Below are 185,593 nucleotides of genomic sequence, written 5' to 3'. Positions count from 1 at the left end.
ACACCAGCAGAGGCGTCAAGCACTTAATTCGATAAAATGAATTTTTCTCCTACACGCCAAGCCTTCTATATAGAGAAGAGAAACAGCTTTCAGCAAACATGCTTCAACACGGCAAAGCATACAGCTGACTCATACCCCTGAAGGCAGCCGGAAACACTACAGTGCGAGCAAGACGAGAAAAGGAAAGCGAGGCTGTGCGTAACTCAGTGAAATATCTGAGACTGATACTTCAGCGTATAGGATGGTGTCCCAGGGCCGGTTCGAACGGCCAACCTTCCCCTTAGGAGGGGGATGCTCTATCCAATTGAGCTACTGGGACAAACGATCATCGTCAGGCTGAGCGCCTACCGACAGACGGCGTGCATGGTAACGGCCAGGACAAATTTTGTCATGTCGTCCTTAGGCTTTTTGAATGTAGGCCTTCCCTTGTACAACACAACATGACCTAACCCCGCGAATCAGGGCTGCAAATGAGATCATGCAAATTGCATTATCCAAAAAGCGCCTTCATTGCAGATTGCAACGAAATAGCCCTCATAAATAACTTAACTTATTGATTTTATTGAGGTAAATGACTGGCACGGCATCTGCAATATTTATCCTCAAAGGCCAGTCCTGCAAAACTACCAGCGGAGGAAATGACAATGAACAGCGCAGCCCTGTTAGTCCTGAACAGTATGGCATTGGCCGCACTGGTTTTTTTTCATGTCCAATCTACCAATGCCCAAGACACGGCGCAGATCAACCAATCGACCCCGCACCATCTTCAACAGCGCCCACAACTGGCCGTAATGACCGCCACCCCACCCGCTCTCACTCACACGGCTGAAGGCACTCAGGATACCGCCGCATCCCAACACTGGGTTTTCTAAGGTAGCAACACGCCCAAGCCAGCGTTATTTCTTTGCTTGATGCTTACTGCAGCCCTTCTCCGCCTACGACTCAGTCATAGGATGTACTGCCAGCGCCGCGTTTACCCGTCAGCCCACACCCGCCATTGAGCGTGAGCCATCGGATCAAATTCGACCCGAGACTGCACTGGCACACCCGCCTTACCTTACGTCGCCTGAAGCTAGCGAATAGACAAACTGCCACTAGTCTTAAGATTGAGGGCAAAATGCCATATTGCTATAGGATGTGCGCCCTCAACCCACGTGCGCACTGGGCTTGCGCGTTGATCAGAGACTCAGATCCCACGCGAAATTTTTTCCAACCAGTCCGCAGAAATGCAAATGAGTGCTGGCATAAAGCCTGTAGGCGGTTCAATATTTGTCACAGAATTGACGCCAAGTAAACGTCAAATCTGAGGCATGATGCGGCCTCTTTGCAATTCGGGTTGAACTTTGGTCGTGAGTCTTGTCTTAACACTCATCTTGCGGCCAATTCCAGAAACCGCTCCTCTGAACTAACCGGTTAAATATATGCGCCCATTGAAACAGGCAATTTATTCCAGCCGTACGGCTGACAAGTTCGTCGTACGTCTGCCAGACGGAATGCGGGAACGCATTGCCGAGGTGGCTCGCAATCATCACCGCAGCATGAACTCTGAAATCATCGCACGCCTGGAGCAGAGCCTTATTCAGGAAGGTGCACTGGGTGAAGAGTTGAGCATGCGCCTGGACAGCCCCGAGCTGTCACTGCACGAACGCGAACTGCTGCAGCGTTTTCGTCAGCTCTCCCACCGTCAGCAAAATGCTCTCGTCTCGCTCATCGCACATGACGTTGAGGCAGCCGCAGAAGCTAATTGATTCACCACTGAAAGCCGAAGCCAGCCAAGTGCTGGCTTTTTTTTGTGCGAAATTTGGGAAGGCAATACAGAACGATGGGAGCAGAATTGCTCCCACCTGGAAAAGAAGTCAGAGCAGGAAGATCGTTGCCAGGCCCAAGAAGATGAAGAAACCACCACTGTCGGTCATGGCAGTAATCATCACACTGGCTCCCATCGCCGGGTCGCGCCCCAAGCGCGCCAACGTCATAGGGATCAGCACGCCCATCAGCGCTGCCAGCAGCAAGTTGAGGGTCATGGCAGCCGTCATCACCACGCCGAGCGACCAACTGCCATAAAGCAGGTAGGCCACAATACCGATCACCCCGCCCCATACCACTCCGTTAATCAGCGCCACCGCCAGCTCCTTGCGCATAAGGCGCGAGGTATTACCGGTGTTCACCTGGTCAAGCGCCATAGCGCGCACAATCATGGTAATAGTCTGGTTGCCGGAGTTACCACCGATGCCCGCAACAATCGGCATCAACGCAGCCAGAGCCACCAGCTTCTCAATCGAACCCTCGAATAACCCAATCACTCGGGAAGCAATGAAAGCGGTAATCAGGTTGATGGCGAGCCATGCCCAACGGTTACGCAAGGAGCGCCAGACCGAAGCGAAAATATCTTCCTCCTCACGCAGACCCGCCATGTTGAGAACTTCGGTTTCACTTTCCTCACGAATCAGGTCAACCATTTCGTCGATAGTCAGACGGCCGATCAGCTTGCCGTTCTTGTCGACTACCGGAGCAGAGATCAAGTCGTAACGCTCAAATGCTTGAGCGGCATCATAGGCGTCTTCGTCGGGGTGAAAACTCACCGGATCGCTGGCCATTACATCGGCAACTTTCTTATCCGGGTCGTTGACCAGCAGGCGCTTGATCGGCAGCACGCCCTTGAGGATACCTTCGTAATCCACGACAAACAGCTTATCAGTATGGCCTGGCAGCTCTTTCAAACGACGCAGATAACGCAGTACCACTTCCAAGCTGACGTCTTCGCGGATGGTAACCATCTCGAAGTCCATCAAAGCGCCGACCTGGTCGTCGTCGTAAGACAACGCAGAACGAACGCGCTCACGCTGCTGACCGTCGAGCGCCTCCATCAGCTCATGGACAACATCACGTGGAAGCTCCGGGGCCAGGTCAGCCAGCTCGTCAGCATCCATCTCCCTGGCCGCAGCCAGGAGCTCGTGATCGTCCATATCGGCGATCAGGGTTTCACGGACCGAGTCGGACACTTCGAGGAGGATATCACCGTCGCGGTCGGCCTTGACCAACTGCCAGAGCGTCAGTCGATCATCCAGCGGCAAAGCTTCGAGGATATAAGCAACGTCGGCAGAGTGCAGGTCATCGAGCTTGCGTTGCAACTCGACGAGATTTTGCCTGTGGACCAGGTTTTCGACGCGGTCGTGATGCGGACCTTCCTGGCGATGCGTGAGGTCTTCGACCACGCGCTGGCGCTGCAGCAGCTCGATGACTTGAGCCAGGCGATCCTGCAGGCTTTCTTGTGTTTTCTTTACTTCTACTTCGGTCATAGGCGAACTCCACTCCCAGCAGCGGGGCACGCCGGAAGGATCAATCAGTCAATTCATGATTGGTAAAGCGGGGTACTGAGTAACTACTGGGTAAGTCCATGGAGGTATTCCACAAGCCCCGGCGGGGCTGACGGGCGCAATGATACACGCTGCGCGCGCTTTTAACGTTAAAAAACTGGAAAGAACAAGCGCTTGCAAGCCAAAGCTCAGATTGGCAGCACCTATGAACTGCGACGACGCAGCCCGAAAGGAAAACACATGAAGCAGGAGAAAAAGATAAAGAGCCCTGCACAAACGCCAGACGGCAAAAAGCCCGCACTAGGCGGGCTTTTTGTTTGTATGGTGCACTCGACAGGATTCGAACCTGTGACCGCTCGGTTCGTAGCCGAGTACTCTATCCAGCTGAGCTACGAGTGCAAATTGTGTTTTTATACCAGGTCACAACTGGTTGAAGCCGAGCCACCTGCATTGCTGCAACTGACTCTTAAATGGTGCACTCGACAGGATTCGAACCTGTGACCGCTCGGTTCGTAGCCGAGTACTCTATCCAGCTGAGCTACGAGTGCATTTGTTGCCGCGCATTATAGGCCGTTCAATCTCTATGTAAAGCTATTTTTTCGAGTATTTTCAACAACTTACCGAAAAAACCAGATTGCAACGTACTAAGCAAATAATGGCGGAGAACGGGGGATTCGAACCCCCGACACCCTTTTGAGGTGTACTCCCTTAGCAGGGGAGCGCCTTCGGCCACTCGGCCAGCTCTCCGCAACACGGGGCGTATATTAACCACGTTCATCCCCGTTTGCAAACATAAAAAACGATAAAAATTAAAGGCTTGGTTCTTCGTCCTTCTCTTTCTTGATCCGCAGGTAGATTTCCTCGCGGTGGACCGCCACCTCTTTCGGAGCATTAACCCCGATACGCACTTGATTGCCTTTGACGCCGAGCACGGTAACGGTGATTTCGCCATCACCGATAATCAGGCTTTCTGCGCAACGACGAGTCAGAATCAACATACCTTTCACCTCACGCATTTCAGTTCAGGAACAACAGTCTGCAAAAAAAAGGCCTTCGACCTACAACCCGATGGCCATAGCCCTACCGCCTAAGTATTGTCGAGCCCACGCAAAAGAACATGCGCCCTACAAAAAAATGAAAGGCGCGGTAAACCGCGCCTTCCTGGCATCACCTGTCACTCGCCCTGTCGGGCCGGAGCGTCCAGCTCAAAGGCGGTATGCAGCGCGCGTACAGCCAGTTCCAGGTACTTCTCTTCGATCACCACCGAGACCTTGATTTCCGAGGTGGAGATCATCTGGATGTTGATGCTTTCCTTGGCCAGGGCTTCGAACATCCGGCTGGCGACGCCGGCATGGGAACGCATGCCCACACCCACGATCGACACTTTGGCAATCTTGGTATCGCCGACCACTTCACGGGCGCCAATCTCGCTCGCGGTGTTCTGCAGGATACGCTCCGCCGCATCGTACTCGTTACGGTGCACGGTGAAGGTGAAGTCGGTGGTGTTATCGTGCGAAACGTTCTGCACGATCATGTCGACTTCAATGTTGGCGCTACTGATAGGGCCGAGGATCTTGAAGGCCACGCCCGGGGTATCCGGCACGCCACGGATCGTCAGCTTGGCTTCATCGCGATTAAAAGCGATGCCGGAAATGATCGGCTGTTCCATGGATTCCTCTTCATCAATAGTAATGAGGGTGCCCGGACCCTCTTTGAAGCTGTGCAATACGCGCAGCGGAACGTTGTACTTGCCGGCGAACTCTACCGCACGGATCTGCAACACCTTGGAACCGAGACTGGCCATTTCCAGCATCTCTTCAAAGGTGATCTTCTCCAGGCGCTGCGCCACCGACACCACACGCGGGTCAGTGGTATAGACACCATCCACATCGGTGTAGATCTGGCATTCATCAGCCTTGAGGGCCGCCGCCAGTGCCACGCCAGTGGTGTCCGAACCGCCACGCCCCAGGGTGGTGATATTGCCCTGCTCGTCCACACCCTGAAAGCCCGCTACAACTACCACGCGCCCAGCCTTCAGATCAGTACGGATTTTCTGATCATCAATTTGCAGAATGCGCGCCTTGGTATGTGCACTGTCCGTAAGGATGCGCACTTGGCTGCCAGTGTAGGACACCGCCGGCACGCCACGCTTGTTCAGCGCCATGGCCAGCAATGCAATAGTCACCTGCTCGCCGGTAGACACGATCACATCCAGCTCACGCGGCAGCGGCTGTTGATCACCGCTGATTGCCTTGGCCAGATCGATCAGGCGATTGGTCTCGCCGCTCATGGCCGACAGCACCACTACCAGGTCATCCCCGGCATCGCGGAATTTCTTAACCTTGTCGGCGACCTGCTCGATTCTTTCGACAGAGCCGACCGAGGTGCCTCCGAATTTCTGTACGATCAAAGCCATTTCTAAGCCGCCTCAGCCCGTAAAGGGGCGCCCAATAAACAAATTTTCCAGCACCTCAGCGAGCCCATGACCAGGCCACGGGCTCATTGACGGCGCCTTAAATACCGGCCTCGACAAACGGTACGGTCAGGGCCAGGGCCGCGTCCAGGCTGGCGGCATCGACACCACCGCCTTGCGCCATGTCCGGACGACCACCGCCCTTCCCGCCCACTGCCGCGGCGGCTTGTTTCATCAAATCACCGGCCTTGAGTTGGCCAGTCAGGTCTTTGGTTACACCAGCAACCAGAACGACCTTATCCTCATGGACACCGCCGAGCAGGATCACTGCGTGGCCGAGCTTGTTCTTCAACTGATCGACCAAGGCCAACAGCGCCTTGCCGTCCTGGCCGTCCAGACGCGCAGCCAGCACTTTCACACCCTTGACGTCCAACGCAGAAGCGGACAAATCGTCACCCGCCGCGCTGGCTGCCTTGGCTTGCAACTGCTCCAGCTGTTTCTCCAGCGCGCGGTTGCGCTCCAGGACGGCGGACAGTTTGTCGATCAGGTTGTCGCGGCTGCCCTTGACCAGGCTCGCCGCTTCCTTGAGTTGTTCTTCGGCCGCATTGAGGTAGGCCAGGGCCGCAGCACCGGTCACCGCCTCGATACGACGCACACCGGACGCCACACCGCCTTCACTGATGATTTTCAGCAGGCCGATATCGCCGGTACGGTTGGCGTGGATACCGCCGCACAGCTCCACCGAGAAGTCGCCGCCCATGCTCAGTACACGCACGCTGTCGCCGTACTTCTCGCCGAACAGAGCCATGGCGCCTTTGGCCTTGGCCGTGTCGATATCGGTTTCTTCAGTCTCGACCGGAGTGTTCTTGCGCACTTGCGCATTGACGATATCTTCCAGTGCCTTGATCTGCTCAGGCTTGATCGCTTCGAAGTGGCTGAAGTCGAAGCGCAGGCGCTGACTGTCGACCAACGAACCTTTCTGCTGAACGTGCTCGCCCAGCACCTGACGCAATGCCGCATGCAGCAAGTGAGTGGCCGAGTGGTTCAGTGCGGTAGCATGGCGCACGTCAGCATCGACCTGGGTATCGACCGGCGCACCGACCGTCAAGTTACCCAGCACCAGCACACCGTGATGCAGGAAGGCCCCGCCGGTCTTGGTGGTGTCGCGCACTTCAAAGCGACCCGATGTCGAACTCAGGAAACCACAGTCACCCACCTGCCCACCGGACTCGGCGTAGAACGGCGTCTGGTCCAGAACCACGACCGCTTCTTCGCCTTCATTCAACACGTCGACCGATTTGCCGTCTTTATAGATGGCGACGATCTTGGCCGAACCCACGGTAGCGCCGTAGCCGACGAACTCGGTCGGTACGTCCACCTTGACCAAGGTGTTGTAGTCCAGGCCAAAGGAGCTGGCGGAACGCGCGCGCACGCGCTGGGCTTCCATCTCGCGCTCGAAGCCGGCTTCATCGATGGTCAGCTCGCGCTCACGGGCGATGTCGGCGGTCAAGTCCATCGGGAAGCCATAGGTATCGTACAGTTTGAATACGACATCGCCCGGCACCACAGTACCTTTGAGCTCAGCCAGGTCCTGCTCCAGAATCTTCAGGCCATGCTCCAGGGTCTTGGAGAATTGTTCTTCCTCTGCCTTGAGCACGCGCTCGATGTTTTCCTGCTGCTGCTTCAGTTCCGGGAAGGCGTCGCCCATCTCGGCGACCAGCGCTGCCACAATCTTGTAGAAGAAGCTGCCGGTGGCGCCCAGCTTGTTACCGTGGCGGCAGGCACGCCGGATGATACGGCGCAGCACATAGCCACGGCCTTCGTTCGACGGCAGCACACCGTCGGCGATCAGGAAGCCGCAAGAGCGGATGTGGTCCGATACGACCTTGAGCGAAGATTGGTTTTCATTGGCGCAGCCAATCGCCGCAGCCGACGCGCTCAACAGATTGGTGAACAGGTCGATTTCATAGTTGGAGTGAACGTGCTGCATCACCGCACTGATCCGCTCCAGGCCCATGCCGGTATCCACCGACGGTGCCGGCAGCGGATGCAACACGCCATCGGCGGTGCGGTTGAACTGCATGAACACGTTGTTCCAGATCTCGATGTAACGGTCGCCATCCTCTTCCGGCGAGCCCGGCGGGCCGCCCCAGATGTCGGCGCCGTGATCATAGAAAATCTCGGTGCAAGGGCCGCACGGGCCAGTGTCGCCCATGGTCCAGAAGTTATCGGACGCATAAGGCGCGCCCTTGTTGTCGCCGATGCGGATCATGCGCTCGACGGGCACACCGACTTCTTTGGTCCAGATATCGTAGGCTTCGTCGTCTGTTGCGTAGACGGTAACCCAGAGCTTTTCCTTGGGCAGCTTCAACACACCGGTGAGGAAGGTCCAGGCGAAAGTGATCGCATCTTTCTTGAAATAGTCACCGAAGCTGAAGTTGCCCAACATTTCGAAGAATGTGTGGTGGCGAGCGGTGTAACCCACGTTTTCCAGGTCACTGTTCTTACCGCCGGCACGTACGCATTTCTGGCTGCTGGTGGCGCGGGTATAGGCGCGCTTCTCCTGGCCCAGGAAGCAGTCCTTGAACTGGTTCATCCCCGCGTTGGTGAACAGCAGGGTGGGGTCGTTGCCAGGGATCAAGGAGCTGGAGGCTACACGGGTGTGACCTTGCTCTTCGAAGAAGCGAAGGAAGGCTTCACGGATTTCTGCGCTTTTCATTAGGTTCTTCCACGGAGTCTGCGGCCAAAGGCCAGTGCGCAACATCATCAGACGGAGCGACGGCAAAGGGCCGCATTATATCGGCCCTTTGCCGGTGGTACAGCGTGTTTATGCGATAGAAACGCTCAATTAGACAGTCTGCACTGTCATTTTCGGGAAAACTCGACGAATGCCTGCACGACTTGCTCCAACTGCGCCCGGCTGACATCCAGATGAGTGACCATGCGCAGGCGCGGCGCGGCGACCAGCTTGATCCCACGTCCGGCGGCGAAGTCCTTCAGGGCCTGGGCCCGCCCGCTGATCTGCACGTAAACCATATTGGTCTGTACCGGCTCCACCTCATAGCCGGCTTTGCGCAGCTCATCGCCCAACCACAGGGCATTGGCGTGGTCGTCGGCCAGGCGCCGCACCTGATGATCCAGCGCATACAGCCCCGCCGCAGCCAGGGAACCCGCCTGACGCATACCGCCACCAACCATCTTGCGCAAACGCCGCGCCTTGGCGATCAACGCTGTTGAGCCGCACAACACCGAACCGATTGGCGCCCCCAGCCCCTTGGACAGGCATACCGAGACCGAATCGAAATGCTGGGCAATGTCCCGTGCATCCACACCCAGCTTGACCGCCGCGTTGTAGATCCGCGCCCCATCCAGATGCAAGGACAAACCATGCTCACGGGTGAACGCGCGCGCCTTCGCCAAGTATTCCAGCGGCAGAACCTTGCCCTGCATCGTGTTTTCCAGCGCCAGCAAGCGTGTGCGGGCGAAGTGGAAGTCGTCGGGTTTGATCGCCGCCAGTACGTGATCCAGATCCAGGGAGCCGTCCGCCTGCACCTCCAGCGGCTGCGGTTGGATCGAACCCAACACGGCCGCACCACCGCCTTCGTATTTGTAGGTGTGGGCCTGCTGACCAACGATGTATTCCTCACCGCGCTCACAATGAGCCATCAGTGCCAGCAAGTTGCTCATGGTGCCAGTAGGCACGAACAGTGCGTTGGCAAAGCCCAGGCGCCTGGCCAGCTCGGCTTCCAGGTGGTTGACGCTCGGGTCTTCGCCGTAGACGTCGTCACCACTGACCGCATTGGCCATCGCATCCAGCATGCCGGGGGTGGGTTGGGTCACGGTGTCGCTGCGCAGGTCGATCACGGACATGAAACTGGCCTCTGAGAGATTGGGTAAGTTCCCTTTGAAGACGATTACTGCGGGCAAAGCCGCGAGATATCAAGCCCTATGTGTATTCAAATGAATACCAACCAAACAAACCGATATAGCTTATCGATACAGCGGTCGTGCAGTTTTTGAAAAACCGTGTTAAAAACTCTCCGCCGCCAGGGTTCTGGCGGCAACGTTCTCAGGGCGGGGTGCAATTCCCCACCGGCGGTAATTGCGCGCAATGTGCATAGCCCGCGAGCGCTTGACGCCTCGAACTGCTAACGCAGGACGGCGACAAGGTCAGCAGACCCGGTGTGATCCCGGGGCCGACGGTCATAGTCCGGATGAAGAGAGAACGGGATTGGCACCTAAGGGCCGTCCGCTGATTTCATGCCTGCATGGACACAGCGTTGCGCACCCTTAAATCCCATTCGATTCATAAAGCCCTGTTTTTTTCTTAAACAGGAGTCAGAACATGCAACCCACCGCAATCGACAGCAAAAGCAAAAACCATCACGGCGAGCGTATCGCATTTATCCAAGCCTGCTGGCACAAGGATATTGTCGACCAGAGCCGTAAAGGTTTCCTTGCCGAAATCATCGCCCAGGGCTACCAGGAATCGGACATCGACTTCTTTGAAGTCGGCGGCGCCTTTGAAATGCCCCTGCACGCCAAGTTGCTGGCCAAGACCGGCCGTTATGCCGGTATCGTTGCCGCCGCGCTGGTGGTGGACGGCGGCATCTACCGTCACGAATTCGTCGCCCAATCCGTGGTCAGCGGCCTGATGCAAGTACAGCTGGAAACCGAAGTACCGGTGTTCTCGGTATCCCTGACCCCGCATCACTTCCATGCGGGCAGCGAACATCATGCATTCTTCCATGATCACTTTGTGCATAAAGGCCAGGAAGCTGCGCGCACGTGCGCCGACACCCTGCACAAGGTGCGTGCGATCCGTCGCAGCGAGCCGCGTGCGGTAGCAGTCTAAGCATCTGCGCAAAACCAACGTGGGAGGGGCGCTGCTCCTCCCGCATTGGGATCCTCGCAAGCCTTAAGCGCTATACCAGGCCCGCATCCGTGGTCGGCACAATCAATATCCCCGCTCGCAAGCCATTCTTCACCTTTGGATTGGGGAAGATGATGCGTGCACCCTCCTCCTCGATCACCCAACGGGTCTTGGCCACGTCTTCGGCCAACAGGTAGCCCTTTTCCAATTCCGAAAAGTTTTCCACGTCCGCCGGCAGGTGCAGCAGGAAGGCATCGCTGTGCTTGATCACTTCGCGCGCAACGGCGAACAGTTTGAGGCCGTCCAGGCTATCAGTCGTAGGCTCGGTGCCTTCAATGATGTGCTTGAGGCGTGTTTCCAGACGCGACACATCCACACCATCGTTCTGCCCGAACGGCCGCGCTTTGCCCAGCTCCAGGGTGAAGGCCTCGGCGTCCAATTGCTCATAGGTAAAAGCAGAGAAGGTAATCGAGGTCTTGTTCTGCATCAGCACCGCTTCCATGCCGGCCGCGCGCAGGCGCTCCAGCTCACGGCGCGAATGCTGGCGTCCTTCCTTCCAGGGGTACAAGGCAAATTGCTCGATCTTCGAACCCCGAATGGCCGTATGCAAATCGTAATGCAGGCGCGAACGGCCGGGCTGGCTGAAGAAGCTGCGGGCCAGTTGCTCAAGCTCGGCGGCACGCATGGCTTCAGGGCCGATATTTTTTTCATGACGGCCGTTGAACAGCCGGTTGATGTCCAGTTCGAGGTAACGCTCGCCGCGGCGCATGGCCTCGGGGTTGCCGAACAGGAACAGAATGCGGGTGCGGGGCTTGATCTCCCCACGGGCGATGCCATGCAACAGGCGGTCGAGCAGTTCGATCGGCGCGGTTTCGTTGCCATGGATGCCGGACGACAGCAGCAGGTCGCTGCCGTTGTCCTTCGCTTCAGGCGGGCGGACTTCAAGTGCGCCCTCGCTGAGCCAGCGCATCTGCACGCCGTCGACAGTCAGTTGAATTTTTTGCGCCGGTTCGCGACCGGCGAGGGTCAGTTCAAGCAATTTGCCGAGGGCGAGCATACGCAGCTTCCTTAGTGGTTGCAGCCTGGGCCGTGGACGTGATCGTCATCATCACCCTCAACGTCGGCCGGCTCCATTTCCAGTTGCAGGCTCATCAGGTTGGTGGCCAGTGGGCGCATCAGCAGGTTGGCGTACTCGGCGTCGCCTTCTTCCACATCTACACCGATCAGCAGTTGGCCACGGCCGTCGTGCTGGATCCAGATCTCCTTGCCCTGCCACACCACGGCAACGCGGGTGCAGGAGGTCTCCAGCTGAGTGCCGTCGGTGTCTTCAAGGATCAGTTTCAGGGTGTCGGTGGTCATAAATAACTCTCGGTCGTGCGGCGTTAATTGATCTGGAAAGGATAAACCGAGCCCAGTTTAAGGATTTGCGTCAGTTCATCCAGTGCCGTCCGGCACTCAAGCAGCAATTGCGGGTCAGCCAGGTCGGTTTCACGCAGGCTGTCGCGGTAGTGCCTGTCAACCCATTGGGTCAGCGTGTCGTACAGCGGCGCGGTCATGATAACGCCTGGATTCACCGCCGCCAGCTCCGTTTCATTCAAGGCGACGCGCAAGCGCAGGCACGCCGGGCCACCGCCGTTCTGCATGCTTTGCTTGAGGTCGAAGACTTTGACTTCGCGGATCAACCCACCGGACGTGATCAAGCCTTGCAGGTACTGCCAGACGCGTTCGTTGGCGCGGCATTCTTCCGGCACGATCAGCAGCATCGAGCCGTCGGCGCGGGTCAGCAATTGGCTGTTGAACAGGTAGGAGCGCACAGCATCCTCAACGCTGACCTGGGCACGCGGTACGCACACCGACTGGAAGTTGCCCCCCAGCTTGCCCAACTTGCCTTGCAACTCCGCCAGCATCTGTTCGGTATTGAGGAACGCGTCTTCGTGATAGAACAGCACCTCACCGTTGCCCACCGCGATCACATCGTTGTGGAACACACCGGCATCGATCACCGCCGGGTTCTGCTGGGCGTAGACCACACCCTCATCGCTCAGGCCGTGCAGGCGTGCAACGGCTTGGGACGCTTCGAGGGTCTGGCGCGCCGGGTACTTCTGCGGCGCCGGGTAACGGGTGTCGAACGCACTGCGGCCAAACACAAAAAACTCTACGCCAGCCTCGCCGTACGCACGGCAGAAACGCGTGTGGTTAGCCGCGCCCTCATCGCCGAACTGCGCCACCGCCGGCAATGCCGCGTGGTGGGCGAAGTGTTTCCCGTCTGCAAACATGGCCCCCAGCACGCGGCTGGTGGTCGGGTGCTCGATACTGCGGTGGTATTTGCAGTTGAGGTTGGCGGCGGTGAAATGCACGCGGCCATCCGCCGTGTCGGCGCTCGGGCTGACGGTAGCCGCGTTGGCCACCCACATGCTCGACGCAGAGCAGCTCGCCACCAACAGCGGCATGGCGTGCTTGGCCGCTTGCTGGATCACTTGCGCGTCGGTGCCGCTGAAGCCAAGGCTGCGCAGGGCCGCCACGTCGGGGCGTTCCTGTGGCGCGAGCACGCCTTGCACAAACCCCATGTCCATCAGGGCCTTCATTTTCTGCAGGCCCTGCAACGCCGCTTCCTTCGGGTTCGAAGACTGCTGGCTGTTACTCTGGGACGCGACGTTGCCGTAGGACAAACCGCCGTAGTTATGGGTCGGCCCCACTAGACCGTCAAAATTGACTTCATAGGATTTCATCGGCGAGGCTCCACGAACATCTGTTTTTATAGGCATCAGATTACTTGAATACACCACAAATCAACTGCGGGGCAGGCTTGTATGGCACGGGCTTGCTCGCGAAGACGGCGCGTTCGCCAATACATCCAGCGACTGAACCACCGCTTTCGTGAGCAAGCCCGCCTCCACAGGGGCCCGCTCCTGCATTTAGATCAGCGTAATGCCGGGGGTCAGCGTTGCGGGGACCACCAGGCTCGGGGTTTCCAGCGACGCCACCGGGTACGCGCAGTAATCCGCCGCGTAATACGCACTGGCGCGATGGTTGCCCGACGCCCCGACGCCACCAAACGGCGCGGTACTCGCAGCGCCGGTCAGCTGTTTGTTCCAGTTGACGATACCCGCGCGGCTTTCCAGCCAGAACTGCTGGTAACGCGCTTCGGAGTCCGACAGCAAGCCAGCGGCCAGGCCGTACTGGGTGTTGTTGGCCTCGGCAATCGCCTCGGCAAAATCGGCGTAGCGAATCACCTGCAACAGCGGGCCGAACAGTTCTTCATCCTCGCGTTCGGTCACGGCGGTCACGTCGATGATGCCCGGCGTCAGCAAGGCAGCCTGCTCCTGCGGCTGGGTCATTTCCAACAACGCCACGGCGCCATTGGCCAACATCAGTTCTTGGGCGTCCATCAACGCTTTGGCCGCGCCAAGGGAAATCACCGAGCCCATGAACGGTGCCGGTTGCTGGTCGAACGGGCCGACTTCAATGGTCGACGTGACCTCCACCAGGCGCGCCAGCAGCGCATCGCCCCAGGCACCTTCGGGCACCAGCAAGCGGCGGGCACACGTGCAGCGCTGACCGGCGGAGATAAACGCCGATTGGATAATGGTGTAGACCGCCGCATCCACATCGGCCACCTCGTCCACCACCAGCGGGTTATTGCCGCCCATCTCCAGCGCCAGGATCTTGTCCGGGTGCCCGGAAAATTGCTGGTGCAAGTGGTTGCCGGTACGGCTGGAACCGGTGAAGAACAAACCATCGATCCCCGGGTTGGCAGCCAAGGCGATACCCGTTTCCCGAGCGCCCTGCAGCAGGTTGAGCACGCCCGCCGGCAAACCGGCTTCAATCCAGCACTGCACGGTCAGCTCGGCGACTTTCGGGGTCAGCTCGCTGGGCTTGAACAGCACGGTATTACCCGCCAGCAAGGCCGGGACGATATGCCCGTTCGGCAAGTGGCCGGGGAAGTTGTAAGGGCCGAACACCGCCACCACGCCGTGTGGTTTGTGGCGCAACACAGCAGTGGCATCGCCCAGGGGGCCGCTCTTCTCGCCGGTACGTTCGCGGTAGCTTTGCACCGAAATCGCAATCTTGTTGGCCATGCTGGTGACTTCGGTAGCCGACTCCCACAGCGGTTTGCCGGTTTCTTCACCGATGCAGCGGGCAATTTCATCGGCACGCTTTTTCAGGGTCGCCGCGAAAGCTTCCAGCACGCTGATGCGCTCTTCCAGCGGGCGCTTGGCCCAGGCTGGAAATGCCTGGCGCGCAGCCTGCACCGCGGACTCTACCTGTTCGACGGTGGCGCCATTGCCGGCCCACAGTACGTGCTGGGTTACCGGGTTGCGCGACTCAAACAGTTCACCTCGGCCAGCGAGCCAGCTACCTGCGATATACAGCGAATTCATTATTTCGACTCCCGAGCAGCGGACAACGGTACGGCACGCACTTGATCACCCACCACCAATTGCAGGCGTTTGGCGGTCTGTGGATCGACCACCAGGGTGCCTGCCGCCAGCCTTGCCGGTGCGGCCGTAATGCGGCAATCCTCGCGTTTGCGGTTATGAATCAGGAAAGGCGTGGCGTCGTCCCCCGGCGTGCCGATGGCCAACACCAGTGACTGACTGTCACGCACAGCACGGATCTTGCTGGTTTCACACTCCACCGCCGGGCCGGCGTCGAAGATGTCGACGTAACCCTGGTAGCTGAAACCTTCGCTCTTGAGCATGCTCAGTGCCGGCTCGGTATCCGGGTGGACCTTGCCGATCACATTGCGCGCGTCTTCGGACAGGAAGCAGCTGTACAGCGGAAACTTCGGCATCAGCTCAGCAATAAACGCCTTGTTGCCCACGCCGGTAAGGTAGTCGGCCTGGCTGAACTCCATCTTGAAGAAATGACGGCCCAGACTCTCCCAGAACGGCGAACGCCCGGCTTCGTTGGACACGCCACGCATCTCGGCGATGATCTTGTTGCCAAACAGTTGCGGAAATTCCGCGATAAACAGCAGGCGGGCCTTGGCCAGCATGCGGCCGTTGAGGCCAGTGCGGTAATCGGCGTGCAGGAACAGCGAGCACAGCTCGGAATTACCGGTGAGGTCGTTGGCCAGGAACAGCGTTGGAATCTCGCGATAGATATTCAACTCCTGGGAGGCGCTGACGGTCAGGCCCACCCGAAAGTTGTACCAAGGCTCGCGCAGGCCGACGGCACCGGCGATGGCGGAAATGCCCACCACACGGCCTTCGTCGTTTTCCAGCACGAACAGGTAGTCGGCATCCCCGCGTCCGGCGTCGCCGCGAAAGGTTTTTTCCGCCCAGCCAACCCGATGGGTCAGGCGTTCTTCGTTGGCCGGCAAGGTGGTGAGCCCGGTGCCGGTGCTGCGTGCCAGATCAATCAGGGCCGGTAAATCGCTGCTGCGTACGGGACGAACGATCATGCTATCTCCTCGAACGGGCCGCCGTTGTCAGCCACCCGCGAAACTCTATTTAAACCGGCTCTCAAACCGCAACGAGGCGCACGCTCGCGCCTTCGCCAACGCCCAGGGCTTCGGCGGCCGCCAGGTCCAGGGTCACTGGCTTGCCGGGCGCATAGTCCAATTCCAGCATCACGGCGCGGTAATCCTGCAATTGCGCGTTGCTCACCAGGTACTGCCGGCCGGCGCCCTTGACCATCTCGCCGATCTTCACCGGCACCACACGGCTCTGGGCGATGGAGCGAATGCCCGAAACCCGTGCGTGCAGCGTCGGGCCACCGTCGAAGATGTCGATGTAATGATCGGTCTCGAAGCCTTCGCGCATCAGGATGTCGAAGGTGATCTGCGCGCGCGGGTGCACCTGCCCCATGGCTTCCTGGGCTGCGTCCGGCAGCAACGGCACGTAGATCGGATAATGCGGCATCAGCTCGGCAAGGAAGGTGCGGCTTTTCAGCCCGCACAGGCGCTCGGCGGCGGCGTAGTTGAGGTCGAAGAAATTGCGACCGATGGCGTCCCAGAACGGCGAGTCGCCGTGCTCGTCGCTGTAGCCGACAATCTCGGTCACCACCGAGTCGGCAAAGCGCTCGGGATGGCTGGCAACGAACAGCAGGCGACCACGGGAATTGAGTTCCGACCATGGCGAACCGACCAGCTCCGGCACCACGTAGAAACTGGTGAGCAGGCTGTTACCGGTGAGGTCGTGGCACTGCGAAAGCACGTGGATCTTGTTGTGGATCTTCAACTCGCGGGAGGCGTGCACGAAGGTTTCATTGCGAAAGCTGTAGAACGGCTCGGAATAGCCCGCCGAGGCGACGATGGCCGAGCAACCGGCGAGCTTGCCGGTCTCGGTGTCTTCCAGCACGAAGAAATAGCTTTCTTCGCCATTGAAACTCACCTCGGCCGCGAAGGACGCTTCGCTGGCGGCGATCTTGTCGCTCAGGCGTTCCACATCGTCCGGCAAGGAGGTGACACCAATCGGGCTGTCCGCAGCCAGACGCTGTACCTCGCCCAGATCAGCCATTTGCGCGGGGCGCATCACCAGCATGGTGTCACTCCTTAACTCGAAAAACTCACAGGGAAAAATGCCGGACAGGTCCTGATTCAACACAGGTCCAAATGTGGGAGCCGGCTTTTGTGGCGAGGGAGCTTGCTCCCGCTGGGCTGCGTAGCGGCCCCAAAGATATTGGGAGCGCTTCGCACTCCAGCGGGAGCAAGCTCCCTCGCCACAAAAAGCAGCTTCCACATTTGACTCGGTCCGGCCTATAGAATTTTGCTCGACGCCTGCTCGCCAGGCGCCGAATGGTCCATCAGGCTTGCGTCAACGTCTTCACTGCACGCTCGAAACGGTCCAGGCCTTCCTGAATATCCGCGTCTTCCACCACCAGGCTCGGTGCGAAACGCACCACGTCAGGGCCAGCTTGCAGGATCATCAGGTTTTCTTTCTCGGCCGCGTTGAACACGTCCTTGGCCTTGCCCTTGAAAGCATCACTCAGTACGCAACCAATCAGCAGGCCCATGCCACGCACTTCGGTGAAGATGCCGTACTGTTTGCCGATCTGCTCCAGACGCGTCTTGAACAGAGCGTGCTTGGCGCTGACGCCGGCGAGGACTTGCGGGGTGTTGATCACATCGATCACCGCTTCCGCCACCGCGCATGCCAGCGGGTTGCCGCCGTAGGTAGTGCCGTGAGTGCCAACCACCAGGTGCTTGGCCAGCGCTTCAGTGGTGAGCATCGCCGCAATCGGGAAACCACCGCCCAGGCTCTTGGCGCTGGTGAGGATGTCTGGCGTCACGCCGTAATGCTGGTAGGCGAACAGATGGCCGCTGCGGCCCATGCCGGTTTGCACTTCGTCGAACACCAGCAATGCGTTGTGTGCGTCGCACAATTCACGCGCGCCTTGCAGGTAGGCCAGCTCGGCCGGCAGCACGCCGCCTTCGCCCTGGATCGGCTCCAGCACCACGGCACACGTCTTGTCCGAGACCGCGGCTTTCAGCGCGGCCAGGTCGTTATAAGGGACGTGGGTAATGCCAGTGATCTTGGGACCGAAACCATCGGAGTACTTGGACTGGCCACCGACGTTGACGGTGAACAAGGTACGGCCGTGGAAGCTGTTCAGTGCGGCGATGATCTCGTACTTCTCGCTGCCGAAACGGTCGAACGCTACGCGACGAGCCAGCTTGAACGCCGCTTCATTGGCCTCGGCGCCGGAGTTGCAGAAGAACACACGCTCGGCAAAGGTGGCGTCGATCAGCTTATGCGCCAGGCGCAGGGCCGGCTCATTGGTGAATACGTTGGAGACATGCCACAGCTTGTTAGCCTGTTCGGTCAGCGCACCGACCAGCGCAGGGTGGGCGTGGCCCAATACGTTGACCGCGATGCCACCGGCAAAGTCGATCAGCTCGCGACCCGCCTGGTCCCACACGCGTGAACCTTCGCCACGCACAGGAATGAATGCGGCGGGTGCGTAGTTAGGCACCATGACCTGGTCGAAATCGGCACGTTGCACCGGGGCTTGCTCAACGGACATCGGAGTCTCCTGAAGAGGAACGCCTGCCTGGAACTGGCGGGCGATGCAGGGATTGTAAGGACAGTTTTCAGCGCGGCCTTGCCGCCAAGCGACAACTTCTTATAGCGCCAACCCCCGTTTTACGCGGGTTTACGCCAATGCGACAAATAGCGTCGCAATGGCGCAGTTTAAACTGCCGGGCACGTTTGCGTCAGGCTCAAACACTCTAACTATCTAGGCGCAAGCATCAAAAACCGGCTGATTTACTGATGCGCTTCCATGGCCCCTCAGAGATCAGCCCCATGACTACCCCTCCCGACAGCCATTACGCGTTGTTCAACAACGCCCTGCCCCACTGGCTGGGCCAGGCGTCCGCTGCCAGGCGCCAGGCGTTCAGCGCGGCCAAACCCGCGCTGGGCAAGGCCCTGCACTCGGCCAGCGCTGAACACAAGGCACTGTTCAAGCGCTGGAACGCCAACCACTGGATCGCGCAAAACGGCGTCGATGACGTACTCAAGAACCTGCAAGACCCCAAGGCCTACGCCAAGCCCCTGCTCAAAGGCCTGTTGAACCAACGCTTCGGCGTCGACCTGGATGTCGACGCAGTGTTCGTCCGCCTCTATATCCCGCAAACCGTGCCGTGGCTGCCGATACGCTCCGGCGGCGCACGGGCCTGGACAGTCTCGCTGCTCGACGCCGCGCTGCACAACTTCGACTACAAAGAGGCCGCGCCGGACTTCTACGAGCCCCATTCGACCTTTATCACCCGCCCGTCCCCGAGCGGCCAGTTCGAGACCTTGCCCGCCGTGCGTGCGGCGATGCCGATCAACGCCTTTATCCACCTGTGTCGCGAGTTGGATATCGGCGCGCGCTACGCCCTGCATTTGCGCAAAGTCCTGGGCCTAAACCACACGCCCACCGGCAACGCCCTGGCCCTCAAGGTCGACGCCAGCCAGCGCGCGGCATTGCGCACGGCCTTGCATCTGGCGCGCATCAAGGGCGACGTGCAGGAAGACTTCGCCCAGGTGATCGACGCGATGGTCAACGGCCACCTGCGCCTGTGCATCGGGCGCGAGCCCGTGCTGTGCCATGACTTCAGCATGATGGAGACCGCGCTCACCGGCATCCTGCTGTTCGCCCCCGACCTTGAGCGCACAACCTCCGCCCAGCGCATCGTTGCCTACATACCGGACGACCCCGAACACCCCCTCAAGGAATACCCATCGTCCTGGGACTTCAAACAGGCGCTCACCCGCCAACTGCGCAGCGACGAGTACCAGGTGTTTTTCAGCCGTTTCGTTCCCCATGAAAAGCTCGGGGTGTTTTTCTCCGGCCTGGGCCAGCGCCTGGCGACACTCACCTGGCACCCGCCCGAAGCCGGCGACAAACACGGCGCCTGGCGCAATGACCCCACCGACGACCCCAAGCTGCGCTTTGTTTCGACCCCCATCCAGGGCGACCCCTGGCGCCACCTTTATCAACGCAAGCTCGACAAGATCCTCAATGATGCGCGCACGCTCGCGGTGTCCAGCGTCAGTGCCGACAGCAAAGCGCGCTGGGCATTGTGGGATTCGTTCGTCAAAGTGGCCCAATCGATTCTCAACACGGCGCTGCTGGTGATCACACCATTCATTCCGGGGCTGGGCGAATTGATGATGGGCTACATGGCCTATCAACTGCTCAATGAAGTGTTCGAGGGGGTTGTCGACTGGGCCGAGGGCCTCACCGATCAAGCGTTCGCACACCTGATCGGGACATTGCAGTCGCTGGTGCAACTGGGCGCATTCGCCCTCGGCCCCCAGATCGCCTTGGCTGAGATGCGCAAACTGCTATCGGCCGAAACCCTGGCATTCATGGACCGCTTCAAGCCGGTGACCCTGGCCGATCGCAGCCGCCGCTACTGGCAACCGGACCTGGCACCCTACCAGCAAAACATCCAGGTTGCGCCCATGCAGGGCGTGAATGAGCAGGGCCTGCACAGCCTGCACGGCGAGTTGATCCTGCCCCTTGAAGGCAAGTACTACGCCGTGCAGGCCGCCGGCAACGGGCACTATGTGATCAAGCATCCGACACGTCCCGAGGCCTATCGCCCGCACCTGCGTCACAACCAGGCCGGTGCCTGGCACAGCGAGCTTGAACAACCTTTGCAATGGGACCGCGACACGTTGTTGCGCCGTGTGGGCCACCGCGCGCAGGACCTGAGCCCAGCCGACCGCGAACGGGCACTGAGCATCAGCGGGGTCGAGGAAGGCGCGCTGCGCAAAATGCACCTGCGCAGCGAACCGGTGCCGCCACTGCTGGATGACAGCCTGATCCGTCTGCGCATTGACCGTGAGATCCAACAGTTGATCCAGCGCCTGCGCAGCGACGACCCCGCGCAGTACAACGCCATCGACCCGCAGGAACAACTGCAATTGCTGACCAGTTTCGGCTACTGGCCCAAAACCAAGGCCTTGCGCTTTCTCAACGCCCAGGGCCACGTAGTGTGGGAATTCGGCGATCCCCACCAGCCGGTGGTGCAGATCCATGAAGCCCAATTGAACAATGGCGACCTGCTCAAGACCGTGCTGCAAACCCTGAGCCCGGAAGAAATCCGCACGCCGTTCGGCGAACGCAGCGGCGACCCGCAACTGAGCCTGGAGGCGCGCACCAGGAGCCTGCGCACAGCCCTCGCCGATATCGCCGAACGGGAGCGCGCGTCGCTGTTCGAGTCGCGCTATGGGCCGTCGCAGATCACCACCGATCCCCACGCCCGGCAGGTCATGGACCTTGCCCATGACCTGCCCGCCAGCGTCGCCGAACACATGGTTCGCCAGGCCAGCGGCGCCGAGCTGGAACAACTGGATGCCCGCCGCACGCCCAAGCGCCTGGCCGACCTGGGCCGTGCTGCGGTGGCCGAGGTGCGCATCAACCGCGCCTATGAAGGCCAGCACCTGGACGCCACGCCAAACATCGACAGCGAGCACTTGGCCCTCAACTCACTGAAGCTGCTGCCGGGCTGGTCGGATCAGATCCAACTGGTGGCCCGCCATGATTCGCCCGAGGGTTCGGTCTGGAACCGGGTCGGCCCCGACGACGCTCCGCTGCGCCGCACCCTGGTGCGCACCGAAGAGGGCCGCTATGTACCTTACGACGACACCGGCGCGCTGTCCGGCGAGACCGACCTGTACAACGCCGTGCTGAGCGCCCTGCCCGATGCACAGCGCGATGCCGTGGGGCTGCAGATCCACCAGGGCGCCGAACTCAGGCAGCGCCTGCGCGACAACCCGCTGACACGCAATGAATTGCGCACAGTGCTGACCACTGAACCGCCTGCCACGCCACCGGTCGAGACCCTGAAATTCCTGTGCAACACCGATGGCTATCGCCCCGCCGGCGAGCCCCCCGTGCACCCACGCGCCCGGGCGTTGTACCCCACGCTGGACGATCAACAGCTCAATGCCCTGGTCGCTCACCTGGAAACCCTGCCCGGCGGAGCATCTGCCCAACTGACGGCCCTGGAGGCTGAACGCCTGCAACTGGAGACCGACCTGCACACCTGGCAGCACGACATCCCCACCCGTCATCCCGACACCGGCGAGCGGCTCGCTCCAGGCCGGCGACGTTACGAACGGCAGAACCGTCGGCGTATCGCCGAACAGCTCATGCGCTGCTGGCATCGCGAGACGGCGGTCGATGACTATTACGAAGACCCCAGCCGCGACGGCCATGTGCTGCGCCTGGAGTTTCCGATCATCGGCGAGCTGCCGCAGTTGAGCGCAAACTTCGAGCACGTGTCGCTGCTGTCCATCAGCGGTGGCGCCCATACTCAGGGGGCCACAGGCTTTATCAGCCACTTCCCTCGGTTACGTCACCTGGAAGTCAAAGACCTGCCCTTGGGCAACCTGCCCCCACAGTTGGCCAGCCTGCCAGCGCTCAACACTCTGGGCCTGAGCAACTGCGGCATTCGCCTGACGCCTGCCAGCCATGCCAGCCTGTCGGGCATGAGCCGCCTGCAGACCCTGGTGTTGAACAACAATCCCCTGGGCCTGGTGCCGAGCGTCGAAGCCATGCCCGACCTGATGGCCCTGGATCTGTCCGAAACCGGCATCGACCGCCTGCCCGCGGGTTTGTTGTCGCGCACGGAACTGGAAGCGGCGTTACTGGCCGGAAACGAGATCAGCGACCTGCCTGCGGCGCTGTTTGAAACCCCACCCCAGACCAGCACCAAATATGATTTGTCCGATAACCCGCTGTCCCGGGAGAGCCTGGAACGCATCAAAGCCTACTACCAGCGCTACGGCACCTACTGGGAAGCCGATGCTCAGCCCGTGGACATACAGGACGCTCAGCGGCTTTTCCCCATCATGGACAAGGAAGAAATCAATCGTTTTATCTACGGTTTGCCAGGTGATATCGAGGCCGGTAAACGTGAATTGGCACGACTGGCCGGCGACCTGCAGACCCTGCAACAGGAACTGAGCGCGTGGTCAGGCACCCCCGATCTGTCCGTGCTCGAACACGCACGCCGCCTGCTGGTGCACGTGCTGCTGGAAAAAACCTGGCGCCGCGACCCCGCGCAGGAGACCCGGCATATCCGCGCCCTCGACATCAACCATACCCTGGCCGGTGAGCTGCCGCGCTTGAGCACGCGGTTCGAGCATGTCGGCTCGCTGGTCATCCAGGGCAATGGCGGCGCCATGGAGGTCGCTGGGTTTCTGGAAAGCTTTCCGGCGCTGGATATCCTCGATCTGGAAAACATTCAGCTGGGGGATATTCCACCGCGCGTGTTCGAACACTCCAAACTGACCTTCCTCGGCCTGCCCCGCTGCTCCCTGACCCTGTCGCCGAGCAGCCGCGCCGCCTTGCAGAACATGCCACACCTGGAATACCTGGACCTCAGCCACAACCCCCAACTGGGCGAACTGCCGGACTTCGAACAACTGCCCGCGCTGTCCAGCATCCTGCTGCACGACACTGGCCTGACGCAGGTACCGCCGGGCTTGCTGACGAACGTGCCACGCAACGCAGTGAACCTGAGCGGCAACGCCATCGAGCACTTGCCCGACGCAGCCTTTACAGTGCCGCCCGAGGTCGCACGGGCTTTCGATCTGTCCGGCAACCCGCTGTCGCGCGCGGCCCTGGAGCGCATCAAGACATACTGCCAGAGCACCCAGGAAAGCTTCCACGCCGAGGCGCCGCCGGACGCTCGCCTGCACGTGCAACGCCTGTACCCGACGCTGGTCGAGGGTGAAGCCGACCGCTTTGTGTTCCGCCTGCCCGGCGACATGGACGCCGTCGCCCCGACGCTGACGCGCCTGGAAAACGAGTACCGCCAGTTGGCGACCGACCTTGATCAGTGGGTGCTGGAAGTGCCCGAGCGACACCCGATCGACGACACCCCACTCGACGACGCGACCCGCCTGCGCGAGCAGACGCTGCGCGCAAACTTCAAGGTGCTGGTGGAGCAGGCCTGGCGCCGCGAAAGCCCGGAAGACGAAGAAAGCCTGCACGACGACTTCAGCCACGCCCTGTCGCTGGACACCCCGGTGATGGGCGAACTGCCGCGCCTGAGCGCGGACCTGGAGCACGTGTCGCGGTTCGAACTGACGGGCAATGGCACTACCACCACGGTCGACGGTACGTTGCGCTGTTTCCCCAGGCTGCAGGCTCTATCCTTGAACAGATGTGCCCTGGGTGGCCTGCCTCAGTCGATCTTCAGCATGCCCGAACTGACCAGCCTGGAACTGACCCGGTGCGGCATCAGCCTGACGCCCGCGACTGCACGCACTTTGAGCGACCTGCCCAAACTGGACCTCCTCGACCTGAGCAACAACCCGCTGGACCAGGCGCCCGACGTCAGCGGCCTGGCCGACCTGACGTCGCTGCACCTGCGCAGTACCGGCTTGCGAGCGTTGCCTGAGGGGGTTTTCCGCTTGAAGGAGTTGCACACCCTGGACTTGAGCGATAACCAGATCGAGGAAATCAGCCCGGAACTGCTCGACACCACGAATTTGCTGGAGGAAGACAGTGACCTGAGTGGCAACCCATGGTCGGCGCAGAGCCTGGAGTACCTGAGGGAGTATTACCGACGCACCGGCATCGACTTCCAGGTGCAGGCAGCGACCGTGGATGAACAGGGCATGCCCCTGTCACCGGATCAACCACGACCCAGGAGGAGTGAACTGGGGTCACCCGCGCTCGGAGGGCACCGAGGACAGTTCGAACGGGCTGCTGCTACGGCGCTGGTTGCGGTCTTCGCGCGGGGTGGCGCCGAAGAAATTGCGGTAGGCGCTGGAGAAGTGCGGCCCCGAGGAGAAGCCGCACGACAGGCCGATCTGGATGATCGACTTGCTGGTTTGCATGAGCATCTGGCGGGCCTTGTTCAGGCGCAGTTCCAGGTAGTACTGGCTGGGGACGCGATTGAGGTACTGCTTGAAGATGCGTTCGAGTTGTCGTCGCGACACGCACACGTGCTGGGCAATTTCGTCGGTGGTCAGCGGTTCTTCAATATTGGCTTCCATCAACAGAACAGCCTGGGTCAGCTTGGGGTGGCTGGAGCCCAGGCGGTTTTGCAGCGGAATGCGCTGGCGCTCGCCACCTTCGCGGATACGCTCCACCACCAGTTCTTCGGATACCGCACCGGCCAGTTCGGCACCGTGGTCACGGGCCAGCACTGCCAGCAACAGGTCGAGCACCGACATGCCGCCACAGGCGGTCAGGCGGTCACGGTCCCAGTCGAACAGATGGCTGGTGGCAATGACCTTGGGGAAGCGTTCGGCGAAGTCATCCTGCCAGCGCCAGTGCACGGCGGCGCGGTAGCCATCGAGCAGGCCAAGCTGAGCCAGCGGGTAAACGCCGGCCGACAAGCCGCCGATCACGCAGCCGGCCCGCACAAGTTGCTTGAGCGCGGTGCTCAGTTGCGAGGCGACCACGGTGGGCGGTTCATCCGCCAGCAGGAAGAGTTTCTGGAAACCTTCGAGCTTGCCGGCCCACGGCTCGCCCGGCAGTTGCCAGGCGCCGTCGGTTTGCGGCTCGGCGAGCAGAAACGATAGCTCGTAGACCACCTCCGGGTGCACCCGCTGGGCAACGCGCAAGGCCTCCTCAGCCAGCGCAAGCGTCAGGGCTTTTGTGCTGGGCCAAATCAGGAAACCAATTTTGTGGGCGGTCATGGAGGGCTATCCGAAGCGAAGAACGGTAATGAAGACAAGGGCCAATGCTAGCCCGGAAACCAACACAAATCTCTAAAGCCAATGAAGATCTCACTGTGGGAGCGGGCTTGCTCGCTCCCACGGTTAGATTGGGACCTGTCTCGAGACTGTGAAGCATGCACTACTGCGGTGCACAAAAGCAGTCCTGATTATTTCAAGCTACCCGAAAGGAACTGCTGCAAACGTTCCGACTGTGGGTTCACCAACACTTCACGCGGGTTGCCGCGCTCTTCGACGATGCCTTTGTGCAGGAAAACCAACTGGTTCGACACTTCACGGGCAAAGCCCATTTCGTGAGTCACCACCACCATGGTGCGGCCTTCCTGCGCCAGGTCCTGCATCACCTTGAGCACTTCGCCGACCAGCTCCGGGTCAAGCGCCGAAGTCGGCTCGTCAAACAACATCACCTCCGGCTCCATGGCCAGGGCACGGGCAATCGCCACGCGCTGCTGCTCGCCGCCGGACATGTGGCCAGGGAACGCATCCTTACGATGGCCCACACCGACCTTGGCCAAATAGTGCTCGGCCTTTTCACGGGCTTCTTTCTTCGACACACCCAGCACGTGCACGGGCGCTTCCATCACGTTTTCGATTGCGGTCATGTGCGACCACAGGTTGAAATGCTGGAACACCATCGACAGGCGCGAACGCATGCGTTGCAGTTGCTTGGGGTCGGCGGCCCTCATGGCGCCGTCCTTGCCCGTGACCAGCTTCAGCTCTTCATTGTTGAGCAGAATCTTGCCGGCGTGGGGTTGCTCCAGCAGGTTGATGCAGCGCAAAAAAGTACTTTTGCCCGAACCACTGGAACCGATGATGCTGATCACATCACCGGCCGCGGCGGCCAGGGACACACCTTTGAGCACTTCATGACTGCCATAGCGTTTATGCAGGTCTTGGACTTCAAGTTTGTACATGCGGTCGGTTCTCACAAAAACAGGTGGTCAGTCGTTGAGCAAGCGCCCGTGACGCAGCGCTTCGCGCCCCGCCACCTTGGCCAGCCAGAAACCCGCTTGGGCATAACGTAGCCGTTCAACGGCAAACAACACCCCGGACGTGCCCGCGCAAACAACGCTCACGCGGTCGGTCAGGGGATCAATCACTTCAAAAATCGGTTCGCCGGTTTCAACCCAGTCGCCGGCTTTACGCAGGTAACTGATCACGCCGGCATGGGGGGCGAACAGCAGCTCGGTGCCTTCGAAAGGCACGCCTTCGCAGGGCTCGTACTGTGGCGCAGGCCATTCACCGTTGATCAGGCCCTGTTCGGCGAGAAACGCGAGGATGCCCTCAGCGTGGAAAATCGCTTCGTCACGGCCGGTATCGGCCTGGCCGCCCAGCTCCAGCGTCGTCGCCAGGCACGCCAGCGGGATCTGCGCCTCAGGGAACGCCCGGGACAGGCGCAACCACGGCAGCGAGCAGGCTTCATCAAACGAACTGCCGCCGGAATCCTCGGCCAGCAGGCCGACTTTCACATTCAAGTGCGCCGACAACGAACGCCACTGCGGCCAGTGCTGCGGCAGTGCGTACATGTGCAGCGCCGCCTCCGCATCGCAATGCAGGTCCAGGACCACATCAGCCGTGCAGGCGTGGCTGAGCAATACGCGTTGCATGCCTTGCAGTTGGCTGCTCGGTGCGGGCAGAGCGCTCAGTGCATCGGTCATCGCCTGACGGATCATGCGCACGTTGGCGTGGGGATCATCCCCCAGTTTGCCGGCGAGCAACGCGGCGACCGGTTCGCTCAATTCGACGAAATCGCGGTTGAAATTCTTGCCGCTGCCCACTTCGAAACGGCCCTGGTGGCTGCCTTGCAACAGTTGGCCCAGGCCCATCGGATTGGCCACCGGCACCAGCTCGATCACACCGTTGAGGGCGCCCTGCTGCTCCAGCTCGACCAGGCGTTTTTTCAGCTCCCATGCGGCGCGCATTCCCGGCAACTCGTCGGCGTGCAGGCTGGCCTGGATATACGCCTTGCGTTCGCCGTGGCCGAAACGGAATACGCTCAGCTGACGCTCGCAACCCAGGTGGCCCCAGGGCAACAGGTGATCGATACGTTCCATATCAATGCTTCCGTGGAGCCAGGTAGCTCAGCCAGCGGCGCTCGGCCAACTTGAACAGGCGCACCAGGATAAAAGTCAGGCACAGGTAAAACGCGCCGGCCGTGATATAGGCTTCGAACGGCAGGTAGAACTGGGCGTTCACCGTGCGTGCGGCACCGGTGATGTCGATCAAGGTGACGATGGAGGCCAGGCTGGTGGTCTGCAGCATCATGATCACTTCGTTGCTGTACTGCGGCAGTGCGCGTCGCAGGGCCGACGGCAGCAGGATGCGGCGGTACAGTTTAGAGCGCGACATGCCCATGGCCTTGGCCGCTTCGATCTCGCCATTGGGCGTGGCCTTCAGGCTGCCGGCGATGATTTCGGCGGTGTAGGCGCTGGTGTTGATCGCAAATGCCAGGCACGCGCAGAACGTGGCGCTGGACAACAGTGGCCACAGGAAGCTTTCGCGCACGGCGTCGAATTGCGCCAGGCCGTAGTAGATCAAGAACAGCTGCACCAGCATTGGCGTGCCGCGAATGACGTAGGTATAGAGCCACGCCGCACCGTTGACGATCGGCTGCTTGGACACCCGCATCAAGCCCAGGGGCAAGGCGGCAAGCAGGCCGAAAAACAGCGAGATGGCGAGCAGTTTCAGGGTGGTGACCAAACCGCCGAGGTACAGCGGCATGGCGTCCCAGATGACGTTGTAGTCGAAGATCATAGATCAGCCGCCCTTACGCCTACCGAGTAGCGCTTCTCAAGATGACGCAAGGCCAGCAACGATACGCTGGTGATCACCAGGTACATCGCCGCCACTGCGAGGAAGAAGGTAAAAGGTTCGCGGGTGGCGTCTGCCGCCTGCTTGGCCTTGAACATCATGTCTTGCAGGCCCACCACCGAAATCAGCGCGGTGGCCTTGGTGAGTACCAGCCAGTTGTTGGTGAACCCGGGGATCGCCAGCCGGATCATCTGCGGCACCATCACCCGGAAAAACACCTGGAAGCTGCTCATGCCATACGCCAGACCGGCCTCGGCCTGGCCTTTGGGAATGGCCATGAAGGCGCCACGGAAAGTTTCCGAGAGGTAGGCGCCAAAGATGAAACCCAGGGTGCCGATACCGGCGGCCAAGGGGTTCAAGTCGATATAGTCGTCGTAGCCGAGCATCGGCGCGACGCGGTTGAGCAGGTCCTGACCGCCGTAGAAAATCAGCAGGATCAGCACCAGGTCGGGGATCCCGCGGATCACCGTGGAGTACAAGTCACCCAGCCAGGCCAACCAGCGCACCGGCGACAGGCGCAACGCGACCCCGATCAGACCCAGAACAATGGCCAAGGCCATGGACGACAAGGCGAGCTGAAGCGTCAACCATGCGCCATCGAGGATGACGGCCCCGTAGCCTTTCAACATGATTCAGGTCCTCGAAAAGGGGGATGAAAAAATGGCGCAAACCGCAGGAATTCTGTTGCTTGCGCCATTCTGGACAGACAGCTGCGACGAGTTACTTAGGGTCAGCACCGTAAATATCGAAGTCGAAGTATTTGTCCTGGATTTTCTTGTATTCGCCGTTGGCACGGATCGCTGCGATGGCCGCGTTGATCTTGTCCAGCTCGGCCTTGTCGCCTTTGCGTACAGCGATGCCGATGCCGTCGCCGAAGTACTTGGCGTCGGTGAACTGTGGGCCCACGAACGCGTAGCCTTTACCGGCCGGAGTTTTCAGGAAACCGTCCTGCAGCAGGGTGGCGTCAGCCACGGTGCCGTCGAGGCGACCTGCTTCCACGTCCAGGTAGATTTCGTTCTGCGAGCTGTAAGGCACAACCGTGGCGCCTTTAGGGGCCAGGACTTCCTTGGCGAAGCGATCGTGGATCGAACCGCGTTGCACGCCGATTTTCTTGCCTTTCAATTCATCCAGGCTGTCGCTGACCGTGGTGCCTTCCTTCATCACCAGCTGCGCTGGGCTCAGGTAGTAGCGATTGGTGAAATCCACGGACTTCTTGCGGTCGTCGGTGATGGACATGGACGACAGGATCGCGTCGATCTTGCGCACTTTCAGCGCAGGGATCAGGCCGTCGAATTCTTGCTCGACCCAGACGCACTTGACCTTCATCTCTGCGCACAGCGCGTTACCGATGTCGTAGTCAAAACCCACGATGCTGCCATCCGGCGCCTTCGAGGCAAACGGAGGGTAAGCCGCTTCGATACCAATCTTCAGGGGCTTCTCATCAGCGAAAGCCTGCATGGACAGCACGGACAGCGCCAGGGCGCCCAACAGCACAAGTTTCTTCATCTTGGGACTCCATCGGTATAGGGCAAAAAGCAGTATGAGCCGTGGCCCACGATGCGACTTAAATGAAACCGAATAGCGGCGCTGCGTCCTACAACGGTATAAACCTGCGACGACGAGCGAGTGATCGGCATTCTAACGACAGGCCGGAAGCCGATATTTCCTCAATGCGACAACAATTTACAGAAGCACCGAGAAAGCGGTTCCAGCACATTGACAGCCCCTGTTTTTTATGCAGAGACAAAAGATATTAAACCTGTTGATGCTGCAAATTGCGGGCCTATTATTCGCAAACCCTTCTAGCACGGCAAGTCTGGCGTTTAATCTTATTTCCTGGGGTGTCTAAAACGCGGTTTTTCGGGGCGTTGGCGTAGCACATTGCCTCATGTTTGGGCGCAAGGTTACACATTCAGGGCGCTCGGTAACATTCAGAAACGTTCTACGATAGAAACCGATATTTATTGGCTTGGTGGGTGTACGAGCCCTCAGCCTCCATACGATTCCCGCCCTGCAATGCTATTCAATGTGTGAAGGGGCTGGTTTCCGATAGCGATGGGTCAGTCATAGAGGTGCCCACTGGTCCGCCGCTATCGGGAGCAAGCCCCCTTCCACCCCGGCTCTCGGCGTTTTCCAAATATCATTAAAAAGCCCCGCCCGGCTTGCACCGGACGGGGCTTTGGACACTCTGTACGCCTTACGCGGCGTTCATGGCCTTGTGCGTTTCAATCAAATGCGCCACTACCCCAGGGTCTGCCAGTGTGGAGATGTCCCCCAACCCGTCATATTCCGCGGTAGCAATCTTGCGCAGAATCCGCCGCATGATTTTCCCCGAGCGCGTCTTCGGCAAGCCCGGTGCCCACTGGATCACGTCCGGCGACGCAATTGGCCCGATCTCCCTGCGCACCCAGTTTTTCAGCTCCAGGCGCAGCGCTTCATTGGGCTCTTCACCATTTTTGAGGGTGACATACACGTAGATGCCCTGCCCCTTGATGTCATGGGGTACACCCACTACCGCCGCTTCCGCGACTTTAGGGTGCGCGACCATGGCGCTTTCGATCTCGGCGGTCCCCATGCGGTGGCCGGACACGTTCAACACGTCATCCACACGCCCGGTGATCCACCAGTAGCCATCTTCATCGCGACGGGCGCCGTCGCCGGTGAAGTACATGCCCCGGAAGGTCTTGAAGTAGGTGTCGACGAAACGGTCGTGGTCGCCGTACAGGGTACGCGCCTGGCCTGGCCACGAATCGAGGATCACCAGGTTGCCTTCGGCAGCGCCCTCGATGATGTTGCCCAGGTTGTCCACCAGCGCCGGCACCACGCCAAAGAACGGACGCGCAGCCGAACCCGGCTTGAGTGCGTGGGCGCCCGGCAGCGGGCTCATCAGGGTGGCGCCGGTCTCGGTTTGCCACCAGGTATCGACGATCGGGCAACGGGATTGGCCGACGTTCTTGTAGTACCAGTCCCACGCTTCAGGGTTAATCGGCTCACCGACCGAACCGAGCAGACGCAAGCTGCTACCGTCAGCGCCTTCGCACGCGGCGGTACCGGAAGCCATCATTGCGCGGATCGCGGTCGGCGCGGTGTAGAGGATATTGACCTTGTGCTTGTCGACAATCTTCGCCACCCGGGTGATATCCGGGTAGTTCGGCACACCTTCGAACAGCAGCGTGGTCGCGCCGTTGGCCAACGGGCCATAGACAATATAAGTGTGGCCGGTGACCCAGCCGACGTCGGCGGTGCACCAGTAGATTTCGCCCGGACGGTAGTCGAACACACGCTCATGGGTCAGGGCGGCGTAGAGCAGGTAGCCACCGGTGGTGTGCTGCACACCCTTGGGCTTACCGGTGGAACCCGAGGTGTAGAGGATGAACAGCGCTTCTTCGGCGCCCATCTCTTTCGGCGCACACACGGTCCCCGCCACTTTCATCAGGTCTTCGTACCAGATGTCGCGATGCTGGTTCCACTTGATCGCGCCATTGGTGCGCTTGCACACGATGACCTTCTGGATGCTGCTGGTTTCCGGGTTGGTCAGGGCGTCGTCGACGTTAGCCTTCAGCGGAATCTTCTTACCCGCGCGGATGCCTTCGTCGGCAGTGATCACTACCTTCGACCGACAGTCGATAATGCGACCGGCCAGGGCTTCAGGGGAAAAACCGCCGAATACCACGGAATGAATCGCACCGATGCGGGTACACGCCAGCATGGCGACCACGGCTTCGGGGATCATTGGCATATAGATAGTCACCACGTCGCCGCGATGCACATCCTGGCCGCGAAGGGCGTTGGCGAACTTGCAGACTTCTTCATGCAGCTCGCGGTAGGTGATGGTGCGGCTTTCGGAAGGGTCATCGCCTTCCCAGATGATCGCGGCCTGGTCGCCACGCTCGGCGAGATGACGGTCCAGGCAGTTGTAGGAAACGTTCAGGGTGCCATCGGCAAACCATTTGATGTCGACATGGTGATCGTCGAAAGAGGTCTGCTTCACCGCGGTGAAAGGCTTGACCCAGTCAAGGCGCTTGGCTTGTTCGCGCCAGAAGCCATCGGGGTTGACCACCGACTGCTGGTACATGGCCTTGTAGGTCGCCTCGTCGGTCAGCGTGTTGGCTGCTACTTCGGGGCGAACGGGGTACAGGGAAGCCGCACTCATCTTTCTTACCTCGGTGACAATCGTTGTTTTTGTATGACCCTGTTTTAGCCGGGGCTGGTCTATAGAACCATTCGACGATGGTAGTAACAAGCCCCTACAAATTGCCCTGCTATGCCCGTGTGCTGCTCTGGCCCGCAGCCTGCGGCGCTTTGCCTGTTTGTGAAAAAACCTTTACCACGGGATTGTTACAAAAACCGCCAATAGTGTTTATCAAAAGCACGGGTATATGAATATAACCCGCACGCCTAAAATCAACTCCGCCAACCAAGGCGCTGTGTTCAACACAGCAGTGATTAACAACGCAACAGCCCCCACGAAGGCAACGTTAATCCGAACTTACCGACCTTAAGTTACACACGTGGCCTCACAAGGGCCCCGTGACCCACTTCGACCTCAATAAGGTAAATAGACAAATGAAAGCTTTAATAGTCATGGCCCTCAGCAGCTTGTGCGCCACCGCCGCCCTGGCCGATGAGGCCCCGACCGAACTGGCCGGCCAGAACGCCCCGGTTGTCGAGGATTACACTTACAGCACGCACTTGGACGTCGCCAAAGTACTCTCCATGAGTGAAATCCCGGAAGTTTGCCAAGTAGTACCGGTACAAATGGAATATGAAGACTCGCAAGGTCAGCGGCATATTCTGCAATACCAAGTCATGGGCAACGGCTGCTCTAACGGATAATAAGTTCTTTAAGATTTAATCCTGGATCTTGGTCGCCGCAAGAAATCATTCTTGCGGCCAAGAACCTGCATCTGGCACACCGCTATCAACCTGCGGGCGGGGGCTTGCTCCCGATGGCATCAGCCGCCACACCCTCCTTATAAAGCCCTACCCCGCACCCTTGCCCTCTGCTTACAAAAAACCTCTCACCGCCCGTCAAAAAAATCCAATCCCGGCAAAGCCTTGCAAACACACGCTTTGGCCGCAAACCACGTCATTTTGGCGCACCCAAGTGACCATCCGCCGCAACACAAAGCCGAATTTTTCCCTATAATGCGCGGGTAAATCGGGCCTGCAATATCCCTTTACATTGGGATGAAGAGCCAGACCTGAGGCATCCCGCAGGAGCAAGCAAACACGGCTCCGCACCTCAAGCCTCACGCAGGGCACCCGTAACCCTATTCCGTTTAATGCGTGCGCTAGCTGCAACAAACGATTCCTTAAGATCCACCGCGGCCTCTGGGCCGTGTGAATACCCAACCATCCGGTTTCACACGGGCACTTTGAGCCCTCACGCAGGAGACGACACGTCATGCTGAGCTGGGACGAATTCGACAAAGAAGAAGAAGGCGAAGTAGCCACCAAAGGCGCCAACGCCGGCCACGCCACCGAAGCCAACATGGACCGCCTCGACGGTGCCGGTGCTGCTGCCGCGGTTGAAGCCCGTGCCGTCACCGCCAGCGACTCCGCCGCCATCGTGCGCGCCAAGGCCGCCCTGGACAAACTCGACATCGCCGAAGGCCTCGCCGAGCTCGAAGGCGCCTCCGCCCGCGTCGCCGTTGATGAAAAGCGCATGATCAACTGCCGCGCCGACCTCAACCAACTCGTGCCGTTCAAGTACGACTGGGCCTGGCAGAAGTACCTCGACGGCTGCGCCAACCACTGGATGCCGCAAGAGGTCAACATGACCGCCGACATCGCCCTGTGGAAAAATCCCGAGGGCCTGACCGACGACGAACGCCGTATCGTCATGCGCAACCTGGGCTTCTTCTCCACCGCCGACTCCCTGGTTGCCAACAACCTGGTGCTGGCCGTGTACCGCCTGATCACCAACCCGGAGTGCCGCCAGTACATCCTGCGCCAGGCCTTCGAAGAAGCGATCCACACCCACGCCTACCAGTACTGCATCGAATCGCTGGCCATGGATGAAGGCGAGATCTTCAACATGTACCACGAGATCCCATCGGTCGCTAAAAAAGCCGCCTGGGGCCTGAAGTACACCCGTTCGATCTCCGATCCGAAGTTCGAAACCGGCACCGTCGACACCGACAAAGAACTGCTGCGCAACCTGGTCGCCTACTACTGCGTCCTGGAAGGCATCTTCTTCTACTGCGGCTTCACCCAGATCCTGTCCATGGGCCGCCGCAACAAAATGACCGGCGTGGCCGAACAGTTCCAGTACATCCTGCGCGACGAGTCGATGCACCTGAACTTCGGTATCGACGTGATCAACCAGATCAAAATCGAAAACCCACACCTGTGGGATGCCGAGATGAAGGAAGAAGCGACCCAGATGATCCTGCAAGGGACTCAACTGGAGATCGAATACGCACGCGATACCATGCCTCGCGGCGTGTTGGGCATGAATGCGGCGATGATGGAGGATTACCTCAAGTTCATCGCCAACCGTCGTCTGTCGCAGATTGGCTTGAAGGAAGAGTATCCAGGCACGACTAACCCGTTCCCTTGGATGAGCGAGATCATGGACTTGAAGAAAGAGAAGAACTTCTTTGAGACCCGTGTGATCGAGTACCAGACGGGTGGGGCGTTGAGCTGGGATTGATCAATTAGAGCTTGTCTTAAAAGCCCGGATAATTCGGGTTAATGAGAGGGTCACCCCCACACCCTGCGAGGGCTACGCTTTCGCAGGGTGTTTTTTTGCCTGAAAACTCTCACTACTTGTCTTAACACGCCAAGTCGAATGGCTGGACGGTGGGAAATACTCTGCCATCTACGGCGTTCATTCCTATGTCCGACCGGGTAAACTCCCTTGATCATTGCCAGTAAAAGCCCAACATCACGACTTCTGGCTGATCTGAATTGCATAACCGTTATCGGCCTGAACCCATGCAGTGGGCGCCAGTCACACAGTTATGAGAACCCGCTCCAAACGATCAAGGACCACCCGTGAACCCAGACATGCTCGAAGCCGGCCCCGCTGACGCCAAAGTACTTTCCGTCTTTGACTTCGACGGCACCCTGACCCACCACGACAGTTTCGTGCCCTTCCTCAAGTTCGCCTTTGGCACCGGTGAGTTCTATGGCCGGATGGTCAAGCTGGCGGTGCCGGGGATGCGCTATTTGGTGCGGCAGATCAGCCGGGATGAGTTGAAGGCGCAGTTGATCCGCACCTTTATGACGGGGGTGGAGAAGGCGTGGGTGCAGCAGAAAGCCGAGGAGTATTGCCAGCGCAATTGGGCGCGGTTGATGCGACCGGCAGGCGTACTGTCGGTGGAACAGGAGTTGGGCTCGGGGGCAGTAGTGACGCTGTGTTCGGCATCGCCGGCGTTGGTGTTGCAGCCGTTTGCCGATCGGCTTGGAATCAAGTTGATTGGCACTGAGCTCGAGGTGGTTGACGGGGTATTGACCGGTCAACTCACCGGGAACAACTGCCGCTGTGAGAACAAGGTGCTGCGGCTTGAGGCGGTGTATGGGGACCTTGGGGAATATCGGCTGCGGGCCTGGGGTGATACGCGTGGGGATCGGGAGTTGTTGGCGGCGGCGCAGGATGCGCATTTCCGGCATTTTCATGCGAAGAAGAAGTTGGGCAAGTTGCAGCGGTGATGTGGGTGGATGGATCGGCAGGTGGACCGAGGCGATCCCATCGCTGCCTCGCGGGGGCTCGAGCGCTCCCACACTTTGATCGGTTTCAAGCTAGGAAGCGCACTAGCATGGGGTGCTAGGGGTCGATGCCGATGGATGGGATCGGCCGCTGAACCGAGGTGATACCGTCGCAGCCTCGCTGGGGCCCGACAGCTCCCACATTTGAGCTTCGTCAACTTGTTGATCGGTGTTCGGCAGGGATTATGTCGCGGCTTTGAGGTCTACCCCCAGCGCTGCGGCGAAGGCTTTTACCATCGGGCTGCGCGGCGCGTTGTGGCGCAGGATCAGGTTGAGCGCTGTGCTCAAGTGGACCTGATCCGGGCACAGTGCGCGTAGGCGCCCTTCCCTTACCCATGGCGTCGCGTAGTGCTCCGGCAGGAAGCCGAGGAAGCGGCCGGTCAGGATCAGGATGGCGACGGCTTCCACCTGTGAGGCCGAGGCGGACTGGCTGTCGTAGGTGACGAAGTTGACCTTGTCACGATGGATCGCATACCGGTGGTTGACCACTTCGTATTGGCGTAACACTTCTGGCGTTATGTCGCCCGTATTGAACAGTGGATGTCCTACAGCGCAGTAGGCGTAGGCCTTTTCTTCGTACAGCGCGAAGTAGTCGAATTCTTCACGGCGTTGGTACACCGGGACGATGCCGGCGACCAGGCGCCCTTCCACCACACCGCGTTCAACTTCATCCAGTTGCGAGGCGTGCAGGCGCAATCTTATTTTTGGCGATTCGCTATGTAATCTGCCCAGGGCTGCAATAAGCGGCGAATTAATGTCCGATACGGTGTTATCAATAATCCCCACACTAAGATCGCCGATAAGTTCGTTTTGCGCGGAACTAAGCTTGTCGCGAAAACTGTCCACCGAGGCAAATAACTCGATGGAGGCTTGATACACCAACTTGCCTTCTTCGGTCAGCCCAAACCCTTCCCTGCCCCGGGTGCACAGGCGCATGCCGATGCGAATCTCAAGGTCGGAGATCTGTTTGCTGATCGCCGCCAGCCCCACATTCAGCTCGTTCTGCGCGGCACTGAAGCCGCCGGCTTCGACCACAGCCATGAACACGCGCAGCAATTTGAAGTCCAGCCCGCTCAGTTGCAGCGGCGGTCTTGTGCCGGGTTTTGGCGGCAGGTTTCCAGAAGTGGAAAGTGGAGTTTCCATAATACGCGTTGACCTCAAGTGCCATATTCAACAGGCTTGAACCCAATCCTTGAATATAGCCAGGCGGCGATAATGAACATAAACATCCGCCCTTGGCAACCTTGAATACGGCGCGTCAGACGCCGGTTCTACGCCGTTAAAACTTTATTTTTACTGCCTCCGACTCTTCTAAAAACAAGCGTGAGGAACCTCCATGTCCCAGCCCACCGACCGCCTTTGGGGTGCTCGTTTCAAGACCGGCCCGTCTGCAGCTCTGGCTGCGTTGTCGCGTTGCCCTGAGCGCTATTTTCGCCTCACGCCCTATGACCTCGCCGGCTCCCGTGCACATGCCCGTGAGTTGCAGCGCGCCGGTTTGCTGGATGAATCGGAAACCTTGCGCACGCTGCAAGCCCTGGACGGTATTGGCGCAGATTTCGCCGCTGGCAACCTGCATCCGAGCCTGGATGACGAGGACGTGCACACCTTCATCGAACGCGTACTGACCGAGCGTCTCGGCGCCCTGGGCGGCAAGCTGCGCGCCGGGCGCTCGCGTAACGACCAGACGGCCAATGATCTGCGCCTTTTCCTACGCGACCATGTACGCACCATCACTACTGAAGTACTGGGTTTGCAGCAGGCCCTGGTGGAGCAGGCCGAGCAGCATGTGGAGAGCATCTGCCCGGGCTTCACGCACTTGCAGCAGGCGCAACCGATTGTGTTCGCCCATCACTTGTTGGCCCACGCCCAGTCAATGTTGCGCGATGTACAACGGCTGATGGATTGGGATGCGCGTACGGCGTTGTCGCCCCTCGGCGCGGCGGCTATGGCCGGTTCGGCGATTGCGCGCCAGCCGGAGCATTCGGCCAAGGAAATGGGCTACACCGGGCCGTGCGAAAACTCTATCGACGCCGTAGCAAGCCGCGACCATGTGGCGGAATTCCTGTTTGTGGCGGGCATGCTCGGGGTGAACATTTCGCGACTGTCGGAGGAGTTTTGCCTGTGGTCGTCGCGCCAGTTCCGCTGGGTGGTTTTGGATGATGCCTACGCCACTGGCAGCTCGATCATGCCGCAGAAAAAGAACCCGGACATTGCCGAATTGGCGCGGGGCAAGGCCGGGCGGCTGATTGGCAACCTGACGGGGTTGATGTCGACCCTCAAATCCTTGCCCCTGTCGTACAACCGCGATTTGAGCGAAGACAAGCACAGCGTGTTGGACAGTGTGGATACCTTGCTGCTGGTGCTGCCGGCGATGGCCGGGATGGTCGCGACCATGAAGGTGCAGGTGGAAGAACTGCGGCGCCAGGCACCGATGGGCTTCACCCTGGCGACGGAGGTGGCGGACTGGTTGGCGACCCGTGGTGTGCCGTTCAAGGAGGCGCATGAGATTACCGGCGCCCTGGTGCAGGCCTGTGAGAAACATGAGATTGAGTTGTGGGAAGCCTCGCCGGCGATGTTGGCGGAGGTGGATCCGCGGCTGCTGCCGGAGGTGCGCGACTGTTTGACCCTGGAGGCGGCGATTGCAGCGCGCAGTGGTTGGGGTGGGACGGCGCCGGAGCGGGTGCGAGAGCAGATCGGGCGGTTGAAGGTGGCGTTGGCGGCTCAGCGGAAATGGGCCGACGACTACACCGGTTTCAGAATTTGAACGGCTTCCCCCTGTAGGAGCGAGCGTGCTCGCGAAGACGGTGAACGATGACGCGGGAAGCCTGATACCCCGCGTTGCTCTCAGGTTCTTCGCGAGCAAGCTCGCTCCTACAGGGGGGTACGCACAGCAGTTAGAGCTTTAGTAGTTTTGGAGTAGCACCATGAATCAAAACCCGGCAGAGCGCTTGGAAGCCGAGCGCAAGTTGTCCGAGAACCAGTTCGATATCACGCAATACGAACACGTGCCGCGTCGCTATTACGGGCGGATGTTTTTTGCCACGTTGATCGTGATCGTGCTGGCCGCGTTGTTGCGCGCATTCGCCAACGGCCAGATCGAATGGTCCTACATCGGACAGTTCCTCACGTCTGAGGCCATCCTCTGGGGCCTGGTGAACACCATCGTCATGTCGGTCCTGGCGATGGCGCTGGGTGTGGTGATCGGGGTGATCACGGCGATCATGCGCATGTCGGCCAACCCGATCCTGCGGTATGTGGCCATCACTTACACCTGGCTGTTCCGGGGCACGCCGCTGATTCTGCAACTGCTGTTGTGGTTCAACCTGGCGCTGATCTTCCCGGTGATCGCGATTCCCGGTCTGTTCAGCATCGATACCGTCAACTTGATGACGCCGTTCGTGGCCGCCCTGCTCGGCCTCAGCATCAACCAGGGCGCCTACACCGCGGAGGTGGTACGTGCTGGTTTGCTCTCGGTAGACACCGGCCAGTACGAAGCGGCCAAGTCCATCGGTATGCCGAACCTGCAAGCGCTGCGTAGGGTAATTCTGCCGCAGGCCATGCGAGTGATCATTCCGCCTGTGGGCAACGAGTTCATCAGCATGGTGAAAATGACCAGCCTGGCCAGCGTCATCCAGTACTCGGAGCTGCTGCACAACGCGCAAAACATTTACTACGCCAACGCGCGGGTCATGGAGCTGCTGATGGTTGCCGGTATCTGGTACCTGGCGGTGGTGACTGTTCTTTCATTTGGCCAAAGCCGCCTCGAGCGTCGTTTTGCCCGCGGCGCCGGCAAGCGCTCGTAAGTCTGGGTTGAGGAGATTTGCCCCATGAGAAGCATCGTCAAGGCCGTCAACCTGAACAAGTATTACGACCAGTATCACGCGCTGCGAGACATCAATATCGAGGTCGAGCAAGGCGAGGTCATGTGCATCATCGGCCCTTCGGGCTCGGGTAAAAGTACCCTGCTGCGCTGCGTCAACCAGCTGGAAAAAATCGACAAGGGCGGCCTTTGGGTCGACGGCGAACTGGTGGGTTACCGGGTGGTCGGCAACAAGCTTCACGAGATGAATGAATCGCAGATCGCCCGTCAGCGCCTGGCTACGGGCATGGTGTTCCAGCGCTTCAATTTGTTCCCGCATATGACCGTGTTGCAGAACATCATCGAAGGCCCCTGCCAGGTACTCAAGCGCTCGCCCAAGGAAGCGACCGAAGACGCGTTGGAGTTACTGGCACGCGTGGGCTTGGCGGACAAGCGTAATGCCTACCCGGTGGAGTTGTCCGGCGGCCAGCAACAGCGTGTGGCCATTGCCCGCGCGCTGGCGATGCGGCCCAAACTGATGTTGTTTGACGAACCCACGTCAGCGCTCGACCCGGAGCTGGTAGGCGAAGTGCTGTCGGTGATGCGCGATCTTGCAACCACCGGCATGACCATGATCGTGGTCACCCATGAGTTGGGCTTCGCCCGCGAAGTGTCCAACCGCATGGTGTTTATGGACGCCGGCCAGATTGTGGAAGCCGGCAGCCCCGAAGACATTCTAATAAGCCCACAAAACCCGCGTACCCAAAGCTTTATTTCTGCCGTTCGCACTTAACTAGAAAACTAACGAGAACGCCCCCATGAAAAAATTGTTTATCCCCACCTTGCTCGCGGGCCTGATGGCCTCCACTGCAGTTTTCGCGGCATTGCCGGCGGCAATCAAGGACAAGGGCGAGATCAGCGCGGCCATCGTGCCGAACTATCCGCCGATGGATTTCAAGGACCCGGCCACCAACAAGATCACCGGTCTGGACTTTGACCTGGGCAATGCCCTGGCCGAGCGCCTGGGCGTGAAGATCAAATGGCAGGAAACCGGCTTCGAGCAAATGCTCAGCGGCCTGACCACCAAGCGCGTGGACATTGTGCTGTCAGGCATGACCGATACCGCCGAACGCCAGAAGTCAGTGACCTTCATCGACTACTTCACCAGCGGCCCGCAGTTGTACACCCTGGCCAAGCGTGAAGACCTCAAGGAATTGACTGACCTGTGCGGTAAAAAAGTCGGCACCAGCCGCCGTACCACCTGGCCGTCGGAAATTGCCGCGTGGAGCAAGCAAAACTGCGAAGCGGCGGGTAAGCCGGCGATCGTGGTGATCGGCACCGAAGGCTCGGCGGATGCGCGGGCGCAGCTGCAGCAGAACCGGTTGGATGCAGCGATGCAGGGGAGCGAGACGATTCCTTATCTGATGTCATTGGATAAAGGTAAGTACAAGCCGGTGGGGCTGGCGATTTCCAAGCAATTCACTGGGCTTGGCATCGAGAAGAGCAATACCGAGCTGGTGAGCGCGATCAGTGAAGCGTTGCAGGGCATGATTGACGATGGGACATACGGCAAAATCCTGAAGAAGTGGGATCTGGAGCAGGGTGCAGTCGAGAAAATCACCATCAATGCCGGCCAGTAAGTCGGTCTGAGCGTGGGAGCGGTCCTGCTCGCTCCCACATTGGTCTGCTTTCGCATTCGGCCTGTGCTGTCTCAAAGCAATAACAAGGACGCTCGCCCCACGTGCCCACCTACTCTTTGGTAATCCGCCGCCTGATGATTTGCTCGGTGACCATCGTGGTCAGCCGCGCCATGACCAGCCCGTTGCTGGCGCTACTGTTGAGCACCCGCCTGGGTCTCAACCAGCAGGACATCGGCCTGCTGATGGGCGTCGCCGTGTTTACCGCTACATTGCTGGGCCTCTATGGCGGCTACATCATCGACCGCCTGGAAAAGCGCAAACTGCTGATCCTGGCCATGCTGTCCAGCTCCATCGGTTTTCTGTTGCTGACCTTTGCCAGCAACCTCTACCTCACGACCTTGACCCTGGTGATTACCGAGGCGGCGTCGGCGCTGTTTCTGATCGGCTCCAAAGCCATCATCAGCGAAAACCTGCCGGTGGCTGACCGTGCCAAGGTATTTTCCCTACGCTATACCTTGACCAACGTGGGCTACGCCACTGGCCCCATGCTCGGCGTAGTGATTGCCGGTCACATGCAATTGGCGCCCTTTCTGATCGCCAGTGCCATTGCGTTTGGCAGCCTGTTCTTGATGATCGGTATCCCGCCGACCCAGCATGATGACAGCAACAGGCCCCTGAGTTTTCTGACGACCTTGCGCACTTTGCGCAGCGACCGCACGCTGATCCTGTTCACCAGCGGTAGCTTATTGAGCACCATTGTCCACGGGCGCTATACGTTGTATCTGTCGCAATTCCTGCTGGTAGCCTACAAGCCTGCCGACGCGCTGAAAATTCTGTCTGCGGTGCTGGCCTGCAACGCCGTCACCGTGATTCTGATGCAGTACCAGATCGGCCGTTTTCTCAAGCGCGAACAACTGCGCTACTGGATCTTGCTGGGCACCTTGCTGTTCATCGCCGGCCTGGTCGGTTTCAGCCAGGCAGACAGCCTGTTTACCTGGTGCCTGGCGATGTTCGTGTTCACCTTGGGCGAGATGATTATCTACCCGTCGGAATTTCTATTCATCGATACCATCGCCCCTGATGCGCTGCGCGGCAGTTACTACGGCGCGCAAAACCTGGCAGCGTTCGGCGGGGCGATGAGCCCGGTAATCTGTGGGTATTTGCTGATCAACGCAGCGCCAACCAGCATGTTCTACGCCCTCGGCGCACTGACGGCCGTCGGGGGAACCTTGTGCTTCTTGAGTGGGCGGAGGGTTGCAGGTTCTTGCTGATATTTGCACAAGATCCCGCTATTAATAGCGAAATATCTCACGGACCCGAGCCCCATGAAATTCGACACGGCCTACAGCCTGAGTCTCGATGACAAACTGTCGATCTACGATGTACGAGAGCTGAACTTCGACGAAACCGCCGACTTCGATTCGGACAAGGACAGCTTTCTGTGCCCCAACGATGAATGCCGTGGGGCATTCGACGCGGCGAATGCGCTGAGTACCTTCAACGCAAAAAACGTCAACTATCTGCGCACACCGCACTTCAAGAACAAGACCAGTACCCGGCATATCGATGGCTGCCGCTATGCCAGCACCCACAAGGCGGCGGCAGGTGAAAATGACGACGAGAGAGAGGAAAACTTCCCGTCGGAATTTGTACTGACACCGCGTCAGTACGAACGGAAAAAACCGCTGGTGGTTACTCAGGAAAACGTCCTACAAGACTCAACGAAGGCTCCTTCGACTCGGACCAGCACGCCCACCGGCACAAGCGACACCACCCCGGACAAAACCAGCGTATTTGCCCACCCGGTGGAATGTTATGTGTCGAATATCGACGACAAGGACAAGCTCAAGCGCATGCCGCTGAAGATCGGCGATCACACGGCGACCTACTGGACGTTTTTCAAGAAAATCGAATACCTGCAAGACAACAAGGGCTTGATCTATTGGGGCAAGATCAAGGTCATCAAGGACTACACCAGCAGCTTCCGCATCGATTTCGAAAAGAAAGTGTGGCTCGACAAGAAGCCCTACTCGGTGAACGTCTACCTGAGCAAGAAACTCATCGAGAACTACCGCAAGCGCACAGCCTTCCTGGAGCAGATCAAGGCGGCAGTGGACAGTGAGCGGGCGTTGTATTGCTTCTTCTATGGGGTGACGCCGCAGCTGAAACAGGTGCCCAGCAAGAAGAACCCCGAACAGACGTTCGGGGTCTTCAGCGCGAATATCGAGAACCTGGATCACCTGATCATTCGGGAGGCACCAGGGGTGGAATAATGGGTCGTCCAGCATCCAGTTGATGAGCGGTCAAAACAACTGTACAAAAACACAGTATAGTTTGCCTTCCCCGTCGAACCTGGAGAAAACCCATGTCCTCTCTGGCAATGAGCTCTTTCGTAGAACAGCAGATCGTCCTGCACCAATTCACCGCCAAGCACAGCGTGCAGGCCCGCGCCATGCTGGGCTGGAGCCAGGAAGCACTGGCCCGCCTGGCAGGGGTGACGGTGCAGGCGCTTCAACAGTTTGAAAGCGAGGGCGACGTGGCTGACGACACCCGCCTGGCACTGGCGTTTCGGCTGGAGGCAGAGGGGTTGGTGTTCTTCCCGGGGTTTGCGCCGGGTTGGGGGATGAGTGTGCGTCGGTTCGATTGCACCCCCTCAGAACCTGCAACTCCCCGCCTTCTCTCGCGATTAATGGGTTCAACAACGGCAGCCATTGACCCCTCAACCCCTCAACCGAATGGCGCCTAGCATTCAGTCGGACTGCCTGACAGTTGAGCACTTTCAACCTGCTCACCGTGGCCCCGTAAAACGCTACGGATTGGCAAGTGCATGAGGGGTTGAAAGCGTCGGCCGGATGGCGGCCTGGGCACCCTGTTCAAAGCCATACGCCACGCCCAGCAGTTGAGCTTCGGAGCCAGCAGTACCAAAGAAGTAGGCACTGGCGGGCAGGCCGTCCTCGGTCGCTCCCGAGGGAACCGTAATCCCTGGGTAACCGGCGGCTGCAACGCCAAAGTAACTGTTGCTGTCGAAATCCGACACGATGGCATCCAGATTGTGCTCCTTGATAGGGGCGTCAACCGTGTTGCGAAAATCCCGCAGAAGCTCATCCCATGGCGCCTGACTTTGCTCCGGCGTGAGGGTGGATGCGTCGATCTCTTTGAGGACGGGCTGGTGATCGGTCTGCGTCCCATCAAGCGCTTCATTGAATGTGATCAGTTCCTTCACTGATTTGACCGGCAATCCCTCACGCTTGGCCAAATAGCCGTTCAGCGCCTGCTTCACATCGCAGAGCAGCAGTTCGTCGTAGCGTGAAGCATCTGCCAGGCGCATGTTGATCGGAACCAGAATGGCACCTTGTTTGCGCAGTACCTCCAATGTCTCGTTGAACTGCTTGCTGTTAACGACCGGCAGGGTTACACCGTCATCGGAAAACGTCGTGGGATAACCGATACGCTTGCCTGCCAAGGCGCCTGGCACGAGCTGTCTGGTGTAATCGACAGCCTCCGCTCCGGTAGGGCTGCCCGCCATGGCGTTGAGCATCAGCGCGGCATCCCATACCGAACGGGCCATCGGGCCGGGAGTGTCCTGGCGCCGGCTGGCGGGAATGATCCCATCGCGATCCAATAAACCAACACTGGGCTTGAGGCCGACCACACCATTGAGCGCCGCCGGCACGATGATCGACCCATTGGTCTCGGTACCGACTGCCAAAGGCGCCAGCCCTGCCGCAACCGCCGCAGCCGAGCCGGAGCTGGAACCACCGACATCCGCGTTCGGATCATGAGGGTTGCGGGTTTGCCCACCTCGGCGGCTATAACCATCGGGACCGCCCCGAAAACCAGCCATCTCCGTCAAGTTGGTGGTCCCCAGAACTATCGCCCCCTGGTCGATCAGGCGCTGGATGACAGGCGCATTCTTGCTGACGGGAGCCCCGACAAGGCCCAATGCTCCTGCACTGGTTTGCATACCTTCGACTTCCACGATGTCCTTGACCAAGATGGGAATGCCATGCAGCGGGCCCCGCACTTTGCCGCTGGCGCGCTCGCGATCCAGCTCGCGCGCCGCTTCCAGGGCCTTGGGGTTCAGCTCAATCACCGAATTCAACGCGGGGTCCAACGTGCGGATACGCGCTTGCAGGTAATTGACCAGGTCTACGGACGTGAATGCTCCAGGCCGGTTCATTTGCTCACCCAGTTGGTGAACTGTGGCGTACTCCGTTCCGGGCGGAACGGGGTTAGAATCTGTATTCGACTTTTGCGCGGCTATAAACGGTGCGGCGTGATTAACAAACACATTCAGACCATGACCAATTCCAAACATGAATCACCTCCAGGGAAGGGTAAGAAATAACAACGAATCAACGTTGATCCGTACGCCAGTCTAAAAACATCTCTCCCTTCCAACTGCGAGACCCCGCCCGTTCAAACTGTGGGATTACTCGACGCCAGAGCCAGTTTCCCCCCTGCGCGCCGTAAGGCAAGCGACGTTATTTTTGTAGCCCCGTACCAATGCCTTCAACGAATCCCGCGACCAGCGCGAGCCGTAGAAGTACAGACGGCCGCCATCTTCGAGCGGCGCTGCCAGGCGCGGATAGCCACTCCAGCACGCGCCATGAAAGGCTGCGCTGCGGCCATCAGACACCAGGGCATCAAGGCGATACTCCAATACGTGGTCGTCGATTTCATTGCGGGTGTGCAAGGAACGTCGCGGCGTGTCATCCATGTGTTGTGCAGGCACCGGCACCAAATACACACCGGCCTTGCGCAGGACGTGCAGCGCACACAAGAAGGCGGCACTGTGTTCAACCGGTTCGTGATCGCCACCACGGACATAGTGCTGGGCGAAGCCGACACGCTGCCCTGCCAGTGGCTGGGCGGTGCTGAGTGAGCTGTTGTTCTGCACCAAGGGCACCGCCACCATCACTGGCCTCTCGGGCTCGACGCCACCCAGGGCGATCAGTGATAACGAAGGATCGCGCGCGGGCTTGATGGAAAAGCCCGGCACGTTGTACCCGGGGATAAGCAGACCGACTTGAGGGAGTGCATCAGGGTGGGGGCTGACATCGAAAGCAATATGGCGTGGGCTCATACTGTCGGCAAGAGGGCTGAACGATGCCGGGGGCGCTGCACAGGGCTCTGCGAGAGCTGGCGACAGCTGACCCGGCCGACAAGGCAGAGCCTGCTGCCAAATTTTCCTACACTTGTCTTCCATCAGAATTACCCCGAACCATTATGTTTCGGGGATCATCGCACCCTCTTCCTGCCGCTGTCGCAGCGCTGAAACACGCTGAAAACTCCTTTTTCCATTACCTCGGTATTCAGCTCGCAAGCGGCGCTTGCGCGCCTTGGGTTTCCACTTCCAACCACCACGCATGCCCCCGCTCTGGCTGGTTCAGGTTGAACACCTGCCCCATCGCCGGCGTGGTGATCGACACATTACGCTCCCAGGCAAGAGCCATGATGCGGTCGAACGGCTCGTGCCAGGCATGGAATGCCAGGTCAAAGGTGCCATTGTGGATGGGAAGCAACCAGCGGCCCTTGAGGTCGATATGCGCTTGCAGGGTTTGCTCCGGCTGCATGTGCACGTGGGGCCAATCGACGTTGTAGGCACCTGTTTCCATCAGCGTCAGGTCGAAAGGGCCGTACTGCTCGCCGATACGTTTGAAGCCATCGAAATAGCCGGTGTCGCCGCTGAAAAAGATCCGCCGCGCGCCATCGATCATCACCCACGAACACCACAGCGTCTGGTTGGCATCGAACAGGCCGCGCCCGGAAAAATGTTGCGCAGGCGTGGCGACAAAACGGATGCCGTCCACCTCAGTGCCCTGCCACCAGTCCAGCTGACGTACTTTGCTGGCGTCGACGCCCCACTTGATCAGGGTGTCACCCACGCCCAATGGCGCGAGGAAGTATCGCGTTTTGTCGGCCAGTTGAACGACTGCCTTGCGGTCAAGGTGGTCGTAATGATTGTGGGAAAGAATCACCGCCTCCAACGGTGGCAGCTCTTCGAGACGGATAGGAGGCTGGTGGAAACGCTTGGGGCCGGCCCAACTGAACGGTGAGGCGCGCTCGGCAAACACCGGGTCGGTCATCCAGAACTTACCGCGCATTTTCAGTAGCACGGTGGAGTGTCCCAGGCGGAACACACTGTGGTCTGGGGCTGCCAGCAATTGCTCGCGGGTCAACGGCTGCACCGGGATCGCGCCCACCGGGCGCGTGCTGCGCGGTTTGTTGAACAGCATGTTCCAGAAGATACGCAACGTTTTGCCAAAGCCACCGTGCTGAACCGGAGCATCGTTGCTGAAGTGTCCCTGGTCCTGCTCGGCAGGCTTGAGCGCGGTGGGCGCGGGGTCGAGGCGGGTTGAAATCGTGGCCATTGCAGAGTGACTCCTGGGGTCGGCTCAAAATTACACTGCGCTAACAAATGACAACGCACTCACAAGCTACACTGCACAGTGTAGTTTCTAGATTGCAACAAAACCGAGAGCAAGTAAACTACCGGGTGTAATTTTCCCTCAGAGCCGAATGCTATCCATGACTGCCCCCCAACGCCTTACCGACCGCAAACGCGAAGCCATCATTGCGGCTGCCATCGCCGAGTTCCGGGCAAATGGGTTCGAGGTCACCAGCATGGACAAGATCGCCGCCACCGCCGGCGTTTCCAAGCGCACGGTGTACAACCATTTCCCCAGTAAGGAAGAGTTGTTCGCAGAGATCCTCCACCAACTCTGGGCCAGCACCGCGGCCCAACTGGATGTGGTCTACACCGGCGATCGTCCCCTGCGCGACCAATTGCGCGGGCTGCTGGAAGCGAAGATGAAAATGATGTCGGACGCCAACTTCCTCGACCTGGCCCGTGTCGCCATTGCCGCCACCATCCATTCGCCGGAACGTGCGCAGGATATGGTCAACCGTCTGAGCCAGCGTGAAGAAGGCTTTACCCAGTGGGTGCGCGCAGCCCGGGACGATGGCCGCCTGTCCTGCAGCGACCCGGCTTTTGCGGCCCATCAGATCCAGAGTCTGCTCAAGGCCTTTGCGTTCTGGCCACAGATCACCCTCGGCCAACCGACCCTCGACGCCGCGGCCCAGGCCGATGTTATCGACTCTGCAATCGACTTGTTCCTGGCGGGTTACGAAATCCCTTCCCCCTGACCTGCACTGAACCTGTTGCGAGAACGACACTCTTGGTCGCTTTTGGCGTATTCACCCGCACACCGGCACAAATGGCTTGGAAGGACACTGATTATTCCCCCGCGAATAACTGACAATATTTACACTTCTTAACCGATTAACGGTTTTACCCGCTGACACTGGCTGCCGCCTCTGCAATAAAGAGCTGACCCAAAACATTATGGAAAACAGACGAGGCAAAGGGCTTTCATTTGCCAGGCGTATCTACAAGCCAAGGATCATCGGCCTGGGTATCGGCTGCATCAGCGTAATCGGTGCGTTGTACCCTTTATCGATGCCCGGCTGGGTCTGGGCTTTGCTGCTGTTCAACGGCTATGCCTGGCCGCATGTGGCGTACCTGCTTTCAACCCGCTCTCCCTTCCCCTATCAAGCCGAACAACGCAACCTGCTCTATGATTCGCTGCTCGGCGGCTTCTGGGCCGCTGCCAGCCAATTCACGCCGCTGTCAGCGGTGACCATCCTGTCGATGATGACCATGAACAACGTCGCAGCAGGCGGTAAGCGCCTGTTCCTGCGCGGTCTGGTGGCGCAGGCAGGTGGCGTTGGCGTGGCGTGGTGGTTGTTCGGGATCAAGTTCAACCCACACGTCGGCCCCCTCCAGGTCTATACCTGCCTGCCTATGCTGACCCTCTACCCGATGGCCATCGGTATGGTCTGTTACCAGTTGGCGATCAAACTGTCGGAGCATAAACGCACCCTCAGCGCCCTGAGCCGAATCGACAGCCTGACCGGCCTGCTCAATCATGGCTCGTGGAAAGACTTGCTGAACCTCAAGTTCCATAAGTGCCAGCAGCAAAAAGGCCAAGCCACCATCGCATTGATCGATATCGATCACTTCAAGCAAATCAACGACACCCACGGGCACATCGTCGGTGACACAGTGTTGCGCCAACTGAGTCAGCTGTTACGCCAACACCTGCGGGAAAACGACTTGGCGGGACGTTACGGCGGCGATGAATTCTGCGTGATCCTTCCCCAAATGCCCTTGCAGGAAGCAGCGCTCGTGATGGAGCGCATGCGCGAAATCTTCAGTAACTATCGCAACCCGCAGATTCCCGAATTACGCGTGAGCCTGAGCATCGGCTTGGCGGACTTCCAGCCCGTCTTCAGCGATGCCGCCATGTGGCTCAATGCCGCTGACCGCGCGCTGTACGCGGCCAAGGACACCGGGCGCAACCGGGTCAGGCTCAGCCATTACGCGGTCGCTCATTCCGCCTAAGTCGTCCTACAACATTTCGTCTGAATCTTCTGGCGCAGCCCCGACGCAATAGCATAATGCCTCCATTGGTCGGCTACCCCAATAATGGTCCCGCTTCCTGGCGAACTTCTCGGCAGGCCGACGACTCTGAATCCGTTGTTCCACCCCCTCTGTCAGCACAAGGAAGCTGGCAATGAGCACGTCAACCGTGAGGCTCCGCGCCCTACGGGGTCAGGCGCATATACATGGATACCTCATACGCATGCTTGCCCGAGCCCCCCAACATGCTATTCAACGCCCATAAAAAAACCATCACTGCCCTGCAACACACCAATGCCCAGCAAGCCAGCCTGCTTGACGCCATCGAGCGCTCCATGGCAGTGATCGAATTCGACCTGCAAGGCCGGGTGCTGCGGGCCAACGACAACTTCCTCAAAACCATGAACTACCGCGCGGAGCAGATCCTGGGCCAGCCCCACCGGATGTTTTGCACCGCGACGTTCGCCCGCAGTGCCGAGTACAACCAGCTATGGACGCAACTGCGCAACGGCCAGTTCCAATCCGGCACTTTTGAGCGGGTGGCGGGCGATGGGCAATCGGTGTGGCTGGAGGCCAGCTATAACCCGGTACGCGATGAAGCCGGCACCGTGATCAAAGTGGTGAAGTACGCCATGGACGTCACGCCGCGCCTGCAGGCCGAGAGCGAAGCCAATGCCAAGCTGGAAGCCATCGACCGCGCCATGGCGATGATCGAGTTCAACCTCGACGGCACCATCATCACCGCCAATGCAAACTTCCTGCAGCGCATGGGCTACACCCTGGCGCAGATCCAGGGCAAGCATCACCGGCTGTTCTGCAAACCGGAGTTGGTCAACAGCTCGGCGTACGCCGAATTCTGGAAACGTCTGAACCAGGGCGAACTCTTCAACGGCCAGTTCGAGCGCATCGATAAACACGGCCAGACCTTATGGCTTGAAGCCAACTACAACCCGGTGTACGACGCAAGCGGACGCCTGTGCAAAGTGGTCAAGTTCGCCTCGGACGTAACCGCCCGAGTGCTACAACATGCCGCCGATGCGCAAAGCGCTGCACAGGCCTATCACCTGTCCCTGAACACACAGGACATGGCGGAAAAAGGCGCTGAAGTGATTCAGAAAACCGCCACGGGCATGCGTGAAATTGCCGTGAACATTGACGCCTCTTCGCAACTGATCGCCAAGCTCGGTGAGCGTTCGCAGCAGATCACCGCCATCGTCAACACCATTCGCGGTATTGCCGACCAAACCAACCTGCTGGCCCTCAACGCCGCCATCGAAGCTGCACGCGCCGGTGAGCAAGGCCGTGGTTTTGCCGTGGTGGCCGATGAAGTGCGGCAACTGGCGGCACGCACCAGCGGCTCAACGACGGAGATCTCCAGCATGATTGCCATGATCCAGGAAGAAACCCGTCAAGCCATCGAGAGCATGGACACGACCCGTGACCGTGCCGCTCAGGGCGTGGAGCTGGCCAACCAGGCCGGCACGGTAATCCTGCAGATTCGCGAAGGCACCGGCGAGGCGGTGCAGGCGGTCAGCGCGTTTGCCAATGAACGGGGCCAGAACTGACTGGTTCTTCATGTGTCCGGCCGGGTGGGCGGTCTATAGTGCTGACTGTCCTCACGCTAAGGATTCGCCCCGCCATGACCCCAGACAAACCTGAAGCCGACCCCGTCGATCACCTGCGCTTTCACCGAGGCCACGCCCACCTCGCACCGACCTTCGGCAACGACACCTTTGCCCTCAAGGCCGAAGCCTTCGCGCGCTTCTTTGGCACACCGACCTTCCTCGGCGCACAAACCGCAATCGTCGTGTTGTGGGTGGTGCTGAACATAAGCGGTGTCACCCACTTCGACGTGTACCCATTCATCCTGCTCAACCTGGCTTTCAGCCTGCAATCGGCCTATGCCGCACCGCTGATCCTGCTGGCCCAGACACGCCAGGCTGCGCGGGACAAAGCCCAGTCCGACGCCGATGCGCAACACCGCGAAGCCCTGGCCATCGCCAATACCGAACGGCAGGCCCAGGCCGCGCAGACCACCCGACAACTGCTGGAACTACTGGAGCAAAACACCCGACTGACGGAAATGACCAAGCAGTTGACCGAGCGTATCGAAACCCTGACGTGCGAAATGCATGAGCAGTTTGTGCGAAAAACCTAACGACGCGGCCAACGCACATGTCGCCCCAACTCATCAAACAACGTCACCACCGAGCGCAGTGCCCGGCAATCCGGGCGCGTCAGCAGCCATAGCGCGGTGTCACGCCCGGCCAATGCAGGGCTCAGGGGTTGCAGGCCATCCTCCAATAGAAAATCCGGCAGCGCCGCAACGCCCAATCCGGTGCGCACCAGTTCGGTGACCGACAACATGCTGTTGCAGCGGTAACTGGGGCGCACGCCCGGCAAGTGCTCGCGGCGCCAGGTCACGGTGGGGTGATCTGGCAGAAAGTCATCTGGGGCGATCCAGGCCAGGTCGGCCAATTCACGACCTTCGTGCTGGCGTGCGTAATCGGCGCTGGCAAACACCTGATAGCTGACACTGCCCAGGCAGCGGCCGACAAGATGCTCCGGCGGCGTCCTGGTAAGGCGCAGGGCGATATCCGCGTCACGCCGACTGAGGTTGGCGAAGTCATTGGAGGTACTCAACTCCAGGGTCAGCGCCGGGTATTCAGGCATGAACTGCGCCAGGGCCGGCAGCAACAAGCCTTGCAATACCGAGTCGGTACAGGTCAGGCGCACCGTACCGCTGATCACTTCACCGCCCTGCTCCACGCTGATGCGCGCAGCCTCAAGGGCTTGCTCGGCGCGTTCGGCCTGTTGCGCCAGGTGGCTCGCCAGGCTGGTCGGCAGATAACCGCTGCGGCTTTTTTCAAACAGTGTCTGGCCCAGGGCCGCTTCCAACCGGCGGACTGCGCGGAACACCGTGGACACATCCACCCGCAGCAATGTCGCCGCCCGCGCCAGAGTGCCACCGCGTACCAGAGCGAGAATCAGTGACAGGTCGGGATAGTCGACTGAATAGTGCGTTGCTGCATTGAGCATGTGGGTAAACGCCAATATTGATTGCGCGAACGCCAATCTATAGTGGGTCTCAGGACACCACAAGCCATGGGCCGTACACGATGAAAACCACCGCGCTGCACCTCGCCCTGATCGGCGACTACAACCCCGAGGTGATCGCTCACCAGGCCATTCCCGTCGCCCTGCAACAAGCGGCCGACACCTTGAACCTGAACGTTCACGTGCAGTGGCTCGATACGGACTCACTCACACCGGACACGGACCTGCACAGCTTCGACGGCTTCTGGTGCGTGCCTGCCAGCCCCTACCGCGACACCGACGGCGCCTTGCGGGCAATTCGATTTGCCCGCGAGCAAAAACGCCCTTTCCTCGGCACCTGCGGCGGTTTTCAACACGCAGTACTCGAATATGCCCGCCATGTACTGGGCTGGGCGGATGCCGAACACGGCGAACTGGCGCCCTACGCCAAACGCGCCGTCATCGCCCCCCTGAGCTGTGCATTGGTAGAGGCGAGCGACACCGTGCGCCTGGCGCCGTACACCCGAATTGCCGAGGCCTACGGCACCCTGGATATCCATGAAGGCTATCGCTGCCGTTATGGCATCAACCCCGAGTTCGCCAACGCGCTGCTGGAAGGCGACCTGATTCCCAGTGGCCATGACTCGGCGGGCGATCTGCGCGCCGTGGAGCTGTTGGAGCATCCGTTTTTCGTCGCCACCCTGTTCCAGCCGGAACGGGCAGCACTCGCAGGCACTACGCCGCCACTGGCGATCGCGCTGCTGCAGGCTTGCCAAGGACTATCACGATGATCGCCAACACCCCTTCCCCGCCCTACTACGCGGTGATTTTCAGCTCGCTGCGCACCGAGGGCGATCAAGGCTACGGCCAGGCCGCCGCGCGCATGCTGGAACTGGCACGTGAACACCCCGGGTTTCTCGGAGTGGAGTCGGCGCGCGAAGACGGCCTGGGGATCACCGTGTCCTACTGGAGCAGCGAGTCAGCCATCCTGGCCTGGAAGCAGCAAGCGGAACATTGCCAGGTGCGCGAACAAGGCCGCGCCACCTGGTACTCGGCGTTTCATACGCGGGTGTGCAAGGTGGAGCGGGCCTACGGTTTTGATCGCAATTAGCTGACCAGACTGCGCAACGCACTGATCTGCGGGATCTCCACCCGGCGCATATACACACGCAGCGGTTCGGTGATGTTGAGGCGATCATCGATATGTTGATCCAGCAGCAACTGAATCCGCTCGCGGGACAACGTCATGGTGTGGTCGGCTGCAGGCAGCCAGACAAATTCGGCCGTGGGGATGATGCCGTCGTCGGCCACGTCCATGCCGAAGGCATCTTCGCTGAAACGCACGATGTACTGGCCGGTTTTGCGGTTCAGGCCGACAAAACCCTGGAGTTGGTCGGCGGCCTGGCAGATAAGCTCGGAGGTGATGCGCATGGTAAACCTCACTGAAAAGTCCCACAGGGACTGGAAAGATGGTTTACACGCGTGGCACAAATGACCGCCCTCTAACGGAGCATTGGGGCAAGAGTACTGCAAGACTGCACAAAAAAACCCAAAAATTGGCCCGTGCGCACGTTAATGTCGGTTTGGTGATAGCGCCATTCGCAATCAATTGTTAAAAAGGACGCCTTCTCAAAGTTACCTCCACGAAAGGACTTCGCATATGCCTGTCACGTTTTCCAACGGCTCGGTGCCCACCACTGTCGGGAGTGCCCTGCTGCTCACGCTGATGCTCGGCCTCGGCTCTGCACAGGCTGCCGAACCGATCAGCCCGGCTGAATTGGCGACAAACGAAGGCATTCCGTACCCCGCGGTCATCGCCCACCGTGGCGCTTCCTACGACGCCCCGGAGTCCACCGCCGCCGCTTACAAGGTCGCACGCGACCTGGGCGCCGACTACCTGGAAATGGATCTGCAGCGCAGCAAGGACGGCGTCCTGTTCGCCCTGCACGACAACAACCTGCAACGCACCACCGACGTGGCCACCAAATTCCCCGAGCGCAAGGACGCCCCGGCCAATGAATTCACTTGGGCCGAACTGCGTACCCTGGACGCCGGCAGCTGGTTCAACGCCGCCTACCCGGACCGCGCCCGCCCAGGTTTCGTGGGCCTGAAAATCCAGAGCCTGGACGACATCATCAAGATCGCCGAAGGCAACCCGCAGCACAAACCCGGCCTGTACATCGAGACCAAAGAGCCCAAGCAATTCCCGGGAATCGAAGCCGACCTGAAAAACAAGCTGCTGGATAAAGGCTGGCTGAGTTCCGCCGGCTCCAAGCTGGGCAAGAGCAACACCGGCGTCGGCCAGGGTAAAGGCCGCGTGGTACTGCAGACGTTTGAAAAAGACAGCTTGAAAGAGCTGCAGAAGGAAATGCCCAACACCCCGAAAATCCTGCTGTTGTGGGTCGGCGCCGGTAGCATTGAGCCCAAATCCACGCAGACCTTCGCTGAGTCCGGCGAACCGACCAAAGCCGCCTACTACGCCAAGCAAGAACCGAAAGACGCCGCCGAGTTCGAAAAATGGGTCGACGAAGCCAAGAGCCTCGGCGCTATCGGCACCGGTCCATCGGCCGAGCTGACCAACCATGGCGACCAGAGCTACACAGACCTGGTCAAGCCTGAAATGAACAAGCTGACACACGACAAGGGCCTGCTGGTGCATGTCTACACCGTGGATGAGCCGGTGGATTTCAAGAAAGTCATGGACGCCGGTGTCGATGGCATCTTCACCAACCGCGCCGCTGAACTGTTGAAGTTCTACAATCGCTTCCCGTCGTCGAACGTCAAGCAGTTGCTGGCAGACCACGGTTACTGAGTCAAAGCGCCATTAAGGATGAATTAAGTTGCGCCGGTTAATCTGGCGCCACTTAAGCAGCTAACCCTAGAAGGACATTGACCATGAAAACCCTGACCACCCTGTTCGCCGCCACCGCCCTGACCCTGGCTGCCGGCCTGGCCCAAGCCGATGTGCGCCCGGACCAGATTCCCAGCCTGCTCAAGTCTGGCGAAGTAATGGCATTCGAAAAACTCAACGCTGCCGCCCTGGCCAAACACCCTGGCGCGACCATCACCGATACCGAGCTGGATCACAAAAACGGTGTGCTGGTGTATGAGGTAGACGTTACCGATACCACCGGCAAGAAGTTTGACGTCAAGCTCGATGCCAAGACCGGCGCCGTGCTGGAAGACAAGCAAGACACGTGAGTCGGGCTTATGAAAAACCGCGTCACCTTCGGGTGACGCGGTTTTTTTATGGGCGTTTGAACGTCTGGAGCAGCGTCTATTTCCGACCCTCGGATGCACCTTAATCGTGCAAGGTCGGTAGACTCTCACTGTCTGGCCAGGGCACAACGCCCGGCGCCCAACGGTTCGAGAGTGCAGCATGGAGCAAAGGATCGCCGACATCGCCATGATTGGCCGAATCAGCGTCGTACCCGCGATGCTCAAAGTCATCTGCGACGCGACCGGCCTGCGTTTTGCTGCCGTCGCGCGGGTGACCGACGACAATTGGACCGCCTGCGCCGTGCTCGACCAACTCGATTACGGCGTCGGCGTGGGCTCGGAGTTGGACCTCACCACCACGATTTGCCACGAAATCCACCGTTCACATGAGGCCGTCGTGATCGACAAGGCCAGTGAAGACCCGATCTACCGCAACCACCACACGCCACGCATCTACGTGTTCGAAAGCTATATTTGCGTGCCGGTGTTCCGTACGGATGGGCGTTTCTTCGGCACGATCTGCGCGCTCGACCCTAACCCCAAAGCCCTGCGTGGCAGCCCTATCCAGTCGACCATGGAGTCGTTTGCCCGGGTGCTCTCGCTGCAAATCGAAGCCCAGGAAAGCCAGCAACGGACCGACGCCGATTGGCAGGAAGAACGGGGTACCGCCGAGCTGCGCGAGCAATTCATCGCCGCGCTGGGACATGACCTGCGCAACCCGCTGTTTGCCATCAACTTCAGTGCCGAGCGGTTACTGCGCAAACATCCCAGCCCTGCGAGCGACCCGCTGGTGCGCCATATCCTCGCTTGCGGGCGCCGCGCGTCACAACGGGTCGAGGACGTAATGGACCTCGCCCGTGGCCGGATGGGCAGTGGCATGGCCCTGCGCCTCACCCATTGCGCGGATTTGCAGGATGCTTTGCGCCAGGTGGTGGCCGAAGTGCAAGGCCTGCACCCGCTACGGCTGATCCACGCCGATATCGGCGACCTGCACAACGTGTACGGCGACCGCGAGCGCCTCGCGCAATTGCTCTCCATTCTGCTCGTCAACGCCCTCCATCACGGTAACCGGAACAGCCCGGTATACGTCACGGCTAAGATCGAGCACGCTCACTTGACGGTGGCAGTGAAAAACGCCGGGCAGATCGCTGAACAGACCTTGCCACGCCTGTTCCAGCCTTTCTCACGCCCGCTTCCCGGCACGCTCGAGACCGGCCTGGGCCTGGGTTTGTATATCGCCAGGCAGATTGCCGATGCCCATGGCGGTGAGTTGAGCGTGACCAGCCATGAACAATACGGCACCCAATTCAGCTTCCGCCTGCCCCTGCTCTGATCCGGGGCTACTGCCCGATCGCAGCGCGAATGGCCGCGTCAGTGTCTTGAAATGCCATCCGCGCCTTAAACGGTCACAAAATTGTCAAATATCCTTGCAATGATTCGCCCACGCGAACCTGTGAAACGTCCTACAGGCGCTTTCTCTGCGAGCCTCCATGAACCACAGCATCGACCACAGCCATCAGGATTCCGATCTGTTTGGCCTGCTTTACGGTTTTCGGTTTAGACCTGGCGAAAAAGGCGAGCAGATTGATTCGGCCACCGCGCTCAAGGCCCTGCAGGAACCATCCGATTCACAGGAGTTCCTGTGGCTGCACCTGAACCTTGCCCATGCGGCCTGCCAACGGTGGATGCAGGCGCATCTGTCATTACCCGAAGAGTTTTTCGAGGCCCTGCACGAAGGTTCACGCTCCACGCGTATCGAGCACGTCGACTCGGCTCTGCTGGCGGTGGTCAACGACGTGGTGTTCAACTTCAGCAGCATGGTCTCATCGGATATCTCCACATTGTGGGTGTGCGCCCGTAGCCGCTTGCTGGTGAGCGCACGCCTGCAACCGTTGCACTCGGTGGACAAACTGCGCTCGTCGGTAAAGGCCGGCGAACAGTTCCGCTCCCCTCTGGAGTTGCTGGTGCATCTGCTGCGCGATCAAGGCGAAGTGCTGACGCAGATCGTGCGCAAGACCAGCCTCAGCGTCGACCAGGTCGAGGATCAGTTGCTGTCCTCGCGCTTGTCCACCAACCGCGCCGAACTGGGCGCCGCGCGCCGCGTACTGGTGCGCCTGCAACGCCTGCTGGCGCTGGAGCCGGGCTCGCTGCTGCGCCTGCTCAATCGCCCGCCGCAATGGCTGCAAAAGGAAGACGTGAAGGAGCTGCGCAAGTCCACCGAGGAGTTTGCGCTGATCATCAACGACCTGACGGCCCTGGGTGAACGCATCAAGCTGTTGCAGGAAGAGATCGCGGCCAACCTCAACGAACAAAGCAACCGCACGCTGTTCACCCTCACCGTGGTGACGGTGCTGGCCCTGCCGATCAACATTATTGCCGGCTTTTTCGGCATGAACGTGGGCGGCGTGCCGCTTTCCACGGACCCGCAGGGGTTCTGGATCCTGGTGGCCTTGGTGGTGACGTTTACCTTGATTGCCGGGCGCTGGGCGTTCAGAAAGCGCAACGATTACTGACCAGCGGCTCACTCAATCTGCCAAACACTGACGTATGGCAGCATCTCTGTAACATTCTGCAATGATCATGAACGGCATCCTCCTCACACTGGATGCTCCGGCATGGCCACCCCTTCCCTGACTGCCTCCACCACCGCGTCACACACAGACCCCAAACCCAGGCTGGATAAGAAACCCGGCCTGGTGACCGTGATCATTTTCTTCGCCGTGCTCGCCATGGGCCTGCTGTTCACCGCCTACAGCCTGATGCACGACATGCACGAACTGGGCACGGTGGTCACCACCTGGACACCCTTCCTGTTGTTGGGTGTGGCGTTGTTGATCGCCCTGGGTTTTGAATTCGTCAACGGCTTCCACGACACCGCCAATGCCGTCGCCACGGTGATCTACACCAACTCCATGCCGCCGCATTTTGCGGTGGTCTGGTCGGGCTTTTTCAACTTCCTCGGCGTGCTGCTCTCCAGCGGTGCGGTAGCGTTCGGCATCATCGCGTTGTTGCCGGTTGAGTTGATTTTGCAGGTGGGTTCGTCGGCCGGTTTCGCGATGATCTTCGCCCTGCTGATCGCGGCGATCCTGTGGAACCTCGGCACCTGGTGGCTGGGGTTGCCGGCGTCGTCATCCCACACCTTGATCGGCTCGATCATCGGCGTCGGCGTGGCCAATGCGCTGATGCACGGGCGTGACGGCACCAGCGGCGTGGATTGGAGCCAGGCGATCAAGATCGGTTACGCATTGCTGCTGTCGCCGCTGATCGGCTTCGCTTTTGCCGCAATGCTGCTCCTGGCCCTGCGCGCCTTTGTGAAAAACCGCGCGCTGTACAAGGCCCCGAAGGGCAACACCCCGCCACCTTGGTGGATTCGTAGCATGCTGATCGCCACCTGCACCGGTGTGTCCTTCGCCCACGGTTCCAACGACGGCCAGAAGGGCATGGGCTTGATCATGCTGATCCTGGTGGGCACCTTGCCCATGGCTTATGCGCTGAACCGCACCATGCCCGCCGAGCAATCGTTGCAGTTCGCGGCGGTGGCCGAGGTGACCCAGGTGGCACTGGTGAAAGCTGCACCACAGGCATTGCCGGGTGACCCACGGCCGATCCTCTCGACCTATGTACGCACCAAGGAAGCCACCCCGGAACTGGTGCCCGCCCTCGCCGCCCTCGCCGGCCAGATCGGCGACGAAGTCAAAGGCTACGGCTCCCTGGCCAAAGTCCCTGCCGAAGCCGTAGGCAACGTGCGTAACGACATGTACCTGACCAGCGAGACCATTCGCTTGATGGACAAAGGCAAGGTCGGCAATTTCGATGCCGATACCCAGAACAAACTGAAGCTGTTCAAAGACCAGATCGACAACTCCACGCGCTTTATTCCGCTGTGGGTGAAGATCGCCGTGGCCATCGCCCTGGGGCTGGGCACCATGGTCGGCTGGAAGCGCATTGTGGTAACGGTGGGCGAGAAGATCGGCAAGACCCACCTCACCTATGCCCAAGGCGCCTCAGCCGAAATGGTTGCGATGCTGACCATCGGCGCGGCGGATATGTATGGGCTGCCGGTGTCGACCACCCATGTGTTGTCCTCGGGTGTGGCCGGGACCATGGTGGCCAATGGCGGTGGGTTGCAGATGCGCACTATCCGTAACCTGGCAATGGCATGGGTGCTGACATTGCCCGCGGCAATCCTGCTTTCAGGCAGCCTCTACTGGTTGTTCACCCAACTGTTCTGACCCACCACAAAACCCGATATGAACAGAGGACTGAATGTGTAAGGGGCTTGCCCCTCTCCCATTCAGTCCTCTGCATTTTTCAGGCAGTGAACAGCCCACGCATTATTTGCAGGCGTTTTTTATAGAGCCGCCGCGCTTCCAACGCCTCCTCCAACGTTACCGCCATAAATCCCGCGCGCTGGTTCGGTTGCATCTGCCCGATCAAATCCAGGTCGGCGCTGATCACCGTGCCGATCATCGCGTAGCCGCCCCCCGACACCGCATCCCGATGCAGCACAATCGGCTCCAACCCGGCCGGCACCTGAATCGAGCCAATCGGGTAGCAACTGTCGACGATATTGGACGGATCGGACCCGGCACCAAAGGGCTGCTCCCGCGGCTGAAAGCTCAACGCACTGCCGCCCTTGAAGCGATAGCCGATACGGTCCGCCTCGGACCCTACGGTCCAGGGCTCGGCAAAAAAGCTGCTTTTCGCCGCGTCGGCCAGCCGCTCGTAATACAACCCCGGTACCACCCGCAATGTCACATCACCGCCGACCGACCGCCGCAGGGCCATCGGCAAACTATTGCCCGCCCGCCCCCGTCCACTGGCCTGGCCAATCGGCAGTTCATCGCCTTCCTGCAAACGTCGCCCCTCAAACCCACCGAGCCCGCCAAGGGTGTAGGTCGAACGGCTGCCGAGCACCAGCGGCACATCAATGCCCCCGGCCACCGCCAGATAAGTCCGCGCGCCCGCCTTGGGAAACTCAAAGCGCAACACCTGCCCGGCACGCACCTGGAACGCGGTGTCCTGGTGCACCACTTCGCCATCCAGGCGTGGCGACATCAGCGCACCGCTGAGCGCCACCAGCGCGTCCTGTCGAAACTCAAGCTGCGGGCCGATCAATGTGCACTCCAGCCCCGCCGCACCGATCGGGTTGCCCACCAGATGGTTGGCCGCGCTCAACGCATATTGGTCCAACGCACCCGACGGCGGGATGCCCAAGTGGTAATAACCTTCGCGGCCAAGGTCCTGCACGGAGGTGGCCAGGCCGGGTTTGAGCACCTTGATCATGCCAATGCCTCCTGCAGGGTTTTCGGGTAACCGACGGGGTCGGCGAGAAACGCGTCGAGGGAAAATTCCACGGGGCGGATGCGCAGGTCGAAACGGCCGGCTTCCACCTCGGCGACGGCCAGGTCGTAGGCTTCGCGGTCCATGGGTTTGAACTGCACGATGTCACCGGGACGGAAGAACACCATGTGTTCCTTGAGGTAGGCCAACTGCTGCGCCGGGTCATAGATGGGCGCCGGAGTCACGCCAAACATCTGGTAACCGCCCGCGCCGCGCACCGAGTAGATGCAGCCAAAGCAACCGCCATGGCCCAGGGTAAGTTTCGGCGTGTCGGTGCGCGGGCGCAGGTATTTGGGCACCTGCAGCTGGCGCTCACGCTCGACCATCTGGAACATGAACGGCAAGCCCGCGACAAATCCCACCATCGACACAAACCATGGCGCGCCACTGTGGGCAGCAATAAACGCATCCACGTCAGCCAGGCCGTTGATACGTGCGGCGTACTCCAGATCGGTGCTACCCGGGTCTTGATGACGGTCGCGAAAACGCATCAGGGTTTCATGGGTCCAGGGATCGTTGTAAAGCACCGGGATTTCGATGATGCGCGTGTGCAAGGTGCGTTCGGCCACGGCCTGGGCTTCGGCGCTTTGCACGGCATCGAGCAGCACATGGGGCGCGATGCGGTCGGGGTCGAAGCGGATCTGGAAAGACGCATTGGCCAGGCATACATCCAGCACGCCCTTCAGGGCCAGGCGCTCCACGGCGCGGGTCACGGCCATGCCTTTGAAAAACGCCTGCAGGGACATGCTGTCGCTGACCTCGGCAAACAGGTGTTCATCACCGCCGAAGCTGTAGCGGATGGGGGACGTTTCAGCCATGTCTGTTCCTCTTGGAATCATTGTAGAAAGGCAGGCAAAAATGGAGGTTCGATCTTATTGGGGTGTTCTGACTTCGATGCCGGCCCGGTCCAAGGCTTCGCGAGTGGCTTCCACCAATTCCAGGGCGCCAGGCGTGTCGCTGTGCAGGCAGATGGAGTCGAACTCGATAAACAGATCCTCACCTTCTACGGTCCGCACCAGGTTGGTCTGACAGGCGCGCAGTACCCGTGCCGCAACCGTTGCAGGGTCGAGCGCACGCACATGGCGGGTAAACACGATGGAGCCGCTGAGATCGTATTCACGATCGGCGTAAAACTCCCGCACCACGGGTTGCCCCAGCTCCTTGGCCACTCGCCAGATCACCGAGTTGGGCATGCAGTACAACAGCAGGGTCGGCGCGATGATCTGCAGGTTCTGCACCAGCAGCCGCGCCGCTTCTTCATCACGGGCCAGGTGCATATAGAGCGCGCCGTGGGGCTTGATGTGTTGCAGCGTCATCCCCTGGACGCGGGCGATTTCGCGCAAGGCGCCGAGTTGATAGAGCATGTCGTCCACCAGCTCCTGGGCCGGTGCGTTGATATGCCGGCGACCGAACCCCACCAAGTCGCGGAACCCCGGATGGGCACCGATGGCAACGCCCAATTGCTTGGCGCGCTCAACGGTACGGCGCATGGTGCCGGGGTCGCCGGCGTGAAAGCCGGTGGCGATATTCGCCGAGCTGATGTAGGCCATCAGTTGCGCATCGACACCGTCGCCAATGGTCCAGGGGCCGAAGCCTTCGCCCATGTCCGAGTTGAAATCCACTGCCTGCATCAAGGTCGCTCCCTTCAAGGTGATGCTTGAAAGTAGGCCCGGGCTTGACCCCTTGGGAAGATCTATTATCAGATGGCCCATCTTCTGAAAAACAGATACCGCCATGTCCCTGACGTTGCGCCAAGTCCGCTACTTCGTCGCCACCGCCGAGATCGGCCAGATTTCCCAGGCGGCGATTCACTTGAACATCTCCCAGTCGGCGGTCACTACGGCGATCAAGGAACTGGAGGCCATGCTTGGCGTGCAGTTATTCGTGCGCTCGGCCCAGGGCATGAACCTGACCGACGCCGGCCGGCACTTTCTCAACCGTGCCTACGTGATCCTGCGCAGCGTCGACGACGCACTGAACAGCCCATTGCCCGACTACCGCGCCAGCGGGGTGTTGCGGGTAGCCGCCAGCTACACGGTACTGGGTTATTTCCTGCCGCATCACCTGCAACGCATGGAACACTGGCACCCGGACGTGACCATCGAGGTCTTCGAGCAGGAACGCCAGGCCATCGAACAGGGCCTGCTCGACGGCCAGTTCGACATGGCCGTGGTGCTCACTGCCAACCTCACCCATCCGGCCATCGTTTCCGAGATCCTGTTCAACTCCGAACGCCGACTGTGGCTACCCAGCCATCACCCGCTATGCGAACGCAGTGCCGTGAGCCTCGCGGATGTAGCGCAGGAACCCTACATTCTGCTCACCGTCGACGAGGCCGAACACAGCGCGATGCGCTACTGGGAGCAGGCCGGGCAAACACCCAGGGTGCGGCTGCGCACCAGTTCGGTGGAGGCGGTGCGCAGCATGGTCGCCAACGGCAGCGGTGTGGCGATTCTGTCGGACCTGGTGCACCGGCCCTGGTCCCTGGAAGGCAAGCGTATCGAAACCCTGACCGTCACCGACCCGGTCACACCCATGAGCGTCGGCCTGGCGTGGCACCGCGAACGTGCGTTTACCCCGGCAATGCAGGCGTTCCGCGATTACTTCCACGACGCCTTCCTGGCGCCGCAGCAATTATCGACACGCCGTTAATGACGGGCTTGCAGAATGGCCGCCATCCAGTCCATGAACACCCGCACGCGCAGAGGCAAATGGCGCTGGCCGGCGTACAACAAGGACACGTCCAGCGGCGGCGCCGGGTAGTCCGGCAGCACCGCCACCAGTTTTCCACTGGCCAATAAGTCGCCAATACCCAGCTGCGGCACCTGGATGATGCCAAACCCGCCCAGGCACGCGGCCTGGTACGCATCGGTGCTGTTGACGGTGACGCGCCCGGCCATTGCCACACGCTCCACTTTGCTGCCCTGCTGATATTCAAAACCTGCCGAGCGCGCGCCCAAGGGCCTCACGTAATGCACCAATTGATGATGAGCCAGGTCGGCCAGGGTCTCGGGCATGCCATGACGTTGCAGGTACGCAGGGCTGACGCAATTGACCATCGGCATGCTGCACACGCGGCGCGCCACCACGGTCTGGTCGGGCTGGGCGCCCACCCGCAGCACACAATCAAAACCTTCAGCGATCAGGTCTACCTGGCGGTCCGTACTGCTGATTTCCATCTCGATCAGCGGGTGACGCCCCATGAAAGACGGCAGGTGCGGCAGGAGCATGTCCCGCGCCATCACGTTGGGCAGGTCCACTCGGATACGCCCGGCCAGTTGGGCTTCGTCCTGGCGGAACAAGCCTTCCAGTTCCTCCATATGGGCCAGCAGATCCTTGCTGCGTTCATATAAAACGCGGCCGTCCTGAGTCGCCTGCACCTTGCGTGTGGTGCGCTGCAGCAAACGGGCGCCGAGCAACTCCTCCAACGCCTGCACATGCTCGGAGACGGTGGAGCGCGGCAGGCCCAGGCTCTCGCCCGCCTGGGTGAAACTCGACAGTTCGGTAACGCGCACGAAGGTGCGCAGCAACTCGAGCTTGTTCATGGGATTGTTCGCCTTATCCGGCCAGTGATTCCGATAAAGCCCTGTTTATCACGTTATGAGCGGACAAATACACTCAGTTCCACATCCAACCAATCACAAGGAACTCCCATCATGACGCGTAAAATCGCACTGATTACCGGCGCCAGCCGCGGCCTGGGCAAAAGCGCCGCGCTGCACCTGGCCGCACAAGGCATCGACATCATCGGCACCTACCATAGCGCTGCCGGTGAAGCCCAAGCCGTGGTCGAGCAGGTTCAAGCCTTGGGTGGCCGCGCCGCCATGCTGCAACTGGATGTCAGCCGCAGCGACACGTTTGATGGCTTCGTCAGCGAAATCACCACAGTGCTCAAAGATGTTTTCGCACAGGATCACTTCGATTTTCTGATCAACAACGCCGGCATTGGTGCCCACGCCAGCTTTGCCGACACCACCGAAGCACAGTTCGATCAATTGGTGGCGATCCAATTCAAGGGGCCGTTTTTCCTGACCCAGAAGCTGTTGCCGCTGATCCGCGACGGCGGCCGCATCATCAATATCTCCAGCGGCCTGGCGCGGTTCAGCCTGCCGGGATATGCGGCGTATGCCGCCATGAAAGGCGCGATGGAAGTCCTCACCCGCTATCAGGCCAAGGAATTGGGTGGGCGCGGCATCACCGTGAACATCCTGGCGCCCGGCGCCATCGAAACCGATTTCGGCGGTGGTGCCGTGCGCGACAATCGGGATCTGAACGCGATGGTCGCCAATAACACCGCTCTGGGCCGCGCCGGTTTGCCGGACGATATCGGCGGGGCCATTTCCATCTTGCTGGCCGATGGCAGTAACTGGATCACCGGCCAGCGTATCGAGGCCTCGGGCGGCATGTTTTTGTAAGGCTCAAGCGCCGCTGCGTTGCACCAACTCGCGAAGCACAGTGCCCAGTTCGACCGTGCCTTTGCGAGGGGTGCCTTCGAATTCGATCCACCCTTCGTTAAAGCCGTTGATCATCTGAATCCGCGGCAGCGGGTTACGCATGCCTTGGCCGCTGAACAGCCCATGCCAGGTCTCCTGGGGGATCTCGTCGACGGCGACCGGTTTGCCGAGCACGCGGGCAAATTCGGCGGCCAATTGGTTAGGGGTGATGCGTTGTGCCCCTTCCAGTTCCACGATACGCGGGCTGGGCTCCAGCAGCAGTTCGGCGGCCACACGTCCGACATCCGCCGTAGCAACCATCGGCACCGGTTTGTCCAAGGGTTGCAGGAAACTTGAGATTCGCCCTGCAACCGCCGACGTTACATCCCACAGGGCGTTTTCCATGAACCAGCCGGGCCGCAAAAACGTCACCGGCAATTCCAGGCTGCCCACAGCTTCCTCCAGCAGGTGCAGTTGGTTGAGCAGGTTCGGTTGCACGGCCTGAGCGCCGATGGTGGAGAGGCACACCACCTTGCCAGGGCGCGCGCATGCCAGGGCCTGACGGATGTTTTCCACCACCCGTCGGGCTTCGGGAAAGCCCGGCGACGGATCGAAGTTCGACGGCATCATGATGAACACGCCCTTCACACCCGCGAAGGCTTCAGCCATGGCTTGGGGGTGATCCACCTCCGCCACTACCACCTCACACCCCCGCGCGGCCCAACTCATGCCCTTGTCGACGCTGCGCACCACGGCGCGTACCGGCTGCCCAGCCGCGAGCAGAGCGCGGGCAACGGCGCCACCGACTTTTCCAGTGATACCTGTGACTGCATACATCAACGTTCTCCCTTGCAAAGGCGACTTGCGTCGCGATGGGGAAATTATCCTGCGCAGCCCAAGGATTCTTCGATAGCATCAGTGTCATTGCATACCTGACGGAAAATCATCAATGAGCTTTGACCCAAGCTTGGCCGGCGGCATGGGCGTATTGGCGGCGGTGGTCGACAGCGGCGGCTTTGCCCGTGCTGCCGACAGCTTGGACATGACGGCGTCCGGTGTCAGCCGGGCGATTTCGCGCCTGGAGAAACGCCTGGGTATCCGCCTGTTCGACCGCACCACCAGGTCGGTGCAATTAACTGACGAGGGGCGCCGGTTCTATCAACACATCGCGCCCCTGCTGGCGGGCCTTGAAGAGGCTGCCAGTTCGGCGGCCGACAGCGCCCTGACCGTGCGCGGGCGCCTGCGGGTGAATATCGACCCGTATTTTTCGCGGCTGGTGCTGGGTCCGGTGCTGGGTGACTTCATGCGCCGCTATCCGCAATTGCAGTTGGACCTGCACACCCGCGACCAACTCGGTGACCTGGTGGCCGATGGTTTCGACCTGGCGATTCGCTTCGGCATCCCGCAATCCTCCTCGCTGATCGCCCGTCAGTTGATGGACGTGCGGGTGCTCACCGTGGCCGCCCCCGCTTACCTTGAACAACACGGCCAACCCGCAGTGCCTCAGGATCTGGAACACGGGCATATGTGCCTGGATTTTCGCGATTCCCAAACCGGCCGTCCATTTGCCTGGGAATTCCATCGTCCCGGTGAACGACTGATCGTACGTACCGATGGCCGCCTGGTGGTCAACGACGCCAGTACGTTATACAGCGTGTGCGAGCACGGCCATGCGGTGGCCCAGATGCTCGACCTGGGCCTGGCCCCAGCGCTCAAGGCCGGCAGTTTGGTGGAGTTGTTTCCCGACTGGCCCGACGAGCGCTTTCCGCTGTACGCCTACTATCCGTCGCGGCATTTACCTGCCGCCAAGGTGCGGGCGTTCCTGGATTTTGTAGGCTCGCTCACCTGTCTGTAGGCGCTCGCTTGTTGTGGCGAGCAAGCTTGCTTGCGCTGGGGTGCGAAGCGCCCCTGAAGGCGTGCGCCAGCTGCGCTGTCGCACGGGAGCAAGCCCCCTCGCCACAGCATGCTAGCTCCTGCACTGGATAGCGTTTTTGCTGACGACTTTTTCCCGAATGACGTCATACCCCCAGTGATACACATAGGTGTACGGCAGGAAAAACAGCAGTACGCCGATGTCGAGCATGAAAGCCTGCATCAGGCTGATCTTCAGCCACGCCGCGATCAACGGCACGGCGACGAGAATCAGCCCGCCCTCAAACAGCAACGCGTGCACTACCCGCGTCCACACACCGCCGGTCAATTGCAGGCGGACCTTCAGGCGGTCGAACAGGCTGTTGAAAATGATGTTCCAGGTCAGCGCCAACAGGCTGAGGGCCAAGGTCACCGCGCCCATTTCCAGGACCGGTCGGCCAGTGATCCACACCAGCAGCGGTGTACAGATCAACAAAGCCAACCCCTCAAAACCCAGGGCTTGACCAACACGTTCAGTAATCGACTTGGTAGGGTGCATCACCTGCGCTCCATGAATGACGATGGTTGCCATAATTACCCTTTGAATCGATACTTCATAACCAATAACCATCGATAAAGGCGATAGTCATGGCGTCCAACGAAGTGCTGCAAGCGTTTGTGCAGGCAGCCACCCAAGGCTCGTTCTCGGCTGCGGCGCGTAAGCTAGGCAAGAGCCAATCCACCGTCAGCGCGGCCGTCGCGAGCCTGGAAATTGATCTGGATGTGGTGCTGTTCGATCGCAGCAGCCGCAAGCCGACGCTCACGCCCGCCGGCCATGTGCTGTTGCAACGGGCCGAGCAGGTGCTGGAGGCCAGCAGTCGCCTGGAGATGGCCGCCAACCAGCTGGCCCGGGGGTTGGAGCCGAAGCTGAGTATCGCCATGTCCGATACGTACCAGTCCGAGCGTTTCGAAATCGTCCTGAAAGCCTTCGAGCAACGCTACCCGGAGCTGGAACTGGAATGGCTGATCGCCGAATGCGAAGACCTGATCGACCTTGTGCAAAGTGGCCGGGCACAGATCGCGTTCATTGAAGCCCAGGAGGTTTATCCGCCTGACCTGAGCCGTGCTCCCGTCGCGGAGCGCGCAGAGATCGCCCTGTTCGTGGCGCCCACCCATCCACTGGCCAAGCTGGAGAACATTGACCAGCGGTCGTTGCAGCAACATCGGGAATTACGCCTGGCGAGCATTATCAACCCCAATGAAACCCGCGCCACGGGCCGCGTGTGGTCAGCGCCGAGCTTTCTGATGCTGATGGAGATGGCCCAACTCGGTTTCGGATGGGCGGCGCTGCCCCGCTGGATGGTGGAACGCTTTGGCAATGCCGGGCTGGTTGAACTTACCGTGCGCAGTTGGCCACGCTCGGTGACGGTGGATGCACTGTGGTCGCGCCAACACCCACCGGGCCCGGCAGGCAGTTGGATGCTGCAGAAAATTCTCGAATAGCCCTCAAGCCGCTTCCCGCCTCATTGCCTGGGTTGGTTGAGTTCGGTGAGGCGTCGTTCGATGAAGCGTTTTTCTGGCGTTTGCCGGGTCAGTGACAGGGCTTTTGCGTAAGCCGCACAAGCTTCTTCGGTGCGCCCCAACTGGCGGCAAAACTCCCCTCGCGCCGCATGCGCCAAGTGATAATCCAGCAACTCACCACGCAACAAAATGCCCTCGACCAGCGCCAACCCCGCCAGCGGTCCTTGCCACATCGCCACCGCCACGGCGCGGTTCAACTCGATCACCGGCGACGGCACTTCCCGAAGCAACACGTCGTAAAGCCCGACAATCTGCAACCAGTCGGTGTCCTCGGCGCTGGCTGCCTCGGCGTGCACCGCCGCAATCGCCGCTTGCAGGCAATACGGGCCGAAACGCCCCGTGCTCAATACCTGTTCCACGAGCGCGCAGCCTTCAGCGATCAAGGATGCGTCCCACAAACCACGGTCCTGCTCCTGCAACAGCACCAACTCACCCGCGGCCGAAGTACGCGCGGCGCGACGGGATTCGTGCAACAGCATCAACGCCAGCAAGCCCATAACCTCAGGCTCCGGCAACAGCTGCGCCAGCAAGCGAGCCAGGCGGATGGCTTCGCGGGTCAGGTCTTCCCGGGTGAGGTCGGCGCCCATGGACGCCGAATAGCCCTCGTTGAACACCAGATAAACCACGCGCAATACGCTGTCGAGACGTTCAGGCAACTCCGCCAGGGACGGCACCTGATAGGGGATTTTCGCTTCACGGATCTTGCCCTTGGCGCGCACGATGCGCTGGGCGATGGTGGTGGGCGAAGCCAGAAAAGCACGGGCGATTTCCTCGGTGGTGAGGTCGCAGATCTCACGCAACGTCAACGCCGCCTGGGCGTCGGCGGCCAGCGCCGGGTGGCAGCAGGTGAAGATCAGGCGCAGGCGGTCGTCTTCCACGTCTTCCTCATTCCAGTCGACCGCCTCCAGCGCATCGGCCTGCTCCTGCAGTAATGGGCTGAATCGGGCTTGGCGGCGCAGACGGTCGATGGCTTTGAAGCGGCCGGTGGAGACCAGCCAGGCCCGGGGATTGTCCGGCACGCCGTCCTGTGGCCAGCGCTGCACGGCAACGAAAAACGCTTCGTGCAGGGCTTCTTCGGCCAGGTCGAAATCACCGAGCAAGCGAATCAGCGTCGCGAGTATGCGCCGTGATTCGCTGCGGTAGATCGCCTCAATCGGCAGCGTCAATCGGCCATGCCTTGGGTCACCAGCGTCACCAGGCGGTCCAGGCTCTGCCCCCAGCCATCGTGAAACCCCATGGCCTCGTGGGCTTGTTTGTCCTCAGCATTCCAGTGCATGGCGCGCGCGGTGTAGCGGGTTTTACCGTCGACCTCTTCGAAAGTCACCTCAGCGGTCATGAAGGGCTTGCCTGAAGGGATCCAGCCAGGCGCAAAAGCATCGGTAAACACCAGCCGGTTGGGCGCATCGATTTCCAGGAACACGCCCTGGGTTGGATATTCGCTGCCGTCGGGGGCGCGCATGAGGGTGCGAAACAGGCCACCGACCCACAGGTTCATTTCGCACTCAGGGGTGGTCATGCCATGGGGCCCCCACCATTGTTGCAATAGCTCGGGCGTGGTCCAGGCGCGAAAGACACGGCTGCGCGGGGCGTCGATCAAGCGGCTGATGGACAGTTCGAAGGGAGCTTGGGTATTCATCGCCAATCCTCTTGAGTTCTTATGATTGTGATGCTCAGAGATTCAATTCACGCACGGGACGCACTTCCACACTGCCGACCCGCGCCGCTGGAATGCCGCCGGCCACCTGGATTGCGTCGTTCAGGTCCTTGGCCTCGATCAGGTAAAAACCGGCCAACTGTTCCTTGGTTTCAGCAAACGGCCCATCGGTGATCGACAACTTGCCATTGCGCATGCGCACAGTGGTGGCGGTGGTCACCGACTCCAGCGGCTCGGCGGCCAGCATGCGGCCGCTGGCCTGGATGGACTGCGCGTAGGCAAAACACTCCGGGTCTTGGGGGCTGTCCGGCGAGGTGTGCAGCACCTGCTCGTTGCTGTAGATCAGGCAGAGGTATTTCATGTGCGTCTCCGTTTTCGGACTAATGACTATAGTCGCCGCGCTCAAGGTTTCAGCTCGAACAAGGCGACCCCGGTTTGCATATCGAAGGGCGCCGACCAATGCTCGTGTACCACCTTCCATTGGCCATTGACGCGCGCATAACCGGCCGTCACCCGCATCCAGCACGACTTCACCACGCCATCCGGGCCGGCACCGCCGCAATGGGCCAGCCAATGGGCAAATGCGCTTTCCGGGGCCTCTACAACGCGCAATTCATGGAACTCGAAAATACCCGGGCCCGGACAGTGTTCCATGCACGCTTCCCAGTGGGCGCGGTAGGCCGCCTTGCCCTTGAATTGCAGCGCGGCAACGGCGTCGAACGAGACGATATCGTCGGCGTAAAAGCTGACAATCCTGTCAATATCCCGGGCAAGCACAGCGTGCTTCCATTGGTCGATCAGAGAGTTGATGGCAGTGCTCATAGCGATACTCCTTTGGGGTAAAAATCACGAAGGACACCCCTGGTCGAATAGCCGCCGGCTCAATCGACACAACGCTGAAAAATAATTCAGCCGCCTGCAAACCCGCTAGAATCCGCGTCCCCGTGCAGGATTGAGATTCACCGCCAATGGAAACCCGCCTCGTCCCCTATGAGACGCTGAGCCTTGTGCAAAAACAGCAGCTCGAGACCCTGCAAGTGCACCCCGAGCAACGGGCATTTTCCGGCGATATCGACTGCGCGCTGAACAGCCTGCTGGTCAATCCCAACCCCGCCGCCGTCAAAGGCTTCGCCCTGCTCGCCGAAGACCGGCCCGTGGCCTTCCTGCTGCTCAAGCGCCCGCCATGCCTGCCCCATTGGGCCGATGAACACAGCGCCTCGCTGCACGCTTTGCAAGTAGACCGCACGCAGCAAGGACGCGGGTTCGGCAAGGCATGCCTGCAGGCGCTGCCGGCAGCGGCGATGCAGGCCTGGCCGCAGATCAAGGGTTTGGAGCTGTCGGTGGACAGGGACAATGTAGCGGCGATGGGGTTGTATCTGGCGACCGGGTGGGTGGACAGCGGGGAGGCCTACCAGGGCAGGACTGACTATGAACGGAGGTTGCGGTGGAGGTTCAGCCCGTCGATGTAACGTAAACATGACTGTTTGACGGTTATGTCATGTTTACGTGACATCGGCCCGCAGCCGTTTCAGGCCTTGGCTTCGATTGGCAACCAGATTTCCACCGTGCCGGTGCCCTTGCGCCCATCAAAATCGGCGCTGTAGCGTTCGAAATCCGCTCCGGCCACTTTGTAGCCCGAGTGCGGCAACCACTCGAACATGATGCGCTCGTAAGTCTGTTCAAGCGCCTGCACCGGGCCATGGTGCGGGAACACGGCGTAGCGATGTGCATGAATTTCGATGGTTTCGAAGTTGCTCGGCGCGTCGCCCTTGGACGCGACTTCCACCCCGGCCATGTAATCGAACTCGCCGTGGCTGGGGTTATGACACACCCCATAGGTCACACCGCCAACGCGCTTCTTGATGTCCTTGACGCAGGTATCAAATAGCTCCCACAACTTGGGAATATCGCCCACCGTGGCCTTCGAATAGCGCCCTTGCACACCCGCAATCACCAGCGCCTTGCCGTCTTCCAGGCGTGGTTCCAACGGTTGTTTCGTCTGCTGATCCATACGAACAGTCTCCTTCTTATGAGGGAACAAGCCCGCATCGAGTATAGGGGTATATCTGCGCCGCACACCATGCAGAAAAATTTCCTACACATATGGACATCTGGCCATCATCGACCGTATTGTCTGCCCGCAGGCCACCGCAGTGGCCAACGTCGCTCGGACGGTTCCGGGCGCTTACGTACCTCGAGGCAACAATGGCAGACCAAGGTTCGCCGCGCCGCTTTGCGCGCATAGATCGACTCCCCCCTTACGTATTCAATATCACTGCCGAGCTGAAGATGGCTGCGCGTCGGCGCGGCGAAGACATCATCGACTTGAGCATGGGTAACCCAGACGGTCCCACTCCACCGCACATCGTGGAAAAACTGGTCACCGTCGCCCAGCGTGAAGACACCCACGGCTACTCCACCTCCAAAGGCATTCCGCGCCTGCGCCGCGCCATTTCGCGCTGGTACAAGGACCGCTATGAAGTGGACATCGACCCCGAGTCGGAAGCCATCGTCACCATCGGTTCCAAAGAGGGCCTGGCGCACTTGATGCTGGCCACCCTGGACCAGGGCGATACCGTGCTGGTGCCCAACCCCAGTTACCCGATCCATATCTACGGCGCCGTGATTGCCGGCGCCCAGGTGCGATCGGTGCCGCTGGTGCCCGGCGTGGATTTCTTCGCCGAACTGGAACGGGCGATTCGCGGCTCGATCCCCAAGCCGAAAATGATGATCCTGGGCTTTCCGTCCAACCCCACCGCACAGTGCGTGGAGCTGGACTTCTTCGAACGCGTGATCGCCCTGGCCAAGCAGTACGACGTGCTGGTGGTCCACGACCTGGCCTATGCCGACATCGTCTACGACGGCTGGAAGGCCCCGTCGATCATGCAGGTACCGGGCGCCAAGGACATTGCGGTGGAGTTTTTCACCCTGTCCAAGAGCTACAACATGGCCGGCTGGCGCATTGGTTTCATGGTGGGCAACCCGGAACTGGTCAGCGCCCTGGCGCGTATCAAGAGCTACCACGACTACGGCACGTTCACCCCGCTGCAAGTGGCGGCCATTGCCGCGCTCGAAGGTGACCAGCAGTGCGTCAAGGACATTGCCGAGCAGTATCGCCAACGCCGCAACGTGCTGGTCAAGGGCCTGCATGAATTGGGCTGGATGGTGGAAAACCCGAAGGCGTCGATGTATGTCTGGGCAAAGATTCCCGAAGCGTATGCCGCCATGGGCTCGCTGGAGTTTGCCAAGAAGCTGCTGCTGGAAGCGAAGGTATGCGTGTCGCCGGGCATCGGGTTTGGCGAGTATGGGGATGATCACGTGCGCTTTGCGCTGATCGAGAACCAGGACCGGATTCGTCAGGCGGTGCGGGGGATTCGCGGGATGTTCCGCGCGGATGGGCTTGTCACCAAAGCCTGATCCAACTCCTGGGAATGTGGTCAAGTGTGGGAGGGGGGCAAGCCTCCTCCCACCTTTTTGACCGGGTGTTGCTGGGTTGTGCCGTGTGCGGGTCAGACCACCAGCGACAACAGCATGATGAAGATCAACGCCACCACCGACAGGATGGTCTCCATGGCCGTCCAGGTCTTGAAGGTCTCGGCCACGGTCATATTGAAGTACTGCTTCACCAGCCAGAACCCGGCATCGTTGACGTGAGACAAAATCAACGACCCCGCCCCCGTCGCCAACACCAGCAGTTCACGGTTGACCCCGGGGATCATCCCCACCACCGGCACCACGATGCCCGCGCCGGTGATAGTCGCCACGGTCGCCGAACCGGTCGCCACACGAATCACCGCCGCCACCAGCCACGCCAGCAAAATCGGGTTGATCTGCGCGGTCACCGCCATATGGCCGATCACGTCACCCACGCCGCTGGTCACCAGCATCTGCTTGAAACCACCACCGGCACCGATGATCAGGATGATCGCGGCAGTCGGCGCAAGGCTCGCGTCGAGCAGCTTGAGGATCTGCTTGGACCCGATGCCCTGACGATGGCCGAAGGTGTACAGCGACAGCAGCAACGCCAGCAGCAGTGCAGTGATCGGGTGGCCGATCATGTCCATCCAGTTGCGAATGCCATGGCCGTCCGGCAGGGCAATGTCAGCGAAGGTTTTGAGCAGCATCAGGAACACCGGCAACAGCACGGTGATCAGCGTTACGCTGAAGCTGGGCAGCGACTTGTTTTCAGTCTCGCGGGCCAGTTGGTCCACCAACTCCTGGGACGGATTGCCGGGGATGTACTTGGCGATAAACGTACCGAAGATCGGGCCGGCAATGATGGCGGTCGGCAGTGCGACGATCAGGCCGTACAGGATAGTCTTGCCGATGTCCGCGCCAAACACGCCGATAGCCAGCAGCGGGCCCGGGTGCGGTGGCACCAGGCCGTGCACCGCCGACAGGCCGGCGAGCAGTGGGATGCCGATCTTGATCAGCGACACACCAGTGCGCCGCGCGACGATAAACACCAGCGGGATCAGCAACACAAAGCCGATCTCGAAGAACAGCGGGATGCCCACCAGGAATGCGGCGAACATCATCGCCCACTGCACCTTCTCCTTGCCGAAGGCTCGGATCAGGGTCTGGGCGATCTGATCGGCACCACCGGATTCGGCCATCATCTTGCCGAGCATCGTGCCCAGGGCGAGGATGATGCCGACAAAGCCGAGCACCCCGCCGAAGCCGTCCTGGAACGCCTTGATGATTTTGTCGACGGGCATGCCCGAGGTCAGGCCGAGAAAACCTGCGGCGATGATCAGCGCGATAAAGGGGTGAACTTTGAACCGGGTGATCAAGACGATCAGTCCGATAATGGTGACCACTGCATCTAGCAGCAGGTAGGACTCGTGGGACATGCCAAACATGGGGGGTCTCTCCTGTTTGTTGTTGTTATTAAAGCGGGTGTTGAATTTCCTGCCGGGGATAGCGCTATCTTTTCCGGCAAAAAATTAATGAGTAGGTTCAAAGCCGTGTTGCAGCCACCAGGCATGGGTCTGCCTGGCCAGGGCCTCGACGCTGTCTTCGCTGGCGTTGAGCGCCAGGGTCAGCGGCTCGCCCTTCGGCGATTCAAGGGTAGCGAACTGGCTGTCGATCAGGCTTGCCGGCATGAAATGGCCGGGGCGATGGGACACGCGGTCGGCGGCCACGGCCCGGGTCAGTTCCAGGAACACGAAACCCAGGCCCGGTGCGGCTTCACGCAGGTGGTCGCGGTATTTCTTCTTGAGCGCCGAACAGGTGAGCACGGGATGCTCGCCGGCCTTGAGTGCGCGACGCAGTTCATCGCAGAGGATGTCGAGCCAACCGGCGCGGTCGTCGTCGTTGAGAGGGTGGCCGGCACTCATCTTCTCGATGTTGGCGGCGGGGTGAAAGCTGTCGCCTTCAATGGCGGTGGCGCCGTTCAGGCGGCACAGGGCCTCGCTGACACTGGACTTGCCACAGCCGGAAACACCCATGATGACCAGGGCGGTAACAGGTTGACTCATGAAACACCTCAGGACGCAGATAGCGCTACCTTTGCACGCTGTAAGGCTAGTGCAAAAACAGGCTTTTCCCGCGCCGTCTTGTCTTTTTTTATGGAGTGACGCGTGCATCCTCTCCAGCGATTTGAACGGGATCAGGCAACCCTACGTTCAAGCATTTGCAGCCTTTTGGAGACAGCGCTACCTTAGTGCCTCGATTTTTGTTTGGCAAGCCGCCTGATGACCTCCAAGAACGATAAAAAATTGCGCACCACGGGTCGCCCGACCCTCAACGAAGTTGCCCGCCTGGCTGGCGTCAGCCCGATTACCGCCTCTCGCGCCCTGCGCGGCATCAGCACCGTGGCCACCGAGCTGGTGGAAAAAGTGCAACACGCCGCCAGTGAACTGAATTACGTCGTCAATCCCGCCGCCCGCGCCCTGGCCTCGGCGCAAAGCCACTCGGTGGTGGTGCTGGTGCCATCGCTGTCCAACCTGCTGTTTATCGAAACCCTCGAAGCCATCCACCAAGTGCTGCGCCCAAAGGGCTTTGAAGTGCTGATCGGCAATTCCCATTATTCGCGCGATGAAGAAGAAAACCTGCTGCGCAACTATATGGCGTATCAGCCACGTGGCTTGCTGCTGACCGGCTTTGATCGGACTGAAAGTGCGCGACGAATGGTCGAGGCCAGCAATGTGCCCTGCGTCTACATGATGGACCTGGACCCCAACGCCGGCGTGAACTGCGTGGGTTTTTCACAGTTGGCGGCAGGTGAAACGGCCGCCGCACATTTGCTGTCACGTGGGCGCAAGCGCCTGGCTTACATCGGCGCGCAATTGGACCAACGCACGTTACTGCGCGGTGAAGGCTTCCGCCGCGCACTGCAACAGGCAGGCATGTACGACCCGGCGCTGGAGTTGCTGACACCACGCCCCTCCTCCGTGGGCCTGGGCGGCGAGCTGTTCCTGCAGATACTGGCAAGCCATCCCGATGTGGACGCGATCTTCTTCGGCAACGACGACCTGGCCCAGGGCGCACTGCTGGAAGCCCTGCGCCACAACGTCAATGTGCCGGAACGCGTAGCGGTGCTGGGCTTCAACGACTTGCCGGCGTCGTCCTTCATGGTGCCGCGCCTGAGCAGCATCAGTACCCCGCGTGAGGCCATTGGGCGACGTGCGGCGGAACATTTGTTGAGCATCATGGCGGGCAACAAGATCGCCAAACCCGTGGTGGATATGGGGTTTGAATTGCAGGTGCGGGAAAGCACGTAGGACGGCTGTAGGACGTGGCTGACATTGCGATCAGCGCCTTGCCCGGCTGCCTACGCTTACGTCAGAATCCGCCGGCTTGTGCGCCTGGAAGGGGGTCTCTAAGGTTTGTCGGTCGCTGAATTTCTCGGTGACCGGGTTTAGTAGCCCATGTTCGGACTTCTCAGTGCACAAGCCCAAGCGAAATGTTTGATGGCGGCTGTGCGTAGGGCACCCTTGGGTGCGCCGGCTTTGGAGTCCACCGGTCTACTAACCTGCGTACAGCTGCCACCCTCGTTTAGTAGCGAAGAGGCGGTGGCCAATTCCTGGACTATCCAATGATCAAAGAAATCGATACGCCGCCAACCACCCTCTTCACCCTCATCCCCGATGTCCCGACCGAAACCCTGCTGATCAACAGCTACGAAACCCTGTGCTCCGTCAGCACCTTGCTGCTTGACCTGTCCGATGACCTTGAAGGCAAACACCGCGATGTCGCCCTGGCCATCCACCAGCTCAGCGAGCTGAGTGTGTTGCTGGTGGGCAAAGCCATGGATCAGCACACGCCCCGCTACTGACACGCCCTCCGCAGGAGTGAGCTTGCGTGGCGAGGGAGCTTGCTCCCGCTGGAGTGCGAAGCACTCCCAGACCGGTTGACGAAGTGTATCTGACCCATATCGATCGCACGGTTTGGGGCCGCTTCGCAGCCCAGCGGGAGCAAGCTCCCTCGCCACGACAAGCTCGCCCCTACAGGGCATTGCTTACAAATTGTTTCGTCGTGCTAGATTGGCCACTCTCCACTGCAAGGGAAGCACCATGGGACACTCACTGAAAATCCTCGGCCGCACGTCCTCCATCAACGTGCGCAAAGTACTGTGGACCTGCCAGGAACTGGGCATCGACTACGTACGTGAAGACTGGGGCATTGGCTTCAAGCCCACTCAAGCCGCCGAATTCCTTGCCCTGAACCCCAACGCCCAGGTGCCGGTGCTGATCGATGACCACGGCGTGCTGTGGGAATCCAACACCATCTGCCGCTACCTCGTCGGCCTGTACCAACGTCACGACTTGCTTCCCGCCGAACCCGCGCCCCGATCCAAGGTGGAGCAATGGATGGACTGGCAAGCCACCGAACTCAATCCATCCTGGGGTTATGCGTTCCATGCGCTGGTGCGCAAAAACCCGGATTACCAGGACCCGCAGCGCCTGCGCGCCGGCGTGCAGGCGTGGAATGACAAAATGGGCTTACTGGAACAACAGCTGGCCAAAACCGGCGCCTACGTGGCCGGTGATGAATTCACCCTGGCCGATATCCTCGTCGGCCTGTCGGTGCACCGCTGGCGGAACGCGCCGCTGGACCACCCGCCTTACCCGGCGGTCGAGGCCTATTACCAGCGGCTCAGCCAACGCCCAGGCTTCCAGGCCTTTGCGCTCGACGGTCACAACTAAATCAATAACGCCATTACGCCCGGAACTGCGCCCATGCCCTCACCCTCCACCCTTGACGGCATCGACCCGATCCGAGCCGCCCACATCAGCGCACGCATTGACCGCCTGCCTGCCGTAGCCAGCGTCTGGCGCCTGGTGGCGTTGCTGTCGATCGGTGGCTTTTTCGAGCTGTATGACCTATTTCAGACCGCCTATATCAGTCCCGGCCTGATCAAGGACGGTTTGTTTGCTACCGGTAGCGGCGGTGTGTTCGGTTTTTCCGACCAGGCCGCGTTCGCCTCGGCGACCTTCCTGGGCCTGTTTCTCGGCGCCAGCCTGCTCAGCCCTATCGCTGACCGCTTCGGGCGGCGGGCAATCTTCACCTTTGCGTTGATCTGGTACACCGTCGCCACCGTGTTGATGGGCATTCAGACGTCTGCGCTGGGCATCATCTGCATGCGCTTTCTGGTGGGCATCGGTCTTGGCATCGAGCTGGTGACCATCGACGCCTACCTGTCGGAACTGGTGCCCAAACGCATGCGCAGTTCGGCGTTTGCCTTTGCGTTTTTTATCCAGTTCCTGTCAGTGCCGGCGGTGGCCTTGATGTCGTGGTGGCTGGTGCCCCAGGCGCCATTCGGCGTATCCGGTTGGCGCTGGGTGGTGTTGTCGAGCGCGGTGTTTGCGCTGTTTATCTGGTGGCTGCGCAAGCGCTTACCGGAATCGCCGCGCTGGCTCGCACAAAAAGGCCGCTTCGATGAAGCCGATACCATCATGCAGAGCCTGGAGGCACGCTGCCAGAAAGACCATGGCAAACCGCTGGACCAGCCCGAGCCGGAGGCCGTCAGCGTGCAGGGCAGCGGGCGCTTTACCGATATATGGCAACCGCCTTATCGCCGCCGTGCGTTGATGCTGATTGTGTTTCATGTGTTCCAGGCCATCGGCTTTTTTGGTTTCGGCAACTGGCTGCCGGCGCTGCTCTCGGGCCAGGGTGTCAGCGTGACCCACAGCCTGATGTACGCCTTCATCATCACCCTCGCCTACCCGCTGGGGCCCTTGCTGTTCGTGAAGGTGGCCAATCGCTTTGAAAACAAATGGCAGATCGTCGGCTCGGCCCTGGGCGCGATGATCTTCGGCAGCCTGTTCGCCCTGCAGACCACGGCGACAGGGCTGGTGCTCTGCGGGGTGATGATCACCTTCTGCAATGCATGGCTGAGCTTCAGCTATCACTCCTACCAGAGCGAACTGTTCCCGACCAACATCCGCGCACGGGCAGTGGGCTTCTGTTATTCGTTCAGCCGCTTGTCGACGGTGTTCAGCAGCCTGTTGATCGGTTTTATCCTCGAACACCTGGGCACACCGGGGGTGCTCGCGTTTATCGCCAGCAGCATGCTGATCGTGATGATCACCATCGGTTGGTTCGGCCCACGTACACGTAACCTGGCGCTGGAGAATATTGCTCACTGACGGCAACGATTGGCCGCCGGCGGGACAATGTTTGCCGCGACGACCGCTCCCTCCTCAATAAAATCGGGGGATCAGCCCCCGGCACACTATTTGCTCCAGCTGTGGCACCGAACATTTCCACAGGTGAGCGATCATGCTGGTTAACAACAACACCCAAGCCGTGTCGACGATCCAACACATCAAGCGTCCCGACATGGACCCCGCCAACGCTGCCGCCAGCACGCTGTACAGCGGCGCCCTGCAAACGGCGCAGCAAAGCGTCACGGTGCCGGCCGCGCAGAAGGACCTGGACAAGGCCAACGATCGTATCGACGAAGCCTTCGCCAAGACCCGCGTGCAGTTGCAGGCCTCTACGACAGCGACGAGCGCGACGTCTGACGTGCCGGCTACCGGGTCGACCGGCAAGACCGCCCGTGAAGACTTCACCGACTACATGAGCAAATCGCCAGCCGAACGCATTCGCGACCAACTGCTCAAGGAGCAGGGTTTGACTGAAGAGGATGTGCAGAAGCTGCCGCAGGAAAAGCAGGACGCGATTTCCAAGGAAGTGGCTGAGCGCCTCAAGCAGCAACAGGACCAGCAGGTAGCGGCAAAAACCGTCGATCCGCAGGTGCAGGCGGTAAAAGAAACCCTGGCCGCGATCTAAGCCACAGCGTAGGGAAATGTGAGAGCAGCGAGGCAGGAGCTGGCACTGTGCAAGGCCATTAATCAGCCAGTATTTTTAACAATGCCTGGGCAGCGACGCCGGGCCCATGGTTCGGCGAACCCACCAGGCAGAACTCGCGGTGTACAGGGGTACTGAGCGGCATCACGCGCAGCCCTTGGCGTTGAACCGGCAGGGTCATTTCCGGCACCAGCGTGACACCAATGCCTTCGCGCACCAGGCTGAAGGCACTGTTCCATTCGCGCACTTCCACGCGGACATCCCGCAGCACCAACCCGGCGTCAGCGCTCAGGCTCCTGGCGTTGGCGGTGCAACCGCCGGTGGCGAGTACGAAGGGTTGTTCCAACAACTCCGCCAATGTCACTGCAGACCCGGCCGGGCGCTGGGCCAGTGCATGCTGCGCGGGCACCACCGCTACCCAATTGTCGCGTCCCAACACTGTGGCATTGCGCCCGGGCTTGGGGTTGAGCACCACGCCCAGGTCGATCAGATCGGCATCCAGCAGGGTCTCCACTTCGTTATCGGTGACTTGCAGCGTGGTGACCTCAATGCCGGGATACAGTTGCTTGAAACGCTGCAACAACGGGCGGAGAAAGGTATCCAGCACGAAGGGAAAGCTGGCGATGCGCAACGTCCCGCGCAACATGGGCCTGGCCTCATCAACAGTGCTGCGAATGGCCTGCAGCGCGCCCATCATGACTCGCGCCTGTTCGATCACATTCAGCCCCAGGGCAGTGGGCAGGGTCTTGCGCGGCTCACGGGTAAACAGTTGCGCACCCAATGTCGCTTCCATTCCAGCCATGGCCTGGCTGGCGGCGGACTGGGTCATGCCCACGCACTCGGCAGCGGCGGTGATGCTGCCATGGTCGGCGACGGCTACCAGCAAGCGCCAGTGCATCAGGTTCATCATGACAGTAGCTGTCCTTATGGCAGGGGTCTGAAGGTTTAATTTTACGCACGGTGCCATGCCCGAGAAACTGGCGCAAATTCCATGGAGCTGTCCCTGATGAAATTGTATTACGCGCCCAACGCCTGCTCACTTGCCCCCCATATCGTATTGCGTGAATTGGCGCTGCCGTTCGAGTTGGTTCGGGTCGACAACAAGGCCAAGACCACCGCCAAGGGCGAGGACTTCCTGCAGATCAATCCCAAGGGCTACGTCGCCGCGCTGCAACTGGACAACGGCCAGGTACTGACTGAAGCCAGTGCGATCCTGCAATACCTGGCCGACCTGAAACCCGCAGCCGGCCTGGCCCCGGCCAATGGCAGCTGGGAGCGCGTGCGTTTGCAGGAATGGTTGAACTTTGTCGCCAGCGAAATCCATGGCGGGCTGGGGGTGTTCTTCAACAGCGCGATCCCGGATGACGTGAAGGCGCTGTTCAAGGCCACGCTGTTCAAGCGCTTTGCGATCCTGGTGCAGACCCTGGAGCGTCAGGATTACCTGCTGGGTTCGCAATTCTCGGTCGCCGATGCCTACCTGTTCGTGGTGCTGCGTTGGGCCGCCTTCCACGCTATCGACCTGGCTGAGTGGCCGGCACTGGATGCGTTTATGCAGCGGGTGGGGCAGCGCCCAGAGGTCGCCGCCGCAATGGCGGTCGAGAATCCATAAGTTGAAGTGAAGGTACTCACGCCAGCACCTCCACCGAGCCTGTGCGATCCAGATCCAGATCGGCTACCTGGCTGCGCATCGCCTCGTGGAGTTGCCGAGTGCCCTGCCCGATGTAGATCGTTGCAGGGTCATGGCGCCTTGAAGACAGCTTGCTGTACGTCGACCTTTTTCGGGATCAGGCCATTGGCAAAGAACAGGTCGGCGGTGCGTTGCTGGTTGCCGATGTCCACGGCTTGCAGCGGACGAATCGGCGCAGGCGAGCGGTGTTCGAAATAGCTTTTGACCACCGCCGGTTGCAGGCCCAGGGTCTTGGCCATTAACGCGATGCTCTCCTCAGGTTGGTCGAGGGACAGGCGCTGCGCCTTGGCCAGTGTCTTGATGATCGCATCGACGGACTGCGGGTATTGCTTGGCAAACGGGCTGCTGACCACGAAGAAACTGCCCGCCGGGTTGAGACCCTGGCCGTCGCCCAGCACACGGGCGGCCCCGTCGATCACGGCGGCGGAGTAGTACGGATCCCAAACCACCCACGCGTCGACCTTGCCTTGTTCAAACGCAGCGCGCCCGTCGGATGGCGAAAGGTACACCACGTTCACATCCTTCCATTGCAAGCCCGCGCGCAGCAGGCTTTTGAGGAACAGGTTGTGGGCACTGGAGCCCTTGAGCAGCGCTACGCGCTTGCCCTTGAGCTCCGCCACGCTCTGCACACTGCTGGCCTTGGGTACCAGCACCGCTTCGGTCTTGCCCTCGTTGGGCTCCACCGCAAAGTACTGCAAGTCGATGCCGGCCGCCTGGGCGAAGATCGGCGGGATGTCGCCGATGTTGCCTATGTCCAGGCTGCCGCCGTTGAGCGCTTCGATCAGCGGTGGGCCGCCGAGGAATTCGGTCCACTGCACCTGCGTGCCGGGCAGCGCTTCTTCGAAGAGTTTGTGCTCACGGGCCAGCACCATGCTCACGGAGCTTTTCTGGTAACCGATGCGCAAGGTGGAAGGGTCGGCCGCCAGCACTTGGCCGGCCACCAGCGAAAGAACCACGGCAGCGAAGACTTTAAGCATCAGAGCGCCCCCTTGACCTTGGCCGCCACATCCGCCGGCACCCATTGCTGCCATACCTGTGGATGGTCCTTGAGGAACGCTTGAGCCACCTGACGTGGCGGTGTGCGCTTCTCGCTCATTTCACCGAGGATGCCGTTGAGCAAATCAATGGGTAGGTCGACCTTTTCAAACACGCTCACCAGTTGCGGATACTGCGCTTTGAAGGGTGCCGACACGCCAATCGCCAAGCGGGCCGGCATCGAGCGGGTACCGATGGGGTTCGGGTTTTTCGCGTCGGACAGGGTTTTCCAGGCTTCGGCGTTGAACGGCGGTTCCTCCAGCTTGACCAGCTTGAAACGGCCCAGCAGCGGTGTCGGCGACCAGTAGTAGAACAACACCGGCTTGCCACGACGGATCGACGACGCGACTTCCGCATCCAGCGCCGCGCCGGAGCCGCTGCGGAAGTTGACGAAACTGTCGGTCAGTTTGTAAGCCTTGAGTTTCTGGCTGTTGACGATCTCCGAGGTCCAGCCGGTAGGGCTGTTGAGGAAGCGCCCACGGGTCGGGTCTTCAGGGTCGCGGAACACGTCCTTGTAGCGCGGCAGGTCGGCCACCGACTTCAGGTCCGGCGCCAGGGGTTTGATACCGCGCTCGGCATCGCCCTTGATCACGAACTCCGGCACCCACCAGCCTTCGGTGGCACCTTTTACGGTGTCGCCAAGGCCGAACACTTTGCCTTCGTTTTCCGCCTTGACCCACGCCGGGCTGCGCCCGGCCCACTCTTCACCGATCACTTGGATATCATCCTTGGCCAGGGCGGCTTCCAGGCTGACGGTACTGCCGGGCAAGGTGTCGGTGGGCAGGCCATAGCCTTTCTCGACGATCAGGCGCAGCACCTCGGTGATCAGGCTGCCGCTTTCCCAGGTGATGTCACCGAAATGGATGGGTTTGACGGTTTCGGCGGCCGTTGTTGGCTGCGATAAAGCGGCCAGTGCCAGCAGCGAGCCACCCAGCAGGGTTTTAAGTCTTTTCATGCAGAACCTCGTGGCTAATCATTTCCTGGAACACAGAAGACCCAGTGTAGGAACGGGCTTGCCCGCTCCCACACTTGATCTCTGCTGTATTCAAGAGGGGTTAAAAGTCATAACTGAGCCGCGTGTGGTGGAACCGCAGGCAGCGATTGAAGGCACGGGTCATGTAGTCGCTGACCGAGCGCCGGGAAATCCCCAGCTCGGTGGCGATTTCCGGGTAGGTCAGGCCATTGAGCTGCGACAGTAGAAAGGTCGCCTTGACCTTGGCCGGCAAGCCGTCGAGCAATTGGTCGATGGCTTGCAGCGCCTCGAGCATCTGCGCCAGCTCTTGCGCAGACGGCGCGCTGCAGGTTTCTTCGCTGTCGAGCGCTTCAAGGTAGGCGCGCTCCAGGTCACGGCGGCGCCACAGCTGGTACATCAGGCGCTGGGCGATAGTGGTAAGCAACGCGCGAGGCTGGCGGATGGGGCCTGCACCCGGCGCACTCAGCAACTGGACAAAGGTATCGGCGGCAATGTCTTCGGCGTGGGCGCGCGAATCGAGGTGACGGTGCAGACGGTTGCACAGCCAGTCGTAATGACTGCGGAACAATCCGCCCACGTAATCGCGGTGAGTAGTGTCGGCGCCGGACATAGTGGCTCCATCTGGGTAGGTTGCACGTTATGTCCGGTGTTCCGGTGAAGCGATCCTAGCAAGGCTGCTTATTCTTTAATAATATTTAAAAGGTATTTTTATATAACCTTATCGAAGCTCAGCGTAGCCGACGCTGACGGCCTGTTGCTGGTAGTCCAAAAGTGTTTTGTAGTCGTCTTCGCTGGCGGCAAGCACCTCCTGCAGGCCCAGTGTTTCGGCCACCTGGGGTAAATCATGCAGCGCCTGGTTCATTGCCTGACGGATCTGAATAACCTGTTCATCGCTCAAGCCCAATGGACCGATATAGGGCAAAGTCGGGCTCGGCGCGCTGCGGGTCACGATGCGCAGCCCCGCCACTTCCTGCGGCGCAAAGCGGGCAAGGTAGTCGTAGGTGACGCTGTCGACGGCGGCGAGGTCGGCGCGATCTTCCCGCAGCCGGCGCAGGCTCTCGCGGTGGGCGCCGCTGATGTCCACGCTGGCGAAGAAACGCCCATTGCGCTGCAGCGGTGCCAGGCGTTGGCGCAGCAGGTTCATGCCGCTGTTGGAGTCGTGGCCGTTGATCACGCCACGGCTGTCGTAAAAGTCCGCCAACGTGTGGCGCGGGTTGTCGTCCCGGGTCAGCAGAAGGCTGCAGTGTTCGCCCTGACTGCTGTGGGGCAACTCATAGCGGGGGCGGCCGATCACACGGACATGGCCGCGCAATTGCGTCATCAGTGGATAGCCGCAGGTTTGAGTCACCAGCAACTCGGGCGCGAGCCACAGGCCGGGCAAGTCCAGGTGATCGGCATTGAGACGGCGCAGCCCCAGGCGTTCGAGGATGCGCGTCAGCCATTCGTGGCTGGCCTGCCGGATCGGCTCGGGCGCGACATACATCAACAGCTCGGCATAGTGGTCACTCATGGTCAGCTCTCACGCAAAAGGGTGCCGGGGACTGTCGATGGCCTTGAGACCGTGGCGGCTGATCAACTGGCCGTAGCCTTGCACCAGGAAACCACCGCTGCGCGCCACCCACTGCTTGCGCCGGGCGCGGTAGACCGTGGGCAGCAAGTACCAGGGCAATTTGGGCAGGTCGTGGTGCACCAGGTGCAGGTTGTTGTTGAGAAACAGCCAGGTCCACGGCCAGGATGCTTCGTTGAGCACAGTGCGTTGCTCCGGTTGCGGGTGCGGGCGATGTTCATAGTAGGAACGAATCGACGCCAGGGACAAGGCCGGTACGCTGACCAGCAGCAGGTAGTGCCACACCGACAGCGCGCTGCAGTGGGCGACGAAACTCAGCATCAGCACGGTAACCACGCCGTGGGCCAGCCACATCGACCAGACCTGGGGCAGGCGCCGACACTCGTGGCGGGCCAGACGGCCAATCGCCAAGGGCGCTGCCAGCAGGAAGCGGCCGAGCACGGTCTTGGTCAGCCAATGCACACCACGTTCGAACAGTGAGCTGTTGTCCCATTGCTGCTGGTTAAGGTAGCGGCTTTCCGGGTCGATACCTGGCAACGTCAGGTCTTCATCGTTGTGGTGCAGCAAGTGGCTGTCGCGATACAGCGTGTAGGGGTACCACACGGCGAATGGCGCATAGCCGAGGATTTTATTGAACAGCGCCGAACGGGTGGGATGGCCATGCAGCAGTTCATGTTGCACCGACAGCCACAACGTCACGATCGGGATCAGCAACAGCGTGCTCAACCACACGCCCAACCAGCGGCTGCCAAGTATCACGGCGAACCAGCCGGCGTACACGCCGATCAACAGCAGCCAGGTCGGCCATTCGGTTCTTGCAGTAAAGGTCGTGGCCAGGGCTTCGATTTCCCGGCGTTGGATCGGATCAAGGTAATTGGCCATCGGCAGCTCACAGCAGGTGTTTCCTGCTCTGTGCAACGAGGCGCGAAAATCTTGCAGATCGTTTGGTGCTTAGCTTAGAAGCACATGCATCAACCGCTACAATGGCCGCCCTCGCCCTCTCACTGGTTTGAACATGCTTATCCAATTGCTGGCAGAACCCCTGTGGCCCCTGCTGAACAAGTTTTATCGCAGCCACAATTCATCGATGAAGGCGCTCAAGGGCGGGCGCCTATGGGTGGCGCGGGAGAGCGAAATCATCGCCGGCTTGTGCCTGACACCAGTGGTCGGTGGGCAATGGCTGACCGGTGTGTTCGTGGACCCGGCGTATCGTGGCCAGGGGTTGGCGGCGAAGCTGATTCTTCAAGCGGTGGCGGCTTGCGAAGGCACTGTGTGGTTGCTGTGTCATCCGGACCTCGAAGGGTTTTATCAACGCATGGGGTTCACCCAGGACACGCTGCTGCCGCAGTCCCTCAGCGAACGGCTGGTGCGCTACAAGCGCAACAAACCGATGATCGCGATGGGCTTAGATCGTTTGGTGAGGTCGACCTCGAATAATGTGTGATCAGTGCATGCAGGGCCCGTGCTAGCCTCGGCGGCACAGTGGCCCTTCACAGGATGATCATGAAAACGACGCTTGCAATTCTTACCCTCACCGCCCTCCTCTTGCCGGTGGTGAGCCAGGCAGCCGATGCTCAGATCAGTGCCCGGCAATATTCCAGCGTACTCGCCGGCAGTTGGCGCGACCCGGCCAACAGCGCGCGCGACGGCTATCGCCATCCTCAGCAGACCCTGGAGTTCTTCGGCTTACGCGCCAACCAGAGGGTGATCGAAATCACCCCGGGGGGCGGCTGGTACAGCGAAGTGCTGGCGCCGCTGCTCAAGGATCACGGGCAGTACATCGCAGCCGTACAGGCGGCGAGCAGCAGTGCCTATGCGCGCATATCCGAAGAAAACCTGAAGAAGAAATTCACAGCCGACCCAGCACGCTACGGCAAGGCCGCGGTGGTCGAGTTCGACCCCAAGGCACCGGTCTTCGGCAAACCAGCCTCGGCCGATGCGGTGCTGACCTTTCGCAATGTGCATAACTGGGTAGCGGCCGACACGGCGGCAGCGACCTTCAGTGCGTTCTATAACGTGCTGAAACCGGGCGGTGTGCTGGGTGTGGAGGATCACCGGGCCAAGGATGGAGCGGACCTGGAGGCGATCAAGAACAGTGGTTACCTGACGACCGCACAGGTGGTGAAGCTGGCGACAGATGCCGGGTTCCAACTGGCGGGGCAAAGTGAAGTGAATGCCAACCCGAAGGACACCAAGGACTACCCCGATGGCGTGTGGACCTTGCCGCCGACGTTGAAATTGGGCGAGCAGGACAAAGCCAGGTATCTGGCGATCGGGGAGTCGGATCGGATGACGTTGCGGTTCGTCAAACCCACCAAATAATCCGACTTGAGAGGCCATGCATGTGGGAGGCGGCCCCTCCCACAAGTTGATCTCAACGAGGCTGCCGTCAGTCGTCGGCTGCGGGGTCCATCTCAGGAAACATCACCTCGATAAAACCGAATTTGCTGAAGTCGGTAATCCGAGACGGGTAAAGCCGACCGATCAGGTGATCGCATTCATGCTGCACCACCCGCGCGTGGAATCCGTCGGCAAACCGCACAATCGGCTCGCCCTTGGGGTCGAAACCTTCGTAGCGAATCTGTTGGTAACGGTTCACCGCACCACGCAGGCCAGGTACGGACAGGCAGCCTTCATAACCTTCTTCCAGAACCGGGCTGAGCGGTGTAATCAACGGATTGATCAGGATGGTCTGCGGCACCGGCGGCGCGTCCGGGTAGCGTTCACTGGCCTCGAAACCAAAGATCACCAGTTGCAGATCAACGCCAATCTGCGGCGCGGCCAGGCCGACACCGCCAACGTGTTCCATGGTCTGGAACATGTCATCGATCAGTTGCCACAGCTCGGGGCTGTCGAACATTTCCGGCGGAACCGGTTGCGCGATACGCAGCAGGCGCTCGTCGCCCATTTTCAGGATTTCACGGATCATCGATCAGACTTCGTCAGTAGTGGGTTTGGAGTGGTCCCGGCCCAGGCCTGAGACATGCTGTTTTTCATCCGTGTGAGTCTGTCCATCGAACTGCTTTTCTCCAGGATCCTTGCCTTCGGCCGACATGTGCTCGATCACCGCGTTCATCTCCGCGCCCAGCAATAGCACGGCGGCAGAAATGTAGAAGTACAGGAGCAGGACGATGATCGCACCGATACTGCCATACATGGCGTTGTAGTCGGCGAAGGTTTTCACGTAATAGCCGAAGCCCAGCGAAGCGACAATCCACACCACGACGGCCAGTACCGAGCCTGGGGTGATGAAACGAAATTTCTGCTGCACATCGGGCATCACGTAATACATGAGGGCCACGGCGAACATCAGCAGGATCACGATCACCGGCCAGCGCAGGATGGTCCACAGGGTGACCACGAACTCCTCCATGCCGATCTGCCCGGCGACCCACTCCATCACTTGCGGGCCCAGCACCATCAACGCGGCGGCAGCGAGGAGCATGCCGGCGATACCAACGGTGTAGAGAATCGACAGAGGGAAACGCTTCCAGATCGGCCGGCCTTCGACAACGTCGTAGGCGGCGTTCATCGCGCTCATCATCAGGCGCACGCCGGCCGAGGCGGTCCACAAGGCGATTACGATACCCACCGAGAGCAAGCCACCCTTGGACTGCTGCAACTGGTCGATCACCGGGTTGACCTGCTCCAGCGCCTGGGGCGGCAAGACCAGCTCCGACTGCAGGCGCAGCCAGCTGAAGAAGTCCGGCAGGTGCAGGAAACCGATCAGGGCTATCAGGAACAGCAGGAAGGGGAACAGTGAAAACAGCATCTGATAGGCCAGTGCCGAGGCGTACGTGGGCATTTCGTCATCGACGAATTCCGTCACGGTGCGCACCAGCACTTTGTGGAGCTTGAGACCATTTAGTACCGGAAAAATCATAGCGTCTCCTTTCGCCGCAAAAAGTTGAGTTCGTGGGCGACTCAGGGGCCGTTTTCTACATCAAGGTAGCCCATTTGGCGACCCTGAAACAATTTCGAAACTTTAAACGCATCACGTGACACAAAAACGGCCATCCGTGGATGGCCGTCGAGCTGCGATAACCCGCCAGCGATTCAAGACTACTTGGTCGCTTTCTTGACCGCGTCCTTGGTATCACCGACGGCTTTTTCGACCTGGCCTTTCTTTTCCTGCACGACGCCTTCAGCGCGCAGTTTGTCGTTGCCGGTGACCTTGCCGACGCCTTGCTTGACGTTGCCGACGACCTCGTCTTTCAAACCTTTTGCCTTATCCGATGTGCTGCTCATGGTATTTCTCCGAAGAACAATCAGGTGTTTTGGGCATTGCCTGAAGATTGACCCGAAGCGGTACGGCAGAGTTTCAATTATTTTTCGATGCGCATTTCATCGAAAGCGGCAGGTTTGACTTTATGTTTTGCGACCAACCCACGAGAATGCCCGGCACATTCAGGCTATAACGCTGAATAACAGATCCCGTAGGAAGGTTATGAAACTCAATAAAGCACAGGCCATCGCCCGCCGAAACACCGAACTGGGCGGTGCCGTACTCGGCGTCAACAACTGTCACTTCACCGACCTGGACCGCAAGCGCAACATCTGGTGGTTCGACCTGCCGGTAGGCCGCATTGCCGTGGGCCAGTACGAGTGGATTCACCTGCTGATGCACAACGCCGAGACCGACCAGTTGCTGCACCTGAAGGTACCGACGGCGTTCCTGCGCGAGAAGCTCGAAGGGCTGGTGGTGCGCAACGCGGGCAAGCGCAAGCCGGAGATCACCCTGGAACTGAGCGCGGACAAGGATTCGTTCCTGAAGGATGTACGCCCGGCGGGTGCGGGTGTGAGCTTCGCGCAGTTCGCCTGCTAATGGCTCGCCATTTAAGTAAGGGCGCGTAAAAAAGCCATATTGTGCATATTTCCTCCACGGTAGTGGCTATATGCAATCAACGTAAACACGCATTACATTAAATAGCAGCCAATAAAAAACCCGTACTTCATCGAAGTACGGGCTTGGTTGAAACCGCTGGCGTGCTTACTTTTTGAGGCCGAGTTTCTTCAGTTCTTCATCGCGCAACTCACGACGCAGGATCTTGCCCACGTTGGTGGTCGGCAACGCATCGCGGAACTCCACGGCCTTGGGCACCTTGTAGCCGGTGACGTTGGCACGCATGTGTTCCATCACCTGGTCCTTGGTCAGGGTGGCCCCCGGCTTGACCACGATGAAGATCTTGATGTGTTCCCCGGACTTCTCGTCAGGCACACCGATGGCCGCGCATTGCAGCACGCCCGGCAGGGCTGCCAGCACGTCTTCCAGCTCATTGGGGTAGACGTTGAAACCGGAGACCAGAATCATGTCCTTCTTGCGGTCCACGATGCGCATGTAGCCGTCTTGCTGGATGATCGCGATATCACCGGTCTTCAGCCAGCCTTCGCTGTCGAGGATCTCGGCAGTGGCGTCTTCGCGTTGCCAGTAGCCCTTCATGACCTGCGGGCCCTTGATGCACAGCTCGCCGGTTTCGCCCAACGGCAGCTCGGTGCCGTCGTCGGCGATGACCTTGCATACCGTCGACGGTACCGGAATACCGATAGTGCCGATCTGAATGCTCTGGCTCGGGTTGACCGTGGCCACCGGGCTGGTTTCGGTCATGCCGTAACCTTCGCAGATGTTGCAGCCGGTGACGGCTTTCCAGCGTTCGGCAGCGGCAAGTTGCAAGGCCATGCCGCCCGACAAGGTGACTTTCAGCGCAGAGAAGTCCAGCTTGCGGAAGCCTTCGTTGTTGCACAGCGCCACGAACAGGGTGTTCAGCCCGACAAAACCGCTGAACTTCCACTTCGACAGTTCCTTGACCATTGCCGGCAAGTCGCGCGGGTTGCTGATCAGGATGTTGTGGTTGCCGATCAACATCATCGCCATGCAATGAAAGGTGAACGCGTAGATGTGATACAGCGGCAGCGGCGTGATCAGGATCTCGCAGCCTTCGTTGAGGTTGGAGCCCATCAGCGCCTTGCACTGCAGCATGTTGGCGACCAGGTTACGGTGGGTCAGCATCGCGCCCTTGGCCACGCCGGTGGTGCCGCCGGTGTATTGCAATACCGCCACGTCGCCGCTGGCCGGGCTGACGTCATTGACCGGTTGCCCCTGCCCCTTGGCCAGCACGTCATTGAACTTGATCGCCTTGGGCAAGTGATAGGCAGGGACCATCTTCTTCACGTACTTGATGACGCTGTTGATCAGCAGGCGCTTGAATGGCGACAGCAGGTCAGCGACTTCAGTGACGATCACGTGCTTGACGGAGGTCTTGGGTACGACCTTTTCCGCCAGGTGGGCCATGTTGGCCAGGCAGACCAGGGCCTTGGCCCCGGAATCATTGAATTGGTGTTCCATTTCCCGCGCGGTGTACAGCGGGTTGGTGTTGACCACGATCAGGCCGGCACGGATGGCGCCGAATACCGCGACCGGGTATTGCAGGACGTTGGGCAGTTGCACGGCGATTCGATCGCCGGGCTTCAAGTCGGTGTGCTGTTGCAGGTAGGCGGCGAAGGCACCGGACAATTCGTACAATTCACCGTAGGTGATGGTCTTGCCCAGGTTGCTGAAAGCCGGTTTGTCGGCGAAGCGCTGGCAGGACTGTTTCAGTACCGCCTGAATATTCTGATACTCGTCTGGATTGATTTCTGCAGCAATCCCGGCGGGGTACTTATCCTTCCAAAAGTCTTCGTTCATGGAAGCCCACTCCTCAGCGACGCGAATTCATCATCGCATTTGATGCGATTATTATTGGTGTATGTTTTTTTAAGGTGAGTCTGGCGCTTTCAAGCAGGCCGAGAAGTCACAAAGCGCGCCGAGAGTAGCAGCTTTGCCAAGGGCCGCCTAGAGCCAAAAGAGAGTCCTACAGTCATAAACACGACTGTCCTACAATATTTAGTCACATTTGAAATAGTGACCGCATACTTCAGAGAAAGGCTCTGGAATAGGCCTCTCAGGGCAAATAAAACAATATGGAAGGGGGCTTGCTGTGGCGAGGGAGAGTGCTGTGGCGAGGGAGCTTGCTCCCGTTGACTGCGCAGCAGTCTCCGGCTGCATGGGGCGCTTCACACCCCAGCGCAATCAAGCTTGCTCGCCACAGCAAGCCCACGCCCACATAAAGCCATTTCAAGTCAGGCGATGTCGCGAAGCTCGCGCCGTAAAATCTTGCCCACCGGCGTCATCGGCAACGACTCCCGCAGCACAATATGCTTGGGCACCTTGTACCCCGTGAAGTTGGTCTTGCAGTACGCCTTCAACTCTTCAAGGCTCACGCCCTGGGCCCGTGCGACTACAAACAGTTTCACGGCCTCCCCCGTACGTTCATCCGGCACGCCGATCACTGCACAGTTGGCCACCGCGGGATGCGCCATCACCACGTCTTCGATCTCGTTGGGATAGACGTTGAAACCCGAGACGATAATCAGGTCTTTCTTGCGGTCGACGATGCTGACAAAGCCATCGATGTCGATTACCGCAATGTCGCCGGTCTTGAGCCAACCCTCGGCGTCCAGGGTCTCGGCAGTGGCCACCGGCTGTTGCCAGTAGCCTTTCATCACCTGCGGCCCCTTGATGCACAACTCGCCCCGTTCGCCCAATGGCAATTCACGGCCTTCATCGTCGATGACCTTCATTGCGGTACCCGGTACCGGGATTCCCACGGTGCCCAGTCGCGAATGGCTGCCATAGGGATTGGTGCTCGCTACGGGTGAGGTTTCAGTCAGGCCATAGCCTTCGCCGATGGAGCACCCGGTAAGCGCCTTCCAGCGTTCGGCCGTGGCCTTGACCAGAGCGGTACCGCCGGAATTGGTGATCTTGAGGTGCGAGAAGTCCAGGGTCTTGAAGTCCGGGTGGTCCATCAATGCCACAAACAGCGTGTTGAGCCCCAGCAGGCAGGAGAATCGCCACTTCTTCAGCTCCTTGATGAAGCCGCCGATGTCCCGCGGGTTGGTGATCAGCACATTGTGGTTACCGGTCACCATCATGCACATGCAGTTCGCCGTGAAGGCATAGATATGGTAGAGCGGCAGCGGCGCGATCATCACCTCCTGCCCTTCCTTCACCAGTGGCTGGCCGTCATCGGTGACCTGGGACATGCATGCCCGCACCTGTTGCATGTTCGCCACCAGGTTGCCATGGGTGAGCATCGCGCCCTTGGCCAGGCCGGTGGTGCCACCGGTATATTGCAGCACGGCGATGTCGTCCAGACTCACCGGATGGCGCGTCACGCCCAGGCCTGCGCCCATGCGCAGAGCCCGCTTGAAGGACACGGCCCGTGGCAGGCTGTAGGCCGGGACCATCTTCTTGACCTTGTCGACCACGGTATTGACCAGCCAGCCTTTGGCGGCGGGCATGAAGTCGCCCATCCTGGCTTCAATCAGGTAGTCGATCTCGGTGTCGCCGCACACTTCCTGCACCCGCGAGCCGAACAGGTTGAGGTAGACCAGCGCACGCACGCCGGCGTCCTTGAACTGGTGGCGCATCTCGCGCGGGGTGTAGAGGGGGTTGGTGTTGACCACGATCAGCCCGGCGCGCAGCGCGCCGAACACGGCGATGGGGTAATGCAACACGTTGGGCATCTGTACCGCAATGCGCTCGCCAGGCTTGAGGTCGGTATGCTGTTGCAGGTAACCGGCGAACGCCGCACTCTGGCGCTCCAACTCGGCGTAGGTCAGGGTAATGCCCATGTTGCTGAACGCAGGACGGTCGGCAAAGGCTTTGCAGGAACGTTCGAAGACTTCGATCACCGATTTGTAGGTGGTGAGGTCGATGTCATTGGGAACGCCCGCCGCACGTTTGTCATTCCAGAAATCAGGTTGCATTATTCTTGTCCTCTTACCTGAGTGTGTCTGGCCGCTGTAGCGATAACTGCAGTTATAAAAAGCAGGCTGCTATAAAAAGCGGAGCTTCGGGGACGTTAGCAGCTATGGCCAATCCGGCAAATATGCCAAACCGTTTCATTGATTGTATGAATCTTGTCTCTGAGGCGTAGGCAGATGTCCCACCCTCGGGGAATGAGCTATACATTGCATCGATCCCGAGCAAAGGAAGCGCCATGAACCACAGCACCTTCTGGCTGACCGCGAATGACCACAGCCGCCTGTACGTCAATCAATGGCTGCCGGACGGCCCCGCCAAGGCCATAATCATGCTGTCCCATGGCATGGCCGAGCACAGTGGTCGCTACGCACGCCTGGCCCAAGCCTTGTGCGCAGCCGGTTACGGTTTGTATGCGCCTGACCAGCGTGGCCATGGCCGTACGGCCGATGAAGGCACCTTGGGGTTGTACGCCGAGCACGACGGCTGGAACAAAGTCGTCGGTGATCTCGCCAGTCTCAATCAGCATATCGCCCATCAACAGCCGGGGCTGCCGATCATTTTGCTGGGCCACAGCATGGGCAGCTACATCGCCCAGGCGTACCTGCTGCACCACAGTGCCAGCCTGGATGGGGCCATCCTCAGCGGATCGAATTTCCAGCCGGTGGCCTTGTACCGTGCCGCAGCGGTGATTGCGCGCATCGAGCGGGCGCGCCAGGGTTTGCGCGGGCGCAGTGCACTGATCGAGTTCTTATCGTTCGGTTCATTCAACAAGGCATTCAAGCCCAACCGCACCGCATTTGACTGGCTCAGCCGGGACCCGGATGAAGTCGATAAGTACATCAACGACCCGCTGTGTGGTTTCCGTTGCACCAACCAACTGTGGGTCGACCTGCTGGGCGGCTTGCAGCAAATCAGCAAAGCGTCCAATCTCGCCCAGATCGACCCGGGCCTGCCGATTCTGGTAATGGGCGGCGAATGTGATCCGGTGAGTGAGGGCAAGCGTCTCAAAAGCCTGGCCCATGCTCTGCGCGAGGCCGGCTGCCAGCACCTGCAATTGAATATCTACCCGCAGGCGCGTCATGAAGTGTTCAATGAAACCAACCGTGATGAAGTCACCGCGGATGTGCTCACGTGGCTCGACCAGGCCCTGACGTTACGCCGACCGACTCGCTGCGAGTAACCTTTTGATAATAAGTTGTTTAAAATCAACTTGTTAAATTACCGATTAGCCACAGGATGCACCTTTAGATGACCCAGGTTACCAACACCCCGTACGAAGCCCTCGAAGTCGGCCAGACCGCCAGCTACAGCAAGACCGTCGAAGAGCGCGATATCCAGTTGTTTGCCGCGATGTCCGGCGACCACAACCCGGTACACCTGGATGCCGAGTACGCCAAAGCCACTATGTTCAAGGAGCGCATCGCCCACGGCATGTTCAGCGGCGCCCTGATCAGCGCGGCGGTAGCCTGCGAGCTGCCTGGACCGGGCACCATCTATATCGGCCAGCAGATGAGTTTCCAGAAACCGGTGAAAATCGGCGACACCCTGACCGTTCGCCTGGAAATCCTTGAGAAACTGCCGAAATTCCGTGTACGCATCGCTACGCGTGTCTTCAACCAGAACGATGAGTTGGTAGTGGATGGCGAGGCGGAAATCCTTGCCCCCCGCAAGCAGCAGGTGGTGACGCTGACCGAACTGCCGCCGATCAGCATCGGCTGACACACGTAAGTCGCCGTCTGTAGGAGCGAGCTTGCTCGCGAAAAACGTCAACGATAACGCGTGTTGCCTGAATGAACACGGCGCCTGTAAGTTTTTCGCGAGCAAGCTCACGCCTACAAGGTTTTGCCCCAATAGCAAAGGGTCAGTCACCCGCGAAAGTGACTGACCCTCTGTTATTGGGAGCAAGCCCCCTTCTACCGCTATTGCACGACAGAACTTACGACTGGGCGCGAGCCTGGTTACGCAGGGCTTTTACCTGGTCGTGGTTGCGTTGTGCGCCGTGGAACTGACGCTCAACCAGATCACGGATACCCAGCAGGTTGTGCTTGTTGATCTTCTCGATCGCTTCCCGGTAAGCCTTCAGTGCGTGATCTTCACCGCGCTCGGCTTCGTTCAGTACCGCCTCTTCATCCTTACCGGTGAGCATCGATTTGACGTCGACCCAACCGCGGTGCAGTGCACCGGCAACGCTGCCGGAATCTTCCGGATCACCGCCCAGAGCACGCACGGCAGTTTTCAGTTCGGCAGCGGCCGTGGCGCAATCAGCGGAGCGCTTGGCGAACAGCGCCTTGAGTTCTGGATGCTTGATATCTTCAGCGCACTCTTTAAAGCCTTTCTGACCGTCGATGCTGGTTTCGATCAGGTCATTGAGTACAGAGATCGATTCTTTATTGATGTCAGTCATTTTTCAATTCCTTGGGCAGGTTTAAAGAAGCTTGTTTAAGCTTGCTTAAGTAATTGCATCGCCCGTGCCAGGTTTTTGAAAAATGTTTTTCTTTTAAAATTCAATAAGTTACGAATTATTGAACCATCTGTATCTAGGTTGTTTGCATGATCTGTCATTTTGCCTTCGTGCAAAATACCTGTATTTTCAAGCTCTCGACTTGATTACCTGAAGCCCATGAATCCGGAAAAACTCGAACTGCTGATCACCCGTGAAATGCCCTTCGGCAAATACAAGGGACGGATCATCGCCGACCTGCCGGGCCCCTACTTGAACTGGTTCGCACGTGAGGGTTTTCCCCACGGCGAGCTGGGCGGCTTACTGGCATTGATGCAGGAAATCGACCACAACGGTCTGTCCGAATTGCTCGAGCCGCTGCGCGTGAAACACGGTAAACCCGCCCCTCGTCATTAAGAGCCTCCGCCATGCCACGTACTGCGCACGACGAACACCATTGGCAGACCATCGCCCAGCGCTATGAGCTGGAACCCGGCCCGATCAATCTGGAAAACGGCTACTTCGGGCGTATGAGCCGTGAGGTATGTGCGCACTATCTGGAGCACGTCGCCTTTATCAACCGCAGTAACTCGTTGCATGTGCGCCAGCAGTTCGAACAAGGCGAAAATGTCGAGATACGCCGCCAACTGGCCGGGCTGATCGATGCAGAGCCCGACTCGATCGCCTTCACTCGCAACGCCACCGAAGCCTTGCAGTCGCTGATCCGCAACTACAATCGCCTGCAACCGGGCGATCAGGTGCTGATCAGCGACCTGGAGTACGACACGGTCAAGGGGGCCATGCGCTGGTTGGCAGGTTATCGTGGCGTGGAAGTGATCGAAGTGTCCCATGCACACCCGGCCAGTTTCGACAGCCTGGTGCAGACGTATCAACAAGCATTTACTCAGTACCCTCGCCTCAAGCTGATGGCCCTGACCCATGTCACCCACCGTACCGGCCTGGTGATGCCTGTCCAGGCCATTGCCATGGCCGCACGCGAACAGGGCATCGATGTGATCCTCGATGGCGCTCACGCCCTGGGCCAGATCGAGTTCAACCTCGCGCAACTGGGCATCCAGTTTGCCGGCTTCAACCTGCACAAATGGATCGGCGCCCCGCTGACCCTGGGCTTTCTGTACATCGCCCCGGAACGCCTGGCCGATATCGACCCGGACATGGGCGAATTCCACTACCCCGCCACCGACGTGCGTGCGCGTACGTCCTACAGCACGCCGAACTTTCCGGCCTTGATGACCTTGCCGCTGGTGCTGCAAGAGCATCGTGCAGCAGGAGGTTCGGCGGCCAAAGGTGCACGGGTCAATTACCTGCGTAACCGTTGGGTAAGCCAGGTACGACCTTTGCCGGGAATAGAAGTGCTGACGCCGGACGATCCGCGCCTGTATTGCGGGATCACGGCATTCAAGTTCATCGGGCGGGATCAGCAGTTGATGGCGGACCGCTTGCTCAAGGACTACGGCCTGTTCACGACGACCCGTGCAGGGGCGGCATTTGGCAGCTGTATTCGCGTGACGCCGGGGTTGGCGACCTCAGCGGCGGACATCGATGTGCTGGTCAACGCCATTACCGAGCTGAGTGTCGACTAGACATTTTTCTACAGGCAAAAAAAAGCGGTACACCGACCAAGTGCACCGCAAAAATGCCGTTAAGCACAGCAACAACGATTCAGTAAAAGCAGATCAATCCAGCAGCGCCAGCGCTTGCGCGGTAACTTCCTGGATGCGGGCCCAGTCGCCGTTCTTGACCCACTCCGGGTCCAGCATCCAGCTACCGCCCACGCACATCACGTTTTTCAACGCCATGTAGTTTTTGATGTTGGCCGGGCCGACACCGCCGGTCGGGCAGAATTTCACTTCGCCGAACGGGCCGCCGAGGGCCTTGATGGCGGCAACGCCACCGCTGACTTCGGCTGGGAACAGCTTGAAGCGGCGATACCCCAGGCCATAACCTTCCATGATGCCGGAGGCGTTGCTGATGCCTGGCAGCAGCGGGATCGGGCTGTGCACCGAGGCTTCCAGCAGGTCGCGGGTAATGCCGGGGGTGACGATAAATTGCGAGCCGGCCACTTCAGCCGCTTCGAGCATATGGCGGTCGAGCACGGTGCCGGCGCCGGTGCACAGTTCAGGGCGTTGCTCGCGCAATACCTGAATGGCCTTGAGGCCGAACTCGGAACGCAGGGTCACTTCCAATGCGGTCAGACCACCGGCGGCCAGGGCATCGGCCAGCGGCAGGATGTCCTGTTCGCGGGCGATGGTGATCACCGGCAGAATCCGCGCCTTGGCGCAGAGGCTGTCGATCAGGGCAACTTTATCCGCCATGGATACGGTCGGTTGAGGGCTGTTCATAGCGGCTGATCCTTGGCTCATGGGCACCAGTAAATCTCTAGAGTAGGTTGCAAAAACGCGCGAATCGGCATGGCAGCAACGTCATCACTGGCCAGCGCGGCGCTCAAGGTGGTCAATTTCGAACTGCCGGCAATCGACAGTACGGTGTAGTTCGCCGTGCTCAGCAACGCGCGACTCATGGTCAGGCGTTGATGCGGCACAGTCGGCGCCAACATCGGCCAGCAACGGCGGGTACCGTTGGGTTGCAGGGCATCGCTGAGGTTCGGGCTGTTGGGAAACAGCGAGGCGGTGTGGCCGTCATCCCCCATGCCCAGCACCAGCACATCAATGGCTGGCAATTCGCCCAGCAGGCGATCGGCCTGCAAGGCTGCGTCTTCAAGATTGGCCGCGGCACTGTACAAACTCAGGAACCTGGCTTTGGCCGCCGGACCTTGCAGCAAGTGCTGCTTCAACAGGCCGGCGTTGCTGTCGGCATGCTCCACCGGCACCCAGCGCTCATCGGCCAGGGTGATAGTGACCTTTGACCAGTCCAGGTCCTGCTTGGCCAGGCTCTGGAAGAATGCCACCGGGCTGCGGCCGCCGGACACGACCAGGGTCGCGTCACCACGGGCGCTGATGGCCGCGCGCAGCTGTTCGGCCACGTCATTGGCCAGACCGTCCGCCAGCAAGGCGGCGGTACGGTACTCATGGGCTGTCACGCCCTGAGGCAGTTTCAGTTCAGATATCGCCATACCACGACCTCCCATCCCGCGTGATCAGTGCAATCGAGCTCATCGGCCCCCAGGACCCCGCCGCATACGGCTTGGGCGCGTCACCGGATTTCTTCCACCCGGCGATCAACTGGTCACACCACTTCCACGCGGCTTCGATTTCATCTTTACGGACAAACAGGTTCTGATTGCCGTGCATCACTTCCAGCAACAACCGCTCGTAGGCATCGGGAATCCGTGCACTGCGGTAGGTGTCGGAAAAATTCAATTGCAGCGGACCGCTGCGCAGCTGCATGCCCTTGTCCAGGCCCTGTTCCTTGGTCATCACGCGCAAGGAAATACCCTCGTCCGGCTGCAGGCGGATGATCAGTTTGTTGCTGATCTGCAAGCGCTGCTCGGGGGCGAAGATGTAGTGCGACGGTTCCTTGAAGTGGATGACGATCTGCGACAGCTTTTGCGGCATGCGCTTGCCGGTACGCAGGTAGAACGGCACCCCGGCCCAACGCCAGTTACGGATATCGGCACGCAGGGCGACGAACGTCTCAGTATCGCTCTGGGTGTTGGAATTCTCTTCTTCCAGGTAACCCGGCACAGGCTTGCCGGCGCTGTAGCCGGCGATGTACTGGCCACGTACCACCTGAGTAGTCAGGCCGTCCGGGCTGATCGGTGCCAGGGCCTTGAGCACCTTGACCTTCTCGTCTCGAATGCTGTCGGCGGACAGGTCGGCCGGTGGGTCCATGGCGATCAGGCAAAGCAGTTGCAGCAGGTGATTCTGGATCATGTCCCGCAGTTGGCCGGCCTTGTCGAAGTAACCCCAGCGGCCTTCGATACCGACCTGCTCGGCCACAGTGATTTCCACATGGGAAATGTAGTTCTGGTTCCACTGCGTTTCGAACAGGCTGTTGGCGAACCGCAGTGCGATCAGGTTCTGGACGGTTTCCTTGCCCAGGTAGTGGTCGATGCGATACGTGCGGTTTTCCGGGAAAAACTGCGCCACGGCGTCGTTGACCTTGCGCGACGACTCCAGGTCGGAGCCGATCGGCTTTTCCAATACCACGCGGGTGTTTTCAGCCAGGCCGACTTTGGCCAGGTTTTCGCAGATCGCGCCATACACCGCAGCCGGGGTGGCGAAGTAGGCGATCAGACGTTGCTCGCCACCGGCTTTTTCAGCCAGCGCGACGTAGTCGTCAGCCTTCATGAAATCGACATGCACATAGACCAGACGGGCCAGGAAGCGCTGGGCCACGGCCTCATCCATTTCCTTGCCGACGTAGTTGCGCAGTTCTTTTTCGATGTGGGCCAGGTGCTGTTGCTCGGTGCCGGCTTCACGGGCCAGTGCCATGATGCGGGTGTCGTCGTGCAAGAGCCCGGCGCCATCGAGATGATAGAGGGCAGGAAATAACTTGCGCAGCGCCAGATCACCCAAGGCGCCAAACAGGGCAAAGGTGCAGGGTTCCACGGTTATCGAAGGCATGATGTTTGTTCTTTTATCAAGTTAAGCTACAAATACCTTTTTTCAAGACATCACTCAAGGAAAAATGTAGTAATAACCACAACATTTTCCCAAAATACGCATTGCGAGTGGTGGTGTTCAGCTACCCTCAGTAGGATAGGCCACCTCGAAGGGCCGCTCGTCGATTGGTTGCCGCCCTTAATTTGCATCGTCGCCCGAAGGAAAGACTGAATGGACCGCGTGCGAAATCTTCTGGAACAGATCCAGAACCGCCTCGAAGAATTGAACAAGGCCGAGCGCAAAGTCGCTGAAGTCATCCTGCTCAACCCGCAGCAGGCCACACGCTTCTCGATCGCCGCCCTCGCCCAGGCCGCCTCGGTCAGTGAGCCGACGGTCAACCGTTTCTGCCGTTCGTTCGGTGTCAGCGGTTACCCTGAACTGAAATTGCAGTTGGCGCAAAGCCTGGCCAGCGGCGCGGCCTATGTCAGCCGCGCAGTGGAAGCCGATGATAACCCCGAAGCGTATACCCAGAAGATCTTCGGCAGCGCCATTGCCTCCCTGGACAGCGCCTGCCAGGCGCTGGACCCGGCCCTGATCAGCAAGGCCGTAGACTTGCTGATCCAGGCACGGCAGATCCACTTCTTCGGCCTGGGTGCCTCGGCCCCGGTGGCCATGGATGCGCTGCACAAGTTTTTCCGCTTCAACCTGGCGGTGACCGCCCACGCCGACGTACTGATGCAGCGCATGATCGCCTCGGTGGCCCATACCGGCGAGCTGTTCGTGATCATTTCCTACACTGGGCGTACCCGCGAGTTGGTGGAAGTGGCGCGTATCGCACGCAGCAATGGTGCCTCGGTGCTGGGCGTGACTGCCGAGAACTCACCGCTGGCCAAAGCCAGCACGGTGAGCCTGAACATTCCGCTGCCGGAAGACACCGACATCTACATGCCGATGACTTCGCGGATCATCCAGCTGACGGTACTGGACGTGCTGGCGACCGGCATGACCTTGCGCCGAGGCGTGGATTTCCAGCCACATTTGCGCAAGATCAAAGAGAGCTTGAATGACAGCCGGTATCCGGTCGGGGATGAGTTCAACTAGGCCAGAAGTTGTAATGGCCTGATCGAGAGCAAGCCCCCCTCCTGCACTTGACCGAGCTCCAATATGGGAAAGCAGTCGAATGCAGGAAGGGGCTTGCTCCCTATGGCACCACCAGCCACACCGTCAAACCCCGGCTCGCGCCTGCAGACTCAGATGCGCCCTCTCCCCCGGTGCCAGACTGGCCCCGGCCATCGCCGACTCCACGCATACAAACCCCGACGCCTCGTTGAAGCTCACGCCCAACAACGGCCGGCTGCCCGGGTGCCACACCACGGTATCCGCGCTGTCACCGGTGTCGATGCACAATTCGCGCTGCCAGGCATGATCCTTGAGGTGCAATTCGCCCTCATGCTGGAACACCCGCTGGCAGCCACCGTCCACTCGTAACTCGCCTTCCTGCTGGCAGGCCTGGCGATTGAGCTGGTCATAACCTTGCGCCCCGTCGAGCCCGGACAGCGCTATCTCATCAACATGACCAATACGCCAGTAAGCGTGCAAAGCATGGCTCAACTGGCAAGGAAGTTCGTCCTGATGCTCGGTGCTCAGGCGCAACTCCAGGGTTTCACCCAAGTGCGCATGCAGGTCGACCTGCCAGTCGCACAGCCGTAATTGCCAGTGCAGACGCACGCCATCGTCGTCGGTGTTGCTGTCGAGCAGCTTCCAGTCGATCAGCCGCGCCCAGCCATGGGACGGCCACGCGTTCTCACTCGGGTGACGACCATACCAAGGCCAGCACACCGGCACGCCACCACGGATGGCTCCGACCTGCGGCCACTTGGCCGCACACCACAACCAGGGCTTCTGGCCACGCGGCTGGAAATGCAGCAATTGCGCGCCCTGGCGACTGAACACCGCCTGGCACAGCGGATGGTCAATCACCAGCACGTCGCGCATCTGAAAGCGCTCCCAGGCGAACACCGGACGCTCGCGCAGGGATTTGAAAAAGCGTTGCAGCGGATGCTCATGCATGTGCCACGGTCCTGAATATCATCACAGTGCAGCCCAAAAAAAAGCGGATAGCCATGGCTACCCGCAAAATGCGCACAGAGAGAAGGAGCTTATCGCAACAGCGTTAGAACGTAGACTGAATTTTCAGGCCCGCTACCAACGCGTTGTCGACTTTGTCCACGCCGCCAGGTTGCACGACGTATTGCAGGTTAGGACGCACGGTCAGCCAGTTGGTGACGTGGAAGCCGTAGTTGATTTCGAAGTTGTACTCGGTTTCGCGGATCGGCGTGTACAGCGCATTGTCGTAATCGCTGACGCCGTTGGCGGCATTGAGCAGCTCCGCGTTCTTTTTCACGTCATTGTTGACGTGCAGGCGCGCAGCACCGATACCGACGTCATCTTTTGGACGCGCGTCGAATGGGCCCTTGTACACCAGCATGAGCGACTGATAGTTGTCGACCACGTTGGTTTCCTTGTCGTGGAACGTGGCGTTCGCCGCAATGTTCAAGCCACGGGAAGCGTCGCCGTTGTGAGTGGTGAGTTGCTGTTGGGCAACGAACCAGTAGCCTTTCTTGCTGCTGCGGGTACGGAAGTCTGCGCCAGTGAGGACCTTATCGTTGCCGTTGACGTCTTCACGCACGTCCGGAGCATCGGCTGCGCTCTTGTAGTAACCCACACGGTATTCGCCCGGCAGGTTATTGACCTTCGGCGACCAGACCAATTCCACCGGAATCACGGTGCCCTTGGTGCCGCTGCCGCTGAGTTTGAAGCCGTTGCCGTGCTCCAGCTGCGACGGGTTCTGGTTGTATGCACCGATTTGCGCATACAGCTCAGGCGTGATGTTGTACTTCACGCGGATGGCGGCCTGCGCCACCGGCCAGTTGTACCAGGTGTTGACGTAGTTACCCACTTGCGAGCCGCAAAACGACAGGTTCTGGAAGTCGCACGGGAAGGTGTTGAAGTCTTCGCCTTCGCCGAAGTAACCGAGCTTGACGTCCAGCTTGTTGTCGAACATCTGGTGCTGGATCCAGAACTGGGTCAGGCGCACCATGTGGCCACGGCCGTAGACTTCCATGGACGAACTCAGCGTTTCGGCACGCGGGTCGCCAATACGGTCGTTGGAGATGTTCTGGCCATTACGGTTGGTCAACTGGATCTTGGCCTGGGTATTGTCCCAACCCCACAGTTTTTGCAGGTCCAGTGCCACGCCAAGACCGAACTGGTCAGAGTAGCGACCGGTCTTGTCATCGTTATAACCGCCGTGGGCGTTGTAGCCCATCTCCCCGACGTAGTCAGCCTTGATATCGATACCTTGCTCGATCAGCTTGGTCCGCTCGCCGCCCCAATCGCCGGTCATCCACTTGGAATCGGCGCTGAACGCATCGGCCGCCATCGCATTGGCGGACAATACCAGAGCGGCTGCTGCTGACAGTTGGCAGATCAGCCGAGTATTGTTGTGTTGCTTTTTCATCCCTACATCCTCGTCTTTATTGTTATTAAACTGTTTTTATCTAACGCGGGTTACATTTTTTATCTAAAACAACAAGTTATAGACTCAACGACCTTTGAATTGGGCCACGTTGCCGGTATGCCCGTGTGCAGGCGATGCGGCGGCAGTGCCCAGACGCTCACCGGAGTTGGCGTCGAACAGCAGGACCTTGGCCGGATCGAATTGCAGGGTCAGGGTCTCACCAACCTGGGGCGCCACATCAGGCGCCAGGCGGCAGCAGACCTTGGTGTCGTTGAGTTGCACAAACACCAAGGTGTCCGGGCCGGTCGGTTCGGTGACCTGGACTTCGGCACGAATGCTCGACGCACTGTCGCCCTCGCCATTCGCCAACATGATCTGCTCCGGGCGCAAGCCCAGGATCACGTCGCGGTCTTCAAGGCCGGCGTCCGACACATTGAGCGCCAACTCGCAACGGGCCTGGCCGCTGTCGAGCAGCGCCACCAGGCGTCCGTCCTTGCGCTGCAACCGCAGCGGCACGAAGTTCATCGGCGGCGAACCGATGAAGCTCGCCACGAATTGGTTGGCCGGGTCGTTGTAGATCTCTTTCGGCGTACCGAACTGCTGAATGATGCCGTCCTTCATCACCGCCACTTTGTCGCCCAGGGTCATCGCTTCGATCTGGTCATGGGTCACGTAGACCGTGGTGGTTTTCAGACGCTGGTGCATCAGTTTCATTTCAGTGCGCATCTCGACCCGCAGCTTGGCGTCGAGGTTGGACAGCGGTTCGTCGAACAGGTAGATCTTTGGTCGACGCGCCAGTGCACGGCCCATGGCCACGCGCTGTTGCTGACCGCCGGAGAGTTGGCCCGGCTTGCGGTTGAGCAGATGTTCGATCTGCAGCAGCTTGGCCACGCGCGCCACTTCGGCGTCGATATCGGCCTGGGGCATCTTGCGGATCTTGAGGCCGAACTCGATGTTCTCGCGCACGCTCATGGTCGGGTACAGCGCGTAGGACTGGAACACCATGGCGATGTCACGGTCCTTGGGGCTCATGCCGCTGACGTCCTGATCGCCGATCATGATCGCGCCGCCGGTGATGGTCTCAAGCCCGGCGATGCAATTCATCAGCGTGGATTTACCGCAACCCGAGGGGCCGACCAGGATCAGGAATTCGCCTTCCTTGATCGACAGCTCGATGTTCTTCAAGGTGTCGGGCAAGCCGGCGCCATAGGTCTTGTTTACATTGCGAAGTTCAAGCGTAGCCATGATTACCCCTTGACCGCGCCAGCCGTGAGGCCGCGCACGAAATACTTGCCTGCGATCACATAGACCAGCAGGGTCGGCAGCCCGGCGATCATCGCCGCCGCCATATCCACGTTATATTCCTTGGCCCCGGTGCTGGTGTTGACCAGGTTGTTCAGCGCCACCGTGATGGGCTGGGAGTCGCCGCTGGAGAACACCACGCCGAACAGGAAGTCGTTCCAGATCTGCGTGAACTGCCAGATCAGGCAGACCATGATGATCGGCGTCGACATCGGCAGAATGATCTGACGGAAGATGGTGAAGAAACCTGCACCGTCCAGCCGTGCGGCCTTGATCAGCGCGTCAGGAATGCTCACGTAGTAGTTACGGAAAAACAGTGTAGTAAACGCCAGACCGTAGACCACGTGCACAAACACCAGGCCGGTGGTGGTGCTGGCCAGGCCCATCTTGCCGAGGGTAAACGACGCGGGCAGCAGCACGGTCTGGAACGGCAGGAAGCAGCCAAACAGCAGCAGGCCGAAGAACAACTGCGAGCCACGGAAGCGCCAGAACGACAGTACATAACCGTTCAATGCCCCAATGGCGGTGGAAATCAGCACGGCCGGAACGGTGATCTTGATCGAGTTCCAGAAGTAGCCCTCCACGGTGGCCCAGGCTTTCACCCAACCGATGCCGGAAACCACGGTCGGCCAGCTCAGCAAGTTGCCGGTGCTGATGTCTTCCGGGGTCTTGAAGCTGGTCAGCAGCATGACCACCAGCGGCACCAGGTAAAGCAGCACAGCGAGGATCAGCACCGCATAGATCGCGATGCGGCTAAGGCTGATGGCAGGTTTGGCAGCAAGACTAGTCATGACGCTTGGTCCTCAGCTCGGAATACAGGTAAGGCACGATGATCGCGAGAATCGCGCCGAGCATCAGGATCGCACTGGCCGAGCCCATGCCCATCTGGCCACGGCTGAAGGTGAACGAGTACATGAACATGGCGGGCAGGTCGGACGAGTAGCCCGGGCCACCGGCGGTCATGGCTGCGACCAGGTCGAAGCTCTTGATCGCAATGTGCGCCAGGATCATCACCGCACTGAAGAACACCGGGCGCAGGCTGGGCAGCACCACGCTCCAGTAGATGCGCGGCAGGCTGGCACCGTCGATCTGCGCGGCACGGATGATCGATTGATCAACCCCACGCAGGCCTGCCAGGAACATCGCCATGATGAAGCCGGAGGCTTGCCACACCGCGGCAATCACCAGGCAGTAAACCACGCGATCAGGGTCGATCAGCCAGTCGAGACGGAAGCCTTCCCAGCCCCAGTCACGCAGGAGTTTGTCCAGGCCCATGCCCGGGTTGAGCAGCCATTTCCAGGCCGTACCGGTGACGATCATCGACAGCGCCATCGGGTACAGGTAAATGGTGCGGATAAAGCCTTCACGACGGATCTTCTGGTCGAGGAAAATCGCCAGTGTCACGCCGATCACCAAGGTGATGCCGATAAACATCCCGCCGAAAACCGCCAGGTTCTTGCTCGCCACCCACCAGCGGTCGTTGTCGAACAACCGCGCGTATTGCGCAAGCCCCGCCCAGTTGTAGCTCGGCAGGAACGTGGACGTAGTGAACGACAGAACGAACGTCCACAGGATGTAGCCGTAGAAGCCCACCAGAACGATGAACATGCTGGGCGCCAGCACCAGTTTGGGAAGCCAGCGCTGCAATGCATCGAACGGCGAGGCCTTGCTGAACACAGCAACAGAACTCATGGGAAAATCCACTGAAAGAGTAAAGGCAGTTGCAAGCGCCAAGCGTCAAGACATACAACACACGACTTGCAGCTTGTAGCTTGCAACTTGCAGCTTATTTTTATTTAGCCGACTTGATCGCAGCGCCGAGTTTCTTGGCGGTGTCGGCCGGGTCGGCTTTCGGGTCGTTGATGTAGTTGGTCACGACATCAAAGAACGCACCTTGCACGGCCAGGGTAGTAGCCATGTTGTGCGCCATGCTTGGCTGCAGGCCGCCAGTCTGGGCGTCGGCAAGGAAGTCCTTGGCCGCGGTCTGGGCGCAGGAATCGAAGCCGAGCTTGTCCATTTCATGGAGCATGTCGTTACGAACCGGGATCGAACCTTTGTTGATGCTGAAGACTTTCTGGAAGTTTTCACCCAGCACGACTTTGGCGATGTCTTGCTGACCGGCCTGGGTACCCTTGTCTTTCACCTTGAACACTGCCAGGGAGTCAATGTTGTAGGTGAAGGCTTTATCGGTGCCCGGGAAGGCTACGCATTCGTAGTCTTTGCCGGCGACTTTCTTGGCGGCGGTCCACTCGGACTTGGCCCAGTCACCCATGATCTGCATGCCGGCCTTGCCGTTGATGACCTTGCCCGCTTCGAGGTTCCAGTCCTGGCCTTTGCCATCGACGTCCATGTAGGTCGCGACTTTCTTCAGTTCGGTCAGCGCCTTGACCATTTCCGGGCCGGTGAGCGCGGCATTGTCCAGGTCAACCAGGGCTTTCTTGTAGCCGTCAGCCCCCATTACCGACAGCACCACCGCTTCGAATACGGTGCTGTCCTGCCAAGGCTGGCCACCATGGGCCAGCGGAATGAAGCCCGCGGCCTTGAGCTTGTCGCCGGCTGCGTAGAATTCCTGGAGGGTGGTCGGATTCTTGGTGATACCGGCTTTCTTGAAGACTTCCGGGTTGATCCACAGCCAGTTCACGCGGTGGATGTTGACCGGAACGGCGACGTAGTTGCCATCGTACTTCACGGTATCGGAGACTTTCTTGTCGAGCAGGGAGTCCCACTTTTCGTCTTTGGCGACGTCTTTAAGCACGTCGGTGTCGAGCAGGCCGGTGGATGCCCATTCCTGGATGTCCGGACCCTTGATCTGAGCAACGCCTGGTGGGTTGCCGGCGACCGCACGGCTTTTCAGCACGGTCATGGCGGTGGCGCCACCGCCACCTGCGACGGCGCCGTCTTTCCAGGTGAAGCCGTCTTTCTCGACTTGGGCCTTCAGGACATCTACGGCCGCTTTTTCACCGCCGGAGGTCCACCAGTGCACAACTTCAACCGTCCCTTTCGAGTCGGCGGCAAATGCACTGAGGGGAAACAACGAGGCAATGGAAATAGCGACGGCGAGGCGATTAATCGCGTTCATCTGAGTACCTTTTCTTGTTGTTATGCATGCAAGTCTAGAGCTTGCGCTGCACGGAGTTTAAACATGGATGTTCAGGGCGCAGGTAACAAAGGGACGCACAAATGTCACCACCTTGTGACATATAAGCCCCGGCCTAAAGCACTGGTCATACTGGGTGACAAGGGCAGTACGGGTAGCACAACCGCCTGCCAGGCATGGTACAGGTCCGGTTTGCCGCCCCAGATGGTGCTGCTGGGCACGTTGTGGGCATCAAGTTCGTGGTGCCAGCTGCCGTTGGTCCTGTCGATAAAGTGGGTCTCGCAGAATTCCCAGAAGCGTCGATACCACACCTCGTAATGCGGATCCGCGGTGCGTTTGAGCAGTGCCTGGGCAGCGGCACTGGCTTCGGCGTGGGTCCAATGCAGACGTTCGCGCACCACCGGACGGTGGTTCCAATCCAGGGTATAGACGATGCCGGGAGCGCCATCCACGGCCCAGGCGCCCTCGCACGCGCTGGCGAACAGGCCTTGAGCATCGGTCACCAGCCAGTCCGGCGTGACCAACCCCGCCTGCAGACGTGCGGCCTCCAGGTGCAGCAGCAGCCGCGCCCACTCAAAACCGTGACCTGGGGTAATGCCGTAAGGGCGAAAACCGTCGGCCGGGTTGTCTTCGTTGTAACCGAGCAGCGGTTGCCAATGAACGTCGAAGTGCTCGATGACCATGAATCGGTTAGCCGCGGCATGGGTGTGTATAACCCGCTCGACGATACGCAGCGCACGGTCCAGCCAGCGTGGATCACCCGTCACATCGGCCAACGCCAGGAATGCCTCGGTGGCGTGCATGTTGCTGTTGGCGCCGCGATAGGCCTCGACACCCGTCCAGTCCCGGGCAAAGGATTCGAGCAGCACGCCTTCTTCTTCGCTCCAGAAGAACTGATCGATGATATGGATGGCGTCGTTCAGCAGGTTCTGTGCGCCAGGTGCGCCGGCCACCACCGCCGAGCTGGCGGCCAGGGCGACAAATGCATGCAGGTAAGCCGCTTTGCCATGGTTGCCATCGCGGGCATTGGGGGTGGCGAACCAGCCTGCGTGTTCACTGTCGCGCAGTGGTCCACTGAGCGACGCGACGCCGTGGGCGACCAGGTCGGCGTAACCCGGCAACCCCATGACATGGGCCATGGCAAAGCTGTGGGTCATTCGCGCGGTGTTCATGGTTTCGGCGTAGGCATTGGCCGGCAGTTGGCCCTTGTCATCAAGGTTGCCGAAGCCGTCAGGCAGCTGAGAGGCTTTGGCAAATGCCAGCAGTCGCTGGCCTTCGCTCGCAAGCCAGGCGTGATGGGCAGGTGCATTCAGCCAACTGCTGGCAGGCAGTGGTTGCGTGGTCATGGGTGGCCTTTGTTTTTTTTATGGGATGACCGAAGTCTAACCAAGGCCGCCAAAGGGGCATGTAACGAAGCCGATGGCAAATGTCACCAAGCGGTGACATTTACCCGCAACATTTACTGGCCGAGCGGCGTGGCGGCCGCCGGTGCATTGAGGCGTTGATTCAAGTTCTGCACCTGGCTCTGCAAGGTGGTGATGTTGCGCGTGGTCTGGATGCGGAACACGTCGAACTCTTTATTGGTCGGCGCGTCGCTGTTGGCGGGCTGATTTTCCTGCGCGCTCTTGAGTACCAGCAGGTCCTGTTCCAGACGGGCGATAGCGGCGCTCGGGTTGCCCTGCTTCTTCAAGGCGGCCACGTCGGTCGACAGTTCCTTGATCTCTCCCTGCGTCGCCTTGAGGCTGGCGACTGCGTCGGTCAAGGCCTGGACCTGGCCCTGCAACTTGGCATTGGCGCTGGCCAGCTCGGTGGTGTTGGTGGTCATCTGCGCAAGACGCTGGTCCAGTTCACTCGCCTGGCCGGCCACGCCGACTTGTTGCTTGCCCTGCTCCAGCAACTGGGTCTCCAGTTGCTTGATCTGCAACTTCAGCGCTTCGCTGCCGTTGTTCACATTGGCCTCGCTGGCCACGACCTTGCCGGAAATGTCCTGCAGGCGCCCCGCCGCTTCCTCGCTGATGCGCGCGAAACTCTCTTGGGTGGCGACCAACTGCTGACCCATCAGGGAAATCTGCTGGAAGCTCCACCAAGCAAGACCGGCAAAGGCGATCAGCAGTGCACCGACCAATGCCCACAATGGGCCGGTGCTGGCTCTTTTGACCGTCACCACCTTGGTATTGCGCGAGCGTACGGAGGTGGCGGGAGTCGGCGCGAAATCATCGTCATCCCCTTGATCAGCCCGCAGGCTGGGAACGTTGTCGAAATCATCGTCTTTAGCATCGTTACGCATGAATCTACCTTGAATCAATGAGATGGCTAGCTGGAAGGCCGAGCGCCGGGATTATAAACCGCGTTCCCCGCGCACTGGTCGACCCGGAACCACGAATTCGGTTCCCGATGTGTCACGGATCGTGGGGCTACTTCAGGCCGGGATCCTGGGCCTTCCACCAACCGCAGAACTCGTCGAGCGCGGTCCACAGGCTGACCTTGGGCTCGTAGTCGAGATAATGCCGCGCCTGACTGATGTCCAGGGTGAAATCTTTGTTCATTACCTGCATCCCCAGGCGTGACAACGCCGGCTCCGGGCGACCCGGCCACATGGCGCAAAAAGCCTCGTTCAATGCTGCCACGCTGTAGGACAAGCCGTAGGACCGATAACGGGTAACCTGAGGCAGGCCCATCTGGCGCATCACGTAGTTCACCACATCCCACACCGGTACCGGCGTGCCGTTGCTGATGTTGTAGGCCCGACCCAAGGCCGACCCCGGCGCCAGCAAACTGCTGAGGAGGGCTTCGTTAAGGTTGTGCACGCTGGTGAAGTCGACCTTGTTCAGGCCGTCGCCGACAATGGCCAAGCGATTCTTGCGCTGCATCTTCAGCAAGCGCGGAAAGATGCTCATATCACCGGCACCGGTCACGAATCTTGGGCGCAGGGCCAGCACTTCCAAGCCGAATTCCTGGGCACCGAAGACTTTTTGCTCCGCCAGGTATTTGGTGGCGGCGTAGGGGTGCTTGAAACGCTTGGGCACCTGCTCTTCGGTCAACCCCAGGTGATCGCGCCCGTCAAAGTAGATCGACGGTGACGACAAGTGGACCAGCCGCCCGACCCGTTGCTTCAGGCAGGCTTCAACGACATTTTCGGTCACCAGCACATTGCCCTGATGAAAGTCCTGGTATTTGCCCCACAGCCCGACAGCGCCGGCGCAATGCACCACGGCTTCAACGTCACGGCACAGCTCGCGTACCAGGTCGGCATCATTCAAATCACCCTGGATAAACTCGGCACCGCGCCGTACGAGGTGCTCCACACCCTCGGCGCGTCGCCCGTTGACCCGCACGTCCAGGCCTTGCTCCAGGGCGAAACGCGCAAAACGCCCGCCGATGAAGCCGCTTGCGCCGGTGACCAGAATCTTCATGAAGCCTCCTACGGATGCAGCTGTCAGCGTCAAGCCTCAAGCTACAAGTTAAAAACGATCCGCAAGCTTTTCTTGCAGCTTGCAGCTTGACGCTTGTTACTGCTGATAGGGCACCAACCATTGGCCACACGCCTGGGCGAGATGGTTGGTCAACAGCCCCAACAGCTGACCGCCACTGCGCCAATGATGCCAGTACAACGGCACGTCGATGGGCTTATCTGGCAATAACTCGAGCAATACGCCCTTCTCCAACTGGTCGCGCACCTGCAATTCGGGCACCAGGCCCCAGCCCAGGCCAGCCTCTGTCAGCCGGATAAAGCCTTCGGAGGAGGGGCATAGATGGTGCTCAAAACCCCCGTCCACCCCGAGGGACGCCAGGTAACGGTGCTGCAGGAAATCATCCGGACCGAATACCAAAGCCGGCGTGCGCGCCAGTTGCTCGGCGCGCACGCCCTCGGGAAAGTGCCTGGCAATAAAGGCCGGACTGGCCAGCGCCCGATAACGCATGGCGCCGAGCAACAGGCTGCGCGCGCCCGCCACAGGGCGCTCGCTGGCGCAGATACAAGCCGCCACTTCACCGGCGCGCATGCGCTTGAGGCCCACGGTCTGGTCCTCCACCACCAAGTCCAGCAACACATGCTGTTCGGCGCAGAAATCGCTGACCGCCTGCGCCCACCAAGTGGCAAGGCTGTCGGCATTCAGGGCGATACGCAGCCGCTCGGGCATACCCTCCTCGTCCAGCGCGGGCACCTGGCTTTGCAAGTCGCGCTCCAGCAACCGCACCTGTTGCACATGGTTGAGCAACCGCCGCCCGATGTCCGTGGGCGTCGGCGGTGTAACCCGCACCAGCACCGGTTGGCCGATGCGCGCTTCCAGCAGTTTGATGCGCTGGGACATCGCCGACTGCGACAATCCCAATACCTGTGCACCGCGTTCGAAGCCAGCCTGTTCCACCACCGCCGCCAGCGCGGAAAGCAATTTATAGTCGAACATCAGTTTTCCTAATGAGCGATCAGCAATATTGGTTTTTCTTATACAGCCTGCGCCGTGAAAATAACCAGCATTGCTTCCCAACTTTTCAAAGGAATCCCTCATATGGCTGGCGAAACCGCCCTGGCAACCCTGCTACGCAGCATGAGCCCACAGTTGAATGAGGGCGACTACGTGTTCTGCACCGTGCCCGACCAACGTATTCCCGAAGGCTGCGAAGTCATCGGCAGCTTTCGCGAGCAGGAAGGCCTGACGCTGATCGTCGAGCGCCAACAAGCGCAACAAGCCGGCCTGGCCTTCGAATACGTCGCGGCCTGGATCACCTTGAACGTGCATTCGGCCTTGGAAGCCGTGGGCCTGACTGCCGCTTTCGCCAGTGCACTGGGCAAGGCCGGCATCAGCTGCAACGTGATTGCCGGTTATTACCACGACCACTTGTTTGTCGGCCGCGCCGACGCCGAGCGTGCCATGCACGTGTTGCGGCAATTGGCAGCGGACGCGGAGTAGACCTTATGTGGCAGAGCTATGTGAACGGGCTGCTGGTGGCCCTTGGGCTGATCATGGCGATCGGCACGCAGAACGCCTTCGTATTGGCGCAAAGCTTGCGCCGCGAGCATCACTTGCCGGTGGCGGCACTGTGCATTGTGTGCGACGCCATTCTGGTCGCCGCCGGGGTGTTCGGCCTGGCCACGGTGCTGGCGCAGAACCCGCTGCTGCTGGCGATTGCCCGCTGGGGTGGCGCAGCCTTCCTGTTGTGGTATGGCACCTTGGCGCTACGTCGGGCGTGCTCAAAGCAGAGCCTGGAACAAGGCGACGCCTTCAAGGTGCGCTCGCTGCGCGCCGTTTTGCTCAGTGCCCTGGCGGTGACGTTGCTCAATCCCCACGTGTACCTGGACACAGTGCTGTTGATTGGCTCCCTGGGTGCTCAGCAGACCGAACCGGGTGCGTATGTGGCCGGTGCGGCCAGTGCGTCGTTCCTGTGGTTCGCCACTCTGGCACTGGGCGCGGCGTGGCTGGCCCCTTGGCTGGCGCGCCCGGCAACCTGGCGCCTGCTGGACCTTTTGGTCGCCGTGATGATGTTCAGCGTCGCCTATCAATTGATCAGCGCCTGAGGAATATTCCAAAACGCTCTGGAACCTCTATCCCACACAGTTGTTGCGTGGTTTTGCCACACCCCCGGTGCTATGATCCGGACCCTGCGCCGCAAAGAGTTCAAACTCCCCGGCGCTTGTTTGGCCGCCCGTGATCGGCCTTGCGCTCACCGCAACTGACCTGATTAGGAGAATTATCATGGCTTTCGAATTGCCGCCGCTGCCGTACGCACACGATGCCCTGCAGCCGCACATTTCCAAGGAAACCTTGGAGTACCACCACGACAAGCACCACAACACCTATGTCGTGAACCTGAACAACCTGGTGCCAGGCACCGAGTTCGAAGGCAAGACCCTGGAAGAGATCGTTAAATCCTCTTCGGGCGGCATCTTCAACAACGCCGCTCAGGTCTGGAACCACACCTTCTACTGGAACTGCCTGGCGCCAAACGCCGGCGGCCAACCTACCGGCGCGCTGGCTGAAGCCATCAACGCTGCGTTCGGTTCGTTCGACAAGTTCAAGGAAGAGTTCACCAAGACTTCCGTCGGTACCTTCGGTTCCGGTTGGGGCTGGTTGGTGAAAAAGGCTGACGGTTCCCTGGCCCTGGCCAGCACCATCGGCGCCGGCAACCCGCTGACCAGCGGCGACACCCCGCTGCTGACCTGCGACGTCTGGGAACACGCTTACTACATCGACTACCGCAACGTGCGTCCAAAGTATGTGGAAGCGTTCTGGAACCTGGTCAACTGGAAGTTCGTGGCTGAGCAGTTCGAAGGCAAGACCTTCACTGCCTAAGCAACACTTGCAGTAGAAAGAGCCCGGCGCATGCCGGGCTTTTTTGTGGGCAACGGAACTGAGCGATCAGGCAACGCCACCCAGGCATGGAGAGGAATTCGCCTTTCATACCTGTCGGAGAATTAACTATGTCTATTGGAGCACTCGCAGCGCTGCCCATCATCGGCGATGCCGCCAAAGCCGTTGGAGAGGTCACCAAAGCCGTCGCCCCGCTCGCCCAGCCGTTCGCCGATGTGCTGGCCAAAGCACTGGGCAACGCCTTGGACTCTCAAAACAAAAGCCTGGATTTTTCGAGCACCCAGGAAACAGCAAAGCGTACGCTGACCTTCTGATATTGACTGCGCGCCCAGCAGGCGGATGCAAATCCGCCCTGCACCACTTCGATGCACACTCCAAACCTGCTTTTGCCCCAATGTTCCTTTGACTGCCAACCCGAGATTGCCAATACTCATGGCATATTGAGGCCACCCGCACGGAACAAGGAATGACCCTTTGAAGCTGGAACTCAAAAACAGCTTGTCGGTGAAGTTGCTACGGGTTGTGCTGCTGTCGGCATTGATCGTGGGCGTGGCTTTAAGCGTGGCGCAGATTGTGTTCGACGCCTACAAGACACACCAGGCCGTGGCGGGCGATGCCCAACGCATTCTCGACATGTTTCGCGACCCCTCGACTCAGGCCGTCTATAGCCTGGACCGCGAGATGGGGATGCAGGTCATCGAGGGTCTGTTCCAGGACGACGCCGTGCGCATGGCCTCCATTGGCCATCCCAACGAAACCATGCTCGCGGAAAAAAGCCGCGCCTTGCAGCAATCGCCTACCCGTTGGCTGACCGACCTGATTCTTGGACGGGAACGCACCTTCACCACCTCATTGGTCGGCAAAGGCCCCTACAGCGAATATTACGGCGACCTGAGCATCACCCTGGACACGGCCACCTACGGCAAAGGCTTTATTGTCAGTTCGGTGATCATCTTTATTTCCGGCGTGCTGCGCGCCCTGGCCATGGGCCTGGTGTTGTACCTGGTTTATCACTGGCTGCTGACCAAACCGCTGTCGCGAATCATCGAGCATTTGACCTCAATCAACCCGGACCGGCCCAGCGAACACAAAATCCCCCAGCTCAAAGGCCATGAACGCAATGAGCTGGGGTTGTGGATCAACACGGCCAACCAGTTGCTCGAGTCCATCGAGCGCAATACTCACCTGCGTCACGAAGCCGAATCCAGCCTGCTGCGCATGGCCCAGTACGACTTCCTCACCGGCCTGCCGAATCGTCAGAAGTTGCAGGAGCAGTTGGACAAGATCCTGATCGACGCCGGCCGCCGCCAACGCCGTGTGGCGGTGCTGTGTGTCGGGCTGGACGACTTCAAGAGCGTCAACGAACAGTTTACCTACCAGGCCGGCGATAAATTGCTGCTGGCGCTGGCCGACCGTCTGCGTGCCCACAGCGGCCGCCTCGGCGCACTGGCCCGCCTGGGTGGCGATCAGTTCGCGCTGGTTCAAGCCGATATCGACCAGCCTTACGAGGCGGCCGAGCTGGCACAAAGCATCCTGGACGACCTGGAGGCGGAATTCGCCCTCGACCAGGATCAGATCCGCCTGCGCGCGACCATCGGCATCACGCTGTTCCCGGAAGACGGCGACAGCACCGAGAAGCTGCTGCAAAAAGCCGAACAGACGATGACCCTGGCCAAGAGCCGCTCGCGCAACCGCTATCAGTTCTATATCGCCAGCGTCGACAGCGAAATGCGCCGCCGCCGCGAACTGGAAAAAGACCTGCGCGAGGCCCTGAGCCGGGACCAATTCCACCTGGTGTATCAGCCACAGATCAGTTACCTCGACCATCGCGTGGTCGGCGTAGAGGCGCTGATACGTTGGCAGCACCCGGAACACGGCCTGGTGCCACCGGATCTGTTTATCCCCTTGGCGGAACAGAACGGTACGATTATTCCGATTGGTGAATGGGTACTCGACCAGGCATGCCGGCAGTTGCGCGAATGGCACGACCTGGGCTTCACCACGCTGCGCATGGCGGTCAACCTGTCCACCGTGCAGTTGCACCACACCGAGCTGCCGCGGGTGGTCAACAACCTGATGCAGATCTACCGCCTGCCACCCCGCAGCCTGGAGCTGGAAGTCACCGAGACCGGCCTGATGGAAGACATCAGCACCGCCGCCCAGCACTTACTGAGCCTGCGGCGCTCAGGCGCGCTGATCGCCATCGATGACTTCGGTACCGGCTATTCGTCGCTGAGCTACCTGAAAAGCTTGCCTTTGGACAAGATCAAGATCGACAAGAGCTTCGTCCAGGACCTGCTCGACGACGACGACGATGCCACCATCGTGCGCGCCATCATCCAGTTGGGTAAAAGCCTGGGCATGCAGGTGATTGCCGAGGGCGTTGAAACCATCGAGCAAGAGGCCTACATCATCTCCGAGGGTTGCCATGAGGGCCAGGGTTACCACTACAGCAAACCACTGCCGGCGCGTGAGTTGGTGGCCTATTTGAAACAGTCCGAACGCAACAATGCAGCGATTCACTGACCGGGCAAAGCGATACCAAATATTTCCCGCGTATAACCCTTTACACAAAATGCAAATCTTTCGCATTATGTCGCAGTTTTGCGCGCCTCGCGTGCCCCATCAATAACCGAAGCAGGATGTTCGCCATGATTCGTATGCCCCTGGCCACCGCCAGTCTGCTGGCCCTTGCCATTTCTCTCGCCGGTTGCGGCGAAGGTAAAGACAAGGCGGCCGCACCTCAAGCACCCGCAGCCGCCAGCACCACCGCACCTGCGGCGGCTCCGGCAGGCCAGGTCGACGAGGCTGCCGCCAAGGCTGTGGTCGCGCATTACGCCGACATGGTATTCGCGGTGTACAGCGACGCCGAATCCACCGCAAAAACCCTGCAAACCGCAATCGACACCTTCCTCGCCAACCCGAACGACGAAACCCTGAAAGCGGCCCGCACCGCGTGGATCGCCGCCCGTGTCCCATACCTGCAGAGCGAAGTGTTCCGTTTCGGCAACACCATCATCGACGACTGGGAAGGCCAAGTGAACGCCTGGCCTCTGGATGAAGGCCTGATCGACTACGTCGATAAATCCTACGAGCACGCCCTGGGCAACCCTGGCGCCAACGCCAATATCATCGCCAACACCCAGATCCAGGTCGGCGAAGACAAGGTTGACGTCAAGGACATCACTCCGGAAAAACTCGCCAGCCTCAATGAACTGGGCGGTTCCGAAGCCAACGTCGCCACCGGCTACCACGCCATCGAATTCCTGCTCTGGGGCCAGGACCTCAACGGTACCGGCCCAGGTGCAGGCAACCGCCCGGCGTCGGACTACATGACCGGCGACGGTGCCACCGGCGGCCACAACGAGCGCCGTCGCACCTACCTGCGCGCCGTTACCCAATTGCTGGTCAGCGACCTCGAAGAAATGGTCGGCAACTGGAAACCCAACGTCGAAGACAACTACCGCTCCACCCTGGAGTCGGAACCTGCGACCGACGGCCTGCGTAAAATGCTGTTCGGCATGGGCAGCCTGTCCCTGGGCGAGCTGGCCGGTGAGCGCATGAAGGTTTCCCTGGAAGCCAATTCGCCGGAAGACGAGCAGGATTGCTTCAGCGACAACACCCACAACTCGCACTTCTACGACGCCAAGGGCATCCGTAACGTCTACCTGGGTGAGTACACCCGCACCGACGGCACCAAGATGACCGGCGCCAGCCTGTCGTCCCTGGTGGCCAAGGTTGACCCGGCGGCCGACGCAGCGCTGAAGGCTGACCTTGCCGCCACTGAAGCGAAGATCCAGGTCATGGTCGATCACGCCAACAACGGCGAGCACTACGACCAGCTGATCGCCGCGGGCAATGACAAAGGCAACCAGATCGTGCGTGACGCGATTGCGGCGCTGGTCAAGCAGACCGGCTCGATCGAAGCCGCCGCGGGCAAGCTGGGCATCAGCGACCTGAACCCGGATAACGCCGATCACGAGTTCTGATCTGTGCCGAGTTGATCAAGGCGACCTTCGGGTCGCCTTTTTCATGTGCGGTTTACATGCCCTGCACCCTAGGTAGAATGGCGCCTCTGCCCTGTCACCCGAGCGAACTTCATGGCGTTGCCGACCCTACGCATCATCGGTTTCATCATCGGCATCTTCCTGATCACCCTTGCAATCGCCATGGTCGTCCCGATGGCGACACTGGTGATCTTCGAACGCACCGGCGACCTGCCCTCGTTCCTGTGGGCCAGCCTGATCACTTTTCTCGCGGGCCTGGCCCTGGTTATCCCCGGCCGCCCCGAACATGTCCATCTGCGCCCCCGGGACATGTATCTGCTGACGGTCAGCAGTTGGCTGGTGGTGTGTATCTTCGCCGCGTTACCGTTTTTGCTGACCCAGCACATCAGCTACACCGACTCGTTTTTTGAAAGCATGTCCGGCATCACCGCTACCGGTTCCACCGTATTGAGCGGCCTGGACAGCATGTCCCCGGGCATCTTGATGTGGCGCTCGCTGCTGCACTGGCTGGGCGGCATCGGCTTCATCGGTATGGCGGTGGCGATTCTGCCGCTGTTGCGCATTGGTGGCATGCGCCTGTTCCAGACCGAATCCTCGGACCGCTCGGAGAAGGTCATGCCGCGCTCGCACATGGTGGCGCGGCTCATCGTGGCGACTTATGTCGGTATCACCATCCTTGGCAGCCTGGCGTTCTGGTGGGCCGGAATGGGCTTGTTCGACGCGATCAACCACGCCATGTCGGCGATTTCGACCGGGGGGTTCTCCACCTCCGACGAATCCCTGGCCCACTGGAAACAACCCGCGGTGCATTGGGTGGCGGTGGTGGTGATGATCCTCGGCAGCTTGCCGTTCACCCTGTATGTGGCCACGTTGCGCGGCAACCGACGGGCACTGATCAAGGACCAGCAGGTGCAAGGCTTGCTCGCGTTACTGATCGTGACCTGGCTGGTGCTGGGTACCTGGTACTGGTGGACCACGGACTTGCATTGGCTGGATGCGCTGCGCCATGTGGCTGTAAACGTTACCTCGGTGGTCACCACCACCGGCTTTGCACTGGGGGACTACAGCATCTGGGGCAACTTCTCACTGATGCTGTTCTTCTACCTGGGCTTTATCGGCGGCTGTTCGGGCTCCACGGCCGGCGGGATCAAGATCTTCCGCTTCCAGGTCGCCTATATCCTGCTCAAGGCCAACTTGAACCAGCTGATTCACCCCCGGGCGGTGATCAAGCAAAAGTACAACGGCCATCGCCTCGACGAAGAAATCGTGCGTTCGATCCTGACGTTCTCGTTTTTCTTCGCCATCACCATCTGTGCCATCGCCCTGGCCCTGTCGCTGCTGGGCCTGGACTGGATGACCGCGTTGACCGGCGCGGCCAGCACGGTATCGGGCGTCGGCCCGGGCCTGGGCGAAACCATCGGCCCGGCCGGCAACTTCGCCAGCCTGCCGGATGCGGCCAAGTGGATCCTGTCGCTCGGCATGCTGCTGGGGCGGCTGGAGATTATTACAGTGTTTGTACTGTGTATCCCGGCGTTCTGGCGTCACTGACCTTCGACGCCTGCAGCAGCCGCGTACGGTATTCACCGGGCGTGGCGTCGAACCAGCGACGAAACGCGCGAAAGAAATTGCTGGGGTCGGCAAACCCCAGCAGGTAGGCAATTTCCAAAAGGGTCATGCTCGGCTGCGCCAGGTATTGCTCGGCGAGTTCGCGACGCGTGTCGTCGAGCAAGGTCTGGAAACTGGTGCCCTCCTCCTGCAGACGCCGCTGCAAGGTGCGCTGGGACAGATGCAGGGTCTGGGCCACCGCGTCACGCTTGGGCTCGCCTTGGGGCAACAGACGACACAGCACCTGACGGGCCTTGTGGGTCACGCGGCTCTCGGAAAACCGCGCCAGGTATTCACCGGCAAACCGATCGTGCAGCAGCGCCATGGCCTCGTTGGCCGTGGGCAACGGCGCATCCATGTCGGCCCGCTCGAAAATCAGCGCGTCGTAGGGCGCATTGAACTCCAAGGGTGCGTGAAACGCTTGCTTGTAGGGCGCCAGATCAATCGGCTGGTCGCCTTGCAATAACACTTTACGCGGTTGCAGGGTGCGACCGGTGAGCCAGCCGCACAGCGCCAAAGCACAGGCCAGCGAGGCTTCGGCGCTCTGCCGGGTGGGCGGTAGATGGTCACCGTGCACAGTCAGAATCAGCGCATAACCTTCGGGCAACAGTCGGAAGCTCAGGTCGGCGCTTTCGGCGATGATGCGCTGGTAACGCACCAGGCGCATAAAGCCTTCGGCCAGCGTGTTGCTGGACATCAGCGCATAACCGGCCACATGAAACGACGCGGGGCGCACCACCTTGCCCATATTCAGGCCGATCGCCGGGTTGCCCGAGACCTCCACGGCCCGCTGCCACAGTCGGGTCATGGAGTCTTGCGGAAAGCGCGCATCTGGGTCACTGAGGGCGCTGTAGTCCAGGCCCAACTGCTTGAACAGCGCACGGCAATCCAGGCCGTCCATTTCCAACGACTTGACTATACCCATCGCCCAGCTTGCAGAAGTTGTTCGTTCGCTCATGGCGTCGTCTTATAGAAAGCGGGCTCATCCGGAAACCAGCGAGCCAAGGATACTAAAGTGGCATCTATTGTCACTGGCTGTTACCACTGATCACTCTAGACTCAAATACGCTACCCGCCGAACATCTGCCGAGCGGCATTACTGTCAGAGACTCAACCACTATGGAAAACGTCAAACAATTCAATAGCTTCGCCGAGTTCTATCCGTATTACCTGAGCGAGCACGGCAACAGCACCTGCCGGCGCCTGCACTTTATCGGCACGACCCTGGTGATCGGCATCCTGGCCTACGCCATCGGCCGTGGTTCGCTGGGCCTGCTGTTGGCCTTACCCGTCGCCGGCTACAGCTTTGCCTGGATCGGCCACTTCTTCTTCGAAAAGAACCGCCCGGCCACCTTTCAACACCCGTTTTACAGCCTGTTGGGCGACTTTGTGATGTACCGCGACATGATTCTGGGCAAGGTGCCGTTCTAATCACGCGACAGTTCATACGATGAAAGTTCATGCATACGACGACATAAAAATCTTTTTGTCATTTTCAGTGCTGTATCCTGCCAAGGCTTTTTGAGAGCGCGGAATCACCTGCGATTGAAAAAACAGACCTTGCGAGGAGCGACCCACATGCACGAGATACCTAATCTCCCCTTCCCAAGCCTGCACCCAACCGAGCAGCCAACACCGCAGCAGGCCAGCAACAAACAGCCTGAGGCCAAAGAAGCAAAACCAGTCGACAGCAAACGCCAGGGCTGAAGCCGTACCAGACCGTATGGAAAGCGCAATTCCAAGCGCTTTCCACACGGCCTGAATCACCCGAGATCCCCTCTATGACCGATACCCTCCCCGCTTCGCCCGACGCCGCTGTACTCGACGCTGCCTTGCAGATGGTCGAAGTCTGGAACCGCCTCAGCGCCGAAAAACAAGCGATGCTGCTCAAGCGCTTTGGTACCCAGGAAAACGCCCTGGCTGCCCTGGTAACCACGCAATTGCTGGCGCCGACCAAATCCTGACGTGTTCTTGATTCAGCCTTTTTGATATTAGCCGCCCCACTCGGCCCAAGCGCCGGTATCATTAGCAGCCTATCTTTACCTGCTGCGACAGTGGACCCCTCTCATGCCAGATAACCAGCGCCCCATGGCGGTCACGCTGCAAGTCGTTTCCATCGTGCTGTTCACTTTTATCGGCTACCTGAATATCGGCATTCCCCTGGCCGTATTGCCAGGCTATGTCCATAGTCAGTTGGGCTATGGCGCGGTCATCGCAGGTTTGGTGATCAGCGTGCAGTACCTGGCCACCCTGTTGAGCCGCCCGTACGCCAGCAAGATCATCGATAACCTGGGCAGCAAGCGCGCAGTATTGATCGGCCTGGTCGGCTGCGGACTGAGCGGCGTGTTCATGTTGCTTGCCGCCTGGTTCTCCAGCCTGCCGGCTGTCAGCCTGGGCAGCCTGCTGATCGGCCGATTGGTGCTGGGCAGCGCGGAAAGCCTGGTGGGGTCGGGTGCGATCGGCTGGGGCATCGGCCGGGTGGGTGCGCAGAACACCGCCAAGGTGATTTCCTGGAACGGCATTGCCAGCTACGGAGCCCTGGCCGTCGGCGCGCCGCTGGGCGTGTTGCTGGTCAGAAATTTCGGGCTGTGGAGCATGGGCGTCAGCATCATTCTGCTGGCAATCGTGGGCTTGCTGCTGGCTTGGAACAAAGTCGCCGCACCGATTGTGGCCGGTGTGCGCCTGCCGTTCATGAATGTGCTGGGCCGCGTACTGCCACACGGTTGCGCACTCGCACTGGGCTCGATCGGCTTTGGCACCATCGCCACCTTTATCACCCTGTATTACACCACCCAGCACTGGGATAACGCGGTGTGGGCCTTGAGCCTGTTCGGCGCCAGCTTTATCGGCGCGCGCCTGCTGTTCGGCAATCTGATCAACCGTATCGGTGGTTTTCGCGTGGCGATTGCCTGCCTCTCGGTGGAAGTCCTCGGCCTGCTGTTGCTGTGGCTGGCACCGAATGCCCATCTGGCCTTGGCTGGTGCGGCGTTGAGCGGGTTCGGCTTTTCACTGGTGTTTCCGGCGCTGGGCGTGGAGGCCGTCAACCTGGTGCCCGCGTCCAGCCGCGGGGCGGCGGTGGGGGCTTACTCGCTGTTTATCGACTTGTCGCTGGGCATCACCGGTCCCTTGGCCGGGGCGGTGGCGTCAGGCTTCGGCTTTGCCTCGATCTTCCTGTTCGCCGCCCTGGCCGCCACAGGTGGTTTGCTGCTGAGTGTGTACCTGTACCGCCAAGCGCCCAAGGCTCGTGAGACGCGGGACGCCTAGAAGTCGACCTTGCCACGCCCGGCCTTGATGCTACCGCGCTTGGTCTTGGATTCCAGCCTGCGCTTCTTGGAACCCAGCGTAGGCTTGGTCGGACGGCGTTTCTTCTCGACCTTGGTGGCGCTGAGAATCAGCTCCACCAGACGCTCCAGCGCATCCGCGCGATTCTGTTCCTGAGTCCGATATTGCTGGGCCTTGAGCACCAGCACGCCTTCGCTGGTGATGCGGCTGTCACGCAGCGCCAGCAACCGCTCCTTGTAGAAGTCCGGCAGGGACGACGCCGGAATATCAAAACGCAGGTGCACCGCGCTCGACACCTTATTGACGTTCTGCCCCCCGGCGCCTTGGGCGCGAATGGCGGTCAGCTCGATCTCGGCGTCGGGCAGGTGGACGGTGTTGGAAATCACCAGCATGAGCAGCAGGCACCTCTGAAGGGGAAGCCCAAGGATACGCGAATGCACCCTCACATAGGCCCTTAAGCAACAAACCCGGCACTTGGCCGGGTTTGCTTGATCACGCTTTACGCTTACTTCACCGCTGACACTGTCGCGTCCAACGCCGGCTGCGTACTGCGTTTGTGCTTGATGGCATAACACACCGCCATAAACGCCACCCACAACGGAATCGCATACACCGACACCCGGATACCCGGGGTCATCAGCATGATCACCAGGATGAACGCCACGAACGCCAGGCAGACGTAGTTACCGTACGGGTACCACAGCGCCTTGAACAACGGCACCTGGCCGGTGCGGTCCATGTGCTGGCGGAACTTGAAGTGGGAGTAACTGATCATCGCCCAGTTGATTACCAAGGTGGCCACTACCAGCGACATCAGCAGTTCCAGCGCATGTTGCGGGATCAGATAGTTCATCAGTACCGCCACCAGGGTGACCGCCGCCGAGGCGAGGATCGAACGCACCGGCACGCCGCGCTTGTCGATCTGCGCCAGGGCCCGTGGCGCATCGCCCTGCTCGGCCATGCCCAACAACATGCGGCTGTTGCAGTAGGTGCCGCTGTTGTACACCGACAGCGCCGCGGTCAACACCACGAAGTTGAGGATGTGCGCGGCAGTGTTGCTACCCAGCATCGAGAACACTTGCACGAAGGGGCTGCCGCTGTAGGGGTCGCCGGAGGCGTTGAGGGTCGCCAGCAGGCTGTCCCACGGCGTCAGCGACAACAGCACCACCAAAGCACCGATGTAGAAAATCAGGATGCGGTAGATCACCTGATTGATCGCCTTGGGGATCACCGTGCGTGGCTTGTCGGCTTCGGCCGCGGTAAAGCCGAGCATTTCCAGGCCACCGAAAGAGAACATGATGATCGCCATGGCCATCACCAGGCCGCTGACACCATTGGGGAAGAACCCGCCGTGATCCCACAGGTTGCTGACCGAAGCTTGCGGGCCGCCGCTGCCGCTGACCAACAGGTAGCAGCCCAAAGCGATCATGCCGACAATGGCCACGACCTTGATGATGGCGAACCAGAATTCAGCCTCGCCGAAGACTTTGACGTTAGCCAGGTTGATCAGGTTGATCAGCACGAAAAACGCCGCCGCCGAGACCCAGGTCGGGATCTCCGGCCACCAGTAATGCACGTATTTGCCGACAGCGGTCAGTTCCGACATGCCCACCAGAATGTACAGGATCCAGCAGTTCCAGCCCGACAGGAAGCCGGCGAAACCGCCCCAGTACTTGTGGGCAAAGTGGCTGAAGGAGCCGGCTACGGGCTCTTCAACAATCATTTCGCCGAGCTGGCGCATGATCATGAAGGCGATGAAGCCGCAGATGGCATAACCCAGGATCATTGACGGGCCGGCGGACTTGAGCACCCCGGCCGAGCCCAGGAACAGGCCGGTGCCGATGGCGCCCCCGAGGGCGATCAACTGGATATGCCGATTTTTCAGGCCGCGTTTCAGCTCGCCTGAAGAGGAATGGGGTCCACTCATGAAAAGGGTCTCACGCAAGGTTTGATGATGTTGAATGCACGTTGCTGTCTTGAATCTCGACTCAAGCAGCGCCGCTCAAACCCCAGCGCAGGCACCAGGAGTACAGCGTCGTTCTAACGGTCATGCGTCACCTGTTTGTTTTTATCTGTGACGAAATCGAACCCGTCCGGCTCGTGGCCGGGCGGAGTTATCAGGGGTGGTAAACCCTGAGGTCTTGGCCTTTTGCGTGGGTACGCAAGGGGGTCACAGTAAAACGCGGCGCATTGTACACCGCTCGACAGCTTGAGGCCGCCCCCGGCAAGCGGCCGCGACAATCTGTCAGAGATTCCTTACGGTCCAGCCGCGGGCCGAATTACCCGGAGCAACGCGTAAATATGTCGTTACACCCCGTAAAATCGGCGTTACAGCCAGCTCAATCTGTCATCTAACGGAAAATTGTCGGTAGGAAAAATCTGATCAATCGGTTCAGCCAGCCTGCTGTTTTTTCAAATAAAAGTTCAAGACCAAAAAAACAGAACAAAAAATTCAAATGAGACCGTGTCAATAAATTTTTTGCATTCTGAAACGCTCTCGCCTAGGTTCTTGGACTTGCCCAGCGAAGCCCGCTGGCAAGCCCGTTCTCAAACAACGTCCTCTAGGAGATACACCATGCAAGCACTGGAAAACGACCTGGAAACCGAACTGCAACTCGACGATTGGTTTGAAGCGCCGACCCATGAGGCCGCCGTTGAAATGATGCAAGCCGATGCCGTCGTGCCGTTCGGCACCGCGATGTGGCCTTTCTAAGAAACGGCAGGCATCCGGCAGGTGCCGTGCACGGCACCTGCCCCCCTTACCCAAGGCATCAAAGGACGTACGTCATGGACAAGGCCCGCGCCGTCGAACACTTTCTCTACTACCTCGCTCATCACCCGGCCCTGAACGGGCTGAACCGTCCTACCGTGCTGCTGGGCCATACCGAACGTTACGACGCCATCGCCCAGGCAATCACCCAAGGCAGCGCCGCCCGGTTCAATTTTCAGGTGCAGCGCCTGGACCTGGCCCCCAGCGAAGCCTTGGCCCAAGCCATTGAGGCCTGTGACCTCTACCTGTTTCTCTACGATTCTTCGACCCTGCCCAGCCCACGCGCCGAAGGCCCGGACTTTATCCGTGCCCTGCAAGGCGTAATGGCCGAACACTGGAAGAAATCCCTGTTGTTCAAGGATTATGGCGACTACTTCTACGACACCTTCAGTGTCGAGCCCCAACGCATCGCCGACCTCAACGCCACGCTGATCCGGCGCATGTCCGAGGCGCGCGTGCTGAGCTTTACCGACAAACACGGCTCACGCCTGGAAGCGCCGCTGAGCAGCATCAAGAAGTGGACCAATATCAACGGCGTGGGCAACCACGACTTGGCCCCCGGCGAAATCGCCACTCACAGCGAGGCCATTAATGGCCAAGTGCGTTTTGTCGGCACCTTTCTGAGCACCATCCCGTTCGCGCGCAAATATGGCGTGCTGGAATCACCTCTGGAACTGTGGATCGAGAACTCGACGATCTGCAGCGTGGCCAGCGACGTACCGGGGCTGGCGGATGATTTCAACAAGTACCTGAACGCCAACCCGTCGAACCGGCGTGTCGAGGAGTTGGGGATTGGGACCAACGAAGGCGTGAAGGACCTGTATGCGCGCAATGCCGGGTTTGAAGAACGCCATTGCGGGTTGCACCTGGGCCTGGGTGGCGGACAAAAAGGCAGCCATCACCTGGATCTGATATTCGCCAGTGGGGTGCTGGCGCTGGATGACAAGCCGGTGTTCGATGGCGCTTTCGCCTTCTGATGCTTGATTCCCCCCCACATTATTGAGCCTGTTTTAAAGTAAAAAAAACGCCAACCCTAGGGTTGGCGTTTTTGTGCAGCGCTTACGCTATCACTGCGGCTTCTTGCGACCGAAACCCGGGCGCTGACCCGAACCGGCCGGGGCGCCACGGCGCTTGCCCGACGGCTCGTCCGCGACCAGTTTAGGGCCGGGGCGCTTGTTCGCCGCCGGCTTGGCCGGGCGCTTGGTGCTGGCGTTGTCGGCTGGGCGATCGGCCTCACCACGGTTGCTGCGACCACCGGCCGGAGCAGGACGCGGAGCACGTGGTGCACGCTCACCTTCCTGACGCGACGCTGCGGTTGGGCGACGTTCGCCTTCGATGTGCGGCTCACGGGAGATACGACCACCGGTTGCCGGAGCATTCAGTGCCGGGCGCAGGGTGCGGGCTACACGCTCGGTACGGGCCACAGGGCGCGACGATTTGCGCTGCATACGCTCAAGCTTGTCTTTGCTCTTGGCGTTCATCTGTGGCATCGCCACCGGTGTCAGGCCGACTTCGGCGCTGAGGATATCGACTTCGTACTGGCTCATTTCGCGCCAGCGTCCCATCGGCAGGTCGGAGTTCAAGAACACCGGGCCGAAACGCACACGCTTCAGGCGGCTGACCACCAGGCCCTGGGATTCCCACAGACGACGTACTTCACGGTTGCGACCTTCCATCACCACGCAGTGGTACCAGTGGTTGAAACCTTCACCACCTGGCGCCTGCTTGATGTCGGTGAACTTGGCCGGGCCGTCTTCCAGCACCACGCCCGCCTTGAGACGTTCGATCATCTCGTCATCGACTTCACCGCGTACGCGCACGGCGTATTCACGGTCCATCTCGTAGGACGGGTGCATCAGGCGGTTGGCCAGCTCACCGTCGGTGGTGAACATCAGCAAGCCGGTGGTGTTGATGTCCAGACGACCGATGTTGATCCAGCGGCCCTCTTTGGGCTTGGGCATCTTGTCGAACACGGTCGGACGGCCTTCCGGGTCGTCACGGGTGCAGATCTCGCCATCAGGCTTGTTGTACATGATCACGCGGCGCACCGATTCGGCGGCCTCTTCACGCTTGATGACCTTGCCATCAATGGTGATTGCATCGTGCAAGTCGACACGCTGGCCGAGGGTGGCCTCGACGCCGTTGACCTTGATGCGCTTCTGGGTGATCCAGGCTTCGACGTCGCGGCGCGAGCCCACGCCGATACGCGCCAGCACCTTTTGCAGTTTTTCGCCTGCTGGGCCGATTTCCTGGCTGTCGTTCTGGTCTTTGTCGTTCATCTTAAGCACCTCCCGGTGGGTCGATTCAGGCGTGGCCTGAAGAGTATTTAAAGCGGGGCTTTGGCCGAATAGGTCGGCAAAGGGTCGCGAATCATACGCGCATGGCGCGCGTTGCGCATCACAGAGTAGCCGATTAGCACCAAGTCATTGGCTTTTCCGCCGACCGGTGAGGCTAGCGCAGATCAATGTGGTGATCATCAGGCCGGATCAGTCTTCGAATTGGCGTCGCTCGGCTTCGATGGCTTCGGCCAGGGCCCGGGCTTCGTCTTCTTCGTCGCTCAGCGGCGGTTGTTCGAGGGCAGCGACGGCGGCCAGGAGTTTTTCACGGGCTTCGGCGACGCCCAGGATGTCTTCCTCGGGTTCGGGTTCAGACTCGGGCTCGGGCTCAGACTCGGGCTCAGTGCGCTCCTGAGGCTCAGCCTGCGCCTCACCGTCGCGCAGCAAGTCGTCGAAGTCAGTCTTGATGCCCTGCTCCATATCGTCCAGTTCCAGCAGCAAGGTGTGGAAACTGGTTTCATCCTTCGGTTCTTCCGGCTCCGCCGTGGCATCCGCCAATTCCTGCAGGCCGGCGGGAACCGGGGCATCGTCGAAGTCGAGCACCGGCTCGGCCTCCATCTCCCGCAACTCGGCCAAGGGCGGCAAGTCGTCGAGGTTTTTCAGGTTGAAGTGGTCGAGAAACGCCTTGGTGGTCGCGAACATCGCCGGTTTGCCGGGCACGTCGCGGTAACCGACGATGCGAATCCACTCGCGTTCAAGCAACGTCTTGACGATATGGCTGTTGACCGCCACGCCGCGCACATCCTCGATCTCGCCCCGGGTGATCGGCTGGCGATAGGCGATCAGCGCCATCGTCTCCAGCATCGCCCGCGAATAACGCTGCGGGCGCTCTTCCCACAAGCGGCCGACCCACGGGGAAAATTTCTCACGGATCTGCAGGCGATAACCCGACGCCACTTCAACCAGTTCAAACGCCCGGCCTTCGCAGGACTTGCGCAGAATGTCCAGTGCCTTCTTGAACACTGGCGGCTCAGGGCGCTCGGCTTCTTCAAACAGTTCGAACAGGCGCTCCAGGGATTGCGGCTTACCCGAGGCCAGGAGGAAGGCTTCCAGCAACGGCGCCAGTTCGCGGGGTTCAGTCAGATTCATCGATTCAGCTCTTTATTCGGCTCGCGCCCGCACGTGGATAGCCGCAAAAGGCTCATTCTGGACCAGCTCGACCAAAGACTCCTTGACCAGCTCGAGGATCGCCATGAAGGTCACCACCACCCCCAGGCGCCCTTCTTCAGCGGTGAACAGTTCGACAAAGGGCACGAAGCCGCCGCCTTTGAGACGCTCAAGCACATCGCTCATACGCTCGCGCGTCGACAGCGCTTCGCGACTGACCTGGTGGCTTTCGAACATGTCACCACGGCGCAGCACTTCGGCCATGGACATCAATAGTTCTTCCAGACTCACGTCCGGCAACAGTTTGCGCGCACGGGCCTGCGGGGCATCCAGCTTGGGCACCACCACATCGCGACCGACCCGGCTCAAGCCGTCGATGCCTTCGGCGGCAGCCTTGAAGCGCTCGTACTCCTGCAGGCGGCGGATCAGTTCGGCGCGTGGATCGTCCTCCTCGGCTTCGACCGTCTCCGAGCGTGGCAACAGCATGCGCGACTTGATCTCGGCGAGCATGGCCGCCATCACCAGGTACTCGGCGGCCAGTTCCAGGCGCACCGACTGCATCAGCTCGACATACCCCATGTATTGACGGGTGATTTCCGCCACGGGGATATCGAGGATGTTGATGTTCTGTTTGCGGATCAGGTACAGCAACAGGTCCAGCGGGCCTTCGAACGCTTCAAGGAAGACTTCCAGGGCATCCGGCGGGATGTACAGATCCAGGGGCATTTCCATGACCGCCTGGCCATAGACCATGGCAAACGGCAGTTCCTGCTGGGCGCCGGCCTGGGGATCGACGGTTTCCACGACCGACATTCAGGCCTCGACCATAAACGGCGTCGGGTCACCGCAGCCCACGCGCACCACTTCGGGTTCGCCATCGGCCAGGTTGATCACGGTGGAGGCCTTGTTGCCGCCATAGCCACCATCGATGATCAGGTCGACATGTTTTTCCAGCAGGCGGCGCATTTCGTAAGGGTCGTACAAAGGCTCTTCTTCACCCGGCAGGATCAGCGACACGCTCATCAACGGTTCGCCCAGCTCAGCCAACAGCGCGAGCGCAATCGGATGCTCCGGCACCCGCAGGCCGATAGTGCGCTTTTTCGGGTGCAGCAACAGGCGCGGCACTTCGCGGGTGGCATTGAGGATAAAGGTGTAAGGCCCGGGGGTGTGCGCCTTGAGCAGCCGGAAGGTGCCCGTGTCGACCTTGGCAAACAGCCCCAATTGGGACAGGTCGCTGCAGATCAGCGCAAAGTTGTGGTTCTTGTCCAGATCACGCAGGCGCCTGACCCGCTCGACCGCGCTCTTGTCGCCGATCTGACAACCTATGGCGTAGGAAGAATCCGTTGGGTAGATCACCACACCGCCGGCGCGAATGATCTCCACGGCCTGTTTGATCAGGCGCGCTTGCGGGTTTTCCGGATGAATCTGGAAGAATTGACTCACGTGTTCTACCTGTTCAGACGGTGGCAATAATGGGGTCATGCTTGAATCGCCCCCACAAGAGCGGCAGGTCTTCCGGGACTTGGCGATACTCGCCGATCTCGGACCAGCCGCCTGGGCCATGAAAATCACTGCCGGCACTGACCAGCAGACCAAATTCGCGGGCAAGGATCGCCAGGCTGCCGACTTGTTCGGCGGGTTGATGCCCGTTGACCACTTCGATTGCGTGGCCACCCGCTCCAATATAGTCGCCAATCAGCTTGCGACGCTTGCTGCGGGTGAAATCGTAATGCCAGGGGTGCGCCAGGCTGACCCAGGCGCCGGAGGCGCGCAATGTCTCGACAGTGTCTTCCAGGGTCGGCCAGTGCAGCTTCACGTCACCCAACTTGCCGGCACCCAGCCATTTACGGAAGGCTTCGGCACGGTCTTTGACAAAACCTTCGCGCACCATCCAGTCGGCAAAGTGCGGCCGGGCCGGTGCGTTGCCGCTGTCACCCAGCTCCTGCTGGATGGCGCGGGCGCCCTCGAGGGCATTGGGCATACCCTTGAGGCTGAGTTTTCGGCTTATTTCCTCGGACCGCAGCCAGCGGCCATCGTGCAATTGGGCGATGGCCTTGACCAGCGGCGGGGCCGCCTGATCGAATCCATAGCCCAGCACATGAATAGTGGCGCCGCCCCAGGTACAGGACAATTCCACGCCGTTGACCAGTTGCATGCCCAGGGCATGGGCGGCTTCACGGGCTTCATCCAGGCCTTCAAGGGTGTCATGGTCGGTCAACGACAGGACTCGCACGCCTTTTTCAAACGCTCGCGCAACCAGTACCGCGGGCGCCAGGGCGCCGTCGGAGGCCGTGCTGTGGCAGTGCAAATCAACATTCACGGGAGTGTGTAACCTCAAGTCAGCTGGCGCTTTCGCTACCAAGGATGTTTGTTATTATGCCGCCACATCCAGCTTCTGGCTCTTACTGTGAAACAATTCATCGACTTCATCCCGCTGTTGCTGTTTTTCATCGTGTACAAACTCGACCCCAGGGTCGTCGATCTTGCCGGCCATGAGCTGACCGTCGGAGGCATCTACAGCGCCACTGCGGTGCTGATCATCAGCTCCGTGGTGGTCTATGGGGCCATCTTCATCTCCCAGCGCAAACTGGAAAAAAGCCAATGGCTGACCCTCATCGCCTGCCTGGTCTTCGGCAGCCTGACCCTGGCCTTCCACAGCGAAACCTTCCTCAAATGGAAAGCACCGGTAGTGAACTGGCTGTTTGCCCTGGCATTCATCGGCAGCCACTTCATCGGTGACCGCCTGTTGATCAAGCGGATCATGGGCCACGCACTGACCCTGCCGGAGCCGGTCTGGACCCGCTTGAATGTGGCCTGGATCGTGTTTTTCCTGTTCTGCGGCGCCGCCAACCTGTTCGTCGCCTTCACCTTCCAGGACTACTGGGTTGACTTCAAGGTGTTCGGCAGCCTGGCCATGACGGTGCTGTTCCTGGTCGGCCAGGGTATCTACCTGTCCCGCCACCTGCATGACGCCGACCCCACCACGCCGAAAACCGAGGACTGACATGCTTTACGCAATCATTGCCACCGACGTCGCCAATTCCCTGGAAAAACGCCTGAGCGTGCGCCCGGCTCATCTGGAGCGTCTGCACGTATTGAAAGCCGAAGGCCGCCTTGTGCTGGCGGGTCCACACCCGGCCGTCGACAGCAATGACCCGGGCGCGGCCGGCTTCAGCGGCAGCCTGATCGTTGCCGAATTCGCCTCGCTGGCCGATGCGCAGGCGTGGGCGAAGGCCGATCCGTATGTCGCGGCCGGCGTCTACGCGGACGTCGTGATCAAGCCGTTCAAGCAAGTCCTGCCGTAATGCAGGGAGCGCCGAACCTAATCGGTTCGGCGTACTCCTAATGACTCATTATTCCCGGTAACCTGCCGACAACGTTCTGAATATTCGTGTGGAATCAGGAGTTCCGATGCGCTTACGTCAGTTGTGTCTGTTGGCAGTGTTAATGATCGGGGCTACGGCCCACGCTGAAGAAACCTCAAGCACCGGCAGTTCCACGCCCCTGTCCTTGAGTGCCGGCAGCCAGATCACCGAGTTGCAGCAACGCTTGAAAGAAAGCGAACGGCTGCGAGAAGAACTGGGCAAACAACTGCAAAGCGCGGATGCTGCCCGCGAAAGCGCCCAACTGAATCGCTTGCGCCAGGAGAACCAACGCCTGGCCCAGCAACTCAAAGAAGCACAGGGTGGCGCCTTGACGCGCTGGCTGACCGAACAACAACAGTGGTTCGTCACGGGTGGAGCCGTCGCGCTGATCGCCTTGCTGTGCGGGATCTTCGCCAGCGGTGGGCACCGTCGCCGTCGACAATGGCTAAATTGAGTAAGTCATGAGCGAGCTGTTACTGATAGATGATGACCAGGAGCTCTGCGAGCTGCTGACCAGTTGGCTGAGCCAGGAAGGCTTTCACGTGCGCGCCTGCCACGACGGATTGAGCGCCCGCAAAGCCTTGGCCGACGCCGCCCCGGCGGCGGTAGTACTCGACGTGATGCTGCCCGACGGCAGCGGCCTGGAATTGCTCAAGCAATTGCGCAATGACCACCCCGAGTTGCCGGTACTGATGCTGTCGGCCCGTGGTGAACCACTGGACCGCATCCTCGGCCTGGAACTGGGCGCCGACGATTACCTGGCCAAACCCTGCGACCCTCGCGAACTCACCGCCCGCCTGCGCGCCGTGCTGCGCCGCAGCCACCCTGCGGCCGTGTCAACGCAGATGGAACTGGGCGACCTGTGCTTCAGCCCGGTACGCGGCGTGGTCAGCATCGATGAACAGGAATTCGCCCTCACCGTCTCCGAAAGCCGTCTGCTGGAAGCCTTGCTACGCCAGCCCGGCGAACCGCTGGACAAACAGGAACTGGCGCAGATCGCGCTGGGGCGCAAGCTGACGCTCTACGACCGCAGCCTGGACATGCACGTCAGCAACCTGCGCAAGAAGATCGGCCCGCACCCCGATGGCCGGCCACGGATCGTGGCGTTGCGTAGCCGGGGCTATTATTACAGCCTGTAAGGCAGTTCTAAGTGGCAAGCTGCAAGCTTCAAGTCAGAGCTTTTCACTTGCCGCTTGCCGCTTGCCGCTTGCCGCTTGCCGCTTGCCGCTGACAACTTACACCTGCACCTCTCCCTTACCAAACCTTTACCCTCTCCTGACGGCGCCTGACCTTGTTCTCCGTAATCTAGCCACATCCGGACTCACCGGAATAGAGACAGGAGAAACACCATGCGCAAGACCCTTATCGCTCTGATGTTCGCCGCTGCTCTGCCGACCGTTGCCATGGCCGCCATGCCTGAAGGCCCAGGTCCAGGCCCGATGGGCGGCCCTGAAGGTCACATGACGGGTGGCCCGGGCCACGGCGGTGAACACGGTCCACGCGGCAAAGGCGGCCCATTCAGCCAACTGGACCTGAGCCACGAACAACGTCAGCAAATCGGTAAATTGATGGGTGAGCAATGGCACGCTCGCAAAGACCTGGTCAAAAAGTACCTGGACAAACTCCCGGCCGCCGACCAGAAAGCCATGCAGGATGAGATCGAAGCGGGCAAGCAGAAAACCCAGGCCGATATCCGCGCTGTGTTGAAACCCGACCAGCAGAAGAAATTCGACGAGATCGTCAAGAAGCAAGCCGAGCGCCGCGCCGAATGGAAGGAATTCCAGGCCTGGAAAGCCCAACAGCCGCAAAAAGCGCAATAATGATCTAGCTTTACCTCCAGCCCAGCGGTGCCCCCGCTGGGCTTTTCCTGTTTGAGGGTTTTCTGTGCGCTCATTGTTCTGGCGGATTCTGGCCAGTTTCTGGCTGGCCATCGCCCTGGTTGCCGGTTTATCGATCCTGCTTGGGCACATGCTCAATCAAGATGCCTGGATTCTCAGCCGCCACCCCGGCCTCAATAACCTGGCGCAGGAATGGACCCAGCTCTACGAGGCCCAGGGCGAGGACGCTGCGCAGGAATTGCTGCAACAGCGCAAACGCCAGTACCACATCGACGTGCAAGTGCTGAACGAAAGCGGCGATCCGGTGGTGCGCGGCACCTTCCCGCGCCGCGCCGCCGCTTTCGAGGCCAGGCAGAACGACAGCAAGGACGGTCATCTGCCGTGGCGGCGCCTGACCGCCGAGTACACCAGCGAAAAAACCGGTGACACTTACCTGCTGATCTACCGCATTCCCCACCCGGAACTGGACGCCTGGCATCGAGGCAGCCTGATGTGGCCGCTGAGCGCCTTGGCGATTGCCTTGGTGGTGCTGACCTTGTTCAGCCTGCTGGTAACGCTGTCCATCACCCGCCCGCTCAGCCGTCTGCGCGGAGCCGTGCACGATCTCGGCCAGACCACCTACCAACAAAACAGCCTGGCCCAACTGGCCAACCGTCGCGATGAGTTCGGCGTGCTGGCCAACGATTTCAACCGCATGGGCGCACGCTTGCAAAGCCTGATCGGCAGCCAACGCCAATTACTGCGCGATGTGTCCCACGAACTGCGCTCACCGTTGGCCCGCCTGCGCATCGCGCTGGCCCTGGCCGAACGCGCCAGCTCCGAAGAGCGCGAGCGCCTGTGGCCGCGCCTGACCCGCGAATGCGACCGCCTGGAAGCACTGATCAGCGAAATCCTGGTACTTGCCCGCGTAGATGCCGACAACGCCAGTGCCGAAGAAGTGGACCTGACCGCGCTGCTCAAAACCTTGCAAAAGGACGCCCAACTGGGCGCACCGGACCAAGTAGTAGCGCTGAGCGCCGACACCGACCTGCACCTCAAGGGCTGGCCGACCATGATCGAAAGGGCGGTGGATAACCTGCTGCGCAATGCCCAACGCTTCAACCCCCCGGGGCAGCCTATCGAGTTACAGGCCCTGCGCCAGGGTGAGCGCATTCTGATCAGCGTGCGTGACCACGGCCCCGGCGTCGATGCCGAGCACCTGAGCCAGTTGGGCGAGCCGTTTTACCGCGCCCCCGGGCAGACCGCCCAGGGCCACGGCCTCGGCCTGGCCATTGCGCGCCGCGCTGCGGAACGCCACGGCGGCAGCCTGCTCCTGGCCAACCACCCAGACGGCGGTTTTATCGCCAGTATCGACCTGCCGTTGGTACCTGGGGTTGTCACTCCAGTGTGATGATCTTCTATAGTGGCCCTTCTCTTACGGAGGGCCTTTGATGACTGACTTGCTGACCCCCATCCAAGCCGCACTCGATTTACCGTCCACCCCACTGACCAGAACCTCGGCCGGCGCCCTGCCCTCGACCTTCGCCGTCACCGAGCTGGCCGCGGCCAGCATCGGCGCCGCCGGCCAGGCCGTCGCGCAACTTATCCGGCAACAGACCGGTCGCTCGCCTGGCGTCACGGTGGACCTGCGTCTGGCGTCCTTCTGGTTCTCGTCCTCGATTCGCCCGGTAGGCTGGCAAACGCCGCCCCTGTGGGACCCGGTAGCCGGCGACTACGCCAGTGCCGATGGCTGGATCCGTTTACACACCAACGCGCCCCATCACCGCGCGGCCGCCGAAAGAATACTGGGCAAAGTCGCCGACCGAACCGACATGGCCGGCAAAGTGGCTGCCTGGACTGCCGCCGAACTGGAACAGGCGATCGTCGATGAAGGCGGTTGTGCAGCGCAGATGCGTACCTGGCAGGCCTGGCAAACCCATCCCCAAGGGCTGGCGGTGAATGCCGAGGAATTGGTGCAGCGGCAAACGTTCGACACCCTCAGCAACAAACCCTGGCTCGGCTCGGTCGCACGCCCGTTGGCCGGTATCAAAGTGCTGGACCTCACCCGTGTATTGGCCGGTCCCGCGGCCAGCCGCTTTTTGGCCGGCCTCGGTGCCGATGTGCTGCGCATCGACTCGCCCAACTGGAACGAACCCGGCGTGGTACCGGAGATGACCCTCGGCAAACGTTGCGCCCGCCTTGATCTGAAAAGTGCCGAAGGTCGGCAGATCTTCGAAAGCCTGCTCAAAGACGCCGACATCCTGCTCCACGGTTATCGCGCTGACGCCCTCGAACAACTGGGCTACAGCACCGAGGAACGGCAACGGATCGCCCCCGGTTTGATCGACGCCAGTCTCAACGCTTACGGCTGGAGCGGGCCGTGGCGCAACCGTCGTGGTTTCGACAGCCTGGTGCAGATGAGCAGCGGGATTGCCGATGCGGGCATGGCTTGGCAACACGCGGACAGACCCGTGCCGCTGCCGTTGCAGGCGCTGGATCACGCCACCGGGTATTTGATGGCGGCCAGTGCGATTCAAGCATTGAGTGAGCGCTTGAACACCGGGCGTGGCGGTTCGGCGCGGTTGTCATTGGCGCGCACGGCGAAGTTACTGGTGGACGCAGGGCAAGTGCCCGAACAACCGGCGCTACGCGCTGAAGCACCGGATGATCAAGGCGTGGTGGTGGAACAGACGGCCTGGGGCCAGGCCCATCGGTTACTGGCGCCGTTGACCATCAGCGGCACGCCGTTGCAGTGGGATTTACCGGCCGGGGAACTGGGTTCGCACCGGCCGCAGTGGTGACCTTCGGGCTACATCGGGCAAGGCTTCTTTGGTAGAAGCGAGCTTGCTCGCGAAAAACTCATAGGCGCCGCGTTCATTCAGGCAACACGCGTTATCGTTGACGTTTTTCGCGAGCAAGCTCGCTCCTACAGACGGCGACTTATGCCCCGGCGTCATTAGTCCCCCCGGCTCAGCGATGTCCACAAATGCTGCGCCGCATAGGCCCTCCAAGGTCGCCAAGCCTCTGCGCGCGCCAATAATTGTCGCGCCGAAACCGGCCCTCCCTGCAACGCTGCCAACGCGTTGATCAAGCCGATATCCCCCGAGGCAAACGCATCCGGCTCACGCATCTGGCGCATGGCGATGTACTGCGCGGTCCAGTCGCCAATTCCCGGCAAAGCCACCAGCCGCGCTACGCCCTCCTTGAGATTGGCCTTGGGCTCGAACAATCTAGGATCATCCAGCAACGCCTGGGCCACCCCCGATAAGGTACGCCCGCGCGCCTTGGGCATGCCCAAAGTGGCCAGATCGGCCGCGGCCAGCACCTGGGCGGTGGGGAACGCATGGGTAATGCCCAGGTGGGGTGTTTGCAGCGGCTGGCCATAGTGCGCCACCAACTTGCCCGCCAGGCGGATGGCCGCAGCCACCGTGATCTGCTGCCCCAGCACCGCACGAATCGCCAGTTCCAACCCATCCCAAGTGCCTGGAACACGAAGCCCAGGGCGAGCGGCAACCAATGCGGCCATCAGCGGATCGGTGGCCAATTGCGCGCCGATCAGTTTGGGTTGGGCATCCAGATCAAACATCTTCCTCAAGCGGCGCTCGATCTCGGGCAGGGCCTGTGCGTCGGGAAACGTCACGTCGACCTCCAGCCAGTTGCCCGTGCCGGGCGCCACACAGATCCAACCCCGTTGCCCGTCCAGACTGATGCTGCGCCGGTAGCTACCGTCGACTACCGTCTCCAGCCCGGCAATCGCCCGCATCGTCAGAAAGCCCAGCATCGCCGCCCAATCATAGGGCGGTTGATACACCAGTTTCACAACGACAACACCCCGCTGTACAACCCATACGCCGCCAACCCGGCGCCGGCGATCACACCACTGAAAATGCCTTTTTCGATCAGCGTGAACAAGGGTCGGCCCTGCTCGCGCTTGGCCTGGGCGAACAGGATCACACCCGGCGCGTAGAGCAATGCGGACAGCAGCAGGTACTTCAGGCCCCCGGCGTAGAGCAGCCAGAGGGCATAACCGAGGGCGATCAGCCCGATCAATAAATCCTGCAGGCGTCGGCGTTGGGCATATTCATAGGTTTCGCCACGTCCACTGAGCAACACGGCATAGGCTGCCGACCACAGGTACGGCACCAGAATCATCGAGGACGCGAGGTAGATCAGGGTGGTGTAGGTGCTTTGGGAAAACAGCGTGATCACCAGAAAGACCTGGATCATCACATTGGTCAGCCACAAGGCGTTGACCGGCACCTGGTTGGCGTTTTCCTTTTTCAGGAAGGCCGGCATGGTTTTGTCCTGGGCCGTGGCGTAGAGGATCTCGGCGCAGAGCAACGCCCACGACAGCAAGGCCCCCAGCAATGACACCGCCAGGCCGAGGCTGATCAGCATCGCGCCCCACGGCCCGACGATATGTTCCAGCACACCGGCCAACGACGGGTTCTGCAGTTGCGCCAGCTCCGGCTGGCTCATGATGCCCAGGGACAACACATTCACCAGCACCAGCAGCGCCAGCACGCCGAGAAAGCCGATCACCGTGGCGCGCCCCACATCCGCGCGTTTCTCGGCGCGAGCCGAATACACGCTGGCCCCTTCAATGCCGATAAATACGAACACCGTGACCAGCATCATGTGGCGCACCTGATCCACCACGCTGCCGAGCTTTGGATTGCCCAGGCCCCAGATATCCCGGGTGAAGATATCCGCCTTGAACGCCACGACGGCGATCACGATAAACATCAGCAACGGCACGATCTTCGCCACGGTGGTGATCTGATTGATGAACGCCGCCTCCCTGATGCCGCGCATTACCAGGAAATGCACCGCCCATAGCAACAGCGACGCACAGCCAATGGCGACCGGCGTATTACCCTGGCCGAACACCGGAAAAAAATAGCCGAGGGTGCTGAACAGCAACACGAAATAACCGACATTGCCCATCCAGGCACTGATCCAGTAGCCCCAGGCCGACGAAAACCCCATGTAGTCGCCGAACCCGGCCTTGGCGTAGGCGTACACCCCGGAATCCAGCTCGGGTTTGCGGTTGGCCAGGGTCTGGAACACAAAAGCCAGGGTCAGCATACCGACGGCGGTGATGGCCCAACCAATCAGCACGGCCCCCACCCCGGCGCGGGCGGCCATGTTCTGCGGCAAAGAAAAGATCCCGCCACCAATCATCGACCCCACCACCAAGGCAATCAGGGCACTGAGTCGCAGTTTCTGCGCCGGTTGGGACATGAATACTCCTGAATGAACAACAAGTTGAGCTGAAAACTGCGCACTCATCTAATTAACTCAGTGAATGCAACGTTTATTAGAGACCGCGATAAAATTCAAACGCTCATAACATAGCGGCATGTCAATTAATCAAGTTTAGGCTTATTTGGAATTTAAATACTGCAGTCCAGCACCTATCGTAAATAGCGCTAAAAGTTTGCACATTCGAGAATACAGTCTAGTTTCAAACGTCCATACCCCGGCCAATTTGACTGAACAGAATGAAGAGAGCGCTCTAGAAAGCGCTTTCCGAGGACTTTCATCGCCCGCGACCCGCCATTCTAAGTCATTAATTCACAATGGAATGTGCCAATAAAGTGATCTGAGTCAGCTGTTTGATTAGCCCACAGAATTATTCTGTGGACTCTCTTCCCCTGCATTGGAGTCATGCAATGTCTGACACTCCTGGAAAACTCAGGTTAGGTGCACTGGTTGCACTTGTCGTGGGTTCGATGATTGGCGGCGGGATCTTTTCTTTGCCGCAGAACATGGCTGCCAGCGCCGATGTAGGCGCCGTATTGATTGGCTGGTTTATCACCGCGATCGGCATGCTGACCCTGGCTTTTGTGTTCCAGACCCTGGCCAACCGCAAGCCCGACCTCGATGGCGGGGTGTATGCCTACGCCAAAGCCGGGTTCGGCGACTACATGGGCTTTTCATCGGCCTGGGGCTACTGGATCAGCGCCTGGCTGGGCAACGTCGGCTACTTCGTCCTGTTGTTCAGCACCCTCGGTTATTTCTTCCCGATCTTCGGCGAAGGCAATACGCCGGCTGCCGTGATCGGCGCCTCGGTGCTGCTGTGGGCGGTGCATTTCCTGGTGCTGCGTGGCATCAAGGAAGCGGCATTCATCAACCTGGTGACCACCGTCGCCAAGGTGGTGCCACTGCTCTTGTTCGTTCTGATTGCGCTGTTCGCGTTCAAGCTGGACATCTTCACCGCTGACATCTGGGGTGTGAAAAACCCCGACCTGGGCAGCGTGCTGAACCAGGTGCGCAACATGATGCTGGTCACCGTGTGGGTGTTCATCGGCATCGAAGGCGCGAGCATCTTCTCCTCCCGCGCGGAAAAACGCAGCGACGTGGGCAAGGCCACCGTGATCGGTTTTATCACCGTGCTGCTGTTTTTGATGCTGGTGAATGTGCTGTCCCTGGGGATCATGACCCAGCCGGAACTGGCCAAGTTGCAGAACCCGTCGATGGCCGCCGTGCTGGAACATGTGGTGGGCCACTGGGGCGCGGTGCTGATCAGCGTCGGCCTGATCATCTCGCTGCTGGGAGCGCTGCTGTCGTGGGTGCTGCTGTGTGCGGAGATCATGTTCGCCGCCGCCAAGGACCACACCATGCCGGAGTTTTTGCGCCGCGAAAACGCCAACCACGTGCCGGTCAACGCCCTGTGGTTGACCAACGCAATGGTTCAGCTGTTCCTGGTGATCACGCTGTTTTCCGCCAGCACTTACCTGTCGCTGATCTACCTCGCCACCTCGATGATCCTGGTGCCTTACCTGTGGTCGGCAGCCTATGCCCTGTTGCTGGCGGTACGCGGTGAGACCTACGAAAACGCCGCGGGCGAACGCAGGAAAGACCTGTTCATCGGTGCCATCGCCCTGGTCTATGCGATCTGGCTGCTCTACGCCGGCGGCACCAAATACCTGCTGCTCTCCGCCTTGCTCTACGCCCCCGGCGCGATCCTGTTCGCCAAGGCCAAGCATGAACTGGGCAAACCGATTTTCACCAACGTCGAGAAGCTGATTTTCGCCGCAGTGGTCATGGGCGCCCTGGTGGCGGCCTATGGGCTCTACGCCGGCTTCCTGACCTTGTAACTGTTGTTAATTGGAGGATCTGTAATGACCACCGAAAAAGTGAAGTACGGCGTACATTCCGAAGCCGGCAAACTGCGCAAAGTCATGGTGTGCTCCCCAGGTTTGGCCCACCAGCGGCTGACCCCCAACAACTGCGATGAACTGCTGTTCGATGACGTGCTGTGGGTGGCTCAGGCCAAGCGCGACCATTTCGACTTCGTCACCAAGATGCGCGAGCGCGACATCGATGTGCTGGAAATGCACAACCTGCTGACCGATATCGTCGCGATCCCCGAAGCCCTGGACTGGATCCTGGAGCGCAAGATCACTCCTGACACGGTAGGCCTGGGCCTGGTCGATGAAGTCAGCTCCTGGCTACGCAGCCTGGAGCCGCGCAAGGTCGCCGAGTTCCTGATCGGTGGCGTGTCGGCCGATGACCTGCCGAGCAGCTTCGGCGGCAAGACCATCGAGATGTTCCGCAGTTTCCTCGGCCAGGCCAGTTTCATCCTGCCGCCGCTGCCCAATACCCAGTTCACCCGTGACACCACCTGCTGGATCTACGGCGGCGTGACGCTCAACCCGATGTACTGGCCGGCGCGACGCCAGGAAACCCTGCTGACCAGCGCCATCTATAAATTCCATCCTGAGTTCACCAACGCGGACTTCCAGATCTGGTACGGCGACCCCGACCGGGAACACGGTGCCGCCACGCTGGAAGGCGGTGACGTGATGCCGATCGGCAACGGTGTCGTATTGATCGGTATGGGCGAGCGCTCGTCCCACCAGGCCATCGGCCAGTTGGCGCGCAACCTGTTCAAGAACAAAGCCGTGGAACGCGTGATCGTTGCCGGCCTGCCCAAATCCCGCGCGGCGATGCACCTGGATACCGTATTCAGCTTCTGCGACCGCGACTTGGTCACCGTCTTCCCCGAAGTGGTCAACCAAATCGTCCCTTTCACCCTGCGTCCTGACGAAAGCAAGCCGCACGGCATCGACATCCAGCGTGAGAAAACCAACTTCCTCGAGACTGTGGCTGCCGCGCTCAACCTCAAGGCCCTGCGCGTGGTGGAGACCGGCGGCAACAGCTTCGCTGCCGAACGCGAACAATGGGACGACGGCAACAACGTGGTGGCCGTGGAACCCGGTGTAGTGATCGGTTACGACCGCAACACCTATACCAACACCCTGCTGCGCAAAGCCGGTGTGGAAGTCATCACCATCAGCGCCGGTGAACTGGGACGTGGCCGTGGCGGCGGCCACTGCATGACCTGCCCGATCATCCGCGACCCTATCGATTACTAAACGACCATCTTCCCGGCGGCTTCCACCCGAAGCCGACCGGGCCGATTACCGAATCCAAGGAGAATCATCATGGCGTTCAACATCCACAACCGTAACCTGCTCAGCCTGGAACACCACACCCCACGCGAGCTGCGCTACCTGCTGGACCTGTCCCGCGACCTCAAGCGCGCCAAGTACACCGGCACCGAGCAGCAGCACCTCAAGGGCAACAACATTGCGCTGATCTTCGAAAAAACCTCGACACGCACCCGCTGCGCCTTCGAAGTGGCGGCTTATGACCAGGGCGCCAACGTCACCTACATCGACCCTAATTCCTCGCAGATCGGCCACAAAGAGAGCATGAAGGACACCGCCCGCGTACTGGGTCGCATGTACGACGCCATCGAATACCGTGGCTTCAAACAGGAGATCGTCGAGGAACTGGCCAAGTTCGCCGGCGTGCCGGTGTTCAATGGCCTGACCGATGAATATCACCCCACCCAGATGATCGCCGACGTGCTGACCATGCGTGAACACGCCGACAAGCCGATCCACGAGATCAGCTACGCCTACCTCGGCGATGCGCGCAACAACATGGGCAACTCCCTGCTGCTGGTGGGCGCCAAGCTGGGCATGGACGTACGCATCTGCGCGCCCAAAGCCTTGTGGCCTCACGACGACCTGGTGGACCGCTGCAAGCAATACGCGCAAGAAAGCGGCGCACGCATCACCCTCACCGATGACCCGAAAGCCGCGGTCAAAGGCGTGGACTTCATCCACACCGACGTGTGGGTGTCCATGGGCGAGCCAGTGGAAGCCTGGGCCGAGCGTATCAAGCAACTGCTGCCGTACCAGGTCAACAGCGAGTTGATGAAAGCCACCGGTAACCCGCGCACCAAGTTCATGCACTGCCTGCCGGCGTTCCATAACAGCGATACCAAGGTCGGCAAGCAGATCGCCGAACAGTACCCGCACTTGGCCAACGGTATCGAAGTGACCGATGACGTGTTCGAGTCGCCTGCCTGCATCGCCTTCGAGCAGGCGGAAAACCGCATGCACACCATCAAGGCGATCCTGGTTTCGACCCTGGCTGACTTGTAACTGAAGGAATGCGGTCAATTGTGGGAGCGGACGTGCTCCCACATTCTGCCCGTGTTCGCCACGTAGAATTACGGAAGGACTTTTGTATGCGTATCGTCGTTGCACTGGGCGGTAACGCCCTGCTCCGCCGTGGTGAACCCATGACGGCGGACAACCAACGCGCCAATATCCGGATCGCCACCGAACAGATCGCCAAGATCCACCCGGGCAACGAGTTGGTGATCGCCCACGGCAACGGCCCGCAGGTCGGCCTGCTATCGTTGCAGGCGGCGGCCTACACCCAGGTTTCGCCGTACCCGCTGGACGTGTTGGGGGCCGAAACCGAAGGCATGATCGGCTACATCATCGAACAGGAACTGGGCAACCTGCTGGACTTCGAAGTGCCGTTCGCCACGCTGCTCACCCAGGTGGAAGTCGACGCCAAGGACCCGGCGTTCAAGAACCCAACCAAGCCTATCGGTCCGGTGTACTCCAAGGCCGAGGCCGAAAAGCTGGCCGCCGAAAAAGGCTGGGCCATTGCTCCGGACGGCGACAAGTATCGTCGCGTGGTCGCCAGCCCACGCCCAAAACGTATCTTTGAAATCCGCCCGATCAAATGGCTGCTGGAAAAAAGCAGCATCGTGATCTGCGCCGGTGGTGGCGGCATCCCGACGATGTACGGCGAAGACGGCAAGCTGCGCGGCATCGAAGCGGTGATCGACAAAGACTTGTGCTCCTCGCTCCTGGCGTCGCAACTGGAGGCTGACTTGCTGGTGATCGCCACTGACGTCAACGCGGCCTTCATCGACTACGGCAAGCCGACCCAGAAAGCGATCGCCCAGGCCCATCCGGACGAAATCGAAAAACTCGGCTTTGCCGCCGGTTCCATGGGGCCAAAGGTACAGGCGGCCTGCGAGTTCGCCCGCCGGACTGGCAAAACGGCGGTCATCGGTTCACTCTCGGACATCGAAGCCATCGTCCAGGGCCACGCCGGCACACACATCAGCACGGCAAAACCTGGCATCACCTATCTGTGAAGTAGAGGAGATACGCCTATGGCCACCTTTGAACCGGGTCACCTGCATATCGAACGACATGCGCTGAACAAGGACGATGTCAGCTACGACCTGTGCCTGGACTACGAAGTCGTCACGGATCAAAGCGAAGGTAAAGGCATGCAGTTCACCTTGCATGGCACCGTCCAGGGCAAGGACCTGAAGGAAACGTTCTTCCTGCCCAAGGATAAGGCGTACAACTTCGCCAGCAACGTGACCAAGATTGTCGAAACGTACGGCATTCCCAAAACCCACAGCAGCATCGGTTCGCACCACAAGCACTACGATCTGATGTTTGAAGATGTGCGGCATCAGTTGGATATGAAATCCGGGGACCCGGTCAAGCCCGAACACTTGGCTTAATCCGGCCCTCCCTGATACAACCCTGGAAAATGTGGGTGGGGGCTTGCCCTCTCCCACATTTTTGATCTCCACCAGCTGTCAGGCATACTTGCCGCCTCTCGCTCTCCAGAATCGTCTCCATGCGTATCCACGTCAGCTTCATCGACCGCGTCGGCATCACCCAGGAAGTCCTGGCCCTGCTCGGTGGGCGCAACCTCAACCTGGATGCGGTGGAAATGGTGCCGCCCAACGTCTACATCGATGCGCCGACGCTCAGCGCCGAGGTGCTGGAAGAACTGCGCGATGCGCTCTTCAGCGTGCAGGGCGTGCAGGCGGTGACGGTGGTCGACATTCTCCCCGGCCAGCGCCGCCATCTGCAGCTCGACGCCCTGCTCGCCGCCATGACCGACCCGGTATTGGCCCTGGACAGCGCCGGCAAGATCCTGCTGGCCAACCCGGCACTGATCGCCCTGTATGGCCGCGAACCCGCCGGCGAGAGCATCAGCGAGCTGTTCAACGACCCGGCCCTGCTGGCCACGCTGCTGGAACACGGCTTCCGCCTGCCCCTGCGCGAGATCAGCGTCAACGGCCAGACCTTACTGCTGGACGCCACGCCGATCACCGACGCGGGTGCCCTGCTCACCCTGTACCCGCCCAACCGTATCGGCGAACAACTGTCGGCGTTGCACCATGACCATGCCGAAGGTTTTGATGCGCTGCTGGGCGAGTCCCCGGTGATTCGTACTCTCAAGGCGCGGGCACAACGGGTGGCGGCATTGGACGCGCCATTATTGATCCAGGGCGAAACCGGCACGGGTAAAGAGTTGGTGGCACGCGCTTGCCATGCGATCAGTGCACGGCACAGTGCGCCGTTTTTGGCGCTGAACTGCGCGGCACTGCCGGAAAACCTCGCCGAAAGTGAGTTGTTCGGTTACGCGCCGGGTGCCTTCACCGGTGCCCAACGCGGCGGCAAGCCGGGGCTGATGGAGCTGGCCAACCAGGGCACGGTGTTCCTCGATGAAATCGGCGAAATGTCGCCGTATCTGCAGGCCAAGCTGCTGCGTTTTCTCAACGACGGCAGCTTCCGTCGCGTGGGGGGCGACCGTGAAGTGAAGGTCAATGTGCGCATCCTCAGCGCCACCCACCGCGACCTGGAAAAAATGGTCAGCGAAGGTACCTTTCGCGAAGACCTGTTTTATCGACTCAATGTGCTCAACGTCGAAGTGCCGCCATTGCGCGAACGCGGCCAGGACATCCTGCTGCTCGCCCGCTATTTCATGCAGCAGGCTTGCGCGCAGATCCAGCGCCCGGTCTGCCGCCTGGCGCCCGGTACCTACCCGGCGCTGCTCGGCAACCGCTGGCCGGGCAATGTGCGCCAGTTGCAAAACGTGATCTTCCGCGCCGCGGCCATCTGCGAAAGCAGCCTGGTCGACATCGGTGACCTGGACATCGCCGGCACCTCGGTCGCCCGCCAAAGCGACGGCGAAGTCGACAGCCTGGAACAGGCAGTGGAAGACTTCGAGCGCAACCTCCTGGAAACGCTCTACACCAGCTACCCCTCGACCCGGCAACTGGCCAGCCGCCTGCAAACCTCGCACACCGCCATCGCCCATCGATTGCGCAAATACGGCATTCCCAACAAGCCCTGACGACGACGGGATTTAACTGTGCAATACAGGCCCTGTGTCAGGGCCGTGCCCTTTCCCACCTTGGGTATGCAGTGCCGGATTTTGGTCTGAGAACGACATCCGATGTACTGAAAGCGCTACAGTGGAACGATATCGCTACAACCCTGCTTTTTGCGCGCCATGCAAGGCTTTGATCCACATAGGCTTTTTTTCGACGGCTCAGCTGTAGCGAAATCGCTACAGCCAACGGGCATAACTTCATAACCAATTTTATTAACTTGTTGATTTAAAACAACTTAATGACATTGGCCGCGTTTTTGCTAAGCAACTCTTCATTATTCCTATCCCGTCCACCAGACGAATCTGGCCCTGAGGAGTTTCCATGAGCGAGTTGCGTTTCACTGAAGATCACGAATGGCTGCGCGCCGAAGCTGACGGCAGCGTCACCGTGGGTATCACCGCTTTTGCGCAGAACGCGCTGGGTGACGTGGTTTTCGTGCAACTGCCGGAGTTGCAGCGCTACGACAAGGGTGCCGAAGCGTCCACCGTGGAGTCGGTAAAAGCCGCCAGCGGTGTGTACATGCCATTGGACGGCGAAGTCCTTGAAGTCAACGACAAGCTCGATGGCAGCCCGGAACTGGTCAACGAAGACCCAATGGGCGAAGGCTGGTTCTTCCGCTTCAAACCTACTGATGCCGACGCAGTAGCTAAGCTGTTGGATCAGGATGCGTACGACCGCCTGATCAAAGCCAACGCTGAAGCTTGAGGAGCACGCCATGACGATCAATCTCAGCACCGCCAACGAATTCATCGCCCGCCACATCGGCCCGCGCCAGGCAGACGAGCAGCAGATGCTCGCCAGCCTCGGCTTCGATTCCCTGGAAGCCCTGAGCGCCAGCGTGATCCCGGAAAGCATCAAGGGCACCAGCGTGCTCGGCCTGGAAGACGGCCTGAGCGAAGCCGAGGCCCTGGCCAAGATCAAGGCCATCGCCGGCAAGAACCAGCTGTTCAAGACGTACATCGGCCAGGGTTACTACAACTGCCACACGCCATCGCCGATTCTGCGCAACCTGCTGGAAAACCCGGCCTGGTACACCGCCTACACCCCGTACCAGCCGGAAATCTCCCAAGGCCGCCTGGAAGCGCTGCTGAACTTCCAGACGCTGATCAGCGACCTCACCGGCCTGCCGATCGCCAACGCGTCCCTGCTCGACGAAGCCACCGCCGCCGCCGAAGCCATGACCTTCTGCAAGCGCCTGAGCAAGAACAAGGGCAGCAACGCCTTCTTTGCCTCGGTGCACAGCCATCCACAGACCCTCGACGTACTGCGCACCCGTGCCGAGCCCCTGGGAATCGATGTCGTGGTGGGCGATGAGCGCGAACTGACCGACGTCAGCCCGTTCTTCGGCGCCCTGCTGCAATACCCGGCCAGCAACGGTGATGTGTTCGACTACCGCGAACTGACCGAGCGTTTCCACGCCGCCAACGCCTTGGTGGCCGTGGCCGCTGACCTGCTGGCGCTGACGCTGCTGGCCCCGCCGGGTGAGTTCGGCGCCGACGTGGCCATCGGCAGTGCGCAGCGCTTCGGCGTACCGCTGGGCTTTGGTGGCCCGCACGCGGCGTATTTCTCCACCAAGGATGCGTTCAAGCGCGACATGCCGGGGCGTCTGGTCGGTGTGTCCGTGGACCGTTTCGGCAAGCCGGCCCTGCGTCTGGCCATGCAAACCCGCGAGCAACATATCCGTCGCGAGAAAGCCACCAGCAACATCTGCACCGCCCAGGTACTGCTGGCCAACATCGCCAGCATGTACGCGGTGTACCACGGTCCGAAAGGCCTGACCCAGATCGCGCAGCGCGTACACCAGCTGACTGCGATCCTGGCCAAGGGCCTGACCAGCCTGGGCCAGAAGGTCGAACAAGCGAATTTCTTCGACACCCTGACCCTCAACACCGGCGCCAATACCGCGGCCCTGCACGACAAGGCCCGCGCCCAGCGCATCAACCTGCGCGTGGTGGACGCCGAGCGCCTTGGTGTCTCGGTGGACGAAACCACCACCCAGGCCGATATCGAAACCCTGTGGGCGATCTTCGCCGATGGCAAAGCCCTGCCGGACTTCAACGCCGGCGTTGAAAGCACCCTGCCAGCCGCCCTGCTGCGCCAGTCGCCCATCCTCAGCCACCCGGTGTTCAACCGCTATCACTCGGAAACCGAGCTGATGCGCTACCTGCGCAAGCTGGCCGACAAGGACCTGGCGCTGGACCGCACCATGATCCCGCTGGGCTCGTGCACCATGAAGCTCAACGCCGCCAGCGAAATGATCCCGGTAACCTGGGCCGAATTCGGTGCCCTGCACCCGTTCGCCCCTGCCGAACAAAGCGCCGGCTACCTGCAACTGACGTCTGAGCTTGAAGCCATGCTCTGCGCGGCCACCGGCTACGACGCGATCTCGCTGCAACCGAACGCCGGCTCCCAAGGTGAATACGCGGGCCTGCTGGCCATCCGTGCTTATCACCAAAGCCGTGGCGAAGAGCGCCGCGACATCTGCCTGATCCCATCGTCGGCCCACGGTACCAACCCCGCGACCGCCAACATGGCCGGCATGCGCGTGGTCGTCACTGCCTGCGACGCCCGTGGCAACGTTGATATCGAAGACCTGCGCGCCAAGGCCATCGAACACCGCGACCACCTGGCCGCGCTGATGATCACCTACCCGTCCACCCACGGTGTGTTCGAGGAAGGTATCCGCGAAATCTGCGGCATCATCCACGACAACGGCGGCCAGGTGTACATCGACGGCGCCAACATGAATGCCATGGTCGGCCTCTGCGCACCGGGCAAGTTCGGCGGCGACGTGTCCCACCTGAACCTGCATAAGACCTTCTGCATTCCTCACGGTGGTGGCGGCCCGGGTGTCGGCCCGATTGGCGTCAAATCCCACCTGACGCCATTCCTGCCGGGCCACGCGGCCATGGCACGCAAGGAAGGCGCGGTGTGCGCGGCGCCGTTCGGCAGCGCGAGCATTTTGCCAATCACCTGGATGTACATCAGCATGATGGGCGGCGCGGGCCTCAAGCGCGCCTCGCAATTGGCGATCCTCAACGCCAACTACATTTCCCGTCGCCTGGAAGAGCACTACCCGGTGCTGTACACCGGCAGCAACGGCCTGGTGGCGCATGAATGCATCCTGGACCTGCGCCCGCTGAAAGACAGCAGCGGCATCAGCGTGGACGACGTAGCCAAGCGCCTGATCGACTTCGGCTTCCATGCGCCGACCATGTCGTTCCCGGTCGCAGGGACCTTGATGATCGAGCCGACCGAAAGTGAGTCCAAGGAAGAACTGGACCGCTTCTGCAACGCCATGATCGCCATCCGCGAAGAAATCCGCGCGGTGGAAAACGGCACCCTGGACAAGGACGACAACCCGCTCAAGAACGCGCCGCACACCGCGGCGGAACTGGTGGGTGAATGGAGCCACCCCTACAGCCGCGAACAGGCGGTGTATCCGGTTGCCTCGCTGATCGAAGGCAAGTACTGGCCGCCCGTGGGTCGGGTCGACAACGTGTTTGGCGACCGCAACCTGGTGTGTGCGTGCCCGTCGATCGAGAGCTACGCGTAAAGCAGCCATTAGCCGCAAGCTTCAAGTTGCACGTTAAAAGCCAAGCGGCTTTTTCTTGCAGCTTGTGGCTTGCTACTTGCCGCTGCCCCCATAACAAGAAACCGGAGAACAACCATGTCCCTTAGCGTGTTCGACCTGTTCAAGATTGGCATCGGCCCCTCCAGTTCCCACACCGTCGGCCCGATGCGCGCCGCCGCTCGCTTCGTCGAGGGGCTCAAGCGTGACAACCTGCTGAGCGCCACCACCTGCGTCAAGGTGGAACTCTATGGTTCACTCGGCGCCACCGGCAAAGGCCACGGCAGCGACAAGGCCGTACTGCTGGGCCTGGAAGGCGAACACCCGGACACCGTGAATACCGACACAGTGGCTGCCCGTTTGGCGCACATGCGTCAGGATGGCCGCCTGAATCTGCTGGGTGAACACAGCATTGTGTTCAACGAGAAAGAACACTTGGCGATGATTCGCAAACCCCTCGCCTACCACCCCAACGGCATGATTTTTCGCGCCTTCGACGCCGCCGGCATCCAGATCCGCAGCCGCGAGTACTACTCGGTCGGAGGCGGTTTTGTGGTGGATGAAGACGCCGCCGGCGCCGACCGGATCGTCGAAGATGCCACACCCCTGACCTTCCCGTTCAAGCACGCCAAGGACCTGATGGGCCATTGCACCACCTATGGGCTGTCCATCAGTCAGGTGATGCTGACCAATGAAAGTGCCTGGCGGCCTGAGGCGCAAACCCGCGCCGGCCTGCTGAAGATCTGGCAGGTGATGCAGGACTGCGTGGACGCCGGCTGTCGCAACGAAGGGGTTTTGCCCGGCGGTTTGAAGGTCAAGCGCCGTGCGGCGGCCCTGCACCGGCAGTTGTGCAAGAACCCCGAATCCTCACTGCGCGACCCTCTGTCGGTGCTCGACTGGGTCAATCTCTATGCCTTGGCGGTCAACGAAGAAAATGCCAACGGCGGACGCGTGGTCACGGCGCCCACCAATGGTGCGGCCGGTATCGTGCCGGCGGTGCTGCATTACTACATGCGCTTTATCCCGGGAGCGAATGAAGACGGCGTGGTGCGTTTTCTGCTCACCGCCGCTGCCATCGGCATTTTGTACAAGGAAAACGCGTCGATCTCCGGCGCCGAAGTCGGCTGCCAGGGTGAAGTAGGCGTGGCCTGTTCCATGGCGGCCGGCGCATTGTGCGAAGTATTGGGTGGCAGTGTGTCCCAGGTAGAAAACGCCGCCGAGATCGGTATGGAACACAACCTCGGCCTGACCTGCGACCCGATTGGCGGGCTGGTGCAGGTGCCGTGCATCGAGCGCAACGCCATGGGCTCGGTCAAGGCGATCAATGCGGTGCGCATGGCCTTGCGCGGCGATGGGCAACATTTTGTGTCCCTCGACAAGGTGATCCGCACAATGCGCCAGACCGGCGCCGACATGAAAAGCAAATACAAGGAAACCGCCCGTGGCGGTTTGGCAGTCAACATTATCGAGTGCTGATGTCCAAAAGCGCGCCAGCACGTTTTTCAGGAGCTGAATATGTCCACCGAAACCCTGTTGAAAACTCCATTGCATGCGCTGCACATCGAACTCGGCGCGCGCATGGTGCCCTTCGCCGGCTACGACATGCCGGTACAGTATCCGTTGGGCGTGATGAAGGAACACTTGCATACCCGTGAACAGGCCGGGTTGTTCGACGTGTCCCACATGGGCCAGATCCGCCTCACCGGCGCCAATGCCGCCAAAGCCCTGGAAACCCTGGTGCCGGTCGACATCATCGACCTGCCGGTGGGCATGCAACGTTACGCGATGTTCACCAATGAGCAGGGCGGCATCCTCGATGACCTGATGGTGGCCAACCTGGGTAACGACGAACTGTTCCTGGTGGTCAACGCCGCCTGCAAGGATCAGGACCTGGCGCACCTGCGCAAACATATCGGCGACCAGTGCACCATCGAGCCGCTGTTCGAAGAACGCGCCCTGCTGGCCCTGCAAGGCCCGGCGGCAGTCAAGGTATTGGCGCGCCTGGCGCCGGAGGTCAGCAAGATGACCTTTATGCAGTTCGCCAGCCTGCGCTTGCTGGGCGTGGACTGCTATGTCAGCCGCTCCGGCTACACCGGTGAAGACGGCTTCGAAATCTCGGTGCCCGCCGCCAATGCCGAAAGCCTGGCGCGCAGCCTGCTGGCCGAAACCGAAGTGCAGGCCATCGGCCTGGGAGCCCGCGACTCACTGCGCCTGGAAGCCGGCCTGTGCCTGTATGGCCACGACATGAACACCGGCACCACGCCGATCGAAGCCAGCTTGCTGTGGGCGATCTCCAAGGCACGCCGGGCCGACGGCGCACGTGCCGGTGGTTTCCCCGGCGCAGATCGCATCTTCACTCAGCAACAAACCGGCGTGAACCGCAAGCGCGTAGGCCTGTTGCCCCAAGAACGCACACCGGTCCGTGAAGGTGCGGAAATCGTCGACGAACACGGCACCGTGATCGGCACCGTCTGCAGCGGCGGTTTTGGTCCAAGCCTGGGCGGCCCGCTGGCCATGGGTTACCTGGACAGCGCGCACACGGCGCTGGACACCGAAGTCTCTGCATTGGTACGTGGGAAAAAGGTGCCACTTCGTGTAAGTAAAATGCCATTTGTGCCGCAACGTTACTATCGCGGCTGAGTGACTGTTCCTATAAGTAACGCGGTTGCGTTAACGTGCACTAAACTGTAACGCAACCGCCATAAAACAGTGCATCGACGATAGTCAATATATTAGGGGTAAACCTATAACAAGTGATCCCTTCTATCGAATATAACCAGCGGCGCATTGTTGACCAAAGTGTCATCAGGCCAAGCAAAACCAGGGCTTTTGGCAGGGCTTGTTTTTTCTGTATTAGTTGGCGTAGAGTTTAGTTACTGTGTTTGCATGGGTCGCTTGGAACCTGGACCTGGGCAGTAGCCAAAGTTTGCTACAACCCGTTCGACGTCTCTTACTTTCCTGCAACCCAGCCCAGTACTCTTTCATGTGAAAGAGGCTGTCATTAATTTTTAGCGTCAAAGGAAAGAAGAAAATGTCTGATCGTCAGAGCGGCACCGTCAAGTGGTTTAACGACGAGAAAGGGTTTGGTTTTATCACTCCAGAAAGCGGTCCGGATCTGTTCGTGCATTTCCGCGCTATCCAGGGCAACGGCTTCAAGAGCCTGAAAGAAGGCCAGAAAGTCACCTTTAAAGCCGTGCAAGGCCAGAAAGGCATGCAGGCTGATGAAGTACAAGCAGAAGCCTGATCTTCCTGCGACAAAAAGCCCCTGATGGTGACATCAGGGGCTTTTTTATGCGCGTTTGTTCGTAGAATGGCTTTTTTATTTTGAGAGCCCTGCCATGTCCAAACCCTTGCTGAATCCCCAAGGCGAGTTCCCCGCCGTTGGCCTGGGCCGTCGACTGGCAGCGATGTTCTATGACTTCCTGCTGTGCACCGCCCTGCTGATCGTCACGGCGTTTATCTACAAGCTGGTGTGGATCGCATTTATCGGCGAAGCCAGGATGCGCACCCTCACCGAGTCCGGCGCACTGGACGGTGACCCCTTGCTGTCGACTATTCTGTTGTTTGTACTGTTTGGGTTCTTCGCCAAGTTCTGGACCCATTCCGGGCAAACCCTGGGCATGCAGGTGTGGGGCGTGCGCGTACAGAACGCCGACGGGTCACGCATCAGCCTGTGGCAGGCGCTGCTGCGCTTTGTGGTGTCGATTGCGTCGTGGTTGTGCGTGGGGCTGGGGTTTATCTGGTCGCTGTTCGATAAGCGCAAACGCAGCTGGCATGACATCTATTCGGACACGCAGCTGGTGCGGATTCCCAAGCAGAAAAAGTAAGCCAATACGCCTAATTTTTTGTAGGAGCGAGCTTGCTCGTGAAAAATTCACAGACGCCGCGTTCATTCAGGCAACACGCGTTATCGTTGACGTTTTTCGCGAGCAAGCCCGCTCCTACAGATGGCACTTACGCTTAACTGACTGGCATTAGCCAATACGCCGCTATCCAAATGTGGGAGCGTTTACCCCGGGTCAGGCGTTTCCGGCAAGCTTGAGGCGTGCGGCCTGGGTGAAATCCAGCATGCGCTTGAGCGGGCGCACGGCCTGCGGGATAACCGAGGGTTCGACAAAGATCTCGTTGCTGCCCTCACGCAGGCATTGCAGCGTGCGCTCCAGCGTGTTCATCGCCATCCACGGGCAGTGTGCGCAACTACGGCACGCGGCGCCGTTACCGGCGGTAGGCGCCTCGACAAAGACCTTATCCGGACACAGCTGCTGCATCTTGTAGAAGATGCCGCGATCGGTGGCGACGATAAAGGTCTTGTTCGGCAAACGCTGGGCAGCGGCAATCAGTTGGCTGGTGGAACCGACAGCGTCGGCCAGTTCGATCACCGACGTCGGCGACTCCGGGTGCACCAGGATCGCGGCATCCGGGTACAGCGCCTTCATGTCCTCCAGTTGCTTGGACTTGAACTCCTCGTGAACGATGCAGGCCCCGTCCCACAGCAGCATATCGGCACCGGTCTGGCGCTGAATATAGGTGCCCAGGTGCTTGTCCGGCCCCCAGATAATGGTCTCGCCGTTGTCCATCAGGCTCTCGACGATCTCCAACGCGCAGCTTGATGTCACGACCCAATCCGCTCGGGCTTTGACCGCCGCCGAAGTGTTGGCATACACCACCACCGTGCGCTCGGGATGCTGATCGCAGAACGCTGAAAACTCGTCCACCGGGCAACCCAGGTCCAGGGAGCACGTGGCTTCCAGGGTCGGCATGAGGATGCGTTTTTCAGGGGTGAGGATTTTCGCGGTCTCGCCCATGAAACGCACACCGGCGACCAGTACGGTCTTGGCCGGGTGAGCGGCACCGAAGCGGGCCATTTCCAGGGAGTCGGAGACGCAGCCACCGGTTTCTTCGGCCAGGGCCTGAATCACCGGGTCACAATAGAAGTGGGCGACCAGCACCGCGTCTTGAGCTTTAAGCTCGGCGGCGATGGCGGTTCGCAGGCTCGCCTCTTCGTCGGCGCTAAGGGCCTTGGGCTGCTTGGCGTCGAGGTGGGCTTGAACCAGTAGGCGTTCGGAAATTTGCGTCATGTTCGCAAGACCTGCAGGCGCAGTTGCGCGAAAGTCGAGTGTACCACCGGCTCTGGAGCCTTTCGGGCGCCGCCGGACGAAGTGATTGTATTCATCAAGCACGGTGAAGCTGCGCAAGGCTACAGAATATCGAATGGATTCAAAAGCCTAATCTGGCGTTCTTAAAGACGCGCCTGTCGGGCAATAACGGCGGGGTCGTCCTGCAGCAGAATCGAGTCTTGCAAACGGGCGAGGATTTCCTGGGATTTTTTGCTGGCCTGGGCCGCATGCTCAGCACCAAGCCGTCCTCATTAACCTTCAATCCAACCCAGCACACCGCGATGCTGGGCGGTTTGGCTAAGCCCCTGCGCGCCACCCATTGCAGGCGGCGCTTTTTCACAAGGCAAAAAAAAACCCGGAAATCCTCACTTTCGTGGGCCTTCCGGATTTTCTAAACCGCCAAATATGGTGGGTCGTGTGGGATTCGAACCTACGACCAATTGGTTAAAAGCCAACTGCTCTACCAACTGAGCTAACGACCCGCTGTGTGGTGGCGCGTATAATACTGATTTTTAAGGACTATTCAACACCTTATTTAAAATAAATCAGAAATAATGTGTTGGGGCCGTAATACCGGCCGGTTTGAAGCCCTCTAAACGTGGTCGGCAGGCGTCACATTCCCCAGGCCCGGCCGGCTCGTCAAGGCCGTAACAGGATGGCCGCACACCGCTTGATACGCAGAACGTATCCCCTGTCAGCGCCCCGGCTCGTCGTTCCACAGATATTTATGCAGCTGCAGTTGCAGGCGCACCGGCAGATTATCAGCCACTACCCAGTCAGCCAGGTCACGGGCATTCAGATCATGGTGGCTTGGGGAAAACAGCACCTCGCCTGCCCGGCGCTCCAACCCGTATTGAATCAGCTTGGACGTCGCCCAGTCATAGTCCTCACGGGAGCAGATCACGAACTTGACCTGATCGTTGGGCGTCAGCAGGTCCAAGTTCGCGTACAGATTGCGGTGCGCTTCCTTGGAGCCTGGAGTCTTGAGATCAACCACACGGCTTACGCGCGAGTCGACGGCGGAAATATCCAGGGCTCCACTGGTTTCCAGCGAGACCTCGTAACCGGCATCGCACAACTGCTTGAGCAAAGGGATGGCATTGGGTTGGGCCAGAGGCTCGCCCCCCGTCACGCAGACGTAACGCGGCTTGTAACCCGCAACTTGGGCCAGGATGTCGTCGAGGGTACGCACCGTACCGCCACTGAAGGCGTAGGCGCTGTCGCAGTATTGGCAACGCAAAGGGCAACCGGTCAACCGTACAAAAACGGTGGGCAGGCCGGCAGTTCGCGTTTCACCCTGCAAAGAGTAAAAAACTTCGGTGATGCGTAATGTGTCTTGCATAGTCGCCACGGGCGTAACAGCTAAACAGGCTGTCCGCCTCCGTCAGGCACTTCAAGGGATCGCGTCAACGCGTCAACCCCAGGAAGCGGGTGTCATAAAAGGGCGTGGATTCTAACGAAAAAACCCGCGCCAGGCGCGGGTTTCTTCTAAACGGCTGCATTGCTTACAAGCGTTGCAGATCCCGCTGAGCCAGCTGTGCGGCGGAAGTGCCCGGATATTGGGCAACCACCTGCTGCAGAATGCCTTTGACCTTGTCGGCATGACCCAGGCGACGTTCTACGTCAGCCAGTTTGTACAGTGAATCCGGTACCTTGGCGTGCTTGGGGTACAGCTGGCTGACCTTGGCAAACGCCTGGCCTGCTGCCTGTAAATCACCCTTGGCCAGGTTGACCTCGCCCAGCCAATACTGAGCATTGCCCGCGTATTGGCTGTTCGGGTATTTACGCAGGAATGCGGTAAAGGCCTGGCTGGCCTTATCGAAATCCTTGGCTTTGATCAGGTCGAAAGCAGCATCGTAATACAGCTTTTCCTTCGCCGGATCACCCGGTTCGCTGCTGGCAGCAGGGGCTTGGCTGGCGGCCGCGGCCCCTGCTGCTGCACCACCGACGGCAGCGCTTGGCGCGCCACCGGCAGAAGAATTATCAGGAGTAGCGGCTGGTGTAACGCCGGCTCCAATACGTCGATCAAGATCCTGGTAACGCTCCAGGCCTTCTTGTTTCAGCTGGTTTACTTGATTTTGCAGTACTTCAATGGCGCCTTGTTGCTGCGCGATCTGATCCTGCATGCGTTGCAGCTGGTTGAACAGTTCGCCCTGTGCCGAGGGGGCGGACGTAGCCGCTCCCCCAGCATAGGCGCCGTTCGTGCCATAACCCGCTGGCGGATAACTGCTCCCGCTATTGTTATAGCCAGAGTTGCTATCTTCCACAGGAACCGCAGCCCACACCGCAAGCGGTGCGAGGCTGAGAGCCAATACAGTTAGAGCACGACGGCACGTTCGCATGACGAATTACTTACGCAGTTCGACGCGACGGTTTTGAGCCCAGGACTGCTCGTCGTGGCCAGTAGCAACTGGACGCTCTTTACCGTAGGAAACCAGTTCCAGTTGGCCTGGAGCAACACCTTGCAGTACCAGGTAGCGCTGAACGGCTTTCGCACGACGCTCGCCCAGTGCCATGTTGTACTCACGAGTACCACGTTCGTCAGTGTTACCTTCCAGAACAACGCGAGCGCCGTTAGCTTTCAGGTCCTTGGCGTGAACGTCCAGAGCGCGCATGGCTTCTGGCTTCAGGTCAGAACTGTCGTATTCGAAGTAGAAAGTGGTGATAGCGCGCAGAGCAGCTTCTTCGCTCAGGGAGCCGTCAACTGCACCAGTGTTAGCGCCGTAACCAGCGTTTGGATCAACAGCTGCGCCTTCACCGGCATTGTCGCCGCCTTTAGACGAGCAACCAACGGCTACGGACAGAGCCAGAGCCAGAGCAGCAAACTTACCAAACTTCAGCATTTCCATCGTGAAACTCCTAATGAACCCCAGTGTGTTAAGCAAATCTTTTTGTAGCGCCGCGTCAGTTCAGGTAAGGGGACCAGGATGGTTCTCTGACTTCGCCTTGTGCGGTAGGAAGCGGGAGCCTTACACGTCCATTAATGGACACGAGCATCAAGACTCCCCGGCCCTGCTGGCGGGTGGCGTAGATTACCATGGTGCCGTTGGGCGCAACAGTGGCTGACTCATCAAGGTTGGTATCTGTAAGGATTTTTACGGTTCCGCGCTGCAAATCCTGGGCCGCAACCCGGAAATTAGTGAAACCATCCTGACGGTGAATCATCACCAACGTCTTTTCATCAGCCGAAAGCTTAGGGTTGGCATTGTAGTTACCAATAAAAGTAACGCGCTCTGCCCCACCGCCATTCACGTTCGCCTTATAGACCTGCGGCTTGCCGCCACGGTCGGAGGTGAAGTAGATGGTCGAACCATCCTTGCCCCAGAACGGCTCGGTGTTGATGCCTGGGCCTGAAGTCACGCGACTGATTTGGCGCGAAGCCATGTTCATCACGTAGATATCCGGGTTGCCGTCCTTGGACAGCACGAACGCCAGGCGCGAACCATCCGGCGACCAGGCGGGCGCACCGTTGAGGCCTTCGAAGTTGGTGATCTGCTCACGACGGCCAGTATCAATGTGCTGGACGAAGATACGCGGACGCTTCTGCTCAAACGACACATAGGCAATACGCTTGCCGTCCGGCGCAAAACGTGGCGACAGAATTGGCTCACGGGATTGCAGCAGGGTCACGGCGCGGGCACCGTCGTAGTCCGAACGCTGCAAGGTGTAGCGCGTGTTGTCTACGGAGAAACGTTCAGCGGTTACATACAGCAGACGCGTCGAGAAAGCACCTTTGATACCGGTGAGCTTTTCAAACGACTGGTCGGAGATGTAGTGAGCCATGTCGCGCAGTTGTTCGGCAGTACCCGATACGCTGCCGGTCAGGACCTGCTGCTCGGTGGCCACGTTGAACAACGTGTACTGGATCTGCAGGCGACCGCCGGCGGGCACAATGCTGCCGACCATCAGGTACTGCGCACCCACTGCCTTCCAGTCACGGAAGATGACTTCGCTGGCCTGGGTCGGCTGGCTGATCATGTTGCCTTTCGGAATCGGCGCGTAGTAACCGGAGTTGCGCAGGTCGTCGCTGACGATCTGGGCCATGTCGTCCGGCAACACGCTGCCGCCCTGCCAGCCAAACGGTACAACGGCGATCGGAGTGGCCCGATCGCTACCGCTGGTGACCAGGATGTTCTTTTCATCCGCCGCCGCTATCCCTGCCATACAGCAAATAACGACAAGCATTCCTCGAAGAAGGTTTCTCACAAGGCTAGATCCTCAGGTGTGAATGTCATCTTGAATGAACGATAGGGAGCGAAGTCGCTTGGTTTCATTCCCTGCATCTCGGTCAACCGGCCAATATTCTTGACCGCGGCAACCGCTGAACTGTCGAACGAACCGTCACCACTGGACTTGGCCACGCTGACCGAAGTCACCGTACCGTCCGGCAACATGCCGATCTGCAGCACTACTGTCATACCTTTACGTGCCGAAGGTGGACGCGTCCAACCTTCTGCTGCCCGCGCCCGAATCAGGTCGTCGAAACTGCCCGCGACGTCGTCACCACGTTCATCGGCCAAGGCTTGCTGACGCTGAGGCGTGTCCGAGAGCAAATCTGCCAAGGCCTGGGCCTTTTTCTCTTCGGCGGATTTACGTGCTGCTTCCTGGGCCTTTTTCTTCTGGGCGTCGGCGGCAGCTTTCTTCTTCGCTTCGTCGGCGACTTTCTTCTTCGCCTCGTCTGCTTCAGCTTTTTTCTTGGCGTCTTCGGCGGCTTTCTTCTTCGCGTCTTCGACTATCTTTTTCTTGGCTTCTTCAGCGGCCTTTTTCTTGGCCTCTTCTTCGGCAGCCTTTTTGGCTTCTTCTTCAGATTTCTTCTTGGCTATATCAGCCAATTGTTTCTCTTCGGCCTTTTTCGCTTCGGCAGCTTTCTCGGCTTTCTTGGCTTCATCAGCCTTTTTCGCCTCGTCCGCTTTCTTGGCTTCGTCAGCCTTTTTCGATTCCTCGGCCTTTTGAGCCGCCTCTTCTTTCTTTTGTTCCGCAGCAGCCTTCACCGCTTCCTGCTCGACCTTCTTCTGTTCCATCTGCTCGACTTCAGTCTGGCGCGCAGCCGACTTCTGGGCTTCACCCGCAATCTTCTGATTGGTCTGGGTGGTGGCCTGACTTTTCGATTTCAGCTGATACAGGGTCGCCTGCACGATCGGCTTGGCTGGCGGCAGGTCCGGGGTCATGGCGAAGCTGACGAACAGCATGCCAAACACCAGGACGTGCAGGGCGATTGCCCAGACGCTAGGCCAGAAGTAGCTTTCCGAGGCGGACGGCTCTCGCTGTTGCTGCATCAGGGCGCCTCGGTAATCAAGCCAACGTTACCGACGCCGGCCTTCTGCAGCCCGCCCATGGCGCCCATGACGGAGCCATAGTCGACCGCCTTGTCGCCGCGGATGAAGACCTGGGTGTGCTTGCCGCCTTCGTTGCCGGAGCGAATGATCTTGGTCACCGCATCGGTCATCGCCGGCAAGGTCAGCGCCTTGTCCTGCTGCTTCTGGGTATCGACTTCGCTGCCAAGGTTCCAGTAGTAGGTCTTGTCGGACTTGATCGAAATGGTCAGCACCTGGGTGTTGTTGTCCTGAGGCAAGGCTTCGCTGGAAACCTTGGGCAGGTCAACCTTCACACCCTGGTTGAGCATCGGCGCGGTCACCATGAAGATCACCAGCAGCACCAGCATCACGTCGATGTAAGGCACTACGTTCATCTCGGCGACCGGCTTGCGCTTGGTTCGAGCTCGAGTGATTAAAGCCATCGGGAGGTACCTGCTTATTCTTCGCTGGTGTGCACTTTACGGTGCAGGATCGCCTGGAACTCATCGGCGAAGGTGTAGTAACGGCCAATCAGGTTTTCACCGCGAGCGGCAAAACGGTTGTAGGCAATTACTGCGGGGATGGCAGCGAACAGGCCGATCGCGGTGGCGACCAGGGCCTCGGCGATACCCGGGGCAACGGTGGCCAGGGTCGCTTGCTGCGCCTGGGCCAGGCCACGGAAGGAGTTCATGATCCCCCACACGGTACCGAACAGACCGATGTACGGACTGACCGAACCTACGGTGGCGAGGAACGGCAGGCTTTGCTCAAGTTTCTCTTCTTCGCGGGAGATAGCGACGCGCATGGCACGGGCTACGCCTTCCATCACGGCTTCAGGATCAACGCCGGGCTGCTGGCGCAGACGGGAGAACTCCTTGAAACCGGCGCGGAAGATCTGCTCCACACCCGAGTCCGGGTCCGGGTTGCTGCCGGCCTGGCGGTACAGCTTGGACAGGTCGATACCTGACCAGAAGCGCTCTTCAAAGCTCTCCAGGGCACGTCGACCAGCACGCAGCAAGTTGCTGCGCTGAAAAATCATGACCCAAGAGGTAACCGATGCGGCTACCAGGATCAGCATCACCAGTTGAACCACGACACTGGCATTGCTGACCAGGCTCCACATGGAGGAATGGTCGACGACGGTAGGTTCCACGCTAAATCTCCTGCTTTGATTGGTTACCCGCGCCGCTTACGCCGGCAAAGGCCGAACGTAGAGCTTCGGGAATGGCCCGGGGTTTCAAACTATTGGTGCGCACACAGGCCACCAGGAACTGCCCCTCACAGAGCAGCGTTGCATCCGTTGCCCGCCTGACCTGCTGCTTGAAACGCAGGCTGACACGGTTCAATTCGATTACTTCAGCGCTTACCAACAACTCGTCGTCCAACCGCGCCGGCGCGTGGTAGCGCGCCTCGCTGGAATGCACGACAAATAACAGGTCCTCTCCTGCCAGCTCGGATTGGGCAAAGCCCAGCTCCCGCAGCCGCTCGGTTCGGGCCCGCTCCATGAACTTGAGGTAATTGACGTAATACACGATACCGCCGGCATCGGTGTCCTCGTAATAAACGCGACAGCGATGTACGAACGACTGATCCCCGTTTTGCGCGCGCATACTCTAGTGCTTACTCCTCAGGTTGCCAATCCGGCCCGTCACTGTTTTTTTCATTCTCGATCTTCATTCCGAAGATATTTCCAACCACTGAATGACGACACCAGCCACTAGGACAGCACAAACTTCGGATAAATCGACTGGCGTAACCTTTTTAATCGTCCACTGCATCGAGGAATTCGTCTACCACGGGCATTTCACCCAATCGTGACGGAATGTTAAGCCCGAAGTGCAAATAGGCATGCCGCGTCACCACCCGCCCTCTTGGCGTACGCATGATGTAACCCTGTTGGATCAGGTACGGCTCGAGTACGTCCTCGATGGTATGGCGCTCTTCACTGATCGCAGCCGCCAGGCTGTCCACACCGACCGGGCCACCGTCGAACTTCTCGATCATGGTCAGGAGCAGACGTCGATCCTGGTGATCGAAGCCATGCTCATCCACATCCAGCAGGTTCAATGCCAGATCCGCGACGGCCTTGGTGATATGCCCCTTGGCCCGCACCTCGGCAAAGTCGCGTACCCGACGCAGCAAGCGGTTGGCGATCCGTGGCGTGCCCCGGGCGCGGCGGGCGATTTCAAACGCACCCTCCGGATCCAGCGGCAAGCCGAGAATGTTCGCCGAACGACTGACAATGGTCGCCAAGTCGGCGGTGCTGTAGAACTCCAGACGTTGAACAATGCCGAAACGGTCTCGCAACGGGTTGGTCAACATGCCTGCACGTGTGGTCGCACCCACGAGGGTAAAGGGCGGCAGGTCGAGCTTGATCGAGCGCGCGGCAGGGCCTTCGCCGATCATGATATCCAGCTGAAAATCTTCCATGGCCGGGTACAGCACTTCCTCGACAATCGGCGACAGCCGATGGATCTCGTCGATAAACAGCACGTCGTGGGGCTCAAGATTGGTCAGCAGGGCGGCCAGATCACCCGGACGCTCCAGCACCGGCCCGGAGGTCGACTTGATCGACACACCCATTTCCTGGGCAATGATATTGGCCAACGTGGTTTTACCCAGCCCCGGCGGACCGAAGATCAGCGTGTGATCCAGGGACTCACTGCGCCCGCGTGCAGCCTGGATGAACAGCTCCATTTGCTCGCGCACGGTCGGCTGGCCGATGTATTCGGACAGGCTCAGGGGGCGAATGGCCCGATCCTGGACTTCTTCACGGTCGCGCGGGCCGGTGGCCGCGATCAGACGATCAGCTTCAATCACTTAAATCATTCCCTTCAGGGCTCGACGGATCATGTCTTCGGCGCTCAGGTTCTTGTCCTTGATGGCCGACACCGCCTTGCTTGCTTCCTGCGGCTTGTAGCCCAGGGAAATCAGCGCGTTGACGGCATCGCTTTCTGCACTGGCGACCTGGGCCGCCGGCATATCCGGCTGGTTAGGCACCAGCGCGAACATGCTGGGTACGACCTCCCAGGCTTTGAAACGATCCTTGAGCTCCACCAGCAGGCGCTCTGCGGTTTTCTTGCCGACACCCGGCACCTTGGTCAAGGCTGAGGTGTCCTGGGCCGAAACCGCGCGCACCAACTCATCCACTTCCAGGCTGGACATCAACGCCAACGCAAGTTTGGGTCCTACGCCATTCAGGCGGATCAGCTCGCGGAAGAAGTCGCGGTCGCGCTTGCCGATGAAACCATAGAGCAATTGCGCGTCCTCGCGCACCACCAGGTGCGTGTGCAGCGTAATCGGCTCGCCGACCGACGGCAGGCGATAGAGGGTGGTCATGGGCACTTCCAGCTCATACCCCAGCCCATTTACATCCAGAATCAGGTGCGGCGGCTGTTTCTCAGCCAGGGTGCCGCGCAAGCGTCCAATCACGGTTCAGATCCTTAAAGCTTGGGGTCAGATCGAAGCCTGACCGGAAATAACGATTGCGCTGATGCTATCAGAGACGCAGCCGCCCGCCACGACTGCGTGCCGTACCGAGGCCATGGGGCAGCAGGCTGGAACGGGTGTGCGCATGGCAAATGGCAATGGCCAGGGCGTCGGAGGCATCGATTTGCGGTTTGGAAGTGAGCTTGAGCATGTGCATGACCATCATTTGTACTTGCTCCTTATTGGCCGCACCGGTGCCGACCACGGCCTGCTTGACCTGGGTCGCGGTGTATTCGGCGATCTCCATGCCCTCCTCCGCACCGGCGACAATCGCGGCGCCGCGGGCCTGGCCGAGCTTCAGCGCCGAGTCGGCATTTTTTGCCATGAACACTTTCTCGATGCCCATCGTGACCGGGCCATAGGTCTGGATGACCTCGCGCACACCGCGATAAACGATCTGCAGGCGCTCGGCCAGTTCGCCCGCACCGGTGCGGATGCAGCCCGAGGCCACATACACGCAGCCACGCGGGGTCTGTTGGACCACGCCAAAACCGGTGATGCGCGAGCCGGGGTCGATACCTAGGATTAAAGTCATAACGCCTGCGGGTTGAATAAAACAAATTTTGATACATCGAATTTCCAATGTGAGAGGGGGCTTGCTCCCGACAGCGGTGGTTCAGTCGATTTATAAATGACCGATATACCGTCATCGGGAGCAAGCCCCCTCCCACATTGTGATTCACATCGCCCTTCAGCCTAGCTGTTCGGCCACTGACTCCGGGATGTCAGCGTTGGAATACACGTTCTGCACATCATCCAGGTCTTCAAGCATATCCAGCATCTTCAACACTTTCTGCGCGCCGTCCAGGTCCAGTTCGGCGCTGGTGGTCGGCAGCATCACGATTTCCGCGTCGGTGCCTTTGAAACCGGCGGCTTCCAGGGCGTTGCGCACCGCGTAGAAACTGGCGAACGAGGTAAACACGTCGATGGAGCCATCTTCGTTGGTCACCACATCGTCGGCATCCGCCTCCATCGCAGCCTCCATCAGTGCGTCTTCATCCGTTCCTGGCGCGAAGGTGATCTGCCCCTTGCGCTCAAACAGATAGGCCACCGAGCCGTCGGTGCCGAGGTTGCCGCCGCACTTGCTGAATGCGTGGCGCACGGCAGCCGCGGTACGGTTGCGGTTGTCGGTCATGCACTCGACCATCACCGCCACACCGCCCGGGCCGTAGCCTTCGTAGCTCAGTTCGACCATGTCATCGGTGTCGGCGGCACCGGCACCACGGGCTACGGCGCGATCAATGATGTCACGGCTCATATTGGCGCCAAGGGCCTTGTCCAGCGCCAGGCGCAGGCGCGGGTTGGAGCCCGGATCACCACCGCCCTGGCGGGCCGCAACGGTCAGTTCACGAATCCACTTGGTGAAGATCTTGCCCTTCTTGGCATCCTGACGCTCTTTGCGGTGCTTGATGTTCGCCCACTTGGAATGGCCAGCCATAACACAACTCCGAAATTCTGTAGAAACCTTATCAACCCCGCCCCAGGGCGGACTTTTCTTTTTAAAGTGCAGCCCTTGTAACGCAAAGGCGCATCCGAAGATGCGCCTTTTTTGACTGCGTAAACCTCAGTGCGTTTTCACGCAGCGGCCTTACTCAGCCTTCGGCGTCTCGCGCAGGCGAATGTGCAGCTCGCGCAGCGCCTTGGCATCCACCACCCCCGGTGCCTGGGTCATTACGTCCGCAGCACTCTGGGTTTTCGGGAAGGCAATCACTTCACGGATCGACTGGGCGCCGGTCATCAGCATCACCAGACGGTCCAGACCGAACGCCAGACCACCGTGGGGCGGTGCGCCATACTTCAGTGCGTCGAGCAGGAAGCCAAACTTCTCTTCCTGTTCCGCTTCGTTGATGCCCAACAGACGGAACACCGCTTGCTGCATCTCTTTGCGGTGGATACGGATCGAACCGCCACCCAGCTCGGTACCGTTGAGCACCATGTCGTAGGCACGCGACAGAGCGCCCGCCGGGTTGGCTTCCAGTTCGGCCGGCGAACACTTCGGCGCGGTGAACGGGTGGTGCAAGGCGCTGAAGCTGCCGTCGTCGTTCTCTTCGAACATCGGGAAGTCAACGACCCACATCGGAGCCCATTCACAGGTCAGCAGGTTCAGGTCATGGCCGAGCTTGATGCGCAGTGCGCCCAAGGCTTCGCTGACGATCTTGGCCTTGTCGGCGCCGAAGAACACGATGTCGCCATCGACTGCACCGACGCGATCGAGGATCGCGTTCAGATTGTCCAGCGGAATGTTTTTCACGATCGGCGATTGCAGGCCGTCAACACCGTTGGCGCGCTCGTTGACCTTGATGTACGCCAGGCCCTTGGCACCGTAGATGCCGACGAACTTGGTGTAATCGTCGATCTGCTTGCGCGGCATGCTCGCGCCGCCAGGCACGCGCAGGGCGGCGATACGGCACTTCGGATCGTTGGCCGGGCCACTGAACACCTTGAAATCAACTTCCTTGAGCTGATCGGCAACGTCCACCAGTTCCAGCGGGTTACGCAGGTCTGGCTTATCGGAACCGTAGCGGCGCATGGCTTCTTCGAAGGTCATGTGCGGGAAATCGCCGAACTCCAGGCCCAGCACTTCCTTGAACAGGTTGCGGATCATTTGCTCGGTCAGGCCCATGATCTCTTTTTCATCGAGGAAACTGGTCTCGATGTCGATCTGGGTGAATTCAGGCTGGCGGTCGGCGCGCAGGTCTTCGTCGCGGAAGCACTTGGCGATCTGGTAGTAACGGTCGAAGCCGGCCACCATCAGCAACTGCTTGAACAACTGCGGCGATTGCGGCAGGGCGAAGAACGAACCCGCGTGAGTGCGGCTAGGCACCAGGTAGTCACGCGCGCCTTCCGGAGTGGCGCGGGTCAGAATCGGCGTTTCGACGTCGAGGAAGCCGTTCTCGTCGAGGAAGCGGCGGATGCTGGTGGTCATGCGCGAACGCAGGCGCAGCTTCTCGGCCATTTCCGGACGACGCAGGTCCAGGAAGCGGTAGCGCAGGCGGGTTTCTTCGCCCACGTCGGAATATTCATTGAGTGGGAACGGCGGGGTTTCCGACTCGTTCAACACTTCCAGTTCATAGCCCAGCACTTCAATACCGCCGGACGCCATGTTCTTGTTCACGGCACCGGCCGGACGCAGGCGTACCTTGCCGGTGATCTTCACGACGTATTCGCTGCGCACACGGTCGGCGGCGGCAAAGCTCTCGGCGCGGTCCGGGTCGAACACCACCTGGGCCAGACCATCACGATCACGGATATCGAGGAAAATCACCCCGCCGTGGTCGCGACGACGGTGAACCCATCCGCAAAGGGTGATTTCCTGACCTTCCAGGGTCTCGTTCAGTTGGCCGCAATAGTGGCTGCGCATCATGGTAGTGGTTTCACTTCTCGTAATTCGAAATTCGGTGGAGGCCCGCCTCGTCACCGTACATTAAAGCAGGGGACGGATAATGCAGGAGCCTGCGCGTAGAGTTCAACTCAGTCTGCTTTGTCGCCGCCCGCCAGGTTCTTCTTCGAACCGGTCTTGAAGTCGGTTTCGTACCAGCCGCTGCCACTCAGGCGAAAGCCCGGCATGGACAACATCTTCTTCAGCTCAGGCGCCTGGCAGGCAGGGCAGTCGACCAGTGCTGCTTCACTGATCTTTTGAATGGCTTCCAACTGATGACCACAGGAGGCACATTGATAGTCGTACATGGGCATGGAGATGTCTCGGCGATCAGATCATTACTGCGCCACGCCTGCTCATTACTCGACAGAGAGCGGGGAGAAAGCCCGGCATGCGCAGCAAAGCGCGGGATTATATCTGGTAAATCGAGACAGCGCAGCCGGCTTTCTGCCCGAAGCTCGGCCCGCCATTACAGTGGGCCGGCTCCACTACTGCCGGGCTAATCGGACGTGAGGGCAACGCGGCCTTTTAACAGGTGAACCACGCACACCACCCTGACCAGCCCACTGAAGTTTTTCACCCCGCCATGCCGCAAGTGCACTTCCCGATCGACATAGGACAACAATGCACTGACCGAGCACGCATTGATCCCGGCTATTTCCGTGAGGATATTCCAATAGATCTGTTCAAGTCGCAGACAGGTGGAAAACCCATTGAGCCTGACCGAACGGGACAACGGCTTGGCCAGCCCCATATCGAACCCCTTAGCGAAGGGGTCGACCTTTATCTTGTGAAAACCGCAGGTCTCCATCACTCCCTTACCCATTCCACGTGACATACACCTGACACTCCATTGCCAAACAGCAGCCCATGGGCTCTTCCCATTGGACAGTGGGCCTATAAAACAGCAGGACGCGAGGAGCAGCCAGAAGACAGGGAGTCGATAGTCGTAGGACAACGCCAGGAAGTGCACGGAAACAAGCGGGCAGCGCCAGGAAGGCGCTACCCGGGCTCACCCCTTACTTGTTTTCAAGCAGGGAGCGCAGCATCCACGCGGTTTTCTCGTGGACCTGCATGCGCTGGGTCAGCAGGTCCGCCGTCGGCTCATCGCTGACTTTGTCGAGCAATGGGAAAATGCCACGCGCAGTGCGCGTCACCGCTTCCTGGCCGGCGACCAGTTGCTTGATCATCTCTTCGGCGCTTGGCACCCCCTCTTCCTCCTTGATGGAAGAAAGACGGGCATAGATCGAATAAGCACCCGGCGCCGGAAACCCAAGGGCACGGATACGCTCGGCAATGGAGTCCACCGCCAGCGCCAGTTCGTTGTACTGCTCTTCAAACATCAAATGCAGCGTACGGAACATGGGGCCTGTGACGTTCCAATGGAAGTTGTGGGTTTTCAGATACAGCACATAGGTATCGGACAGCAGCCGTGAAAGTCCGTCGACGATGGATTTACGGTCTTCTTCACTGATACCAATATCGATTGCCATGTTTTTCCCCTTCAATTGACGAGCATTCATTGATCAGGTGCAGGACCACTCTAGCAAGAGTGCCAGCGGTGTGCAGCCGCCCCGCCCAAAGTGAAGTGCGGCAAATCGCCCCTCTGCGGTTTGCCGACCAGCGGTTGGCAAGCCTTCAGGGAGTAGGACAGTCCTCAAAATGCCGCTCAAAAATCCCGCACCTGTCTAGGACAAGCGTTTGGCGCAGAAATGCCCAATCCGCTGTAACACCCCGAAATGCTTGATTTGAGTAGGCACAGCCTTTGCTGTTAAATAGGTGGCGTGTGGTGGCCGTTTATTTCTGCGGCCCACCCCATAGGCTGATACCCGCGTACGTGCTCAACGCCTCCCATTGTTCAGAAGCGAACCGTGCCAGTCAGCTCTTCCTTCGTGATCCGTCTTAACGTGAGTTAATCAAAATGTTGAAAATCGTCCACCTGCTAACGGGCGTTGCAGCTTTGCTGCTGTCGTTTATCCCGAGCCTGCAGCCTGAAAGCCTGCCTTATCTGGAACAACACGACGCCCTGTACCTGGCCTTGTTCGGCCTTCTCAACCTGACGCTGGCACCGGTAATCCCTTACTGGAACAAAGGCACGCGTCATCAACTGCAAAATCTGGTCAGCGCGCTGCTGGTACTGACCGTTGTCGTTCAAACCCTCACCCTCCTGGCACCAATGCCTGAAGTGGGCGGCCACCCGGCCATCCTGCTCAGCCTGGTGATTGCTGTGGTCGCTATCGTTCTTCACCTGGCCATCAGCTTCTACCGTTCGTCCCCTGCAGCCGCGTCGCAAAACTACGACATGACCAACCGGGATACCGGTACCGTCAAGTGGTTCAACACGTCCAAAGGCTTCGGCTTTATTTCCCGCGATTCGGGCGACGATATTTTCGTCCACTTCCGGGCTATCCGTGGCGAAGGCCATCGCGTTCTGGTCGAAGGCCAGCGTGTGGAGTTCTCTGTCATGAACCGTGACAAAGGCCTGCAAGCCGAAGATGTAATCGCTGCTCTGCCGCGTCGCTGATCCCAGCCTTCGCAGCAAAAAAAACCGCGATCCAGCCTGGCTGGGTCGCGGTTTTTTATTCGCGGCTATCTATTAATAGTGCGGCGGTGGTGCTTCTTCTTCGGATGTCTCGAACTGGCCACCCATTTCTTCCTGGCGCTTGAGCAGCGCAGTCATCTGCAGTTGCAGGCGCTCAACGGCCCGTTGCTGGGTGACCAGAATGTCATTGAGGGTCTCGATGGTGTCGTCCTGGAACGCCAGGCGGCTTTCCAGATCGGTGACGCGGTCTTGCAGGTCCATGGTTCAATCCTGGGCAAAAGTGAAGTCGGCAGGCAGTAGCTCGCGCAATTGACTACGGATAGCCACCACCTGCTCTTCGGTATAAGGCACCGCCGGATGCTTGCCCCAGACCGGTGCAGGCCAGGCGGCGTCATCGCGCTTACGCACAATCACATGCACATGCAGCTGGCTGACCACGTTGCCCAGGGCGCCAATGTTCATCTTATCGGCCACCAGCCCGTCATTGAGCAACTGCGCCAACGCTGTCGTTTCCTGCCACAGTGTTTGCTGATCGGCCACATCCAGTTGAAACACTTCGCTGATACCGTTGATACGCGGCACAAGAATGAACCATGGGTAGTTGGCGTCATTGGACAGCAGCAGGCGGCAAAGCGGGAAATCTCCCATGACCTTCGTGTCTTGTTGCAGGCGTTGATCTAAGGCGAACACGTGGGTACTCCGTTCAGCAGGTCGATTTCAGGCCGCCAGCATACCTTCGATTGCACCCGGCTTCACGGCGAATGCGCACGGCCTTGAGTCAACCCGACAAAATTCCATGCCCTGTTTCGATGCAGATGAATAGTTGAGCTACGCTAATGTTGGCCTCAAACAGATGCACCAAAATGACCCACTTGTGCTTCAAAGGGATCCGCCGATTACCCACCGGAGAGTGTGAACCGGTAACGTTTTGCCCTGGCGCAGGATTTATGCACCACCGGAGGGGTAAATGGCCCATGCGTCAAGCCCAAACCAAACGGCGTAAAAAGCCCGTGCTTATGCGGTTTTTACAGTGTCGGAATGTTTTTCACGAAAAAATCACATTCGGTTACGCCTTTGTGCACGCTTGTTGCATTCACACCCCTATCGTCGGCAACGACACCCACTTGGAAGCCGGTGTTTCGCGATAAAAAACAGCAGCGTTTCAATGCACATCAGGGATGAGTTCAAACTTGGAAAGGTGGTTTGAGAGCGTATTGAAGTTGTCAGCCCGGTTACAGTTGGGCTGTGAATTTGCGACATGGAGCTAGCGATTTACGACAGCCTCGTAAAGAAGCTGAAAGGATAGATGGGTAAGTATCGTCATTAGAGTCTGCGTGATATAACTTTGCGCCGACACAAAAAAGAAAGAGCCGCCCAGATAAAAATACAGGTGGGACGGCAGTACTCTTCCTAAAACCAAAGGAGCAAATCACGATGCGCGTGATGAAGTGGAGCATGATCGCCCTGGCTGTTTCAGCAGGCACCTCGCAGTTCGCAATGGCGTCCGCCCAGGACGATTCCAAGGGCTTTATCGAGGACAGTACAGCCAGCATTCTGACTCGTACCCTGTACTTCAGCCGTGACTTCCGTAACAACGCGCCTGGCACTCAAAGCCGTCGCGAAGAAACCGGTCTTGGCTTCCACGGTCTGTTCAGCTCGGGCTACACCCAAGGCACCATCGGGGTCGGTTTCGATGCGATCGGCTTGCTGGGCCTCAAACTCGACAGCGGCAAGGGCCGCGCCGGCACCGGCCTGTTCCCTAACGGCTCCGATGGCCGTGCGCAGGATGACTATTCCAAAGGTGGCGCTGCCGTCAAGTTCCGTATTTCCAATACGGTCCTGAAAGTGGGCGACCAATACACCACCGCGCCGGTATTCGCCTCCGACGACAGCCGCCTGCTCCCAGAGCTGCCGCAAGGCATCTCGATCACCAGTAACGAGATCAAGGATCTGAAACTGGAAGCCGGTCACTTCACATCGATCGTTGCCCAGGATCACACCTCTAAGGACAGTATCTCCAGTTCGGAGCCGGGCACAGGCACGGGGCTGAGAGACGCCAACTTCATCGGCGGCGTTTACGCCTGGACTCCTGAGTTCACCACCAGCCTCTACTACTCGAAAGTGGAAGACTACTGGAAGAAGCTCTACGCCAACGTGAACTGGACCCACGCGCTCGACAAAGATCAGTCGGTGGCCGTTGACTTCAACATCTACAGCACCAAAAGCGACGGCGCCGGCCTGCAACGCGCTGAAAAAGACAACACCACCAAGCTGGATAACCGTGCCTATAGCTTGCAAGGCGCGTACACCTACCAGGCTCACACATTCACCTTGGCCTACCAGAAGGTCAGCGGTGACGGTGACTACGGCTACGGCGTAGACGGTGGCGGCACGATTTTCCTGGCCAACTCCGTCGCCCGTTCCGACTTCAACGCTGAAGACGAGAAATCCTGGCAGGCTCGCTATGACCTGAACATGGCTACTTTCGGCGTCCCAGGCCTGAGCTTCATGACTCGTTACGTCAGCGGTAGCGGCGCCAACACCGGCACCACTTCGAACGGTAAAGAGTGGGAACGCGACATCGAAGCCAAATACGTGATCCAGAGCGGCCCGGCCAAAGACCTGAGCCTGCGCGTCCGTCAAGCGACCTATCGTTCGTCTGACGGCGTGTACTACGGTTCGGCGTCCATCGACGAACTGCGTCTGATCGCGCAATACCCGCTGAACATCTTGTAATTAGCTGTTTTATTACAACGATGACTTAAGGCATCCGCCTTAACTAAAAAGCCGCTCCCCTGTTCACAGGAGAGCGGCTTTTTTATTGCAGTTTTATTTCAGTCGAAAAATAACTAGCAAGCTAACTAACGAGATTAAGGCTCTGCGCCGAACCTGACCAATCAGCCAAGTTCGACAGCCTCACACTTAGTTACTTCGCAGCACTTTCCTGCATCACACGAATTACCCGCTGCGGAAACGGAATATCAATACCCGCTGCTTTTAAACGATCACGCGCCAGTTCATTGAGCATGAAAGTCACATCCCAATAATCCGCCGTCTTGGTCCAGCAACGCAGAGAAACGGTGATCGAACTGTCGCCCAGGGTCGAAACCACTGCGACCGCGGCCGGGTCTGCCAACACGCGTGGGTCTTTCGCCAGTTCCAGCAACACTTCACGGGCTTTCTGCAGGTCGGCTTCGTAATCGACACCCACGTCGAACACCACCTTGCGGGTCGGCTGACGATTGGTGTTGGTGATGAGGCCGTTGGACAAGCTGCCGTTCGGAATGATCACGGTCTTGTTGTCGCCGGTGCGCAACACCGTGTGGAAGATCTGGATGCTGTCGACAGTACCCGAAGTGCCCTGGGCTTCGATCCAGTCACCAATGCGAAACGGGCGGAACAGCAGAATCAGTACGCCGCCGGCAAAGTTCGCCAGGCTGCCTTGCAATGCCAAGCCAATGGCCAAGGTAGCGGCACCGATCGCAGCCACGAACGAGGTGGTCGCCACACCGATCATCGAGGCCACGTTGACCACCAGCATGACTTTGAGCGCGATGTTCGCCAGGCTGGTAATGAAGTGTTGCAGCGCCAGATCAGCATTGCGCAGTGCCAGCAAGCGCCCCACGCGGTGGGTCAACACGTTGATCAGCCACCAACCGATGGCCAGGGTGATCACTGCCAGCAAAAACCGGCTGCCGTATTCCATGATCATCGGGATCCAAGACTCCGAGGTCTTGATCAAGTGATCCACTTCAGCATTCAAATCCATCTACATTCTCCTGTTACCGGGTGCTCGGCGTATTTAAGTGGCCATAAATACAATTGAGCCCCGTAGGGCTCAATCGTCGACGCAGGTGCTGGGGCGTGGGACGTCAAAAACGCCCACAGGTTCCGCAAAGTGCCATCAGTCGCGGAAGTTATTGAACTGCAGCGGCATGTCGAACGTCTTGGCGCGCAAGGCCGCGATGGCCTCTTGCAGGTCGTCACGCTTCTTGCCGGTGACGCGGACCTGTTCGCCTTGGATGGCGGCCTGAACCTTCAGCTTGGCATCCTTGATGTGGGCGACGATTTTCTTGGCCAGCTCTTTATCGATGCCTTCCTTGAGGACCGCTTCCTGCTTCATCAGCTTGCCCGAAGCGTAAGCGTCCTTGATTTCAAGACATTGTGCGTCGATCTTGCGCTTTACCAGGGACAACTTGAGGATCTCGATCATCGCTTCCAGCTGGAAATCGGCTTCAGCGGTCAGGTTGACGGTCAGCTCTTTTTCCTTGAATTCGAAGCTGCCCTTGCCTTTCAAGTCATAGCGACGGTCCAGCTCCTTGACGGCGTTCTCGACGGCGTTGGTCACTTCGTGTTTGTCCAGTTCGGATACCACGTCGAACGAAGGCATGTCATTTCTCCAATATAAGGGGCGGGCTCAGTAGAGATGGAGCGCGCCCAAGCTAAAATGCCGGGGCATTATAGCGGTTCTTTTGTCCCGTTCGCTGCGGGCGACCCTTCGGAGCACAAACTGATGTCGACCACCTGGCATATTCTCGGCGCGGGCAGCCTGGGCACACTCTGGGCCACTCGCCTGGCGCGCGCCGGCGTGCCCGTGCGGTTGATTCTGCGCGATGAAGCGCGCCTGGCCAGTTATCAGGCAGCCAAGGGACTGACCCTGGTGGAACAGGGCGTAGAACACACCTACCCGGTGATTGGGGAAACGCCCGACTGCCCGGAACCGATTCATCGTCTGCTGGTAGCGTGCAAAGCCTACGACGCGCAAAGCGCCGTTGCACAGTTGCACGCTCGCCTGGTACCGGATGCCGACCTGATCCTGCTGCAAAACGGGCTCGGCAGCCAGGACGCCGTAGCCGCCCAACTGCCTCAGGCCCGCTGCATCTTTGCCTCCAGCACCGAGGGCGCTTTCCGCGACGGTGACTGGCGTGTGGTATTTGCCGGCCACGGCTACACCTGGCTGGGAGACGTCGGTCATCCCACGCCGCCACTGTGGCTGGATGATCTGCATGCCGCCGGTATACCCCACGCATGGAGCACCGAGATTCTTACGCGCCTGTGGCGCAAGCTGGCCCTCAACTGCGCGATCAACCCATTGACCGTGCTGTACCAATGCCGCAACGGCGGCCTGCAGGACCATCAATGCGAAGTTGCGACCTTATGCGCCGAGCTGACCGAGTTGCTCGAATGGTGCGGTCAACCGGCCGCTGCCGAGCAGTTGCACAGCGAAGTGGAACGGGTGATCCAAGCCACCGCCGCCAACTATTCCTCCATGTATCAGGACGTAAACAACGGTCGCCGTACCGAAATCAGCTACCTGTTGGGCTACGCCTGCGAAGCGGCTGCCCGCCACCAATTGACCCTGCCGCACTTGCTACAAGTGCAGGCGCGCCTGGTCGAGCACTTGCGTGCACATGGATTGGCCAGCGACTGAGGCACGCGCTACCCTGCCTACCTGTCTATCACCTGGAAAAAACCTGATGCCACTGCGCCAGCGTCTTGAAAACCTACCGGTAGGGCAGAAACTGCTGGCCGCCCTCTTGGTACTGTTGACCACAGTATTGTTAGTGGCCAACCTGACGTTCATCAGCGCCGCCTACTGGATCTCCCAGGAAAGCATGGCGCCCCAGGCTCTGCAGGCCATCGGGCGGTTGGTCTCCAACCCGTCACTTGCCGCTGAAGCCCTCGAATCGCCCGCCAAGGCCGAAGCCCTGCTCAATGAGCTGACCAGCTATTCACCGCTGCGCGCCGCCGCGCTGTATGACGGCGAAGGCATCCGCCTGGCGCAGATGCAGCACAACAATCGCCTGCACCTGCCGGATAATTACCGGCATATCGAGGCCTGGCGCGTCACCGAGTTTCGTAGCAACCAGGTCATCACCCTGCCCCGCGCCGGCCAGCCGTCCGGGCATCTGCTGCTGGTGGCCAGCAGTGAACTGCCGATGGCGTTTTATACCGGCACGCTGACGGCAAGCCTGGGCATCCTGATTTTCAGCGTGCTGCTGTGGCTGGTGATCGCCCGACAGATCAAGCGCCTGATCACTCGCCCGATCCACGAACTGGAAGAACTGTCGCGCCAGGTGACTCGCGAAGAGAACTACTCCTTGCGCGCCGAACGCGGCAACCATGATGAGATCGGCAGCCTGGCCGAAGCTTTCAACACCATGCTGTCACGCATCGAAGCCCGCGAGCAGCAGCTCAAACGCGCCCGCGATGACTCCCAAGCCGCTTACGACCAAGCCCAGGGCCTGGCCGAAGAAACCCGCCACACCAACCGCAAACTTGAACTGGAAGTGCAAGTTCGCAGCAAGATCGAGAAAAAACTCACCGGTTTCCAAAACTACCTGAACAGCATCATCGACTCGATGCCATCGGCGTTGATCGCCCTGGACGAACAGCTCTACGTCACCCAGTGGAACCAGGAGGCAAGCGCACTTTCCGGTACGCGCCTGGATGAGGCGTTGAATCAACCGATCTTCCTGGCCTTCCAACCGCTCAAACCCTACCTGACGCAACTCAAGGCCGCAGTCGAGCAGCACACCGTGGAACGCATCGAGCGCGTTACCTGGGTCAAGGATGACGAGCCCAAACACTACGCCCTGACGTTTTACCCGTTGATGGGCGGTGCGGGGCGCGGCGTGGTGATCCGGATCGACGACATCACCCAGCGCCTGTCGCTGGAGGAAATGATGGTGCAGTCGGAAAAAATGCTCTCGGTCGGCGGGCTCGCAGCGGGCATGGCTCACGAGATCAATAACCCGCTGGGGGCCATCCTGCACAACGTACAGAACATCCGTCGCCGCCTGTCTCCCGACCTGCCCAAGAACCTGGAACACGCCGAACAGGCGGGTATCGAGCTGGACACCGTCAACCGCTACCTGCAAAGCCGCGAAGTGCCGCAGTTGCTCGACGGCATCCAACAAGCCGGGGCGCGGGCAGCGAAAATTGTCACCCATATGCTCAGTTTCAGCCGCCGCAGCAATCGCCAGATGGCCCCCTGCGATTTACCGGCGCTGATCGACCAGGCGGTGGAAATCGCCGGTAACGACTTCGACCTGACCATCGGCTTCGACTTCAAGGGCCAGGCGATCATCCGCCAATTTGATCCACTATTAGGCCCGGTGCCGGGCACCGCCAACGAGCTGGAACAGGTGCTGCTCAACTTACTGAAAAACGCGGCGCAGGCCATTCACCTGCGTGAAGACGACAGCGAGCCGGGGCGCATTATCTTGCGCACCCGCCTCAACCCGCCGTGGGCCGAAATACAAGTGGAAGACAATGGCATCGGCATGAGCGAAAACGTGCGCAAACGCACTTTCGAGCCATTCTTCACCACCAAGGAAATCGGCCAAGGCACCGGGCTTGGGCTGTCGGTCTCGTATTTCATTATCACCAACAATCACAAGGGCCAGATGGAGGTGCACTCTACGCTCGGCCAAGGTACCTGCTTCACCCTGCGCCTGCCCTTGGCGGGCAGCCAAATGCCACCCTACGAACTCACGCAACTGGAGCAATGACCATGGGCTTTCGCCTGTCGAAGATCTATACCCGTACCGGCGACAAAGGCGAAACCGGCCTCGGCGACGGCCGGCGCGTGCCCAAGGACCATCCGCGGGTGGAGGCCATAGGTGAAGTCGATACCTTGAACAGTCAATTGGGTCTGCTGTTGGCCGAACTGGAGGAGCAGAGCGGCAAGCACCCTGAACTCAACGATGTGATTGAGGTTCTGACGCCTTGCCAACATCGCTTGTTCGACCTGGGCGGTGAACTGGCGATGCCGGTGTACAAAGCCTTGAATGCAGCGGAAGTCGATCGGCTGGAAGCGGCGATTGATCGCTGGAATGAAGAAGTCGGGCCGCTGGAGAACTTCATCCTGCCCGGTGGGTCGACGCTGATCGCCCAAGCCCATATCTGCCGCAGCCTGGCGCGTAATGCGGAACGGCGGTGTCAGCAGTTGAATGCGCTTGAGCCGCTGGAAGGCGTAGGGCTGGCGTATATCAATCGGTTGTCGGATCTGTTGTTTGTAGCGGCGCGTGTGATTGCCCGGCGCCAGGGTGTGGCTGAGGTGTTGTGGCAGGCGGCTGCAAAGCCGCACTGAGATTACGGGATGCCTGAGCCGACCTTGTCATAAGGAAGCCCTCCCCCACACCTGATTGTGTTCACACATCAAAATATGGGAAAGGGCTTACTCATAATGGGGCCTGTCAGACCTCAGGCCAGAACGCCCGAATCCCTGCAACCCCCTGCGCCCCAGCTTCCCAGGCCTGCTCCCGCTCGGCTGGGCCAAGCCCGCCCAACAGGAACACCGGCTTACTGAACCCGCTGATCAACTGCGCCGCCTGCTCCCAGCCCAAAGGCTGGGCATCGGGATGGGTCAGGGTCGGTTGCACCGGCGACAGCGTGACGAAATCCACGTCCATCATCTGGGCGAGGGCCAGTTCCTCGGCGTTGTGACACGACGCCGCCAACCAGCGGTCCTTCGGCAGCGGTCGGCCCTTGCTCGCGTATTTACGCAGTTGTGCCGAGGTCATGTGCCAACCGGCCGCAGGAAAGTCCCCCAGCCATTCGAACGGCCCCTTGAGCATCAACTGGGCCTTGCCGGCACACAGGCCAACCGCGTCCACCGCCAGGTCACGATACTTTGGGTCGTAACCGGTGGGCGCGCGCAGTTGAACCAGTTTGATACCACCCGCAATGGCTTTCTGGATACCACGCAACAGCGTGGGGGTTTCCAGCTCACCCGGGGTGATCAGGTACTCGGCAGGCAAGCGCGCAGCGGCAACGATCGGTGCATTGGCCGCCGGGAACTCATAGTTGATGAGGTCACGCGGCGCTGCCCATTCCAGCGGTTGTCCTTCGGCGCCATGCGGCTCCCCCGTGAACGCCGAGACTTCCCAGACATCCAGCAACACCTGTTTGTCCGGATAGTCATGCTGCACCTTTATCAGCGGCCGTGCCGTGGTGACCCGGATGCCCAGCTCTTCGTGCAGCTCACGCGACAAGGCGGTTGCAACCGACTCACCGGCCTCCACCTTGCCACCCGGAAACTCCCAGAGGCCGCCCTGATGCTGGGTATCGGCGCGGCGTGCCAGCAGAATCCTGCCGTCGGCGCCGCGGATCACCGCTGCTGCTACATGCACTCGTTTCACCGCGCTTATCCTCTTGGCTATCAGGTACGGTATTCCGCGTTGATCTTCACGTACTCGTGGGACAGGTCGGTGGTCCAGATGGTTTCGCTGCACTCGCCGCGACCCAACTCGATACGGATGGTGATTTCTTCCTGCTGCATCACCGCCGAGCCCTGCGCCTCGGTGTAGGTCTCGGCGCGGGCACCGCGGCTGGCGATGCACACATCGCCCAGGAATACATCGATCTTGCTCACGTCCAGATCCGACACACCGGCACGACCAACGGCAGCCAGGATGCGTCCCCAGTTCGGGTCAGAGGCGAACAGTGCGGTCTTGATCAACGGCGAGTGAGCCACGGTGTAGCCCACATCCAGGCATTCCTGGTGGTTGCCGCCGCCATTGACTTCAACGGTAACGAACTTGGTGGCGCCCTCACCGTCGCGCACGATGGCCTGGGCCACGTCCATGCACACTTCAAACACGGCCTTTTTCAGCGCGTCAAACAGTGGGCCTTCGGTGGTGGTGATTTCCGGCAGGCTGGCCTTGCCGGTTGCGATCAACATGCAGCAATCGTTCGTGGAGGTGTCACCATCGATGGTGATCCGGTTGAACGACTTGTTGGCGCCGTCCAGCATCAGCTTGTGCAGCACATCACGGGAGACTTTGGCATCGGTAGCGATGTAGCCGAGCATGGTGGCCATGTTCGGACGGATCATGCCCGCGCCCTTGCTGATGCCGGTCACAGTGACGGTCACGCCTTCGTGCACGAACTGACGGCTCGCGCCCTTGGGCAGAGTGTCGGTGGTCATGATGCCGGTGGCGGCGGCCGCCCAGTTATCCACAGACAGGTCGTCCAGTGCGGCTTGCAACGCGCCTTCGATTTTCTCCACGGGCAGCGGCTCACCGATCACGCCGGTGGAGTACGGCAGCACTTGGCTGGCGTCCACGCCCGCCAATTGGGCCAGCTTGGCGCAAGTGCGCGCAGCGGCAACCAGGCCAGGCTCGCCGGTACCGGCGTTGGCATTGCCGGTGTTGGTCAGCAGGTAACGAATCGAGCCGGCAACGCGTTGCTTGGCCAGGATCACCGGTGCCGCGCAGAACGCGTTGAGGGTGAACACACCCGCCACGGTCGAGCCTTCGGCACAGCGCATCACCACCACATCCTTGCGCCCCGGGCGCTTGATGCCGGCCGAAGCGATACCGAGTTCAAAACCGGCAACCGGGTGCAATGTGGGCAAAGGACCAAGACCAACAGCCATGAATGCGCTCCTCAAAAATAGGTGATATCTGTGCCGTCGTGAGCGACGGTGAAATTAATGGCAAAACGCCGCGACGGCAGAAGCCGGTCGCGGCGCGGAGTGTTGCAGCGTCGGGCAAAAATCTTATTCGATCTGGCCGTGGCAGTGTTTGAATTTCTTGCCCGAACCGCAGTAGCACAGTTCGTTGCGGCCCAGCTTCTGCTCGTTGCGAACCGGCGTCTGAGCCAGCGCCACATCGACCTCTTCGCCCAATGCTTCAGGCGCTTCCAGGCCCGGCGCCTCATCGTGCTGGAACTGCATGCGAGCGGCCAGCGCCTCGGCTTCCTGACGCAGGCGAGCCTCTTCCTCGATCGGGTCTTCGCGACGCACCTGAACGTGGGACAGCACGCGAATCGAATCGCGCTTGATCGAATCCAGCAGTTCGGAGAACAGCGTGAACGACTCGCGCTTGTACTCCTGCTTCGGGTTCTTCTGGGCGTAGCCACGCAGGTGGATGCCGTGACGCAGGTGGTCCATGGTCGACAGGTGGTCTTTCCACAGGTCGTCCAGCACGCGCAGTACGATTTGTTTCTCGAACGTGCGCAGTGCCTCGGCACTCGCCTGCTCTTCCTTTTCGTTGTACGCGGCCAACAGCTCGGCCATCAGCTTCTCGCGCAGCGTCTCTTCGTACAGGTGATCGTCTTCGTCCAGCCACTGCTGAACCGGCAGGTCGACACCGAAGTCGCTCTTCAACGCCGCTTCCAGGCCCGCGACGTCCCACTGCTCAGGCAGGGACTGTGGCGGGATATGGGCACTTACGGTGGCGTTGAGCACGTCCTGACGGAAATCGGCGATGGTCTCGCCAATATTGTCGGCGGCCAGCAACGTGTTACGCATGTGATAGATCACTTTACGCTGTTCGTTGTTGACGTCATCGAACTCAAGCAGCTGCTTACGAATATCGAAGTTTCGACCCTCCACCTTGCGCTGGGCCTTCTCGATGGCGTTGGTCACCATGCGGTGCTCGATCGCTTCACCGGACTGCATGCCCAGGGCCTTCATGAAGTTCTTCACCCGGTCCGAGGCGAAGATACGCATCAGGCTGTCTTCCAGCGACAGGTAGAAGCGGCTGGAGCCGGCGTCACCCTGGCGACCGGCACGGCCACGCAACTGGTTGTCGATACGACGCGACTCATGACGCTCGGACGCAATCACCTGCAAGCCACCGGATTCCAGTACGGCCTGGTGGCGCTTCTGCCAGTCGGCCTTGATCTGGGCGATCTGCTCGGGGCTAGGGTTTTCCAGTGCCGCGACTTCCACTTCCCAGTTACCGCCCAACAGGATGTCGGTACCACGACCAGCCATGTTGGTGGCAATAGTCAGTGCGCCTGGACGACCGGCCTGGGCAATGATTTCGGCTTCTTTTTCGTGGAATTTGGCGTTGAGCACCTTGTGCTCGATGCCTTCCTTGTTGAGCAGGTTGGACACGTGCTCGGAAGTCTCGATGGTGGCAGTACCTACCAGTATCGGACGGCCTTGCTTCATGCCCTCTTTGATGTCGTTGATGATGGCCGCGTATTTCTCTTCGGCCGTCAGGAACACCAGGTCGTTGAAATCTTTACGCGCCAGCGGCTTGTTCGGTGGAATCACCATCACGGCCAGGTTGTAGATCTGGTGGAACTCGAACGCTTCGGTGTCGGCTGTACCGGTCATGCCGGACAGCTTGTTGTACAGACGGAAGTAGTTCTGGAAGGTGGTGGACGCCAACGTCTGGCTTTCAGCCTGGATGTTGAGCCCTTCCTTGGCTTCGATGGCCTGGTGCAGGCCTTCGGACAGACGACGACCCGGCATGGTACGGCCGGTGTGTTCGTCAACCAGTACGACCTGGCCGTCCTGGACGATGTATTCGACGTTGCGATGGAACAGCTTGTGAGCGCGCAGGCCGGCATACACGTGGGTCAACAGGCCCAGGTTGTGTGCCGAGTACAGGCTTTCGCCCTCGGCCAGTTCGCCGATCTGGGTCAGCATCTCTTCGACAAACTGGTGGCCGGCTTCGTTGAGTTCGACCTGACGGGTCTTCTCGTCGATGGTGAAGTGACCTTCTTTGGTCACCACACCTTCGACTTCCTCGATGTGCTGCACCAGACGCGGGATCAACTTGTTGATCTCGGTGTACAGGCGGGAGCTGTCTTCGGCCTGGCCAGAGATGATCAGCGGGGTACGTGCTTCGTCGATGAGGATGGAGTCGACTTCG

General features: G+C 60.0%; 178 protein-coding genes, 5 tRNA genes, 2 pseudogenes and 1 riboswitch (1 of these 186 cut by a window edge). Of the genes and pseudogenes, 82 read left to right on the top strand and 103 right to left on the bottom strand.

Translation table 11 applies throughout. The features are described from left to right. Positions 1 to 242: 242 nt before the first annotated feature. Positions 243 to 319 (bottom strand) — tRNA-Arg (locus EXW71_RS20780). A 325-nt stretch (positions 320 to 644) separates the two neighbouring features. Here EXW71_RS20780 and EXW71_RS20775 point away from each other — a divergent pair. Both EXW71_RS20775 and EXW71_RS20770 read left to right on the top strand, forming a co-directional pair. Next, positions 645 to 872, top strand: coding sequence for a hypothetical protein (locus EXW71_RS20775; RefSeq protein WP_134661308.1), 228 nt, complete (start codon positions 645 to 647; stop codon positions 870 to 872). A 549-nt stretch (positions 873 to 1,421) separates the two neighbouring features. Further along, entirely contained in the window at positions 1,422 to 1,748 is a 327-nt protein-coding gene (locus EXW71_RS20770; protein ID WP_003193592.1) for an Arc family DNA-binding protein, read from the top strand. Between the two features lie 108 nt (positions 1,749 to 1,856). On the opposite strand, the gene mgtE is transcribed toward EXW71_RS20770, so the two are convergent. The 8 genes from mgtE to ltaE all read right to left on the bottom strand — a co-directional run bounded on the left by mgtE (position 1,857) and on the right by ltaE (position 9,600). Further along, positions 1,857 to 3,299 carry a magnesium transporter gene (gene mgtE / locus EXW71_RS20765; protein ID WP_134661307.1) on the bottom strand — a complete coding sequence of 481 codons (1,443 nt, stop codon included), beginning with the start codon at positions 3,297 to 3,299 and terminating at the stop codon, positions 1,857 to 1,859. Positions 3,300 to 3,639: 340 nt separating this feature from the next. Next, positions 3,640 to 3,716 (bottom strand) — tRNA-Arg (locus EXW71_RS20760). A 72-nt stretch (positions 3,717 to 3,788) separates the two neighbouring features. Next, positions 3,789 to 3,865 (bottom strand) — tRNA-Arg (locus EXW71_RS20755). Between the two features lie 108 nt (positions 3,866 to 3,973). Next, positions 3,974 to 4,064, bottom strand: a tRNA-Ser gene (locus EXW71_RS20750). Between the two features lie 62 nt (positions 4,065 to 4,126). Then, positions 4,127 to 4,315, bottom strand: a complete 189-nt coding sequence (gene csrA / locus EXW71_RS20745) for a carbon storage regulator CsrA (protein ID WP_003175645.1) — start codon at positions 4,313 to 4,315, stop codon at positions 4,127 to 4,129. Between the two features lie 176 nt (positions 4,316 to 4,491). Then, entirely contained in the window at positions 4,492 to 5,733 is a 1,242-nt protein-coding gene (locus EXW71_RS20740; protein ID WP_016973712.1) for an aspartate kinase, read from the bottom strand. 97 nt (positions 5,734 to 5,830) lie between these two features. Then, a complete protein-coding gene (gene alaS / locus EXW71_RS20735; protein WP_134661306.1) occupies positions 5,831 to 8,449 on the bottom strand; it encodes an alanine--tRNA ligase in 2,619 nt (872 codons plus the stop codon). A gap of 146 nt (positions 8,450 to 8,595) precedes the next feature. Next, positions 8,596 to 9,600, bottom strand: a complete 1,005-nt coding sequence (ltaE, locus tag EXW71_RS20730; RefSeq protein ID WP_134661305.1) for a low-specificity L-threonine aldolase — start codon at positions 9,598 to 9,600, stop codon at positions 8,596 to 8,598. Between the two features lie 191 nt (positions 9,601 to 9,791). Beyond that, positions 9,792 to 9,961: riboswitch (FMN riboswitch) on the top strand. Positions 9,962 to 10,075: 114 nt separating this feature from the next. On the opposite strand from ltaE, the gene EXW71_RS20725 reads away from it, so the two are divergent. Further along, positions 10,076 to 10,585 carry a 6,7-dimethyl-8-ribityllumazine synthase gene (locus EXW71_RS20725; RefSeq protein ID WP_090369065.1) on the top strand — a complete coding sequence of 170 codons (510 nt, stop codon included), beginning with the start codon at positions 10,076 to 10,078 and terminating at the stop codon, positions 10,583 to 10,585. Positions 10,586 to 10,655: 70 nt separating this feature from the next. Here the strand turns inward: EXW71_RS20725 and astE are convergent, their stop codons facing one another. From astE to EXW71_RS20690, 7 genes are all read right to left on the bottom strand, one after another. Continuing rightward, positions 10,656 to 11,660: a succinylglutamate desuccinylase gene (gene astE / locus EXW71_RS20720; protein WP_123714310.1), complete on the bottom strand. Its 1,005-nt coding sequence runs from the start codon at positions 11,658 to 11,660 to the stop codon at positions 10,656 to 10,658. A gap of 11 nt (positions 11,661 to 11,671) precedes the next feature. Beyond that, positions 11,672 to 11,962 (bottom strand): hypothetical protein, encoded by a 291-nt coding sequence (locus EXW71_RS20715; protein ID WP_003214319.1) that lies wholly within the window; start codon positions 11,960 to 11,962, stop codon positions 11,672 to 11,674. Positions 11,963 to 11,985: 23 nt separating this feature from the next. Next, positions 11,986 to 13,332, bottom strand: a complete 1,347-nt coding sequence (astB, locus tag EXW71_RS20710) for an N-succinylarginine dihydrolase (protein ID WP_134661304.1) — start codon at positions 13,330 to 13,332, stop codon at positions 11,986 to 11,988. 186 nt (positions 13,333 to 13,518) lie between these two features. After that, a complete protein-coding gene (gene astD, locus EXW71_RS20705; protein ID WP_167659663.1) occupies positions 13,519 to 14,988 on the bottom strand; it encodes a succinylglutamate-semialdehyde dehydrogenase in 1,470 nt (489 codons plus the stop codon). Beyond that, positions 14,985 to 16,010, bottom strand: coding sequence for an arginine N-succinyltransferase (astA, locus tag EXW71_RS20700; protein ID WP_123714307.1), 1,026 nt, complete (start codon positions 16,008 to 16,010; stop codon positions 14,985 to 14,987). The genes astD and astA overlap by 4 nt, the downstream gene beginning before the upstream one ends. Positions 16,011 to 16,071: 61 nt before the next feature. After that, on the bottom strand, positions 16,072 to 17,091 hold the full coding sequence (gene aruF / locus EXW71_RS20695) for an arginine/ornithine succinyltransferase subunit alpha (protein WP_134661302.1): 1,020 nt from the start codon (positions 17,089 to 17,091) through the stop codon (positions 16,072 to 16,074). 262 nt (positions 17,092 to 17,353) lie between these two features. Continuing rightward, positions 17,354 to 18,574: an aspartate aminotransferase family protein gene (locus EXW71_RS20690; RefSeq protein WP_134661301.1), complete on the bottom strand. Its 1,221-nt coding sequence runs from the start codon at positions 18,572 to 18,574 to the stop codon at positions 17,354 to 17,356. Between the two features lie 248 nt (positions 18,575 to 18,822). On the opposite strand from EXW71_RS20690, the pseudogene EXW71_RS20685 reads away from it, so the two are divergent. Then, positions 18,823 to 24,540 (top strand): annotated as a pseudogene (locus EXW71_RS20685) (dermonecrotic toxin domain-containing protein); the annotation flags it as partial. A 183-nt stretch (positions 24,541 to 24,723) separates the two neighbouring features. Here EXW71_RS20685 and argR read toward each other — a convergent pair. From argR to acs, 7 genes are all read right to left on the bottom strand, one after another. Beyond that, on the bottom strand, positions 24,724 to 25,704 hold the full coding sequence (argR, locus tag EXW71_RS29235; RefSeq protein ID WP_123714303.1) for a transcriptional regulator ArgR: 981 nt from the start codon (positions 25,702 to 25,704) through the stop codon (positions 24,724 to 24,726). Between the two features lie 188 nt (positions 25,705 to 25,892). Next, positions 25,893 to 26,657 carry an ABC transporter ATP-binding protein gene (locus EXW71_RS20680; RefSeq protein WP_123714302.1) on the bottom strand — a complete coding sequence of 255 codons (765 nt, stop codon included), beginning with the start codon at positions 26,655 to 26,657 and terminating at the stop codon, positions 25,893 to 25,895. Between the two features lie 27 nt (positions 26,658 to 26,684). Continuing rightward, positions 26,685 to 27,797 carry a succinylglutamate desuccinylase/aspartoacylase family protein gene (locus EXW71_RS20675; RefSeq protein WP_134661299.1) on the bottom strand — a complete coding sequence of 371 codons (1,113 nt, stop codon included), beginning with the start codon at positions 27,795 to 27,797 and terminating at the stop codon, positions 26,685 to 26,687. A 1-nt stretch (position 27,798) separates the two neighbouring features. Further along, positions 27,799 to 28,497: an ABC transporter permease gene (locus EXW71_RS20670; RefSeq protein ID WP_134661298.1), complete on the bottom strand. Its 699-nt coding sequence runs from the start codon at positions 28,495 to 28,497 to the stop codon at positions 27,799 to 27,801. Continuing rightward, entirely contained in the window at positions 28,494 to 29,183 is a 690-nt protein-coding gene (locus EXW71_RS20665; RefSeq protein WP_010208305.1) for an ABC transporter permease, read from the bottom strand. The genes EXW71_RS20670 and EXW71_RS20665 overlap by 4 nt, the downstream gene beginning before the upstream one ends. 91 nt (positions 29,184 to 29,274) lie before the next feature. Continuing rightward, positions 29,275 to 30,060 carry an ABC transporter substrate-binding protein gene (locus tag EXW71_RS20660; protein WP_071483227.1) on the bottom strand — a complete coding sequence of 262 codons (786 nt, stop codon included), beginning with the start codon at positions 30,058 to 30,060 and terminating at the stop codon, positions 29,275 to 29,277. A gap of 691 nt (positions 30,061 to 30,751) precedes the next feature. After that, the gene (gene acs, locus EXW71_RS20655; protein WP_134661297.1) at positions 30,752 to 32,707 is read right to left on the bottom strand and encodes an acetate--CoA ligase; all 1,956 of its coding nucleotides are present in this window, start codon (positions 32,705 to 32,707) and stop codon (positions 30,752 to 30,754) included. Between the two features lie 413 nt (positions 32,708 to 33,120). On the opposite strand from acs, the gene EXW71_RS20650 reads away from it, so the two are divergent. The 3 genes from EXW71_RS20650 (at position 33,121) to EXW71_RS20640 (ending at position 36,213) form a co-directional block, all read left to right on the top strand. Further along, positions 33,121 to 33,390 carry a DUF2790 domain-containing protein gene (locus tag EXW71_RS20650; RefSeq protein WP_123714297.1) on the top strand — a complete coding sequence of 90 codons (270 nt, stop codon included), beginning with the start codon at positions 33,121 to 33,123 and terminating at the stop codon, positions 33,388 to 33,390. A 571-nt stretch (positions 33,391 to 33,961) separates the two neighbouring features. Then, the gene (locus tag EXW71_RS20645; RefSeq protein WP_134695642.1) at positions 33,962 to 35,212 is read left to right on the top strand and encodes a ribonucleotide-diphosphate reductase subunit beta; all 1,251 of its coding nucleotides are present in this window, start codon (positions 33,962 to 33,964) and stop codon (positions 35,210 to 35,212) included. 356 nt (positions 35,213 to 35,568) lie between these two features. Further along, positions 35,569 to 36,213 (top strand): HAD-IB family hydrolase, encoded by a 645-nt coding sequence (locus EXW71_RS20640; RefSeq protein ID WP_134660267.1) that lies wholly within the window; start codon positions 35,569 to 35,571, stop codon positions 36,211 to 36,213. A 240-nt stretch (positions 36,214 to 36,453) separates the two neighbouring features. Here the strand turns inward: EXW71_RS20640 and EXW71_RS20635 are convergent, their stop codons facing one another. Continuing rightward, the gene (locus tag EXW71_RS20635; protein WP_134660029.1) at positions 36,454 to 37,413 is read right to left on the bottom strand and encodes a LysR family transcriptional regulator; all 960 of its coding nucleotides are present in this window, start codon (positions 37,411 to 37,413) and stop codon (positions 36,454 to 36,456) included. A gap of 193 nt (positions 37,414 to 37,606) precedes the next feature. Between EXW71_RS20635 and argH the strand changes: the two genes are divergently transcribed. The 7 genes from argH to EXW71_RS20600 all read left to right on the top strand — a co-directional run bounded on the left by argH (position 37,607) and on the right by EXW71_RS20600 (position 44,455). Continuing rightward, the gene (gene argH / locus EXW71_RS20630) at positions 37,607 to 39,034 is read left to right on the top strand and encodes an argininosuccinate lyase (protein WP_134660030.1); all 1,428 of its coding nucleotides are present in this window, start codon (positions 37,607 to 37,609) and stop codon (positions 39,032 to 39,034) included. Between the two features lie 160 nt (positions 39,035 to 39,194). Further along, positions 39,195 to 40,073, top strand: coding sequence for an amino acid ABC transporter permease (locus EXW71_RS20625; protein WP_134660031.1), 879 nt, complete (start codon positions 39,195 to 39,197; stop codon positions 40,071 to 40,073). Between the two features lie 24 nt (positions 40,074 to 40,097). Beyond that, positions 40,098 to 40,862, top strand: coding sequence for an amino acid ABC transporter ATP-binding protein (locus EXW71_RS20620; RefSeq protein WP_123714394.1), 765 nt, complete (start codon positions 40,098 to 40,100; stop codon positions 40,860 to 40,862). A gap of 25 nt (positions 40,863 to 40,887) precedes the next feature. After that, positions 40,888 to 41,709, top strand: a complete 822-nt coding sequence (locus EXW71_RS20615; protein WP_134660032.1) for an ABC transporter substrate-binding protein — start codon at positions 40,888 to 40,890, stop codon at positions 41,707 to 41,709. Between the two features lie 101 nt (positions 41,710 to 41,810). Next, complete coding sequence (locus tag EXW71_RS20610; RefSeq protein WP_134660033.1) at positions 41,811 to 42,980, top strand: MFS transporter; 1,170 nt, start codon at positions 41,811 to 41,813, stop codon at positions 42,978 to 42,980. Positions 42,981 to 43,034: 54 nt separating this feature from the next. Next, on the top strand, positions 43,035 to 43,982 hold the full coding sequence (locus EXW71_RS20605) for a hypothetical protein (protein ID WP_134660034.1): 948 nt from the start codon (positions 43,035 to 43,037) through the stop codon (positions 43,980 to 43,982). Between the two features lie 92 nt (positions 43,983 to 44,074). Then, positions 44,075 to 44,455: a helix-turn-helix transcriptional regulator gene (locus tag EXW71_RS20600; RefSeq protein ID WP_134660035.1), complete on the top strand. Its 381-nt coding sequence runs from the start codon at positions 44,075 to 44,077 to the stop codon at positions 44,453 to 44,455. Positions 44,456 to 44,518: 63 nt separating this feature from the next. Here the strand turns inward: EXW71_RS20600 and EXW71_RS20595 are convergent, their stop codons facing one another. From EXW71_RS20595 to EXW71_RS20585, 3 genes are all read right to left on the bottom strand, one after another. Beyond that, complete coding sequence (locus EXW71_RS20595; protein WP_134660036.1) at positions 44,519 to 46,027, bottom strand: amidase family protein; 1,509 nt, start codon at positions 46,025 to 46,027, stop codon at positions 44,519 to 44,521. 114 nt (positions 46,028 to 46,141) lie between these two features. Continuing rightward, on the bottom strand, positions 46,142 to 46,795 hold the full coding sequence (locus EXW71_RS20590; RefSeq protein ID WP_256657102.1) for a hypothetical protein: 654 nt from the start codon (positions 46,793 to 46,795) through the stop codon (positions 46,142 to 46,144). Between the two features lie 229 nt (positions 46,796 to 47,024). Next, on the bottom strand, positions 47,025 to 48,083 hold the full coding sequence (locus EXW71_RS20585; RefSeq protein ID WP_134660038.1) for an MBL fold metallo-hydrolase: 1,059 nt from the start codon (positions 48,081 to 48,083) through the stop codon (positions 47,025 to 47,027). Positions 48,084 to 48,240: 157 nt separating this feature from the next. Here EXW71_RS20585 and EXW71_RS20580 point away from each other — a divergent pair, with 157 nt between their 5' ends. The 5 genes and pseudogenes from EXW71_RS20580 (at position 48,241) to EXW71_RS20565 (ending at position 52,292) form a co-directional block, all read left to right on the top strand. Then, on the top strand, positions 48,241 to 48,858 hold the full coding sequence (locus EXW71_RS20580) for a TetR/AcrR family transcriptional regulator (RefSeq protein WP_123715607.1): 618 nt from the start codon (positions 48,241 to 48,243) through the stop codon (positions 48,856 to 48,858). A 199-nt stretch (positions 48,859 to 49,057) separates the two neighbouring features. Further along, the gene (locus tag EXW71_RS20575; RefSeq protein ID WP_134660039.1) at positions 49,058 to 50,116 is read left to right on the top strand and encodes a diguanylate cyclase; all 1,059 of its coding nucleotides are present in this window, start codon (positions 49,058 to 49,060) and stop codon (positions 50,114 to 50,116) included. 224 nt (positions 50,117 to 50,340) lie between these two features. Further along, positions 50,341 to 51,141: pseudogene (locus EXW71_RS29460) on the top strand (PAS domain-containing protein); the annotation flags it as partial. A 78-nt stretch (positions 51,142 to 51,219) separates the two neighbouring features. Next, complete coding sequence (locus tag EXW71_RS29455) at positions 51,220 to 51,699, top strand: methyl-accepting chemotaxis protein (protein ID WP_372241340.1); 480 nt, start codon at positions 51,220 to 51,222, stop codon at positions 51,697 to 51,699. A 74-nt stretch (positions 51,700 to 51,773) separates the two neighbouring features. Beyond that, the gene (locus tag EXW71_RS20565; RefSeq protein WP_123715610.1) at positions 51,774 to 52,292 is read left to right on the top strand and encodes a DUF1003 domain-containing protein; all 519 of its coding nucleotides are present in this window, start codon (positions 51,774 to 51,776) and stop codon (positions 52,290 to 52,292) included. Here EXW71_RS20565 and EXW71_RS20560 read toward each other — a convergent pair. Then, positions 52,289 to 53,173, bottom strand: coding sequence for a LysR family transcriptional regulator (locus EXW71_RS20560; protein WP_134660041.1), 885 nt, complete (start codon positions 53,171 to 53,173; stop codon positions 52,289 to 52,291). The genes EXW71_RS20565 and EXW71_RS20560 overlap by 4 nt on opposite strands. 80 nt (positions 53,174 to 53,253) lie before the next feature. On the opposite strand from EXW71_RS20560, the gene EXW71_RS20555 reads away from it, so the two are divergent. Together EXW71_RS20555 and EXW71_RS20550 are read left to right on the top strand one after the other, a co-directional pair. Then, positions 53,254 to 53,961 carry a CTP synthase gene (locus EXW71_RS20555; protein ID WP_134660042.1) on the top strand — a complete coding sequence of 236 codons (708 nt, stop codon included), beginning with the start codon at positions 53,254 to 53,256 and terminating at the stop codon, positions 53,959 to 53,961. Continuing rightward, positions 53,958 to 54,281, top strand: a complete 324-nt coding sequence (locus EXW71_RS20550) for an antibiotic biosynthesis monooxygenase (RefSeq protein ID WP_134660043.1) — start codon at positions 53,958 to 53,960, stop codon at positions 54,279 to 54,281. The genes EXW71_RS20555 and EXW71_RS20550 overlap by 4 nt, the downstream gene beginning before the upstream one ends. Here EXW71_RS20550 and EXW71_RS20545 read toward each other — a convergent pair. Then, complete coding sequence (locus EXW71_RS20545; RefSeq protein WP_134660044.1) at positions 54,278 to 54,601, bottom strand: DUF2025 family protein; 324 nt, start codon at positions 54,599 to 54,601, stop codon at positions 54,278 to 54,280. The genes EXW71_RS20550 and EXW71_RS20545 overlap by 4 nt on opposite strands. A gap of 229 nt (positions 54,602 to 54,830) precedes the next feature. Here EXW71_RS20545 and EXW71_RS20540 point away from each other — a divergent pair, with 229 nt between their 5' ends. The 5 genes from EXW71_RS20540 (at position 54,831) to EXW71_RS20520 (ending at position 60,621) form a co-directional block, all read left to right on the top strand. After that, positions 54,831 to 55,982: a glycerophosphodiester phosphodiesterase gene (locus tag EXW71_RS20540; RefSeq protein WP_134660045.1), complete on the top strand. Its 1,152-nt coding sequence runs from the start codon at positions 54,831 to 54,833 to the stop codon at positions 55,980 to 55,982. A gap of 83 nt (positions 55,983 to 56,065) precedes the next feature. Further along, positions 56,066 to 56,371: a PepSY domain-containing protein gene (locus EXW71_RS20535; RefSeq protein WP_123715616.1), complete on the top strand. Its 306-nt coding sequence runs from the start codon at positions 56,066 to 56,068 to the stop codon at positions 56,369 to 56,371. A gap of 178 nt (positions 56,372 to 56,549) precedes the next feature. Beyond that, positions 56,550 to 57,722, top strand: coding sequence for a GAF domain-containing sensor histidine kinase (locus EXW71_RS20530; RefSeq protein ID WP_134660046.1), 1,173 nt, complete (start codon positions 56,550 to 56,552; stop codon positions 57,720 to 57,722). 157 nt (positions 57,723 to 57,879) lie between these two features. Continuing rightward, on the top strand, positions 57,880 to 58,902 hold the full coding sequence (locus EXW71_RS20525; protein WP_134660047.1) for a transporter: 1,023 nt from the start codon (positions 57,880 to 57,882) through the stop codon (positions 58,900 to 58,902). A gap of 102 nt (positions 58,903 to 59,004) precedes the next feature. Further along, the gene (locus tag EXW71_RS20520; protein ID WP_134660048.1) at positions 59,005 to 60,621 is read left to right on the top strand and encodes an inorganic phosphate transporter; all 1,617 of its coding nucleotides are present in this window, start codon (positions 59,005 to 59,007) and stop codon (positions 60,619 to 60,621) included. A gap of 79 nt (positions 60,622 to 60,700) precedes the next feature. Here EXW71_RS20520 and EXW71_RS20515 read toward each other — a convergent pair whose 3' ends face one another. The 3 genes from EXW71_RS20515 to EXW71_RS20505 are packed head-to-tail and all read right to left on the bottom strand — an operon-like array spanning position 60,701 to position 63,363. Beyond that, entirely contained in the window at positions 60,701 to 61,675 is a 975-nt protein-coding gene (locus EXW71_RS20515; RefSeq protein WP_134660049.1) for a biotin-dependent carboxyltransferase family protein, read from the bottom strand. After that, entirely contained in the window at positions 61,672 to 62,550 is an 879-nt protein-coding gene (locus tag EXW71_RS20510) for an allophanate hydrolase subunit 1 (RefSeq protein ID WP_134660050.1), read from the bottom strand. Before EXW71_RS20510 ends, EXW71_RS20515 begins: the two co-directional genes overlap by 4 nt. 54 nt (positions 62,551 to 62,604) lie before the next feature. Beyond that, positions 62,605 to 63,363: a 5-oxoprolinase subunit PxpA gene (locus tag EXW71_RS20505; protein ID WP_134660051.1), complete on the bottom strand. Its 759-nt coding sequence runs from the start codon at positions 63,361 to 63,363 to the stop codon at positions 62,605 to 62,607. Between the two features lie 103 nt (positions 63,364 to 63,466). Here EXW71_RS20505 and EXW71_RS20500 point away from each other — a divergent pair, with 103 nt between their 5' ends. Beyond that, the gene (locus EXW71_RS20500) at positions 63,467 to 64,384 is read left to right on the top strand and encodes a LysR family transcriptional regulator (RefSeq protein WP_134660052.1); all 918 of its coding nucleotides are present in this window, start codon (positions 63,467 to 63,469) and stop codon (positions 64,382 to 64,384) included. Here EXW71_RS20500 and EXW71_RS20495 read toward each other — a convergent pair. Then, positions 64,381 to 65,277 carry a LysR family transcriptional regulator gene (locus EXW71_RS20495; protein WP_134660053.1) on the bottom strand — a complete coding sequence of 299 codons (897 nt, stop codon included), beginning with the start codon at positions 65,275 to 65,277 and terminating at the stop codon, positions 64,381 to 64,383. The genes EXW71_RS20500 and EXW71_RS20495 overlap by 4 nt on opposite strands. Before the next feature lie 111 nt (positions 65,278 to 65,388). Between EXW71_RS20495 and EXW71_RS20490 the strand changes: the two genes are divergently transcribed. Then, a complete protein-coding gene (locus tag EXW71_RS20490) occupies positions 65,389 to 66,147 on the top strand; it encodes an SDR family NAD(P)-dependent oxidoreductase (protein WP_134660054.1) in 759 nt (252 codons plus the stop codon). 3 nt (positions 66,148 to 66,150) lie between these two features. On the opposite strand, the gene EXW71_RS20485 is transcribed toward EXW71_RS20490, so the two are convergent. Further along, on the bottom strand, positions 66,151 to 67,002 hold the full coding sequence (locus tag EXW71_RS20485; protein ID WP_134660055.1) for an NmrA family NAD(P)-binding protein: 852 nt from the start codon (positions 67,000 to 67,002) through the stop codon (positions 66,151 to 66,153). A 112-nt stretch (positions 67,003 to 67,114) separates the two neighbouring features. Here EXW71_RS20485 and EXW71_RS20480 point away from each other — a divergent pair, with 112 nt between their 5' ends. After that, positions 67,115 to 68,020, top strand: coding sequence for a LysR family transcriptional regulator (locus EXW71_RS20480; RefSeq protein ID WP_134660056.1), 906 nt, complete (start codon positions 67,115 to 67,117; stop codon positions 68,018 to 68,020). Positions 68,021 to 68,131: 111 nt separating this feature from the next. On the opposite strand, the gene EXW71_RS20475 is transcribed toward EXW71_RS20480, so the two are convergent. Continuing rightward, positions 68,132 to 68,575: a multidrug/biocide efflux PACE transporter gene (locus EXW71_RS20475; protein ID WP_134660057.1), complete on the bottom strand. Its 444-nt coding sequence runs from the start codon at positions 68,573 to 68,575 to the stop codon at positions 68,132 to 68,134. An 89-nt stretch (positions 68,576 to 68,664) separates the two neighbouring features. Here EXW71_RS20475 and EXW71_RS20470 point away from each other — a divergent pair, with 89 nt between their 5' ends. Continuing rightward, on the top strand, positions 68,665 to 69,519 hold the full coding sequence (locus EXW71_RS20470) for a LysR family transcriptional regulator (protein ID WP_134660058.1): 855 nt from the start codon (positions 68,665 to 68,667) through the stop codon (positions 69,517 to 69,519). 20 nt (positions 69,520 to 69,539) lie between these two features. On the opposite strand, the gene EXW71_RS20465 is transcribed toward EXW71_RS20470, so the two are convergent. Genes EXW71_RS20465 through EXW71_RS20450 form a run of 4 tightly spaced genes read right to left on the bottom strand, consistent with a single transcriptional unit; the run spans position 69,540 to position 72,073 of the window. Further along, positions 69,540 to 70,763, bottom strand: a complete 1,224-nt coding sequence (locus tag EXW71_RS20465; protein WP_134660059.1) for an RNA polymerase sigma factor — start codon at positions 70,761 to 70,763, stop codon at positions 69,540 to 69,542. Beyond that, positions 70,760 to 71,233, bottom strand: coding sequence for an SRPBCC family protein (locus EXW71_RS20460; protein ID WP_123715628.1), 474 nt, complete (start codon positions 71,231 to 71,233; stop codon positions 70,760 to 70,762). The genes EXW71_RS20465 and EXW71_RS20460 overlap by 4 nt, the downstream gene beginning before the upstream one ends. A 34-nt stretch (positions 71,234 to 71,267) precedes the next feature. Beyond that, complete coding sequence (locus EXW71_RS20455) at positions 71,268 to 71,612, bottom strand: YciI family protein (protein WP_123715629.1); 345 nt, start codon at positions 71,610 to 71,612, stop codon at positions 71,268 to 71,270. A 41-nt stretch (positions 71,613 to 71,653) separates the two neighbouring features. Beyond that, on the bottom strand, positions 71,654 to 72,073 hold the full coding sequence (locus EXW71_RS20450) for a nuclear transport factor 2 family protein (RefSeq protein ID WP_134660060.1): 420 nt from the start codon (positions 72,071 to 72,073) through the stop codon (positions 71,654 to 71,656). Between the two features lie 146 nt (positions 72,074 to 72,219). Here EXW71_RS20450 and EXW71_RS20445 point away from each other — a divergent pair, with 146 nt between their 5' ends. Further along, positions 72,220 to 72,720: an N-acetyltransferase gene (locus EXW71_RS20445; protein ID WP_134660061.1), complete on the top strand. Its 501-nt coding sequence runs from the start codon at positions 72,220 to 72,222 to the stop codon at positions 72,718 to 72,720. Positions 72,721 to 72,779: 59 nt separating this feature from the next. On the opposite strand, the gene EXW71_RS20440 is transcribed toward EXW71_RS20445, so the two are convergent. After that, positions 72,780 to 73,262: a GyrI-like domain-containing protein gene (locus tag EXW71_RS20440; RefSeq protein ID WP_134660062.1), complete on the bottom strand. Its 483-nt coding sequence runs from the start codon at positions 73,260 to 73,262 to the stop codon at positions 72,780 to 72,782. Between the two features lie 194 nt (positions 73,263 to 73,456). Here EXW71_RS20440 and alaC point away from each other — a divergent pair, with 194 nt between their 5' ends. Further along, complete coding sequence (gene alaC / locus EXW71_RS20435; protein WP_123715633.1) at positions 73,457 to 74,668, top strand: alanine transaminase; 1,212 nt, start codon at positions 73,457 to 73,459, stop codon at positions 74,666 to 74,668. A 92-nt stretch (positions 74,669 to 74,760) separates the two neighbouring features. On the opposite strand, the gene EXW71_RS20430 is transcribed toward alaC, so the two are convergent. Next, the gene (locus EXW71_RS20430) at positions 74,761 to 76,113 is read right to left on the bottom strand and encodes a GntP family permease (RefSeq protein WP_134660063.1); all 1,353 of its coding nucleotides are present in this window, start codon (positions 76,111 to 76,113) and stop codon (positions 74,761 to 74,763) included. An 84-nt stretch (positions 76,114 to 76,197) separates the two neighbouring features. Next, the gene (locus tag EXW71_RS20425) at positions 76,198 to 76,731 is read right to left on the bottom strand and encodes a gluconokinase (RefSeq protein ID WP_060754088.1); all 534 of its coding nucleotides are present in this window, start codon (positions 76,729 to 76,731) and stop codon (positions 76,198 to 76,200) included. A gap of 213 nt (positions 76,732 to 76,944) precedes the next feature. Between EXW71_RS20425 and EXW71_RS20420 the strand changes: the two genes are divergently transcribed. The 5 genes from EXW71_RS20420 to EXW71_RS20400 all read left to right on the top strand — a co-directional run bounded on the left by EXW71_RS20420 (position 76,945) and on the right by EXW71_RS20400 (position 81,490). Further along, a complete protein-coding gene (locus EXW71_RS20420; protein WP_167659664.1) occupies positions 76,945 to 77,976 on the top strand; it encodes a LacI family DNA-binding transcriptional regulator in 1,032 nt (343 codons plus the stop codon). Between the two features lie 314 nt (positions 77,977 to 78,290). Then, on the top strand, positions 78,291 to 78,530 hold the full coding sequence (locus EXW71_RS20415; RefSeq protein ID WP_134660065.1) for a DUF6124 family protein: 240 nt from the start codon (positions 78,291 to 78,293) through the stop codon (positions 78,528 to 78,530). A gap of 238 nt (positions 78,531 to 78,768) precedes the next feature. Next, on the top strand, positions 78,769 to 79,401 hold the full coding sequence (locus tag EXW71_RS20410) for a glutathione S-transferase family protein (RefSeq protein WP_123715636.1): 633 nt from the start codon (positions 78,769 to 78,771) through the stop codon (positions 79,399 to 79,401). Positions 79,402 to 79,434: 33 nt separating this feature from the next. After that, entirely contained in the window at positions 79,435 to 80,844 is a 1,410-nt protein-coding gene (locus EXW71_RS20405; protein WP_134660066.1) for an MFS transporter, read from the top strand. Positions 80,845 to 80,977: 133 nt separating this feature from the next. Then, complete coding sequence (locus tag EXW71_RS20400) at positions 80,978 to 81,490, top strand: hypothetical protein (RefSeq protein ID WP_123715638.1); 513 nt, start codon at positions 80,978 to 80,980, stop codon at positions 81,488 to 81,490. Positions 81,491 to 81,548: 58 nt separating this feature from the next. Here the strand turns inward: EXW71_RS20400 and EXW71_RS20395 are convergent, their stop codons facing one another. After that, on the bottom strand, positions 81,549 to 82,418 hold the full coding sequence (locus EXW71_RS20395; protein ID WP_134660067.1) for a LysR family transcriptional regulator: 870 nt from the start codon (positions 82,416 to 82,418) through the stop codon (positions 81,549 to 81,551). Positions 82,419 to 82,514: 96 nt separating this feature from the next. Here EXW71_RS20395 and gstA point away from each other — a divergent pair, with 96 nt between their 5' ends. Next, a complete protein-coding gene (gene gstA, locus EXW71_RS20390) occupies positions 82,515 to 83,117 on the top strand; it encodes a glutathione transferase GstA (RefSeq protein ID WP_134660068.1) in 603 nt (200 codons plus the stop codon). Positions 83,118 to 83,245: 128 nt separating this feature from the next. Here gstA and EXW71_RS20385 read toward each other — a convergent pair whose 3' ends face one another. The 5 genes from EXW71_RS20385 to EXW71_RS20365 form a co-directional block, all read right to left on the bottom strand. Continuing rightward, positions 83,246 to 84,172 (bottom strand): aliphatic sulfonate ABC transporter substrate-binding protein, encoded by a 927-nt coding sequence (locus EXW71_RS20385; RefSeq protein ID WP_134660069.1) that lies wholly within the window; start codon positions 84,170 to 84,172, stop codon positions 83,246 to 83,248. After that, positions 84,172 to 85,185 (bottom strand): ABC transporter substrate-binding protein, encoded by a 1,014-nt coding sequence (locus EXW71_RS20380; protein ID WP_134660070.1) that lies wholly within the window; start codon positions 85,183 to 85,185, stop codon positions 84,172 to 84,174. Before EXW71_RS20380 ends, EXW71_RS20385 begins: the two co-directional genes overlap by 1 nt. A 100-nt stretch (positions 85,186 to 85,285) precedes the next feature. Beyond that, positions 85,286 to 85,813: a sigma-70 family RNA polymerase sigma factor gene (locus EXW71_RS20375; RefSeq protein ID WP_134660071.1), complete on the bottom strand. Its 528-nt coding sequence runs from the start codon at positions 85,811 to 85,813 to the stop codon at positions 85,286 to 85,288. Positions 85,814 to 85,921: 108 nt separating this feature from the next. Further along, the gene (locus EXW71_RS20370; protein WP_134660072.1) at positions 85,922 to 86,713 is read right to left on the bottom strand and encodes a phosphate/phosphite/phosphonate ABC transporter substrate-binding protein; all 792 of its coding nucleotides are present in this window, start codon (positions 86,711 to 86,713) and stop codon (positions 85,922 to 85,924) included. 9 nt (positions 86,714 to 86,722) lie between these two features. Next, positions 86,723 to 87,652 carry a fatty acid desaturase gene (locus EXW71_RS20365; protein WP_134660073.1) on the bottom strand — a complete coding sequence of 310 codons (930 nt, stop codon included), beginning with the start codon at positions 87,650 to 87,652 and terminating at the stop codon, positions 86,723 to 86,725. Between the two features lie 133 nt (positions 87,653 to 87,785). On the opposite strand from EXW71_RS20365, the gene EXW71_RS20360 reads away from it, so the two are divergent. Together EXW71_RS20360 and EXW71_RS20355 are read left to right on the top strand one after the other, a co-directional pair. Further along, a complete protein-coding gene (locus tag EXW71_RS20360; RefSeq protein WP_134660074.1) occupies positions 87,786 to 88,214 on the top strand; it encodes a GNAT family N-acetyltransferase in 429 nt (142 codons plus the stop codon). Between the two features lie 59 nt (positions 88,215 to 88,273). After that, on the top strand, positions 88,274 to 89,092 hold the full coding sequence (locus EXW71_RS20355) for a class I SAM-dependent methyltransferase (protein WP_134660075.1): 819 nt from the start codon (positions 88,274 to 88,276) through the stop codon (positions 89,090 to 89,092). A 67-nt stretch (positions 89,093 to 89,159) separates the two neighbouring features. Here the strand turns inward: EXW71_RS20355 and def are convergent, their stop codons facing one another. The 3 genes from def to EXW71_RS20340 all read right to left on the bottom strand — a co-directional run bounded on the left by def (position 89,160) and on the right by EXW71_RS20340 (position 91,018). Continuing rightward, positions 89,160 to 89,699 carry a peptide deformylase gene (gene def / locus EXW71_RS20350; RefSeq protein WP_123715647.1) on the bottom strand — a complete coding sequence of 180 codons (540 nt, stop codon included), beginning with the start codon at positions 89,697 to 89,699 and terminating at the stop codon, positions 89,160 to 89,162. A gap of 3 nt (positions 89,700 to 89,702) precedes the next feature. After that, positions 89,703 to 90,653: a YihY/virulence factor BrkB family protein gene (locus EXW71_RS20345; protein ID WP_123715648.1), complete on the bottom strand. Its 951-nt coding sequence runs from the start codon at positions 90,651 to 90,653 to the stop codon at positions 89,703 to 89,705. A gap of 179 nt (positions 90,654 to 90,832) precedes the next feature. After that, positions 90,833 to 91,018, bottom strand: coding sequence for a CsbD family protein (locus EXW71_RS20340; protein ID WP_123715649.1), 186 nt, complete (start codon positions 91,016 to 91,018; stop codon positions 90,833 to 90,835). A gap of 199 nt (positions 91,019 to 91,217) precedes the next feature. On the opposite strand from EXW71_RS20340, the gene EXW71_RS20335 reads away from it, so the two are divergent. Next, the gene (locus tag EXW71_RS20335) at positions 91,218 to 91,595 is read left to right on the top strand and encodes a hypothetical protein (RefSeq protein ID WP_134660076.1); all 378 of its coding nucleotides are present in this window, start codon (positions 91,218 to 91,220) and stop codon (positions 91,593 to 91,595) included. Positions 91,596 to 91,760: 165 nt separating this feature from the next. On the opposite strand, the gene fadD1 is transcribed toward EXW71_RS20335, so the two are convergent. Both fadD1 and fadD2 read right to left on the bottom strand, forming a co-directional pair. Further along, complete coding sequence (fadD1, locus tag EXW71_RS20330) at positions 91,761 to 93,452, bottom strand: long-chain-fatty-acid--CoA ligase FadD1 (RefSeq protein WP_134660077.1); 1,692 nt, start codon at positions 93,450 to 93,452, stop codon at positions 91,761 to 91,763. A 434-nt stretch (positions 93,453 to 93,886) separates the two neighbouring features. Continuing rightward, on the bottom strand, positions 93,887 to 95,575 hold the full coding sequence (gene fadD2 / locus EXW71_RS20325) for a long-chain-fatty-acid--CoA ligase FadD2 (protein WP_123715653.1): 1,689 nt from the start codon (positions 95,573 to 95,575) through the stop codon (positions 93,887 to 93,889). Between the two features lie 233 nt (positions 95,576 to 95,808). On the opposite strand from fadD2, the gene EXW71_RS20320 reads away from it, so the two are divergent. Next, the gene (locus EXW71_RS20320; RefSeq protein WP_134660078.1) at positions 95,809 to 96,753 is read left to right on the top strand and encodes an alpha/beta hydrolase; all 945 of its coding nucleotides are present in this window, start codon (positions 95,809 to 95,811) and stop codon (positions 96,751 to 96,753) included. 68 nt (positions 96,754 to 96,821) lie between these two features. Then, positions 96,822 to 97,292, top strand: a complete 471-nt coding sequence (locus EXW71_RS20315; RefSeq protein ID WP_123715656.1) for a MaoC family dehydratase — start codon at positions 96,822 to 96,824, stop codon at positions 97,290 to 97,292. Positions 97,293 to 97,509: 217 nt separating this feature from the next. On the opposite strand, the gene EXW71_RS20310 is transcribed toward EXW71_RS20315, so the two are convergent. Beyond that, positions 97,510 to 97,977 carry a PA2169 family four-helix-bundle protein gene (locus tag EXW71_RS20310; protein WP_134660079.1) on the bottom strand — a complete coding sequence of 156 codons (468 nt, stop codon included), beginning with the start codon at positions 97,975 to 97,977 and terminating at the stop codon, positions 97,510 to 97,512. A gap of 216 nt (positions 97,978 to 98,193) precedes the next feature. Between EXW71_RS20310 and EXW71_RS20305 the strand changes: the two genes are divergently transcribed. Further along, a complete protein-coding gene (locus tag EXW71_RS20305; protein ID WP_017139191.1) occupies positions 98,194 to 98,430 on the top strand; it encodes a DUF3820 family protein in 237 nt (78 codons plus the stop codon). An 11-nt stretch (positions 98,431 to 98,441) separates the two neighbouring features. Continuing rightward, on the top strand, positions 98,442 to 99,617 hold the full coding sequence (locus EXW71_RS20300) for an aminotransferase class V-fold PLP-dependent enzyme (protein ID WP_134660080.1): 1,176 nt from the start codon (positions 98,442 to 98,444) through the stop codon (positions 99,615 to 99,617). 93 nt (positions 99,618 to 99,710) lie between these two features. On the opposite strand, the gene EXW71_RS20295 is transcribed toward EXW71_RS20300, so the two are convergent. The 3 genes from EXW71_RS20295 to zwf are packed head-to-tail and all read right to left on the bottom strand — an operon-like array spanning position 99,711 to position 102,560. After that, positions 99,711 to 100,376 carry a bifunctional 4-hydroxy-2-oxoglutarate aldolase/2-dehydro-3-deoxy-phosphogluconate aldolase gene (locus tag EXW71_RS20295; protein ID WP_060754123.1) on the bottom strand — a complete coding sequence of 222 codons (666 nt, stop codon included), beginning with the start codon at positions 100,374 to 100,376 and terminating at the stop codon, positions 99,711 to 99,713. Between the two features lie 17 nt (positions 100,377 to 100,393). Continuing rightward, entirely contained in the window at positions 100,394 to 101,107 is a 714-nt protein-coding gene (pgl, locus tag EXW71_RS20290) for a 6-phosphogluconolactonase (RefSeq protein ID WP_134660081.1), read from the bottom strand. Next, on the bottom strand, positions 101,094 to 102,560 hold the full coding sequence (zwf, locus tag EXW71_RS20285) for a glucose-6-phosphate dehydrogenase (RefSeq protein ID WP_123715660.1): 1,467 nt from the start codon (positions 102,558 to 102,560) through the stop codon (positions 101,094 to 101,096). Before zwf ends, pgl begins: the two co-directional genes overlap by 14 nt. Before the next feature lie 219 nt (positions 102,561 to 102,779). On the opposite strand from zwf, the gene EXW71_RS20280 reads away from it, so the two are divergent. Next, the gene (locus EXW71_RS20280; RefSeq protein ID WP_174554056.1) at positions 102,780 to 103,640 is read left to right on the top strand and encodes a MurR/RpiR family transcriptional regulator; all 861 of its coding nucleotides are present in this window, start codon (positions 102,780 to 102,782) and stop codon (positions 103,638 to 103,640) included. Between the two features lie 123 nt (positions 103,641 to 103,763). On the opposite strand, the gene EXW71_RS20275 is transcribed toward EXW71_RS20280, so the two are convergent. The 10 genes from EXW71_RS20275 to EXW71_RS20230 all read right to left on the bottom strand — a co-directional run bounded on the left by EXW71_RS20275 (position 103,764) and on the right by EXW71_RS20230 (position 114,864). Continuing rightward, positions 103,764 to 104,609: a D-hexose-6-phosphate mutarotase gene (locus tag EXW71_RS20275; protein ID WP_134660082.1), complete on the bottom strand. Its 846-nt coding sequence runs from the start codon at positions 104,607 to 104,609 to the stop codon at positions 103,764 to 103,766. Between the two features lie 103 nt (positions 104,610 to 104,712). Next, a complete protein-coding gene (locus EXW71_RS20270; protein WP_134660083.1) occupies positions 104,713 to 106,059 on the bottom strand; it encodes a carbohydrate porin in 1,347 nt (448 codons plus the stop codon). Between the two features lie 84 nt (positions 106,060 to 106,143). Further along, the gene (locus EXW71_RS20265) at positions 106,144 to 107,304 is read right to left on the bottom strand and encodes an ABC transporter ATP-binding protein (RefSeq protein ID WP_123715663.1); all 1,161 of its coding nucleotides are present in this window, start codon (positions 107,302 to 107,304) and stop codon (positions 106,144 to 106,146) included. A gap of 2 nt (positions 107,305 to 107,306) precedes the next feature. After that, on the bottom strand, positions 107,307 to 108,152 hold the full coding sequence (locus EXW71_RS20260; RefSeq protein ID WP_134660084.1) for a carbohydrate ABC transporter permease: 846 nt from the start codon (positions 108,150 to 108,152) through the stop codon (positions 107,307 to 107,309). Further along, on the bottom strand, positions 108,145 to 109,053 hold the full coding sequence (locus EXW71_RS20255) for a carbohydrate ABC transporter permease (RefSeq protein ID WP_123715665.1): 909 nt from the start codon (positions 109,051 to 109,053) through the stop codon (positions 108,145 to 108,147). Before EXW71_RS20255 ends, EXW71_RS20260 begins: the two co-directional genes overlap by 8 nt. Before the next feature lie 100 nt (positions 109,054 to 109,153). Continuing rightward, the gene (locus EXW71_RS20250; protein ID WP_134660085.1) at positions 109,154 to 110,440 is read right to left on the bottom strand and encodes an ABC transporter substrate-binding protein; all 1,287 of its coding nucleotides are present in this window, start codon (positions 110,438 to 110,440) and stop codon (positions 109,154 to 109,156) included. A gap of 104 nt (positions 110,441 to 110,544) precedes the next feature. Continuing rightward, positions 110,545 to 111,804 (bottom strand): AGE family epimerase/isomerase, encoded by a 1,260-nt coding sequence (locus EXW71_RS20245; protein ID WP_134660086.1) that lies wholly within the window; start codon positions 111,802 to 111,804, stop codon positions 110,545 to 110,547. 113 nt (positions 111,805 to 111,917) lie between these two features. Further along, positions 111,918 to 112,745 carry an ATPase gene (locus EXW71_RS20240; protein ID WP_123715668.1) on the bottom strand — a complete coding sequence of 276 codons (828 nt, stop codon included), beginning with the start codon at positions 112,743 to 112,745 and terminating at the stop codon, positions 111,918 to 111,920. A gap of 127 nt (positions 112,746 to 112,872) precedes the next feature. Next, entirely contained in the window at positions 112,873 to 113,871 is a 999-nt protein-coding gene (locus tag EXW71_RS20235) for an NAD(P)-dependent oxidoreductase (RefSeq protein ID WP_123715669.1), read from the bottom strand. A gap of 96 nt (positions 113,872 to 113,967) precedes the next feature. Further along, the gene (locus tag EXW71_RS20230) at positions 113,968 to 114,864 is read right to left on the bottom strand and encodes a LysR family transcriptional regulator ArgP (RefSeq protein WP_134660087.1); all 897 of its coding nucleotides are present in this window, start codon (positions 114,862 to 114,864) and stop codon (positions 113,968 to 113,970) included. 102 nt (positions 114,865 to 114,966) lie between these two features. Here EXW71_RS20230 and EXW71_RS20225 point away from each other — a divergent pair, with 102 nt between their 5' ends. The 7 genes from EXW71_RS20225 (at position 114,967) to EXW71_RS20195 (ending at position 122,321) form a co-directional block, all read left to right on the top strand. Continuing rightward, entirely contained in the window at positions 114,967 to 115,368 is a 402-nt protein-coding gene (locus tag EXW71_RS20225; protein WP_134660088.1) for an ACT domain-containing protein, read from the top strand. Between the two features lie 5 nt (positions 115,369 to 115,373). Then, positions 115,374 to 115,973 carry a LysE/ArgO family amino acid transporter gene (locus tag EXW71_RS20220; RefSeq protein WP_134660089.1) on the top strand — a complete coding sequence of 200 codons (600 nt, stop codon included), beginning with the start codon at positions 115,374 to 115,376 and terminating at the stop codon, positions 115,971 to 115,973. 178 nt (positions 115,974 to 116,151) lie between these two features. After that, positions 116,152 to 116,748, top strand: a complete 597-nt coding sequence (locus EXW71_RS20215) for a superoxide dismutase (RefSeq protein WP_003212997.1) — start codon at positions 116,152 to 116,154, stop codon at positions 116,746 to 116,748. A 128-nt stretch (positions 116,749 to 116,876) separates the two neighbouring features. After that, positions 116,877 to 117,080 carry a hypothetical protein gene (locus EXW71_RS20210; RefSeq protein WP_134660090.1) on the top strand — a complete coding sequence of 68 codons (204 nt, stop codon included), beginning with the start codon at positions 116,877 to 116,879 and terminating at the stop codon, positions 117,078 to 117,080. 160 nt (positions 117,081 to 117,240) lie between these two features. Continuing rightward, positions 117,241 to 119,292 (top strand): bifunctional diguanylate cyclase/phosphodiesterase, encoded by a 2,052-nt coding sequence (locus tag EXW71_RS20205; protein ID WP_134660091.1) that lies wholly within the window; start codon positions 117,241 to 117,243, stop codon positions 119,290 to 119,292. Between the two features lie 125 nt (positions 119,293 to 119,417). After that, positions 119,418 to 120,755 (top strand): imelysin family protein, encoded by a 1,338-nt coding sequence (locus EXW71_RS20200; RefSeq protein WP_134660092.1) that lies wholly within the window; start codon positions 119,418 to 119,420, stop codon positions 120,753 to 120,755. Positions 120,756 to 120,866: 111 nt separating this feature from the next. Continuing rightward, complete coding sequence (locus EXW71_RS20195) at positions 120,867 to 122,321, top strand: TrkH family potassium uptake protein (protein WP_123715676.1); 1,455 nt, start codon at positions 120,867 to 120,869, stop codon at positions 122,319 to 122,321. Here the strand turns inward: EXW71_RS20195 and EXW71_RS20190 are convergent. Further along, positions 122,278 to 123,336, bottom strand: a complete 1,059-nt coding sequence (locus EXW71_RS20190) for an AraC family transcriptional regulator (RefSeq protein WP_134660093.1) — start codon at positions 123,334 to 123,336, stop codon at positions 122,278 to 122,280. The two genes, EXW71_RS20195 and EXW71_RS20190, sit on opposite strands and share 44 nt — an antisense overlap. Before the next feature lie 161 nt (positions 123,337 to 123,497). Here EXW71_RS20190 and EXW71_RS20185 point away from each other — a divergent pair, with 161 nt between their 5' ends. Continuing rightward, positions 123,498 to 123,809 (top strand): DUF962 domain-containing protein, encoded by a 312-nt coding sequence (locus tag EXW71_RS20185; protein WP_123715678.1) that lies wholly within the window; start codon positions 123,498 to 123,500, stop codon positions 123,807 to 123,809. Positions 123,810 to 123,836: 27 nt separating this feature from the next. Here EXW71_RS20185 and EXW71_RS28825 read toward each other — a convergent pair whose 3' ends face one another. Then, entirely contained in the window at positions 123,837 to 124,145 is a 309-nt protein-coding gene (locus EXW71_RS28825) for a hypothetical protein (RefSeq protein WP_167659659.1), read from the bottom strand. A 14-nt stretch (positions 124,146 to 124,159) separates the two neighbouring features. Here EXW71_RS28825 and EXW71_RS20180 point away from each other — a divergent pair, with 14 nt between their 5' ends. Further along, positions 124,160 to 124,342 (top strand): hypothetical protein, encoded by a 183-nt coding sequence (locus EXW71_RS20180; protein WP_123715679.1) that lies wholly within the window; start codon positions 124,160 to 124,162, stop codon positions 124,340 to 124,342. Between the two features lie 103 nt (positions 124,343 to 124,445). Continuing rightward, positions 124,446 to 125,642 carry an MFS transporter gene (locus EXW71_RS20175; protein ID WP_134660094.1) on the top strand — a complete coding sequence of 399 codons (1,197 nt, stop codon included), beginning with the start codon at positions 124,446 to 124,448 and terminating at the stop codon, positions 125,640 to 125,642. On the opposite strand, the gene arfB is transcribed toward EXW71_RS20175, so the two are convergent. Further along, entirely contained in the window at positions 125,639 to 126,052 is a 414-nt protein-coding gene (arfB, locus tag EXW71_RS20170; protein ID WP_123715681.1) for an alternative ribosome rescue aminoacyl-tRNA hydrolase ArfB, read from the bottom strand. The genes EXW71_RS20175 and arfB overlap by 4 nt on opposite strands. A 113-nt stretch (positions 126,053 to 126,165) precedes the next feature. Then, entirely contained in the window at positions 126,166 to 127,587 is a 1,422-nt protein-coding gene (locus EXW71_RS20165) for an amino acid permease (RefSeq protein WP_134660095.1), read from the bottom strand. Positions 127,588 to 128,235: 648 nt separating this feature from the next. Between EXW71_RS20165 and EXW71_RS28820 the strand changes: the two genes are divergently transcribed. Both EXW71_RS28820 and EXW71_RS20155 read left to right on the top strand, forming a co-directional pair. Continuing rightward, complete coding sequence (locus tag EXW71_RS28820) at positions 128,236 to 128,373, top strand: hypothetical protein (RefSeq protein WP_003175756.1); 138 nt, start codon at positions 128,236 to 128,238, stop codon at positions 128,371 to 128,373. Positions 128,374 to 128,447: 74 nt separating this feature from the next. Continuing rightward, positions 128,448 to 129,407, top strand: a complete 960-nt coding sequence (locus EXW71_RS20155; protein WP_134660096.1) for a leucyl aminopeptidase — start codon at positions 128,448 to 128,450, stop codon at positions 129,405 to 129,407. A 90-nt stretch (positions 129,408 to 129,497) separates the two neighbouring features. Here EXW71_RS20155 and rluB read toward each other — a convergent pair whose 3' ends face one another. The 5 genes from rluB to EXW71_RS20130 all read right to left on the bottom strand — a co-directional run bounded on the left by rluB (position 129,498) and on the right by EXW71_RS20130 (position 134,193). After that, positions 129,498 to 130,709 (bottom strand): 23S rRNA pseudouridine(2605) synthase RluB, encoded by a 1,212-nt coding sequence (gene rluB / locus EXW71_RS20150; RefSeq protein ID WP_134660097.1) that lies wholly within the window; start codon positions 130,707 to 130,709, stop codon positions 129,498 to 129,500. Positions 130,710 to 130,916: 207 nt separating this feature from the next. Beyond that, positions 130,917 to 131,855, bottom strand: a complete 939-nt coding sequence (scpB, locus tag EXW71_RS20145) for an SMC-Scp complex subunit ScpB (protein WP_134660098.1) — start codon at positions 131,853 to 131,855, stop codon at positions 130,917 to 130,919. A gap of 12 nt (positions 131,856 to 131,867) precedes the next feature. Beyond that, positions 131,868 to 132,566, bottom strand: a complete 699-nt coding sequence (locus EXW71_RS20140) for a ScpA family protein (protein WP_174554055.1) — start codon at positions 132,564 to 132,566, stop codon at positions 131,868 to 131,870. 120 nt (positions 132,567 to 132,686) lie between these two features. Then, positions 132,687 to 133,316, bottom strand: coding sequence for an L-threonylcarbamoyladenylate synthase (locus EXW71_RS20135; RefSeq protein WP_017139161.1), 630 nt, complete (start codon positions 133,314 to 133,316; stop codon positions 132,687 to 132,689). A gap of 13 nt (positions 133,317 to 133,329) precedes the next feature. Continuing rightward, the gene (locus EXW71_RS20130; protein WP_123715686.1) at positions 133,330 to 134,193 is read right to left on the bottom strand and encodes a PHP domain-containing protein; all 864 of its coding nucleotides are present in this window, start codon (positions 134,191 to 134,193) and stop codon (positions 133,330 to 133,332) included. A gap of 87 nt (positions 134,194 to 134,280) precedes the next feature. On the opposite strand from EXW71_RS20130, the gene EXW71_RS20125 reads away from it, so the two are divergent. From EXW71_RS20125 to EXW71_RS20090, 7 genes are all read left to right on the top strand, one after another. Further along, positions 134,281 to 134,877, top strand: a complete 597-nt coding sequence (locus EXW71_RS20125; protein WP_134660099.1) for a septation protein A — start codon at positions 134,281 to 134,283, stop codon at positions 134,875 to 134,877. A 1-nt stretch (position 134,878) separates the two neighbouring features. Next, positions 134,879 to 135,178, top strand: coding sequence for a YciI family protein (locus EXW71_RS20120; RefSeq protein WP_123715688.1), 300 nt, complete (start codon positions 134,879 to 134,881; stop codon positions 135,176 to 135,178). A 106-nt stretch (positions 135,179 to 135,284) separates the two neighbouring features. Further along, positions 135,285 to 135,692 (top strand): translation initiation factor 2, encoded by a 408-nt coding sequence (locus EXW71_RS20115; protein ID WP_134660100.1) that lies wholly within the window; start codon positions 135,285 to 135,287, stop codon positions 135,690 to 135,692. 7 nt (positions 135,693 to 135,699) lie between these two features. Beyond that, on the top strand, positions 135,700 to 136,377 hold the full coding sequence (locus EXW71_RS20110; RefSeq protein ID WP_123715690.1) for a response regulator transcription factor: 678 nt from the start codon (positions 135,700 to 135,702) through the stop codon (positions 136,375 to 136,377). Positions 136,378 to 136,587: 210 nt separating this feature from the next. Continuing rightward, positions 136,588 to 137,058 (top strand): LTXXQ domain protein, encoded by a 471-nt coding sequence (locus tag EXW71_RS20100; protein WP_134660101.1) that lies wholly within the window; start codon positions 136,588 to 136,590, stop codon positions 137,056 to 137,058. Positions 137,059 to 137,122: 64 nt separating this feature from the next. Continuing rightward, positions 137,123 to 138,466 (top strand): HAMP domain-containing sensor histidine kinase, encoded by a 1,344-nt coding sequence (locus EXW71_RS20095; protein ID WP_134660102.1) that lies wholly within the window; start codon positions 137,123 to 137,125, stop codon positions 138,464 to 138,466. A gap of 40 nt (positions 138,467 to 138,506) precedes the next feature. After that, complete coding sequence (locus EXW71_RS20090; RefSeq protein ID WP_134660103.1) at positions 138,507 to 139,856, top strand: CoA transferase; 1,350 nt, start codon at positions 138,507 to 138,509, stop codon at positions 139,854 to 139,856. A gap of 155 nt (positions 139,857 to 140,011) precedes the next feature. Here the strand turns inward: EXW71_RS20090 and EXW71_RS20085 are convergent, their stop codons facing one another. After that, positions 140,012 to 140,875 (bottom strand): DNA-3-methyladenine glycosylase, encoded by an 864-nt coding sequence (locus EXW71_RS20085; protein WP_134660104.1) that lies wholly within the window; start codon positions 140,873 to 140,875, stop codon positions 140,012 to 140,014. Further along, positions 140,872 to 142,299, bottom strand: a complete 1,428-nt coding sequence (gene arcD / locus EXW71_RS20080) for an arginine-ornithine antiporter (protein ID WP_134660105.1) — start codon at positions 142,297 to 142,299, stop codon at positions 140,872 to 140,874. The genes EXW71_RS20085 and arcD (EXW71_RS20080) overlap by 4 nt, the downstream gene beginning before the upstream one ends. Positions 142,300 to 142,730: 431 nt before the next feature. Between arcD (EXW71_RS20080) and arcD (EXW71_RS20075) the strand changes: the two genes are divergently transcribed. The 12 genes from arcD (EXW71_RS20075) to EXW71_RS20020 all read left to right on the top strand — a co-directional run bounded on the left by arcD (EXW71_RS20075) (position 142,731) and on the right by EXW71_RS20020 (position 156,982). Next, positions 142,731 to 144,158 (top strand): arginine-ornithine antiporter, encoded by a 1,428-nt coding sequence (gene arcD / locus EXW71_RS20075; RefSeq protein WP_134660106.1) that lies wholly within the window; start codon positions 142,731 to 142,733, stop codon positions 144,156 to 144,158. Between the two features lie 24 nt (positions 144,159 to 144,182). Then, on the top strand, positions 144,183 to 145,439 hold the full coding sequence (gene arcA, locus EXW71_RS20070) for an arginine deiminase (protein WP_134660107.1): 1,257 nt from the start codon (positions 144,183 to 144,185) through the stop codon (positions 145,437 to 145,439). A gap of 69 nt (positions 145,440 to 145,508) precedes the next feature. Further along, positions 145,509 to 146,519 (top strand): ornithine carbamoyltransferase, encoded by a 1,011-nt coding sequence (locus EXW71_RS20065; RefSeq protein WP_134660108.1) that lies wholly within the window; start codon positions 145,509 to 145,511, stop codon positions 146,517 to 146,519. 86 nt (positions 146,520 to 146,605) lie between these two features. Continuing rightward, entirely contained in the window at positions 146,606 to 147,535 is a 930-nt protein-coding gene (gene arcC, locus EXW71_RS20060) for a carbamate kinase (RefSeq protein ID WP_134660109.1), read from the top strand. A gap of 18 nt (positions 147,536 to 147,553) precedes the next feature. After that, positions 147,554 to 147,916, top strand: coding sequence for a DUF5064 family protein (locus EXW71_RS20055; RefSeq protein ID WP_123715699.1), 363 nt, complete (start codon positions 147,554 to 147,556; stop codon positions 147,914 to 147,916). 119 nt (positions 147,917 to 148,035) lie between these two features. Beyond that, positions 148,036 to 149,544: a sigma-54-dependent transcriptional regulator gene (locus EXW71_RS20050; protein ID WP_123715700.1), complete on the top strand. Its 1,509-nt coding sequence runs from the start codon at positions 148,036 to 148,038 to the stop codon at positions 149,542 to 149,544. A gap of 361 nt (positions 149,545 to 149,905) precedes the next feature. Next, positions 149,906 to 150,289: a glycine cleavage system protein GcvH gene (gene gcvH, locus EXW71_RS20045; protein ID WP_123715701.1), complete on the top strand. Its 384-nt coding sequence runs from the start codon at positions 149,906 to 149,908 to the stop codon at positions 150,287 to 150,289. Positions 150,290 to 150,299: 10 nt separating this feature from the next. Continuing rightward, a complete protein-coding gene (gcvP, locus tag EXW71_RS20040) occupies positions 150,300 to 153,140 on the top strand; it encodes an aminomethyl-transferring glycine dehydrogenase (RefSeq protein WP_134660110.1) in 2,841 nt (946 codons plus the stop codon). Between the two features lie 114 nt (positions 153,141 to 153,254). Beyond that, positions 153,255 to 154,631 carry an L-serine ammonia-lyase gene (locus tag EXW71_RS20035; RefSeq protein ID WP_123715703.1) on the top strand — a complete coding sequence of 459 codons (1,377 nt, stop codon included), beginning with the start codon at positions 153,255 to 153,257 and terminating at the stop codon, positions 154,629 to 154,631. Between the two features lie 39 nt (positions 154,632 to 154,670). Further along, positions 154,671 to 155,795: a glycine cleavage system aminomethyltransferase GcvT gene (gcvT, locus tag EXW71_RS20030; protein WP_134660111.1), complete on the top strand. Its 1,125-nt coding sequence runs from the start codon at positions 154,671 to 154,673 to the stop codon at positions 155,793 to 155,795. Between the two features lie 391 nt (positions 155,796 to 156,186). Next, positions 156,187 to 156,399 (top strand): cold-shock protein, encoded by a 213-nt coding sequence (locus EXW71_RS20025; RefSeq protein WP_134660112.1) that lies wholly within the window; start codon positions 156,187 to 156,189, stop codon positions 156,397 to 156,399. A 94-nt stretch (positions 156,400 to 156,493) separates the two neighbouring features. After that, positions 156,494 to 156,982: an RDD family protein gene (locus EXW71_RS20020; RefSeq protein WP_134660113.1), complete on the top strand. Its 489-nt coding sequence runs from the start codon at positions 156,494 to 156,496 to the stop codon at positions 156,980 to 156,982. A 192-nt stretch (positions 156,983 to 157,174) separates the two neighbouring features. Here EXW71_RS20020 and nadA read toward each other — a convergent pair whose 3' ends face one another. From nadA to EXW71_RS19930, 18 genes are all read right to left on the bottom strand, one after another. Continuing rightward, on the bottom strand, positions 157,175 to 158,233 hold the full coding sequence (gene nadA / locus EXW71_RS20015; RefSeq protein WP_060754176.1) for a quinolinate synthase NadA: 1,059 nt from the start codon (positions 158,231 to 158,233) through the stop codon (positions 157,175 to 157,177). 445 nt (positions 158,234 to 158,678) lie between these two features. Next, positions 158,679 to 158,754, bottom strand: a tRNA-Lys gene (locus EXW71_RS20010). A 212-nt stretch (positions 158,755 to 158,966) separates the two neighbouring features. Beyond that, positions 158,967 to 159,614 carry a 7-carboxy-7-deazaguanine synthase QueE gene (queE, locus tag EXW71_RS20005; RefSeq protein WP_123715705.1) on the bottom strand — a complete coding sequence of 216 codons (648 nt, stop codon included), beginning with the start codon at positions 159,612 to 159,614 and terminating at the stop codon, positions 158,967 to 158,969. Positions 159,615 to 159,777: 163 nt separating this feature from the next. Further along, the gene (gene ybgF, locus EXW71_RS20000; RefSeq protein ID WP_134660114.1) at positions 159,778 to 160,614 is read right to left on the bottom strand and encodes a tol-pal system protein YbgF; all 837 of its coding nucleotides are present in this window, start codon (positions 160,612 to 160,614) and stop codon (positions 159,778 to 159,780) included. Positions 160,615 to 160,620: 6 nt separating this feature from the next. Further along, positions 160,621 to 161,121, bottom strand: a complete 501-nt coding sequence (gene pal, locus EXW71_RS19995; protein ID WP_003209827.1) for a peptidoglycan-associated lipoprotein Pal — start codon at positions 161,119 to 161,121, stop codon at positions 160,621 to 160,623. A 55-nt stretch (positions 161,122 to 161,176) separates the two neighbouring features. Further along, positions 161,177 to 162,457: a Tol-Pal system beta propeller repeat protein TolB gene (tolB, locus tag EXW71_RS19990; protein WP_177421600.1), complete on the bottom strand. Its 1,281-nt coding sequence runs from the start codon at positions 162,455 to 162,457 to the stop codon at positions 161,177 to 161,179. A 17-nt stretch (positions 162,458 to 162,474) separates the two neighbouring features. Next, positions 162,475 to 163,548, bottom strand: coding sequence for a cell envelope integrity protein TolA (gene tolA / locus EXW71_RS19985; RefSeq protein ID WP_090368866.1), 1,074 nt, complete (start codon positions 163,546 to 163,548; stop codon positions 162,475 to 162,477). Beyond that, positions 163,548 to 164,000: a protein TolR gene (gene tolR, locus EXW71_RS19980; RefSeq protein ID WP_161634127.1), complete on the bottom strand. Its 453-nt coding sequence runs from the start codon at positions 163,998 to 164,000 to the stop codon at positions 163,548 to 163,550. Before tolR ends, tolA begins: the two co-directional genes overlap by 1 nt. A 23-nt stretch (positions 164,001 to 164,023) precedes the next feature. Then, positions 164,024 to 164,719 carry a protein TolQ gene (gene tolQ, locus EXW71_RS19975; protein ID WP_003175799.1) on the bottom strand — a complete coding sequence of 232 codons (696 nt, stop codon included), beginning with the start codon at positions 164,717 to 164,719 and terminating at the stop codon, positions 164,024 to 164,026. Position 164,720: 1 nt separating this feature from the next. After that, positions 164,721 to 165,176, bottom strand: coding sequence for a tol-pal system-associated acyl-CoA thioesterase (ybgC, locus tag EXW71_RS19970; protein WP_123715708.1), 456 nt, complete (start codon positions 165,174 to 165,176; stop codon positions 164,721 to 164,723). 151 nt (positions 165,177 to 165,327) lie between these two features. Continuing rightward, complete coding sequence (ruvB, locus tag EXW71_RS19965) at positions 165,328 to 166,386, bottom strand: Holliday junction branch migration DNA helicase RuvB (protein WP_134660115.1); 1,059 nt, start codon at positions 166,384 to 166,386, stop codon at positions 165,328 to 165,330. Beyond that, positions 166,387 to 166,998 (bottom strand): Holliday junction branch migration protein RuvA, encoded by a 612-nt coding sequence (gene ruvA, locus EXW71_RS19960; RefSeq protein ID WP_003193868.1) that lies wholly within the window; start codon positions 166,996 to 166,998, stop codon positions 166,387 to 166,389. A 67-nt stretch (positions 166,999 to 167,065) separates the two neighbouring features. Continuing rightward, a complete protein-coding gene (gene ruvC, locus EXW71_RS19955; RefSeq protein ID WP_016975450.1) occupies positions 167,066 to 167,590 on the bottom strand; it encodes a crossover junction endodeoxyribonuclease RuvC in 525 nt (174 codons plus the stop codon). Positions 167,591 to 167,746: 156 nt separating this feature from the next. Beyond that, positions 167,747 to 168,493, bottom strand: coding sequence for a YebC/PmpR family DNA-binding transcriptional regulator (locus EXW71_RS19950; protein ID WP_071489392.1), 747 nt, complete (start codon positions 168,491 to 168,493; stop codon positions 167,747 to 167,749). A gap of 150 nt (positions 168,494 to 168,643) precedes the next feature. Beyond that, positions 168,644 to 170,419 carry an aspartate--tRNA ligase gene (aspS, locus tag EXW71_RS19945; protein WP_071489391.1) on the bottom strand — a complete coding sequence of 592 codons (1,776 nt, stop codon included), beginning with the start codon at positions 170,417 to 170,419 and terminating at the stop codon, positions 168,644 to 168,646. A 107-nt stretch (positions 170,420 to 170,526) separates the two neighbouring features. Beyond that, positions 170,527 to 170,748 (bottom strand): FmdB family zinc ribbon protein, encoded by a 222-nt coding sequence (locus tag EXW71_RS19940; RefSeq protein WP_123715710.1) that lies wholly within the window; start codon positions 170,746 to 170,748, stop codon positions 170,527 to 170,529. Between the two features lie 185 nt (positions 170,749 to 170,933). Then, the gene (locus EXW71_RS19935) at positions 170,934 to 171,272 is read right to left on the bottom strand and encodes a ribbon-helix-helix domain-containing protein (protein ID WP_123715711.1); all 339 of its coding nucleotides are present in this window, start codon (positions 171,270 to 171,272) and stop codon (positions 170,934 to 170,936) included. Between the two features lie 181 nt (positions 171,273 to 171,453). Beyond that, positions 171,454 to 171,927, bottom strand: a complete 474-nt coding sequence (locus EXW71_RS19930) for a Dps family protein (RefSeq protein WP_105695396.1) — start codon at positions 171,925 to 171,927, stop codon at positions 171,454 to 171,456. Between the two features lie 428 nt (positions 171,928 to 172,355). Here EXW71_RS19930 and EXW71_RS29230 point away from each other — a divergent pair, with 428 nt between their 5' ends. Next, complete coding sequence (locus tag EXW71_RS29230; protein ID WP_003193875.1) at positions 172,356 to 172,958, top strand: cold-shock protein; 603 nt, start codon at positions 172,356 to 172,358, stop codon at positions 172,956 to 172,958. 72 nt (positions 172,959 to 173,030) lie between these two features. Here the strand turns inward: EXW71_RS29230 and EXW71_RS19920 are convergent, their stop codons facing one another. Together EXW71_RS19920 and EXW71_RS19915 are read right to left on the bottom strand one after the other, a co-directional pair. Next, on the bottom strand, positions 173,031 to 173,237 hold the full coding sequence (locus EXW71_RS19920) for a SlyX family protein (RefSeq protein ID WP_015885618.1): 207 nt from the start codon (positions 173,235 to 173,237) through the stop codon (positions 173,031 to 173,033). Between the two features lie 3 nt (positions 173,238 to 173,240). Continuing rightward, positions 173,241 to 173,666, bottom strand: a complete 426-nt coding sequence (locus EXW71_RS19915; RefSeq protein WP_134660116.1) for an HIT domain-containing protein — start codon at positions 173,664 to 173,666, stop codon at positions 173,241 to 173,243. A gap of 744 nt (positions 173,667 to 174,410) precedes the next feature. On the opposite strand from EXW71_RS19915, the gene EXW71_RS19910 reads away from it, so the two are divergent. Further along, complete coding sequence (locus tag EXW71_RS19910; RefSeq protein ID WP_134660117.1) at positions 174,411 to 175,712, top strand: OprD family porin; 1,302 nt, start codon at positions 174,411 to 174,413, stop codon at positions 175,710 to 175,712. A gap of 190 nt (positions 175,713 to 175,902) precedes the next feature. Here EXW71_RS19910 and EXW71_RS19905 read toward each other — a convergent pair whose 3' ends face one another. After that, a complete protein-coding gene (locus tag EXW71_RS19905) occupies positions 175,903 to 176,745 on the bottom strand; it encodes a mechanosensitive ion channel family protein (RefSeq protein WP_123715714.1) in 843 nt (280 codons plus the stop codon). Between the two features lie 135 nt (positions 176,746 to 176,880). Then, complete coding sequence (locus EXW71_RS19900) at positions 176,881 to 177,366, bottom strand: YajQ family cyclic di-GMP-binding protein (RefSeq protein WP_003175814.1); 486 nt, start codon at positions 177,364 to 177,366, stop codon at positions 176,881 to 176,883. A 123-nt stretch (positions 177,367 to 177,489) separates the two neighbouring features. Between EXW71_RS19900 and EXW71_RS19895 the strand changes: the two genes are divergently transcribed. The 3 genes from EXW71_RS19895 to EXW71_RS19885 are packed head-to-tail and all read left to right on the top strand — an operon-like array spanning position 177,490 to position 181,071. Continuing rightward, positions 177,490 to 178,407 (top strand): putative 2-dehydropantoate 2-reductase, encoded by a 918-nt coding sequence (locus tag EXW71_RS19895; protein WP_134660118.1) that lies wholly within the window; start codon positions 177,490 to 177,492, stop codon positions 178,405 to 178,407. Positions 178,408 to 178,453: 46 nt separating this feature from the next. Next, positions 178,454 to 180,490 carry an ATP-binding protein gene (locus EXW71_RS19890; protein WP_134660119.1) on the top strand — a complete coding sequence of 679 codons (2,037 nt, stop codon included), beginning with the start codon at positions 178,454 to 178,456 and terminating at the stop codon, positions 180,488 to 180,490. A 2-nt stretch (positions 180,491 to 180,492) separates the two neighbouring features. After that, positions 180,493 to 181,071 (top strand): cob(I)yrinic acid a,c-diamide adenosyltransferase, encoded by a 579-nt coding sequence (locus EXW71_RS19885; RefSeq protein WP_123715716.1) that lies wholly within the window; start codon positions 180,493 to 180,495, stop codon positions 181,069 to 181,071. Between the two features lie 106 nt (positions 181,072 to 181,177). On the opposite strand, the gene EXW71_RS19880 is transcribed toward EXW71_RS19885, so the two are convergent. The 3 genes from EXW71_RS19880 to secA all read right to left on the bottom strand — a co-directional run. Further along, on the bottom strand, positions 181,178 to 182,122 hold the full coding sequence (locus tag EXW71_RS19880) for a Nudix family hydrolase (RefSeq protein WP_134660120.1): 945 nt from the start codon (positions 182,120 to 182,122) through the stop codon (positions 181,178 to 181,180). A 20-nt stretch (positions 182,123 to 182,142) separates the two neighbouring features. After that, positions 182,143 to 183,360 carry a bifunctional glutamate N-acetyltransferase/amino-acid acetyltransferase ArgJ gene (gene argJ, locus EXW71_RS19875; protein ID WP_134660121.1) on the bottom strand — a complete coding sequence of 406 codons (1,218 nt, stop codon included), beginning with the start codon at positions 183,358 to 183,360 and terminating at the stop codon, positions 182,143 to 182,145. A 123-nt stretch (positions 183,361 to 183,483) separates the two neighbouring features. Then, positions 183,484 to 185,593: the 3' portion of a preprotein translocase subunit SecA gene (gene secA, locus EXW71_RS19870; protein WP_123715719.1), read on the bottom strand. The gene runs 626 nt beyond the window's last position; 2,110 of the gene's 2,736 nt are visible here — the last part of the coding sequence; the start codon falls outside the window, past its right edge; it ends in the stop codon at positions 183,484 to 183,486.

It is taken from the genome of Pseudomonas sp. BCA17, assembly GCF_004519405.1.
In the GTDB taxonomy this organism is placed as follows: Bacteria; Pseudomonadota; Gammaproteobacteria; order Pseudomonadales; family Pseudomonadaceae; genus Aquipseudomonas.
This window is presented reverse-complemented; position numbering and strand designations above follow the sequence as displayed.

What these genes read in the sequence shown, in the direction of transcription:
- EXW71_RS20775 (WP_134661308.1), top strand. Translation starts at nt 645, where the DNA reads ATGAACAGCGCAGCCCTGTTAGTCCTGAACAGTATGGCATTGGCCGCA.
- EXW71_RS20770 (WP_003193592.1), top strand. Translation starts at nt 1,422, where the DNA reads ATGCGCCCATTGAAACAGGCAATTTATTCCAGCCGTACGGCTGACAAG.
- mgtE (WP_134661307.1), bottom strand. Translation starts at nt 3,299, where the DNA reads ATGACCGAAGTAGAAGTAAAGAAAACACAAGAAAGCCTGCAGGATCGC.
- csrA (WP_003175645.1), bottom strand. Translation starts at nt 4,315, where the DNA reads ATGTTGATTCTGACTCGTCGTTGCGCAGAAAGCCTGATTATCGGTGAT.
- EXW71_RS20740 (WP_016973712.1), bottom strand. Translation starts at nt 5,733, where the DNA reads ATGGCTTTGATCGTACAGAAATTCGGAGGCACCTCGGTCGGCTCTGTC.
- alaS (WP_134661306.1), bottom strand. Translation starts at nt 8,449, where the DNA reads ATGAAAAGCGCAGAAATCCGTGAAGCCTTCCTTCGCTTCTTCGAAGAG.
- ltaE (WP_134661305.1), bottom strand. Translation starts at nt 9,600, where the DNA reads ATGTCCGTGATCGACCTGCGCAGCGACACCGTGACCCAACCCACCCCC.
- EXW71_RS20725 (WP_090369065.1), top strand. Translation starts at nt 10,076, where the DNA reads ATGCAACCCACCGCAATCGACAGCAAAAGCAAAAACCATCACGGCGAG.
- astE (WP_123714310.1), bottom strand. Translation starts at nt 11,660, where the DNA reads ATGCTCGCCCTCGGCAAATTGCTTGAACTGACCCTCGCCGGTCGCGAA.
- EXW71_RS20715 (WP_003214319.1), bottom strand. Translation starts at nt 11,962, where the DNA reads ATGACCACCGACACCCTGAAACTGATCCTTGAAGACACCGACGGCACT.
- astB (WP_134661304.1), bottom strand. Translation starts at nt 13,332, where the DNA reads ATGAAATCCTATGAAGTCAATTTTGACGGTCTAGTGGGGCCGACCCAT.
- astA (WP_123714307.1), bottom strand. Translation starts at nt 16,010, where the DNA reads ATGATCGTTCGTCCCGTACGCAGCAGCGATTTACCGGCCCTGATTGAT.
- aruF (WP_134661302.1), bottom strand. Translation starts at nt 17,091, where the DNA reads ATGCTGGTGATGCGCCCCGCGCAAATGGCTGATCTGGGCGAGGTACAG.
- EXW71_RS20690 (WP_134661301.1), bottom strand. Translation starts at nt 18,574, where the DNA reads ATGTCCGTTGAGCAAGCCCCGGTGCAACGTGCCGATTTCGACCAGGTC.
- argR (WP_123714303.1), bottom strand. Translation starts at nt 25,704, where the DNA reads ATGACCGCCCACAAAATTGGTTTCCTGATTTGGCCCAGCACAAAAGCC.
- EXW71_RS20680 (WP_123714302.1), bottom strand. Translation starts at nt 26,657, where the DNA reads ATGTACAAACTTGAAGTCCAAGACCTGCATAAACGCTATGGCAGTCAT.
- EXW71_RS20675 (WP_134661299.1), bottom strand. Translation starts at nt 27,797, where the DNA reads ATGGAACGTATCGATCACCTGTTGCCCTGGGGCCACCTGGGTTGCGAG.
- EXW71_RS20670 (WP_134661298.1), bottom strand. Translation starts at nt 28,497, where the DNA reads ATGATCTTCGACTACAACGTCATCTGGGACGCCATGCCGCTGTACCTC.
- EXW71_RS20665 (WP_010208305.1), bottom strand. Translation starts at nt 29,183, where the DNA reads ATGTTGAAAGGCTACGGGGCCGTCATCCTCGATGGCGCATGGTTGACG.
- EXW71_RS20660 (WP_071483227.1), bottom strand. Translation starts at nt 30,060, where the DNA reads ATGAAGAAACTTGTGCTGTTGGGCGCCCTGGCGCTGTCCGTGCTGTCC.
- acs (WP_134661297.1), bottom strand. Translation starts at nt 32,707, where the DNA reads ATGAGTGCGGCTTCCCTGTACCCCGTTCGCCCCGAAGTAGCAGCCAAC.
- EXW71_RS20650 (WP_123714297.1), top strand. Translation starts at nt 33,121, where the DNA reads ATGAAAGCTTTAATAGTCATGGCCCTCAGCAGCTTGTGCGCCACCGCC.
- EXW71_RS20645 (WP_134695642.1), top strand. Translation starts at nt 33,962, where the DNA reads ATGCTGAGCTGGGACGAATTCGACAAAGAAGAAGAAGGCGAAGTAGCC.
- EXW71_RS20640 (WP_134660267.1), top strand. Translation starts at nt 35,569, where the DNA reads ATGCTCGAAGCCGGCCCCGCTGACGCCAAAGTACTTTCCGTCTTTGAC.
- EXW71_RS20635 (WP_134660029.1), bottom strand. Translation starts at nt 37,413, where the DNA reads ATGGAAACTCCACTTTCCACTTCTGGAAACCTGCCGCCAAAACCCGGC.
- argH (WP_134660030.1), top strand. Translation starts at nt 37,607, where the DNA reads ATGTCCCAGCCCACCGACCGCCTTTGGGGTGCTCGTTTCAAGACCGGC.
- EXW71_RS20625 (WP_134660031.1), top strand. Translation starts at nt 39,195, where the DNA reads ATGAATCAAAACCCGGCAGAGCGCTTGGAAGCCGAGCGCAAGTTGTCC.
- EXW71_RS20620 (WP_123714394.1), top strand. Translation starts at nt 40,098, where the DNA reads ATGAGAAGCATCGTCAAGGCCGTCAACCTGAACAAGTATTACGACCAG.
- EXW71_RS20615 (WP_134660032.1), top strand. Translation starts at nt 40,888, where the DNA reads ATGAAAAAATTGTTTATCCCCACCTTGCTCGCGGGCCTGATGGCCTCC.
- EXW71_RS20605 (WP_134660034.1), top strand. Translation starts at nt 43,035, where the DNA reads ATGAAATTCGACACGGCCTACAGCCTGAGTCTCGATGACAAACTGTCG.
- EXW71_RS20600 (WP_134660035.1), top strand. Translation starts at nt 44,075, where the DNA reads ATGTCCTCTCTGGCAATGAGCTCTTTCGTAGAACAGCAGATCGTCCTG.
- EXW71_RS20595 (WP_134660036.1), bottom strand. Translation starts at nt 46,027, where the DNA reads ATGTTTGGAATTGGTCATGGTCTGAATGTGTTTGTTAATCACGCCGCA.
- EXW71_RS20590 (WP_256657102.1), bottom strand. Translation starts at nt 46,795, where the DNA reads ATGAGCCCACGCCATATTGCTTTCGATGTCAGCCCCCACCCTGATGCA.
- EXW71_RS20585 (WP_134660038.1), bottom strand. Translation starts at nt 48,083, where the DNA reads ATGGCCACGATTTCAACCCGCCTCGACCCCGCGCCCACCGCGCTCAAG.
- EXW71_RS20580 (WP_123715607.1), top strand. Translation starts at nt 48,241, where the DNA reads ATGACTGCCCCCCAACGCCTTACCGACCGCAAACGCGAAGCCATCATT.
- EXW71_RS20575 (WP_134660039.1), top strand. Translation starts at nt 49,058, where the DNA reads ATGGAAAACAGACGAGGCAAAGGGCTTTCATTTGCCAGGCGTATCTAC.
- EXW71_RS29455 (WP_372241340.1), top strand. Translation starts at nt 51,220, where the DNA reads ATGGCGGAAAAAGGCGCTGAAGTGATTCAGAAAACCGCCACGGGCATG.
- EXW71_RS20565 (WP_123715610.1), top strand. Translation starts at nt 51,774, where the DNA reads ATGACCCCAGACAAACCTGAAGCCGACCCCGTCGATCACCTGCGCTTT.
- EXW71_RS20560 (WP_134660041.1), bottom strand. Translation starts at nt 53,173, where the DNA reads ATGCTCAATGCAGCAACGCACTATTCAGTCGACTATCCCGACCTGTCA.
- EXW71_RS20555 (WP_134660042.1), top strand. Translation starts at nt 53,254, where the DNA reads ATGAAAACCACCGCGCTGCACCTCGCCCTGATCGGCGACTACAACCCC.
- EXW71_RS20550 (WP_134660043.1), top strand. Translation starts at nt 53,958, where the DNA reads ATGATCGCCAACACCCCTTCCCCGCCCTACTACGCGGTGATTTTCAGC.
- EXW71_RS20545 (WP_134660044.1), bottom strand. Translation starts at nt 54,601, where the DNA reads ATGCGCATCACCTCCGAGCTTATCTGCCAGGCCGCCGACCAACTCCAG.
- EXW71_RS20540 (WP_134660045.1), top strand. Translation starts at nt 54,831, where the DNA reads ATGCCTGTCACGTTTTCCAACGGCTCGGTGCCCACCACTGTCGGGAGT.
- EXW71_RS20535 (WP_123715616.1), top strand. Translation starts at nt 56,066, where the DNA reads ATGAAAACCCTGACCACCCTGTTCGCCGCCACCGCCCTGACCCTGGCT.
- EXW71_RS20530 (WP_134660046.1), top strand. Translation starts at nt 56,550, where the DNA reads ATGGAGCAAAGGATCGCCGACATCGCCATGATTGGCCGAATCAGCGTC.
- EXW71_RS20525 (WP_134660047.1), top strand. Translation starts at nt 57,880, where the DNA reads ATGAACCACAGCATCGACCACAGCCATCAGGATTCCGATCTGTTTGGC.
- EXW71_RS20520 (WP_134660048.1), top strand. Translation starts at nt 59,005, where the DNA reads ATGGCCACCCCTTCCCTGACTGCCTCCACCACCGCGTCACACACAGAC.
- EXW71_RS20515 (WP_134660049.1), bottom strand. Translation starts at nt 61,675, where the DNA reads ATGATCAAGGTGCTCAAACCCGGCCTGGCCACCTCCGTGCAGGACCTT.
- EXW71_RS20510 (WP_134660050.1), bottom strand. Translation starts at nt 62,550, where the DNA reads ATGGCTGAAACGTCCCCCATCCGCTACAGCTTCGGCGGTGATGAACAC.
- EXW71_RS20505 (WP_134660051.1), bottom strand. Translation starts at nt 63,363, where the DNA reads ATGCAGGCAGTGGATTTCAACTCGGACATGGGCGAAGGCTTCGGCCCC.
- EXW71_RS20500 (WP_134660052.1), top strand. Translation starts at nt 63,467, where the DNA reads ATGTCCCTGACGTTGCGCCAAGTCCGCTACTTCGTCGCCACCGCCGAG.
- EXW71_RS20495 (WP_134660053.1), bottom strand. Translation starts at nt 65,277, where the DNA reads ATGAACAAGCTCGAGTTGCTGCGCACCTTCGTGCGCGTTACCGAACTG.
- EXW71_RS20490 (WP_134660054.1), top strand. Translation starts at nt 65,389, where the DNA reads ATGACGCGTAAAATCGCACTGATTACCGGCGCCAGCCGCGGCCTGGGC.
- EXW71_RS20485 (WP_134660055.1), bottom strand. Translation starts at nt 67,002, where the DNA reads ATGTATGCAGTCACAGGTATCACTGGAAAAGTCGGTGGCGCCGTTGCC.
- EXW71_RS20480 (WP_134660056.1), top strand. Translation starts at nt 67,115, where the DNA reads ATGAGCTTTGACCCAAGCTTGGCCGGCGGCATGGGCGTATTGGCGGCG.
- EXW71_RS20475 (WP_134660057.1), bottom strand. Translation starts at nt 68,575, where the DNA reads ATGCACCCTACCAAGTCGATTACTGAACGTGTTGGTCAAGCCCTGGGT.
- EXW71_RS20470 (WP_134660058.1), top strand. Translation starts at nt 68,665, where the DNA reads ATGGCGTCCAACGAAGTGCTGCAAGCGTTTGTGCAGGCAGCCACCCAA.
- EXW71_RS20460 (WP_123715628.1), bottom strand. Translation starts at nt 71,233, where the DNA reads ATGAATACCCAAGCTCCCTTCGAACTGTCCATCAGCCGCTTGATCGAC.
- EXW71_RS20455 (WP_123715629.1), bottom strand. Translation starts at nt 71,612, where the DNA reads ATGAAATACCTCTGCCTGATCTACAGCAACGAGCAGGTGCTGCACACC.
- EXW71_RS20450 (WP_134660060.1), bottom strand. Translation starts at nt 72,073, where the DNA reads ATGAGCACTGCCATCAACTCTCTGATCGACCAATGGAAGCACGCTGTG.
- EXW71_RS20445 (WP_134660061.1), top strand. Translation starts at nt 72,220, where the DNA reads ATGGAAACCCGCCTCGTCCCCTATGAGACGCTGAGCCTTGTGCAAAAA.
- EXW71_RS20440 (WP_134660062.1), bottom strand. Translation starts at nt 73,262, where the DNA reads ATGGATCAGCAGACGAAACAACCGTTGGAACCACGCCTGGAAGACGGC.
- alaC (WP_123715633.1), top strand. Translation starts at nt 73,457, where the DNA reads ATGGCAGACCAAGGTTCGCCGCGCCGCTTTGCGCGCATAGATCGACTC.
- EXW71_RS20430 (WP_134660063.1), bottom strand. Translation starts at nt 76,113, where the DNA reads ATGTTTGGCATGTCCCACGAGTCCTACCTGCTGCTAGATGCAGTGGTC.
- EXW71_RS20425 (WP_060754088.1), bottom strand. Translation starts at nt 76,731, where the DNA reads ATGAGTCAACCTGTTACCGCCCTGGTCATCATGGGTGTTTCCGGCTGT.
- EXW71_RS20415 (WP_134660065.1), top strand. Translation starts at nt 78,291, where the DNA reads ATGATCAAAGAAATCGATACGCCGCCAACCACCCTCTTCACCCTCATC.
- EXW71_RS20410 (WP_123715636.1), top strand. Translation starts at nt 78,769, where the DNA reads ATGGGACACTCACTGAAAATCCTCGGCCGCACGTCCTCCATCAACGTG.
- EXW71_RS20405 (WP_134660066.1), top strand. Translation starts at nt 79,435, where the DNA reads ATGCCCTCACCCTCCACCCTTGACGGCATCGACCCGATCCGAGCCGCC.
- EXW71_RS20400 (WP_123715638.1), top strand. Translation starts at nt 80,978, where the DNA reads ATGCTGGTTAACAACAACACCCAAGCCGTGTCGACGATCCAACACATC.
- EXW71_RS20395 (WP_134660067.1), bottom strand. Translation starts at nt 82,418, where the DNA reads ATGATGAACCTGATGCACTGGCGCTTGCTGGTAGCCGTCGCCGACCAT.
- gstA (WP_134660068.1), top strand. Translation starts at nt 82,515, where the DNA reads ATGAAATTGTATTACGCGCCCAACGCCTGCTCACTTGCCCCCCATATC.
- EXW71_RS20385 (WP_134660069.1), bottom strand. Translation starts at nt 84,172, where the DNA reads ATGCTTAAAGTCTTCGCTGCCGTGGTTCTTTCGCTGGTGGCCGGCCAA.
- EXW71_RS20380 (WP_134660070.1), bottom strand. Translation starts at nt 85,185, where the DNA reads ATGAAAAGACTTAAAACCCTGCTGGGTGGCTCGCTGCTGGCACTGGCC.
- EXW71_RS20375 (WP_134660071.1), bottom strand. Translation starts at nt 85,813, where the DNA reads ATGTCCGGCGCCGACACTACTCACCGCGATTACGTGGGCGGATTGTTC.
- EXW71_RS20370 (WP_134660072.1), bottom strand. Translation starts at nt 86,713, where the DNA reads ATGAGTGACCACTATGCCGAGCTGTTGATGTATGTCGCGCCCGAGCCG.
- EXW71_RS20365 (WP_134660073.1), bottom strand. Translation starts at nt 87,652, where the DNA reads ATGGCCAATTACCTTGATCCGATCCAACGCCGGGAAATCGAAGCCCTG.
- EXW71_RS20360 (WP_134660074.1), top strand. Translation starts at nt 87,786, where the DNA reads ATGCTTATCCAATTGCTGGCAGAACCCCTGTGGCCCCTGCTGAACAAG.
- EXW71_RS20355 (WP_134660075.1), top strand. Translation starts at nt 88,274, where the DNA reads ATGAAAACGACGCTTGCAATTCTTACCCTCACCGCCCTCCTCTTGCCG.
- def (WP_123715647.1), bottom strand. Translation starts at nt 89,699, where the DNA reads ATGATCCGTGAAATCCTGAAAATGGGCGACGAGCGCCTGCTGCGTATC.
- EXW71_RS20345 (WP_123715648.1), bottom strand. Translation starts at nt 90,653, where the DNA reads ATGATTTTTCCGGTACTAAATGGTCTCAAGCTCCACAAAGTGCTGGTG.
- EXW71_RS20340 (WP_123715649.1), bottom strand. Translation starts at nt 91,018, where the DNA reads ATGAGCAGCACATCGGATAAGGCAAAAGGTTTGAAAGACGAGGTCGTC.
- EXW71_RS20335 (WP_134660076.1), top strand. Translation starts at nt 91,218, where the DNA reads ATGAAACTCAATAAAGCACAGGCCATCGCCCGCCGAAACACCGAACTG.
- fadD1 (WP_134660077.1), bottom strand. Translation starts at nt 93,452, where the DNA reads ATGAACGAAGACTTTTGGAAGGATAAGTACCCCGCCGGGATTGCTGCA.
- fadD2 (WP_123715653.1), bottom strand. Translation starts at nt 95,575, where the DNA reads ATGCAACCTGATTTCTGGAATGACAAACGTGCGGCGGGCGTTCCCAAT.
- EXW71_RS20320 (WP_134660078.1), top strand. Translation starts at nt 95,809, where the DNA reads ATGAACCACAGCACCTTCTGGCTGACCGCGAATGACCACAGCCGCCTG.
- EXW71_RS20315 (WP_123715656.1), top strand. Translation starts at nt 96,822, where the DNA reads ATGACCCAGGTTACCAACACCCCGTACGAAGCCCTCGAAGTCGGCCAG.
- EXW71_RS20310 (WP_134660079.1), bottom strand. Translation starts at nt 97,977, where the DNA reads ATGACTGACATCAATAAAGAATCGATCTCTGTACTCAATGACCTGATC.
- EXW71_RS20305 (WP_017139191.1), top strand. Translation starts at nt 98,194, where the DNA reads ATGAATCCGGAAAAACTCGAACTGCTGATCACCCGTGAAATGCCCTTC.
- EXW71_RS20300 (WP_134660080.1), top strand. Translation starts at nt 98,442, where the DNA reads ATGCCACGTACTGCGCACGACGAACACCATTGGCAGACCATCGCCCAG.
- EXW71_RS20295 (WP_060754123.1), bottom strand. Translation starts at nt 100,376, where the DNA reads ATGAACAGCCCTCAACCGACCGTATCCATGGCGGATAAAGTTGCCCTG.
- pgl (WP_134660081.1), bottom strand. Translation starts at nt 101,107, where the DNA reads ATGGCGATATCTGAACTGAAACTGCCTCAGGGCGTGACAGCCCATGAG.
- zwf (WP_123715660.1), bottom strand. Translation starts at nt 102,560, where the DNA reads ATGCCTTCGATAACCGTGGAACCCTGCACCTTTGCCCTGTTTGGCGCC.
- EXW71_RS20275 (WP_134660082.1), bottom strand. Translation starts at nt 104,609, where the DNA reads ATGCATGAGCATCCGCTGCAACGCTTTTTCAAATCCCTGCGCGAGCGT.
- EXW71_RS20270 (WP_134660083.1), bottom strand. Translation starts at nt 106,059, where the DNA reads ATGAAAAAGCAACACAACAATACTCGGCTGATCTGCCAACTGTCAGCA.
- EXW71_RS20265 (WP_123715663.1), bottom strand. Translation starts at nt 107,304, where the DNA reads ATGGCTACGCTTGAACTTCGCAATGTAAACAAGACCTATGGCGCCGGC.
- EXW71_RS20260 (WP_134660084.1), bottom strand. Translation starts at nt 108,152, where the DNA reads ATGACTAGTCTTGCTGCCAAACCTGCCATCAGCCTTAGCCGCATCGCG.
- EXW71_RS20255 (WP_123715665.1), bottom strand. Translation starts at nt 109,053, where the DNA reads ATGAGTTCTGTTGCTGTGTTCAGCAAGGCCTCGCCGTTCGATGCATTG.
- EXW71_RS20250 (WP_134660085.1), bottom strand. Translation starts at nt 110,440, where the DNA reads ATGAACGCGATTAATCGCCTCGCCGTCGCTATTTCCATTGCCTCGTTG.
- EXW71_RS20245 (WP_134660086.1), bottom strand. Translation starts at nt 111,804, where the DNA reads ATGACCACGCAACCACTGCCTGCCAGCAGTTGGCTGAATGCACCTGCC.
- EXW71_RS20240 (WP_123715668.1), bottom strand. Translation starts at nt 112,745, where the DNA reads ATGCGTAACGATGCTAAAGACGATGATTTCGACAACGTTCCCAGCCTG.
- EXW71_RS20235 (WP_123715669.1), bottom strand. Translation starts at nt 113,871, where the DNA reads ATGAAGATTCTGGTCACCGGCGCAAGCGGCTTCATCGGCGGGCGTTTT.
- EXW71_RS20230 (WP_134660087.1), bottom strand. Translation starts at nt 114,864, where the DNA reads ATGTTCGACTATAAATTGCTTTCCGCGCTGGCGGCGGTGGTGGAACAG.
- EXW71_RS20225 (WP_134660088.1), top strand. Translation starts at nt 114,967, where the DNA reads ATGGCTGGCGAAACCGCCCTGGCAACCCTGCTACGCAGCATGAGCCCA.
- EXW71_RS20220 (WP_134660089.1), top strand. Translation starts at nt 115,374, where the DNA reads ATGTGGCAGAGCTATGTGAACGGGCTGCTGGTGGCCCTTGGGCTGATC.
- EXW71_RS20215 (WP_003212997.1), top strand. Translation starts at nt 116,152, where the DNA reads ATGGCTTTCGAATTGCCGCCGCTGCCGTACGCACACGATGCCCTGCAG.
- EXW71_RS20210 (WP_134660090.1), top strand. Translation starts at nt 116,877, where the DNA reads ATGTCTATTGGAGCACTCGCAGCGCTGCCCATCATCGGCGATGCCGCC.
- EXW71_RS20200 (WP_134660092.1), top strand. Translation starts at nt 119,418, where the DNA reads ATGATTCGTATGCCCCTGGCCACCGCCAGTCTGCTGGCCCTTGCCATT.
- EXW71_RS20195 (WP_123715676.1), top strand. Translation starts at nt 120,867, where the DNA reads ATGGCGTTGCCGACCCTACGCATCATCGGTTTCATCATCGGCATCTTC.
- EXW71_RS20190 (WP_134660093.1), bottom strand. Translation starts at nt 123,336, where the DNA reads ATGAGCGAACGAACAACTTCTGCAAGCTGGGCGATGGGTATAGTCAAG.
- EXW71_RS20185 (WP_123715678.1), top strand. Translation starts at nt 123,498, where the DNA reads ATGGAAAACGTCAAACAATTCAATAGCTTCGCCGAGTTCTATCCGTAT.
- EXW71_RS20180 (WP_123715679.1), top strand. Translation starts at nt 124,160, where the DNA reads ATGACCGATACCCTCCCCGCTTCGCCCGACGCCGCTGTACTCGACGCT.
- EXW71_RS20175 (WP_134660094.1), top strand. Translation starts at nt 124,446, where the DNA reads ATGCCAGATAACCAGCGCCCCATGGCGGTCACGCTGCAAGTCGTTTCC.
- arfB (WP_123715681.1), bottom strand. Translation starts at nt 126,052, where the DNA reads ATGCTGGTGATTTCCAACACCGTCCACCTGCCCGACGCCGAGATCGAG.
- EXW71_RS20165 (WP_134660095.1), bottom strand. Translation starts at nt 127,587, where the DNA reads ATGAGTGGACCCCATTCCTCTTCAGGCGAGCTGAAACGCGGCCTGAAA.
- EXW71_RS28820 (WP_003175756.1), top strand. Translation starts at nt 128,236, where the DNA reads ATGCAAGCACTGGAAAACGACCTGGAAACCGAACTGCAACTCGACGAT.
- EXW71_RS20155 (WP_134660096.1), top strand. Translation starts at nt 128,448, where the DNA reads ATGGACAAGGCCCGCGCCGTCGAACACTTTCTCTACTACCTCGCTCAT.
- rluB (WP_134660097.1), bottom strand. Translation starts at nt 130,709, where the DNA reads ATGAACGACAAAGACCAGAACGACAGCCAGGAAATCGGCCCAGCAGGC.
- scpB (WP_134660098.1), bottom strand. Translation starts at nt 131,855, where the DNA reads ATGAATCTGACTGAACCCCGCGAACTGGCGCCGTTGCTGGAAGCCTTC.
- EXW71_RS20120 (WP_123715688.1), top strand. Translation starts at nt 134,879, where the DNA reads ATGCTTTACGCAATCATTGCCACCGACGTCGCCAATTCCCTGGAAAAA.
- EXW71_RS20115 (WP_134660100.1), top strand. Translation starts at nt 135,285, where the DNA reads ATGCGCTTACGTCAGTTGTGTCTGTTGGCAGTGTTAATGATCGGGGCT.
- EXW71_RS20110 (WP_123715690.1), top strand. Translation starts at nt 135,700, where the DNA reads ATGAGCGAGCTGTTACTGATAGATGATGACCAGGAGCTCTGCGAGCTG.
- EXW71_RS20100 (WP_134660101.1), top strand. Translation starts at nt 136,588, where the DNA reads ATGCGCAAGACCCTTATCGCTCTGATGTTCGCCGCTGCTCTGCCGACC.
- EXW71_RS20090 (WP_134660103.1), top strand. Translation starts at nt 138,507, where the DNA reads ATGACTGACTTGCTGACCCCCATCCAAGCCGCACTCGATTTACCGTCC.
- arcD (WP_134660105.1), bottom strand. Translation starts at nt 142,299, where the DNA reads ATGTCCCAACCGGCGCAGAAACTGCGACTCAGTGCCCTGATTGCCTTG.
- arcD (WP_134660106.1), top strand. Translation starts at nt 142,731, where the DNA reads ATGTCTGACACTCCTGGAAAACTCAGGTTAGGTGCACTGGTTGCACTT.
- arcA (WP_134660107.1), top strand. Translation starts at nt 144,183, where the DNA reads ATGACCACCGAAAAAGTGAAGTACGGCGTACATTCCGAAGCCGGCAAA.
- EXW71_RS20065 (WP_134660108.1), top strand. Translation starts at nt 145,509, where the DNA reads ATGGCGTTCAACATCCACAACCGTAACCTGCTCAGCCTGGAACACCAC.
- arcC (WP_134660109.1), top strand. Translation starts at nt 146,606, where the DNA reads ATGCGTATCGTCGTTGCACTGGGCGGTAACGCCCTGCTCCGCCGTGGT.
- EXW71_RS20055 (WP_123715699.1), top strand. Translation starts at nt 147,554, where the DNA reads ATGGCCACCTTTGAACCGGGTCACCTGCATATCGAACGACATGCGCTG.
- EXW71_RS20050 (WP_123715700.1), top strand. Translation starts at nt 148,036, where the DNA reads ATGCGTATCCACGTCAGCTTCATCGACCGCGTCGGCATCACCCAGGAA.
- gcvH (WP_123715701.1), top strand. Translation starts at nt 149,906, where the DNA reads ATGAGCGAGTTGCGTTTCACTGAAGATCACGAATGGCTGCGCGCCGAA.
- gcvP (WP_134660110.1), top strand. Translation starts at nt 150,300, where the DNA reads ATGACGATCAATCTCAGCACCGCCAACGAATTCATCGCCCGCCACATC.
- EXW71_RS20035 (WP_123715703.1), top strand. Translation starts at nt 153,255, where the DNA reads ATGTCCCTTAGCGTGTTCGACCTGTTCAAGATTGGCATCGGCCCCTCC.
- gcvT (WP_134660111.1), top strand. Translation starts at nt 154,671, where the DNA reads ATGTCCACCGAAACCCTGTTGAAAACTCCATTGCATGCGCTGCACATC.
- EXW71_RS20025 (WP_134660112.1), top strand. Translation starts at nt 156,187, where the DNA reads ATGTCTGATCGTCAGAGCGGCACCGTCAAGTGGTTTAACGACGAGAAA.
- EXW71_RS20020 (WP_134660113.1), top strand. Translation starts at nt 156,494, where the DNA reads ATGTCCAAACCCTTGCTGAATCCCCAAGGCGAGTTCCCCGCCGTTGGC.
- nadA (WP_060754176.1), bottom strand. Translation starts at nt 158,233, where the DNA reads ATGACGCAAATTTCCGAACGCCTACTGGTTCAAGCCCACCTCGACGCC.
- queE (WP_123715705.1), bottom strand. Translation starts at nt 159,614, where the DNA reads ATGCAAGACACATTACGCATCACCGAAGTTTTTTACTCTTTGCAGGGT.
- ybgF (WP_134660114.1), bottom strand. Translation starts at nt 160,614, where the DNA reads ATGCGAACGTGCCGTCGTGCTCTAACTGTATTGGCTCTCAGCCTCGCA.
- pal (WP_003209827.1), bottom strand. Translation starts at nt 161,121, where the DNA reads ATGGAAATGCTGAAGTTTGGTAAGTTTGCTGCTCTGGCTCTGGCTCTG.
- tolB (WP_177421600.1), bottom strand. Translation starts at nt 162,457, where the DNA reads ATGCTTGTCGTTATTTGCTGTATGGCAGGGATAGCGGCGGCGGATGAA.
- tolA (WP_090368866.1), bottom strand. Translation starts at nt 163,548, where the DNA reads ATGCAGCAACAGCGAGAGCCGTCCGCCTCGGAAAGCTACTTCTGGCCT.
- ybgC (WP_123715708.1), bottom strand. Translation starts at nt 165,176, where the DNA reads ATGCGCGCGCAAAACGGGGATCAGTCGTTCGTACATCGCTGTCGCGTT.
- ruvC (WP_016975450.1), bottom strand. Translation starts at nt 167,590, where the DNA reads ATGACTTTAATCCTAGGTATCGACCCCGGCTCGCGCATCACCGGTTTT.
- EXW71_RS19950 (WP_071489392.1), bottom strand. Translation starts at nt 168,493, where the DNA reads ATGGCTGGCCATTCCAAGTGGGCGAACATCAAGCACCGCAAAGAGCGT.
- aspS (WP_071489391.1), bottom strand. Translation starts at nt 170,419, where the DNA reads ATGATGCGCAGCCACTATTGCGGCCAACTGAACGAGACCCTGGAAGGT.
- EXW71_RS19940 (WP_123715710.1), bottom strand. Translation starts at nt 170,748, where the DNA reads ATGCCCATGTACGACTATCAATGTGCCTCCTGTGGTCATCAGTTGGAA.
- EXW71_RS19935 (WP_123715711.1), bottom strand. Translation starts at nt 171,272, where the DNA reads ATGTCACGTGGAATGGGTAAGGGAGTGATGGAGACCTGCGGTTTTCAC.
- EXW71_RS19930 (WP_105695396.1), bottom strand. Translation starts at nt 171,927, where the DNA reads ATGGCAATCGATATTGGTATCAGTGAAGAAGACCGTAAATCCATCGTC.
- EXW71_RS29230 (WP_003193875.1), top strand. Translation starts at nt 172,356, where the DNA reads ATGTTGAAAATCGTCCACCTGCTAACGGGCGTTGCAGCTTTGCTGCTG.
- EXW71_RS19920 (WP_015885618.1), bottom strand. Translation starts at nt 173,237, where the DNA reads ATGGACCTGCAAGACCGCGTCACCGATCTGGAAAGCCGCCTGGCGTTC.
- EXW71_RS19910 (WP_134660117.1), top strand. Translation starts at nt 174,411, where the DNA reads ATGCGCGTGATGAAGTGGAGCATGATCGCCCTGGCTGTTTCAGCAGGC.
- EXW71_RS19905 (WP_123715714.1), bottom strand. Translation starts at nt 176,745, where the DNA reads ATGGATTTGAATGCTGAAGTGGATCACTTGATCAAGACCTCGGAGTCT.
- EXW71_RS19900 (WP_003175814.1), bottom strand. Translation starts at nt 177,366, where the DNA reads ATGCCTTCGTTCGACGTGGTATCCGAACTGGACAAACACGAAGTGACC.
- EXW71_RS19895 (WP_134660118.1), top strand. Translation starts at nt 177,490, where the DNA reads ATGTCGACCACCTGGCATATTCTCGGCGCGGGCAGCCTGGGCACACTC.
- EXW71_RS19890 (WP_134660119.1), top strand. Translation starts at nt 178,454, where the DNA reads ATGCCACTGCGCCAGCGTCTTGAAAACCTACCGGTAGGGCAGAAACTG.
- EXW71_RS19885 (WP_123715716.1), top strand. Translation starts at nt 180,493, where the DNA reads ATGGGCTTTCGCCTGTCGAAGATCTATACCCGTACCGGCGACAAAGGC.
- argJ (WP_134660121.1), bottom strand. Translation starts at nt 183,360, where the DNA reads ATGGCTGTTGGTCTTGGTCCTTTGCCCACATTGCACCCGGTTGCCGGT.